The organism is Neoaquamicrobium microcysteis, from assembly GCF_008180155.1.
Taxonomy (GTDB): Bacteria; Pseudomonadota; Alphaproteobacteria; order Rhizobiales; family Rhizobiaceae; genus Aerobium; species Aerobium microcysteis.
The window spans coordinates 1-228673 of record NZ_VSZS01000068.1 but is presented as its reverse complement, the minus strand read 5'-3'; the positions used below and the strand labels follow the sequence as shown (position 1 = coordinate 228673).

Below are 228673 nucleotides of genomic sequence, written 5' to 3'. Positions count from 1 at the left end.
CACACCGTCACCGTGGCGGTGACGTAAGCCTCTCCGACCTGATCGGAACCCAGATCCTGAAGTGCGGCGTCCGCGTCGGCCGCCTTGTTGGCCGCGTCGGTGTCCATCAGCACCGACGCCTCGTTGGTCATCACCTCCTTGACGATGGCCGCGATCGACTTGCGCTTGGCGAACCATTGGCGACGGATGCGCGTGACCAGCCGGGTCGCGTCGGTCTTGTCGAGCATGATGGCGCGCGTCGACCAGCGATAGAGGAAGGCGAGCCTGTTAAGGTCGTCGAGGATTCCGGGGAATGTCGTCGTCGGGAAGCCGATCACGGTCAGCGTGCGCAGATGGAAGCCGCCCAGGCGCGGCTCCAGCCCGCCGGCGAGCGGCTGGTCGGCGAGCAGCGCGTCGAGGTGCATCGGCGTCTCGGGCACACGGACGCGATGGCGCTTCGTGGAAATGCAGGAATGCAGGTAGGTGAGCGTCTCGGCGTCATCGAGCCATTCGGCCTCGGGGACAAAGCCCTCGACCAGATTGAGCACGCGGTCGGTGCGGTCGACGAAGCCCTTGAGCAGTTCCCACGGATCGACACCGCTGCGCTCGCGGCCCTCGTAGAGCCAGGATTCCATGCGGGAGGCTTCCTCGGCCGGCGGCAGCCAGACGAAGGTGAGGAAATAGCTCGACTCGAACAGCACGCCGCTGTCCTCGAACTGCTCGCGGCGCTCGATGTCGACCAAGGCGGATGCGCTGTCGGGAAACCGGCTGTCGGGATAGTCGGTCGCCGGATTGCGCTGCGCCTCGACGAAGATCGCCCAGCCGGAGCCGAGCCGGCGCAGGGCGTTGTTCAAGCGCGCGGTCGTGCCGACCAGCTCGGCCGGCGTGGCGCTGTCGAGGTCGGGGCCGCGGAAGCGCGCGGTGCGTTGAAAGCTGCCGTCCTTGTTCAAGACGACGCCGGGCGCCACTAGGGCCGCCCAGGGCAGGAAGTCGGCGAGGCTGGCGGAACGCTTGCGGTATTCGGAGAGATTGAGCATGGCCGCCTCACACGCCGAGATGGGTCGGGTAGCGCAGGTGCCGGCGCACCACGTCGACGAACAGCGCATCGCGCTTCGCCGCCCAGACGGCTGCGAAGTGGCCGATCGCCCAGATGGCGAGGCCGGCGATCCAGAGCCGCAGGCCGAGACCGACCGCGCCGGCCAGCGTGCCGTTGAGAATTGCGACGGCGCGCGGCGCGCCGCCGAGCAATATCGGCTCGGTCAGCGCCCGGTGGACCGGCGCGAAGAAGCCGCGAACGTCCTCGTCCATCAGCGATCCCGGCATCACGCCAGCGCCCCGCCGCCGAAGGAGAAGAAGGACAGGAAGAAGGAGCTGGCCGCGAAGGCGATCGACAGGCCGAACACGATCTGGATCAGCTTGCGGAAGCCGCCGCCCGTATCGCCGAAGGCGAGCGTCAGGCCGGTGACGATGATGATGATGACGGCGACAATCTTGGCGACCGGCCCCTCGATGGATTCGAGGATCTGCTGAAGCGGCTCCTCCCACGGCATCGAGGAGCCGGCCGCCCAGGCGGGCGCGGTGTAGAGCAGCCCGGCGGCGGTGATGCCGGCCGTGCCGAGGCTGTCCAGGAACGTGCCGGAAAGCAGCCGGCTGCGCAGGCTGCGGATCGGATCGGGCTTCGTCGTCATGCGGAGTCTCCTTGTGTGGGGCTGGGGGTTTCGAGCGTTGCGTGGAGGGTGCGGTAGTCGCCGGTGGCGGGATCGAGCCCTTCGACAAGGGCGATCTCCGCGAGGCGGCGGGCCGAGCCGCGACCGGAGAGCACGGCGATCAGGTCGATCGTGTCGGCGATTAGCGCACGCGGGACCGTGACCACAGCCTCCTGTACGAGCTGCTCCAGTCGGCGCAGCGCCCCGATCGCGGTATTTGCGTGGATGGTGCCGATGCCGCCCGGATGGCCGGTGCCCCACGCTTTGAGCAGGTCGAGGGCCTCGCTGCCACGAACCTCTCCGATCGGGATGCGGTCTGGCCGCAGCCGCAGCGACGACTTCACGAGATCGGAGAGCGAGGCGATGCCTTCCCTGGTGCGCAGCGCCACGAGGTTGGGCGCGGCGCATTGCAGCTCGCGCGTGTCCTCGATCAGCACTACGCGGTCGTCGGTCTTGGCGACTTCGGCGAGCAGCGCGTTCGTGAGCGTGGTCTTCCCGGTCGAGGTGCCGCCGGCGACCAGCACGTTCTTGCGCCTCTCGACCGCGAGCCGCAGCACCTCGGCCTGGGTGGCGGTCATGATGCCGGCGGCCACGTAGTCAGAAAGGGTGAACACGGCGACGGCCGGCTTGCGGATGGCGAAGGCCGGCGCGGTGGCGACTGGAGGCAAAAGACCCTCAAAGCGCTCGCCGGTCTCGGGTAATTCGGCCGAGACGCGTGGGTTGCCGGGATGGACCTCGGCGCCGACATGGTGCGCGACCAGGCGCACGATCCGTTCGCCATCGGCCGGCAGCAGCATGTCGCCGGTGGCGACGAGGCCCTCGCGCAGCCGATCGACCCAGATGCGGCCGTCCGGGTTCAGCATCACCTCGACGATAGATGGGTCTTCGAGATAGCGGGCGATGGCCGGGCCGAGCGCGGTGCGCAGCATCCGCGCGCCTCGCGACAATCCCGCGCTCTGGCCTTCATTCTGATGACGATGCGCCGGCATTCCGCCCCCGTTTCCGGCCATCCGCACTCACGGTCGGATGGCGACGGGGACAATCAAGAAAGGCACAAACTATGGGTGGGCAACCAGATTATTTGCGATTTCGTAGCCGGTCGTAGGCGAGCGAAAAAATACTTGAAGCATGCGGCGGCCGATCTGGCGTCGATCACGTGGAAAAGCCCGCCCGGCCGAATCACGCTCAGGGCTTCAAGGCGTCGAGGAAGGTCTTCAGCACGGGATTGATGTTGTCCGGCTTCCAGCAGGCGATGTATCCGAGACGTGTTGCCCCGTTGCCGTCGTGCAGCGGGCGGAACACTACGCCGAGGCCCGAAAGCCCGACAGCGGATTCGCATTGCAGCGCGATGCCCTGGCCGTCCGCGACCTCGCTCAGCAGGCTTTCGCGGCTGAGGCGGCGAGTGATGATCTCGGGGTGGTCGGACGGTGCGGCGAGGTGGCGAAGCAGCACGGCACGGATGTCTGGGCCGGGATCGTGGTGGGTGATGATGAAGCGCTCGCGCTTCAGCTCCGGCCAATAGATGACCGGCTTCTCCGCGAGCGGATGGTTTTCCGGCAGGGCAACCACAAGTTGATCCGACCAGAGCGCCACAGTTTCCAGAGTGTCGCACTTGCCGGCATCGCCGAGGATGATCGCGGTATCGAGTGTGCCTGAAAGCACGCCGGCCGATAACTCGACAAACGGCGACTCGACCAACTCGACCTCGATCTTGGGATAACATCGGCGGAAGCCACGCAGAGCTGTACGGAAGCCTCCCGTAGAAAGGGACTTATAGAACCCGACGACGACTCGACCGAGCTTGCCAGCAGCACTCGCCCGCATATGTTCGCCCAGCCGCTCGGCTTCTTCAAGGATGCGTCGGGCCGCGACAACAAATTCCTCCCCTGTCGGCGTCAGTCGCGCCCCGGCTGTGGAACGGTCGAACAGCACGACGCCCAACTCGCTCTCCAGTTCCTTGATGCGCTTACTAACGATCGGCTGCTTGACGTTGAGCTCGTGCGCGGCGGCACTGAAGCTACCGTTGCGGGCGGTGGCGACAATATAGCGGAGGTGGCGCACTTCCACCGATTATCCTCCAACGTTTGATGCGCTGCGCTTTTCTTTCGAAAAGCGTGCTCAGGTCCGAAAGTCGATTTGCAGTGATAAAACCTCAAGCCCCTTGAGCATCAAGTTTCAAAGCTGTGTTGAACTAGAAAGAGCCCCGAGGAATTAGCCCCCTTAGACAGACGGGAAACGCAGGAGAATGCTCCCGGCATCACTCGGCAGTTCTGCGGCCCTGTTGACATCGCCTAACATCCTGTTCGGCGCGCGTCACAAGGGGATGAATGTCGTCTCCCGATACCTTGAAATGGTCGGTCTGGAGAGCTTCGAGAGACGCTATGAGCCCGACTTCGTCGCCGCCGCTCCCGGTGACACCGTCACCTTCGTTCCGACCGACAAATCCCACAATGCCGAGAGTATCGCGGGGATGTTGCCTGCCGACGCAAAGCCCTTCAAGAGCAAGCTCAACGAGTAGGTCACTATCAACCTCGAAGGGGAAGGCCTCTATGGGGTCAAATGTACGCCGCACTATGGCATGGGGATGGTGATGCTGATCTCAGTGGGCGCCCCAACCAACCTAGAGGAGGCCGGAGCGGTGAGGCATCCGCCCAGGGCCAAGCAACTTTTTGACGAGCTCCTAGCCGCCGTTCCGACCACCTAGCGCAGAAGAATATGTGGATGGGGCGAACCCCATTTGCGCTCGCCAACTAGGCGACTTCTGCTGCTCCTATAGAATACCCGATCTGTTGCGTTCGAATCTGGGAGGCCGACCGGGAGAATCAGGAGCACGAATCCGGCGGCCAGAGTGTGTGAAGGTGCTCCCAGAGTCCAGGTCTTGCGTACACTCAGATTTTCAGCGTCGGTTGACGCCGCCAGCCCCGTCCGACCCGCTTGCTGGCGGCAACAAGCGCATTGACATCCAGGTAGCCAGGATCGTTTACACTCATGATGGAGATGAGACCCGCTCTTTCTTATCGGATCGAGAGATGGCACAGGGAAAATTCCGCCTGCCGACCGGAGTGTTGATGGCATCTGCAATTCTTGCCGGGATGAGTGCCGGCGCAGTCGGCGTCTACGTGTTCGGTGGCCCTTTTGGTAGCGGGCGGCAATCAGCCACCGCCTCCGATCGGACCCAAAGCTGCCCTGCGCGTGACGACAAGATCGCGGCTGTCGACAAGGCTGCCCAAGGAGAGGTGGCGGCGATGCTTCCGGCCGATCCTCCGCTTTCGATGAGCAGCCTCGCGTTCAACGGGCCTGATGGCGCTGCCATGACTGTCGCGGAGCTGGCCGGCAAGACACTGCTCATCAATCTCTGGGCGACGTGGTGCGCGCCCTGCCGGGAAGAAATGCCCGCCTTAAACGAACTGCAGGCCACGATCGGCGGCCCGGACTTCGAAGTGGTGGCCGTCAACCTCGATACCGGCGGCGATGAGAGGCCGAAGGCCTTTCTGCAAGAGATCGGCATCGACGAGCTCACCTATTATCGAGACTCCACGCTCGCGCTCTTCAACAACTTGAAGCGCCGAGGGCTCGCCATCGGCCTGCCGGTTACGTTGTTGGTAGACGAGGAGGGATGCCTTCTCGCCCACATGAATGGCCCTGCCGAATGGGCCAGCGACGATGCCAAGCGGCTTATCGAAGCTGCGATGTGAACTGCTGTCAGGCTGTCCAACCTGGCCGGTTGCGCGAATATCGAGCTAGAGTTGCTGCGACACAGGCGCCGTCACTCCGCTGGGACATCCGATCGGGCGAGTGCGATCCGATTTCGACTCGGCGCGCCGACCCGAAACCGACGATCGAACAGCGATATCGCGCCACCAGCCATCATCGCCACGCCGCCGAGCCAGAGCAGCAGCACCAGCGGCTTCCACCATACGCGCACCACGACGCCGCCATCGGGGGTGGGGTCGCCGAGCGAGACGTAGAGCTGGCTGAATCCGCGGGTGGCGATGCCTGCTTCCGTGGTCGGCATCTGGCGCGCGGTGTAGAGACGCTTGGACGAGACTATCTCGCCGCGTTGCCGGCCATCGCTGTCGAGATAGACGAAGCGGCCCTGCTCCTCGGTGAAGTTCGGGCCGCGATGCGGCGCGATACCATCGAAACGCAACGTATATCCGGCGATCGGCATCGTGTCGCCGGGTTGCATCACGACGATTCGCTCAATCTCAAGCGAGGTGACGGCGGCGATGCCCAGCACCGTCACGCCCAACCCGAAATGTGCCGCAGCAGTGCCGTAAACCGAGCGCGGTAGGCCCTTGAATCGCTTCCACGCCACTGCCGCACCCACGCTGCCGATGCCTGCCTTCAGCGTCAGATCGGTCAGCGCGCCCAGCATCAGCCAGACGGCAAGGCCGACGCCGAATGCGGCGAGCGCCCCTTTGCCTTCCACGAAGAAGAAGACCACGAGCGCCGTCAGCAGCGCCGCGCCGAGGGCGAAGTAGAGGCGCTGGGCCACGGCGTAGAGGTCGCCGCGCTTCCAGGCCAGCAGCGGCCCGAACGGCACGGCCAGAAGCAGTGGGATCATGAGGGGGATGAAGGTGAGGTTGAAGAACGGCGCGCCGACCGAGATCTTGTCGCCGGTGACCGCCTCGATCAGTAGCGGATAGAGCGTGCCGATCAGCACCGTGGCCGCCGCCGTGGTCAGGAACAGGTTGTTGAGCACCAGTGCGCCCTCGCGCGAAACGGGGTGGAACAGCCCGCCCTGCGTCAGTGTCGAAGCGCGCGCGGCGAACAGCGCCAGCGAGCCGCCAATCAAGGCGATCAGGATCATCAGGATGAAGACGCCGCGCGCCGGATCTGTGGCGAAAGCATGGACGGAGGTCAGCACGCCGGAGCGCACGAGGAAGGTGCCGAGCAGAGACAGCGAGAAGGTGAGGATGGCGAGCAGCAGCGTCCAGATCTTCAGCGCCGAGCGCCGCTCCATCACGATCGCCGAGTGAAGAAGCGCAGTGCCGGACAGCCACGGCAGGAACGAGGCGTTTTCGACCGGGTCCCAGAACCACCAGCCGCCCCAGCCAAGCTCGTAGTAGGCCCAGTAGGAGCCCATCGCGATACCGCCCGTCAGGAACAACCAGGCCGCAAGGGTCCACGGCCGCACCCAGCGCGCCCAGGCGGCATCGATACGGCCCTCGATCAGCGCCGCGACCGCAAAGGAGAAGCAGACCGAGAAGCCGACATAGCCGAGATAGAGCAGTGGTGGATGGATCGCGAGCCCGATGTCCTGCAGGATCGGGTTGAGGTCGCGGCCCTCGATCGGTGCGGGGTTGATTCGAGCGAACGGGTTCGATGTGGCGAGAATGAACAGAAGGAAGGCGGCTCCGACCAGACCCTGCACAGCCAGTACATTCGTGCGCAGGCTGGCCGGTAGATTGTCGCTGAACCACGCCACAAGTGCGCCGAAGAATGCCAGGATCAGGACCCAGAGCAGCATCGAGCCCTCGTGGTTTCCCCAAACCCCGGTGACCTTGAAAAGCATCGGCTTCAGCGAATGCGAATTCTCCCAGACATTCTGAACGGAGAAGTCCGAGGTGACATAGGCTGCCGTGAGCGCGGCGAACGACAGCGCGACGAAACCGAAAACCGCAACCGAAGCCGGCCTGGCAACGGCCATGAGGCGATCGTCGCCCAGTTGCGTGCCGATCCACGGTATGAAGAATTGCACCGTGGCCAGAACACATGCCAGCACGAGCGCGAAATGTCCCAACTCAACAATCATGGCGATGTCCCGAGCAGCCTCCGAGGGGCAATACAGTTGGAGATCGCGCGCGCAAACCGTTTCGCCGCGACGGGGCGGTCCGTACGCATGAGCACCGGGTTCGCCAACGCCAACTCCCTTCTCCGATCAACAGCCAGGAATGGCGGAGCAAACCGATGTCGCCGACCCGACCAAGCCCTTTATGCAACCTCTAGCAGGATGAGGTGCAAGAGCCCGACCACGTCGCTGAGGTCCCGGCAACCGGCCTCGGCTCTAGGGTTCACCACCGCTCGCCCGCGTTGTCGCGCTTCCCCGCCGTCGGATAAACACGTACGGCACCGCGCCAAGTACGAACACGCCGGCGAACGTCAGATAGACGGCCCAATCATATTGAGTGGCCAGCAGGAGTGAGGTCACCACTCCCAGGACCGCCGTCGGCGGCACGTTCGCGATCGATGGCAGCCGGAAAGGCCGCTCGAGGTCGGGCTGTGTAAACCTCAGGACGATCACGGCCGTATTGATCGCGGCGAAGACAAGGGTCACTCCCAGCGAGGACAGGCTTGCGACAAACGCGATTTCCCCGACGGCTACGAAGGCGCATGCGATCACGAGATAGATCAGTGCGGCGATCCACGGGCTGCGACTGAAGCCCAGGGTTCTGGATAGGGGACTGGGAAGATCGCCGTCGCGGGCCATGCCGAAGAGGAGCCTGCTCCCCGACAGCGAGGAACTCACGACGGCGTTCGCGGTAGCGATGAGGGCGGCAGCGATGATGATCATGCCGAAAGAGCCGCCCAGTTGCGCGGCCGCATCGGCGAGCGGAGATTGGGAACCTGCAAGACTGTCGGCGCTCATCAGGCTCAGAACTCCGAAGATCACGGCCATGTAGACGACGGTGGTGATGCCCAGCGCGATCATGAAAGCGCGCCACAAATCGCGGTCGGGACGCTTGGCCTCTTCCGAGAGGGAAGCCATGTGCTCGTAGCCGGAGTAGATAAAGAACAGGATAGCCGCACCCTGAAGGATGCCGGCGGGATTGTCGGGCCAGACCGAGACGTCCTGCAAGCTCCTGCTGCCAGATGGTATGGCGAACAGTGCAAAGCCCACGAGACATGAAACCTGGAGAACGGTCAGGGCCGCGCTGACGAAAGCCGCCTTGCCGATCCCGGCAATATTGATCATCGTGGCGACGCCCATGAGCGCAATGGCAACGATGACGGGCGCAAACGGAAGGAGTGTCTGCGCGTAGTTGCCGAAGGTGAGCGCCACCGTTGCCAGGGTAGCCGCGCCATGAACGGCGATGAACAGCCCGATCATGAACGCCAGAGCCGGAAACGAAGGAAACGTCTTACGCAGGAAGTTATGTTCCGCACCAGCACCTGGAAGCGCCGAGGCGATTTCAGCATAGGACAGGCCGGAAAATGCCGATATCACGGCGGCAAGCACGAAGCTCAGCCAGATGGCATCGCCCGCTGCCCCGGCCGCCGGCGCGATGACGGAATAGATCCCGGCACCGATGATCGTGCCGACTCCATAGAGCGACAGCCGTACAACGCCGAGCGACTTGGCCAGCGCTGGATGCTCGTTTCCGCTGCTCGACATCTTTCCTCGCATCCTTGCCTCGATCGGATATCTCGAACGCCGTTCGTGCGCTTCCGACAAAACGGTCAGTGGATTTCTAGGACCTCGACCTGCTAGAGGTTCAACCGAAAACGACAACTGCCGAGGGATCGGGTCTCACCACGCGGCGAGAGACACGGCGTCAAGGCAAGATCTCTATGCTGGTTCCCGACCCTACCGGGCCCGAGTGCCCGATAGAACATTCCCCCTTGCTCCTCTAGCGACTAGAGCTGCTAGCCTTCTCGATATCGCAGCCGAGCCACAATGTCTGTACCCGGTAGTGTGCTGGTCACAGGTAGATCAACCAGAATGCCATCGCGATGGGGTTACCAGGCAGTCTCGGCAGTGCATTCATCGCGCAAGGGCTTCGGCGGTTTCAGTGAAGCTTTCGTCGCCTTGCCAAAAGGAGTCGAAAAATGGCGACCATCAACCTTTCGCAGTCCGACAAAAGCGGTAGCGGCTTCGGCTACAGGGAACTGCCTTTCCTCCTGCCTTACATTGTGTTTGTCCTTCACACGCTATAAGAGCTGCCCGGATTTGCGGCCTGGGTCACAAGGAACTTCGGGCCGGAGACCACCGAGGCTTTCGCAGCGAACCACATACCGCTTTTTCTCCTGGTGCTGGTCTGCGCGTGGAGGGCGGGGGCTGCCCAGTGGGTCGTGCTGACGATGGCCTTTCAGTGGCAGTTTTTCGTCAACGCCTTCTTTCACCTCGCCACCTGGGTAATGTTCGCGGAATACTCCCCCGGAGCCGTCACCGGCGCTGTCGTTGCGATTCCGGCGACGCTCTTTTTTTACATGGATCATCCGTGAAGAGCGAGCAAGCAAGGGAGAGGTCGCGCTGGCCCTCGTAGTCGGAACGATGATTGCCGCCTTGGCGATCGGCTCTTTGTTCGTATGATTTTTCGGTAGGAGCGCGGTATGCACTCCCGCTCCTTCCGACACTTTTTGCCGCTAGACGGGAGCACGTATGGAAGTCGTTGTGCGAGCTTGTTCCAGAATCAGAGCTCCATCGATCCTCGCTCGCTCGGCCAGGAAGGCCTGCAGCTCATCTCCTGCGAGCATTCGCTCCGCCGGCAGACGGACTCGCATCGGGTCCACCTTGGTGTCGTTGACGATGAGTTCGTAGTGAAGGTGGTTTCCGGTCGAAAGGCCCGTCGAGCCTACATAGCCGATTATCTGGCCTTGCCGGACGCGTGCGCCTGGTACCACTCCATCTGCGATCCTGTCCTGGTGATTGAAGGTCGTCTGATAGCCGTTCGCGTGACTGATGATGGTCTGACGGCCATAGCCGCCACTCCAGCCGGCCTGTTCGACGACGCCGTCCCCGGAAGCGATTATCGGCGTGCCTCGTGGGGCCGCCCAATCGACTCCAGTATGAGCGCGGGCGTAGCCGAGTATCGGGTGGCGTCGATTGCCGAAGCCAGACGTGAATCTCCCGTTAGGAATCGGATTGCGGAGGAGAAACTGCCGGGCACTACGCCCGCTCTCGTCGAAGTAGCCGATAGTGCCGTCCTGCATCTGAAAGCGATAGAATGCGCGCTCGGCACCACCCATGGTGGCCCGCACGAACAGGAGTTCCGACTCTTGCGTAGCGTTGTCCTCGCCATCAGGCTGTGAAAAGAAGACCTCGATGCTGTCCGCTTGATTGAGACGCGATTGAAGATCAGCATCGGCGGCGAGCAGCCGAACCAGCTTTCGGGTCATGGAACGCGTCAGCCCATGAGAAAAAGCGGCTCGGTAAATTCCGTCATAGAGGGTTGGTGGATCTTCGCGGCTGTACATAGCGGGCGGGTGAGTGGTGTCGAAAGCCGCCTGCAACGCGGGGCTAGGCTCCGGCTCGCTTCCTGGCACATACTGCCGCCTATCGTTGAGAGCGACTGTGGACACATGCCGATCTACATCGTAGACGCTCGCGCGCACGATGCGGCTTTCCCCAAGACGCGCCTCGATACCGAGTCGCAGAACGCTGCCAGCCTTCAGCACCGGCGTTCCTAGCATGGTGGAAAGGGCCGACGCCATCCCATCTGCATTAGCGCTTGTGTAGCCTGCCCGCTCCAGCGCTTCCTCAATTTCGCCTTCGGCATGAAAGGGGATGACGTCCTCAGCATAGTCGAGGATGGGATCGCCGCTCCTTGCCCGGATAGCAACCGAAGCATTCTCCGCCACGATCCGAATGCCGGTAGGCCCTTGCAGATCACTTATGGTCGGCGAACTGCCGAAACGCTCAGGGTCAACGAAATGGAGAGCCGCGACCCGCACGTCGCCATCGGTGAGGAGGGCACTGAGATTGCGCACCACGACCTCAACCTCTTCGGCTGACAAATCGCTACTTGCGTCGGAGACGTCGGTCTCGAGAGGAAAATCGATCGTTCGCAGACGGACTACGTTCTCGACGCTGGCGCCGTAGATGATGCCCGCGCTCGAAGTGGGTTGAGCGACTCCTTCCTCGGCAAAAATCTCCAAGCCGTCGAAGGCGGGATATGCGCGGCTCGTCGCATGGCCGGCCGCCAGCGACATCCGGGCCTGGACAAACGGCATCGTGCGCAACACATCGCGGTCGCCCGACCGGGTCATCGTTGCCAGTTCCATCCGTCTGCGGTCGGTCAGACTCGCCAGATTGCGCGGCGGAACGAGTCGACCCGCCTTGGTGGCCAACTGGCTGTCATTGGACCAATCGGCTGAAAGCAGGCTTAGAACCTCGGGCGGCGTGGCAAGAACTTCGCGACCGTCGAGGGCCGCAAACAGCGCCACGCCCATCAAGATACTTGAGGTGACGCCGGTCAGAAATGTTCCCGATAGCCATCGGATCGAGACTTCACGCCGGTCCGGTGGCTTAGTGCGGCCGCCGACAACCAACGGAGGTTCGTTCCCTAACGAAGCAAGGGGGTCATCGACAGACGGCATTTTTTGTGGCTGCTATCCCTCAGGCCTTCACAAGTGTCTCTCATAGCGCGAAGACCATCGTGGTCAACACGCGTATCGCTCCCGCTAGGAGGAACTCCTCCCCGCCGCAAAAATGTTGCTTGTCTTGGAACGCCCCCTATGGGGCTGCACCGACGGCCTCGTTCGCGGCTTTCTGTAGTCCGACTATGAAGAGAATTAGGCTCGAATATGACCCGACCGGTTCAGAGGTTCCAGCCCGCGCACTTTGCGGATCCATTCGCCATCGACGATCACCGTCTGGCCTGGCCAATGCCATGATTGTGGTAGGGCTCCTCATAGAGTCCGCCAAATTGGTGCCTGTTTTAGAGTCCCCGATAGGGGATCAGGAAACCCCCACGCTTTTAGGCGGTGGGGAGGCGGAAGCTCTTGGGCAACTTTTGTGCGCCACGAGCCCTCGAATTGCGGGACGCGACTTTGTGGTCGAGAGCGAAAACCAGTCTATGATGCGCATCGACAGCTTTCCTGCATCGCGCAGTGCCCTGTACCCGTCAGCGCAGTTCGGTTGACGGCCGTCGATCGTGATTTCGTCCTGCGGACACGAGCGAGGGCTTGAACCTCATGCTGCTAGAGGTGGGAACATCTGGCGGCTATCCAACTGACTGGCTGATTCGCAGGGAAACCTCGAGGCCGTACCGGCTGCGAGCGGCTTCACCCGGCAGCGAGAGATCGAAACAATGCCCCAATCGGCCGACAGGCTAACTTTCCTGCGCGCATGGGTCGCCAACCCGCTGCGCGTCGGTGCCGCCATCCCCTCGAGCGCGCACCTCGCTGCACTGATCACCAGGCATGTTCACCCGGGGATCGGGCCGGTAATCGAATTTGGCCCTGGCACCGGGGTTTTCACGGAGGCGCTGATCCGCCGGGGCGTAATGCAAAATGAACTCACCCTGGTCGAGCTGGGCGAGGAGTTTGCTGACATTCTCGCGCAGCGCTACCCCGGGGCGATGATCGTGCGCGCCGACGCTGCGCGTCTATCCATGAGCAATCTCCCCCAACCAAGGCTTCATGGAGCGGCCATCAGCGGACTGCCGCTGCTGGCAATGCCGGCTTCCAAAGTTCTGCGGATTCTTGCCGGCTCATTCAGGCTGCTGGAACCGAAAGCGGGCTTTTACCAATTCACATATGGATGGCGAAGCCCAATTCCCGAAAGCGTCCTTCGACGTCTTGACTTGAAGGTTGAGATGATCGGAACGGAATTCCGCAACTTTCCACCCGCGTCTGTCTATCGGATCAGTCGTTGAGGGTTGGCCAACCGGGCGCGAGCCATGCGACAATGGTGGGTCGAGCTCCGCATCTTAGTTCGCTGCGGTGAGCAAGATCGGAATTGAACCTCAAGCAGGTCGAGGTCCTATAGTCTGTCCCGTGGAACCTTAGATGAAGGCATTGCATGACGAACTCCATGCGACTCTGGGCTATCGACGCCGTCCGCGGCGCTGCTATCGCCGGTGTGGTATTTTTCCACTTCGTCTGGGATCTGGAGTTCACGGGCTTTATCGCCGGCGTCGCCAACCATCCGTTGTGGTTGGCCTTCGGACGTAGCCTTGCCGGCACTTTCATGATCCTTGTCGGTGTCGGTCTCGTATTGGCAGACAGGGCCGGCTTTCAGCCTTCCAGCTACTTCATACGCCTGGCAAAGATCGCCGCGTCGGCCGCTGCGATCACGGTTGTGACGTGGTATGTCCTTCCGGGGACCTTCATCTACTTTGGCATCCTGCACGCGATTGCCGCCGCCACATTGATCGGTACGCTGTTTCTGCGGGCACGCGCATGGACATGCCTCCTGGGTGGCATCGCCGTCTTCTCCATGCCGATGCTTTGGCGGTCAACGATCTTCGACACGCGCTGGCTGGCCTGGATCGGGTTCGCGGAGCAGGTGCCGCCAAGCAACGATTTCGTGCCGATCTTTCCGTGGGTCGGCCTGACGCTGATGGGCGTTGCCGTGGCAAAGTGGCTTCTGTCAGCTGACTTGAATACCAGCTTCGCGAACTTGCTCGCTGCCGGGAAGCCAGCACGTCTGCTCGTCTGGATGGGGCGGCACAGCCTCGCGATCTACCTCCTGCACCAGCCCATCCTCCTCGGGATCATCGTGCCGCTGTCCTGGCTTGCACAACGATGAAAGCTGCCCCCCCTTGCGCGAGCCTGGTTCAAGGATCGACGAGTTTGCCGTGAAGGTGACTGCTGTCCGCGAGGATCTCGATGACGCGACATTCGCTGATCCGGCCCGAAGCGCATTCGTGCATCATCTTCTTGAGCTCGACGCGCAGCAGTTTCAGGCTTGAGATGCGCCGCTCGACATCGTCGAGGCGCGCCTTTGCAATCGCGTCAGCGGCCTCGCATGATTGGTCGGGATCGTCCTGCAATTTCAGCAGCGTGCGGATCGCATCCACCTCGAAGCCAAGTTCACGCGCATGGCGGATGAAGGAGAGGCGGCTGACGTCGGACCGGTCGTAGAAGCGCCGATTGCCGTCGCTGCGCGCGATTCTCCCTAGCAAGCCGATATCCTCGTAGTAGCGGATTGTCGGCACCTTGACGCCGCTCTCTCTTGCTGCCTCGCCGATCGAGTAAGTCCTTGCGCCCATGGTCTTTGCGGTCCTCTTGTTTTTCGCCGATGTAGCACGGTTGAGATGATGCTCAAGGTGCCCGCCATCTCGCCTCCTGTGCTGGGGCCTCGATGTCATGGGGACAAATTTGTCGCATCTAGAAGTCTCGAAGGGTCTTGAAGCTCAAGCAGCGTGAGGTGTTACGGACTCCGGATTGTACGATCGGAGATCGACCGGATCAAAGGAGGGGAACAGAATGTCGGGGTCGCCATCCAGATACGTCCCAAAGTCAGGTATTGGCCGCTGGGTCGATGCGCGCATGCCGCTTCCGCGACTGATCCATGATTCCTTCGTATCCTATCCTGTTCCACGCAATCTGAACTACGCCTATACGTTCGGCGGCATTCTGACACTGATGCTGGTCCTCCAGATAGCGACCGGAATCGTGCTGGCGATGCACTACTCGGCGAGCACCGCAACGGCGTTCGATTCGGTCGAGAAGATCATGCGTGACGTCAATTCAGGTTGGCTCCTGCGATATCTGCATTCCAACGGAGCTTCATTCTTCTTCATCGCCGTCTATCTCCACATCTTTCGCGGACTGTACTACGGCTCTTACAAGGCTCCTCGCGAGCTGCTTTGGATCCTTGGGTGCATCATCTACCTCCTGATGATGGCTACTGGCTTCATGGGCTACGTCCTCCCATGGGGGCAGATGAGCTTCTGGGGCGCGACGGTGATCACCGGATTTTTTACGGCCATCCCCTTGGTCGGGGAGTGGCTCCAGCAGCTTCTGCTTGGCGGTTTTGCGGTCGACAGTCCGACGCTGAACAGGTTCTTTGCACTTCACTACCTGCTGCCCTTCATGATTGCGGGCGTGGTCGTCCTGCATGTCTGGGCGCTGCACGTCACCGGACAGACCAACCCCACAGGCATAGAGGTCAAGCACAAGACGGACACGTTGCCCTTCACGCCTTATGCGACCACGAAAGACGCGGTCGGCATGGTGATCTTCCTGATCGTGTTCGCATACTTCGTCTTCTATATTCCGAACTATCTGGGCCATGCGGACAATTACGTGCAGGCCGATCCGCTCAGGACGCCCGCGAAGATCGTTCCCGAATGGTATTTCCTGCCGTTCTACGCGATCCTGAGAGCGGTCACTTTCAACATCGGGCCTATCGACGCAAAGCTCGGCGGCGTGCTTGCGATGTTCGGCGCTATTGCGGTGCTGTTCTTCGTGCCTTGGCTCGACACGTCAAAGGTTCGCTCGGCGGTCTATCGCCCCTGGTACAAGTTGTTCTTCTGGCTTTTCGCAGCCAACGCCCTTTTCCTCGGGTGGCTGGGAGCGAAGCCTGCGGAAGGCATCTACATACCGTTGATGCAGGTCTCTTCGCTGTTCTATTTCGGCTTCTTTCTGATCGTTATGCCGCTGCTGGGACTTCTCGAGACGCCTCGTCGCGTTCCCAACTCGATCACCGAGGCGGTGCTTGGTAAGGAACCCGGCAATGCGATCAGCGAGCCGGAAAAGATCAAGCAGGTGCAGAGGGCCAGTTGAGTTTTCAGACATTTGCTGTTGGCGCTTCCAAAGAACTGTTCCGACGGTTCCTCACATAGTCTGCTGAGGGGCCGGCTCGACGTAACAACACCCAAGATGAGTTGTGTGCAGTTTTGTGCTATCGCGGTTGGCTTGTTTGAAATGTTTGTTGGCGGGAGGAGTTGCTATTGTTAAATAGTGTTCCTGCGATCGTCGCGGTTTTTGGGCGCGCTTGGGTGGGGTAGGTGGGCGAGAAACCTGTAAGCATAAGGCTTGCTCCAGATTTTTCCTTCGTGGAAATGCCGGGCGGCAAACGGATTTCATTCACGCGCTCCGAGAAGCGGGCGCTCGCGGTGTTGGTGCGGCATCCGAACAGAATCCTGACCCGCGATCAGATTCTGGATGCGGTCACAGGGTCAGGCTCCGACAATGGCGACCGGAACATCGATTTCCTGGTCAATCGGTTGCGCCGCAAGCTTTCGGACAACGCCCGCGAGCCGCGATTCATCGCGACGCGCTATGGGGAAGGCTATGTCTGGATCGGTGGCGCTCCGAGCGTCGATGCCAACTACGCGGCCGCCTATCTCATAGTAGGCCCGCTCAAGGGAATCGACAATCTCGACGACCGCCGCGCCCTTGCCGAGAGGTTCGCGTCACATCTGCACGGAGCGTTCCGATCCGAATTACCACCCGAACGGCGAGTTATGCTTGCGCCGGATTGCCCGCCTGCACCCGACTTCACCGATACTATGCCTACCCTTTCGGTTGAGTTGACATTCTTCGAGGAACGCGGTGCGGTGAATTGCGTCGCCACGACGCGGCAATTTCGCTCAGGCCGGATATTGGCGGTTCGCCGCGTCATGGTGCCAGATGACGATCCAGCGCATTCCATACGATCCGCCGCCGAGGTGACAAGGCTCCTTCTAGCGGAGACCTGGCGGTCATTGGCCACGTATGTCGGGGATGATCTCCCGCTGCCGGTGCTGATGCAATCGGCCTCAACCCATCTGGAACTCGGCCCCGGCGTGCCGACCGACAGCGACGGGCATCTTCAGAAACTGGTGTCGCTGCACGAGAGCCGGGTCGTGGCTGCATGGAAGGAGAACGAGGTTCGGCTCAGGCATCTGCGGAAGGACAGCCCAGACGATGCGTCCCTCAAGGTGATGTATGCCACGCACATACATTCGAAGTACATCCAGTTCGGCTACAATCTGTTTCAGAACGGCATCGACGACCGGCCCCAGGACGAGAACGACATCGAGGCGCTGGTTCTCGAGGCGCTGCCTCATATCCAGTCCCAGCCGGAATACGCCATTATGGCGGCCAAGCTGCTTCATTTCCTTCAGCGCGGCTATTTCGACCTCGCACGCGAGTTATCCGAGGAAGCCTACGCTTCCAGCGTATCGGCGGCCGGATCGCTGGCGATCGTCGGCCAGTTCCGGGCGTTCGCGGGCGAAACCGAGGCTGCGCTGCGCTGCATCGATCAGGCGCTGAATCTCGTGCCTCCGGGCTCGAAGACGCATTTCTACACCCTCACCCTCAAGCTTCAGGCGTTGCGCGCGGTGTCGGACTACGAGCGCCTCCACGAAGCCAAGCGGCAGCTCTACCGCATGTCCGCCGCCCTTATGTTTCTGTACGAGCCGCTGTTTTCGCATCCCGAGAAGCTTTCACTTCGGGCCAAAGCGGTGACGATGACGCTTTCGCGCGGAAAGGCGGCGGCGCTGCTGAAGTGGCAGAGCTACGTATCGGCCCGGCTGTTCAGCGATCCGGCGCACAGGGAAAATGACATTCGCACCCTGTTGACGCTTGTCGTTCGGCGCTTCGGAAAGGCGGCTGTTCCCGATGAGCTTGTCGTGACGCATCCGCGCCTGCCCGACCGCTTTGCTTGAGGCGGCAGAGCCGGCGTCCGCGCCCATCCTTATGTGGATCCACATCACGCTCCGAGTGAGAGCGGGAAAACAGAACACAAAAAGAAGGCGCACCGAGCTTCGCGGCACGCCTTTAAGTGGGCATGTTTTATCCCGCCGTCCGACGACTGCAGGATGTGACTTCGGTGACGCAGACTACCGAAGACCTTCGAGATTCGGATCGAGGCGTGCGGCCGAGCCCCTGCCCCTGCCCGCACGCGTCAGATCGATGCCAGCATCCAACAACTGACGGTCGCTCAAGGAAGCCAAATAGCGCCTGTGCCATGCACGCAGCGGAGCTTTCCACAATCTTACAAGCAGCCTGTAGAGCCAGATGTCCCTCCCGTGACTGACCGCCGCGACACGCGTGCCCGCATCCTGGGCAACAAATTCAAACTTCTGCTCCTCCAACATGACCCCACCCATCGTTACCCCAAGTTTCAAGCGGAGACTGTTAGAGGCCAATTGTTGCACGACTATTTGAAGTTCGCTCTCTCGTTAGCCGCACAATTCCTAGGTTCCGCTAGCCGAGGCCGAATACTGCTTCTGCGCCGAGAGAGCGAGAGGCAGGCGGCGCGAGGCAAAAATCCAACACCATGTCGCAAACCATGAGGAGCCCCTCGAAAAGACGTCTAGCGGAAATGGCCCAGAAGTTTTCCGACCTGCAAAATTCGCTTGCTCCTCTAGCGGCTAGAGGATGCAGTCTTAATCAAGTCAGGATCAGGTGAGCCGCCGATGTTCCGCGAAACCACATTCAGAAAGCAGCAGACCGGAGGCCCTTGCGCGCTTCCGACCGATGCCGCGTTGTCACACACTTTCAAGGCCCGCGGGGCGAACAAGCCCGATCAGGCTTTAGTCCTCCGAGCCTCAACATCCGCGTTGCGGGGTCGGCCATGACCAGCAATCCCACGACCGTCACAGCGGCATTCCTTTTCACCGTTGCGGTTCTCGTTCTTGGCTATTCCGCCTTCGGCTTCTGGACGATGCTGATCTTCACCTCCGGATTCCTCGGCGGGTTCGTGCTGTGGCTGATCTTTCCGACAACCCCGTCCTTCACCGCGATCAGGACCCCGTACTTTCTTGCACTAGCGCTCTTCGCCCTTCACCGCATCGAAGAATACTCGATGGGCTTCTTCGAGAGGCTGGCGGAGATTACCGGCATAGTGACGCCCGAAGCCGCTTCCTGGCAGGTGATCCTGCTGGTCCTGCTGTCCGTTGGAGCGTGGCTGCTGATGCCCGTCCTGGTCAGCCGCGGGTACAGTTTCGGCACCTATCTCGCCTGGACCTTATTCGCTGCCATGGGCATCACGGAGCTCGCGCACTTTATCGTCTTCCCATGGTTTACCCCAGAGCCTTTTGCCTATTTTCCCGGCATGGCGACCGTCGTGCTGCTCGCGCCTGTAGCGTGGTGGGGCATGTGGCGTCTTTCCAAAGGAGCTTGATGTGACCGGCAATCCAGAGATCTCGAAGACGGGCCATGAAGGGCACGCGCACGAGGAGGGCCACGATCACGCACAGGTCGTGACCGCTTCGAACGAGCGGCGCATCCGATTCGTACTAATCTTCACGGCAAGCTACGCCATCGTGCAGGCGATCGGCGGCTGGTACTCAGGCTCGCTCGCGCTAATCGCGGATGCGGGCCACATGGTCTCCGACGCGGCCGCGCTGCTGCTCGCCCTGATCGCCTATCGCATCGCTCGGCGCGCGGCGGACTCCCAACGCACCTACGGTTTCCACCGGGTAAGGGTACTGGCGGCGCTCGCCAACGGCGCGACGTTGCTCCTGCTCGTGGCCTGGATCGCGTGGGAGGCCGTGCAGCGCATCAACGCGCCGGTGGAGATTCTGGCGGGCCCGATGCTGATCGTCGCGGTGATCGGCCTGGGCGTGAACGTCGCCGGCGCCTGGATCCTCTGGTCGGGCAACAAGGGCGACAGCAATCTCAGGGGCGCCTTCCTGCACGTCATCGGCGACCTGCTCGGCTCCGTCGGCGCGATCGCTGCGGCGATCGGGATCATGCTGACCGGATGGACGATACTCGACCCCATCCTGTCCGTGCTGGTGGCGGGGCTCGTCGTCAGATCCGCATGGAGCCTGGTCTCGGATTCGATCCGCGTCCTGCTGCAAGCTGTTCCGCGTGGTGTGGACGCGATCGAAGCGGAGCGCGGGCTCGCCGGCGTACCGGGCATCGCCGAGGCCGGGCACTTTCATGCCTGGACGCTGACGGACGAGACGAGCGTCGCCACAGTCCATGTCAGCCCGGCGACCGGAACGGATCCGCTCAGCCTCCCGCCGCTCGTCTCGGCCTGGCTCAAGGAGCGCTATGCGATCGACCACGTCACCGTGCAGGTCGACCCACGGGGCGAACTCAAATCCAATCATGAGTGATCCGGCCCCACAGCCGGATGGCTCATCCGCTCTCGCGAGCGGATCGCACTTCGGCGGAGACAAGATCAATCAGCTGCTGCGGCCCGAAGGACTGAAGGCTCTTGCCGTTTACGAAGAATGTCGGCGTCTGTCTGACCCCCAAAGCGTCGACATCGCTGGTATCCTGCCGCAGCACAGCCGCGACCTCGGCCGTGGTTGCGTCTTCGCGCGCGCGCTCGAGGTCGAGGCCTGCTGCGGCGGCGGCCTGCCAGGCGCGGTCGAGGTTCGGGTTGCCATGAATTGCCCACTCCGGCTGCGCGTCAAGAAGTGCTTCGAGCACCGGGACGAAGAGGTCCTGCCGTCGTGCCGCCTCGATGATCCCGACCGCCTGATCCGACCCGTCGTGGAAGGCCGCGTACCGGAACACGACCCTGACGTCATCGGGATACTGCGCAAGGATGTTCTTCACGAGGGGATGGAAGGCCCGGCAGGCTTCACAGGAGGGATCGAAGAACTCCACGATCGTCACAGGAGCATCCGGTGGCCCCATAACGGGAGAATGCTCCCGCACGAGAGCTTCGGCGCCGGACGGATCGAGGCTGCGCGCGCGGTTGTAGTAGAGCGCTGACGCCCCGAAGATTGCTCCTGCGGCCAATCCAACGGATAGGATGGTCACCTGTCGACGGTTCATTTGAAAACTCCAGGTCGGCACAAGGCAAGACTGCCGCCGATCGCGATGAACGCGAGCAGCGACACGAGCGGCAGCGGCACGCCGCCGAAAATGGTCATGTCGGCTCCCGAGCAGGACGGGCCGTCGCGGGCGCACGGCGTTATGCCCTCATCAATGAGGCCGAAGTACACCAGCGAGTGAAATGCCGCGATTGCAGCGCCGATTGCCACCAGCGGCAAGGCGTAGATCCTGATACCGACATCCAGCCTGAACGCCGCGATGCCGAGCACAATGGCAAGCGGGAACATGAACACCCGCTGGAACCAGCAGAGGTTGCACGGGGTCTGCCCCACGATCTCACCGATGAACAAGGCTGCCAGCGTCGACCCGGCCGCGATCAGCCAGGCCACTAACAGCCACCAGGAATTCCAGTCTTCAGCCGATTTGTTGGACACCTTGTCGAGCATCGTCTAGTCCCGGTCAGGCGCTCGCGAGACGGCGCAGTTTTTCCAGCCTCGTCTCGCGGGGTTCGTGCATGTCGAGAACGCCACCGAAGCTGCCGTCGCCGCGCATGAGGAAGACGCCGGCCGTGTGATCCATCGTGTACTGGCCGGCTTCGAGAGGCACCTTTGCCGCGTAGGCCGAGAATGCGTTCAGTGCGGCCTCGGTCTCTTCGGCCGTCCCCCGCAGCGCGGTGATGCGGCTGTCAAAGGAGGTCATGTAGCCGGCGAGCATGTCTTGCGTGTCCCGCTCCGGATCGACGGTGACGAACAGGACTTCAAGCTTGTCTGCATCCGGGCCCAGTTCGCCCATCAGGTCGGTCAGCTCGAACAGCGTCGTCGGACAAATCTCGGGGCAATGGGTGAAGCCGAAGAACACGACGTAGGGACGCCCCGCCAGCGACTGATTGTCCACCCGCTCTCCCTCATGCGACACGAGCGAGAACGGGCCGCCCACACGCGCTGCCCCGGTCGAAGCTTCCACAGGCTGGCGCTGCGCGGTCATCTGCGTCGACACCACCAGGTACGTGCCCAGCACCGCGATTGCGACCCAAACGCCGATGCGGAACAGCCTGACAAAGCTCATGGCGCATGGCCTCCATGTTCATCCTCTTGTCCCGCATTTCCACCCGGGTTCCTTTGCACCACGAACTCGACGGCCACTTCACCGGCATTCGCGAACTCGAGCGTCACCTCGAAGCGCTCGCCTTCCGAGAACGCACGTTCAGGATTGATGAACATGAGATGGGTACCGCCCGGCTGGAGCTCGACCGTCGCTCCGGGAGCTATCTCCTGCCCAGCGGGAAGAGGCCGCATACGGGCCACCCCGTCCTCGATACGCATCTCGTGGATCTCGACGCGTTCGGCGATCGTGGCACTTCCGCCGACCAGCGTATCGGGCTGCGACCCTGTGTTGGTCAGCGTCAGATAGCCGCCTATGACCGGAGCGTTGGCCGGTGCGAGACGCGACCACGGATGGCCGACCGCAATGTCGCCGACCGAAAAGTCGTGCGCCGCTGCGGGCGAGGCAATCAGCAAGCTGGACATGAACAGCGTCGCCATGGCGACGGCTTTGTTAGCATTGAACAATTTTTCCACTCCATATCGCACTCGACATGAGGCGTTCTGCGCCATCTCCGCCTTGCAGGAACAGGATGCACATCGCCGCATGTATGTGTCAGGCATCGCGAATGCCGCGCCAGGCCAACAAGCGCATGGCGTTGGCGGTGACCAGAACGGTAGCGCCGGTGTCGGCCAGGATCGCGGGCCACAACCCGGTCACGCCAAGGACGGTCGTGACGAGGAACACCGCCTTGAGGCCAAGCGACATGACGATGTTCTGCCAGATGTTGCTCATGGTTGCGCGCGAGAGCGAGACCATGTTCGCCACATCCTTGACACGACCGTGCAAGACCGCTGCGTCCGCGGTCTCCAGCGCGACGTCGGTTCCGCTTCCCATGGCGATGCCGATGTCGGCGGCGGCAAGTGCGGGCGCATCGTTGATTCCGTCGCCGACCTTGGCGACGAACGAGCCTGTCGCCCGCATCTCGCCGACGATCTTCTGCTTGTCCTGAGGCAAGAGCTCGGCGCGCGCTTCCATCCCGAGCGAGGCGGCAATCGCCTTGGCCGTGCGCTGGTTGTCGCCCGTCAGCATCACAGAGTCGGCGCCCAACTCGCGCAGCGCGGCGATGCCGGCCTTCGCGTCATCGCGTGGCTCGTCGCGCATGGCTATCAAACCGGCGACCTGTCCGCCTGCCAACAGCACCGACACGGTCTTGCCCTCGTCGTTGAGCGACGCAATGCGTGTGGTAAGGGCCTCGTCGAGCATGACCTGCTGGCCCGCCGCACGTGGCGAGGCGAAGAACAGCTTCACACCATCGAGCGTCCCCACAACGCCCTTGCCGCCAACAGCGCCCGCCTCCGATGCCGCGACCACTGGCACATTCTCCGCTTCGGCTTTTGCGAGGATCGCGACCGCAAGCGGATGGCTTGAGCCCACCTCCAGCGACGCGGCGAGGCGAAGTGTCTCGCGCTCGTCGCGCCCTATGCCGACGATGTCCGTCACCTTCGGCTTGCCCTCGGTCAGCGTCCCGGTCTTGTCGAAAGCCACGCTGTCGACCTTACCGAGGTTCTCCAGCACGGCTCCACCTTTCATCAGCAGGCCGCGCCGGGCGCCGGCGGAAAGCCCAGCCGCGATTGCGGCCGGCGTCGAGATGACGAGCGCGCACGGGCAGCCGATCAGCAGAACCGCGAGACCGCGATAGATCCATGTGTTCCACTCGGCTCCGCCCAGCAACGGCGGCAGGATAGCCACGAGCGCTGCCACGACCATCACGCCTGGCGTATAGTATTTGGAAAAGCGGTCGATGAAGCGTTCGGTCGGAGCCTTCGATTCCTGCGCCTCCTCGACCAGCGCAATGATGCGAGCGATCGTGTTGTCTGCCGCGGCCGCCGTGACGCGCACGCGCAGCACCCCTTCCTGGTTCACCGTGCCGGCGAACACCTTGTCGCCTTCCTCCTTTCGCTTGGGGACCGACTCACCGGTCACCGGCGCTTCGTCTACCGCGCTTTCGCCGGAAAGCACGACGCCGTCGGCCGGCACCCGGTCGCCCGGACGGATCATCACGATCGAACCGACCGTGAGGCTGTCCGCCGGAACGGTCCGTGTGCCTCCCTCGCTTTCAAGCAGCGCGGTCTTAGGCATCAGGTTCGAGAGCGCACGGATCGACGCTCGCGCCCGTCCCGTTGCGATGCCTTCCAGCAGTTCGCCGACAAGGAACAGGAAGACGACGACTGCGGCTTCCTCCGCAGCATCGATGATGACGGCGCCCACCGCCGCCACGGTCATAAGCGTCTCGATCGAGAACGGGCTGCCGTTCATCGCCCCGAACAGCGCCCGGCGCGCGATCGGCACGAGCCCGACGGCCATGGCGATGATGAAGCCCCAGGGTTGCGTTTGCGGAAAGAGTTGCGACAGCCCGAAGGCGATGGCGAGCGCCGCGCCGCAGACGATGGTCAGCTTCGCCTTCGATGTGCTCCACCACGGACCGTCGATCGGCCCATGGTCATGCCCGTGCATGCCGTGAAGCGAGTCGCCGGTCGGCACATTCGAGGCCCTGGATGGAGGGACACCGTCATGCGCGTTACCGCCGCCATGCGCATGGTGATCGTTGTCGTGCGAATGCTCATGCCCCTCGTGACGGCATTCCGGACCGTGGACATGACCGGAGGCGGGCGCCTTCTCTCCGGTTCGCGTCAGGGGGGACGCCTTGTAGCCAAGGCTGCCGAGCTTGCGCGCGACACCGTCGAGGTCGGTTTCCGGCCCGTGTGTCACCGTCATCGTGCCGGCGACGACCGAAACTCCTACATCTGTCACGGCCGGAATGCGGCGAACGGCTGTCTCGATCTTGGCCGCGCAGCTCGCGCAATCCATCCCCTCCACTCGAAAGCGCGTCTGGCGTTGCGGGACCGTCATAATCTACACTCCTGTATGTCAGGAGCAATTCCATACGACCTAGAGCAGCTAGAGGATCAAGAGGAAATTTCAGATTTTTCAGTTCCCGCTCTGCCGTGTGCTTCCCGTCAGTACATCGCGCTTCGGCTGGAGCCGGCGCGATGTTTCGTTACCGTGTCTAGCAAGGCCAGCGCCAGCTCGGTCATGAGGTGCTCGTTCACCTCGCAGGAGTGGAGACCTTGAGTATGCACGGACCTCTGCCTTGTACGCTTTTTCCCTGCCCTTTTTGGGCCGCCGCGCAACAAGCGCCGAATTCATGCGGGACTTCCAACCTGTCGCTAGCCCCATGCGCCAGATTGCCCCATTGGCCGAAACCTGCACCGCAGAAATAATCTGCTCCTCGCGGCGCTTTCAGCAGGATCGACACCGGTGCCCTTCTCTTCAGCCAGCGGCCGCACGCCGAAGCTTTTCCTCGCCGTCTTGCTGCTGGCGCAGCTCGCCTTTGCCGCGGCACAGTTCGTATCCGTAGCGCTATCCCGAAATCTATGGGCTGCAGACCTGGCAAACTTCATCCGTCCCCACCTTCTCGTGGCGGGCGTCATTCTTTTCGTCATAGGCTTCGCGCTTCCTCGGCGCTCCACGAAGATCGCGGGAGCAATCGCGCTTCTGGCTGCCGGCGTTCCCTATCTTTTCCTCCCGCCGCCGGCGCCCGCGGCGGCGGGAACGACGTTCACCGTGGTCTCCGCCAATGTCCTGGTCGACAATCTGGATCCGCGTCCCTTTCTTGCGCTTCCCGAGGTCGGCGAGGCGGATATCCTGGTGCTGCAGGAGGTGAGGCCGTTCTGGCAGAACACGTTGATCGCCAGAGGGCGCTGGCCCTTCGAAAGCAGCCGCGACCTTGCCGGCAACACCGACATGAAGGTTCTCAGCCGGTTCCCGATCCTCGACGAACGGACGGTCTTTCCCGAGAGCGGCGACACATACGGCAGGTTCGCCGTGCGCTTCGAGCTGTCGGTCGAAGGGAGGACGGTTGTTCTCTATGCAGTCCATCCACAGACTCCGCGCAGCCCCCGCGCTTGGGAAGCGCGCGCCGCGTACCTTCGGGATCTGGAAGCAGCCGTGAAGTCGGAGCCGTCGGACGCTCTGGTCGTCGTCGCCGGCGATTGGAACACGCCACCCTGGTCTCCGTTCTTTCTCGACTTCCTGTCCTCGACGGGATACCGGACGACCGAATCCCGGTGGTGGCCGCTGCCGACACGCTTCAGCATACGTCTCTGGTCGCTCACGCAGATCGGCACGCCAATCGACCGCATCGTCTTGTCGCCAACATTGGGGCTGGAGGATCTGACCCTGGGGTCGAAATTTGGCTCCAATCATCTGCCAGTCGTGGCGCGCGTGGTTATCCCGGATTGACGACCACCTAAAAGCGAAAACGAAGGACAGCCGCGCCGGCTGTGTGGGAACATGAGATGCGACCGCGCCTGACAGTACATGCGTTCGGAGCTGCCTTGTGGCTGGCCGGTGCGGGTCATGCCCTGGCGAGCCCTCCGACCGGCGTGTTTCTCTGGTATCCGGAGCAAGGCACGCCTACATCGCAGGACTGCGACGACATCGTCGCGCGTGTCGGGCCCTCACTGGAAAAGGCCGAAGCTTGGCTCTGGGGCCGCGCACCCTTCGGGTCGGAGCTGGAGTTCTATCTCTTCCTTACAAAGGACCGGATGGAAACGACGTTCTCCGCGGAAGGGGACTACGATACCGGGACATTGCGCCTGGGCCCAACGATCGGCGACGAAACGACGTTCGAGCTGGTTCCGGAGGATCATCCGACGATCACGATATCCGGCTCGATCGTGGCGCCAAAGGATAGCTCGGCCGTCACCATCATCCTTCGCGACGTGCCCTCGACGAACGGCCCTGCCGACAGGGTAGCGCACTACTGCCGGTTCGATGACGAGACCGAGGTCTAAGCCGACTCTCAGTGCTCGTTCGAGCACAGTTCGTGGTTGGCCAGAGACTGAATGACGTAACAGTCCCTGATCTGATCGCCGTGGCATCGGGTCGCGATGCGTTCGAGTTCGCGCTCAAGGGGCCTGAGCTTTGCAATCTTGTCCCGGACAATCTGCAGCTGACGAACCGCGATGTTGTCGGCATCCGCGCATGGCCGTTCCGGATGCTCGCTCAGCTCGAGCAGTTCACGAATGGCCCCGATCGTGAAACCGAGGTCGCGAGCGTGCTTGATGAAGGACAACCGTTCCCGTTCGCCAGGCTCATAACGCCTTTGATTGCCGCCCGAGCGGCCCGGCGCCATCAACAGACCCATCTGCTCATAGTAGCGGATGGTCGGAACTTTCACCCCGGTGACGCGCGACAGCTCTCCGATCGTCAGCATGATTACCTCCAGCTCTTATAGATATTGAAGGATGAATCGGTGTCCCGCAACAGTGCCGAATTGCCGCATCCCGAAGGCGGGCGCGGTTCACAGCCTTGCCCGATTCATCACGGACGTTCACGGCCACTAATCGTGGAGGGGACATAAGCGATGTACACAGGGATTTCTCGCCGGCTGCCAATCGCTCTTGACGCTGACAGTCGAACATGCCGAGATCTTGATTGCTGATGGTGACGGCTCCCCGGCCAGAGGCTTCCTGACGATCTGGAACGGCACGGATACTCACGCCTATCTCGCTAAGGTGAGCAGCGAAGCCTTTGCAAACATCAGGTTGATGCGTACACCATTCAATTCCGACGATGACGCGGCTGGGCCGGTCGGCGGCCCGCTTCTGGTTCCCGCGCACGCCGAACTGCAGATGCGTATTGGCGGCATCCACCTCCTGCTTGCCGATCCCGCGTCTCCGATCGACCAATCGGAAAGCCAACGCCTGATGCTGATCTTCGACGATGGCCAGGAAGTGGAAGTGTCAGCCTATCTCGTGCCGAGCTCCGATCGGCTGACCAGCCACCGGCACGGCGAGGCCGATCGTAGCGCGAACTAACGTGCAGCAAGCCCGCCGATCCTGGTAAAGGAAGGATTGCGAAAACCGCTGCGATTTGCAGCGAGTTTGAATCGAATACAAGCCATTGATTTTCTTCGATTTTGAGGTTTCTACGCTAGGCTTCTTCCCATCACTTCGGGGAGAGTCAAACAATGAAAAAGCTTTGGATGAGCGCACTCGCGCTCCTGGTTTTCTGCACGTCCGCATGGGCGAGTGCGTCACAGTTCAACCCCACCCAACCATACAACGCACGGAACATGGCGACGTTCGGTACGACCTCGATGCCGGTCGGATACTACGAGTATTGCCGTCGATATCGAGACCGATGCGCTCGCGCTCCGGCCGGCACGATGATCGAGCTGACGCGTGCGGCCTGGAGCGACATCGTCAGGGTCAACACGAAGGTAAACACTATCAAGGCGCTCACCGACATGGAAATCTACGGCGTCGAGGAGTTCTGGGAATACCCTACGACGGCAGCCGACTGTGAGGACTACGCGCTGCTGAAGCGCAAGCGCCTCAATGAAATGGGCTATCCGCTCGGCGCGTTGCTGCTGACAACGGCTCGCGACGCCCAGGGCGGGGGACACGCCGTGCTCACCGTCGTGACGAGCCTTGGCGACTTCATCCTCGACAATCTCGAGCAGAAGGTGCTGCTTTGGAGCGAGGCGAGAATCTACTTCCTCAAGCGTCAATCCCAGCGGGATCTCAACCAGTGGGTCAGCCTCATGAACGAGGACGATCTCCTGATATCCTCCGGCAACAACCACGCGCCCTCCACGGCGGCGGCCAGGGTCAGGAGATAGAGCGCGGTCGTTCCATAGAGCATCTCCATCCTGTTGTGCCCGATCCCGATACACACAAGCCAGAAGATGGTGGCAAGGGTGATATAGGCTGTCGAACCAGCAGCCAGCAGAGAGACCAGGCGCAAAAACATTGGTGGACCGGCAATTGGACAAATGCCGGTCCACTCTTTCATTGTCGGCTTCCCGACGCCACTCAACCCTATGTGACTATTCCGCTATTCCGGTTGGGTCTCCACCTGGGCCGGGCGCATCTCGCCCAGGATATGGCCGAAGCTGGCGAAGAACACAGCGCCGACAAAGCCGACGAGCAGAAGGACGACCAACAGGTTCTTGCGCGCTCTCCTGCGTACAAAATCGCGAGATTCTTCCAGGGTCATCTGCTCCAGCGAATTCATCGCATCCTCAATCCAAAAAGCCCTGACAAGGCGGCGCAGCCTCAATTCCGTCCTTCTTATCGGCTCTCCCCCGAGGACGGATAGTCGAACGTGCTGCGGTTCTTTGCCGCTCGCAAACATGTTAGGGGCAACATCTTCTTAACTATGATAGCCCCAAACTTACGGCTCGATCCCGAGGTCGGATCGGCGCGAAGGATCATGAAAGCGCGAACATGTTGCAAGCGATAAGGATAGGCGTGGTCGTTTTGCTTGCCCTTTTGGCGAGCGGGTGCGTGTCGACAGTTCTCGACGTCGACAACAAGGCGTCGCAGCCCATCCCTGCCGCCCTCCTTGCCGAAATGTCGCGCAAATCCATGTCGCCCTCTGCCCCGATCCTCGTCAGGATCTTCAAGCAGGAAAGCGAGCTCGAAATCTGGAAGCGCGACCGCAGCGGCCAGTTCGCCCTGCTCAAGACCTATCCCATGTGCCGCTGGTCCGGAAAACTCGGACCCAAGACGCGAGAGGGCGACCGCCAGGCCCCCGAAGGGTTCTACCACGTCAACGCGGGCATGCTTAACCCGAACTCGCAGTATTACCTCTCCTTCAACCTTGGCTATCCCAACCGCCTCGAGGCGGCGCTCGGCTACACGGGCGAAGCGCTCATGGTGCATGGCGCCTGTTCGTCGTCGGGATGCTTCGCCCTGACGGATGAGGGCGTGGCCGAGATCTACGCCGTGGCCCGCGAGGCCCTCAGGGGCGGCCAGCCTGCTTTCCAGGTGCAGGCGTTTCCATTCCGAATGACCGCCCAGAACATGGCGAAGCATCGCGACGACCCGAACTTCTCTTTCTGGACCGACCTGAAGCGCGGCTACGATATCTTTGAAGTCACCCGGCGCCAGCCCAGGGTCTCCCACTGCGGCCGCCGCTACGTCTTCGACATGGAGTTCCAGGGTGGAGAGCCGCGCGATCCTCTTGCCGCCTGTCCGCCGGCGGTGAAAGGGGACGACCCCGTCGTCGCTCGCAGGACGGAAGCCGACCTCCTCGCGATGCAGAGCATGGTGGAGAACGGCACGGCGCTCAGCGCTCATGCTTATGTCGACGGCGGAATGCACCCAAGCTTCCGTAGTCTTCTGGAGCGTTCCGGCGAGCAAACACTGGCAAAAAGAACGTCGCTGAGCTCCGTCCCTATCAGCCGGCCTTCCGCGGCGCTTGCAGACCCGCATTCGCCCAGGGAATAGAACGACAGCACGATGATCCGATTCCTCGCATTCCTCCTGGCTTTCATGGTCGCCGTCCATATGGCGGCGCCCACGGCCGTGGCTGCGAAGATGTCGTTTCAGGAGTTCGCGACGGCCGAGATCATGGCTGGCAGCGGCGGTTCCGAACTGCCGAACGATAGCAACGATGATGCGTTGCCACTGTCGCCGCACGCCACGACGAAATGCCATGACCACTGCGCCGGATTGACGATCTGGCTTTCACCCCACGCTGCCAGCGCGGGCCTGCTGTCGATACACGGCCGGGAGCAGGACCTGACGTTCGCCTTCATTCCCATCATCGTCCCACCGCCCCAATAGCGTCGAGCAGGCGAAACGGCCGGTAGGAGATCGAGTTTCTTCGGGCGCAGCCCCGAGGAAAGGCGGCTCCGATCCAGACGGTCGCAATTCGTCCTCACCAATTGCTTTCCGCGGGGAGCAATGGACCACGACCGTATTGGGAGCAAAGCATTGACAACCACACCATCACGCACAGGCCTGTCCCGACGGCAAGTCCTGACCCTTGCCGCATCCTCGGCCGCATCCTTGACGCTGGCCGGCTGCACGACCACCGATATCCAGCCCGTCGCGGTGGTGCCGGAAACGCCGAGCATCGATCCCTCCTTCGTCTCCATGTACCGGGCGATGCCGGAAGAGGATTTCCCGATCCCCGCCGTCGACCTGAGAAGGGTCGACCGGCAGTTCTACCGTCAGTTCGTCGACGACCCGACGGGCGAACGTCCCGGAACCGTCGTCGTCGATACGCAGTCCTTTTTCCTCTATCTGGTTCTGCCCGACGGCAAGGCGATGAGATACGGCGTCGGCCTCGGGCGGGCGGGGTTCACCTGGTCCGGTGAAGGGGTCATCCAGTGGAAGCGGCCCTGGCCGGTCTGGACCCCGCCGGCGGAGATGATTGCGCGCCAGCCCGAGCTGGAAGAATTCAGCGCCGAGAACGGGGGCCAGCCGCCCGGGCTCGACAATCCTCTCGGTGCGCGGGCGCTCTACATCTTCCAGAACGGGCAGGACACCCTCTACCGCCTGCACGGCTCGCCCGAGTACTGGACCATAGGGCGCGCGGTGTCGAGCGGCTGCGTCCGTCTGATCAACCAGGACATCATCGACCTCTACGATCGTGTCTCGATCCCCTCGCCAATCATCGTGCGCAGCGGTCCGAGAGCGATCGCCTGACGCCAAATTAGCGCTTGCTCCTCCAGGGGCTAGAGCTTGCAAAGTAGAAGCTCACCAAAGGAAACGACCATGAAACGTCGAAACGTTCTATATGGCCTGTCCGCTCTCGGAGCGGCGGCCGCCTTTCCAGCTCTGACGCTTGCCCAACCGACTCCCGAAGACCTGCTCGCGCCGGGAGCGCTCGCGGAAAAAAGCTTCGGTCCGGAAGATGCTCCGGTCACCGTGATCGAGTACGCGTCGCTGACCTGCGGCCACTGCCGCAACTTCCATCTGAATGTCTGGCCCGCCTTCAAGGAGAAATACGTCGATACGGGCAAGGTCCGCTTCATCATGCGCGAGTTCCCGTTCGATCCGCGCTCTTCGGCCGGATTCATGCTGGCCAGGTGCGCCGGCGACGACAAATGGTACGCCACCATCGACCTGCTCTACCGGACCCAGGACAACTGGGCGCGGTCCTCCGACGGCTCAGGCTCGCTCAAGGCCGTCATGGGCATGACCGGGATGGACGAGGCCGCCTTCGAGGCATGCCTGCGGAACGAGGAACTGCAGCAGCAAGTGCAGGCTGTATTCGAAGCAGGTCGTGAGTTCGGCGTCGATTCGACGCCGACCTTCTTCGTCAATGGCGAGATGTACAAGGGCGTCCTCAGCATCGACCGCTTCAGCGAGATCGTCGATCCGCTGATCGCGGCGAGCGGCCAATAGGGGGAGGGCGCATGATGGGAATTCGCTCTCTCACTTTCCGGCTGAAGGTCCAAGGGTTCGTTGCGGTTGCGATGATGGCGGCGATGCTGCCGCCACTGGCTCACGCTCAGGATGACGAAGTCGTCGCGCGCGTCAACGGCCAGGAGATCACGGCCGCCGATCTCGCAATCGCCGAAGAAATGTATGGACCCCAGCTCGGCCAGATGCCGGAAGACGCCAGGCGTTCCGTTCTCGTGAACGCGCTCATCGAGCTGCGCATCGTGGCCGACGCCGCTCGCGAGGCAAACGTCACGGAACAGGACGCGTTCAAGCGTCAGCTGGCGTTCTTCGAGGCCCAGACGCTTCGATCCGTGTTCATAGAGCAGCGCGTGGCCGATGCGGTGACGGACGAGGCGATAAGGGCCGCCTATGATGGCCAGGTAGGCAGCTTTCCGACCGTGGCCGAACGGAAGTTGCGGCATATCCTCGTGGGCACCGAAGACGAGGCAACAGACATCATCAACGCGCTGGAAGCCGGGCAGTCCTTTGCCGATCTAGCGCAGGAACGCTCCATCGATGCGGTGTCGAAGGCAAAGGGAGGGGATCTCGGCTTCGTCGCGGAAGGGGAGATCATGCCGGAAGTCGAGGAGGCCGCGGCCGAGCTCGAACCGGGACAGTTCACCCGGTCGCCGGTCGCCACCGCCTTCGGCTTCCATGTCGTGATGCTGGAGGAAGCACGCAATCGGCCGCCGCCTGCATTCGAGACGGTCGAACCGCAGATCCGGCAGGCGCTCGCGTCCGCCGAAGAGCAACGGCTTCTCGCGGGGCTACGCGCCGCCGCCCAGGTCGAAAAGCTCGTTCCCGACGTCACGCCGCCACAGGCGGACGACGGGCACGATCACTGATCGCACACTTCAGCAGCTATTGAGGGGCTTACCATGATGGATCGCAGATCGTTCGCAACAGGGTTGATCGCAGCGCTGTCGGCAGTCCAACTGCCGACCGCGGCGCTGGCTCACAGAAGGGTCGAACTCGACCCGCGCTTTCTTCCCCAAACCGTCGTCTCGCCATACGCTCAGCCAGCCGGTACGATCGTGGTCGCCCCGCGGGACCGGTTCCTGTACCTGATCGAGGGCAGAGGTGCGGCACGACGCTACGGGATTGGCGTAGGCAAGGCGGGTCTCGCATTCTCCGGCTCCGCGATCATCGAACGCAAGGCGAAGTGGCCCGCCTGGCGGCCGACCGCCAACATGATCAGACGCGATCCCGCGAGATACGCGAGATACGCGAATGGCGTCCCCGGCGGGCCGGGCAATCCGCTGGGTTCCCGCGCGCTCTACCTCTACCGCGACGGTCGCGACACGTACTACCGCATCCATGGCACGACCGAGCCATGGACGATCGGTCAGGCCGTATCCAACGGCTGCATCCGCATGGTGAACGAGCATGTGGAAGAGCTCTACGAGCGTGTGCCGCTCGGCGCCCGGGTCGTGGTGGTTTGATGGAAAGATCGGTGCTGGTCATCGGAGCCGGGCAGGCGGGTCTCGCGGCCGCGTACCACCTGGCCCGGGCCGGCGCCGACTATTCCATCGCGGATGCGAACCGGCGCGTCGGTGACAGCTGGCGGGCGCGCTACGACGCGCTGACCCTGTTCACGCCGCGCCAGTTCAGTGCGCTGCCCGGACTGGAGCTTTCCGGAAATCGCGAGGGCTACTCCAACCGGGACGAATTCGCCGACTATCTGGAAGCCTATGCGTCGCGCCTGAAGCTGCCGGTCGAAACCGGAAGACGGGTTGTTCGCCTTTCCAGGCTCGACGATGGACGTTTCGAGGCGACATTTGAGGACGGCGGAAAGCGGCAAGCGAGCGAGATCATCGTGGCGGCTGGCGCCTTCCAGGTCCCCAGAATTCCAACTGTCGCCGGGAAGTTCGGCAGCGATGTGCTCCATTTGACGACCGACATCTTCCGCAACGCCAACCAGTTGCCGGACGGCCCTGTGCTGATCGTGGGGGATGGTGCGAGCGGCCGCGACATTGCTGTCGAGTGCAGAAGAACTCAACCGGTGATCCTGGCGACCGGAAAGCCTCGAAAGCTGCTGCCCGAACGCATTCTGGGAAAGTCGATCTGGTGGTGGCTTCATCTTACCGGCGCTTTGACGGCATCGCCGGACTCCTTGCTAGGCAGCAGGGTCAGGGCAACCGACGCCTTCCCCGACCGTGACCGCAGCCTCGAAAGCCTGAAAAGAAAGGACATACGGATCGCGCCGCGGCTCGTGAATGCAGACGAGACGACAGCGCGGTTTTCGGACGGAAGCTCGGCCGAGGTCCGAACCGTCGTCTGGACGGTCGGCTACCGCGACGACAGTTCCTGGCTCGACGTTCCTCTTGCCGTGAATGAAGACGGTTCCTTCCGCCACGAAGCCGGGGTTTCGCCGGTCAAGGGCCTTTATTTCGTCGGGCGACCCTGGCAGCGAAACAGGGCTTCGGCGCTGATCATGGGAGCAGGACCCGACGCCGAGCTTGTCGTCCAGAGGCTTCTGGCTGATCGGGGGGGATGAGCGCGGCCGACCGGTCGATCACTCACGCACCGATCGCACGGCCTCCGCCAGCGGCTCCTTGCCCACGGCGCCAACGACGATTCGTTCGCCCACGACGAACGATGGGGTTCCTGTCAGTCCAAGAAGCTGAGCCAGCGCCAGGTTCGAAGCGATGACCGTCTCGATCTCTGGAGACCCCATCTCTGCCTCGACACGCGCGCGATCAAGACCCATTTCCTCTACAAGCGACAAAGCTCGGCCTGCGTTGGCCTGACCCTGCATGGCCATCAGCCGGGCATGGAAATCGCGCGCGCTCGCGTCGTCGCCCAGGCGTTTCACGGCGAGGGCGACTTTCGCAGCCTCGATGGATCCCGGACCGAGGATGGGGAAATCCTTCAGGACGACACGCAATTGTGCATCCTCGGCCAGCAATGCCTTTATGTCTGGAAAAGCTCTTTTGCAGTAGCCGCAGTTGAAGTCGAAGAACTCGACCAGCGTCACATCGCCATCGGGATTGCCGAGGACGAGATCGGCGGCGCTCCGCAGCAGGACGTCCTGCTCGGCCCGGATCGTCTCCGCCCTGGCTTCTTCTTGCGCCTTCTGCGAGCGGTTCTCAAGTTCGAGCAACGCTTCCTTGATTATCTCGGGGTTCTCGAGAATGTACTCGCGGACGATTTTCTCGACCTCCGAGCGATCAATCGTCTCTGCGATCGCCGCCGGGGTCGCCATCAGGAGAATGGCGAAGGTTCGGACCAGCGCAACACGCAACAATTTGATTCTCATCGGTTCCTCACCGCGCTAGCTCCAGCCCCCGCCGAACGTGCGATAGAAGATGTGCTTGCCGATCTGCGTCATCCGTTCCATCGACTGAGCCCATTTAGGATGGACGTAGGTGGCGTTGTAATGTGTCGACGACGCGACTTCCGGCAGGAAAATCTTACCCGCGGTGACGGCAAGCGCAACATCCTTTGCGAGCCGATAGGCCCGGCGATCCGAAATCACGTCAGGGACTCCGTCGCAAGCGAACGAGAACTGGCATCTGTTGAGCATGTGCTGATTCTGATAAACCACATCGCAGACGGTGTCGGGATAAGCCGGGTTCCTAACCCGGTTCAAGATTACCTGGGCGACAGCCGCCTGCCCTCTCGATTTCTCGCCGCGCGCCTCGAAATAGATTCCGGTCGCGAGGCACTTCTGCTCGGCGGCGGAGAACACCATCTTTGGAAGTGGCACCCTCATCCACGGGTGGTCACCCTCCGCCATGGGCGGAACGAAGCGGCCGCCGGCGTCCTGACCGCCAAGCAGCGCATCGAAGGGTGCGGACGTTGCGTGGTATGGATCGCTCGGAGCGTAGGCGGTCGCCAGAACGTCGGCACGGTCGTTGCTGACGAGATCCGCCAGGATCGGAGGCACGCCCTCAAGCCGGTGAGTCTCCGCGCGGTGAAGGATCGTTATTGCGTTCCGGACACCCGGAGCTGCCTCCGGCAGGAAGCCGCGCAAGCCCTCCGGAGCGTCAAGGCGGCTCGAGAAGAGGATGGCAGCCAGCCTCGTTCCATCGAAAACGCCTTTCGAGGCGGTTACGGAAAGCGTTGCCGTTTTGCCTGAATCGGAGGTCTGGCTTTGCAGAAGATCTCGCTTTGAGGCGTTATCGGAGAAATCGCCGCTCCGGCTCGCGGACGGCCCGGTCGCAAACGTTTCCACCCCAGTAGCCGACCCAAGTCTGAGCGTCCGAAGATGGGAGCATGCATCCTCACCCCGAACACCATTGCGCTGTACGAGAACAGTGCCGGTCGCAAGCTCGGAACGCATGTCCTGGATGGCGGTCGGCGACGCGAACCCGAAGGTCAGCGAGCTTGCAAACAGGATTGCCAGAATCCGACCTCGGCGGGCCATGGAAGTGGATTCCGAGCCTTGGCTTTGCTTCGACGACAACGACCGATCTCCTGAGGTGGTCTCGGAAGCAAAATGAATTGTTAACCTTGATGATCGGTTAAGACGCTGCACACGGGGCGTCTGTTTGAGAGATAATCGGTCGGCTTGTCCGCTATAGACCGACATGAACGGCTGGGAGCGCGGCCGATTGTTCGATAATCATGAGGTAGGGGCTTCAGCCCTATTCTCACCGGTCAGAACTCGCGGGTGCAACTACGCGCTACAATTCCCATTGTGCGACTTTCGAAGGTTTCGGGTAGACCATCCTGCACCACTGCGTACGTAGATTTTCCGATGATCAGCCTTACGGGCGGCATGTGGTGTCAACAGGGTCTTTCCAGGCGACTTTTGTTGCCCGACAGGGTTGTCGCCTGACGAGACGTATCACCAGGCCGCAGATCTCGTGAATTCTCCGATGGTCCGTGCCTCTGACTGCGGTCAAAATGCGCAAGCGGCTACCATCCTATCACGGCCACGGACCAGAGCAGGTTGATGTTGAGCGCGATGATGGTGACGGCGATCAGCGCGCAGAGCGCGGTCAGCCAGAGCGGGGCGACCATGTCGCCCATCTTGGCCTTGCTCGCGGTGAACATGACCAGCGGCACGATGGCGAAAGGCAACTGGAAGCTCAGCACGACCTGGCTGAGGATGAGCAACTGGCCGGTGCCTGAACTCCCCCATATCAAAATCACGATGACCGCCGGGACGATCGCGATCGAGCGTGTGACGAGCCGGCGCAGCACTGGACTGATACGGAAATTGATGAAGCCTTCCATGACGATCTGGCCAGCCATTGTGGCGGTCACGGTGGCGTTTAGGCCGGAGCACAGCAGTGCGATGCCGAACATCGTCGGTGCGAGCGAACCGCCGAGCAGAGGCGCTAGCAGCGCATGGGCCTGATCGATCTCGACAATCTCGGTGTTGCCGCTCGCGTGAAAGGTTGCCGCAGCGAGGATCAGGATAGAAGCGTTGATGGTCAGGGCGAACATCAGCGCGATGGTCGAATCCCAGGTCGCCATACGCAACGCCTCGAACCTTCGTGCCGGCGTCGTCTCCCAGTTGCGCGTCTGCACGATGCCGGAGTGGAGGTAGAGATTGTGGGGCATCACGGTGGCGCCGATGATGCCCAGTGCGATGTAGAGCATCTCCGGATTGGTCACGATATCGGTCGAGGGCGCGAAGCCTGCGATCACACCTGCCCAGTCCGGATCGGCCATGGCGATCTGCACGAAGAAGCAGGCGGTTATGACCGCCAGAAGCGTGATGACAAATGCTTCAACCCAACGGAAGCCGCGGTTCTGCAGCCACAGGATCAGAAACACGTCGGCGGCGGTGATGAAGACGCCGATTTCGAGCGGGATACCGAACAGCAGGTTGAGACCGATTGCCACGCCGATGACCTCGGCAAGGTCGGTGGCGATGATCGCGGCCTCCGCGAAAATCCACAGCGGCCACGACACCCATGACGGATAGGCATCCCGGCAGGCCTGCGCTAGGTCGCGCCTGGACGCGATGGCGAGGCGCGCGCACAGCGATTGCAGCAGGATCGCCATTACGTTGGACAGTAGCGCCACGAACAGGAGCGTGTAGCCGAACTTGGCGCCGCCGGCGAGCGAAGTCGCCCAGTTGCCGGGGTCCATATAGCCGACTGCGACCAGATAGCCTGGGCCGACGAAGGCGAGAAACCTTCGGAACACCGTGCTGCCACGCGGCACGACGATCGAGCCAAAGACTTCGGAGAGTGACGGCGTCGGGCTGGTGCGACGCCAGCCATTGTGGCCGGCCACGGACAACGAGGGTTCCGAATCCAAGGATGGAGAAGACATATGGCTGTCTGTTGCGAATGATTTTCAATTGCAAGATAGATATATCGCTGACAGTCGTCAATGCGTTTGTCATGGCAGGTTGCAGTAAGGTCTCACTCGTCGGCAAGGTTGCTTTGATGATAGCGAAAAGAGCTGCCCCCGCTTCAGCATTGTGGCGTGTCGGGTACCGTAACCCTTGGTGCGACCAAGGCTCGATAAACGTGAGGGGACGAATGATTGACAACAGCTTTGCGCCCATGCGCTCAATGGCAGGGGTGAGCAGTTCTAGGTAGTCACTAGCCACGACTCAGCCGAATATCGCGCGCGGCATCCGGCATTTTCATTCTGCTGAAATCGCAACTGCGTTAAATCAATATGGGTGCGACTGAAGACGATCCGACACAGTGATTCAGCTGAAACTTTCACGCTGGGTGCATGCGGTTGGCCTGCTGCCGATTTTCCTACGCGTGGTTACGGCAAAACGCGCGCTACGGCGCCTACGACACGCTCACCCCGGCTCTGGAACCGCTTCACCGCTCCCCTACTTCCATGACGCTCGCTGCCGACGCCCGCAAGCGTGATGACTGGTTCGACAGCCGATACCGGCTCGCTCTAACGGAAGGCGAGCGCGCAGACCTCACGGCCTACCCGGAGGCCGCTGGCAATGCCGACGAGCCCTATCGGAAGTTCGAGGGACCGGGGTCGGTATTCCACTTCGCCTGGAAGGAACTGACGACGTTCGTCTGCACGTTGAAAAAGCTGTTCAATGGCCGACGCCGAGATCACCTCTGCCTAGCTGGCGGGCCAGGGGGGCGTTTTGGCGCCTGGCCACAGATCGCGCCCGACATCGTGCGCGACACGCTTTTCCGCTTCGAGATGAACCTGCGGGAATCCCCATCCTCGGCCTCGTCGGTGCCGGCGGGATCGGCTTCTACATCAAAACCTATGTCCGCACCTTCCAGTAAGAAAAGGTCGCCACGCTGACGATCGTCGTCGTCCTGTTCGTCGTCGTGATCGAACTGGCCAACAACGCGATCCGCACGCTGCTGCGATAGAGGCAAGATAGAAGACTTGCACGACGAACGCGGGCTCAATGCCCGCGCCCCGGCCTCGATCGAGCGGCGCGGCGCAATGTCACGCGGGACAAGCCTCGATCCGGCCTTGAACCTCATGTTGCCAGAGCATGTATGGGCACTGAGTTCGTCCACACCGAATCCGACGAAAGAAGAGGACATGAAATGACGATCGACGTCTCGGCAGTCGGTCTCGCAACGGCAGTCGTGGCCGGCGCGGTGTCGTTCGTCTCGCCCTGCGTCCTGCCTCTCGTGCCGGGGTATCTCTCGTTCGTGTCCAGCGGCGTGAATCCGCATTCGGCGCAGCTCGCCGACCGGTTGCGGATCGTCTGGTCAGCGATGTTCTTCATCGCCGGGTTCACGACGATCTTCGTCATTCTCGGGCTGGGCGCGCAGTTCCTCGGCGGCCTGCTGCTTCGCTACAGCTTCGAAGCCAACCTCGTGGGCGGCGGCCTGCTGGTCCTGTTCGGCCTGATGATGACCGGCCTCATCAGGCTTCCCTTCGTGATGCAGGATTACCGCGTAGAAGGACCGCAAGCCGTATCCGGCCCCGCCGGCGCCTACACTCTCGGCCTCGCCTTCGCCTTCGGCTGGACGCCGTGCATCGGCCCGGTTCTGGGCTCGATTCTGACGATGACCGCGGTGTCGTCCGGAAGCGGGGCGGTACTCCTCGCCGCCTACAGCCTCGGCCTCGGTATCCCGTTCCTGGTCGTCGCGCTCGCGTTCGGGAAGGTTGCCGGCTTCATGAAACGGGCGCGCTACGCCGGCCATGTCCTCAACATTACCGCCGGCGCGATCATGATCACGATGGGCGTGCTGATGATGACCGGCCGCATGACGCTGATCGCGTTCTGGCTTCTGGAGCGCTTTCCAGGACTTGCCTATATCGGCTGACTGATATGACGGACCGGGGGGCGATCGAACCGGAAGAAGGCGGCCTTGGCCGGATAACGTATCCGGACTCGGGATTGGCCGTGTCGCTCCCGGTATGCGCGTTGATGGGCGCGCTCACGGCCCTTGCTTTTGCTCCGTACTTCGTTCTGCCGCTCGTATTGGTCGGCTTTGCCGCCTTCGCCCTGTTCATCCGTCACGCCCGTGGCTCGTGTGCCGCCTTCCTGATCGGCTGGGGCTTCGGCATCGGCCAGTTCGCAGTCGGCCTGCGGTGGATATCCGAGAGCTTTTTCGTCGACGCGGATCGGTTCGGCGCACTCGCCTGGCCGGCAGTGCTGGGCCTTTCCGGCTTCCTTGCCCTGTTCCCGGCATTCGCAGCCGCGGCAACGCGCTATCTTGGCGGACGCGGACCGACCGTCTTTCTCATACTTCCCGGATTCTGGACCCTTGCCGAAATGGCGCGCGGCGTCCTCTTCACCGGCTTTCCCTGGAACCTGACAGGATATGTCTGGGGTTTCAGCGACGCGACGCTCCAGCCTATGTCGGCGATCGGCGTTCACGGAGTTGGTTTCGTCACCGCGACCCTATGCATGGTTCCTTTGGCGCTCGCGGAACGATACCGTCTCGGACCATGGGCTCTGGCGGTGACGATGCTCGTAGTGCCCATGCTCGGGGCAGGGTTCTTCTGGGCTTTCGGAGCGGTCCGGCTCGCAAACGCCGAAACCGCCGATGGCGCCGGTCCCCGAATCCGTGTCGTCCAGCCGAACATCCCGCAGGATCAAAAATGGGATCCAGACGCGGCAACGCGGAACCTTCAGAAGCTGCATGACCTCAGCACATCGGGCGCTGCCGGGCGGCCACGCGTCGTAGTATGGCCGGAAACGGCTTATCCGTATCTCTTTTCCGAGGTCGTCAGGTTGCCTGAAGCCCTACTTGGGAGCATTCCCGAAGGAGGATTGCTGCTGTTCGGCGCGGTACGAGCTGTCCCCGGGGACACCGCTGAGGTTGGGGGGCTGCTGAACAGCCTGCTCGCCGTCGATCATACAGGCAAGGTCGTTGCCGACTACGACAAGATCAGGCTGGTGCCGTTCGGCGAGTTCACGCCTTTCAAAAGCTTGCCCGGCATCAGCAAGCTCACGGCAGGCGATATCGACTACGTGCCGGGTTCGGTCAGCTCACCAATGACCCTTCCGGCAGTACCGCCCTTTCGAGTGCTGATCTGCTATGAGGCGATTTTCCCGTCGCCGAAGGTCGATGAGGAGCGATGGCTACTCAACGTCACGAACGACGCCTGGTTCGGCGTATCGGCGGGACCCTACCAGCATTTTCTTTCGGCAAGAGTCCGCTCGATTGAATCGGGCCTGCCCATGATCCGCGCCGCGAACAGCGGGATCAGCGCGGTCGTCGATGGCTATGGCCGGATTCAGCAGATGCTGCCGTTGGCGGTCGAGGGGGCTTTCGACGCCGCCCTGCCTGGACCCACCCCGCAGCGTACGCTCTACAGCAAACTTGGTGACATGCCGACTTTGATTGTCGTCGGTCTCGTGATCGGCATTGGGGCGTTTTGCCGGAGAAGGAGGCGTGACGCAGTGATTAAGAGCGAAACAAATCCCTAGTGCAGGGATCCTACAAGGGGAGCATCGCCTTCACGGATCGTGACCCACCGGCCTGTGTGCGTTGTCGCCTGCCGTTTGAGATAGAGATACTCGGTTTCATCCCAGTTCAGAACCGCATCGGTGAGATTGTCCAGGACCACGTCGCCGATGTCCGTTCGCACGGTCAGTACAGCATGGCCTTCGCCGTTCGGCCGCCGAAGTACAGTCAAAAGGAGATTCGAGGTCGAGACGCCTTCCTTGAGCAGGATGCGACGTTTCGCCAGCGCGTAATCCTCGCAATCTCCAGCATCTACAGGATAGGTCCAATACTCGTCGACCCCATATATCTCAAGGTCGCTTTTCGGCTTAATCGCCTGATTGACCTTGACTGTAAGACGCTCCAGCCGAGCAAGCAGTTCCTCCGACATCGGCAACGTGCCGAAGTCGCGTGTTCTGATGGAGCACTCCGCCGGCTTGCGCTTGCAGAACTCATAGTGCCCGATCGGTTGTGACGTGAAACCGCCGGTGATCATCGGCGATGGGTGCGCTTGGACCGTAGAAGTCGAGGCAAGCGTTGACAGCACGATAGCGAAGGTCGCCAGCGACCAACACAATGCCCCCATCGGAGCCCCCACTTAATCGGTTAAACTTTGTTACCAAAGGCCTAACGGCAATAGGCCGTAAGGTCCATTGCAGCACCGTAACATTCTCGTGAGTGCGCGCCTCCTCCCGAGAACTGTTTTTCCACAGACACCTTCAGCCGCCCCCTTGAAGCTCAGCTAACTAGAGGTGCGAGCGATATGTGGTCTACAAACCACGGGAGACTGCGATGATGCGAGGCACCAACACAACGCGCATTCTGGTTGGCTTTATCTGCATCCTTTCGGCATTCGCGATCGATCAACTTACGAAGGCCGTGATCGTGGAAATAGTAATGCAGCCGCCTCGTGTAATCTACGTCACGTCATTTCTGAACATCACGCTCAGTTACAATCAGGGCATCAGCTTCGGGTTGTTCTCGGATTTTTTGAGAGACCGATTGACCCTAGTGATCTGGATGACGGTGGCGCTGGTAATGGTGTTGCTGGTAATGGTGTTGCTGGTCTGGATGATCTTCTCCCATCGCGTCGTTACGACCGCGGCTCTGGGCCTGATGACCGGTGGCGCGCTTGGAAATGTGTTCGACCGCGCACAGCGGGGCAAAGTAACAGATTTCATTGATCTCCATGCCGGCTCATGGCACTGGCCGACGTTCAACATCGCAGACGTGGCAATTGTAGGTGGAGCCATCATCCTGATCCTCTGTTCTCATCGATCCACTTCGTCGTTGATCTAGCGATGTAAGGACCGGTCCGAACGCAACTTCGTAAGGCACCCACAGACGGCGGACGTGAAAGACGAATCGTATGAACGACCCTCAAAAGCAGAGAGGAATTCCGTATCGGTCAGCCATCATTTGGCACCTCCTGCCTCAGACTTGGCCCCCTAGCTAGGCGCCGTCCGAGCGCCTCGAGGAATTTGTCGTAGCGCTCGCCGCCCTTCGCGCGTGCGGCGACCTGTGCAGCGTCAGGCAACGGTGCAATCGAGGTCAACCAAGCGCGGATGAAGATGGCAAAAGCCTCATTCACGATGTTTAGATCACGTTCAAGTCGCTGGACGTTTCGGTCGATCCGGTCGAGACGCTTGACGATAGCGGCCTCCTGCCGCTCATCTGCGTCAGGTGACAGGAAGGAGGCAATTGCCGCCTCGGCTATCAGCGAGCGGGATTGCTGGCGCCGATCGGCGAAGTCGGCCAGCCGGCGCATGAGATCCGGATCGAGATAGACGGAAAGGCGCTTCTTCTTGTCGGGTCGCTCAATCATAGCTCAAAGCTCCATGCCGTCGCCGGGGTCCATCGAAACCTGCCGCGCCATCTGCCGCATGTTGCGGACGAGCGTCTGGTTGGCCGCTGCTTCGCCGTCTGGTTCTTCAGGATCGGGATCGAACTCGTTGACGGGCGGCTTCGGCGGTTCCGGCGCGATGTCCTTGTGCGGCTCAAGGCCCGGTTCTCGGCGCAGGCCGGCATTGGCGGGGTCGTCGTCCTGTTTGCCATTGGTGGGGGGCTTTGCCACGCGATTCGCAGCCGATGCAGCAGCGTGGGGAGCCAGACCATTTGCGGAAGTGACATTTGCTTGCTCCGGGATCGGCGCGACGATCGGCTTCAGCGTCGACCAGTCGTCCGGCCGCTGGACAAGACCTGCGCGGGGGTTCGCGGGAACGGGAAGGAGGCGCTCCGTTAGACGGGTATCCTCATAGTAGCGCGCCTTCTTCGCCTGGATCGGCGGGATGCCGGCAACCATGACGATCTCGTCGTCGGGCGGAAGCTGCATCACTTCGCCGGCGGTAAGCAGCGGCCGGGCGGTCTCGGAGCGCGAGATCATGAGATGGCCGAGCCACGGCGCGAGACGGTGGCCGGCATAGTTCTGCATGGCGCGCATCTCGGTGGCGGTGCCGAGGGCGTCGGAAACGCGCTTGGCGGTGCGCTCGTCGTTGGTCGCGAAGCTGACGCGGACATGGCAGTTGTCCAGGATGGAGTTGTTTGCTCCGTATGCCTTTTCGATCTGGTTGAGGCTCTGCGCAATCAGGAACGCCTTGATGCCGTAGCCGGCCATGAAGGCAAGCGCCGATTCAAAGAAGTCGAGCCTGCCTAGCGCGGGGAACTCGTCGAGCATGAGCAACAGGCGATGGCGGCGGCCGCTGGCGTGCAGTTCCTCGGTCAGCCGGCGCCCGATCTGGTTGAGCACGAGACGAACCAGCGGCTTGGTTCGAGATATGTCCGAAGGCGGCACGACGAGATAGAGCGTGGTCGGGCGTTCTCCGGACACGATGTCGGCGATGCGCCAATCACAGCGCGCGGTGACGGCGGCAACAACGGGATCGCGATAGAGACCTAGGAAACTCATCGCCGTGGAGAGAACGCCGGAGCGCTCGTTATCAGACTTATTGAGCAGCTCACGGGCGGCACTTGCGATGACGGGATGCGGACCCTTCTCGCCAAGATGCGGCGTGTTCATCATGGCAGCCAGCGTCGACTCGATCGGCCGAAGTGGATCGGAGAGGAAGGCGGCGACGCCGGCAAGGGTCTTGTCCTTCTCGGCATAGAGTACGTGGAGGATCGCACCGACGAGCAGCGAGTGGCTGGTTTTCTCCCAATGGTTCCTTTTCTCAAGGCTTCCCTCGGGATCGACCAGCACGTCGGCAACGTTCTGCACGTCGCGCACTTCCCATTCGCCGCGCCGCACCTCCAGCAGCGGATTGTAGGCGGCAGACTGCGCATTGGTCGGATCGAACAGGAGCACCCGGCCGAAGCAGGAGCGCAGGCCGGCAGTCAGATCCCAGTTCTCGCCCTTGATGTCGTGGACGATGGCGGAGCCCGGCCAAGTGAGCAGCGTCGGCACCACGAGGCCGACGCCCTTGCCGCTTCTCGTTGGGGCGAAACACAGGACATGCTCGGCACCGTCATGCCGGAGATAATCGCGGTCGAGCTTGCCGAGGACGACGCCATCTTCGCCGAGTAGGCCGGCGGCCGCGATCTCCTTGCGCTCGGCCCATCGCGCGGAGCCGAAGGTTCTGACGTCTTTCGCCTCGCGCGCGCGATAGATCGACATGAGGATGGCGGCCGCGATGGCGATCAGCCCGCCGGAAGCTGCGATGCCGGCGCCCCCGTAGAAGATGGTCGGCGCATAGGCGTCGTAGAAATACCACCACCAGAAGAAGGCCGGTGGCGGATAGACCGGCAGGCCGGCAATCTCGAACCAGGGCTGTCCGAGCTGAGCCTGAAAGCCGAGCCGCCACGCCGTCCATTGCGTCGCGGACCAGACCGCGACGAGCACGATCGAGAACACCACGACGATCTGGCCCCACATGACGCGGCTTGCAGACAAGGCAGCGAAACTCCCTCGCGTTTCGGTCCAAGAGCGCGAAGAAGAACACGCTGCACACGGGTTTCAATGGCGGGTTGAGGGCAGCTCGAAGCCGGTCGTAGAAGGTGCGGAAAATACTTGCGGGTTGCGGCTGACAAACGCGGCCGTTGCTCATAGCCCGAGCCCGCGCTTGCGTCCGAACGACCAATCCACGCCGCCATTGGAGCGGGCAACGCCGGAGATGTGCTGGCCGATGTGCTTCTCGACCGATGGGGTCCAGGGCACCAGCTTGAAGCCGAGTCCGTCGTCAATCATGGCGAAGCGGCCGGAGGCGAGCGCGAAACGCTGCCGGTAGGTGCCGGCGACGTATTCGCCTGCGGCCGCCTTCTGGAAGGACGTGCCTGTCTCGGCCGCGAGCTTCTGGCCGAGCGCGTCCAACTCGCGCTCGCGCAGCGTGGCGAGCAGGTTGCGGGCGAAGACGATACGCTGGCCCTCGCGCCGTGCGAGGCCCTCGGCTACGAGATGATCGGCGCGGGCCTCCATCGCCTGCTTCACCTCCAGGCCGAAGCCGCCGCCGGTGTCGAGGGGATCGCGGGCGATAAGCTGGCGGTCGATCCAGGTGGAGCCGGTCGCCGTGGTCTGGGCCTCGATCGAGAGGTCGGCGCGGACGGCGAGTGCGGTACGGGTCCAGCCACCGCTATCCTCATAGCGGCGCAGCTCGACGACGGAGCCCGGTGCGGAATCGCCGGCCGCGTCGAGATCGTCGAAGCGGATGTGATGGGTGTGGCCGTCGATACCGTCGATCACGGCATAGGCGGTGCCGCGCAGCTCGTCGTCCAGACCGCGCTCGACCAGCCGGCCGAGGACCGGCTCCGGACCGGCTTCGCCGGCTAATACGTAGCCAGTCAGGCCGCGATCTATGCCGCTTTCGGTGAGCGCACGGTGCATGCGCTTGATGATGTCGCCGCGCTCGCCCAGCTCGCGCAAGGTGGCTTCGGCGTCGTCGGCCATGATCCATTGGCCGGGACCGATGGTCTCGGCGAGGCCGAGACGTTCGAGGTGCCGAAGCCGGCCCACCTTCAGCGTCACATACTCGTCGGGCTGCCTGTCCGGCGACGGGGCAACGTCGATGATCCCATGCTTGTTGGTGTCGCGGGCAAGCTGGCTGTCGAGCTGGGTCCAGCGCTCGGCCTCGACCTGCCGCTCCAGCGCGCGGCGGATGTCGAGATCGGTGCGCGGGCCGAGCTCCTGGGTGATGAGATCCTGCGCGCGGTTGCGCATGCCCTCCTTTATATAATCGCGAGCGATCACGAGGTCATAGCCGTCATCGGCGCGGCCGCGCAGGATGACGTGGACATGGGGATGCCCGGTGTTCCAGTGATCGACGGCCACCCAGTCGAGCTTCGTGCCGAGGTCCTTTTCCATCTTCGCCATCAGATCGCGGGTGAAGGTTTTCAGGTCGGACATTTCCGTCGCGTCGTCCGGGGAGACGATGAAGCGGAAATGATGCCGGTCGTCCTCGCAGCGTTCGGCGAAGCCCTTCACGTCGGCGTCGTCGGTCTCCGGGCTGAACATGCGCGCCTTCTCGCCGTCGCGGGTCACGCCGTCGCGGCGCAGATAGTTGAGGTGGGCGGTGAGCGGCGCGGAGCGCGCGCTATGCCGGACCACGCGTGTCTTGATGATGGCGCCGCGCGAGCGGCTGGATATGAGGCGGTTGGCGCGCACGCTCGCAACACGGCCGCGGCCAAAGCGCGAGCCGTTGCCGGAGGTGATCCTGCCGGAGCGGGAGATACGGCCGCCTGCCTTCTGCGCGGCGGCGAGCGCCTGGGCGACGAAGGGCTTCGCTCGCTGCGCCCGGCTCGAACGGATGCGGCCCGGCCGGACGCGGAAGTCGTCGTCCCGGCTCATGGCCGCTTCCTGTGCGATGTGCGGTTTCCGCGGAAATCGCAGGAGAATATCTTGGCGCGCACCTCGCGCGCCTGATCCGCGATGTGCGCGGAAACCCGAAAAGCGCAAGCGAAACAACACCCCAACCGAGCGGCGATGTGCCGCTTTTTATCCCGCCCTCCTTCGGCCTGATGTGCCGCTGTCCCGCAGCGCACCGCAATCCCTGCGATTGCGCACCACGCGAAGCGAGGAAATGCGATCTTCAACGCCGATCTCCTTCCCTTGCCGGCCGTTCCACGAACAGACCGTCGGATGGTGGCACGAGCGCCGACAGATCGACGATCGGCGGGTCGTCGGAAGGTCGGCCGGAAAGAGGGAGGGAGTCGTCCGCATCGTCGTGATCGCGGTCAGTGGAGCGCGTGAAGAAGAGCGGAGCGCGACGCCATGACGGCGATGACGATGAACCAGCCGTGCGTGTGATCGGTGCGGTGCCGTCGATCATCGGCGCGATTTTCGCGACGTAATCGACAGTCTCGGCCGGCAGCGCGCGGCCGCTCGCGAGATGCTCGTCATAGCGGCCGGGGCCGGCATTGTAGGCGGCCAGCATGGCGTCGACCGAGCCATAGCGGTCGTGCATCGCGCGCAGATATGCGGTGCCGGCGAGGATGTTGTCGCGCGGCTGCCAGGGGTCCGCGCCGAGGCCATGCTTCGCGCGCAGCTCCTCCCATGTCGCAGGCATGACCTGCATGAGGCCGATGGCGCCCTTTGGCGAGAGCGCGGCGGGATCGCCAACGCTCTCGACGGCCAAGACCGCGCGTATCCATCGCTCGGGAATGGCGAAGCGGCGGGCGGCCGCGGCGACATGGGGCGCCCACGGATCGGATCGCGGAGCGGCCGAGACGGTGGCCGGGAGCGGTTCGCCGGGCGGCGGCTCGGCCGACGCAGGAGCCACCATGACGACGATCATGGCGCATGCGAACAGCATCGTCATGAGGGTCGGGACGGCAGCGCAGGCACCGCCGTCCCGATGCGCGACAAGCCTGCCATCGTGCTCGCTGCGGCCAAGGGCGAGGCTTCGCCGGCGGCCGACATTTTCCGGACGGGCATCGTCGGGCGATATGACCGAAACCCGGAAAACAGGCCGCCGCCCTTGACCTCCGCTGCGCGCGACGGCCGCCCGATGGACGATCGGGTCGAGGGGAGTGACCGGCATTCGACCGATCAAGGAGAGTGAGCTTGAAGGATGACGAGAACGATGGCAGCGCATGATCGGTCATGCCTCGCCGTCGTTCTTCTTCCGGCGCGTCCAGAGCAGGTTCCACGCGCCCTTCTTTGTGTCGGACTCGAACAGGCGCGCGCGGATCGGCTCGAAGAAGGACGGATCGTCTATAGTCAGGGACAGATAGCTTCCGGCCTTGTCGCCGGTGCGGTCCCAGGCCGCGCCGACTTCCTGCCCGTCGAGGAAGACGCGATGCTCGGGCGCGTTCTCGGCATCCGATTCCTCGGCCGGCAGGATGGCGACTTCTACATCGAGCTTGAGCGTGCGGACGCGGCCAAAGAAGCCATCATCGTTGCGGGTGAAGGTGCCGATCTGGGCCATGCGATGTTCCTTTCGCGAGGTTGGAGAACGAGCCGTCATGGCTCGTCGGGGACCGGCTCACGGAAGGATTCCGCGTCCGGATCGGGGTCGTCGGTTGTCCAGACGGGGACCGCCCGGCCGACTATGGTTGCGACGGGGAGCGGCCCGAAATAGCGGCTGTCGAAGCTGTCCGGGCTGTCCCAGTTCATGAAGAAGGCTTGGCCTTCGCCGAGCGTGCGGCAGCCCTGCCAGACAGGTAGCGGGCGGCCGTGCGTGTCGAGCGCGCGAGCGTCACCATAGGTCGCGCCGTAGGCGGTGATGGTGCTGTCGTGCCGGCAGACCTCGGTTCCGGCGAGTGCCAGCACGCGCTTGATGAGCGGCAGGCCGCGCGGCAGGTAGCCGCGTTCGGCGAGGAAGTCCGCCAGCTCGTCGGGCGGCATGACGACGGCGAGGTCCGTGACCTCGATGCGGTCGGCCGGGACGATGCGGTAGAGGCCGACCGGCACGCTGGCCGATGCGTTCCAGATGAAGCGCAGATCGGGCCGATGCCATGCCGGAGCCGCGACCAGCACCGCGCCTGCGATCATGGTGATGAGCGTCACGCGGCGCGCGATCATCGCGTCACCTCGCGGCGCCGGAGCCAGGCACGGTGCTGCTCGGCGGAATAGACGCGGAACGGCTCGTTGACGCTGATGCGGTTGTAGATGTGACGCCAGTGATCCGGCGCCACATCGGCGGGGTCGATGCCAAGCGCCTCGATCGCATCGACCACCTTCAGCACCGCCTCGACCTTCGGCCAGCCGGTGATGCGCAAGAGAATGTCGCCGCCCGGTCGCACGAACGGGAGCGTCTGGAAAGGCTCGCCACTTGCTACGGCGCGCACGATGTCGATGCGCGAGATGATCGTGCCATGCTCGTTGCCGGCCCAGCGGACGAAGGCGAAGATGCTGCCCGGCGCGAAGACAACGACACGGCGATGGCGGTCGAGGCGCTGGTCCTCGGCGGCGCGGCCGAAGCGTATCCAGTGTTCGACGTGGTTCTCGCGCCAGGTCAGCTCGACCACCGTGCGGTCGGCCGGCAGGCCGGCGTTGCGGATGCTTGTCGTCATGTTGGTGTCCCTTCCGTGAAGGGCAGCACGGATGCGATGCGCGCTCGCGCGCGCTCGGCCATCGCCGCGTCGATCTCGCAGCCGAGATAGCGGCGGCCGGTCAGCCGGCAGGCTTCGCCCGCAGCACCGGAGCCCGCGAACCAATCGCCGACCAGGCCGCCAGGCGGGCAGCTCGTACGGATCAGGATTTCGAGGAGGAAGACGGGCTTTTCAGTGGGGTGGATGGCGCGACCATGCGCGTTGCGCAGGAAGATCACGGAGCGCATCAGGCGCGGGCCGCCGTCCTCGCTGACATAGTGGCCGGCGTCGATCCGGCCGGTATGCGGCGGTCGCTTCTTGCGCCGCACGGTGCGGGCCGTGGCGTCCGGAGTCGTCTGCACCTCGTTGTAGACGGCGCTCCACGGCACGTCGGCACGGCGGAACTGGACGGCCAGCTCGTGGACCCTGCGAAAGCGATCCGCGTGGAAGGAAGAGCCGTTCTGCTTCTCCCAGACGATCTCTTGCGCATAGGTCAGGCCGGCATCCGAGAACGCTCCTCCGGTGGTCATGAACGAACGCAGCGAGCCGAACACCCAGAGCGAGCCGGACGGCTTCAGGGAGGCGCGGGCGAGCGGCAACCAGCCGTCGACCTGCCGGTCCCAGGCGAGCGACGTGTCGCCATAGGGCGGATCGGCGAGGATCAGATCGAACGGGCCGTGCGCCGGCATCAGGTCGCGGCAATCGCCGGTCAGGATCGTCATGGCGCGATCCTCCGCATGCCGATCAGGCTGCGGCGCCGTTGTCCCCGATTCCGTGAAATGGGAGGGCGCGTTAGCAAGAATCCGAAGGATTCTTTAGTTAGGGAAGTTAGAGGGGCCGGATTCCGCCTGTCGAATCCGACGCTTGCCGGCGGTTGGCGTTCCCGATGGTACGGGATTCGCGTTCCCGAAAAGACGGGAATCAGCGTTCCCGATAGTACGGTTCCGTCCACAGGCTTTCCACGGCTGCGGTGGAGCGATGTCCCGGCTCCGATCATGACGTCGCTCCCGCACGCTTGCGGCGGCGCGGCATGGGCTGCTCGTCGATGGGCTGGAAGGTCAGACGCTGGCGACCATCGGGATCGTCCACCAGCGCCAGGCGGTAGCCGGGAAGCGGCTGGCGCTGGACGATGGCGCGCAGCTCAAAGCGGAAGCGCCGGAGCGGCGACAGGCTGCCGGACTTCAGATGAAGATGCGGAACGTCGAAGCTCCAGCCACCGCTCTGCCGGCCGCCATGCTTGCGCACGAGCCGGTAGAGCCAGCGTTCGAGGCCGCCGGTCAGCCCGAAATAGTCGCGGTCTATGGTCAGCACGAGCGCGTCGTCGAGGACGCCGGCATAGAACCAATCCGGCAGGATCAGCTCGATGCCGAGCGATCGCCCCTGCGCGTCGAGCCGCTCCTTCCACTCGGCGATCCACGAGAAGCGATGCCGGCGACGCTCGGAGGGCTGGCGGATCGAGGTGAGGATGGTGGTCGATTGCAGCCTGTCCAGCGCCGCCTTCAGCCTGTCGTAGTTCAAGCCGGAATCGGTGCGGCCGATGAAGGTGAGAATCTCGTAGGAGGTGGACGCCATGAAGCGCGAGGTGGAGAGGCCACGGTCGCGCGCGTCGACGATCTGGCTCGCGGCCCAGATCAGCACGTCGGCATCCCAGATGGTCGCCATGCCGTGCTCGGACGTCGCCTCGACGCGGATCGACACGTCGCCCATGCGGAAGTCGATCGGCGTGACGCGGCGCGATTTGCCGAGCGAGAAGAACGGCCAGGACATCAGGTCTTGTGCGTCGCGCGCGGCGATCTCGCCGGAGCGTGCCCTGAAGAGTTCGAGCTGCTGGCCCTGATATGTGCGGCGCGCGGTCATGCGGTGGTCAGCGGGTCGCGTCGGCCGCGCCCGTGTCGCGCGGCGCGGGCAGGCTCGGCGTCGCCGGCTCGGAGGTGGATTGACGTGCGCTCGCCTCGATCCAGGCTTGCAGGTCGGCGACGGCGTAGACCACGCGGCCGCCGAGCTTGTGGTAGATCGGCCCGGTGCCGTCGCAGCGATGCTTTTCCAGCGTGCGGGGCGAGAGATCGAGGAGGCGGGCCGCCTCCGGCGTCCGCACGAAGCGCGGCCAATTGCTGTCGGTGATATTGTCCATGATCGGCCTCCGTCGCGGCCGCCGTGAGAACGGCGAGTCAGATGCGACGATGGCGAAAAATCAGCGGTTGGGCGGAGTGACAAAAATCGGGGTGTCTTAGGAGAAGTGTCCCCCCTTCGAGCGCGTGGGTCTGCTGGCGAGTCAGTCTCGATCGCTTTCGCGCCGACCACGCGATGCGTGGGGCACCAGCCAGCGCAGATAGCCGCTCTCGATCTGCCGGCGCGCGGCCGCGAGGATACGTGCGAGCCGCCGCCGCTCCGGAGCGTTCTGCCAGTCGAGGGCGCGCATTGTCTCGACGGTCCGGTTGATGAGAACGGCGGCGATGACGCGGCGCGAGGCGCCGGATTCCACGCCGTCCCAGGCACGCAGCATCAGAGCGGCGCGACGAATCTGGAATGCGGATAGGCGCTGCTGGCGTGGCGAGGGACCGGCCGGCTTCCTGTCCAGCCGGCGCTTCAGGCGGCCGGCATTTCGGTGACGCCACCAGAAATGCTCGTCGAGCGGAAGGAAGATACCGGCGTTGGCCGGTTCAGCACCATGCTGGAGCCAGAGCCGGTGATCCCCGGCCTGGTCTTCAGCAACGGCGTGCAGGCCGTCGCCGGCCAGTTCGCCCAGTAGCGGCAGCGCGCGAGGATCAGGAAGCGAAGAAGCTGCAAAGCCTTCGGGGACAGCCATGACAATGAGCACGGCAGGGAAGATTCGAGGCAGCCAGACGGGTCGAGCGGTCAACGCCGATGCAGAAGGGTCCGCCGGGAAAGGCGAGCCCCCAGCGACGGGACAGGAGCGCTATCGCGTCCTTCTTGTCCGCGCCGCCGGAGGCCACCCTTGCCAGCGTCTCGGCATAGTCCTGCCGGTATTCACGGTTGCGACGAAGAAACTCGAACGACACGCCGCCCCGGTCGAGACGGCCCAGATGTTCCTCGAACTGCGGTGATCGCCAGTCGTGCAGCGGCTCCATGACGAAATCCTCCCCGCCCGGTCTTTGCCATCGGGATGATTCGAGTATTGGCGGGGTCGACCTCGCGTGAAGATGGAAAATCGGAATGGAAATCTCGACCGTGGCGAGCAATCCGGGGTCGCGCTGTCGTCGGCGATGCGGTGATGCGCCGCCCATCATTGCATGCGCGGTTCCAGCAGGTGCTTGTAGCCCTTCTCGGTCATCCAGCGGGCGCGGGCGAGATGGGTGTCGTGCATCCGCTTCGCGCGTTCGGGATCGGCGTCGACGTCGAGGCCGAACACGATCTTCGCGACTTCCCGCCAGTCCTCGCCCTCGGCGGCAGCGTCGAGCAGGCGCAGATAGGTTGCGAGGTTGGCTTCGTCATAGGCATTCACCCTGTCGGTCAGCGGAGGGCTGTCCTTGAAGGGAGATTTGCTCATCGTAGTGTCCTTACTTCCTCGCGCATGTAGTTCACAAATACGTCATCGCTTTGAGGTGCAATAGAAGTTCCGCGACTGGCATCGAAGATTCTCGGAATGCTTCCATTCCGCGATTCGACAGAAAGTCGACGGGCTGCGACGCACTTGATCTCAGCGCATGTGGTCGACCATACCGAATCGGAACGATCATTCCTAGAACGATAATTCCGGTTCTGGTTCCGATGCGTCATGGACCTCAAAGAGGTCATGGCGATCAACATGCGTCGGCTGCGCCATGACAAGGATATGACGCAAGAAGAAGTGGCCGAGCGCTCCGGGCTGAGCGCTCGCTATATCGGCTCGATCGAACGCGGCAAGGTTTCGGCGAGCGTGAGCATTCTCGGAAAGGTGGCGGACGCGCTCGACGTCGACCCCTGCGAGCTGATCCGCGTGTCGAGACCCTGACGTTCGCCCTCAAGGGGCGAACGGGTCGATCTCGCGGATGATGGCTTCGTCGTCGCCGTCATATTCGGCGGCGGGCATGGCGCCGACCGTGCCGTCGCCGGCGCGAAAGATGACGATCGTGACCAGCAGGGTGGCGGCGAGGCTGAAGGCGAAGGCTTGTGCGTCTGGAAGGGACATTGCTGCGGCTCCTGATCTGGAGCGGGGGCCATCCCCGCTCGACAGGCGCCCGATGGGTTTCGGCCGCGGCCGCGATCACCGCCGGGGCGAAGCCTCCGGCGGCGGCATGCCGTGCATAGTCCGACCCCTTGGGGTTGATCGTGGAAGGCCGCGACTGGAACGAAGGTAAGCCTCAAAGAGCGGGGTGGCATTCCTCCCCACGGAGCTGCACGTCCTCGCCCGGATGCGCCGGTAGGTTCGGCCTCGCGTCAATGCCACGCTCGGGCGTGCGCGCGGGTGGCACGCCGTCGATGCCTGCCCGCCACCTGGCAGAGGATCGGCGGCGGATATGCTCGGCCCAGACAGGGCGAGACGTCGAGTGAGCGTTGCGGGAAGGCTCGAAGCCGGGTCGCGAAGTTTCTGGCCGCGAACATGAAGAAGGCCCGGCGGCTTTCGCCGCCGGGCTCTCGACACCTCCTTTCAGAACGGGATCTCGTCGTCGGGATCGTTGGCGCCGCGGCTGTCGTCCTCCCGCTTCGGCCAGCTCAGGAAGTCCACCGTCTCGGCGATGATCTCCGTGCTGTAGCGCTCGACGCCTTCCCGGTCGGTCCACTTCGTGTAGTGGATGCGGCCCCGGACCAGCACCTTCATGCCCTTCTGGCAATGCTGCTCGACCGTCTTGCCGAGGCCGTTGAAGCAGGTGATGCGGTGCCATTCGGTCTCCTGGACCCGGTAGCCGTCCTTGTCCCGCAGAACCTTGCCTTCCGCGTAGCGGGGGCGCGAGGTGGCTAGGGTGAAGTGGACGATGCGGGTGTTGTTGATGGTGGTGCGGCCCTCGGGGTCCTGACCGATGTTGCCGGCAAGAATGACGATGTTCTGCATGGTAGTTCTCCGTTGCTTCAATCGGAGGGACCGTCCCTCCGACGAGACCCGGCCACGGTCGCCGGGAGCCGACAGCAACCCTTAAGGCCCGGAGTGGGGCGGGCAGGCGCTTCGCGCCAACACGGTCCGGAGCCGCGGGGGTTGAGGGCGGAAACCGCTCGGCCGTAGGGGATCAGTCAGTCGGAGGGCATGTCCTTCCGCGAACGCATCACGGAGAAACCGCAGAACCTTCCTCCTTGCCGGCCCGGCCATCGGTCGTGGCCTCTTACCCGCGCCATCTCGGGAAACAGCGCGATCGCCGCGCCTGTCTCAAGCGCATGCCGATCTCGGATTGCTGATGAGGAACAGCGCCGGCACCGGCGTCCGGGCGAATGGCGCCGTTACCATCTCCGGGGCAACGGTGACGGCTCGTGCGCGCCTGAAGGGATGAAGCATGGCTCCGGCTCGCCGCGCTGCCACGCCACGGTGGGCCGACCGGGAAGGCGTCGAGAGCACCAAAGACGCGATCACGCTGATTGGGACGTCCCGCGCCGGCTAGATGCGGAGACGGCGATGCGAAGACGGAGCGGATACCGGCGGCCAGCCCGTCATGGGCGAGGTTCGGAGAGCTGGTGGAGATGCCGTCGAGGCCCTTTGTCATGGGAGCGGCCACTTGCATCGCCGATTGGCCATTTTTGATTTCATCGGAAAGTGCGATGATGGCGTGGCTGGAGGGAACGACCTTGGGTAAGGAAACAGAGGAGGCACCTGAAGCGATACGGCTGGCTGTCGCCGACCTTTGGCGTGCGGCATGCCGAACGGAGGAAGAAGCTTATAGCTCGGCAGCATTTCGGTTGCTTGAGAGCAATTGCGCTTTGATCTATCCCGACATGAGCGGTTCTCGGCTCTCGAAACGTCCTTCCGGTGATTCATCGCGAAAGGAACTGCGGACGGCACTCGAAAACTTCTTCCGCTGGAATGAGGCACCTTGGCATTCAGGCAGCCTGCAAACTGCCGATGACACAGCACGGAAGCTGCATCGCGCTTTCTTGGTCGAGGAAGTGACGCGATTCCATTACGCGCCCCTCGATCGCCTCGATCTGGACGATTCAAGTCAGCGGCCGCACCAAAGCGTCGAGAATGTGCGTTTCGGGACGAACGAGATCGCCCTTCTCAGACGCGGGGAACTCGGTCGGCGCGTGCGGCATGATGCGCTAAAACGCTTCGGCCGTTGGCAGCAATTTCCCGTCGAAAGATTGGATGGGTTCTATTGGCTTGTCACGAGCGAGTCCGAGCCGGCTGGTGCGCTATGGGAACGCACTTGGCTTGGCGTGCTTCACAAGCGATGGGATGAGATCGGCAAGGTTCCAGTGTTCGAGCCGACGTTTCCGTCGCCTGTGGAGGACGCGCTATTTGTGCTGCTTTTGTGTCTTAGCAAGGAGTCGATTGACGGCTCGTGGGAACCGTTTGACGTTCCCTGGGTCTATTCGTTCTCCGACGATCCGTTCGCTGACGCGCCGCGCGCGCCCGACGCGGCGGCTATGACCTGGACCCTCATCGGTCATCCGGACGAGGAGATCGAAGTTCCCGATCGGTCGGAGTCTTTCGAGCTTGGCCGACAACAACTCGACACACTCGAACAGCGATGGCGGTTGCTTCAAAAGGTGCTTGCAAAGCGAGGCACAGAGAGAGCGATCTTACATCCGCTGACTAAGCACTTCTTCGTCAAAGCTCTCTCGGAAGAAGGGATCGACGAGATCGTTGTGAACATAAGCTGTATCGAGGCGACCTTGATGCTCAGGGAACATCGCGGCCGCGAGAAGATGAAGCGCAGATACAGACGTCTCGTTGATGACGACAACGAAGCGGACTGGCTGGAGCGCGGTTACACGTTGAGAGACGAGTATCTGCACAGTCTCGGCCATCCGAATGGGACGATCTCGTGGGATGACCTCGGGCACATTCGGCTAAGCGTTGCCAAGGCGGTGGAGCGGTATCTTGATCTGATTGACGAGAAGGCTGAGTTGAATCGGGAAGAACTGCTCCGTTCTTTGGAAACGTGAGTGTCGGGCTCGCGTGACCCATCGGCGTCGACCATGTGAACCATTTCCCGGCAGCGATCTGATCAAGTCCGCCCGGAGGGGCGATAGAAGGCTTCAGCGCGGCGTGAAGGCGGCGGCGTGGGCGCTGATGTTCAACAGCGCGGCGATGCCGACGAACAGGCCGCCGGTGCCGCATAGAAGATTTAGCGCAACCGTCGACTCGATGACGTTCTGCGCGACGCCATGCACCACCGCATAGCCTGCCAGGGCGGCGGGCGCGGCGAATAGCACGAGGACGGGAAGACGCAGGAGGGGTGCCCGCACGAAGGCGAGGACGGCGGCGGCGACCAGAACGGAAAGGCCGGCAGCGCCGAGCGCGGCGACGATGGACATGGCAATCCCCGCATCGACCGCATGGACGTAGCGGAACGCGGCAAGCCCGACCATGAACGGGAGGGCGTAGACCGCGAAGTGCCATGCGATCATGGTGAGCGCGATCGACAGCGAGACGGCAAGCAGGATGAGGGTCATGGAAGCCTCCGGATGATCGGTCCAAGGATCACGACAGGCTGTCCGACGATACGCTCCGCCTGCGACTTTGCTTCTATGCCGGTGCTGCGAGGATGCACGGATTTGACTCCTTTTGCTGGCGATCGTCAAGCGGCGGCGCCTAAGCGCCACCCCGATCGCGGAAATCGTAGACGTTGATGCCGAGCTTCCTCGCCTTGTCGGCAAGGTTGCCCTGGATGCCGCCGCCGGGAAAGACGATGACGCCGATCGGAAGCGTTTCGAGCACGGTGTCGTTGCGCTTGAAGGGCGCCTGCTTCGCCGGATACTTGGCGAAGTCGGGCGGGAACGGAACGGTCGGCACCTTGCGGTTCGCCGCCCACTTGTCGGCGATCAGGTCGGTGCCGGTCCTGGCGCCGCCATGCAGGAGGACCATCTGCGGATACTTGGCGTGAACCTTGTCGAGCACGCCCCAGATGAGAGCGTGGTCGTTGAAGGTGTTGGCGCCGGAGACCGCGATCCTCGGGCCTGCCGGGATCAGCACCTCGGCGTCCGCCCTGCGGCGGGCGGAGATGAAGTCGCGGCTGTCGACCAGCGCCGAGGTCAGGTTGCGGTGGTTGACCATCGAGCCGGAACGCGGCCGCCAGCTTGAGCCGGTGTGGCGCTCGTAGTGTTCGGCGGCCTGGTCGCGCATCAGCTCGAAGGCGTCGCGCCGCTCGATCATGGTCTGGCCCTCGGCCGTAAGGCGCTCCAGCTCGACCGCCTTGATCTCGGTGCCGTCCTGTTCCCGCTGGAGGCGGCGCTGGGACTGCTCGTTGTCGTCCAGCGTGCGCTCGATCCGCTGGACGGCGCGGTGGAAGAGATTGACGGTCGACCAGAGCAGGTCGTCGAGATCGGGTTCGAGGCGGGTGTCGCCAAGCGTGGCGATGAGGGCGTCGAAGATGTCTGCGATGGCTCCGGCCACCGTGCTGCCCTCGGGCAGCGGCCTCGGACCGGGCTCGTCCTCGAAGGGGCGCCAGCCATAGAGCTGGAGTTCGGTGAGCAGGCGGTCGGTTGGGGATGAGGCGTGCTGCGGCTCGAAGCCGTCTTCGTGTTCGCTTCCCATCTGCGTGGTCTCCTTCGTCGGTCCGACCGCGACCCTCGCGGCCTTCATGGCGTCGGAAGCCCACGGGCGGCCCGGACTGGCAGCCCTCGCTCGCGAGGGCCTTGATGGCTAAGCCCGGCAATCTTGTTTCGCGATGCAAAGGCGGGGCTCGCCCCGCCGGCGGACGATAGCCGGAGCGCCGCCATTGCTTGTCCGGGCCGTTTGTGGGCTCGATCGCCCTCTGGGAAGGCCGGGTGGCGGTCTCTGCCGACGATCGCGGGAGCCGCGCGGAAGCGAACCGGGGACGGCGGCCGCGCCGCCTGCTCCATCCCCGATCCCGACTATGCCGCCAGGGCCATGAAGCGGCTGGCGTCCTCATGGACGAGCTGAGGCCGCATCTGCGCCCGAAGGGCCTCCGGGCCGTGGAGCCGCAGATCCTCGTTGAAGTCCTCGAGCCGTGGCGACAGCACGATCGCCTCGATCCCGGCGCTCGCCGCCCGCTCGACCAGACGGTCCCGCGCACCGTCGCCGGCCGGATCGCGGTCGCGCAGGATGTAGAGCCTGCGCAGCGTCGCCGGGAACAGGATCGCGGCGAGATGGGCGGCCGAGGTCGCCGCCAGCATCGGCATCATGGGCAGGACCATGCGGGGCGACAGCACCGTCTCGATGCCTTCGCCGGCCGCCAGCACATCGTCCGACGCGCCGAAGCGGATGCCGTGGCCGAGCAGGTCGCCCATCGCCCGCCTCGGCGTGTCGACGGCAGCCTTCCCCGATCCGTCCGGCGCGAGCCAGGTGCGATGCGCCCCGGTAAGCCGGCCGTCAAGGTCGGTGACGGCGGCGATCAACGCCGGCAAGGTCTTTCTCGGGCTGTGCTCGTCAGGCCGGTAATAGCAGCGCGGATGGAACCGTAGGCTGGAGATGCCGGAGAGGTCCGTGATGCCGCGCCGGCGCAAATAGGTTTGCGCGAGCGTGCCGCGGATCGGCTTCGATATGCCGAACAGGCGCCGTGCCGCTTCGGGCGAGCCGGATGCGCGCCGGCTCGCCTTCCCGGCCGCCGTTCCGGTGTCCGGTTCGGGATGAGGCAGGCTGAGGAAGCGTCGCGCCTCGTCGGCTATGTCCTTGAAGTCGACGAGGCCGAGGCTTTCGCGGACAATATCGAGCATGTCGCCATGCTCGCCGGTGGCGGCATCGGTCCAGTGGCCGGGCGGTCCCTTGGCCGAGCTGCGCAGCCGGACGAAGGTGGAGCGGCCGGGCAGGTTCCGGGCGTCCCCGACCAGCCAGTAATTGCCCTGGCGTCGTCCGTTGGACAGATAGTGGCGGCAAGCCGCCTCGGCATGGAGGCCGAGACGGCGGGCAAGCTCGGAAGCGTCGAGACGGGGCATTATGCGGCCTCCCGTTCGCTGAAGCGCTCGACCGACCATCGGTCGAGCAGCCTCGCCAGCACCGCGACCCCGCTCGCGTCGGTGGGAACGAACATGCGTAGTTTCCACGAGATGATCTCGTGGAACAAGCCGTAGGCCGAGAGACGCTCGCGCATCGTGTCGGTGAAGCCCGACAGCTCGATGCGGTGGGCGCCCATGACGCGGACGCGGCGAAGCTGGAGCCCATCGTCGAGGTCGATGATGGTCCTCCCCTCCATCAGCGCCGCGAACGCCTCGTCGGCAGAGAGCGAGACCGATCCGGTCGTCACCGCGTTCGCCGCCCATGCCGGCGAGACCCTGCGGCCGATGATGCGCTCGCCGTCATCGGTCTGAAGCCGGTAGACGCGCGAGGACTCGTTGGGCAGGCGTCGCCAGATCGGCAGCAGCAGGCCGGTGACGATGTGGATGGTGGAATCCGAGAACTCCGGCACCTCCGCCACCTCTGCCTGCCAGACCGATGCGAAGGCGTCTCGGTCCGCCTCGACCCAATGGCTTCCGACCATCGCACCGAACGGGATGGTGTGAGCCTCCATCGGCCGGATCAGCCGGACGCGATACTGGACATCGCCATCGTCGGTCATCACGGACGGCGCATGGACCCGCACCGCGGCGCGGCCGGAGCGTTCGTTGACCAGCAGCTTCGCGCGCGGGTCAAGGAGATGGTCGAGCGCGGCATCGAGCGTGACCGGCCGGTTGCGCTTGCGCTCGGAGATGGTGAGAAGCCGGGTCTCGGCGCCGGTGCCGGGATGCGTGTAGATCGTCTCCCTTCCGGTGACGACGAAGCTCTCGGCGCTCAGCGTCTCCAGGCCGGCATCGTAGCTGCCCGACGCGATGGCGCCTTCGATCCGCGCGTTCAGCAACCCCTCGAAGGCGGTGAAGATGATGCCTTGCATCTCGATGGTGAGCGCGAGCAGCCGGTTGAGGAAGGTGGTGATCGGCGGCAACTCGTCCTTGATGCCGGTCGAATCCATCAGCTTTAGGCCGGTCGACGCCTCGAACTTCCCCAGCGAGCAGCCCTCGACCTTGCCGCGCACGATCAGCATGTAGAGCTGGCGCAGCGCGTCGCGGGCATAATGCGATTCCAGATTGTCCTCCGGGCGGAACAGGCCCTGACCGCCGGTCTGCCGCTGGCCGCGCGTGATCGCGCCCAGCGTGTCGAGCCGGCGCGCGATCGTGCTGAGAAACCGCTTCTCGGCCTTGACGTTGGTGGCGATCGGCCGGAACAGGGGCGGCTGCGCCTGATTGGTCCGGTGCGTGCGGCCGAGCCCCTGGATGGCGGCGTCGGCCTTCCAGCCGGGTTCGAGGAGATAGTGGACGCGCAGCCGTGTGTTCCGCGCCGACAGTTCGGCGTGGTAGCTGCGGCCCGTTCCGCCCGCGTCCGAGAAGACCAGAACCCGCCTCTGGTCGTCCATGAAGGCGGCGGTCTCCGCGAGATTGGCCGAGCCGGCGCGGGTCTCGACGACGAGCCGATCGTGGCCGCCATTGCTCGTCCTGCGGACGATGCGGCGCGACCGGCCGGTGACTTCGGCCACGATGTCGGTGCCGAAGCGCTGGACGATCTGGTCGAGCGCGCCGGGAACGGGCGGCAGGCTCGCCAGCTTCGCGATCAGCGTATCCCGGCGGGCGACGGCCTCGCGGCTCTCGACCGGCTGGCCGTCGCGCGTGACGGGCCGCGACGACAGCCTGCCCTCCGAGTCGGTGAAGGGCTCGTAGAGCTGCACCGGGAAAGAATGGCGAAGGTAGTCCAGGACATACTCGCGAGGCGTTATGTCAACGCGGACGTCGTTCCATTCCTCCGTGGGAAGCTCCGCCAGCCTGCGCTCCATCAGCGCCTCGCCGGTCGAGACGATCTGCACCACGGAGGCATGGCCCGCCTCCAGATCGCGCTCGATCGAGCGGATCAGGGTGGGCGTCTTCATGCTGGTGAGCAGATGGCCGAAGAAGCGCTGCTTGGCCGACTCGAATGCGGAGCGCGCGGCGGACTTTGCCTGCTTGTTCAGCGTGCCGGAGCCGCCTTCGCCTCCGCCGATGATGTTGGCGGCCTGCATGGCGGCGTCGAGGTTGTTGTGGATGATGGCGAACGCCCCGGCATAGGCGTCGTAGATGCGGGTCTGCTCGGGCGTTAGCTCGTGCTCGACCAGCTCGTATTCCACGCCGTCGAAGGAGAGCGAGCGCGCGGTGTAGAGGCCGAGCGCGCGCAGGTCGCGGGCCAGCACCTCCATCGCCGCAACACCGCCGGCCTCAATCGCCTCGACGAACTCGGCCCGCGTCGAGAACGGGAAGTCCTCGCCGCCCCACAAGCCCAACCTCTGCGCATAGGCCAAATTGTGAACCGTGGTGGCGCCGGTCGCCGAGACATAGACGACGCGGGCGTCGGGAAGCGCATGCTGGAGACGAAGCCCGGCGCGGCCCTGCTGCGACGGAGCGGCATCGCCCCGCTCGCCCTTGCCGCCGACGGCGTTCTGAAGCGCGTGGCATTCGTCGAAGATGACGACGCCATCCCAGTCGGCGCCGAGCCAGTCCACGATCTGCTGGACGCGCGACGCCTTCTCGCCGCGCTCGTCGGTCCTGAGCGTGGCGTAGGTGGTGAACAGGATGCCTTCCGGCAGCGTGATCGGCTTGCCCTGCGGGAAGCGCGACTGCGGCGTAATCAGCAGGCGCTCCATGCCGAGCGCCGACCAATCCCGTTGCGCGTCTTCGAGCAGCTTGTCCGACTTCGAGATCCACAGCGCCTTGCGGCGGCCTCTCATCCAGTTGTCGAGGATGATGCTCGCGGATTCGCGGCCCTTGCCGACGCCGGTGCCGTCACCGATCATGAAGCCGCGCCGGAAGCGGACGGAACCACTCGCGTCGTCGGCAGCGGCCGTCACGACGTCGAAGGTCTCATCGACCGTCCACGCGCCGGCGAGATAATCGGAATGGGCCTCGCCGGCATAGATCAGGGTTTCGAGCTGGGCATCCGACAGGAGGTCGCGGATGTTGGCCGGCAGGCGCGGCCGGTAGCTCGGCTTCGGCGGCGCGACGGACGCCATCGCCGCCGACTGCACCAGCTTGGTCGGATGAGGCTGCGCGCCGGGGATGCGGATCGACTGGAGCGCGTATTCCTCATAGATGGAATCGGTGATGCCGGCGCTCCCGGCATCCTGGCGGTCGATGATCTCGTAGCTGAGGTCAACGCCTTCCGGCTCGGCTAGGGGCTTCCTCGGCGCGGCCTTTGCGGAGCGGGCGAGATAGCCGCGCACGGTGCGGGGCGCGGGCGTGGCGGCGACCGGAACCGCGACGGCGGGATCGACCGGCAGGCGGGCCGGCACATGCTCGGCAACCCAGCCCATCAGCGCATCCGCGTCGGGCGCGATGCCGAGCGACGCGGGAAAGACTGTGGGATCGTCGGCCGGCTGCTTGTCGATGACGGTCAGCCGCGTCGGGAACGTCGTGCCGTGCTTGGCATAGACGGCGCCGTCGATGGCGGCCGTGAATACGACACGGCCGCGTTCCTGCAGACGGGCGTAGGCGGAAGCCCATTCGGGTGCGTCGGGTGCGAAGTTGGCGCCGGTGATGGTGACAAGGCGGCCGCCGGGAGCGAGGCGCGCCAGCGCAGAGGCGACATGGCGGAATGCCGCGTCCGCCATGCGGGTCTCGACATGCGCCATGACCGAGAATGGCGGGTTCATCAGCACCACGGTCGGCGTCACGGCCAGGTCGAGGTGGTCGTCGATCTGGGCCGCATCGAAGCGCGTGACGGACAGGGCCGGAAAGAGGGAGGAGAGGAGCGAGGCGCGGGTCTCGGCCAGCTCGTTGAGGACGAGCGTGCCCCCGGCGATCTCGGCCAGGATGGCGAGCAGGCCGGTGCCGGCCGAGGGCTCCAGCACGCGGTCGGCCGGCGTGATCGCGGCGGCGGTGGCCGCGACCAGGCCGAGCGGGATCGGGGTCGAGAACTGCTGGAAGGATTGCACCTCCTCGGAGCGGCGCGTGTGGGTCAGCATCAGCGCCGCGATGCGTTCCAGCAGCGGCAGGCTCGCAGCGGGAGAGCCGCTCTTGCGGAGCAGCGCCTTGCCGAACTTGCGCAGGAACAGCACCGTGGCCGCCTCGCAGGCTTCGTAGGCGGTCTTCCAGTTCCATGCGCCCGCCGCGTCGGAGCCGCCGAAGGCGGTTTCCATCGCGTGGCGCAGCGCCGGAGCGTCGATGCGCTGGCCGCGTTCGAGATGGGGGAGAAGGAGCTGCGCGGCCGCGAGGATGGCGGCGGCGGTGCCGGGCTCGGAGGCGAGCGGGATCGGCGCGGCAGCGTTGGCGGCCACGGTAGCGGGCATCATGTTCATATGGGAGCCTCAAGGAGAGCGGGAACGGGACGAGCCGACCGGCGCTCTCTCTCGACCGCACCGGCTCGAACCCGTCCCGGCCTTCCTCTCGCTCTCGGACCACCGGGACCGGCAAGCGCCCGCGCGATCTGCCGGAAGCGGATCAGCCGAAGCGGCGGCCAGATGAGGTGAAGGTGTATTCGTTCGCGGCAATGGCCTCGTCGACCACCTCGTCCGACAACAGAAACTCGTATTCACGCTCAAGCTGGCGGTAGAACCAGCGTGCGAGATCGCGCAGCGCCTCCGTCACGGCGTCCTCGGCGTCGGCGGTCATGTCCTGATAGATAGGACTGTCGCGTTCCACCGATATGACCATGCAGTATTCGTGGCAGTAGCGGCCGCGATGGCTGACGCCGGCATGGAGCTGGTAGAAGTTGCGGCGCTGGATCGCCTGGAGCGCGTCGGCGATCCGGTGAAGCTCGCCATCCTTGGGAGCATGGTCGCGGATTTTTCGCGGTGCGCCCCTGGCGTGGCTGTAGCTTCCCTCGAAACAAGCACCGTCGCCCTGGCTCCAGAAGCCGGAGAAGTAGATGCACGGCTTCTGACGGGTGCCGCCGCCATAGAGCGGAACGGTGCGGGTCCGGAGCCGCACGCCGAGAATCTCGCAGACACGCTCGAAATCATCGAAGATGAACTCGTGCAAGTCATGGTCGAACGCGCCTTCGCGATACCATGCACGCGCCCTGTCCTTCGCGTCCGCGGACAGCTCACCGAGGCGGTAGACGGTGGTTTCGACGATCTCAGGCATGGCGGTCGCTCCCCTTGGGATCGCGGGCGGCGGCCATCATCGCTTCGGCCTTGGCGATTGCGGACACCGCACGTTGCCGCCAGAGCGCGAGTTCAGGCGCTGCCGGATCGGCGGCGGCGAACATCTTGAGAAGGCCGAGCAGCACCTCGAAATGCCGGGCCTTCCGGCGCATGGTGTCGCCATATTGCGAGGGAACCGGAAGGCTGCGGGCCGAGTGGGGAGCGCCGGTTCCTTCCCAGATGCCGCTGACGAAGGTTTCGCCGGGGGTGTCGTGAGAAATCTTGCGGATCGACCAATCGCCGTCGTCCACCGCCAGCCGGCATGCCTTGTCGACGGTATCGGCCTCGTAGCTGCGAAGACGGTAGACCGGCACGTCATGCGCGGTCTCGATGGTGAAGGTGGGCATGGAAGCCTCCTGAAACGAAAAATGCCCGGCAAGAGGCCGGGCGAGGTTGGGAGAAAGGGAGGGAACGACGTCAGTGGCGGGTTCGCATGAAGCCACGCTGGATCTCCGCGTGGCGGCGAAGCATCGCGCAGTAGAAGATCCTGCGGAGCAGCCGCCGGCACGGATCGGCGCGGACTTCCGGCGACAGAAATCTTACCGCCGCCCGGAGCACGGCCCGGTCCGTATCGAGCGGGGTGACGCCGAGATTGGGATAGAGCGTGTGCAGCATCACCGGCCTCCGTCGTCGGGCGCCAGGAAGCCGGACGGATCGTCCGGGTCCGGCGGAAGATAGGCGTCGTAGGGATCGCCATCGGCCAGATGGCCGAACGGCGTGAAGACGTAATCGCCGCCGTCGCGGCCGACCGCGCAGATGACGTAGCGCAGGTTGCCGGTCGCGGCGTCCTGGCACTCCATCAGGGCGAGGTTGCCATCGCCAGCCGCTCTCAGCAGCGTCTTGAAGTTGGTGCGTGCATGGTCGGGAATCGCCATGTCGATCTCCTGAAACGATAACGGCCCGGCGCATGGCCGGGCCGAGAGTGAAGGGATGGAAGGGAGCGGCCGGAGCCGCTCCGCGACTATTCGGCGGCGACCAGATGCTCGGGATCGCCCTCAACGCTGCCGACCGCCTCCTCCTCATCACCGGCGAGGAAGGCGGGAAGCGCCTCGCCATCGCCCTCCGTGCCCGCCTCAAGCTCCGGCTCGGCGTCGAGCGGCCGCAGCGGCTCGGGCAGCCAGCCGGTTTCAGCGAGCAGCCGTTCGGCTTCCTCGGCCATGTCGCCCTTCTTCAGATGGGCGATCAGGTCGGCCGCGCGATCGCCGGCGCCCTCGCGGACGGCTTCGAGGATGCGGGTCTTCGGAACGCGGCCGAGATAGTTTTCGACCGTGGGCCGGAAGCCCGCCTCGATCATGTCGAGGCCGGTGGTGCGGGCGAGCCGGTCGGCCTCGGCCATGCGAAGGTCGAGACCGTGCTGCGAGATGCCGCTGGCGCTGATCGGGTTCGGCCGCTCGTAGAGCGCGTTGACGCCGTAGCTCACGCAATGGGCGAGCAGCGCCAGGCGGCTGGCCTCGTCGAGCGCGGCGAGCCAGTCCCAGAGCGCGTCGTCGTCGGACGGAAGGTCCGCCTTCCAGCCGTCGTGCCGCTCCTTGACCGACTGCGCATAGGGGCTGTCCTTGAGGTCCGGACCCTGCTCGCGGAAATAGACCTCGCGGACGGAAGCCCCGACCGCGGCGCCGGTGGTGGAGCGCCCGAACGTGTCGCGCACCAGCTTGTGCAGCAGCGCCGTGAGCGCGACCTGCGGGTTGGCGCCCACGGCGTCGCGCAGGGCGAGCGTGCGATGCGCCGTCAGCTCGGCCACCAGCCTTTCCGACAGGGGACGGATGACGTCTTCCTCGTCCTCCTCCGGCTCGGCAGGCTCGCCGCCGATGGTGATGACGGTCCGCATGACTCGCGGCTCCTCCGTGCCGTCGCCGTCGGCGCCTACGGCCTCCGGCGCTTCGCCGTCGACGGCCGCGGCCGGCTCGTCCTCGGGCCGGACATAGCCGCGTTCGACGACAAGATCGCCATCGGAATCGACCGAGATGAAGGCGCCGGCGCCGGCGATCTCGGCCGGGTCATAGATGGCCGGGCGGTTCTCGAAGGCGTCAAGCGCCGCCTCGATCTCGCTGAGCCGCTGGTGGATCTCGTCGGGCAGCTCGTCGCAGCCGTCATGCTCGGCCATCAGGGCGTCGTACTCGTCGCGCAGCGCCTCGCGCTGCTTGCGCTCCTTCCGCGTGAGTTCGGGCAAGGTGCCGGCGAGCACGCGAAGGCCCCGCTCGTGGCCGAGCGGGAGGTCGAGGCTGACGGCGATCCACTTCCAGCCCTCGGAGGCCACCTCGTCGGCGACGGTCCTGAGCTTGTCCGCAACCAGCCTGTCGAGCAGAGGCACGTCGTCGAGCCAGCCGCCATCCTCCTCGTCGAACAGGTAGCGGGGCAGCACCGGGCCGCCGGCCGCGACATAGGCGTCGAGGCCGATGAACATGGCGCGCTTGTCGGACGCGGGAACGCTGGTCTCGGTGAGCATCTGGCGGACGTGCCAGGGTTCGCGGTAGTGCGACTGCCTCACGGCATCCCAGACCTGCTCCTGACGGGCATGATCGGGATTCGCGGTGAAGGTCTCCAGCAGCGCCAGCGTCATGCCGTTCTCGGCATAGACCTCCAGCAGCTTCGGCGAGACCTTGGCGAGCGCGAGGCGCTGCGCGACATAGCGCTCGGTGGTGAAGTAGGCGGTGGCGACCTCCGCCTCGGACATGCCGCCGTCGACCATGCGCTTGAAGGCGCGGAACTGATCGAGGGGATGCAGCGCCAGCCGCAGCACGTTCTCTGCGAGCGAGTCGTCCACGGCCGAGGTCTTGGCGTCGGCCTTCTTGACGATGCAGGGAACGAGCCCGTCCTCGGGGAAACGCCCCGCCTTCACGAGCCGGGCGATCGACCTGTAGCGGCGCCCGCCCGCCGGCGTCTCGAAATCGCCGGTCTCGTTGCCGTCCGCGTCGAGGATGGCACGGACATTGAGACCCTGCACGAGGTCCTCGCGGCGGTCGATGTCGAAGGTGAGTTCGTCCAGGCCGGCCTCGACGTCGACCTCGCGGACATTGCTGTCCGACAGCCTGATCCGGTTGAACGGAATATCGCGCGCCCGCGAGAACACGATCATTGGGACGGCGGCGGACTTCTTCCTGGCAGCTCTTGCCATCGTGGTTTCTCCACGACGGGCGCGGAGAGCCTCTCTCTCCGCTTCCAACCCGTCACGGAAACCCCGGCACCTCTCTTCCTCTCGGCTGCGCCGGCACACACCGGCGCAGCCATCGGCCGGAACGGTCACAAGGCGTACTGCCGGGGCCGTTCGTCGTTGATGCGGTATTTGCAGCGCAGCGCTAAAATCGCGCCGTTCTGCCGCTCGACCTTGCGGCGAAGCCGCTCAAGCTCGGCCTGCGCGGCTTTGGACGTACGATCGAGGATGCGCCGGTATTCGGCCTCGTCGGCTCCGGTCCAGCGGCTCATCCGGCGATGATACCAGCGCGACTTCGGGCGCCGCCTGATGGTCTCGGCTTCCGCGCCGTCGCAAAGCCGGCGCTCGACAAGGGCGAGGTTGTGCCGGGTCTCAGCCAGGCTCTCCTCCATCCGAGCGAGCGCGGTGCGCAATTGCGCGTAGGTCATCATGCCGCCCTCCTGTCGATCGAGGAGGCGGCATCGACGGCGGGCTGCTCGTCGGCCGGCAGGAAGGAGAGAAGCCAGTCGGCCGCCTTGCTGGCCTGCGACGCGGCGCGGAAGATGGCGCGGTTGTCCTCGCGCATCGTGTCGATCCACGCGCCGATATAGTCGGCATGGCGCACGGTGGGCCTGATGCCCAGCGCCGCGCAACAGAAGGCGCTCGAAAGCTCGGCGACGCATTCCTCGACGAAATACTTCTTCGAGCCGAAGGAGCCGCCGAGATCGCGAGCGAGGCGCGAGTGATGGCCGCTGGCGTGCGACAGCTCGTGCAGGGCCGTGCGGTGCCAGTTGATCGGCTCGAAGAAGGCGGCCGGGGGCGGCACGACCACATAGTCGGGGGCCGGCATATAGAATGCCTTGTCGCCGCCGATGCGGAAGTCGATGCTGGTGGCCTTGATGAGCGCCTCGACGGTGGGCTCGATCTGGCCGGGCGGCGGAGGCGGTGCGGCGACGGTGACGTCTTCGGGAAGGTTCTCGCATTGCACGGTGTTGAACACGGTGAAGCGCTTCAGGAAGGGAATCGCGTGGGCTTCCTCGCCGGTTTCCTGCGCGCGCTTCTTTTCCTCGTCGGGGATGAAGCGGTCGGCGTAGACGACCGTGGTGCCGTGCTCGCCCTTGCGAACATTGCCGCCGAGCGAGAGCGCCTGGCGGAAGGTGAGCCAGCCCTGGCCGGGGAAGCCGCGCTCGACCACGGCGCCCCAGAGAAGAAGGATGTTGATGCCGGAATATTGCCGGCCGGTGACGGCGTTCTTCGGCAGGCCGAGGAGCGCGTCGGCCTCGGGGGTGCCCCAAGGCTGCACCCAGGGCACGCGGCCCGCCTCCAGTTCGGCGATGATCTTGTCGGTGATGTCGTCGTAAAGGCTCGTCCGGTCCGAGCCGGCGCGAGCGCTGCGGTCATGTCTGGCCATCGGGATTACTCCGCGACGGGCCTCGGGAGCCTCTCTCCCGATCCCAGCCCGTCACGGCAAACCCGGCCTGCCTCTCACTCTAGGGGGGCGTTGCGGGGTCTCCCCGCAGAAGGGGGTGCGCCGGCAACGAAGTGCCGGCCAGGGGGAAGGCTTTCCCCCCGAGACCATCATCAAATTCGCCCCACCAGCTATCAAAAAGTGGGAATCACATGCTGCCGATGCCGACATTCCGCGTCTATCTGCAACAAAAACCCCAGACTAAAACCCAGACTAAAATGGATTTTTATGCTGGGGAGCTATCGCGCTGAAGGCAGAAAATGAAGTGATTTCAGTGGGTTAAATGGCGCGCCCGAAAGGATTCGAACCTCTGACCCCCAGATTCGTAGTCTGGTGCTCTATCCAGCTGAGCTACGGGCGCGCGCCGGGCCGGCGAACCGACCTGAACCCGGCGACTAGGCGTCGCCGCGTTTCGTGCGGCGTTACCTAGCCACTCATCGCACGAAATGCAAGCGGCCCATCGCAAAACTTTCATCGCCCGTCTCAGGCGGGCCTGCGCAGCGCGGTGCGGGCTGCGTCTAGGTCGACGGGCTGGTCGGGAATGGTGATGGCGAAGACCGTATGTCCGCCACGGCTTTCCACCAGTTCCAGCGTGCCGCCATGCGCACGCACGAGCTCATGGGCTATGGCGAGGCCCAGGCCGGTGCCGCCGCTGCGCGCCGAACCGCGAAACGCCGCAAACAGGTTCTCGCGCGCTTTCTGCGGCAGGCCGGGGCCGGTATCCTCGATCAGGATGCGGCAGATGCTTCCTGTTCGCGAGGCGCTGACGGAGAGCCGGCGCACGACGATGCCTTCGCGTTCGCCGGCCATGGCCTGGACGGCATTGCGCGCCAGATTGGAAAGCACCCTGAAAAGCTGTTCCTGGTCGGCATCGATCTCCAACTCGGGGTCGACCGCGTTGACGAACTCGATGCCTCCGTCCGGATCGAGCCCGAGCAGCAGATGCACCTCCTCTACCAGGAGATGCAGCCGAACGCGCCTGCGCATCGGCGGCGCCTCCTGCGTGCGGCCGTAGGAAAGCACGCCTTCCGAGTAGGAGACCGCACGGTCAAGCGCGCGCACAAGCCGCGGCACGAAACGCTGCGCCGTGGGGTCCTTCACCGTTGCCAGCCGGTCGGAGGTGAGCTGTGCTGCCGCCAGGATGTTGCGCATGTCGTGGTTGATCTTGGAGACGGCGAGACCCAGATCGGCCAGGTGCTTCCGCTCGCCCAGTGTGCGCTGAAGCTGGCTCTGCATGGAGGCGAGCTCGCGCTCGGCCACGCCGATTTCGTCGTCCCGCGCCTCGGGACGGATGATCCGCGCCGGGTCGTCGGGCGCCTCCGAAAAATCCAGCATGGAGCGGGTCATCGTGCGGATCGGCCGGATCATGATGCGGTTGATGGCGTAGAACACCAGCGTGGCAGTGATAAGCGATATCAGCAGCGACAGGATTGCCACGTTGCGGGCATAGACCAGCAGCGCTTTTCGCAGCTTTGTCTCAGCCATCACCAGTTCGAATTCCTTGTCGCTTTCCCCGACAGGTCCGAAGACGCGCAGCACCCGGTCCCCGCCCAGCACCATCGTATAGAGTGCTTCGCTCATTGCTGTGGGAAGCGAGGTGTCGGCAAGGTCTATGTGCAGGTCGACCTGCGGGGGCATCTCGGTGACGACGAGAAGCTGTGAAGCGCCGTCGGCACGCACCGCAACGGCCTTGGCGTCGAGCGAAAGGAGCACGTCGTCCTGGATCTGCCGCGACAGGCTGTCGGCGTCGCTTTCCATCAGCACGATGCCGACGGCCGCCGCCGTTGCCAGGCGCTCCTCCAGCCAGCGCAGCCGGAAGGTCGCGACCGACGGTACGAAGATCAGCACCTCGGCCAGCAGGACGAATAGTATGGTGAGCAGCAGCAGCTTGGTCGACAGTCCCCGTGACAGCGGAACCTGTTCGTTGCTCCGCTTGCGTCCGGTTTCCTCCACTTGGCCTCTCTGCGGCACACTTTCCTCCGGTTTGGTCATGCCGGCCTGGCGCGGGTCTTCAATCCGGCGGGCAGGGGACGGCAAATGCTCGCTCGCAAAATAGGAGATTGCGGCACACTTGCCAATTTCACCCCTTGGGGGCCTCGATTGACGGGTGCGTCTCTTTTACGCAGGCGCGGTCATTTCGGATCGCCTGCGCGGCTTCGGCCGCCGATTGACTCATAGCCGGCATGTCCCTATAAGCCCGCTCACGCTCGGGCCCTTGGTCCGGCGCAGCCTTTGGCTGTGCATGGAAGGGCCGGCGAATGCTCCTGCTCACGTTGAGACAGATTCAAGAAGGGCCGCACTCCGCGGTATTAAACAAATGAAGCGCACCTATCAGCCCTCCAAGCTTGTTCGCAAGCGCCGTCACGGATTTCGCGCACGCATGGCCACCAAGGGCGGCCGCGGCGTGATCGCTGCCCGCCGCAATCGCGGTCGCAAGCGGCTTTCCGCCTGACGTGGTCGAAGGCCGGTCAGTTGACTATCCGGCCAATGGGCAAACAGCCCGGGCGCTTGAAGAAGCGCTCGGAATTTCTGGCCGTCCGGCGTGGCGAAAAGCGCCGCGGGCGGCTTTTTCTGCTTGAGGTCCTCGACCGGGCGGACGATGCGGCGCCCCGCTTCGGACTTACCGTCACGAAGAAGGTCGGAAACGCCGTGGTGAGAAACCGCGTCCGCAGAAGGTTGAAGGAAGCCACCCGCGTTCACGCCGGTGGTGACATGGCAGCCGGCAGCGACTATGTGATCGTCGGTCGACGCGAGGTGCTTGGCGTCCCCTTCGACGAACTCAGGCAAGAGCTTTCCCGCCGGATACGCGGCGCGCGGTAAGGGAACCGTATGGAAAACAATCGTAACTTCTTCATCACGATCGCGCTTTCCGTGCTGATCCTGGTCCTCTGGCAGGTGTTCTACATGAACCCGCGCATCGAGGCGCAGCGCGAGACCGCCCGCATCGAGGCTGAGCAGGCCGAAGAAGCGCAGCGCCAGGTGACCCAGCAGCAGCCGGACCTGCCGGCCACGCCGGGCGATTCCGACCTGCCGGGGGGCGTGGCTCCCACGCCCGCGGTGCCTGACACGGGTGCTGGCGTGCCTGCCGGTTCCTCGCGCGCTGCCGCGCTCGCCTCCGGCGGACGCGTTGCGATCGACACCCCGCGCATTTCCGGTTCGATCAGCCTGACGGGCGGGCGCGTGGACGATCTCGTTCTTAAGGACTATCGCACGACGGTCGAGCGTAACTCCCCCAACATCGAATTGCTCAATCCCGCAGCGATGCCTGACGGCTACTATGCCGAGGTCGGCTTCATCGGCAACGCTCAAACGGGCGCCGTTCCGGGGCCAGACACCGTTTGGTCGGTGGAGGGCGAGCAGACGCTGACGCCGGCGACGCCGGTCACCCTCACCTTCACCAATGATCGTGGGCTGACCTTCACGCGCACCATCGCGGTCGACAACGACTACATGTTCACCATCTCCGACACTGTCGCGAACGAGAGCGGCGAGGCGGTGACCCTGTCCAACTACGGCCGCGTGGCGCGCATTGGCACGCCGCAGATCGAAGGCTTCTTCATCCTGCATGAAGGCCTCATCGGCGTGACCGGAACGGAGGGCCTGCAGGAGATCGATTATTCCGATCTGGCCGAGAAGCGGCAAATCCAGCCCGGCAAGTCCGAGGATGGCTGGCTCGGCATCACCGACAAGTACTGGGCGGTCGCCATGGTGCCTTCGGGGGCTCAGCCCTTCCAGCCCCGCTATGCCTTCTTCGACGATGGCCGCGTCCGCTACCAGGCGGATTACCTGACCGATCCGCTGGCCATTGAGCCCGGGCAGTCGCGCACGGTGGAGACGCTGCTTTTCGCCGGCGCCAAGGAAACCGCGAAGATCGACGCCTATGAGGCCGATCGAGGCATCCGCCAGTTCGACCTGCTGATCGACTGGGGTTGGTTCTATTTCATCACCAAGCCGATGTTCTACCTCATCGACTGGCTGTTCCGGATGCTGGGCAATTTCGGCCTCGCCATCCTGGCCACGACGGTCGTGGTGAAGGCCATCTTCTTCCCGCTCGCCAACAAGTCCTACAAGTCCATGGCGAACATGAAGAAGGTGCAGCCAAAGATGCTCGAAATCCGCGAGAAATACGCGGATGACCGCATGAAGCAGCAGCAGGCGATGATGGAGCTCTACAAGACGGAGAAGATCAATCCGCTTGCAGGCTGCTGGCCGATCCTCATCCAGATTCCGGTCTTCTTCGCGCTCTACAAGGTTCTGTATGTCACGATCGAGATGCGGCATGCGCCGTTCTTCGGCTGGATTCAGGATCTTTCCGCACCCGACCCGACGTCGCTGTTCAACCTGTTCGGCCTTTTGCCGTACAGCGTTCCGGCATTCCTGATGATCGGCGTGTGGCCCGTCATCATGGGCATCACCATGTTCCTGCAGATGCGCATGAATCCGACGCCGCCCGATCCGACGCAGGCGATGATCTTCAACTGGATGCCGGTGGTCTTCACCTTCATGCTGGCGACGTTCCCGGCGGGTCTCGTCATCTACTGGGCCTGGAACAACTTCCTGTCGATCATTCAGCAGGGCGTCATCATGAAACGCCAAGGCGCCAAGATCGAGTTGTGGGACAACCTGATCGGCCTGTTCAAGAAGAAACCCAGCCAGCCGGCGGAATAGGACGTTGAACGAAAGAAGGCCCCGGCAACGGGGCCTTTTCATTATCAATCCTCCGGTAGCAGATCGTGCTGTCTCCGCCCGGTGAGGACATCCGGGGTGCATTGACGGCGAGAAGGTGTACCGCAGCCGCTGGGTCGGCGAACGGCTCGACCTAATCGACAATCACGAATCGGTTATCTCCGAAACTTCCCTGACAGTGATGGCGTGGCTCCAATCGCTCGACAACCGAGCCAATGGAGGAGCAATCTTATGAAGGGAATCTCGATCAAGGCGCTTGCGCTTTCGACCGCACTCGTCCTTACCGGCATGGCTAGCGCCCAGGAAAATCCGATGGTGGGTGGCGCGCCCATGTTTGCCAACCGCAACATCGTGGAGAATGCGGTCAACTCCGCGGATCATACGACGCTGGTAGCGGCCGTTCAGGCGGCCGGCCTCGTCGAAACACTGCAGGGGGTGGGGCCATTCACCGTATTCGCGCCGGTCAACGCGGCGTTCGGACGGCTGCCGGCCGGTACCGTAGACACGCTACTGCAGCCGGCCAACCGTGGGCAACTGACAAGCGTGCTCACCTATCATGTGGTTCCAGGCCGTCTGTCGGGGTCGGACCTTCTGAGGCGCGCGCGCGCAGGTGGCTCGCAGGCTCGGCTTACCACCGTTCAAGGCGGAACGCTCACTGTGGTGCCATCGGGTCGCGGCGTCGCTGTCGTCGATGCGCAGGGCAACCGAAGCGTCGTCACCATCGCTACGGTCAATCAGTCGAACGGCGTTATCCATGTCGTCAACCGCGTGCTGATCCCCGGCTGACGCGATCTAGCCAGTCAGCACGTCCGTGCTCTACGAACGGCCCGCCTCGTGCGGGCCGTTCGCGTTTTGGCGAAGCGCGCTCCCTGCGCTACCCTGTTTTGTGCACGACAGGAGGCGTTCCATGGAAGACCAGGGCCCCAAACCCGAAATCAAGCACCCGATCCCGATGCATCCCCGTGTCGGCTTTCTCAAGCCTCTGATTGACCGGCCCAATATCGAGATCGGAGACTTCACCTACTACGACGACCCCGACGGGCCGGACACGTTCGCCGACAAATGCGTGCTGCATCACTACGACTTCATCGGCGACAGGCTTGTGATAGGCAGGTTCTCGGCCATAGCCGAAGGCGCGCGCTTCATCATGAACGGCGCCAATCATGCAATGTCTGGCTTCTCCACCTATCCGTTCAATATCTTCGGGCATGGCTGGGAAAAGGGCTTCGACGTCGGCACGTGGGAAAAGGAAGTTCGCGGCGACACGACTGTCGGCAACGATGTGTGGATCGGCATGGAGGCGGTGATCATGCCGGGCGTCACCATAGGCGACGGAGCGGTGGTGGCCGCGCGTTCGGTGGTTACGCGCGACGTGCCACCCTATGCGATCGTGGCCGGCAATGCGGCACGTGTGGTCAAGATGCGGTTCGAGAAAGCCACCGTCCGAAGGCTTCTTGCTGTGGCATGGTGGGATTGGCCGGTTGACAAGATCACGCGCAACCTTGATGCCATCCGCGGCGCCGACATCGATCGGCTGGAAAGATCGGTGTAGGAAAGCGGCGATGGATAGTGAGGCAGAAGGCATAGGGCGCGACGTGTTTACGCGGCCGTGGATATTCATCCGCGGCGTGCCCTCGATGAAGTTCCTGCCCCCGGAAGGGCCGGCCGAGATCGCATTCGCCGGCCGCTCCAACGTGGGCAAGTCATCGCTCATCAACGCACTGGTGAGCAAGAAGGGTCTCGCCCGCACGTCGAATACGCCGGGGCGCACGCAGGAGCTCAACTACTTCGTGCCCGACGGCTATTCGGGCGAGGCGGGCGACCTGCCACCCATGGCGCTGGTGGACATGCCCGGCTACGGTTATGCCAAGGCTCCCAAGGCGCAGGTCGATGCCTGGACCAAGCTGGTCTTCGACTATCTCAAGGGCCGCGTTACGCTCAAGCGCGTCTACGTGCTGATCGACGCACGCCACGGTATCAAGAAGAATGACGAAGAGGTGCTGAGCCTGCTCGACAAGGCGGCCGTATCCTACCAGATCGTTCTCACCAAGATCGACAAGATCAAGGCCGCAGGCGTACCGCGTCTCGTTGCCGAAACGGCCGAGAAGGTGAAGAAGCGTCCGGCAGCCTTTCCGGCCATCCTCGCCACCTCGTCGGAGAAGGGTGAGGGAATGGACGAACTGCGCGCGGCGATAGCGTTGGCCGTCAGCGGCGGGTGAAGCTTTCAGCTGGCAGCGCAAGAATTTGCGGCAAACCCGTGGCGTCGATTGCCGCTCCGTCAAATTTCGCCTAGCGTTGACCAAACGATAAAAAGAGACGGGATTGCAACGTCAACGCAAGCCAACCAGAGGTGGTCAAATGCCCGATTTTCCGAAGAACCTGAAATTTTTCACGCCCACGCGACGCAGCCTTCTCAAGACCGCCGGGGCAGGCGCTGTCCTTGCCGCCACGGCTGGCCTGCCGACAAGACTTTTCGCGCAGGAGCCGCTCAAGGTTGCGGCCGTCTATACCGTGCCTTTCGAGCAGCAGTGGGTCAGCCGCATCCATATCGCCGCCAACGCTGCCAAGGACCGCGGTGACATCGAATATACGGCGACCGAGAACGTCTCGAACACCGACTATGAGCGCGTGATGCGCGAATACTGCGAGGCGGGCAACAAGCTGATCCTGGGCGAAGTGTTCGGCGTCGAGCAGGCCGCACGTGACGTCGCGCGCGACTATCCCGAGGTCGCCTTCCTCATGGGGTCCAGCTTCAAGGAAGACGCGGCGGTGCCGAACTTCGCGCCCTTCGACAACTACATTCAGGATGCGTCGTATCTCACCGGCCTCATCGCGGGCGCAATGACCCAGTCGAAGAACATCGGAATGGTCGGCGGCTTTCCGATTCCCGAGGTCAACCGCCTCATGCACGCCTTCATGGCAGGCGTGCGCGAGACGGCCGGTGACGACGCCAAATTCCAGGTCGCCTTCATAGGCTCGTGGTTCGATCCGCCCAAGGCGAAGGAAACCGCCTTCGCCCAGATCGATGCCGGGGCCGACATCCTCTATGCGGAGCGCTTCGGCGTCTCCGATGCCGCACAGGAACGCGGCGTTCTGGCCATCGGCAACGTCATCGACACGCAGGCGGACTATCCGGAAACCGTCGTCGCGTCCGCGCTCTGGCACTTCGAGCCGACGCTCGACCGCGCCATCGAGCAGGTCAAGGCGGGTTCCTTCACCGCTGAGGATTACGGGGTCTACTCCTTCATGAAGGAAGGCGGCTGCTCGATAGCACCTCTCGGCACTTTCGAAGACAAGGTGCCGGACGAGATCAAGGCGCTGGTGGCTGAGCGCGAGGCGGCCATCAAAGACGGCTCGTTTACGGTCGAGATCAATGACGAGGAGCCGAAGTCGAGCTGATCTGCGGCTTTCCTTGCCTTGAGCGGAGGATGCCGAGCGAAGTGAGGCGGGTGGGGCAGATCAGCCGGGGGTGCCGCGGCGAACCCTCCCGCCCAATCGCTCTCGGCGATTGTCCAGCCTCCCGCGAGCGGAGGGACCGCGCCAACCATTACCGTTGTTCCATGACGTCAGATAGCACGCCCGTCCTTCGCATCGCCAACGTGACCAAGCGGTTCGGCCTGCTGGTCGCCAACGATTCGATTTCGCTGGAACTGGGTAAGGGCGAGGTCGTCGCCTTGTTGGGCGAGAACGGAGCAGGCAAGACGACGCTAATGAACATCCTCTTCGGTCACTATGTGGCCGACGAAGGCACTGTCGAGGCGTTTGGCCGGATGCTGCCGCCGGGCGATCCGCGCGCTGCGCTGGGCGCCGGCGTCGGCATGGTCCACCAGCATTTCACGCTGGCCGACAACATGACGGTGCTCGAAAACATTGCGCTGGGCACGCAAAACCCCTGGTCTTGGCGGCTGGACCGTTCCGGCGCACGGGCTCGCATCCGCCAGCTAGCGACCGACTTCGGCCTCGCCGTCGATCCTGACCGGCAGATCGCCGCTCTGTCGGTGGGCGAACGCCAGCGCGTCGAGATACTCAAGGCGCTCTATCGCGACGCGCGCGTGCTCATCCTCGATGAACCCACGGCCGTGCTCACGCCGCTTGAGACGGAAGGGCTGTTCCGCACTCTCAAGATGCTGGTGGCGCGCGGGCTCTCGATCATCTTCATCTCCCACAAGCTGAACGAGGTGATGGCTGTCAGCGACCGCGTGCTGGTGCTGCGTGGCGGCAGGCTGGCCGGCGAGCGCATAACGGCTGACACGACAAGGCAAGAACTTGCAGCGCTCATGGTCGGGCGGGAGGTGATGTCGCCGCCCGTTGCCCCGGTCGTACGTGGCGGCGAGCTGTTGTCCCTCGACGATGTCTCAACCGCTGCGCGCGCCGGCGGCAGCGCGCTCGATCATGTATCGCTACGGTTGCACGGCGGCGTCATCACCGGCCTTGCCGGCGTTTCCGGCAATGGACAGGCAGCTCTTGCAGCACTCTTGGCCGGCGCGCTCGCCCCTTCAGCGGGCACCATGCGCCTTGCCGGTGCTGCGGTTTCGGATTGGTCGCCGCGCAAGGCACTCGAAGGGGGCATCGCCCGCATTCCCGAGGACCGACACGCCGTCGGCTCCATAGGTGACATGAGCGTCGCCGAAAACGTGATCGCCGAGCGCTACCGCTCCGCCCAGTTCAGCCGGCACGGCTTCATGGACTGGAAAGCCGCGCGTGCCTTCGCGGAGGAACTGATCCGGGACTATGATGTGAAGTGCCCGTCGCCCGACGCGCGCATCAGGCTGCTCTCCGGCGGCAACATGCAGAAGCTCATCCTTGGCCGCGCGCTCTATCCCGACCCCGTCGTCATCCTCGCCAACCAGCCGACGCGGGGGCTTGATGTCGGCGCGGTCGCCTATGTCCACCGGCGGCTTCTGGAGGCGCGGGGGAGGGGCGCGGCTATCCTGCTTATCTCCGAAGATCTCGACGAAATCCTCGCGCTGTCCGACGAAGTGCGCGTCATGTTCAAGGGCAAAATATCCGAGCCCTCGCCGCGCGGCGAACGCTCGATACAGCAACTCGGCGAACTCATGGCCGGCCACGGCATGGGGGAGGCAGCCGATGCGGCTTGAGCCGAAGCCGGCGCCATCTCTGGCCACCATGCTTGCCTATCCCATCGGCGCGATGGCCGCGACGTTCGTCATTTCGTCGCTGCTGGTCCTTGCTGCAGGGGCTTCGCCCTTCTCCGTCTTCGGGCTGGTGGCGAAGGGAGCAGCCGGGTCGCAGTTCGCACTTCTTGAAACATTGACACGCGCGACACCGCTCATTTTCACCGGGCTGGCCGTTGCCGTGGCGTTCCGCGCCAAGCTCTGGAACATCGGCGCCGAGGCCCAACTCTACGCCGGTGCGATCATCACTGTCGTGCTCGGCACCGGCCTTTTGCCACTACCGGCCCCCATACTCATTCCGCTCATCATGGTCGTGGCCATGGCGGCCGGCGCGCTCGTTCTTCTCGGCCCGGCCATACTCAAGACACGCTTCGGCGTCGACGAGGTCGTCACGACGCTTCTGTTCAACTTCATCATGCTGCTCTTCGTGTCGATGCTGCTGGAAGGTGTTTTGAAAGACCCGATGGGCATGGGCTGGCCGCAATCGCAGCGCGTCATCGCCGAGGCCCAACTGCCGCGTCTGATTCCGCGCACGCGGCTGCATCTGGGGTTCCTCATAGCGCTGGTGGCGGCCGTGGCGGTCTGGGTCATCATGAAAAAGACGACGTTGGGCTACGAGATGCGTGCCGTGGGCCATAACCCGGAGGCCGCTCGTTTTGCCGGCATCCCTGTCAATCACGTGCTGATGAAGACAGCGCTGCTGTCCGGCGGCCTGGCGGCGCTCGCAGGCTTCTCCGAGGTCGCCGGGCTCAAGGGCAATCTCACCTTGGACCTCTCGCCGGGCTTCGGCTACACCGGCATCGTGGTCGCCATGCTGGCCATGCTCAACCCGCTGGGCGTGGTGCTGGCCGCCATCTTCGTCGCCGGCATCTTCGTCGGAGCCGACGCCATGAGCCGAACCGCCGGCGTTCCCTCCTACATCGCGCAGGTCATGGTTGCGACCTCGCTGCTGACGATGGTGGTCGCAATCATGCTCACGCGTTTCCGCGTGAGGTGGCGGTGATGCAATGATCGAAGCATTCGAAATCCTCTTTACCGCATCCTTCTGGGTTGCAGCGATCCGTATCGCCTCGCCGCTGATCTTCGCCACCATGGGCGAGCTCATCTGCGAGCGGGCTGGCGTTCTGAACCTCGGCATCGAGGGCATAATGGTTGCGGGCGCGTTCGCCGGTTGGCTTACCGTCTATCTCGGCGGCGATCTGTGGACCGGCGTGGCGATTGCAGCGATGGCCGGCGCGATGTTCGGCCTGCTTCATGCCACGCTCACGGTGCCGCTGGGCCTGTCGCAGCATGTGGTCGGCATCGGCATCACGTTGCTGGCCACCAGCCTGACCTATTTCACCTACCGCATCGTCCTGCCGGAAGTGACGTCGCCGCCCCGGATCGCGTCGTTCCAGCCGCTGCCGGTCCCCGTACTCTCCGAGATTCCTGTGCTCGGGCCCGCGCTCTTCAACCAGACGCCGCTGACCTATCTCGCCTTCGTCACCGTCGGCGTGGTTGCATGGGTGCTCTATCGGACACCTCTGGGGTTAGCCGTGCGTGCCGCTGGCGAGAACCCGTCCGCCGTCGAGGCGCAAGGCATCAGCGTAACCGCCATCCGCACGGGCGCGGTCATGGCCGGCAGCGCGCTCATGGCCGTAGGTGGCGCGTTCCTGACCATGTCGGCCTTCAACTCCTTCTTCTTCGAGATGATAAATGGCCGCGGATGGATCTGCATCGCGCTCGTGGTGTTCGGATCGTGGCGGCCGGGCAAGGCGCTGCTGGGCGCAATCCTGTTCGCTGCCTTCGACGCCTATCAGGTGCGCCTGCAGCAGATCACCGGTGGCGCGGTGCCCTACCAGCTTTTCCTGATGATGCCGTTCGTCCTGTCGATCCTGGCGCTGGTCGTCATGTCACGGCGCGCGGCCTATCCCAAGGCGTTGATGATTCCATACCAGAAAGGCGAGAGATGAGCTTCGACCTGATCGTGAAGGGCGGCATCCTGCCGGATGGAACGCGTGCTGACATCGGCATTCGGGGAGACAAAATTGCTGCCATCGAACCTACTATTGAGGCGGAAGCGGGTAGCGACGTCGATGCTGCCGACTGCCTCGTCTCGCAGCCTTTCGTCGATCCGCATTTCCATATGGACGCCACACTTTCCTACGGCATCCCGCGCATCAACGCCTCTGGCACGCTTCTGGAAGGCATCGCGCTGTGGGGTGAGTTGAAGCCGTTGCTCACCCAAGAGGCGGTCAAGCAGCGCGCGCTCGCTTACTGCGATTGGGCCGTGTCGATGGGCCTGCTGGCCATCCGCACCCATGTCGATACCTGCGACGACCGGCTGCTCGCCGTCGAGGCTTTATTGGAGGTCAAGAAGGAAGTCGCGCCCTACATCGATCTGCAATTGGTCGCCTTCCCGCAGGACGGCTATTTCCGCGATCCGACGGCCAGGGCGAACACGATCCGCGCGCTCGACCTGGGTGTCGACGTGGTCGGCGGCATTCCGCATTTCGAGCGCACGATGGAGGACGGCCGCCGCTCCGTCACCGAGCTTTGCGAGATCGCTGCGCAGCGCGGCTTGATGGTCGACATGCACTGCGACGAGACCGACGACCCGCTGTCGCGCCACATCGAGCAGCTTGCGTATGAGACGCAGCGCCTTGGGTTGCAGGGGAGGGTGGCCGGCTCGCACCTCACCTCCATGCACTCCATGGACAACTACTACGTCTCCAAGCTGCTGGCGCTGATCGCCGAGGCGCAGGTGTCGGCGATCCCCAATCCGCTCATCAACATCGTGCTTCAAGGCCGCCACGACACCTATCCCAAGCGCCGGGGCATGACGCGCGTGCCCGAGATGCTGAAGGCAGGTATTCGCGTCGGCTTCGGGCAGGATTGCGTGCTCGACCCCTGGTACTCGCTGGGCACGGCCGACATGCTCGACGTCGCGTTCATGGGGCTTCACGTGGCGCAGATGACCAGCCCTGACGACATGCGCCGCTGCTTCGACATGGTGACGAAGACCAGCGCGGCCATCATGGGGCTGGACCACTACGGACTGGAAGTCGGCAAGACAGCCAGCCTTGTCGTGCTCGATGCCGGCAACCCTATCGAGGCGATCCGCCTGCGCGCCGACCGCGTCGCCGTGGTCGCCAAGGGCAGGCTGGTCGCGGAGCGTCCGCGTCGCGCCACTGCCTTGGCGTTGCCCGGCAGGCCGGCGAACGTCCACCGGCGCCACGTCACTCCCCACTAGGCGCCTCGTTCCAAACCCACTTTCCATCCGGTTGACGCTACGGCATCATCGCAATGCCTGCGTGCGAGTCGCGGGTGCAGTGTGGGGAGGGACACATGGCCGCTATCGGAACCGTCGTCATCTACATCATCATGGCTTGCGCGGTTGCCGGCGCCATTGCCTCGATCCGCAACGCGGATGAAGGGCTGGGCAAGGAGTTTCGAGAAGGCATCTATGCGATAGGTCCTATCTTCATTCCCGTTGCAGGCATCATGGCCGCGATCCCCTATCTGTCGGAGTTCGTGCGCGTTCTGGTCGGGCCGCTCTTCTCCGTTATCGGGGCCGACCCCGCCATCGCGGCCACCACCATCATCGCCGTCGACATGGGCGGCTACCAACTGGCTGACGCGCTTGCCGAAACGCGCGACGGCTGGATCATGGCTGCGGTGGTCGGCTACATGGCGGGCGCCACCATCATCTTTTCCATCCCCGTCGGTCTCGCCATGCTCGAAAAGCGCGACCACAAATACATGGCGCTGGGCATCATGTCGGGCATCCTCAGCGTGCCTGTCGGCGTGTTTATCACGTGTGCGATCCTCGCGATGTCCGGGCTGGAGGTGCGCCCCACGGTCAACACCGCCGACACCGAGACGATGCACACCATCGGCCTCACCTTCGGCGCGATCCTCACCAACCTTCTGCCCCTGATAGTCTTTTGCGTCGCCATTGCGTTGGGCTTGAGGTTCGCGCCCGACGCGATGATTACGGGCTTTCTCTGGTTTGGCCGGATCATGTATGCCGGCATCACGCTCGTGCTGGTATTTTCCATCGTCGAATACTTCACCGGCTTTTTCAGCATGGTTTTCGGTGGTTGGGGCTTCGATCCGATTATCGCGGACGAGGCAGACCAGTTCCGCGCGCTCGAGATCGCCGGCTATATCGGCATCATGCTCGCCGGCGCGTTTCCGATGGTGTACCTGCTGACGAAGTATCTGGCCGGGCCGATGGAGGCGCTGGGCAAGCGCATCGGCGTCGAGGCAGCGGGTGCTGCCGGCCTCCTAGCCGCCTGCGCGAATATCATCGCGATGTTCCGGCTGGTGCGCGACATGCGCCCGCAAGACAAGGTGCTGGCCATTGCCTTTGCCGTATGCGCGGCCTTCATGTTCGGCGACCATCTGGCATTCTCGGCCAATTTCCAGCCTGCCACCATCCTGCCGCTGCTGCTGGGCAAGCTTGGCGGTGGCATTGCCGGCTTCGCCATCGCGCTGTGGCTGTCGGTGCCGAAGGCGGTCGAACTGGCCGCGAGCGAGCCGGGTTTCGACGGCGCACAGGTAGCGCCCGCCGAATAGCCATCCAACCTGGGCGCTGGTCTGGATGGAGTGAATGGAACGCAGCGATAAAACTGGACGCCAATGTTCAGGTTCAATAGTCTTGGCTACAGTTTCGCGAGGTTGTCATGAAACCGACCATCCCCCTGATCGTCGCGCTCGCCGCGCTGGCCGGCTGCACCACGACACTGGAGGAGCGTCGCGCAGCCGACGAAGCAGTATGCCGGGACTACGGATTTCGGCAGGGCAGCGAAGCGTTTGCCGAATGCCTGCAGCGCATTGAGCTCGATCGCCGGGCCGAGCGCCGTGCCAGCATGGCGTCGTTCGAACGCAGCAGCTGGCCCGTGGTCATTTACCAGCCTGTTCCCGTGCTCCCGCCGCGCGGCAATTGACGCCTCAGGCCTTCACGCGGCTTGCAGACGGATCATACAGCGGCTCGATATGGATGGTTGCGGGTACGTTTTCCATAGCGACCACCAGTTCGTAGCGGCCTGACGTCAGGAACTGGTCGCTAACGCCTTCTGCATTTCGGACGTAGCCGTAGCCGATGCTCTTGCTGACCGTGTAGCCATAGCCGCCGGAGGTGAGGTAGCCCACCGGCGCGCCGTCGCGCAGGATCGTCTCGCGACCCAGCAGCACGACGTTGGGGTCGTCCATGGTGAAGCAGACCAGCCGCTTCCTGAGCGGCTTGGCTAAGAAGGTTGCGGATGCGTCACGGCCGAGGAAGTCGATATTCTTCTTCAGCTTCACCGCCCAACCCAACCCAGCCTCGAAGGGCGAGTCGTTAGGCGTGATGTCGGAGCCCCAGGCGCGATAGCCTTTTTCCAGCCGCAGCGATTCCAGCGCGCGATAGCCGACCGGCCGTATGTCGAATGGCTTGCCCGCGTCCATCAGCGCATCGAACACTTCGCCCGTCGCGGCTATGGGCACGTGAAGCTCCCAGCCCAGTTCACCGACATAAGTGACGCGCAATGCTCGCACTACGTGGCCCGCGATCGAAATCTCGCGCACGTGACCAAACGGGAAACCGGCGTTGGAGACATCAGCGTCTGTCACTTTTTCGAGAACATCGCGCGCCTTTGGTCCCATCAGCGAGAGGGTGCCGAAGCGCTCCGTCACGTCCACCAGCGCCGCATCGAGCCCGTCGCCGATATGGTCCGAGATCCAGCCGAAGTCATGGGTCCGAAAGCCGGTGCCGGTCACGATATAGAACCGGTCGTCCGAAAGACGCGCCACGGTCAGGTCGGCCTCAATGCCGCCGCGCGTGTTGAGCAACTGCGTGTAGGTCAGCCGACCCGCCGGCTTCGACACGTCGTTGGCGCAGATGAAATCGAGCGCCTTCTGAGCGTCGCTTCCCGACAGCTCGTATTTCGCGAATGACGACTGGTCGAAGATACCGACCTTCTCACGCACATGGGCGTGCTCGCGCCCGACAGCATCGAACCAGTTCTGTCTTCCCATCGAATATTCGTCGCGCGCGCCGGGTTCCTCGGAAAACCAGTTCGGCCGCTCCCAGCCGAGCTTGGAGCCGAACACCGCGCCATGCGCCTTCAGCCTCTCAAAGAGCGGTGAGACGATGGCGGGCCTGCCGCTTTCATATTCCTCATGTGGAAAGCCGACCGTGTAATGCTTGCCGTAGGCTTCCAGCGTGCGCTCGCACACCCAGTCGCGGTTCCGGTGCAGGCCCGAGAAGCGGCGTATGTCGACCGTCCACAGGTCCAGCGGCGCTTCGCCGTCGATGACCCACCGCGCCAGCACCCAGCCAGCGCCGCCGCCCGACGCTATACCGAAGGCGTTGAAGCCCGCACCTACGAACATGTTTGCGCATTCGGGCGCCGCCCCGAGGATGAAGTTGCCGTCGGGCGTGAAGCTCTCCGGCCCATTTATCATCTGCTTGACGCCTGCCGTCTCCAACGCGGGAACACGCTCGATAGCCTGCATCATATGCTGTTCGAAGTGGTCGAAGTCGTCATCGAACAGCCTGAACTCCCAGTCGTTCGGGACATCACCGGTGGTCCATGGCTGCGGGTTGGGCTCGTAGCCGCCCATGACCAGACCGCCGACCTCTTCCTTGAAATAGGTGCGCCGATCGGGGTCACGGATGGTGGGTGCGTCGGCCGAAAGCCCCTCGATCTTCTCAGTGATGATGTACTGGTGCTTCACCGGCTGCAGCGGCACGTTGATGCCGGCCATCGCGCCGACCTGCCGCGCCCACTGTCCCGCGCAGTTGACGACCTTGTCGCAGGCGATGTCACCCTGCGTCGTCTTCACCTTGACGATGCGGGCACCGTCCATCTCGAAGCCCGTCACGCGTACATCCTCGACGATCTTCGCACCGTGCATCCGCGCGCCCTTGGCAAGCGACTGGGTGATGTCGGACGGGCTGGCCTGCCCATCGGTGGGAAGCCATGACGCGCCCACGAGATCGGACACCTCCATCAGCGGCCACATGCGCTTCACCTCCTCCGGAGAGACGAGGTGCATTTCCATGCCGAAGCTCTTGGCCGTTGTCGCCAACCGCCGGAATTCCGTCCACCGGTCTTGGTTGGTTGCCAGCCGCAGGCAGCCGGTCATCTTCCACCCGGTCGCGAGGCCGGTTTCCGCCTCCAGCTGTTTGTAGAGATCGACGGAGTATTTCAGCACTCGCGTGATAGACGCCGACGAGCGCAACTGGCCGACCAGTCCGGCGGCGTGCCACGTGGAGCCGGAGGTCAGCTTGCCCTGCTCCAGAAGCAGGACGTCGGCCTTGTCGCGGGCAAGATGATACGCCGTCGAGCAGCCGATGATGCCACCGCCGATGACGACGATCTGTGCATGGGAGGGAAGCGTCATGGTCATGCTTTTCCGTAGAGGCTGCGATAGCTGTCGAGGGTCGTTGCGAGACGCTCGAGGTTTTCCTCGCTATAGGCGACATAGTCGACACCGGGCGCATCCAGATGCAACTCCGACACCATGCTCCACATCGCCTCACGCAGGAGCGACGCGCACTGCATGGCGGCCAGCGACCGTTTCAGCTCCGGCGTTGGCGACGCGCCGAAATAGATCGCCAGAAGCCCTTCGGATTCGTCAGCCGAAAAACTGGCGTTGGAAGACAGGCCGGCAAGGTCGAACATGGCGGTGGAAAAACCTGCATACTCGAAATCGATCAGCCACAAGCGGTCGCCCGTATCGAGCAGGTTGGCGGGCAGCAGATCGTTGTGGCCGAAGATGATCGGCAACGGCACCTGCGCCGCCTCCATCTCGTGAGACAGTTCCAGATAGCGGGGCAGATCGGGGATCTTGCGGCTCTTTCCGTGCTCCAGCGTGCGTGCATAGTCGCGGATCACATGGAACACCCAGAATATGAAACCTGCGCCTGAAACGTGGGCGGCCATGGTGTCGTGAAACCGCTTTATCAGCTGCGCCACGCCTGCAAGATTGGCGCGTACATCCTCCTCGCCATAGGTTTTTGCTCCCAGATACTCGCTTACCATCACCCCGGGCTGTGTGTAGTGCAGGGCAGGCGCAAAGCCGGCCGCATGAGCTGCGCGGGTGGTCATGATCTCGCGTTCTCGCTGCACGTGATGGAACGGAAAATCCTCGCCGAACCGCACCACGTGCCTGCCTGCGGCGTCGGTGACGAGGAAATTCTGGTTGGAGAGGCCGCCGTGAAGCGGCTCGATTGCGATTTCGCCCTTCCAGCAGGGGAGGGCGCGGATGCGGTCGTTGGGCAGATTCATGGTCGCAGAGTGTTTCGGCCACCGCCTGCTTGTCAATTGCGCTAGGCGCTATGGCCAGTCGGCGAAGCTTGGCGTGGGCGCGTTGACACCCTGAAGCCGTGAGGCCGCCGCCTGCTTGCGGTAGCGACCCGGCGGCATGCCTGTCATGCGCCGGAAGAAGCTGGAGAAGTGCCCCGGATCGTTGAACCCAAGCGCGTGGCCCAGTTGCTGGATGGTCAGCGACGAACGCTCCAGCCGCAGCGCGGCCTCGTGCGCCAGCCTTTCGGAAATCAGCGCCTTAGGGGACTTCCCGATGCCGGTCGTGCAGATTGCGTGCAGCCGGTCGGTGGTGATGCCGAGAGCGTCGGCATACTGCGCGACGCTCCAGTGGCCGCGGAAATTCATCTCCACGAGCTGGCGAAAGCGCTGCAGCAGGCTGTTCTTCTCGCCGATGCCCGAAGGCGCCATTTCCTTGCCGCCCGACACCCGGATCATCGAAACCAGGATGATGCGTAGCAAGGCTGACAGGAGCAGTTGCGAACCCTCCATCGGCTGGCGCAGTTCGTTCAGCACGCCCAGGAAACATCGTTCCAGCAACCTCGCCTGTTCATCCTGTCCCGACAGGGAAAGCACGAAGCTGCGCTCGACAAGATAGTGGAGGCCGACGGATTCCGCCTGGTCGCCGATGGCGGAAACCACCATCGCATCGCTGGCCCAGCCGCGAAAGCCGGTGCCTCCGGCCTCGACCCTCAGTCGCCCCGGTTCGGTGTTGCCGAGCCAGAGAATAGCCGGCGCAGAAACGGCGAAACGCAGGTCGCCGATCTCCGCCTCGCCCGTGCCGTCGGTCAGAAGCACCACATGCCGCGCGACATTTTCGCTCTGTCGGTTGAACGACCATATCCGCGAATGGAGGCTGCTCTCGATAGGTTCGGCTTTCATCTCGTTCCTGACATTTGCCGGCTAACTGGCCCGGCACTCTAGCGCGTGATTTCAGATGGGCCATATTTATACAATAGATAGCCAGATTTTTCTATTCTACCGACCGGGCGCTTTGCTGTTTGCTTGATGGTGGCGGGATCGCGCTTTCGCCAGTCGATTGCGCAACCGGACGGGAGAGCTGGCTGCCAGGGAGGAGACAAGCTTGAACGAGGCCGTGCGCGCCGCGAGCGCATCGACGCAACCGGACGAACGCCCCGCGCCGGCCACAGTGGCCGATGCGCGCCATGCCGCCAATGTTGCGGCATCCGCGTTTCCCGTCTGGTCGCAGACGTCGCCGTCGCAACGCCGCGCGGTGCTCGATCGTGCGGCCGACCTTCTGCTTTCTCACACCGAGGATTTCGTCAGGCTCATCGCGGCCGAGACCGGCGGCACCCGTGCGTGGAGCGAACTTAACTGCCAGCTCGGCGCTTCCATCCTGCGCGAGGCGGCCGCCTCCACCACCAATATCGCTGGTGAGGTCGTGCCCGCCAATCGAACGGGCATGCTCGCAATGGCCGTGAGGCAACCCTGCGGCGTCGTACTGTCCATGGCGCCGTGGAATGCTCCTATTGTACTGGGTGTACGTGCGCTGGCCACCCCGCTTGCCTGTGGCAACACGGTCGTCTTCAAGGCATCCGAGTTATGCCCCCGCACCCATGAGCTGATCGTGAGCGTGCTGGCCGAAGCGGGTTTGCCGGCCGGCGTCGTGGGCATCGTCCACAATGCCGGTGACGAGGCGGAAGAGATCGCCGAGGCACTTATCGCCCACCCCGCTGTGCGCCGGGTCAACTTCACCGGCTCGACGCGCGCCGGCAGGGTCATCGCCTTGCTGTGTGCGCGCCATCTCAAGAAGTGCCTGCTGGAACTCGGCGGCAAGGCTCCGCTGATCGTGCTCGACGATGCCGATGTGGATGAGGCCGTGGCAGCGGCAGCCTACGGCGCGTTCTTTCATCAGGGACAGATCTGCATGTCGACCGAGCGTCTGATCGTGCATGAAGATCTGGTCGGAGCGTTCGTCGAGAAGCTGCGCGCGAAGGCCGAGCGCATGACGGTAGGCGATCCGGGAAAACCGGACAGCAAGATCGGCCCGATGATAAGCGAGCAAGCTGCCAACCGCGTGAAGGCGCTGGTGGACGATGCGCTTATGAAAGGCGCGAAGCTGATCGCCGGCGGCCGTCAGGATGGCGCCTATCTCGACGCGACGATCCTCGATGGAGTCACGCCCAACATGCGCATCTACTATGAGGAAACGTTCGGCCCTGTCGCCTCCGTCATCCGTTACTCGGATGTCGACGAGGCGGTCTCAATCGCCAACGATACGGAATACGGCTTGTCCGCCGCCGTATTCGGCCGCGACGTGGCCCGCGCGCTCAACGTCGCGCAGCGGCTGGAGACGGGCATCTGCCACATCAACGGCGCCACCATCAACGACGAGCCACAGATGCCGTTCGGCGGGGTCAAGGCTTCCGGCTACGGCCGCTTCGGCGGGCGTGCCGGCATAGACGAATTCACCGAGCTTCGGTGGATCACCATTCAGAGCGGGAAACAGGATTACCCGCTCTGACGCTTACGCGCGGGATGATCCCGCGTCTTTCGGCAACCAAGGGAGGAATGACATGCTCAGGAGAACGCTTCTTGCACTGGCCGCATCGGCCGCGACGCTGGCGATGCTGCCGGCAGCCGGCTTGGCGCAGGACGAGGTGCTGAAGATCGGCGCCAGCGCGCCCAAGACCGGGCCGCTCGGCGGCGGCGGCGCGACCAGCCATTGGCCCAACATCCAGCTATGGGTCAACGACGTTAACGAGCGCGGCGGCATCAAGGTCGGCGACAAGCAGCTCAAGGTCGAACTCATCGAATACGACGACAAGACCAGCGCCGAGGAAGCTATCAAGAACATCCAGCGTCTCGCGACAGTCGACAATGTCGACTTTATCGTGACGCCCTACTCGACCGGCCTCAACGTCGCGACCGCGCCGCTCATCGCACGCTACGGCTACCCGCACATCACCACCAGCGCCATCACGGACGGCGTCGAGGAGTTTGCAGAGCGCTGGCCTAACTCGTTCTGGATGCTCGGGACGTCGCGCGAACTCGCCGTTGGTGCTGCCGAAACCCTGACGCGCCTGCGCGATGCGGGCCATATCGGCAACAAGGTGGCGCTCGTTCATGTGGCCGATGCCTTCGGCCTCGAACTGGCCGGTGCAGGCAAGCCCGCACTTGAAGAAGCCGGCTTCGAGATCGTCTACGAGGCTTCCTACCCGTTCGGCACGCAGGATGTCGCCCCCATCATCAGCCAGGCCAAGGCCGCCGCTCCCGATGCATTCGTCGGCTTCTCGTACCCGGGCGACACCTTCGCGCTGACCGAGCAGGCGCAGATACAGGGGCTTGATGTCGGCGCGTTCTACGTCGGCGTCGGCGCATCCTTCCCGGCCTATGCCGGCCGCTTCGGCGCGGCTGCCAACGGCGTGCTGGGCGCCGGCGGCACCAACCCCGACGACGCAACGATCCAGGAGTATCGCGCGCGCCACAAGGAAGTCACGGGGGCCGAGCCGGACTACTGGGCGAGCGCGGTCACCTATTCTGGCCTCCAGGTGCTGGAGCAGGCGATTGAGCAGGCCGGTACCAAGGATCGCGCGGCCGTCATCGAGGCGATCAAGACCGGCACGTTCGACACGGTGATGGGTCCGATCAAGTTCGAAAACAACGTCAACCGCTCGCTCTGGACGGTCGGTCAGTGGAAGGACGGCGTCTTCCACGGCGTCGCCGCCAACGGCATCGACGGTGCCATCGAACCGGTTCGCAAGGAAGGCTGGGAATAGCCCCGGCATAAACCAACCGGCGCGGTTTCGTGCCGCGCCGGTTGGCTTCAATGGTAGATTGATCCATGGAAATTCTGGTTACGGGCATATTGCTGAGCGGCACCTACGCGCTGATCGCGCTGGGGCTGACCTTGCAATACGGCGTCGCGCGCATCATGAACCTTGCCAACGGTGAAACGCTGGTCGCGGGCTGCTTCGTGGCGTTCTGGCTTTACGCCTCATTCGCCATCAGCCCGATCTACGGACTGCTCATCATCGCGCCCGCGGCCTTCGCGCTCAACTGGGCGATCTATCGCTTCGCGCTGCGCCCGCTCGTCAACCGAGCCAAGAACCGCGGCATGCTGGAGGTGGACTCCATCCTCGCCACCTTTGGTTTGCTGTTCCTGCTTCAAGGGTTGATGCTGCTCAGCTTCGGCGGCGAGTATTTCTCCTACACCTTCCTCGCCGAGCGTTTCGTGCTGTTCGGCAGCGCCTACGGGCTCAACCGGGTGGTCGCGTTCGCCGCCGCCGTCGTCATCGCGCTGGCGCTTTACCTGTTCCTGTATCACACGAGGCACGGCACTGCGGTCCGCGCCGTGGCGGCAGATCCTACCTCGGCCAATCTTGTCGCCATCGACGTGGCGCGCACCGCAGCCTTCGCGTTTGCGCTAGGCGGTGCGCTGACGGCCTGTGGTGGCGCGCTGCTTTCGACCTTCTATACGTTCAACGCGTCCATGGGCGTCGTCTTCACGATGAAGGCACTCATCATCGTCATCATGGGCGGGGTGGGCGATATCCGCGGCGCTGTTCTGGCGGCGCTCATCCTCGGTGTGGCCGAGACGGCGGTTGCCAGCCTCATCGATCCAGGCCTCACGCTGGCCGCTACCTACACGCTCTTCATCCTCGTGCTGCTGTTCCGGCCGCAAGGCATCTTCGGGAGGCAGACCACATGAACCTCACGTCACACGAAATCCGCATCGGCCTCGCAGGTGCTGCTGTCGCGGCGCTTGCGGCGACGCTGCCGCTTTTTGATCAGGGCTACTACCTGTCGATATCGGTCAACATCATGCTCTACGCCGCCCTGTGCACGGCGTGGACGCTGTTCTCTGGCCCGACGCACTACATCTCGCTGGCAACCGCCGCCTTCTTCGGGTTGGGCACCTATTCTGTCGGCCTGTGGATCAACCATCTGCCCTATCCGGTTCTGGTCGGCATCGCCGCCCTCGTATCGGCCTCGCTCGCAGGCCTCGTCGGCGCAGCAACGCTGCGGCTGTCAGGCGTCTATTTTGTCATCTTCACACTGGGTCTGGCAGAACTGGTCCGCCAGCTCGTCACCTGGGCGCAGGCCAAGTTCACGACGCGAATGGGGCTTTACGTCTTCACCGACATGACAGAGGAACACATCTACTGGATGCTGCTGGCACTCACCGTGGCTGTCTTCATCACCGGCTGGGCGATTAACCGATCGCGGCTGGGCTTTGCCATGCAGGTCATCGGTAACGATGAGACGGTGGCGAAGCATGTCGGCATCGACACTGCCCGCGCGAAGATCGTGCTGTTCATGGTCTCGGGCGCGTTCATCGGCATCGCCGGCGCGATCAGCGCCCCGCGCTACGCCTATATCGAGCCGCCATCGGCTTTCAATCCTATGATTTCGTTCCTCGTCGTCATCATGGCGCTTCTGGGCGGCACGAAGCGGTTGTGGGGTCCGCTCGTAGGCGTGGTGCCGTTTACCATCGTCATGGACATCGTCTCGGCGCGGTTCCCCAACCACACCTCGATCGTCATCGGCCTCGCCTTCCTCGCTATCGTCTATTTCATTCCCAACGGGGTAACGGGATTGATCGAGCAGGCGCGGGCGAAATGGCAGGCACGCCAGACGGCTGTCGGCGAGGAGAAGGCGGCATGACCGCAGCGCCCATCCTCTCAGTCAACCGCGCGCAGAAGAAGTTCGGCGGCCTTATAGCCGTCAACGACGTATCCTTCGATGTGAAGCAAGGCGAGCTTCTGGGCCTCATCGGCCCCAACGGCTCCGGCAAGACCACGATGCTGAACCTCATCTCCGGCGCGCTCAAGCCAACGGCCGGCGAGATTGCGCTTGGCGGCAAGGCGATTTCGGGACTTGCCGCACATCACATCGCACGCAGGGGCGTGTCGCGCACTTTCCAGCTCGTTCGCGTGCTGCCTTCGCTAGATGCCGAGGGCAACGTCATGGCGGGCGCCGTCTTCGGCCATCGCCGGCTTTGGGGTGAAGAGGCGCGGGAACTGGCGCATCGCTTGCTGGAGCGCGTCGGGCTGGCCGGCAAGGCGCACGCGCCCGTAGCCGCGATGACCTATATCGACCAGAAGCGGCTGGAGCTGGCCCGCGCGCTGGCTTCCGATCCTCGGTTGCTTCTGCTCGACGAATGGCTGGCCGGTCTCAACCCATCCGAACTCAAGATCGGCATCTCGCTCATAGACGAGCTGCGTCACGAAGGCCGCACGATTATCATGGTCGAGCATGTGATGGACGCCATCCGCACGCTCTGCGACCGCTGCGTCGTCATGTCCAGCGGCGTGAAGATCGCCGAAGGTGGCGTGGCCGAGACATTGTCCGACTCCGAAGTCATACGCGCCTATCTGGGGGATGATGATGCTTGAGGTCAGCAACCTCTCCGTCAGCTACGGCCGCCATCGGGCGCTCGAGGGTGTCAGCGCTCGCGTCGACAAGGGCGAGATTTGCGTCGTGCTGGGCGCAAATGGTGCAGGCAAATCCACTCTTCTCAAGGCCATCGCCGGCATCGTGCGGGCCGAAACCGGCAGCACTGTCGTTATGAACGACAAGCCGATCACCGCGCTCAAGCCTCACCGCATAGTCGAAGAAGGCATTGCGCTGGTGCCCGAAGGGCGCGGCATCTTCGGCGACCTGACGGTGGCCGAGAACCTGCGCCTTGGCGCGTTCGCTGCGCGTGCAAGGGCCGGTGAGGCGGAGACGCTGAGGCGCATCTATGCGCTGTTCCCCCGCCTTGCCGAGCGCAAGGCGCAGATCGCGCGCACGATGTCGGGTGGCGAACAGCAGATGGTCGCCATAGGCCGGGCGCTGATGTCCAAACCCGACATCCTGATGCTCGACGAGCCATCGCTCGGCCTGTCGCCGCTGCTATCGCAGGAGCTTTTCCGCGCGCTTGCCGAAGTGGCCAAGACGGGTGTCGGCATTCTGCTGGTCGAGCAGAACGCAAAGCAGAGCCTCAAGATCGCCGAGCGGGGCTACCTGATCGAAAACGGCCACGTCACGGGAGAGAACACCGCCAAGGCACTGATGAACGATCCCGCCGTGGTCAGCGCCTATCTGGGCGGTGCGGCCAAGACGGCGTCGCCCGCCGCCGCGCCGCAGGTGTTGCTGCCTCCGTCAATGCGGCTGCCGGATAGCATCGAAGCGATGAGCCAGGCAATCGGCGATTTTGCCGGGAGAGCAGGGCGCATCCAGCAGGCTTTCGTGCGCGCGCTGCGACGCGATGGTGCCCTGCCATCGGCATTCGTCGGCCGCTACGATCCGAAGGCCGCTGCCGACCCATGGGCCGAAATCGCGGAGGCATCGCCTTCGCAGGCGCAAACGCGCGCGGCGACAGTTTCGCAGGATGCACGCAAACTCTCCGACGATGCCGTCGCACTGGCAGCGCGTGCGAGCGAGCGACTGGTTGCACATGTGGTCGCCTCCCGCCTCACTGCGCCGCGGCCCAGCGCTTTCGTGGCATCGCCGAAGCCTGAGCCGGCATCGCATCAGCCGCAATCGGCGCTAAACGGCTCGCACGGGCTGATCGGCCACAACAGTGCCGGACTTGCCATCGACGATGAGGCGCAGGCTCCAAATCGGGCGGCCGGATTGTCGATTGCCGAGCTGGTTGCTCGCGCGGCCTCGATCCACGCGGCTCACGTGACCGCCCAGCGGGGCAAGCGCCTGACCGCCTACACCATTCCCGCCCGGCCTTCTCCCAAGGCCGGAAAATCCGAAACCGCTGGCAAGAAGCGGAAGAAGCACAAGGAGGCTTGAATATGGCTCGCGTTTTCGAAGGCATGTATATCGGCGGCGGCTGGGCTGCCGCCAAGAAGACCTTCAAGGACCTCAACCCCGCCGACGGCTCCGTGTGGGCCGACGTGCCTGACAGCGGCCGCGCCGAGACGGCCGCCGCCATTGAGGCGGCGCATGCGGCGTTCCCCGAATGGTCGCAACTGCCGTTTTCCAAGCGCGCCCACTACCTGCATAAGGCTGCCGAGATCTGGGAACGGCGACGCATGGAAATCGTCGATGCCATCCAGGCCGAGGGCGGCGGCTGGTTCGGCAAGGGCATGTTCGAAACCGGCTACGTTCCTGAGGTTTTCCATGCTGCCGCGGCGTCCGTGTGGAACCCGATCGGCGAGGTCATGCCGTCCGAATACGGCAAGGTCTCGATGGCGACGCGCCGGCCGATGGGCGTTGTGTCGGTCATCTCGCCATGGAACTTCCCCTGCATCCTCACCGCGCGCGGCTTTCTCTTTCCGCTGGTCGCCGGCAACACCATCGTGCTCAAGCCGTCGGAGGAGACGCCCTATCTGGGAGGTCTGCTCTTCGCCGAGATTTTCGAGGAGGCAGGCCTGCCCAAAGGCGTCTTCAATGTCGTCACCTGCTCGCGCGAAAATGTGCAGGAAGTGGGCGACGAGCTGATCGAGCACCCCTACGTCAAGGGCATCTCGTTTACCGGGTCCACCGCGGTCGGCCGGCAGATCGCGGCCAAGGCGGGCGCGCATCTCAAGAAGTGTTGCGTGGAGCTCGGTGGCAAGGACTCCCTTATCGTCCTGGACGACGCCGAGATGGAGCGCGCCACCCAGGCCGCCAATTTCGGCTCCTTCATGCATCAGGGCCAGATCTGCATGTCCGTCGAGAAGGTGCTGGTCCACGAGAAGATTTTCGACGACTTCCTCAAGCGTTTCGTCGAGCGCGCCTCCAAGCTCAAGGTCGGTGACCCGACCAAGAGCAAGGAGCACATCATAGGCCCGCTTATCAACGACAAGCAGGTTGCCAAGGTGAAGGAGCAGCTCGAAGACGCCATCGCCAAGGGAGCGAAGGTCGTGCTCGGCGGCAAGATCGAGGGCCGTTTTGTCGAGCCGACGATCCTAACCGGCGTCACGCCCGACATGAAACTCTATCAGGACGAGACGTTCGGCCCCGTCGTTCCGGTCATTCCCTTCCGTACCGACGACGAGGCGGTACAGATCGCCAACGACACCGAGTACGGCCTGTCGGCCGGCGTGATGACGCGCGACGAGAACCGCGGCCTGGCCATCGTCAACCGTCTGGACACAGGCAATTGCCACATCAACTGTTCCTCGGTGAACGACGAGCCGCATGTACCGTTCGGCGGATTCAAGGCTTCCGGGGTCGGCAAGCATGGCGGGCGCTGGTCGCTTGAAACCTTCACCGAAACGCGCTGGATCACGCTCGATCGCGGCGGCCGGCCCTATCCTCCGGTTTTCTGAAAACACGAGACGCAAACCAGAAGGCCGAAAGTCATCCTTTCGGCCTTCTCTTTTGGCGGTGGATACCAGTTGTGATGATGTAAGAGTCACATCGTTTATGCTATTTTCTGCCCCGCCTTTATTGGGAGGGGTGTACGATGACCAACATATCCAACTATTACTTCAAGACGGCGATCGTTTTCCTTATCGTCGGCATCATGGTCGGCCTGCATATGTCGATCACCCACAGCTATGCACCGGCGGGCGCGCATGCCCACATCAACCTGCTCGGCTGGGTCACTATGTTCCTGTTCGGCGTCTATCTGGCGCTTCATCCGAGCAAGGGCGCAACGCGCCTGGCGAGGATACAATACTTCGTCTACACGATCGGCGTCGCCGTCATGACGCCGAGCCTTTACATGCTCCTGAGCGGGCGGACCGAACTGGAACCGCTGGTCGCCATATCGTCGCTGGTCACCTTTGCAGGCGTTCTGTTGTTTGCGGTGATCATCTTCCGCAGGGAGGCCTGAACGCCGGTTTCCCGCAGGCTGTCATCTGCCCGTCATCCCGGCGAGCTATGTCTGCCTGCGAGAAGAGATCGCCAGTCGATGACCGCGGATGAACCGGCATAGGCGAGAGCGTAGGGAAGGGTCGGGTCAATCCCGGCCTTTTTCGTTTGCGGTGACACGATTCCGTCAACCCGCCCTTGCCAGTGCGACGGCATCTGGCCCTGCCGGATAGCGCAGGCGGCTCGACGTGTCGTTGGCGGCCAGCCAGATCGTCTCGGCCACATCGTTTTCCCTCGTCGTCTGGGCCGGTCTGGCGAATTCGGCAAAGATCGGCCCTGCAAAATCTGCGTAGGGCTCGGGGATCAGATCTGCGACCGGAATATCTGTGTTCGCCGCAAATCGCGTTGTCGGCGCGTAACCCGGTTCCACCAGCTTCACCCGGATGCCGAACACATCCAGTTCATGAGCCAAAGAGCCGGTAAAACCTTCAATGGCCTGTTTGCTGGCGGTGTAGGCTGCAGCCAGCGGCATCGGCGCCAAGGTCACGCTGGAGGTCACGTTGACGACGGTGCCCGCACGCCGCGCCCGCATCTGCGGGATCACGGCCTGTACCATGGCCATCACACCGAAGGTGTTGGCCTCGAACACTTTGCGTATATGAGACATGGGCGTCGCCTCGAAGGCCCCGACCACGCCGATCCCTGCATTGTTGACGAGAACGTCGATAGGGCCGGCGACCTCGATCGCGGCGGCGATGCTGGGCTCGCTGGTTACGTCGAGCTGGAGAAGACGAATGCGCTCCGAGACGGGGAGCAACCCGTCGCGGGGATTGCGCATGGTCGCGATGACGCGCCAGCCCTGCGCATGGAAATGGCGTGCCGTTTCAAGTCCGTAGCCGGACGAGCAACCGGTGATCAGTACGGTTTTCATTCAGGTCTCCTATGTGTGTTTGGTGTTGACGAGACCTATGTAGCCAATGGATGATGGACCATCATCGATCAGAAGTCCTATATTCATTGGAGATAGTCCGGTTTTGATCGACCCATTGTCCCAGGTGATCCAGTTACTGCGACCGAGCGCGGTGTTTTCCAAAGGCATCTGCGGTGCCGGCCGCTGGGCGGTGCGCTATGGCGAATTTGGCCAAGCGGGTTTCTGCGCCGTCACGGAAGGGAGGTGTCACCTTGCCGTCGATGGTGAGGCGCCTGTTGTTCTTGAAGCCGGTGACTTCGTCCTGCTGCCAGCTACACCTGCCTTCACCATGTCCGGCTTCGAGCCCGCACCCCTCCGACATATAGATCCGCAGGCCTCCCTGTCGCCGGGCCGCGAAATCCGCTACGGCCGCCAAGATGGACCAGTGGACGTCCGTCAGTTCGGCGGCTGGTTCAAATTCGGGTCGCCCGACGCGGCGCTGCTTGTGTCGCGTCTTCCGCGCATGATCCACGTGCGCGGTGTCCCGCGGCTGGCGCAACTTGTGCGCCTGGTCGGCGAGGAAGCGGCGTGCGACAATATCGGCCGGGACTTCATACTCGAACGGCTGGTGGAAATTCTGCTCATTGAGGCGCTGCGCGCGGCACCCGGCCATGAGGCGGGTCCGGGCCTGCTGCGCGGTCTGGCCGACGCCCGTATCGCGAAAGCGCTGCGATGCATGCACGGCGACATGGAGCGTTCCTGGACCATCCCCGACCTCGCACGCGAAGCCGGTATGTCCCGGTCGGCCTTCTTCGACCGCTTCACCAGAATGACCGGCGTCAGGCCTATGGAGTATCTCCTGTCCTGGCGTATGGCGGTTGCCAAGAGCCTTCTGCGAGGTGGCGATATTGCCCTGGATGAAGTGGCTGGTCGTATCGGCTACGGGTCGGCGAGCACTTTCAGCACGGCCTTCAGCCGTCACGTCGGCATTGCGCCGGGCCGCTTCATGAGAATGGCGCTGGCCGAGGTCGATACGGCGCGCGCTCGACCGATGGCTGGATGATCGGACGCGCTCTAGCCTGCCTTGCGCTCCTCCGGCGCGGGTCGCCTGATCGTCCCTGCCGCTTCCAGCACGATCGGCTTCAGGTCCCCACCACCGGCATCGACGACTTCGAACAGATGGCGTCGCATCCGCGGTTCCCAGAACTTGTTGATGTGTTCGGCCACGCCCGCGACGCCCTCGTCGTGCGGTTTGGATTCGAAGAAGGTTCCGATCTGGTTCGCCATCCGCACCAGCTTGGCGTACGGGTCGAAGGGAGTTTCGTCATGCGACATCGCGTGCATCTCCGCTTTTCAGCCGCTCGGGATGGGTGAAGACGTCGAAGTCCTCGCCCCGCACCAGCGCGACAAGCGTCATGCCGGCGGCATCGGCCGTGCGGATCGCCAGCGCCGTCGGCGCGGAAACGGCAAGTATGAACGGCGCTCCGATGGCAGCCGTCTTCTGCACCATTTCCACCGACACGCGCGATGTGACCACCACTGCGCCCGACGCACCCGCGATGCCCGCCTTGCTCAGCGCGCCGGCCAACTTGTCGAGTGCGTTGTGGCGGCCCACATCCTCACGCGCCATCACGATGCCCTTGCCTGGCACGTAGAAGCCTGCGGCGTGCACCGCGCCAGTCTCTGCATGGAAAGGTTGCTGCTTCGAAAGCAACTGCACCGCCTCGGTAATCTGGGAAGCATCCAGAGCCAGGGTCGAGCCGCGTACCGTGTCCACGTCGCGCATCGCTTCGTCGATAGATTCGATCCCGCACAACCCACAGCCTACGGGCCCGGCCAGTCGCCTGCGCCGCGCCTCGAAGCGTGTATTGGCGGTGTCCTTAAGCCTGATCTGGATGTCCACGCCGGCGCCCACATCCTGCATCGTCACGCTTTCGATCTCGTCCGCTTTGGCGACGATCCCCTCGGTGATCGAAAAACCGACTGCGAAATCCTCGAAATCCGCCGGGCTTGCCATCATCACCGCATGCGTCGTGCCGGCATAAGACAGCGCGACCGGCGTCTCTTCCGGCACGTTGCGCGCCGCGGCTTTCATTCCCGACGCGCGCCGTGCGATGCGCGTCGTCGAGGTGACGGGCGGGCGGGCGGTCACTCCGCCGCCTCCATGTGTCCTTCGATCCGGCGGCTCTTGCGCGACAGGTCTTCATATTCTTCCTGCCACCGAGACGGCCCGTTCGAAGGGCCGACCTGCACCGCCGTCACCTTGTATTCGGGGCAGTTCGTCGCCCAGTCAGAATAGTCGGTGGTAATGACGTTGGCCTGCGTGTCTGGGTGATGGAACGTTGTGTAGACCACGCCCGGCGCGACCTTGTCGGTGATCGTCGCGCGCAGCGTCGTCTCGCCCGAGCGGCTGGTCAGGCGCACCCAGTCTCCGTCACGCACACCTCGCTGCTCGGCGTCGTGTGGGTGGATTTCAAGCACGTCCTCGTCGTGCCAGATGACGTTCGGCGTGCGTCGCGTCTGCGCTCCGACATTATACTGGCTGAGGATGCGGCCGGTGGTCAGCAGCAGCGGGAAGCGCGGCCCGGTCTTCTCGTCGGTCGCGACATATTCGGTGCGGATGAACTTGCCCTTGCCGCGCACGAACCCGTCCACATGCATGATCGGCGTGCCCGCAGGCGCCTTGTCATTGCAAGGCCACTGTACCGAGCCCATTCGCTCCAGATAGTCGTAGCAGACATTGGCGAAGGACGGCGTCGTCTGTGCGATCTCGTCCATGATCTGCGACGGGTGGTCGTAGGCCCAGTTGAGCCCCATCGCCTGCGCAAGCCTTTGCGTTACCTCCCAGTCGGCAAGCCCGTTCTTCGGGGCCATCACCTTGCGCACGCGGTTGATGCGCCGCTCGGCATTGGTGAACGTGCCGTCCTTCTCAAGGAACGTCGAACCCGGCAGGAAAACATGCGCATACCGCGCGGTCTCGTTGAGGAACAGGTCGTGCACGACGACGCATTCCATCGCGGCAAGGCCGGCGGAGACATGCTTGGTGTCGGGGTCGGACTGCAGGATGTCCTCACCCTGGATGTATATGCCCCTAAACGTGCCTTCCACTGCGGCGTCGAGCATGTTGGGAATGCGCAGGCCCGGCTCGGTGTCAATCTTGACGCCCCACAGCGCCTCGTAGATGTCACGCACCGCATCGCCCGATACGTGGCGGTAGCCCGGCAGTTCGTGCGGGAACGAGCCCATGTCGCACGAGCCCTGAACGTTGTTCTGGCCGCGCAACGGGTTTACGCCCACCCCCGGGCGGCCGATATTGCCGGTCAGCATGGCGAGGTTCGCGATGCCCATCACGGTCGTCGAGCCCTGGCTGTGCTCGGTTACGCCAAGACCGTAATAAATCGCGCCGTTGCCGCCAGTGGCGTAGAGCCGGGCCGCGCCACGGATCGTCTCGGCCTCCACGCCCGTGAAAGCTTCCACCGCCTCCGGGCTGTAGGCCTTGTCGGAAACGAACTCGGCATAATCCTCGAACTCGGACCAGTCGCACCGCTCGCGGATGAAAGCCTCGTCGAACAGCCCTTCGGTGACGATGACGTGCGCCATCGCCGTCACGATCGCGACGTTGGTTCCGGGCTTGAGCGGCAGATGATAGGACGCTTCGACATGCGGCGACTTCACGGTCTCCGTGCGGCGCGGGTCGATCACGATGAGCTTCGCCCCTTGGCGCAGGCGCTTCTTCATGCGCGAGGCGAATACAGGGTGCCCGGCGGCAGGGTTGGCACCGATCACCATGACGACGTCGGAATGCTCGACGGAATCGAAATCCTGCGTGCCAGCCGACGTTCCATAGGTCTGGCCGAGGCCGTAGCCGGTGGGCGAGTGACAGACGCGGGCGCAGGTATCGACATTGTTGTTGCCGAAACCCTGCCGGATCAGCTTCTGAACGAGGTAGGTTTCCTCGTTGGTACAGCGCGAGGAGGTGATGCCGCCGATCGCGCCCCTGCCATACTGGTACTGGATGCGGCGGAACTCTCCGGCGATGTGGGCGAAGGCTTCCTCCCAGGTCACCTCACGCCAAGGGTCCGTGATTTTCTCGCGCACCATCGGGTTCAGGATGCGTTCCTTGTGGGTCGCGTATCCATAGGCAAAGCGGCCCTTAACGCAGCTATGGCCGCGATTGGCCTTGCCGTCCTTGTAGGGCACCATGCGCACCAGTTCGTCGCCGCGCATCTCAGCCTTGAACGAGCAGCCAACACCGCAATAGGCACAGGTGGTGACGACCGAGCGTTCCGGCTGGCCGATCTCGATGACGGATTTTTCGGTGAGCGTCGCAGTAGGGCAGGCTTGCACGCAAGCGCCGCAGGACACGCATTCCGAAGAAAGGAAATCCTGATGCATGCCGGGCGACACGCGGCTGCCGAAGCCGCGGCCCTCAATCGTCAGCGCAAACGTGCCCTGCACTTCCTCGCAGGCACGCACGCAGCGCGAGCAGACGATGCATTTGGACGGATCGTAGGTGAAGTAAGGGTTGGACTCGTCCTTCGGCATCCAACGCATGTTTGCAGTGCCATCCGACAGTGCGCCCCAGCTTTTCGCAAACACATGGTTGTCGCCATCGTAGCCGTAGCGAACGTCGCGCAGGCCGACCGCGCCGGCCATGTCCTGCAATTCGCAATCTCCGTTTGCTGCGCAGGTCAGGCAGTCGAGCGGATGGTCGGAGATGTAGAGCTCCATCACGCCGCGGCGGATGTCCTTCAGGCGACCAGTCTGCGTGTGCACGACCATGCCTTCGGCAACGGGCGTGGTGCAGGAGGATGGCGTGCCGTTGCGGCCTTCGATCTCGACGAGGCAGAGCCGGCAGGATCCGAACGCGTCGACCATGTCGGTCGCGCAGAGCTTGGGGATGGCGATGCCCGCATCCATTGAGGCGCGCATGATCGATGTGCCTTCGGGCACCGTCACCTCGAAGCCGTCGACCGTCAGCGTGATCTGCTTTTCGGCCCGGGAGGCCGGTGTTCCGTAGTCGATTTCGTGAACGAGACCCATGGCGGTTCTCCTATTCTGCCGCTTCTGCGACGGCACGCGGCGCGAAGTCATCCGGGAAATGATTGATGGCGCTCATGACCGGGTAGGGCGTGAAGCCCCCCAACGCGCAGAGTGAACCGAATTTCATCGTGTTGCAGAGGTCTGTAACGAGCGCGAGGTTCTTCTCCGGTTCGACGCCTGCCGCCACCTTGTCGAGCGTCTCGACGCCTCGTGTGGAGCCGATACGGCAGGGCGTGCACTTGCCGCAACTCTCGATGGCGCAGAACTCCATCGCGAACCGCGCCTGCTTGAGCATGTCGGCGGTCTCGTCGAAGACGGTTATGCCGGCATGGCCGATCAGCCCGTCCTTGGCTGCGAAAGCTTCATAGTCGAACGGCGTGTCGAACAGCGCGCGCGGGAAATATGCGCCGAGCGGCCCGCCCACCTGAACCGCCTTGATCTCACGGCCGGTCGCCGTGCCGCCGCCGATCTCGTCCACGATCTCGCCCAGCGTCATGCCGAACGCGGCCTCGAAAAGCCCGCCATGCTTCACGTTGCCGGCGATCTGGATCGGGATGGTGCCGCGTGAGCGGCCCATGCCGAAATCGCGGTAGTACTCCGCACCCTTGTCCAGAATAACAGGCACCGAAGCCAGCGAGATAACGTTGTTGATGACCGTCGGCTTGCCAAACAGGCCCTGAATGGCCGGCAGCGGCGGCTTGGCGCGCACCACGCCGCGCTTTCCTTCCAGCGAATTGAGCAGTGAGGTTTCCTCGCCGCAGACATACGCGCCCGCGCCGGCACGAATTTCAATGTCGAAGGCGTTGGGCGAGCCCATCACCGCAGGGCCCAGCACGCCTGCGCGCCGGGCGACCTGCACCGCCTTTTCCATCATGCGGATCGCGTGTGGATATTCGGAGCGGATATAGACGAACCCCTTGGTCGCGCCCGTAGCCAGGCCGGCGATCGCCATGCCTTCGATCAAGACGAAGGGGTCGCCCTCCATGATCATGCGGTCGGCGAAGGTGGCAGAATCGCCCTCGTCGGCGTTGCAGACGATGTATTTGCGGTCGGCTACCGCGCCCAGCACCGTGTTCCACTTGATGCCGGTCGGGAAGCCAGCGCCACCACGCCCGCGAAGGCCGGAATCCGTCACGGTCTTTACGATGTCGGCGGGCGTCATCGCTGCGGCCTTTTCGAGCCCGGTGAGACCGCCATGGGCTCGATAGTCGTCGAGCGACAGGGGATCGGTTTTGCCACAGCGCGCGAATGTCAGGCGTGTCTGGCGTGCGAGAAACGGTATCCGCTCAGGATCGCCCAGCGAAAGCCGGTGGTTGCCGCCCGAAAGAAACTCCGCATCGAAAAGCGACAGCACATCCGCCGCCTTCACCGGGCCATACGCGACGCGACCGCTTTCAGTCGCAACCTCGACCATCGGCTCCAGCCAGTACATCCCGCGCGACCCGTTGCGCACGATTCTGGCCTCAACCCCGCGCGTCTCAAGCTCGGATGCGATTGAATTCGCCACCTTGTCGGCGCCAAGCGCCAGTGCACCTGAATCGGTCGGTACGTAGATGATGGCGGTCACGTCCGTACCTCCCGCACAATCTCTGCCACGGCATCGGCATCGACGCGTCCGATAACCTCGCCGTCGAGCATCGCAGCGGGCGCGCAGGCGCAGAGGCCAAGGCAGTATACCGGCTCCAGCGTCACCGATCCGTCGCCTGCCGTCTCATGAAAGCCGATGCCCAGCGCGGTCTTCACCTGTGCTGCAACGGCATCGGAACCCATCGACTGGCAGGCTTCCGCCTGGCAGAGTTTCAGCACGTGCCGGCCCGCGGGTTTGCTGCGATAGTCGTGATAGAAGGTGACGACGCCGTGCACCTCGGCATTCGACAGGTTGAGCGCACCGGCAATCACCGGCAGCGCCTCCTGCGGCACGTAGCCGAACTCTTCCTGAATGCCATGCAAAATGGGCAGCAACGGCCCTTCGAGAGCCTTGAACTCATCGATGATCGCGGCGACCTGCGCCTCGGTTTGGGTACCTTGCGGCTGCATCATCGTGCAGCGCCCTCCCTTTAACCAGTCGAAACTTGCTAAGTGTCTATGAAAACAGAGGAAACCGGCAGGATCAATAAAGCTGTTCCGTTGCTTGATAGAAGTTTTCTATCAATTGTGACCCGATCGGATGATGGATCAGCCGCGCCGCGCGAAATCGCCTGCCAGCGTCATCGCCTCTTCCAGAAGCGCCGCCACCAGCGGTGTGTGCGGCTCGCGCTTGGCAGCGACAAGCCCGACGATATGGCTGGCGTCCGGCTCGACGATCGGGATGGCCCGGATTGGCTCGGCAAAGCCGAACGTCTCGGCGAGATTGAGCGGCATTATCGACGACCACTTGCCTGTGCGGATGTGCGAGAACAGCACGATCATAGAGTTGCTTTCCAGCGTCGGTCGCGCGCTTGCGCCGGCTTCCGCCAGATGCTGGTCGATGATGCGCCGGTTCTGCATGTCTGGCGTCAGCAGGCACAGCGGCAGTGCGGCCACCTCCGCCCAAGATACCTTGTCGCGTTCCGACAGCGGGTTTCCCGCTGCCGTGATGAGTTGGTAGCGCTCGGCATAGAGCGGCACGGAGACGACGCGGCCGAGAGGCTCGTTGTCGAGATAGGTGATGCCGGCGTCGATGTCGTAGTTGCCGAGCAGCGACAGCACCTCGATGGATGTGCGCGACAGGATCGTGAAAGTTACGCCGGGGTGCCTGGCTCGAAACGGTGTGGTCAGCAGCGGCGTCATCGCCAGCGCTGTCGGGATGGCAGCGATCTTGAGCCGGCCGGCAAGGCCGTGCCGTGCAGCCCGCATCTCTTCCTTCATCGTGCGCGCGTCGCCGGTGATGCGGCGTGCCCAGCTCAGCACCTGCTCGCCCTCCGGCGTCAGGCCCTGAAAGCGCGAGCCGCGCTGCACCAACATCACGCCCAACTGGTCTTCCAGCTGCTTCACGGCGGCCGAAAGCGTGGGCTGTGTAATGCCCAGCTCCTCGGCCGCCTTTCCGAAATGCTGCGCCCGCGCCAGAGCGATGAAGAATTCGAGCTTGTCGATCATGCCCGAACGCTATCGCGGCCAGCGTCCGCGCGCTACGCCTATTGCTCGATCATGCCCGAGTTGACCATCCAGGGGACGCCGTAGCGGTCGACGAGCATTCCGAACTTCCTTGCCCAGAAGGTGCCTTCCATCGGCATCTGTATGTCGCCGCCTTCCGCCAGCGCGGCAAATATCCGCTCCGCCCGGGCATCGTCGTCGAGCTGGATCGATATCGTGAAGCCGGTCGGCTTCGAGTAGGGATGGTGCGAAGGCGCGTCGGCTCCCATCAGCTCCGCGCCTTCAGCCACCAGATAGGCGTTCATCACCTTGTCCTGCTCGTCGGCCGAAAACTCGCCCGCCATCGGCGTCTCGCCGTTGGTGACGATGCCTTTGATCTCACCATCGAGCACTTTTGCGTAGAAATCGAATGCCTCGCGGCAGTTTCCGTCGAAGGACAGATAGGGAATGAAGTGCATCGTCGTGTCTCCTTGTTCCGGCGTCGCGGCTCAGCCGCGGGCAGCCTTTTCCAGTTCTGCGACATCGAGCTTGACCATCTTCATCATGGCCGCGGTAACGCGCTTGGCTGCTTCGCGATCAGGCCCGGCCATGACGCGTTCGAGAATTTCCGGCACGATCTGCCATGAGAACCCGTATCTGTCCTTCACCCAGCCGCATTGCACCTCTCGGCCGCCATCTGCGGCCAGCTTGTTCCAGTACTCGTCCACCTCGGCCTGGTCGGCGCACAGGATATGGAAAGATACGGCGTCATTGGGCTTGGCTTCAGGGTGCGGCCCGCCGTTGAGGCAGAAGAAGTGGTGCCCCTCGATGACGAACTCCGCCGTCAGCACCTGGCCTTCGGTCGTGTAGGGTTCGCCGCCGCCCGGTGCGTGGACGACCTCGCCCATTTTGGCGTTGCGAAATACCGAGGCGTAGTAGCGCGCGGCCTCTTCCGCCTGGTTCTCGAACCAGAGCCATGTCGTGAGCTTCTGCATGAATTACTCCTTCCTTCGTCGCGCCCTTGGGGGCTGATGACGCAAGGACGTGGCAAGCACGCCCGTGCCGACAGGGCAGGAAAAATATTCGCCATTTCGGCGGCGACATTGCGACGAGGGTGACGCGCGCCCTTGGCCCGCGATCTGAACTGCATTATCTGGACTGCACATAAAAAAAGCGGAAGAAGCACCATGGCCGTCACCAAGGAAGCCGTCATAGAGAAGCTGAAGACGATCAAGGGCCCCGATTTCGAGGGCGATATCGTTTCGCTCGGCCTTGTGTCCGACATCTTCATCGCCAACGGAAAGGTTTTCTTCTCCGTTACGGTGCCGTCGGACCGTGCACAGGCGCTTGAGCCGCTACGCGCGGCTGCAGAGCGCGCCGTGAAGTCGATACCGGGCGTCGAGGGTGCTGTGGTCGCGCTCACCGCCGAGAAGAAGGGCGGCGGCATGGAGGCGGCTCCGCCGCGTCCCGCCCCGCCGCGCCCGACGCCTGCTCCGGCTCCCGCGCCTGCCAGTCGCCAGCAGGGCAAGGCAGGCGTTCCGGGCGTGCGCGCCATCATCGCGGTGGCGTCCGGCAAGGGCGGCGTTGGCAAGTCCACCACGGCGGCCAACCTCGCGCTCGGCCTTGCCGCCAACGGGCTCAAGGTCGGCGTGCTCGATGCAGACATCTATGGCCCTTCCATGCCACGTCTGCTGGGCATCTCCGGCCGGCCGGAAACGGTGGATGGCAAGGTGCTCAGGCCGATGCAGAACTATGGCCTCAAGGTCATGTCGATGGGCTTCCTCGTCGACGAGGAGACGCCGATGATCTGGCGCGGCCCGATGGTGATGTCCGCGCTGTCGCAGATGCTGCGCGAGGTCGAATGGGGCACGCTCGACGTGCTGGTGGTTGACATGCCGCCCGGCACCGGCGACGCGCAGCTTACCATGGCGCAGCAGGTGCCTCTGGCCGGCGCGGTTATCGTCTCGACGCCGCAGGACCTCGCCCTCATCGATGCACGCAAGGGCATCAACATGTTCAGGAAGGTCGACGTACCGCTGCTCGGCATCGTCGAAAACATGAGCTACTTCCTCGCTCCCGACACGGGCGCGCGCTACGACATCTTCGGCCATGGCGGTGCAAGGCGCGAGGCCGAACGCATCGGTGTGCCGTTCCTGGGCGAGGTGCCCTTGACTATGGATGTGCGCGAATCCTCCGATGCCGGCACGCCCGTCGTCGTTTCCGATCCGCAAGGCGCCCAGGCGCAGGTCTACCGCGCCATTGCCGAGAAGGTCTGGGAGCAGTTGAGGGTTCAGGCTACTGCGCAGCCGGCCGCGCCGGCGATCGTTTTCGAATAATCAGGCAGTTGTTGGTTCCGGGGAGGGAAGTTTGAACGACGTCGTCATTCACGAACGCCGTGACGGGTACAGCATCATTACGCTCAACCGGCCCGAGCGGCTCAATGCGTTCAACGAAGCGCAGCATCTCGCGTTGCGTGCCGCCATCGACTCCTGCGAGGCCGATCAGGATTGCGGCGCGATTGTGCTGACCGGGGCGGGGCGAGGCTTTTGTGCCGGTCAGGACCTTGCCGACCGCGACCCCACCATCCTCGGTGACAGCCCCGATCTGGGAATGACGCTCGAGACCTATTACAACCCGCTGGTGCGCAGGCTGCGCGGGCTGCAGATGCCGGTCATCTGCGCAGTCAACGGCGTGGCGGCGGGCGCGGGCGCCAACATCGCCTTCGCCTGCGATATCGTGCTCGCGGCAAAGTCCGCCAAGTTCATACAGGCGTTCTCGAAAATAGGTCTCATCCCCGATGCCGGCGGCACCTACTGGCTGACGAAGCATCTGGGCGAGGCGCGCGCCAAGGCGCTTGCCATGACAGCCCACCCGCTTCCGGCCGAAGACGCCGCCAGCTGGGGGCTTATCTGGAAGGCTGTGGACGACGACGCCCTGATGGCCGAGGCGACGGCGCTCGCCGAAAGCTTCGCCAACGGTCCGACGCGCGCCTTTGCGCTCACCAAGCAGGCGATCCACGCCGCTTCGGGCAACTCGCTGGAAGAACAGCTCGAAGTCGAGCGTGCGCTTCAGCGCGAGGCAGGCTGGTCGGACGACTACAAGGAAGGCGTCGCAGCCTTCCTGCAAAAGCGCCCGGCGAACTATCGTGGCCGCAAGAGCGGCTGACCTCTCGTCTATCTCGCCGCTCGTGCGCCCGGTGCCAGACCTCGCTCTACGCTTGGGCTGCGAGATAGCCGGGCAGGTCCGCGATTGAATCCAGCACCACGTCTGCCAGTTGCGAAAGTGAATCGCGCGTGCCAGTGCCCGACAGTACGCCCACCGCAAGCCCTACGCCGCCGGCCCTCGCCATTTCGAGGTCATGGCGATTATCACCGACCATGGCGAGCTGCGTCGGCTTGAGCCCGGTCAGGTCGCAGAAGGCGTAGACAGTGTCCGGTGCCGGCTTGGGGTTTGCCACGGCGTCGTACCCGTAGGCTGCGTCGAACATCTGCGCGACCCCCAGTGCCAGTAGCGTGCGTTCGGCCCCACCGGTGGAATCGTTAGTCGCTACGCCCAGCCTCAACCCGGTGGCGTGCAGCGATTTGAGAGCGTCGATGCAGCCGGCCAGCACCACGGGCTTCGCGGCTCCTTCCTCCGTCGTGAACCGGTCGAACTCGTCGATCAGCGCCTGCCGCGGGCCGTTTGCCAAGTGCGGATACCAGAGCGCCACGATGTCGGCGTTGGTTCCTGCCGCGAAGATCGAATCCGGCCGAAACCTGTGTGCCTCGAAATCGAAGCCCGCCACGTCAAGCAGGTCGTTGGCCTGCTCGCGGTCGCCATTGGCGGCCCGGAGCGCCAGAATGTCGCCGATTGCGAACCACGTTGCATGAAAATCGACAAGCGTGCCGTCCTTGTCGAACAAAATGCCCTTGATGTCGGCCAACCTGCTCGCTCCGCTACTTGAGGCCGCGCATGTGTCGCACGAGCCCGGCCGTCGACGCGTCCCGGCCTGCGGCATCCTGCTTGCCTTCAACGACAGGCAGAAGACCTGTGGCAAGCTCCTTGCCCAGTTCCACGCCCCACTGGTCGAATGCGTTGATGCCGAAGAGCTGTGCCTCGACGAACACGCGGTGCTCGTAAAGCGCGACCAGCCGGCCCAGTGTGAACGGGTCGAGCGTCCTGTAGAGCAGCGTTACTGACGGCCGGTTGCCGCTGAAGACCCGGTGCGGCGCGATCGCCTCCACGTCTTCTGCGGCCATGCCCTTGGCAAGCATCTGCGTCCGCGCCTCTTCCAGCGTTCGACCCTTCATCAGTGCTTCCGACTGCGCGAAGCAGTTGGCCACCAGAAGGTCGTGGTGGTGGCTCAGTTCCGGCTCGTGCCCCTGGGCCGCAACCAGAAACTCGACCGGGATCACGTCTGTGCCCTGGTGCAGCAACTGGAAGAACGCGTGCTGACCGTTGGTGCCCGGCTCGCCCCAGACCAGCGGGCCGGTGGGGGTGGCGACCGGCTCGCCGTCGATGGTCACGCCCTTGCCGTTCGATTCCATGTCGAGCTGCTGGAGATAGGCCGGCAGGCGCGAAAGCCTCTGATCGTAGGGGATGACCGCACGGGCCGGATAGCCGCAGGCGACCCGATGCCAGTATCCGACGAGGCCCAGCATGAGAGGCAGGTTCTGCAACATCGGAGCCGTTGCAAAATGCTCGTCCATCTCGTGGGCCCCGGCCAGGAAAGCGCGGAAATTCTCAGGCCCCACCGCGATCATCACCGGCAGGCCGATGGCTGACCAAAGCGAATAGCGCCCGCCGACCCAGTCCCAGAAGCCGAAGACGCGATCCTGTGGAATGCCGAAAGCCGCGACCTTGTCGAGCGCCGTCGATACGGCTGCAAAATGCGACGACACCGCATCGTCGCCCAGCGTCCCGGCGATCCAGCGTCGCGCGGTATCGGCATTGGTCATCGTCTCGATAGTCGTGAAGGTCTTGGATGCGATGATGAAAAGCGTCGTCGCGGGATCCAGCGCCTTCAGTGTATCGGCGATGTGCGCCCCGTCGACGTTGGAGACATAGTGCGCCCGCGGGCCGTCATGATACGGCGCGAGCGCCAGCGTCGCCATGGCGGGGCCGAGGTCGGAACCGCCGATGCCGATATTGACGATGTCGGTGATCTTCTGGCCCGTCGCTCCCTTGATCGCGCCGGAGCGCACACCGTCGGCAAAGGTCGCCATTGCGTCGAGCACGGCGTGCACCTCGCCCATCACGTCCCTGCCGTCGGCGATCACGGGCCGGTCGGCGGGGTTGCGCAGGGCGGTATGTAGCACCGCCCGGTTTTCGGTCGCGTTGATCTTCTCGCCCGACAGCATCGCCTCACGGCGTCGCTCCACGCCGGCGGTCCGTGCAAGCGCCTCCAGCAGCGAGACGGTCTCGGAGGTCAGCGCACATTTGGAGAAGTCGAAGAGCAGATCGTCCAGCCTCAGCGAGAAAGCCTTGAACCGGTCCGGCTCGGATGCGAACGCCTTTCGCATATCGAATGGCATCAGCGCTTCGCGGTGGGCCTTCAGCGCACTGAGCGCGGCGTCGAAACCGGGTCTTTCCATGTCTGTCTCCGCCGTCGCTGGCTTGCTTTGGCCGGTCTTGCCGGCGCGGGGGATTCATAAGACGCAGCGGCCCGCGGGTTCAAGCTGCAAATGGCCCAAGGGCCGATCCATCAGTGGCACAAATTGGTACGATCAATTAATTTCATTGGCGCAAGCCATTGGACCAGTCTTGAATGCGTTGCGCCAGAGACTGCCGAGTCTCGTGCATCCGGGAGCGACGCCATGCCTACGAGAACCGATCCGGCGATATGGTCCGGCCTGTTCAGGATTTCAGCGGAATCCGGCCAGACCCTTCAGGCCCAGATCAGGCAGGCGATCGTGGCGGCGATCCTCGATCGTCAGATCGCGGCTTCGATGCCGCTGCCTTCTTGCCGCATCCTCGCCGAGAAGCTGGGCGTCGCGCGCGGCACGGTCGTTCTGGCGTTCCAGCAGTTGGTCGACCAGGGCTTTCTGATAGCGCGCGAGCGGCGGGGTCATTTCGTCAATCCCGAGGTCCTCGCCACGCCCGGCCGCATGCGCGAGGCGGCGAACCGCGAGCCGCAGGACACAATAGACTGGAAGGCGCGTCGCCGCATCGCCGCCTCCGAGATGCCGGAGCCGACCAAGCAGGAAAACTGGATCAAGTCGTCCTACCCGTTCGTCTACGGCCAGTTCGACCCTGCGTTGTTTCCCACGGCCGAATGGCGTGAGTGCAACCGCATGGCGCTGGCCGTGCTGGAGATCCGAAACTGGGCGGCCGACATGGTCGACCGCGACGATCCGTTGTTGATCGAGCAGATACAGGCGCGCCTGCTGCCGCGTCGCGGCATCTTCGCCAACCCCGACGAGATCATCGTTACGCTCGGCGCGCAGAACGCGCTTTACATGCTGGCGACGCTGTTGATGGGCAAGGGTTCCAAAGTCGCCATGGAAGATCCGGGCTATCCCGACGCCCGCTCCATCTTCAGGCTCGCTGGCGCGGAGGTCGCTCCCGTCAGGGTCGATCGCGACGGCATTGATGTTGGCGCCATCCCGGGCGACACCAATTTCGTCTTTGTCACGCCCAATCACCATTGCCCCACCATGGTGTCGCTCAGCGAGGCGCGCCGCCGCCAGCTGCTGGCTGACGCCGAGGCGCATGACCGCATCATCATCGAGGACGGCTACGACAGCCAACTCGTCGATGACGCGCCCCAGCAGGCGCTGCGCGGCATGGATCGCTCGGGCCGCGTGGTCTATGTCGGCTCGCTATCCAAGACGCTCGCGCCGGGGCTGCGGCTTGGCTACATCGTCGCGTCGGCGGGGCTCATCGCCGAGCTGCGGGCCCTGCGACGCTTCATGCTGCGCCACCCGCCGGCCAACAACCAGCGCGCGGTCGCCCTGTTCCTGTCGCTAGGTCATCACGAGGCGTTGGTGCGCAAGCTTTCCGCCGCTTTCACAGAGCGCCGCAAGCGGCTTTCTCAGGCTATCGACGCTTTCCTGCCCGAATGGCGCTCGGCCGATACGCTCGGCGGCACGTCGGTCTGGCTGGAGGGGCCACCCGGTGCCGATGGCGCCGCATTGGCCCAGGTGGCCGCCGCGCGCGGCGTGCTGATCGAGCCCGGCGCACGCTTCTTCGACCGACCGGAAAAGAACGGCCGCTTCCTGCGGCTCGGCATCTCGTCCATCGCGCTTCAGCATATCGAGCCCGGAGTGCGCGAACTGGCAACGGCAGCCGGGCGGAGACCTGCGGCAGCGTAGTTCCTCCTTGGGAGACGAGCCGGCTCCCTTACGATTGTGTAAGCCGGGTTGTCTCTCTTGAGAGGAGGCGTAGAGCTGCGGCTATGGAGTTCTAACCGATCTCCGACCCTACCCCAAATATCAGCACTGGCTCATCTTCGTTGAAAGCGCTGGCCCAATCCAACTGCCCCACGACAGCGACATAGTCGGTGCTGTCAGATGGTGCAGGCGGCTCGCAGAAGCCGCGCCACTGGCAGAGTGTCGGTTGGGGAACTGTCATGCCGGTCACGGTCGATGAACCACAGGCGCCCGCTTCTTCGAGGCGGGCGGGCGGTCGCGATGCGCGGCGCGCCATGCGCGCGGCGCCGCTGGCGGAGGATATCAGGCCGGTGAGGCCCGGGCTTGAAGGTGGGCGATACCGACCCCTCGCCGAAAACGACATAGAGCGCATTCACGAAGCGGTACTGACGGTTCTGGAGACGGTTGGCTTCGCCAACGCCATCCCTTCCTGCGTCGAGGCTCTGAAACGCGCCGGTGCCCATTACGGGGAAGATGGCCGGATCCGCTTCCCCCGCGCCCTCGTGCTCGAAACGATCAGGAGCGCCGCACGGCATTTCACCCTCCATGGGCAGGATCCGAAGCACGACATGGTCGTGCAGGGCCGGCGCGTTCACTACGGCACGGCGGGTGCAGCGGTGCATGTGGTGGATGTCGAAAAGCGCGAATACCGCGAGTCGCTGCTTCAGGACATCTACGATGCCGCGCGCATAGTCGACCGGATGGACAACATCCACTTCTTCCAGCGGCCGATGGTGCCGCGCGACATGGTCGATCCGGCCGACCTCGACCTCAATACGCTCTACGCCTGCGTCACCGGCACGACGAAGCACGTCGGTACATCTTTCACGGTCCGCGAGAACGTCGCTCCTGCGCTGGACATGCTTTACGCGATCGCCGGCGGGGAGGAGAATTTCCGCGCCCGGCCATTCGTGTCCAACTCCAACTGCTTCGTTGTGCCGCCAATGAAGTTCGCGGAGGATGCCTGCGGCGTGCTCGAAGCCTGCGTGGAAGGTGGCATCCCCATCCTGCTTCTGTCGGCAGGCCAGGCGGGCGCAACCGCGCCGGCTGCGATCGCCGGTGCGGTGGTGCAGGCTGTGGCCGAGGTGCTGGCGGGACTGGTCTACGTCAACGCGCTCAAGCCCGGCCATCCCTGCATATTCGGCACATGGCCCTTCGTCTCCGACCTGCGCACCGGCGCGATGTCGGGCGGTTCGGGCGAGCAGGCGCTGCTCACGGCGGCTTGCGCGCAGATGGCGCAGTACTACGACCTGCCAGGCGGCTCGGCGGCCGGGATGGCAGATTCCAAGCTGCCCGACATACAGTCCGGCTACGAAAAGGGCATCACCGACGTGATGGCCGGGCTTTCAGGGCTGAACCTGATCTACGAATCCGCCGGCATGCACGCCTCGCTGCTGGGCTTCTGCCTCGAAAGCCTCATCATCGACAATGACATGATCGGCCAATGCTTGCGCTGCGTTCGCGGCATCGAGGTCTCGGACGCGGCTCTGTCGATCGAGGCGATCACCGATGTCTGCCTCAACGGACCGGGGCACTATCTCGGTCACGAGCAGACGCTGCGACTGATGCAGACGGAGTATTTCTATCCCGCTATTGCCGATCGCTTCAGCCCCAAGGAATGGAACGAGAAGGGCAGGCCGGACATCCTTCAGCGCGCCATCGCCGAAAAGCGCCGCATCCTGGAAAGCCATTTTCCCCGCCACGTCCCGCGTGACGTGGACGATGCGCTCCGCGCCCGCCATGCAAACATCCACCTCCCGAAAAAGGCGATGGGCTGGGGATAGCTGTTATCGCACCGCTTTTCGGCGCGTCACTCCCCGTCGGCGCTCAGCGCGAACCGCTCCACCACTTCCGGGTTGATGAGCCTGGCATGCAGCGCCAGCAGAACGACCTGCGCGTCGAGGCTTTCATCGGCATCCAGCGCGCGCTCGATCCGGGTTTCGACATCGGCAAGCCGTGCTTCCCCATTCACGTGCAGGAACGCGTCGCGCCCGGCCACGCAATAGGCGAACAGGCCCGCCAGAGGCAGGTAGGCATCCTCGGGCGGCTCACGATCCGGCCACGCGTCCTTCATCAGATTGACGATGGTCAACTTGACGCCCTCGGGCACCAGCGCGGGGTGTAGGTCGACCGCGCGCAACGCCTTGTCGAGATGGCGTAGGTCGCTGGAGCGGCCGAACATGCCGAAGAAGCCGAGTGATGAGTTGCGCCTTGTCATACCTGCCTTCCATTCTGCTGCGACCATGGTCGAGGCGCGCCCGGCACGCAACCTTGTTCGATGAGGGTTTTGCAATCCATGTGACGGGCCATCGCGACAGGAGTATCATGCACCGAGGCGGGGTTGGCGCCGAGCAGGGAGGCTCATCATGGCGCGCAAATATATAGACTGCCGTGAATTCCCCAGCGAAATGAAGTGCACCGTCGCGATTTCGGCTGACGATGAGGAAGAACTTGTGAACGCCGCCGTACAGCACGCAGTCGCCGTGCACGGCGAACACGATACGCCCGCCTTCCGTAAGGAGGTCAGGAGCGCCATCCATCAGGGAACGCCGCCGCTGACGGTGGCATAGAGCTTTGACCGGCATGGCCGCGCCGCAACCGCGCGGCCATGCACAATCTCGTGACGCGCGTCAGTGATTGTTGCGCGGCAGGCCTTTTTCCTGCGCGACGCGCTGATATTTCACCGCAGGTTTCAGCACCATGCCGGCCGATAGCTGGTCGACCATGCCGCGCTGGATTTCCTGCCATGGCGTCTGATGGTCCGGGAACGCATAGCCTCCCGCGCTCACCAGCGCCGCGCGCCGGGTAGAAAGCTCCTCGTCGGAGATCAATATGTCCGCCGTCCCCTTCTTGAGGTCGATGCGCACCCGGTCGCCGGTCTTCACCAGCGCCAGCCCGCCACCCACAGCCGCCTCAGGCGAGGCGTTGAGGATGGAGGGTGAGCCCGAAGTACCGGACTGCCGCCCGTCGCCGATGCAGGGCAGGGAGTGCACACCCTTCTTGATGAGGTAGGCCGGCGGCTGCATGTTCACCACCTCGGCCGCCCCCGGATAGCCGACCGGCCCCGTCCCGCGCATGAACAGGATGGTGTGTTCGTCGATACCCTCGGCCGGGTCGTCGATGCGGGCATGGTAGTCTTCCGGCCCGTCGAACACGGCAGCCTTACCCTCGAACGCTTCCGGGTCTGCGGGGTTCGACAAATAGCGCTCGCGGAACTCCGGCGAGATCACGCTGGTCTTCATGATCGCACTGTCGAACAGGTTGCCCTTGAGGTTGATGAAACCCGCCTGTTTCTTCAGCGGGTCCGCAACCGTCCGGATCACCTTCGTGTCGAGGTTTTCCACCTCACGGCAATTGTCGCCGATAGTTTTGCCGTTCACCGTCCTGGCTTCGGGATGCGGCAGCATGCCGGCCTTCATCAGTTCGGCCACCACCGCCGGTACGCCGCCGGCGTGGTGATAGTCTTCGCCCAGATATTCGCCCGCAGGCTGCAGGTTCACCAGCAGCGGCACGTCGTGCCCCACCTCCTGCCAGTCATCGTTGTCAAGTGGAACGCCCAGATGCCGCGCGATGGCATTGAGATGGATCGGCGCGTTGGTGGATCCGCCGATGGCCGAGTTGACGACGATCGCGTTCTCGAACGCCTCACGCGTCATGATGTCGGATGGCTTGAGGTCCTCCCATACCATCTCGACGATGCGCTTGCCGGTTTCGTAGGCGATTTGTCCGCGCTCGCGGTAGGGTGCCGGAATGGCAGCCGACCCAGGCAGTTGCATGCCCAACGCTTCCGCCAGGCTATTCATGGTGGTGGCGGTGCCCATCGTGTTGCAGTAGCCGACCGACGGGGCGGAGGAGGCGACCAGGTCGATGAAGCCGGCAGTGTCGATCTCGCCTGCCGCCAGCATCTCGCGCGCCTTCCACACGATGGTGCCGGATCCGGTGCGCTCGCCCCTGTGCCAGCCGTTCAGCATCGGCCCGACCGAGAGTGCGATGGCAGGAATGTTGACGGTTGCCGCCCCCATCAGCATCGCCGGCGTGGTCTTGTCGCATCCGATCGTCAGCACCACGCCGTCCAGCGGATAGCCGTAAAGCGTTTCCACGAGCCCGAGATAGGCGAGGTTGCGGTCGAGCGAGGCGGTGGGGCGCTTGCCGGTTTCCTGGATCGGGTGAACCGGAAACTCGAACACCACGCCGCCCGCCGCGCGGATGCCCTCGCGCACGCGCTTGGCAAGCTCGATGTGGTGGCGGTTGCAGGGCGACAGGTCCGAGCCGGTCTGCGCGATGCCGATCATCGGCTTGCCGGATTGAAGCTCCTCGCGCGTCAGGCCGTAGTTCAGGTACCGCTCGATATACAGGGCGGTCATCCCGGGGTCAGCCGGGTTGTCGAACCATTGCTGGGACCTCAATCTTGTGCTGGCGTTGCCTGCCATCGCGTTTCCCTCTTTCGCTGCGCGGGCCAGTTATTGCATGCTCGCGCATCATTGCGCTACCACGGTTGCCAGCAAGCGGGAGGAATTTGGTTATGGCGATGATAATCGAAGGCGAGGAACGCATCGAGGCTCCCATCGGCAGGGTTTGGGAAGCGCTGAACGACCCCGAAATCCTCAAGCAATGCATCCCCGGCTGCGAGAGCCTGGAGAAGAAATCCGACACCGAGCTCGAGGCTGTCGTCACGCTCAAGATCGGGCCGATCAAGGCCAAGTTCAACGGCCAAGTCGAGCTGAAGAACCTGAAGCCCCCTCACTCCTACACCATTCAGGGCGAAGGCAAGGGCGGCATCGCCGGCTTCGCCAAAGGCGGTGCCGACGTGACGCTGAAGGAAGACGGCCCGAACCTAACCGTCCTCACCTATGAGGCCAAAGCCGATGTCGGCGGCAAGATCGCCCAGCTCGGCAGCCGGCTGATCACGTCCACCTCCAAGAAACTGGCCGGACAGTTCTTCTCGTCCTTCAACGAGAAGGTAAGCAACGGCTGACGCAGCCTGGCTGCCGAAGCCCTTCCACAAAAAGTTCGGGGCGCCGGAAGCGCCCCGAGACCCTTGGAGTTTTCCGTCCCTACCTGAGTTCGCGTCGCAGGATCTTGCCGACGTTGGTCTTCGGCAGTTCTGTGCGGAACTCCACATGCTTGGGCCGCTTGTAGGCGGTCAGCTTGTCCTTGCAGAAGTCGATCAGGTCCTTCTCGGTCAGGTTCGCGTCCTTCTTGACCACGAAGATCTTCGGCACTTCGCCGGACTTCTCATCGGCAACGCCAACAGCCGCGACTTCCAGCACGCCGGGGTGCATGGCGATCACGTCCTCGATCTCGTTGGGATAGACGTTGAAGCCCGAGACGAGGATCATGTCCTTCTTGCGGTCCACGATCTTCACGTGGCCCCGCGCGTCCATGAAGCCCATGTCGCCCGATTTGAAGAACCCATCCTTGGTCATGACCTTTTCGGTCTCGTCGGGACGATTCCAGTAGCCGGCCATCACCTGCGGGCCCTTGATGAGGATTTCGCCGACCTCACCGGTGGGCAGATCCTTGCCGTCCTCGCCGCGAATGACGATCTCCGTAGACGGCATTGGCAGGCCGATCGTGCCGGAGAAATCATCGGCGTCGAACGGGTTGGCGGTCGCCACAGGAGATGTCTCCGACAGGCCGTAGCCTTCCGAGATCGTGATGCCTGTCAGCTTCTTCCAGCGATCGGCCACCGCCTTCTGCACCGCCATGCCGCCGCCGAACGTCAGAAGCAGAGGCTTGAAATCGAGCTTCTGGAAGTCCTCGTTGTTCAGCAGTGCGTTGAACAGCGTGTTGAGGCCGGGGAACACGTTCACCGGATACTTCTGCAGCTCTTTCACGAAGGCTGGAATGTCGCGCGGATTGGCGATCAAGATGTTCTGCGCGCCCTGTTGCATGCCCATCAGCGCGTTCACCGTCAGCGCATAGATGTGATAGAGCGGCAGCGCGCAGACATAGACGAGGCTGTCGGGCCGCTTGCGCTTTACATAGGCGCTCTCCACCCACAGCGCGTTCTGCGCCACGTTGGCCAGGACGTTGCGATGAAGCAGCGTCGCGCCCTTCGACACGCCGGTCGTGCCGCCTGTGTATTGCAGGAAGGCGATGTCGTCGAGGTCGACGTCCGGCTTGCGGAAGCTCTTCGAGCGGCCTTCCTTGACGGCGTCGTTGAACTTGACGTGGCCGGGCAGCGACCACGCAGGAACCATCTTCTTCACCCGGCGCACGACCAGGTTGACGAGGAAGCCCTTGAGGCCGAGCATGTCGCCCATGGATGCGACCACCACATGCTTCACCGGCGTCTTGTTCAGCACGGTTTGCAAGGTCGTGGCGAAGTTTTCCAGGATAACGATCGCTTCGGCGCCGGAATCCTTCAGCTGGTGCTCGAGCTCGCGCGGCGTGTAGAGCGGGTTCACGTTGACGACCGTATAGCCCGCCCGCAGCACCGCCATCAGCGTGACGGGGTATTGAAGCACGTTCGGCATCATGATCGCGACGCGCGCACCCTTCTTCAGCCCCTTGGACTGGAAATAGGCGGCGAGATGCTTCGATTGCTCCTCGAGTTCGGCGAAGGTGATCGACTTGCCCATTGAGGTGAAGGCGGGGCGCGTGGCAAAGGTCGCGCAGGCTTTCACCATCATGTCGCCGATCGATGCATCCTCGATCGGCCCGATCTCGTGCTTCACCACCTCAGGGTAGGTGGCAAGCCACGGCCTTGACGCGGCGGCCTTCGCCGTTGCCGCTTTCGCGGCTGCAGCCTTGGCCGTTGTGGGCTTCGGGGCGGCAGGCTTCGCTACGGCAGCTTTGGCAGGCGCGGCTTTGCTGCTGGCCGGCTTGGCGGCAGCCTTCGAAGCCGTCTTCGGCGCGGCCGCCTTGGCGGGAGCTGCCTCCTTCGCCGGCGCGGTCTTCTTGGGGGCAGGCTTGGAAGCTGCCTTAGGCGTGGTTGCAGCCTCGGCCTTCGCTGCCGGCTTGGAGGTCACCTTGGCAGCCGGCTTTGCCGCTGCCTTGGGCGCTGTCGATTTGGAGGTCGCGGCAGGCTTTGCCGCCGCCGTCTTTGCTGGTGTCTTGGCTACAGCCGGCTTTGCTGCAGCTTTGGCCTTGGCCGTGGCAGGTGCCTTGGCGGCAGGTTTCGTGGCTGCGGCCTTCGTCGGCTTTTCAGCCGCCTTTGGTGCGGCCTTGGTAGCCGGTTCTTTCTTTGCAGCGCTGGTTGGGTTGGTCTTCTTTGCGGAAGCTGGTTTCGCCGGTGTTTTGGCCACGTCTGGTTCTCCTCCTCGATATCCGGGGACTGCCCGCGCCTATGGACGCGCGTTCCTACAATCAAACTGCCTGGCCGGCGCTTGGATGCATCCCCGCTTGGTATTTCTATCTAGTGCGACAAACGCGTTGCGCGCAAGGTTTGCGCGCAAGGTGCGTTCTATTGCCCATAGCCTCCGTGGCCCTTCAGAAATTCGATCTCGGAGGTCGTGCTGTCACGGCCCAGCACCCTGTTGCGGTGAGGAAAGCGTCCATATTGCGCGACGATGTCGCGATGCTCGATAGCGTATTTCAACCCTTCCTCGGCGCCGAGCGCGCGGAAGAGGTCGACACAGCGTTCCTGGTCCGCCGTAACCTCAGAATGCATGAACGGCATATAGAAGAACGACTTTGATTCCGGTTCGACCTCATGGTCGAAACCGTTTTCCAATGCGCGCCGGGCGATGCCCAGTGCAAGGTCATCGGTGCCGAAGGCGGCCGGCGTCCTGCGGAAGATGTTGCGCGGAAACTGGTCGAACACGATGATCGCGGCCAGTGCCGTCCGGGCATCCGCCACGCTATCCAGGCGGAAGTCGGCCTTGAGCCTGTCGTAAAGCGCGCCGAAGCGGCTGCGTATCTTCTCGTCGGTTTCCGCCGCTCCGCCAAACCGTTCCTCATGGGTCAGTTCCTTGAACCAGAAGTCCAGAACTTCTTCGACCCAGTTTTCATTCGTCATGGCGATCCCTCCTTCACTCGTGAATCGGGCGCGGATCAACACCGCGCCCGATCCGAATTTCGCTGCGGTCTATATGGGTCTAGATTCGCCTTTCCTCAACCGCGTGACAAGCCGTCTGGCTGATGCCGTTCTCCAGCAGGGCCGGTATCTCCGCTTTGCATCGGTCGAAGATGAACGGGCAACGCGGATGGAAAGCGCAACCGGACGGCGGATCGATCGGGTTCGGTATTTCCCCCTCCACCCTTTTGCGCTTGCGCCCGGTCATCTCAAGATCGGGCACCGCATCCAGCAGCATGCGCGTGTATGGATGCTTGGGCTGGAGGAACAGCGTCTTCGATTCCGCCACCTCGGCGAGACGCCCGAGATACAGCACGCCGATCCTGTTAGCCATGTGGCGCACCACCGACAGGTCGTGGCTGATGAACAGGTAGGTCAGGCCGAACTCGTTCTGCAGATCCTTCATCAGGTTCAGGATCTGCGCCTGCACGGACACGTCCAGCGCCGATGTCGGCTCGTCGCAGACGATGAACTCCGGCTTGGATGCGAGCGCACGCGCAATGGCGATGCGCTGCCGCTGGCCGCCGGAAAACTGGTGCGGGAACTTGATCCCGTCCTCCGCCGACATGCCGACAAGTTCCAGAAGTTCGCCCACACGCCTGCGCCGGTCGAGCGAGGAAAGCCCGCGCTCGAACACCTTGAGCGGTTCTGCGATGATGTCCGAGACCCGCCAGCGCGCATTAAGGCTGGCGAACGGGTCCTGGAAAATCATCTGGAACTTGCGACGCAGCCGTCTCGCTTCCGCCCCTTGCAGGCCCGCCGAGAGCGACTTGCCCTCGAACAGGATTTCGCCTTCGCTCGGGTCCAGCAGCCCGACGATCAGCCGCGCGATGGTGGATTTGCCCGAGCCCGATTCACCCACCAGTGCCAGCGTCTCGCCCTTGTTGATCGAGAACGACACGTTGTCGACGGCCTTGAGATAGACCTTGTCGGTGCGCTCGATCACGCGGTTCAGCCACGGCTTCGATACGTCGAAGCGGCGCGACAGGTTCCTTACTTCGAGAAGGGGCGCGCTCATGCGGCCTGCTCCTTGCGGTCGTCATAAAGCCAGCAGGCCACCTTGCGGTCGCCGACGTCGAGCGGGTCGGGCCGCTCGACGCGGCAGCGATCGAATACCTGCGGGCAGCGCGGGTTGAAGGCGCAGCCCTTGGGAATCGCCGACAGCCGCGGCATCGAGCCCGGTATCTGCACGAGCCGTTCGAGGTCGCTGGTCAGCGACGGGATCGATCCCATCAGCCCGCTCGTGTAGGGATGCTTGGCATCCTTGATGACGTCACGCACCGGGCCGATCTCCGCGATGCGCCCGGCATACATCACCGCAACGCGATCCGCCGTCTCGGCAATCACGCCCATGTCGTGGGTGATGAGCATGATGGCCGCGCCGCGCTCTGCACAGAGCTTCTTCATCACCTCGATGATCTGCGCCTGCACCGACACGTCCAGCGCCGTTGTCGGCTCGTCGGCGATCACCAGGTCGGGTTCCGCGCACAGAGCCAGCGCGATAACGACACGCTGGCGCATGCCGCCCGAGAACTGGTGCGGATAGTCGTCGATGCGCCGGGCGGCGGCGGGGATGCCCACCTCGTCCAGCAGCGAAATCGCCCGCTTGCGCGCATCGGCTTCCGAAAGCGGGAGATGCGTGCGGATGGTCTCGATCAGCTGCTGCGACACCCGGTAGAGCGGGTTGAGCGAGGTCAGCGGGTCCTGGAAGATCACGCCGATCTTCTTGCCGCGGATCTTGCGCGTCTCCTTTTCCGACAAATTGTCGATGCGCTTGCCGTTCAGCTTGATCTCGCCACCTGCGATGCGGCCGGGCGGTTCGATCAGGCCGATGACCGCGGCGCTGGTCATCGACTTGCCTGCGCCCGATTCGCCCACCACGCCCAGCACTTCGCCGGGCGCGATGTCGAAAGAGATGTTGTCGATCGCCGTCAGCGTGCCGCGGCGCGTGGGGAACTCGACGGTCAGGTTCCTGACCGAAAGAACGGGTTCGGTCATGGTCCTACCTCAGCCGCGGGTTGAGCGCGTCGCGCAGCCAGTCGCCCAGCAGGTTGACCGCGAGTGCGAGCATGACGAGCGTGATGGCGGGGAAGAGCAGGATCCACCATTCGCCCGAGAACAGGAACTGCTGGCCGATGCGGATCAGCGTTCCCAGCGACGGCTGGGTCGGCGGCACGCCCACACCCAGGAACGACAACGTCGCTTCCTCGATGATGGCCAGCGCCAACCCGATCGTACCGATGACCAGCACCGGACCGGTGACGTTCGGCAGCACATGGCGGATGAGGATCGCCAGCGGGTGCACGCCCATGATGCGGGCGGCCGACACGTAGTCCTTCTGCCGCTCCACCATCGTTGCACCGCGCACCGTACGCGCGAACTGCGCCCAGTTCGACAGGCCGATGGCGACGATCAGCACGTAGATCGCCATGCTCTCCTGTCGGCTGGGCGGAATGATGCCGCGCGCCACGCCGAAGATCAGCAGCGCGATCAGGATCGCCGGGAACGAAAGCTGGATGTCGGCGATGCGCATGATGACGCTGTCGGTCGTACCGCCAAGATAGCCGGCGGCCAGCCCGAGCGACACGCCCAGCGTCATCGCGAACAGCGTGGCCGAAAGCCCCACGAAGATCGAGACGCGGCTGCCGTAAAGGATGGTAGACAGCACGTCGCGGCCCTGATGGTCGCTGCCCAGCACGAAAAAGTTGCCCATCATCGATTCCGTCATCGGCGGCGTGAAGCCGTCCATGAGGTTTAGGCTTGCCGGGTTGAACGGGTTGTAGGGCGCGATCCACGGCGCAAACAGCGCCGCCAGCAGCATCGTGACAGTGACGATCGCCGCCACGATCGTGACTGGCGACCGCCGGAACGAGTAGAAAACGTCGGAGTCCCAGATGCGATAGAGCCTGGACGGCGGCTTGGGTGCCACGGGCGCTGCCGTGGGTGCGGTGAGATTGTCTTGTGCGGACATGGCTATTTCCCCGCGCCGATGGAGTGCACCCGCAGGCGCGGATCGACGGCGTAGTAGAGGATATCGACGATCAGGTTGATGACGACGAAGACGAAGGCGATGAACATCAGGTAGGCCGCCATCACCGGCACGTCGACAACCTGCACGGAGTTGATGAACAGCGAACCGACGCCCGGCCACTGGAAGACCGTTTCGGTGACGATCGCGAATGCGATGACCGAGCCGAGCTGCAGGCCCGTGATAGTGATGACGGGCACCAGCGTGTTCTTCAGCGCGTGGCCGAAATTGATCGCACGTTGCGACAGGCCCCTGGCCTTGGCGAAGCGGATGTAGTCTGCGCGCAGCACTTCCAGCATCTCGGCGCGCACGAGGCGCATAATGAGCGTGAGCTGGAACAGCGACAGCGTGATCGCAGGAAGGATCAGCGAGCGCCTGCCCGATTCAGTCAGCAGGCCCGTTCGCCACCATCCCAGGTCGACGACCTCTCCACGTCCGAACGAGGGTAGCCATTGCAGCTCCACCGCGAAGATGTAGATCAGGCCGATGCCGATCAGGAAGGTCGGCAGCGAAACGCCGACCAGCGACAGTGTCATGATCGCCGCGGTTGCGAAACTCTTCGGCTTCAGCGCAGTGAAGACGCCCAGCGTGATGCCGAACACCAGCGCGATCAGCGCCGACGTGAAGGCCAGCTCGATGGTCGCCGGCAGGCGCGTCATGATGAGTTCGCTCACCGGCTGCTGCAGCCGGTAGGAAATGCCGAACTCGCCCTGCACCGCATTGGCGATGAAGCGGGCGAATTGGATGTAGAACGGATCGTTCAGGCCGAGCCGCTGGCGCAGTTCCTCGATGTCGGAAAGGCGCGATTCCTGCCCCAGCATGGAAGCGATCGGATCGCCGACATAGCGGAACAGCATGAAGGATATGAGGGCAACGACCAGCATGACGACGATGGACTGGGCGAGCCGCCGTAGAATGAAGGCTAGCATGGCTAAGGTCCCCGGATGGGCACGATCCCTGGGTGGCGCGCGATGGGCTGCGCCGGATGCGACGTAGGCCAACAGGCCGCGCGGCAGTGCCACGCAGCCTGGAACCGTCTGCCGCATGCGGACGGGATGCTATCGAAAATGGCCCGCCGCGCAAAGCGCAGCGGGCCAGATGGTGCGTGTCAGATTATTCGCCGACTTTGAGTTCGTTCAGCAGCGGCTGGTTTTCCGGATGAACGGGCAGGTCGAGACCTTCCTTCATCGCGTAGGCCAGAACCTGGTTGTGGATCGGCAGCAGGACGCGGTCTGCCTTCACCACTTCCCAAATCTCCGCGACAGTCGCATTGCGCTTGTCCAGGTCGGTCTCGGTGCCCAGCGACTGGATCTTCGTGTCGAGGTCCGGGTTGGAATACAGGCCCACATTGTAGGCGCCGTAGTTGCCGTCCTTGGTGTGGACCAGATCGTTGAAGATGTAGGCCGAATCGAAGGTCGGAACGCCCCAGCCCAGCAGGTAGAAGTCCGTGTCGTTTGCCAGGATGATCGGCGAGTGCTGCGCCACCGGGCGCGAAGCCAGCGTCACGCGGATGCCGATCTGGCCGAGCATACCGACGACGGCCTGGCTGATCGCCTCGTCGTTGACGTAGCGGTCGTTCGGGGTGTCGAGCGTCACGGTGAAGCCATCTGCGTAACCGGCTTCGGCCAGCAGCGCCTTGGCCTTCTCCACGTCCGGCGCCGGGTAGGCGTCGAGTTCCGGCGTCCAGCCATTGACGAAGGGCGGGGTCGCGACGCCGGCCGGCACCGACTGGCCGCGCATCACGACACGCTGGATCGCCTCACGGTCGATCGCCAGCTCCATCGCCTCGCGCACCTTCGGGTCGTTGAAGGGGTTCTTGTCGGTGATGTTGGACGACTTCAGCGGCTCGTCGCCGAACTTGTAGCCGAAGTAGATGATGCGGTTTTCCGGTCCGGTGTTGACCTTCACACCATCGGTTGCGCTCAGGCGCTCGATGTCCTGCACCGGCACGTCCTGGACGAGATCGACTTCGCCCGAGAGCAGCGCTGCAACGCGGGTCGCGTTCTCGCGGATCGGCAGGTAGATGATTTCGGTCACGTCCGGCGCCTCGGCCCAGTGGCCGTCGAACGCGGTCAGCACCGAGCGCACGTCGGGCTCGCGCGAGGTCAGCACGTAGGGACCGGTGCCGTTGGTGTTGCGCACGGCGTAGTTGTCCTCGCCGGCAGCAAAGTCCTGCACCTCGACTACGTCGTTCTCTTCCGACCAGCCCTTGTCCATGATGAAGGTGTTGGTCACGTTGTTCGGATAAAGCGGCGACGGGCCCTTCATCTTCACTTCGACGGTCAGGTCGTCCACAGCCGACACCGACTCCACGTCGGCATGCAGCTGGCGCATGTTGGACTTTTCGGTGCGCGCGCGGTCGAGCGAGAACACGACGTCCTCGGCGGTGAAGTCTTCGCCGCCGTGGAACTTCACGCCCTCACGCAGCTTGAACACCCACACGGTCGGATCGTCTTCCTTCACGAACCACTCGGTCGCCAGGCGCGGAACGAGGTTGCCCTCGACGTCGCGGTTCAGCAGCGTCTCGTAGATGTGGTGGTTGAAGTTGTGGGTCACGCCCTGGTTCTGCGAGTGCGGATCGAGCGTCAGCGCGTCGGACGCGCGAGCCCAGCGAACAGTCTCGGCCGACGCCGGCATCACAGCGGCGCCCAGCGCGAGCATGCTCGCGGTGATAAGTAGTTTTCGCATGGTAGCTCCCAAAAGCTTTGTTTGTTTGTTTTTCACTGTTCCCCGTGAGGGCCTTCGCCCGCCCACGATTGGGGGCGTACCATAAGGGAGGGGATCGTGTTTGAAAAGCGCCCATTTTCGGCCGCAACCATGGCGATGCTGACCCAGGGTAAGTAATTGATTTTGGTTATTTAAAATGCGCTCTAAAAGGGCGGGGACGGCATAGAAGAGGTGCCATCTATAACGCCGTTTTCGCGCTTCTTGCGCTCGATGTTTCAATCCTGAAATAAAGGGTTGCGGTCGGCAGGATACGCGCAACGTTGTTGCGCCGCGTTTGTTTTGCCGGCAGCGGGACAAGCCGCCGCTATGTCTTGACCAGCCTCGCCACTGCCCGCGCGATCGATGGCCCCATCACCAGCACGAACACGAACCGCAGCGCCTGCATCGTCATCACGAACGACACATCCACGCTGTGCGTGGCGGCAGCAATGATCGCCACGGTGTCCATTCCGCCGGGGCTGGTAGCCAGATAGGCGGTCAGCGGGTCGATGCCCATCTCATGGGCCAGCACGAAGGCGATGGCGCCGCAAAACACCATCAGTGCCAGTATAGACAGCACCACCTGCGGCAGCGCGCGGGCCGCGTGGCGCAGTGTCTCGCTGCGGAACTGCAGCCCTATGGCCCAGCCCACCACGGCAAAGCTGAGCATCATCAGCCAATGCGGTATCTGGAGTTCGAGGCCAAACGCCAGATGCGCTATCGAGCCGAGCACCAGCGGCCCCAGAAAATGAGGCGAGGGCAGTCGTACGATCCAGCCAATGACGGTGCCCGCAACGGCCACGCCGAGCGTCAGGCCGAAGCCGTGCGGGTCAAGGGGCGGAAACCAGACTGGGTCGGGCAGGGCCACGTCGCCCGTATCCACCCACAGCCGCGCCACCAGCGCCGCTCCCACGCTCACCATGATGACACGCAGATACTGCATAAAGGCGACGAGCCGCTGGTCGGCCCCGAAGGCCCCTGCCATCAGCACCATCGCGGTTGCCGCACCGGGTGCCGAACCCCAAACGCCGACCGTCCCCGGCAGCACCTTCCACCGGCTTATCATCCAGCCCAGCGCGCTGCTGGCCGCGACGGTCGCAAGGATCGAAAGCACGAACAGGTGCCATTCGGCCATGAAGACGGGAAGGATCGCCGGCGTCAGCGATGCTGCGATCAGGCACCCCACCATCGACTGCGCGGCTCCGAACGCAAGAGGCGAAACGGATATCTTCCCGCCGCGCACGCCCACGACGATACCGGCGACCATGGTGCCGATCAGCATGGCCGCCGGCAGATCGGCCCATTCCAGCAGGCCGAAAAGCATGGCCGAAAGAACTATCAGCACGCCCCAGGCGGCGAGGGCCCTCATGGGATGATGCTGGCAGCGGTCATTCTAGCCTTCCGCAGGATGCTATCGGAGATCGCAACATTTTCATGCGCGCTTGTGGAGATGCCGTCTACAACCGGCAGGCGATCTAACTCCCTTCACCGTCGAACCACAAGTCGGCCGGCTGGCACGAGTGTCATTCGAACAGCGCGTATTCGTAGGCGAAACGCCTTCCACCATGCGGGCGAAAAGGCCAGTCGGATTGCAACATTGAACCATCGATGACCGTCCCCGGCGAAGCATGCGCGAGCCGCGACCGACGGCGTTGGAGTGCGTCTTAATCTGCCGACGCATAGAGCAGCGCTATATCGCGCTGATAAAGTTCGCAGCCAGGTCCTTCCGATCTGACTACCGCGCGCCGCGGCTCGAGCACGATGACGCAGCCGTTCTCGAACCCGTACTGCCGGTCGCCGTTGGCAAGTGTCTGCTGGTTCGGCACTTCGTCCTGCGGGCGGTCGCCGGCTTGTTGGGGCGGGGTGCTCTGCGCGCAGGCCGATAGCGTCAGGATGACTAGGCCGAGAAGTGCTTTCATGAAACCCGTTCCGTTTGCAGTTGCGCCGCAACGTTAAACGTGCGCCCGCCGAAGGGGTTGCCAGAAAGCGAATGGTGGAAAAAGGAATGGTGCCGCTTAGGTGACTCGAACACCTGACCCCATCATTACGAATGATGTGCTCTACCAACTGAGCTAAAGCGGCTACCGGCGGTGCGTTGCGCACCCCTGAAAAGTGCGCGCGTGATAGCGCTATTGTTCGCCAAAGACAAGCGTCCGATTGCCGATTTCGCAAGGCGCCCGGAAATCTTCTGATGCGCCGGGCCGCCCGTCGGTAACACTCTCGGGAGGTGGCGCGGTCGGGCTGCCTCCCCCATGGACTCCTGATGACGCTGCGTTACAGTCTGCCTCGTGCCGGCCCCGCGAGGGGGTGGCGGGACAGTGATCTGGAGGAGATTCATGTCGGAAGTGGCGATGGTCGTGAATGGCCGGAAAGTATCGGGCGCGGTGGAGGACCGCACCCTGCTCGTGCACTACCTGCGCGAGCATTTGGGGCTGACGGGAACCCATGTCGGCTGTGACACCTCGCAGTGCGGAGCCTGTGTCGTCCATATGGACGGCAAGGCGATCAAGTCGTGTTCAATTCTGGCCGCGCAGGCTTCGGGTGCCGACATCGTCACCATCGAGGGCCTGGCTGACGGCGCCGATCTGCATCCCGTGCAGGCCGCCTTCAAGGAGCATCACGGCCTCCAGTGCGGGTTCTGCACGCCGGGAATGATCATGGCTGCGACCGACATGATCCGTCGCCATCCCGAAGGGCTGGACGAAGCGACCGTGCGCGCCGAACTGGAAGGCAACATCTGCCGCTGCACCGGCTACCATAACATCGTCAAGGCCATCCTTGCCGCGTCGAAGACCATGGCCAAGGCCGGAAAGGGCAAGACGAAGAAGGCTGCCTGAGCGGGTGGAGGATGAATGGCCGATCCGGGGGGTGCCTTACGCAACCTCGGCCGTCATGCGCCAGTCACTGTTCACCATTCACGTTTCACCCTGACGTTCTGGAGGAGAACTTCCATGGGAGTTGAAGGCATCGGCGCACGGGTTGCGCGCAAGGAAGACAAGAGATTCATCACCGGTTCCGGCCGCTATGTCGACGACATGGTCGTGCCGGGCATGAAGCATGCGGCCTTTGTGCGTTCGCCCCACGCGCACGCAGACGTGAAGAAGATCGACACGAAGGCGGCAGAGGCGATGCCCGGGGTCATCGCTGTTCTCACCGGCAAGCAGCTCAAGGCCGACGGCATCGGCAACCTCATCTGCGGCTGGATGGTCCATTCCAAGGACGGCACTCCGATGAAGATGGGCGCATGGTCGCCGCTGGCGGTCGATCGCGTCCGCTATGTCGGCGATGCCGTCGCGATCGTCGTGGCCGAAACCAGGGGGCAGGCGCGCGATGCAGCCGAAGCCGTCGAGGTCACCTACAAGGAGAGGAAGGCCGTCACCTCGGCCGTCGATGCCCTGAAGAAGGGCGCGCCGCAGCTTCATCCCGAAGCCGACGGCAACCTGATCTACGACTGGGAGCTGGGCGACAGGGCTGCCACCGAAGCGGCCATCGCAAATGCCGCGCATGTGACGAAGATGCACATCGTCAACAACCGGCTGGTCCCCAACGCCATGGAGCCGCGCGCGGCACTCGGCCACTACGACAAGGCAGAGGACCACTACACCTGCTGGACGACGAGCCAGAACCCCCACGTCGCGCGCCTCGTCATGAGCGCGTTCTATAACGTCGCGCCGGAAAACAAGCTCCGCGTGATCGCGCCGGACGTTGGTGGCGGCTTCGGCTCGAAGATTTTCATCTACCCCGAAGAGATCGTCTGCCTGTGGGCTTCGAAGAAGGCGGGCGTGCCGGTCAAGTGGGTGGCAGACCGCACCGAGAGCTTCCTCACGGATGCCCACGGCCGCGACCACGTAACCGAGGTTGAGCTTGCCTTTGATGACAAACATCGGATGATAGGGTTGAAAGTAGACACAATCGCCAATTTCGGCGCTTACATGTCGCTTTTCTCCTCTTCCGTGCCCACTTATCTCTACGCAACGCTGCTTTCGGGCCAATATGCAATCTCGGCTATTCATGCCAATGTGCGAGCCGTGTATACCAATACAGCACCAGTTGACGCGTATCGCGGAGCTGGGCGTCCCGAAGCGACCTATCTGCTTGAACGCGTTGTGGAAACGGCTGCACGGGAGCTTGGTGTCTCGCCGGCCGAGCTGCGCCGCAAGAACTTCATCCGCGAGTTCCCGTATCAGACGCCGGTCATCATGGCCTACGACGCCGGCGACTATGAGGCTTCGCTGGAAGCGGCAATGAAAGCAGCGGATTACGCTGGCTTCGAGAAACGCCGCGAAAAAGCGAAGAAGGCCGGCAAGCTGCGCGGTATTGGCATGAGCTGCTACATCGAGGCCTGCGGCATCGCGCCTTCGGCAGCGGTTGGTTCTCTCGGCGCCGGTGTCGGCCTGTGGGAATCGGCCGAGGTTCGGGTCAATGCGGTCGGCACGATCGAGGTGCTGACCGGCTCTCACAGCCACGGACAGGGCCACGAAACCACGTTCTCGCAGCTCGTATCCGATCGCTTCGGCGTGCCCATCGATAGCGTCTCGATCGTCCATGGCGACACCGACAAGGTACAGATGGGCATGGGTACTTACGGTTCGCGCTCGGGCGCGGTCGGCATGTCTGCCATCGTCAAGGCGCTCGACAAGGTCGAGGCCAAAGCCAAGAAGATCGCGGCCCATTTGATGGAAGCCGACGAAGGCGACATCGTCATCGAAAACGGCGAATGCAAGGTGGCGGGCACCGACAAATCGGTGCCGTGGTTCCAGCTGGCACTTGCCGCCTACACCGCCCACAACCTGCCGGGCGGCATGGAGCCGGGCCTGAAGGAAGGCGCGTTCTACGATCCGACCAACTTCACCTTCCCCGCCGGCTGCTACATTTGCGAGGTCGAGGTCGATCCCGATACGGGTGTGACCGAAATCGTCCAGTTCGTGGCGGCCGACGATTTCGGCAACATCATCAATCCGATGATCGTCGAGGGACAGGTGCATGGCGGCATCGCGCAGGGCATCGGCCAGGCGCTTCTGGAAGGCACCAGCTACGATCCGGCTTCCGGCCAGCTGCTTACGGCAAGCTACATGGACTACACCATGCCGCGCGCCGATGACCTGCCATCATTCAGCGTCTCGCACCAGAACACGCCTTGCCCGGGCAATCCGCTCGGCATCAAGGGATGCGGCGAGGCGGGCGCGATCGGCTCGCCACCGGCCGTCATCAACGCCATCACGAATGCCATCGGCAACAACGACCTGACGATGCCCGCCACGCCGCAGACGGTGTGGAAGGCTCTTCACGCCGCGACGAAGCACTGAGGAGGCACAGCATGTATTCGACCAGTTACCACCGCGCTTCCTCCGTCGCTGACGCTGTGAAGCTGCTCAAGAAGGCAGAAGACGGAAAGTTCGTCTCCGGCGGCATGACGCTGATCCCGGCGATGAAGACGCGGCTTGCCGCACCCTCCGACCTCGTCGATCTTCGCCATATAGCTGAGCTCAAGGGCATCAGGATATCGGGGAAGAACGTTACCATCGGGGCGGGAACGACTCACGCCGAAGTGGCTGCGAACGACAAGCTCGCGTCGGTATGCCACGCCATAGTCCATATGGCCTCGCATATCGGCGACCCGCATGTGCGCCACCTCGGTACGCTCGGCGGCTCCATCGCCAACAACGACCCGGCCGCCGATTATCCGGCGGCCACGGTGGCTCTGGGAGCGACCATCGTTACTAACAAGCGCGAAATTGCCGCCGAGAAATTCTTCACCGGCCTGTTCGAAACGGCGCTCAAGGACGACGAGATCGTTACGGGTGTCACCTTCACGGCGCCTGCCAAATGCGGTTACGAGAAGTTCCGCAACCCCGCCTCGCGCTACGCCATGGCGGGCGTGTTCGTGGCCAAGGGCAAGGACGGCGTGAAGGTCGCGGTGACGGGTGCGGGGGAGGACGGCGTGTTCCGCTCCAGGGAGATCGAGGCTGCGCTGACAAAGAAGTTCGAACCGTCGGCACTTGAGGGCATGACCGTGCCGTCCAAGAACCTGATGAGCGACCTTCATGCGTCGGCCGACTATCGCGCCAATCTGGTCGTCGTCATGGCCAAGCGCGCTGTGGCCGCTGCAAACGCGTAAGGCGGTTGCTCCTGCTTAGGGGGAAAGGGGGCTTTGCGGCCCCCTTCTTCTTGGCAATCGCTGCCAACTGCCTATGATCCAGCCGAGCAACGAGCTTTCGCGGTCTGGCGATGCAAATAGTCTGGTTTCTGGTTGCCGCCGGCGCGCTGTCACTGGTGACATCCTTCATCGCCGTACTCTCCTACGGGCATTTCGCGCGCCAGGATCGCGGCAGGGACGAAAGCGCACTACCGATCGAGCCGGCCGCCACCACTCTCGACAAGGGAATCGCACCGCGACTGGAGCAGCATCCAGGTAAGAGCGGCTTGACCCTCCTTTCAGGCAATCTCGACGCGTTCGCTATCCGGGCGCTGACGGCGCGGACGGCCGGACGCAGCCTGGACCTGATGTATTACTACTGGCTGGACGACCTGACCGGCCGGCTGCTGGCCCATGAGATCGTGCAGGCGGCCGATCGCGGCGTGCGCGTGCGCCTGCTGCTGGACGACATCAACGCGCGTGGCCGCGACAAGAGCTACCTCGCGCTCGACGCGCATCCGAACATTTCTGTGAGGCTTTTCAACCCCAGCCGCGCGCGCGATGGCGGCCTGCGACGCGGGATCGAGATGCTGCTTCGCGCCTACAGCGTGACCCGCCGCATGCACAACAAGGCCTGGATCGCCGATGGAAGGCTCGCGATCGTCGGCGGGCGCAACATCGGCGATCCCTATTTCGACGCGGCTGAGACCTCGAACTTCCGAGACATCGACATGATCATGATGGGCCCCGCCGTCCAGCAGACCGAGAAGGTGTTCGACGACTTCTGGAACAGCGAGGTGTCGATGCCGATCCGTGTGGTGGCAGGTGGGCGGCGCGGCGCGCTCGACCGGCTCAGGTCGGATCTCGCGCAACTCGCCGAAAGCGATCGCGCGCAGCCCTACGTGGAGCGCGCACTGGAACGCGTCTCGGTCGTGTCCATGCTGGACGATGCTTCCGCTACAAGGTGGACCAGGGATGCCAACGTGGTGTCGGATCCGCCAGAAAAGGCGCTGGCTCGCGGCGACGGCAACTGGATCATGTCGAAGCTGATGCCGGTCATCGCATCTGCCGAGAAGAGCGTGGAGATCACCTCGCCCTATTTTGTGCCGGGTGTCGAGGGAACGAACAGGCTGCGCCGGATGGTGGAGGGTGGCATCGATGTCTCCGTACTGACAAACTCGCTTGCGGCAACGGATGTCGCCGCCGTTCACGGCGGCTACGCGCCTTACCGCAAGGATTTGATTGCGGCAGGCGTGAGGCTCTATGAATTGCAGCCCCACGCCCACCGCACGAAGATGTCACTCTTCGGTTCCAAGTCCGCCAGCCTGCATACTAAGGCGTTCACCGTGGACGAGGGGGCGGGCTTCGTCGGCTCCTTCAATTTCGACCCACGCTCGGTTTCCCTCAATACGGAGATGGGGGTGCTGTTCAGGGAGGCGACCATTGTCGGCCAGATGCGGGAACTGTTTCGCGAGGAGACCGGCCCGCAGATGAGCTACGCCGTACGTCTCGACGCCGACGGCAAGCTGCTCTGGGAAAGCGAGGAGGATGGCGGCCTCAGGATGTTGCGCCGCGAGCCCGAGGCAGGGCTCACGCGGCGCGCGGTTGCCGCCATCGTTTCATGGCTGCCGATAGAATCACAGCTTTAGAGCGGCGTGAGGTCTAACCCTCCAACGCGTCCACCAGCCGGGCAGCGCCGTCGCGGAACGGATCGACCGTCGGCAGGCCCATGCGTTGCTCGACGGCTGCCAGATAGGTCTTGGCCTCATCCACCGACATACCCGACGTGTTGATGGATATTCCCGTCACCTTCACGTCGGGGTTGACCACGCGCGCCATGTCGAGTGCCGTGTCGCGCAGCGTCTCGAGCGAAGGAAGCTGGTAGTGCGGCAGTCCGCGCATGTGGGTGCGGGTAGGCTCATGGCACAGCACGAGCGCGTCGGCCTGCCCTCCATGTATGAGCGCCAGCGTCACGCCCGAATAGGACGGGTGGAACAGGCTGCCCTGACCTTCGACCAGATCCCAATGGTCGGCGTCGTTGTCCGGCGTGAGCCATTCGACACTGCCGGCCATGAAGTCGGCGATGACGGCATCGAGCGGCACGCCCGATCCGGTAATGAGAATGCCCGTCTGGCCGGTGGCACGGAAAGTGGCCTTCATGCCGCGTTCGCGCATTTCCTTTTCCATCGCGAGGGCGGTGTACATCTTGCCCACCGAGCAGTCGGTGCCGACCGCCAGACAGCGCTTTCCCGTGCGCCTTTTGCCGTCTGCGATAGGATAGGAAACGGTCGGCACGCGCACGTCGTAGAGCGTCACGCCGGCCTTGGCGGCCGCGTCCACCAACTCCTTGCGCTCGCGCAGCAGGTTGTGAAGGCCGGATGCTATGTCCATGCCGGCCTCGATTGCTTCGAACAACGTCGCGATCCATGCGTCGGAAATCACGCCGCCGCGGTTGGCGGCGCCCACCACCAGCGTCTGCGCCCCCGCGGCCTTCGCCTCGGCGATCGTCATGTTCGGCAGGCCGAGCTCGGCCTTGCAGCCCGGCAGCTTCAACTGACCCAGCGAGAACTCGGGCCGCCAGTCCTTGATGCCCTGCGCAACCTTTGCGGCCAGCTGGTCCGGCGCGTCGCCGAGGAAAAGGAGGTAGGGGGTCTTGAGCATCGAACGGCCTTTCGAGAGAACGTGTCCGCCGGCACATCTATCAGCCCGGAAGCCCCGCGTCATGCGCTGGCCACTGGTCCAGCCCTTTGCTGATTGGCCGGCTGGCGAAGGTATTTCTTGACCAAAGGGTAAACCCAAGGGAACATTCATCAAGCGATCATGGAAGCGGGGCAAGCATGTTGCCGATCCCGGACGATTCGATCCAACGATCGTGGGGAACAGAACAATCAGCGCAAAAAGAAGGAGGCGCAACATGTCGAAAGAGGACACACCGGGCGCGAACGCACAAAACACCACGGCCCTTAGCCGCCGCCGCTTTCTGCAGGTGGCAGGCGCAAGCCTGGTCGTCGCCAGCGGTGGCGGCATCGCGCATTTCTCGATGTCCACGGCGCACGCCCAGGGCGCGTTCAAGCTGAACGTCCTGCACATCAACGACATGCATTCGCGCGTCGAATCGATCAGCCGTTTCAACTCGACCTGCTCGGCCGAGGATCAGGGCGAGGGCAAGTGCTTCGGCGGCTTCGGCCGGCTGGCGACCAAGATTTGGGAGCGCCGCAAGGCACTGGAAGACGCCGGTGAGAACGTGGTGACGCTCGATGCGGGCGACCAGTTCCAGGGCTCGCTGTTCTATACGACCTACAAGGGCAAGGTCGAAGGCGAGTTCATGAACAAGATCGGCTTCGATCTCATGGCCGTGGGCAACCACGAGTTCGACAATGGCCCGGACGTCCTGGCAGACTTTGCCGACCTCATCGAGTTCCCGCTGATCTCCGGCAACATCACCATCGCTGATACCGAGAAGCTGCACGGCAAGGTCGACGAATGGGCGATCCTCGACGTCGGCGGCGAGAAGATCGGCGTGCTTTCGGTGCTGACCCCCGATACCGTCAACATCGCCTCGCCCGGACCCGGCGTCACATTCCAGGACGATATCGAATATCTCAAGGAAGCCGTCACCCGCATTCGCGCAGAGGGCGTCACCAAGGTGCTGCTGCTGTCGCATGTCGGCTTCAACCGAGACCAGGAGATTGCCGCGCAAGTGGAAGGCATCTCCGCCATCATCGGCGGCCACTCCCACACACTGCTTTCCAACACGGAGGAAGGCGCGCCTTCCTATGCGATGCTGGTTGAGAACCCGGCAGGCAAGGCCGTGCCGATCGTGCAGGCCGGCGCTTACTCCAAGCATCTGGGCGATATCGCGCTGACCTTCGACGAGGAAGGCTATGTGGCCGAGGCCACCGGCGACACGCTGCTGCTTGACGCATCGGTGGAGCCTGACGCCGAGATCGAGGCGCGCATCGCCGAACTGGCCGGGCCTATCGAGACGATGAAGGCTACGGAAGTAGGAGAGGTTGCGGCTCCGATCGACGGAAGCCGCGAGACCTGCCGCGCCAAGGAATGCGAGATGGGCGTGCTCGTCACCGACGCGATCCTTGCCCGCACGGCCGATCTGGGCGTGACCATCGCGATCCAGAACGGTGGTGGCCTTCGCGCTTCCATCGACCAGGGCATGGCGACGGTGGGCGATGTGCTGTCGGTGCTGCCGTTCCAGAACACGCTTGCAACCATGAAGCTCAAGGGAGCCGACATAGTCGGCTCGCTCGAAGCTGCCGTGAACGACATCGAGAACGGCGCCGGCAAGTTCCCGCAGGTGGGTGGCCTGAAATTCACGCTCGACCTGAACGTCGACCCGGACGGCGGCCGCGTGAAGGATGTAATGGTCCAGGAAAACGGCGAGTGGGTGCCGATCGACCCCGAGAAGGAGTACACCGTCGGCACCAACGACTTCATGCGCAAGGGCGGTGACGGCTATGCGCTGTTCGCTTCCAACGCAGTCGATCCGTACGATTACGGGCCGGGCATGGAGGAGGTGGTGGCTGAATATCTCGCCAACAATGCACCCTACCAGCCCAAGCTCGAAGGCCGCATCACGGTCATCGAGAAGAACTGAGGCTGCATGATATCCGCCGGCCGCCGCTCGACAGCGGCCGGCGGAGCCTATGCGACATTGGGCTTCCAAACAAATGTCGCGCGGACCAGACCGTGGTCCGTCGTATGGCGTTCGACCTGGTCGATGTGGTCGTTAAGGAACTGCATATCCCGGAAGGACCAGTGCCGCTTGTCGGAGTAGTCGTAGAACTGCTCAGAGACCAGCACGTGGTCTATGACCTCGCGCACGTTTTTGAACTCGTGCGTGTAGTAGACGTCGGCAAGGCTGCGAAGCTGCTGCAAGGTCACGCCGCTGTAAAGGCCGTGGTCGCTGCGCCGGCCAGCGGTGCTGGACTGAATGACACGGAATGACGGCTGCCCCGACAGCACCGATACGGTGTTGGAGAACTGCCCGTCATTGATGTCTCCCAGCACCACCACGGGCTCGTCGTTACCGGTCATGGCCTTGTTGAGAATGATGCGAAGTGCGGCGGCTTCCGCCGTGCGGCGGATGGTCGAGAGCGCGCCGCCCAGCGCTTCACGGTGCGGCCGGATGGCGGCGTCGCGATATTCCTCGTTGTCGAGCGGCGTGCTCAGCTTCGATTTCAGATGCGTGCAGAAAACGTGGATCGGCGGCACGGACGGGTTGCGGGCCCGCGAATGGCCGACCGTCACCTGCAAGGGCGAACGCGAGAACTCCGAGATGGCGACCTCGATGCCCTCGTCCTCGTGGCTTGGCACGAATTCGGGGTCCTGATCGGCATCGACCTCGCGGTCCGCTGCCGGCGGGTTGGCGCGGATCGCCGCCATGGTGCGCTTGCGCTTCTTCAGTTTCATTTCCGGCGGAAACGCCTTGTGGCGCTGAACGGAAAGTATGCGCCATGGCTGCCGCACAGCTGCGGCAACAGCGATGCCGTCCCAGCCGCCGTCCTTGATGAAGGCGAGCTCGTACTGCCCGCTCAACCGCGGATCGGCGAACACATCACCCAGGCTTTCAGGCGACCAGGCCTCCTGAAAGGCGATGACGTCGCTGTCGAGCCGGAGAATGGTGCGAACGATAAAGTCGATCTTCAGATCGTACTCTTCCTGCGTGTAGAGACGGCTTTGCGCATACATCGGCCAGTCGGGACGTTGCAAATTGTAAAGATTGAACGTCCCGAAGGTTATGTCGCGCATATTGGCCATATGCTTCTCCCGAAGCAGAGAGAAGCATAGTATAATTCATTTCAAGCCGAGAAAAAAGACGGCCGGCGCTCGCTCGGATGCTTTGCCGGCGTCAGGCCGCGAGCTTGCGCCTGGCCGCTTCGTATTCGCCCGCGAGGCGGTCCACGAGGGCTGCCGCGCCCACCACGGCGTCCACCGCTCCGATGCCTTGCCCGCAACCCCAGATGTCTTTCCACGCCTTTGTCTTGTCGCTGCCGAAATCCATCTTGGTCGGGTCAGAAACAGCCAGGTCGTCCGGGTTCATGCCGGCGGCCGCAATCGAACCCTTGAGATAGTTGCCATGTATCCCCGTAAAGAGGTTGGAATAGACGATGTCGGCCGCCTTCGACTGGACGATCATCTGCTTGTAGTCGTCGGCCGCCCGCGCCTCGGTCGTGGCGATGAAGGGCGAGCCTATGTAAGCCATGTCGGCGCCCATCGCCTGTGCGGCGAGGATCGCGCCGCCATTGGCGATCGCGCCCGACAAAAGCAGCGGGCCGTCGAACCACTGGCGGATTTCCTGCACCAGTGCGAACGGCGAAAGCGTGCCGGCATGGCCGCCAGCCCCTGCGGCAACCGCAATGAGGCCGTCGGCCCCCTTCTCGATCGCCTTGCGGGCGTGTCGGTCGTGGATGATGTCGTGCAGCACGATGCCCCCATAGGAGTGCACCGCGTCGTTGACCTCCGGCACAGCGCCCAAGGATGTGATGACGATCGGCACCTTGTATTTGACGCACATGGCCAGGTCGTGTTCCAGCCGGCCGTTCGACTTGTGCACGATCTGGTTGACCGCGAAAGGCGCAGCCTTCTGTCCAAGATTGGCGGCATCGTGGGCGGCCAGTTCCTCGTTCATCTGCGCCAGCCATTCGTCGAGCTGCGCTTCCGGACGCGCATTGAGGGCCGGGAACGAACCGACGACCCCCGCCTTGCACTGCGCCAGCACGAGAGGCGGATGCGAGATGATGAACATCGGTGAGGCGACCACCGGAATGCGCAGGTTGGACTTCAGGATCTCGGGCAGCGCCATGTCGTGTCATTCCTCCCAGCGATTGACGTTTGCGTAAACGTCACTTTGTAGCAGATCGGTATGGCCGGGCAACCGTGTCGGGCGTCGCCACGCGCGATGGATTGTTTCGCGCAAACGCGTCACCATCATTGATTGAACGCTTTGGTAACGCTAACCATGCTTAGGTGCAGGATTATTTGAGACAGAGCCTCAATTTGGACTCGATCGAGAAAGCCATAAGAAGCGCCTTCGAGAAGGGCGACCCGAGCGACCGGGCATTCCGCGAGAAGGTCTATCGCTCGGCCTTCGGTGCGCTGGACCGGGCGTTGCAGGCCAATCCGAACGTGACTGAGGACATCGTTGCGCGCCGCCGTCAGGCGCTGTCGCAGACGGTCTCGGCAATCGAATCGGAATTCATCCCCGCCGTTCCGGCAGTGGATATGCCAGCTGCCGCACGTGCGTCACAGCCCACACCCGCACCAGTCACCCAGGAACAGAGGAGCGAGCCCGGATTCGCACCGACACTGGCAGGCGAGGACCGCAACTACGCGTCAGCGGCCGATGACGACTACGACGACGGCATCGACCCTCCCTCCTATGAAGGATATGGGCGGCCACAGCGCCGGAGCCGCTCCTGGCTGGCAATCGTCGTCACCCTGGCCATCCTCGCGGTGGTTGGTGCCGGGGCATGGTGGATGTTCGCGCCATCAGGGCCGGAATCGTTCCCGAGGCCGCCGCAGGATGCCGAGGACTTCACGCCGGAACAGCCGGCACCCGGCCAGCCGCCGCGCATCGTGGGAGGAGGCGACAACCTCGACGACTGGATCGCGGTCTTCGACCCCGCCGATCCGACGACCGTGACTGCACCGGGTGATTCGCGCGCCGAGATCACCGAGGATGACGGCGAGCGCTTCATCCGCATCCGATCAGGTGCGTCGGGTTCGCCGATCCTGTTCGATGTCGGGCAGGGGGTGTTGGAAGAGGTCGCGGGCAAGCGCACCGTCTTCAACATCGTTGCGCGCGCGCAGGAAGGCGAGGAAACGCAAATCTCGGTCGATTGCAGCCTTGGCGAACTGGGTGACTGCGGGCGTAAGCGCTATGCCGTCGGCAGCACGCGCGAAGAGTTTCTTTTCGAGATGGAGCTACCCGCCACCAACCCCGGTGCGGGCGGAACGATCGCGATCAACCCCGATATCGAAGGCGGCGGCAAGTCGCTCGACGTCTACGCCATCCGCGTAACGCCGGCCGAGTAGAGCGCTCAGTCGAGCATCGCTGCCAGCGTGTCCAGCCGGTCGGCTTCTGCAGGCGGTTTGTCCCAGCGCAGTCGTGAAATGCGCGGAAACCGCATGGCGACGCCAGACTTGTGGCGGGTGGAACGGTTCAACCCTTCGAAAGCCACCTCCAGAACGAGGCCGTGGTTTGGTTCTGCGCGCACCGAGCGCACCGGGCCGAAGCGGTCTATGGTGTTGTCGCGCACGAACTTGTCGATCTGGCGAAGCTCCTCGTCGGTAAAGCCGAAATAGGCCTTGCCGACCGGCACCAGTTCGTCCTCCCGCCATACGCCGAACGTGTAGTCGGAATAGAAGCTAGAGCGCTTGCCATGGCCGCGCTGCGCATACATCAGCACAGCATCGATGGTGTGGGGATCGCGCTTCCACTTGAACCATGGTCCCTTGGGGCGGCCAGGCACGTAGGGAGAATCCAGCCGCTTGAGCATGATGCCTTCGATCACCGGATGCGGCGGTTCGGTGCGCAGCCGGTCGAGATGCTGCAAGTCGTCGAAGGGCACCAGTGGCGAGAGATCGAAACGATGTGGGTCAAGCCGCGCGACGAAGGCTTCAAGACGCGTGCGGCGCTCGCTCAAAGGAAACGTGCGCATATCTTCCGAGCCGTCGGAAAGAATGTCGTAGCAGCGCATGAAAGCCGGGAAGTCACGAATGGTTTTCGCAGCCACCGTCTTGCGGTTCAGGCGCTGCTGAAGATCGGAAAACGAGCCTGTCCGCTCCGGCGGTCGCCCCACCAGCAATTCGCCGTCCAGTGCGCCGTGAAAATCCATCGCCTCGACCAGGTCGGGAAACGCGCCCGAAATGTCGTCGCCGGTGCGCGAATAAAGCTTGCGAAGGTCACCCTCGCACACCGCCTGCACACGGATGCCGTCCCATTTCCATTCGGCGGTATAGTCCTGCGGGTCGAGACGCGCGAGGTCGCCGTCCTGCACCGGGTTGGACAGCATGACGGGGCGAAAGAGAGCAAGGCGGCCCGGCTCCGGCTTGGCAGCGTTGCCGTCGAGCCAGGCGAAAAGCTCCTCATAAGGTGGTTCAAGCCCGTGCCAGACTTCCTCGATATCGTGGACATCGACACCGCCGAAATCGGCAAGCGCCTGTTTCGCCAGCCGGGCCGAGACGCCGACGCGCAAGCCGCCTGTCACCAGCTTGATGATTGCGAAGCGGGAAGCGGGCTCCAGCCTGTCGAGCAGACCTGCGAGAACCGCAGGCGCATCAGAGCGGCTGGCAGCGTGCAGCCTGTCGACGGCGTAGGACAGGCTGATATCATCGTCATTGGCTTCGCCGCCCTCCGGCCAGACAAGCGAGATCGTCTCGGCGAGGTCGCCGACATAGTCGTAGGAATAGGCGAACAGAACCTCGTCCATGCGCTCTGCTATGAGCGCGCGCAGCAGCGCGGGCTTGACCGAGGCGAATGACAGGTTGCCGGTGATCGCCGCCAGCGCCAACCCGCGATCGGGGTCCGGCGTCTCGCGGAAATGGTCGATCATCAGCTTCAGCTTGGCGTTTCGAGACGGCGTCAGCAGAAGGCGATCGAGCAGTTCGGCAAAGCGCTTCATTCGGCTTCGTCCTCATAGCCGACGAGGTGCAGCGGGCGCGCCTTGATGCCCTGCATCTCGCACCAGCGCACCAGCGCCTCCTCGCGGCCGTGCGTGACCCAGACTTCGGATGCACCGGTCGCAGCGATGGTCTCGATCAATTCGTCCCAGTCGGAATGGTCGGAAACGATCAGCGGAAGCTCGACGCCGCGCTGCTTCACCCGCTGGCGGATGCGCATCCAGCCCGACGCGAAGGCGGTGACGGGGTCGGGGAACCGGCGCGCCCAGCGATCGGCGAAAGCCGATGGTGTGCCGACGACGATTGCCCCGGCGAAGTCGCCCTTCGTGCCGGTATCGACCGTTGCAGGCTCCAGCCGCCCAAGGTCTATTCCCTGCGCCTGGTAATATTCGCACAGCTTCGCCAGCGCACCGTGAATGTAGAGTGGTTCGCTGTAGCCCGCATCGCGGATCAGCCGGATAACGCGCTGCGCCTTGCCGAGCGCGTAGGCGCCGACCAGATGCGCCCTTTCAGGAAACTGGTCGGCCGACTTCAGAAGCCGGGCGATTTCGTCGGCCGCGTCGGGGTGTCGGAACACGGGCAGGCCGAAGGTGGCTTCGGTGATAAAGACGTCGCAGGGGACAAGCTCGAAATCGGCGCAGGTCGGGTCAGCCGCACGCTTGTAGTCCCCAGACGCAACTATCCGTGTACCCCCATGCTCGACCGCGATCTGTGCCGAACCCAGCACATGGCCGGCCGGATGGAACGAAACCCTGACGCCGTTGACGGTGATCTCCTTACCGTAACCTGCCTCCTGCGTCGCGCCCGCAAAATGCTCGCCGTAGCGCAAAGCCATGATGTCGAGCGTCTGCCGCGTCGCGAGCACATGGCCGTGGCCGGCGCGGGCGTGGTCGGAATGGCCATGCGTGATGAGGGCACGGTCCACCGGCCGCACGGGGTCGATGAAGAAATCGCCCGGCGGGCAGTAAAGCCCTTCGGGGCGTGGATGGAGAATGTCGCGCGGCTGCATGGCACTTCATAGATAGGCAAGGCGTGGCGTGGCGGAAAGTCGTTCTCGTGGCGGCTCCTGTCAGCAGGGTGGCCGGAACATTGGTCTCGCTGCTTCCCGCTTGGCGCGTTCCCTTCGCCGCGCTACCTCTTGGCGGTGACCAGACTTCTCGACCAGCAGGCGCTTGCCGGCGCGACGAAACTTCCCGAAGCCTTTGCGCGCTGGTTTGGCGAGCGTGGGTGGGCGCCGCGCGCTCACCAGCTTGATCTGCTGGCGCGTGCGCAGGGTGGCGCTTCCGTATTGCTGATCGCGCCGACGGGTGCGGGCAAGACGCTGGCCGGTTTCTTGCCTTCGCTGACGGATCTCGCTGAGCGGCCGAAGCGAAAGCCGGGCGAGCTTCATCGTGGGGTCCACACGCTTTACATCTCGCCGTTGAAGGCGCTGGCGGTCGACATCCATCGCAACCTCGGTCGCCCGGTCGAGGAAATGAAGCTGGACATCGCGATCGAGACCCGGACGGGCGATACGCCTGCGCACAAGCGGCAGCGCCAGAAGACCGCGCCGCCCGACATCCTGCTGACCACGCCGGAGCAGTTGGCGTTGCTCATCGCGTCTGGAGACGCCGACCGTCTGTTTGCGGGGTTGAAGTATGTGGTGCTGGATGAGCTGCATTCGCTGGTGACATCCAAGCGCGGGCATCTGCTTTCGCTGGGGCTGGCTCGGCTGCGCCGTTTCGTGCCCGGCCTGAAGACCATCGGCCTGTCAGCGACCGTTGCCGAACCGGACGAATTGCGCCGCTGGCTGGTGCCGCAGAACCCGCCAGGGCTGATGGCGGAGCTGATAACCGTTCAGGGCGGCGCGAAGCCGGTCATCACCATACTGGATTCGCAGGAACGCGTGCCGTGGGCGGGCCATTCCGCGCGCTATGCCATCGGCGAGATCTACGAGGCGATAAAGGATCACCGCACCACACTGCTTTTCGTGAATACGCGCAGCCAGGCGGAATTCCTGTTTCAGGAACTTTGGCGGGTCAACGAGGATACGCTGCCGATAGCGCTTCACCACGGCTCGCTCGATGTGACGCAGCGGCGACGCGTGGAAAATGCGATGGAGGCCAACGCACTGCGCGCGGTCGTCGCCACTTCCACGCTCGACCTCGGCATAGATTGGGGCGATGTCGACCTTGTCATCCATGTCGGCGCACCGAAGGGCGCCAGCCGTCTGGCGCAGCGCATCGGGCGCTCCAACCACCGGATGGACGAACCCAGCCGGGCAATACTCGTGCCGGCCAACCGGTTCGAGGTTCTGGAATGTCGTGCGGCGATCGAGGCGAACTATCTGGGCGCGCAGGATACGCCCCCGCTGCTGGAAGGCGCGCTGGACGTTCTGGCCCAGCACGTGATGGGCATGGCCTGCGCGGCGCCGTTCGACGAGGCCGTGCTGCTTCAGGAAGTGCGTACCGCCGCGCCCTATGCACATCTGGACGAAGACACCTTCGCACGCGTCGTAGATTTCGTCGCCACCGGTGGCTACGCCTTGAAAAGCTACGAACGCTACGCGCGCATCCGCAAGACAAAGGAAGGACTGTGGCGCGTCTCGCACCCGCGCTACGCGCAACAGTACCGTCTGAACGTTGGCACCATCGTGGAATCGCCGACGCTCAATGTTCGCATGACACGCCAGCGGAGCAGGGGCGGCAATGCCGCTGGCGGGCCGGCGCTTGGCAAGATCGAGGAGTATTTTCTCGAAACGCTGACGCCGGGCGACACATTTCTTTTCGCTGGCAAGATCCTGCGCTTTGAAGGCATCCGCGAGAACGAGTGCTACGTTTCCAACGCGCCCGGACAGGACGCGAAGGTTCCGGTCTACGCGGGAGGTAAGTTCCCGCTTTCCACCTATCTCGCGGCGGAGGTGCGCGCCATGCTGGCCGACCCGGAGCGGTGGAATCGCCTGCCGGAGCAGGTGGCCGAGTGGCTTTCGATCCAGAAGGACAAGTCGATGCTGCCGCGGGCCGGCGACCTGTTGGTGGAGACGTTTCCACGTGGAAATCGCCACTACATGGTCGCCTATGCTTTCGAGGGGCGGCTGGCGCACCAGACGCTGGGCATGCTCCTGACACGGCGGCTGGAGCGCGCAGGCGCTCATCCGTTGGGCTTCGTGGCCACCGACTACGCATTGGCCATATGGGCTCACGATGACATGGGCACGATGTTCAAAGGCGGCCGGCTGCCGCTCTCCGACCTGTTCGACGAGGACATGCTGGGCGACGATCTCGATGCCTGGCTGGCTGAAAGCTGGCTGCTGAAACGGACTTTTCGCGCCTGCGCGACGATCTCGGGCCTTATTGAAAAGCGCCACCCTGGACAGGAGAAGACGGGCCGGCAGATGACCGTTTCGGCCGACCTGATCTATGATGTGCTGCGCACGCATGATCCCGACCATATCCTTCTGCGCGCTACGCGCGCCGATGCCGCCGCCGGCCTGCTCGATGTCAGCAGGCTTGCCGACATGCTCTCGCGGATCAGGGGGCGAATCGTGCATAAGCAGCTTGAGCGCATCTCGCCGCTGGCCGTACCGGTGATGCTGGAGATCGGCAAGGAACGCGTCAAAGGCGAGGCCGACGAGATGCTCCTGTCGGAAGCAGAGGACGACCTCGTGCACGAGGCCATGGGTTACTGATGAACGTTGCGGCGGACATGCGCAGCTTTACCACGCGCGCCGGCGAGATCGCCATCGCGGACGAGGTCGCGCTATGCGACCCACGCGGCGCGCTGTTCTTCCCCGATAGCCGGGTGCTCGTAGTCTCCGATCTCCATCTGGAAAAGGGGTCGGCCTATGCCAGGCGCGGCCAGTTGCTGCCGCCTTACGATACCGGGGCGACACTTGATCTGCTGGCGGCTGTGATCGCGGAGCATCGCCCAGCGACGATCATCAGCCTCGGTGACAGCTTCCATGACGGATGGGGGGCCGAACGCATGCCTCAGTCCTATCGCGAGAGACTGCTGGCCCTCATGACCGGCCGCGAATGGATATGGGTAGCCGGCAACCACGACCCGGATGCGCCAGTCGGCCTGCCGGGCATGGTGGCCGGGGAGATCGCGCTTGGAAGGTTGCGATTCCGCCATGAACCGCTAACCGGTGCCGAACCGGGCGAGATAGCAGGCCATCTGCATCCCGGGGCTGTGATCGTCCAGCGCGGGCGAGCGGTTCGCAGGCGCTGCTTTGCTACCGACGGCGAGCGGCTCGTCATGCCGGCATTCGGGGCCTACACAGGCACGCTCAACGTTCTCGACCGGGCCTATCGCGGACTGTTCCGGTGGGAGACGTTCTTCGCTCACATGCTCGGCGCCGACCGGGTCTACGCCATGGCCCATCGTCGCCTGCGCGGCGGATGATATCCGGTCAGTCCCTTCGGAAGACCAGGCGGCCGATCCAGCCAGTCACGAATGCCAGCGCTACCGCGCCGAGGCCATAAAGAAAACTGTGTTCCTGCGCCGCACGAAAGATGCGCTGCTCGAAGCCTGACTTGAGAATGGCGAGCTGAGCCGAGCTTTCCTTGATGAATACGCCGTTCTTGAACAGGAAAGCGCGGGCGCGGTGGGTGCCGACGGGCACGTTCGGCGCGAGATGCAGCGTCGCTCGAAACAGGCTCTGCGACAGGAAGTGCACCCCGCCGATGCGCTCGCTGAAAAGGTCGCTCGCCTTCTTGCGGTCGCGCAGGGCTACGGCAAACTCCCTGATGGTGGCCGGGTCGTCATCGCGAACGGCCGGAACAACAGTGATGTTGTTGGCCCCCAACGCCATCTGCCGGTAATTGTCGGGGTGAGTTATGTCCTGCAGCGCGCGTGTCGTCGCTACCGAATAGGAAACCGGGACGTTCACGAACGTCACCGATTGGGTGTTGATCCACATGCCCAGAAAGCGGGTCTTCTTGCGCACGACGACAGGGCGCGGCGGACCCTCCAGAACCACGATCACGTCGTAGCGCCCATGCCGTGCAATGAGGGGGTCGGAGTTGTCGAGCGCGCCGAAGATGGTGAGGTCGGCCCCCGAAAAATCCGCTGTGATGGAAACGCGATCGGTGGATAGTCCGATCTGGATGCTTTCGGGGTTGGCGGTTTCCGGCACCTGCGCGCGCACCGGGCTCAACGCGATCAGCAGGGACAACAGGATGCCTGTCAGCGTCGTCAGGCGGAGGCTGTGCATCGTCATACCCCCGACAGAGATGAGAGGGAGTAGAGCGAGGCGGGGCGCACGAAGAGGTCGAACGCCAGCCTTAGCGCAACCGCAAGAACAAGCAACGCCAGAAGCGCGCGCAACTGCTCGCCACGCAGCTTCGCGCCGGCGCGTGCGCCGTACTGCGCGCCCGCAACGCCGCCCACCATCAGCAGGAAAGCCAGCACGACATCGACCGTCTGGTTCGTCGTGGAATGCACGACGGTCGTATACGCGGCTGTAAAAACGATCTGGTAAAGCGAGGTGCCGATGACGACATTGGTCGGCACCTTGAGCAGGTATATCAGTGCCGGCACCATGATGAAGCCGCCACCCACGCCCATGATGGAGGCGAGGAAGCCGATAATCACGCCAAGCCCGATCACCGGGATAACGCTCACGAACAGCTTGGATGCGCGGAAGCGCATCTTCAGCGGCAGGCGGTGGATCCAGTTATGCTGGCCGGGCTTGCGCAGCGAGGCGACATTGCCGCCGGCGGCGCGCCTGAGTGCACGAACGCTTTCCACCAGCATCATGCCGCCGACCGTGCCCAGCAGCGCGACATAGAGCAGCGAGACGAACAGGTCGAGTTGGCCGACGCTGCGCAGGAGCGAGAACACCCACACGCCCACGGTCGAGCCGACCACACCTCCCGCCAGCAATACCGTGCCAAGCTTGAAGTCGATCGTGCCTTTCTTGAAGTGCGCCAGAGCCCCCGAGATCGACGATGCGACGACCTGGTTGGCCCCGGTGGCGACCGCGATTGCAGGTGGAATGTTGTAGAAGATCAGCAGTGGCGTGATGAGAAATCCGCCTCCCACGCCGAACATGCCTGACAGGAAGCCGACCGCCGCCCCCATGGCCAGAAGAACGACCATGTTGACCGACATTTCCGCGATCGGGAGATAGATGCCCACCGCCAAGCTCGACTGTTCGTGCCCTGATGCCGACACCGCTTCTGCGTGCGAAGCGGGCCGGAGAGGTCAACCGTTCTTGCGCCGACAGGAACGTGAAGTCAAACCGTGCGAACCGGATCGACCCGGAAAAATGCAGGCTTTTGCAGGTATTTGCGCTGATGCGTCGCGGGGGTGTCGCAATCAGCGCCTTTCAAGCAGGGCGTGCACCAGCGGCTCGTCCACTTCGCCGGTCGCGGCCATGCCGTTATCCTTCTGGAAGGAGGCGATGGCGGTTTTGGTCTTCGCACCCATCACGCCGTCGGCCGGCCCTGCCGAGTAGCCGTTCTTATTGAGAATCTGCTGGATGTTGCGCACCGCCTGCTTCATGTCGACGCTGGCGGTTACGTCCTCTCCCTCGCTCCAGCTATCGGGCACTTCGACCGTGTTGGCTTCGGGGTCCACTGGCTTGGCGCGCCAAAGTTCGACAGCCGCCCGCGCATTCTCAAGCTGTTCCGGGCGCAGCGCAGTGGCCACCTCGTCGCGCTTTTCCGCGGCATCCTTGTCGCCGGCCTTCGCCAGCAGCGCGAACCACTGGTAGGCCTCCTCAAGGTTCTGCTCCATGCCGACGCCCTTTGCAGCCAGGATGCCCAGATTGAACTGGCTGTCCTTGACGCCGCGCTCTGCGGCCTCGCCGAACCAGCGCGCGGCCGATTCATTGTCGGTCGTCCCGTCAGCGCCCATGGCGAAAAGGACGGCAAGGTTGTGCATGGCGCTGGCGTTGCCCTGCGCTGCCGCGAGTTGATACCAGGTCTTTGCGGCTGCGACGTCGCGCTGGACGCCGATGCCTTTTTCGTAAAGGTTCCCGATGCGGTATTGGGCGGGCGCCAGCCCTTCGTCGGCCGCCTGCTCGTACCACTGGGCCGCGGCAGCCATGTCCTCCAGCACGCCGCGGCCGCTGGCATAGCGATTACCGATCTCGAACAGCGCCTTGGGATCGCCTGCGGCAGCCGCTTCGCGCAGGGCCACGGGCCCGGCTTCGACGGGAATGGCTGCGATCTGCTCTTCGGTTGGCTCGGGTAGGGTTTGCGATTCGGCGGCCTCTTCCGTCTCCTGCGTCGGGGCTGCTGCGGCCGACGCCTGCGGAGCTGAAGCGGTTGTTTCCACGTCGAGCCAGTTGGTGGAGACGTCCTCGGCCCGTTCTGGAGCTGCCGCGATGGCGGCGCGCGCGGTCGAGGGCGCAGGGGCCTCGCCGGCTACGCGGACAGGTTGTGCAGGCAGTGGCTTGGCGTCGTCGATCGTCACGGCTTCGGCAACGAACGCAGCGGGTGCGGGCGCAGGAACCTTCGCGACTTCACTGACGCTGCCGCTGATGAAAGACTTGCCGATCTGCAGGCCGGCAAGAGCCATGAGAATCGCCGCAACACCCATCAGCACCGGCTTGCGACGCGACTTGAGCAATCCGCCGAGGCTGAAACCACCAGATTTCGTCTTGGTTGCGGGGCTGCGCTTCATGATTTCGGCTTCGGCCGCTGCGGCTTGTGCTGCACGCCGTGCCGCCGCGATGAAGTCCGCCTTGGCCGTTTCCACGCTTGCCTTGCCACGTGCGGGTTCGCCGCGTTCATCGCGTACACGCTTCATGATCGCATTGAGGTCCGGCGCACCGGTGCCGGGCTCCAGAGGCTGGTTCGCCATCACCGGGTCAAGCGGCGCATCCAGTTCTACGGATGGCGTTTCCGCTTCCATCGATGGCTCGACCGGCATATCGCCTGCGAGGTTTTCGGGCGACTGACTTCCCTTCTTGCCCTTGCGGCCGGACAGGGCGCGCGTCAGGCCGCTGAGCATGGAGCGTCGACCGCCCGCGGCGGAAGCATTCGCGCCTGCCGCATCGCTGCGCACCGCGTCAGCCGCGGCTTCCGCAGCGGCCGCGGCCGCGGTACGATATCCCTTCTTCGGCGTCAGCTCCTCGTCGGCTGCCGGGATTACATTGTCGTCGATTCCGGCGAACGGCATCGCTTCGGCCGAAGGCTGGAGCGAGGGCGTCTGCATTGCGCCCAAAAGGGTTTCGCGCACCTGCATCGCCGCCTGCTTCTGCGGACCGGTGTCGCCGTTCTCGATCGCGCCGAGGCGACCGACGATCTTCAGCAGTGTGTCGTGGATCGCCTCGAAGGTCTTGGCATTGCGGTCGTCCGACTTGCGGGTCAGCGCTTCCAGAGACTTGAGGTCGTCGGCGAGGCCGGCGACAAGCGCGCCGTCCGGGCCCGAGCCAGACCCGGCGAAGCGGCGCACGGCCTCCTCCGCCGCCTGACGCGCGGCTTCGAGAACGTCCTGCTTTCCCGCGGCAACCGCTTCCTCGATCTTGTCGAGGCGCGGGCGAATGTCTTCGATTGCCGCGACGGGCTCCGCCGGCCTGGACAGGTGGGCGGCGAGGTCGGCGATCTGGGTCTCCAGGCTGCGGATCAGCTTCTTGTCCACTTCGGGCTGAAGCACCGACGCCTCGATCTTGCTCGACATGGTTTCGATGCGGGCTTCGAGCGCGCGGATAGCAGCCTCGTCGGCCGGCGCTGCGGGCTGGCGGTCGAGCCGCGTCGCAAGATCGGCAAAGCGGGCTTCCATGGCCTCCATCAGGCGCGCGTCCTGCACCGACGGTGCGCCGCTGCCGCTCTCGATGCTGATGGCGACGCTATCGAGACGCCGCTCGAGATCGCGGAAGAGGTTCTGACCTTTCACCAGCGCATCGTCGTGACGCTGTTCGAGCATTGCCGAAAGAGAGGCGAAACGGTTCTCGAGATTATGAAATACCTCGTCGAGGTCCGGGCGTCCGGGTGCCTGATCCAGCTTGTAGGAGATCGAGTCGATGCGGTCGGAGAGCTTCTCGATCACATGCTCGGGCAGCTCGACGCGGTGCGAGATGTCTTCCACGCGGTGCGACAGGGCCGAGAGCTGATCCACCAACGCGGCTGCAGGATTTGTCTGGGCCGCCTCTTCCATCTGGCGGGTGAGACCGGAAATGCGCGCCTCGATGCGCTGGAACGGCTCGGGATCGAATGCCACCGGATGTGCGACGGATGTCGATGCCGCCACGGCGCGCGAAATCTCGTCCAGCCGTTCCTCGATGGCGTCGAGCGCGTCGGGGGCGATCCGGTCCTGATGATGGGCGAACTGGTCCACCGTGGCGGCCAGCAACTTCATCTTTTCTTCCAGCGAGCGCAGTGCCACCGAGGTGGGCAGCGCATTGACGGCGTCGCCGATCTGCTCCAGCCGGGCGCTCAGCGCCTGAAGGGCAGGGTCGCGCTGGACGTTCGATACCTGGTTGGCGATGTCGGTCCAGCGCTGGTCGAACTCATCCCAGCGCCGGTCTAACGACTGCACCGTATCCTCGCGCGCAAGCTTGCCGAGCGCGTTCTTGACCTGCTCCATCTCAAGGCGCAGCAGGTTGACCTGCCGGTCGTCGCTCTGCGAGGCGAGCTTGTGGATCATCGCCGAAAGCCGTTCGAACTCGACACCCAGTTGTGCGACCTGCCCGGCCGGGCCCGAAGTCTGCATCGCGGTTTCAATCTCGCTCTTGAGTGCTGCAAACTCGCGCCGCAGGCCCGCTCCCATCTGGTCGCGCAGGTCGCGCCGCAGCGCACTCAACTCCTGGGCGACGCCGTCGCTGTCGAAACCGCCGGCGCGGGGCGAGCGATCGTCGCGCGCGTGGGCCCAATTGTCGCGGCTGCCGAAATAGGACGAATCGCCGGCAAGCCGCTGTTCGCGACGCGAAGTCAGCCGCTCCTCATGCGGGTTCCGGATGCGGCTTTCCAGTTCGTCGAGCGTGCTGGAGATTTCTTCGAGGGACGTGCTGGCCCTGCGCCTGCGGCCGGCGTTGATGGAATCGAGATAGGACCGTCTGTTGTTCATCGAACCGCCCGTTGCCGCGTTGATGGCCGGAATGGTCCGGCTCATTCCTCACCTTTTTCCGTGGAGGCCGCCGTGCGACTGCCGCAACAAGCGACAGGGACGATCCCCTCGGGCGGAAGAACCGTGAGCAACGAAAGACACAATAACCACGGGACACCGACACGCGCACAATCGTCCAATCGTGGTAAACAACCCGTTAACCAAAATTACCGTTTCGCTTATGGGCGGCATTTCCCCTGCGTCAGGATTTCGCACTTGCAGCAAAACTGATCTGAGCCTATATGCGCCGCTGACTGACGGGCCGGGTTGGCGCGTCTTCTACATATGGTCCACTTGATCGGATGCCTGTCGCCCCATGGGTATCCTGTCGGCGCTCCTGCCGAAGGCCGAGCGCAACGAACGGGGAAATGCGAAATGATGAACATGATGCCGGCCAGCGAGAGCATGGCCAATGCGTCCGAACTGTCTGACGGCTACATCCGCATCGGCGATATGGCCAAGCAGTTCGACGTCACCCTGCGTACGCTTCGCTTCTACGAGGATAAGGGCCTCCTGAACCCGAAGCGGGAAGGCAATACCCGCCTCTACACCCAGCGCGACGTGACCCGTCTGAAGCTTATCATGCTTGGCCGCAAGGTTGGCTTCTCGCTGCGCGAGGTCAAGCAGATCATGGATATGTACGATCCCGACAGCGGAAGCGTGAAGCAACTGCGTACCCTTATCGACAAGTCCGAGCGTCAGCTTGGTCGCCTCGAGAAGCAGCGGCTGGCCATCGAGGAAGCGATCGACGATCTCAAGAACGCCATGTCCACCTGGCGTTCCGCCCTGGCTCTGCGTCAGGCTTCCTGATCGCGGGTAGGCGACGACAGCTCAGTACTGCAAGGAGTCGCCTCGGCGGCTCCTTTTTCTTTGGCGCGGTCGTTTCCGTGGTCATCTCGCGAAGCAGCATGTTCCCCGCTATTGTGGTGCGGTTTAAGGGGAAGAGATCGCGATTTTTCCAGGGTCGCGAACAATTGACGTTTACGCAAACGTCAATTTTTGATACTACTCCTTCATCTGGCTTCGCCGCGTTGCGATTCCGTGCGACGAAGATCTGCCCGAATTCTGGAGGACTTTCATGCCGATCTACAAGGCACCTGTCGCGGATACGCTCTTCGTTCTCAACGACGTGCTCGGCTACGAGCGCTATTCCAATCTGCCGGGCTTTTCGGATGCCGGGCCGGACGTGCTCGAAGCGATCCTCGAAGAAGCAGCCAAGCTGGCTGAAAATGTCATGCATCCGCTCAACCGCGTGGGCGACGAGGAAGGCTGCGTGCGCAGCGCCGACGGTTCGGTCAAAACGCCAAAGGGTTTCAAGCAGGCCTACGACCAGTATCGTGAGGGCGGCTGGATGGGCCTTTCCATCCCTGAGGAGTTCGGTGGGCAGGGGCTTCCCTATACGGTCCACTCGGCGGTCGGTGAGTATCTGTCGTCCGCCAACATGGCGCTTATGATGTATCCGGGCCTGACGCAGGGCGCGATTGCCGCGATCCTCGCGCATGGTTCCGACGAGCAGAAGCAGACCTACGTCCCGAAGATGACCGAGGGTGTGTGGACCGGCACGATGAACCTGACGGAGCCGCATTGCGGCACCGACCTGGGCATGCTGCGCACCAAGGCCGTCCCGAACGGCAATGGCGGCTACAAGATTTCCGGCCAGAAGATTTTCATCTCGGCCGGAGAGCACGACATGAGCGAGAACATCATCCATCTGGTGCTGGCCCGCATCGAGGGCGCACCGGAGGGCGTGAAGGGCATTTCGCTGTTCATCGTGCCGAAGTTCAAGCTTGATGCCGACGGCAATCCCGGCGAGCGCAACGCGGTCGTGTGCGGCTCCATCGAGGAGAAGATGGGCATCCACGGCAACTCCACCTGCGTCATGAACTACGACGAGGCGGAGGGCTACCTCATCGGGCAGGAACACGGCGGCCTCAAGGCCATGTTCGTGATGATGAACGAGGCGCGGCTCGGCGTGGGCCTTCAGGGCCTTTCGATGGGTGAGATCGCCTACCAGAACGCTGTCTCCTATGCGAAGGAGCGCATTCAGGGGCGGTCGCTTTCTGGGCCGAAAGCGCCCGACAAGAAGGCCGATCCGATCATCGTGCACCCGGATATCCGCCGAAAGTTGATGGTCATGCGTGCCTTCAACGAGGCTGGCCGCGCACTCGTCCTTTGGACCGCGCTCAAATCCGACGTGGCGCATCGCTCGGGCGATGAAGCCGACCGGCAGGCTGCCGACGACCATCTCGGCCTGATGACCCCAATCATCAAGGGCGTGCTGACCGACAAGGGCTTCGAGCACGCCGTGATGGCTCAGCAGGTGTTCGGCGGTCACGGCTATATCGAAGAGCACGGCATGAGCCAGTTCGTGCGCGACGCGCGCATCGCCCAGATTTACGAAGGCGCCAACGGCATTCAGGCGCTCGATCTGGTCGGCCGCAAGCTGGCGCTGAATGGCGGCCGCGCGGTTCAGGCATTCTTCAAGGAAGTCGGCGACTTCTGCGAGGAAAACCGCGCCGACGAGACGATGGCTCCTTTCACCAAGTCGCTGAAGAAGGGTCTCAACGACCTGCAGGCGGCGACCATCTGGCTGATGCAGAACGCGATGCAGAAGCCTGACAATGCCGGTGCTGCCTCGACCGACTATCTGCATCTCTTCGGCCTCGTTGCGCTCGGCTACATGTGGGCACGGATGGCCAAGACCGCACAGGAGCGCATCGTCGAAGGTACGTCCAGGCCGCTGCACGAGAACAAGCTGGTTACGGCGCGCTATTATTTCGAGCGCGTCATGCCTGAAACCGCCGCGCATCTCGCACGCATCTCTGCCGGCGCGGATTCGATGATGGCCCTTGCGGAGGATGCCTTCTAGGGCCTATCTCAAACGCATCTGTTCAAGATTGAACGTCCTTGGCGTGGAAGGAAAGTCCTTGTCGAAGCAGCCGGCCGAAATTCTCGATCTTCCAAAGCCCGCCTGGGCCGATGAGGAAGTCGGCATGCTTTACGACATGGCGACGCGCTTTCTCGAGACCGAGATAGCGCCGCGCTATGAAGAGTTCGAGAAGAACGAGAAGTTCGACCGGGAAAGCTGGCGCAAAGCGGGCGAAAACGGCCTGCTCTGCGCCTCCATGCCTGAGGAGTACGGCGGCTCCGGCGGCACGTTTGCGCATGAAAGCGCGATCATAGAAGCCATCAGCCATGTCGGTGTCGATGGTTTCGGCATCGCCCTGCACAACGCCATCGTTGCGCCCTACATCCTTCACTATGGCTCCGAAGAGCAAAAGAAGAAGTGGCTGCCCAGGCTGGCCACCGGCGAGATGATCGGCGCGATCGCGATGACGGAGCCGGGTGCGGGTTCCGACCTTCAGGGTGTTAAGACGCGCGCTGAGAAGGACGGCAACCACTACCGTATCAACGGCTCCAAGACGTTCATCACCAACGGTCAGCTTGCCGACCTCGTCATCGTCGTCGCCAAGACCGATCCCGAGAAGGGCGCCAAAGGCACCTCGCTGATCGTGCTGGAAACCGAAGATGCCGACGGGTTCGAGCGCGGTCGAAACCTCGACAAGGTCGGGCTGAAGTCGAACGACACGTCGGAACTCTTCTTCAACGACGTGCGCGTGCCGACCGCCAATCTGCTCGGACACGAGGAGGGTCAGGGCTTCATCCAGCTCATGCAGCAGCTTCCGCAGGAAAGGCTGCTGATCGGCACCCAGGCAATCGCGATGATCGAGCGGGCGCTGGCCGTGACGAGCGAATACGTCAAGGAACGCAAGGCCTTCGGCAAGGCGATCCTCGATTTCCAGAACACTCAGTTCAAGCTGGCGGAGCTTAAGACCGAGGCTACGATCGGCCGCGTCTTCTACAACGATTGCGTGGCGCGGCATCTGCAGGGCGGGCTCGATCCGGTGACCGCGTCGATGGCGAAATACTGGCTCACCGATCTGCAGTGCAAGGTGGTGGACGAATGCGTCCAGCTGCATGGCGGCTACGGCTACATGAACGAGTATCCCATCGCGCGGATGTATCGTGACGCGCGTGTCCAGCGCATCTACGGCGGCACCAACGAAATCATGAAACTTCTTATCGCGCGCTCGCTTTAGGGGCGAAGCGGTCGACAACCCAGGGAGAAACAAATGGCAGACGCTTTTGTCTACGATGCGGTGCGTACACCGCGCGGCCGCGGCAAGAAGGACGGTTCGCTCCACGAAGTCCCGGCTGTGAGGCTCGGCGCGAAGGTGCTGGAAGCTGTGCGGGACCGCAACGGCCTCGACACGTCAACGGTCGACGACATCATCTTCGGCTGCGTCGATCCGGTAGGCGAGGCCGGTTCGGTGATCCCGCGCTCGTCCGCATTCGAGGCGCGCTACGACAACAAGGCTCCGGGCGTCCAGCTCTCGCGCTTTTGCGCCTCGGGCCTCGACGCAATCAACCTCGGTGCAGCCAAGATCGCAGGCGGCTCGGATGACATCGTAATCGCCGGCGGCGTCGAGTCGATGTCGCGCGTCGGCATGGGCATGTCGGGCGGCGCTTGGTTCATGGACCCGTCGGTCGGCCTGCCGGGCTATTTCGTGCCGCAGGGCGTTTCCGCAGACCTGATCGCGACGAAATACGGCTTCAGCAGGGACGACGTCGATGCCTACGCCGTCGAGAGCCAGAAGCGCGCGGCAAATTCGTGGGAAAAGGGCTACTTCAAGAACTCGGTCATCCCGATCAAGGATCAGAACGGTCTGACGATCCTCGACCATGACGAGCACATGCGCCCTTCCACCGACATGCAGTCGCTGGCCTCGCTCAACCCGTCCTTCGTGATGCCGGGTGAGATGGGCGGCTTCAACGCCGTGGCCATCCAGCGCCACCCGGAGGTGGAAGCCATCAACCACGTCCACCATGCCGGCAATTCGTCCGGCATCGTCGATGGCGCAGCGGCCGTGCTGCTGGGCTCGAAGAAGGCCGGCAAGACGCTCGGCCTCAAGCCTCGCGCCCGCATCCGCGCCTTCACCAACATCGGCTCCGAGCCGGCGATCATGCTGACCGGGCCGGTCGACGTGACCGAGAAGCTCCTTGCTAAGGCCAAGATGCGGCTGTCGGACATCGACCTGTTCGAGCTGAACGAGGCGTTTGCCTCGGTCGTGCTGCGCTACATGCAGGCATTCGACATTCCCCACGACAAGATCAACGTCAACGGCGGCGCCATCGCCATGGGCCACCCGCTCGGTGCAACCGGCGCGATGATCTTCGGCACGGTTCTGGATGAGCTGGAACGCCGCAACCTGAACACCGCGCTCGTCACCCTGTGCATCGGCGCGGGCATGGGCACCGCGACGATCATCGAACGCGTCTGATCGGGCCGGAGGAGAGACAAAATGGCTGACTACAAGAACTTTACGGTCGAAACCGATTCCGACGGCATCGCGCTCGTCACATGGGATATGCCCGACAGGTCGATGAACGTCTTCACCGAAGAGGTGATGGACGAACTCGACAAGATCATCGATCACGTCGCCTCGACGGAAAGCATCAAGGGCGCGGTCATCACGTCGGGAAAGGAGACTTTCTCCGGCGGTGCGGACCTCACCATGCTTCAGAAAATGCTCGGTATCTTCGAGGCGGAGAAGGCAAAGGACGAGCAGAAGGCGATCCAGCTCCTGTTCGACAATGCCGGTCGCATGACGTGGCTGTTCCGCAAGCTCGAGACCTGCGGCAAGCCGTGGGTATCGGCCATCAACGGCACCTGCATGGGCGGCGCGTTCGAAATGTCGCTGGCCTGCCACGGCCGCGTCGCGGCTGACAGCGACAAGGTCAAGATGGCGCTGCCGGAAGTCAAGGTCGGCATCTTCCCGGGCGCAGGCGGCACGCAGCGCGTCCCGCGTCTGGCCGATCCGCAGTCCGCGCTCCAGATGCTGACGTCGGGCCAGAACCTGACGCCGAAGAAGGCGAAGGGCATGAATCTGATCCACGAGATCGCGGCCCCCGACCAGTTGATCGACGCCGCCAAGGCGATGATCAAGAACGGTCTGAAGCCGGTTCAGCCGTGGGACGAGAAAGGCTTCAAGCTGCCCGGCGGTCCGGTCTATTCGGCGGCGGGGGCCAACCTGTGGCCGCCGGCCATCGCCATCCTGCGCCGTGAGACCTACGGCAATTATCCCGGTGCCGCTGCGATCCTGAAATGCGCTTATGAGGGCCTGCTTGTTCCGTTCGATACGGCTCTGAAGATCGAGCAGCGCTATTTCGCGCAAATCCTGCGGACCACCGAAGCGCGCATGATGATCCGCTCGCTCTTCGTATCTCTTCAGGAACTCAACAAGGGCGCTCGCCGCCCCGAAGGCGTGCCGGAAACGAAGTTCGCAAAGGTCGGTGTTCTGGGTGCTGGCTTCATGGGCGCGGGCATTGCCTATGTCACCGCCAAGGCCGGCATTCCCGTTGTGCTGCTCGATCGCGACGTGGCGTCCGCCGAAAAGGGCAAGGCCCATTCGGCCGGCCTTATGGATGGTGCGATCAAGAAGGGCCGCGCCACAGAAGCAGAGAAGGAGCAGCTTCTCTCGCTCATCACGCCAACTGCTGACTATGCGGATCTGGACGGCTGCGATCTCGTGGTCGAAGCGGTATTCGAGGATTCCGAGGTCAAGAAGGGTGCGACCCAGCAGACCGAGGCTGTCATCGCAAAGGACGCGATTTTCGCTTCCAACACCTCGACCATCCCGATCACCGGCCTTGCCAAGAACTCGAAGCGTCCGGCCAACTTCATCGGCATCCACTTCTTCTCACCGGTGGACAAGATGATGCTGGTGGAGATCATTCTGGGCAAGAAGACCGAGGACAAGGCGCTGGCCGTCGCCATCGACTATGTCCGCGCGATCAAGAAGACGCCGATCGTCGTCAACGACACGCGCGGCTTCTACGTCAACCGCTGCGTGCTGCGCTACATGGCGGAAGCGTTCCAGATGCTGATCGAGGGCGTCCCGCCGGCGATGATCGAGAACGCGGCCAAGATGGCGGGCATGCCGGTTGGTCCCCTGGCGCTCACCGACGAGACGGCGATCGATCTCGCGCAGAAGATCATGAAGCAGACCATTCGCGATCTTGGCGAGAAGGCGGTCGATCCCGAGCAGTTCAAACTCATCAACACGATGGTCGACACCCACGGCCGCCATGGCCGCAAGAACGGCAAGGGCTTCTACGACTACCCCGAAAAGCCGGCCAAGAAGCATCTGTGGCCTGGTCTGAAGGACCTCTATCCCCAGCAGGACGCCGACAGCATCGATGTCGAGGAACTCAAGCAGCGCTTCCTCGTCACCATCGCGCTTGAGGCCGCCCGCGTCATGGAAGAGGGCATCGTCACCGATCCTCGGGAAGCCGATGTCGGCTCGATCCTCGCCTTCGGCTTTGCCCCCTATACCGGCGGCGCGCTGAGCTACATCGACGGTATGGGACTGGAGAAGTTCCTGAAGCTGTCGAAGCAGCTTCAGAAGAAGTACGGCGCGCAGTTCAAGGCGCCGAAGCTGTTGGCGGACATGGAAGGGAAGGGCGAAACCTTCTACGACCGCTTCAATCCCTATCCGAAGACGAAGAAGGCGGCATAGCGCAACTTTCTCTTGCCTTTTGGGGCATCAAGCGGGTCGGGCGGGGTTGCCTGATGTAGTTGCGACCTTGCGTTCATGGAAAGCCGGGCGGGCGGTGGCACCCACTGCTTCGCTCGGCACCTTACCCTCAGCGGAGAGGGCACAGGAGCAGTTCATGTATGTCTGGGCTCGCCTCGCGCGGATGATGCTCACCGCCCGCTCCCGCGGGCGCTATCGCATGGGCGACGAGAGCAGGCTGACGTTCCGCTGTCTGCCGACGGACATCGATTCCAACGGGCACCTCAACAATGCGCGTTACATGATGCTTGCCGATGTCGGCCGCATCGACATTTTCGCCCGCGCCGGCCTCATAGGGCTGGCGCGGAAGCACGGCTGGGCCCCGATGATGGGCGGGTTGCAGGCAGTCTATGTCCGCGAGATCAAGCTGTGGAAGCGTTTCGACGTCGTGTCCACCGTCGAGACCTGGGAGGATACGCAGGTGATCGGCCGGCACCGTTTCGTGCTGGAGGACGGGCGCACCGCAGCGCTGGTGATGACGACAGCCGGCGTCTATGACTTCCGCAACAGAGCCTTCGTGCCTATCGACGCTATCGTCGCCGAGCTTGGCGTGGAGTTGAAGCCTCGCGCGCCCAGCGAGGAAGAGCGCATCTTCATGGCGTCGCATGCGGGCTTGCGCAAGCTGGCGAAAGGTACGGTCTGAGGGCTTGCCTTCGGGTTGTCGCCGGGTAGGGTCTGACGCCTGAACCGGAGCATCCCATGACAGCCATCGACTACTACTTCATCTGCTCGTCGCCCTTCGCCTATCTCGGTCACAAGGCATTTCATGAACTTGCAGCTACCCATGGCGCGACGATCCGCTACAAGCCGATCAGCATCGCGGGCGTCTGGGAAAAGTCAGGTTCGGTGCCGCTCGGCCAGCGCACGCCGGTGCGCCAGCGATACCGCCGAATCGAGTTGCAGCGCATCGCTGATATTCGCGGCCTGCCGATCAATCTCGAACCGAAATTCTTTCCGGTCGATCCAACCCTCGCCGACCGTTGCGTGATCGTACTGGCCGGCGGCGGCAAGAATCCCGCAGGTTTCATCTGGCGCGTCAAGCAGGGCGTATGGGCAAACGAGGAAAACATCGCCGATCGCGACCAGCTTGCCGCGTATCTGGGGGCGGAAGGCCATGATGCCGAAGCAGTACTTTCGGCGGCACAGGCTGAGCCGGCGGGCGAGACGCTGTCGCGCAACACGCGCGAGGCAACCGAAGTCGATGCCATCGGCGCGCCCGTCTATGTGCTAAACGGGGAGCCGTTCTGGGGCCAGGACCGGCTGGACTATCTCGCCCACGCGCTCGAAACGAAGCGCGGTCCGTTCAAGCCGTGAAAATCGGAACGCAACCTATGGACAGGCCGCGTGGCAACGACTAACTAGTCAGGAAAGGTATTTTTTCCTGTCTTGAAGGAGGGCGCCATGCTCTCGCACGAACGGGTCTGGGCGGCTATCGACGAACTGGCGGCGAGACATTCGCTGTCGGCGTCGGGGCTGGCAAAGCGGGCAGGACTGGACTCCACCGCCTTCAACAAATCGAAGCGGCTTTCGGCCGACGGGCGTCCGCGCTGGCCTTCCACGGAATCGCTCTCGAAGATCATGGAAGCGACCGGGGCGTCGGTGATCGAGTTCTTCGCGATCGTCGAACAGAGGTCTTCGCAGCGCGTATCGGTGCCACTTCTGGGCTTCGCACAAGCCGGCGCGGGCGGCTTCTTCGACGATGCCGGTTTTCCCGTTGGGCAGGGGTGGGAGCAGGTCGAACTTCCGGCAGGGGCGGGCGATGGAGCCTACGCCTTGCAGGTGCAGGGCGATTCCATGCTGCCGCTCTACCGCGATGGCGACGTGCTGATCGTGGAGCCGGGGGCACGGGTACGCAAGGGCGACCGGGTCGTCGTCAAGACGAGCGGCGGCGAGGTGATGGCCAAGGTGCTGGCCGGCCGCACCGCCGGTGCCGTCGAGCTTGTTTCGCTCAACCCCGTACATCCCGACCGTGTCGTGCCGGCCGGCGAGGTCGAATGGATGGCCCGGATCGTCTGGGCGAGCCAGTAGGATGCGCCCGCTCGGCGTCCTGCTGGCGATCGGTGGGCTGGCGGTGGCCGCGGCCGCCGTCTCCACGGCCGGATACAAGCTTACCGCCCCGGTGGGGATTTCGCCGCAAGACACGCCGTCCGACCAGCCGTCTTCAGCGGCAACCGGGCCCGAGCCGCGACCGCCGGCGGTTCTCGCCCCGGTTCCGTCTCGCATACGTCCCGTAGCGCCCGAAACCTTTGCCGTGCCTTCCGTGGAGCCTGAGCAACTGGAGCGGGTGGACCCGCGCGAGGTGCTGAGCCCGATGGGCAGGGCGCATGTGCCGTCGGAGGGGCCGCCGAAGGAAACAATCCTGCATCGGCCGGTGGTGATCAGCGCGGGCGTCTTCGAGGCGCAGGGCTACACCGTCAGGCTCGCGGGTATAGTTCCTACTGATCCCGATGAACGTTGCGGCGAAGGCGATTCCGCCTGGAATTGCGGTGTGTATGCACGAACCGCATTTCGCAACTGGCTGCGCGGAAGGGCGCTTTCCTGCGTGGTGCCGCCGGTCCCTTCGGATGATCCGATCATTGCCGATTGCAGGTTGGGCAAACCAACCTCGTCTGAGTGGCTGGTAACGCAGGGCTGGGTGATGGCTGAACCGGGCGGACCCTACGAGACGCTGGAGGCCCAAGCGCGCGAGGCAAGGCGCGGGCTGTTCGGACCGCCACCGGCGTCCGCCTCGCCCTCGCCCCTTTCGATTACCCTTCCCGAAACATCAGGCGGCTAGCTGGCCTGCCAGCGCCTTGCCGATAAGCGCCCGGGTGTTGTCGGTGCCATATAGCGCGGCAAACGACCCGAAACGCGGCCCCCGTTCCTGACCGATCAGCACCTGATAGATCATCTGGAAGAAGGCGACCGAGACGCCCGGGCCACCTTCCGGGCTCTTCTTGGTGTGATCCTGATACCGTTCGATGCCGCGCGCCACGTCCAGCGCTGCGTTCTGGATGGCTTCGCCGTCGGCGTCCGCGGGCAGCGTGCCGAGTTTGTCGGCCAGCGCCTGGAGAGCGTCTGCTTCCACCTCGTCCGGGGCACGGAAGACTTTGGAAGGCTTCACGAAATCGTCGAAGTAGCGGATCGCGTATCCTGCAAGCCGATCGAGCTCGGGATGCGTCTGTGGCGTAACGCCCGGCGCGTGGCGGGAGATGAAACCCCACAGCACGGACTTGTCGTGGGCGTTCGACGCGCTGACGAGATTGAGCAGAAGCGCAAACGAAACAGGCAACTCGATGACGGGCGGGTTGCCGTCGTGAATGTGCCAGACGGGATTGCCGAGCCGCTCCTTCCATTCCTGCCGCTGGTAGGCCGCCAGGAACTGATAATACTCATCCACCGCTCGGGGAATGACGTCGAAATAGAGCTTTTTGGCCGTGCGCGGCTTCTGGAACATGTAGAGCGTGAGGCTTTCCGTCGGCGCGTATGTCAGCCATTCGTCGATGGTGAGGCCGTTGCCCTTCGACTTCGAAATCTTCTCTCCCTTCTCGTCGAGGAAGAGCTCGTAGACGAAGTGCTCCGGAGCGCGGCCGCCCAGCGCCACACAGATGCGGTCGTAGACGCCCATGTTGGGACCATGGTCCTTGCCGAACATCTCGAAGTCGACGCCGAGCGCCGCCCAGCGGGCGCCGAAATCGGGCTTCCACTGCAGCTTCACCCTGCCTCCGGTTACAGGCAGCGTTGTTTCCTCACCATCCTCGTCGTCGAAGGTGATGGTGCCGGCCTCGGCGTCCACCTTCTTCATCGGCACGTAAAGCACGCGCCCGGTCTTCGGCGAGATCGGCAGGAACGGCGAATAGGTCGCGCGTCGTTCCTCGCCAAGCGTCGGCAGCATAATTTCCATGATCGCGTCGTAACGCTCGGCCACACGCTTCAGGATCGCGTCGAAACGGCCGGACCGGTAATATTCGGTTGCGCTGGCAAACTCGTAGTCGAAGCCGAAAGTGTCGAGGAAGCGACGCAGCATCGCGTTGTTGTGATGCCCGAAGCTGTCAAAGTCGCCGCCGAACGGGTTCGGCACCACGGTGAGTGGCCGGTGCAGGTGCGGCTCGAGAAAGGTGCGGTCCGGGACGTTTTCAGGAATTTTGCGCATCCCGTCCATGTCGTCGGAGAAGCAAAGCAGGCGCGTCGCCACCTTGTCCTCGGTGAGGATGCGGAAGGCATGGCGCACCATGGTCGTGCGGGCGACCTCGCCGAACGTGCCGATATGCGGCAGGCCGGACGGGCCGTACCCCGTCTCGAACAGGATTTCCGCCGGCCAGTCGCGTCCTTCATAGCGCTTGATGATCTTGCGCGCCTCTTCGAATGGCCACGCTTTGCTCTCGCGCGCCGCCGCAAGGATTTCGGGCGTAAGCGTCAGCGAGTTCGATCGCGAAGAGGTCATTTCGGGCGTCCTGTGAAGATTTGCGGGCCTTTTGCCGGCGCGCCACGTCTATGCGCGCTTGTACGGTGCGTCAATCGCGATAAGCCTTTTTGATTGAACGCCGCCATGGAGCTTCCTACCTTCGCTCGACAAAACCTTGACGGAGAAGAACTGATGTCGAAGCCGACCCCGCAGGAAGCGCTGGTCTATCTGATGGTTATCATGTCGGCTTCCGACCGAGACATGGGCGACGAGGAACTGGCGCGCATCGGCGCCATCGTTAGGACGTTGCCGGTCTTCGATGGCTTCGACCAGTCGCGCACACTCGCGGTCGCGCAGGAGTGCCAGCAACTGTTGCAGAAGGAAGCCGGGTTGGGTGGGGCTCTCACCCTTATCAAGGCTGCACTTTCGGACGAGCTGCGCGAGACCGCCTATGCGCTGGCGGTGGATATCGCTGCGGCTGACCTGTCGGTGCGCGACGAGGAGACGCGTGTGCTTGACCTCGTCAGGGACCGGTTCGACATCGACCCGCTTGCGGTCGCGGCGATCGAGCGTGCCGCCGCCATTCGCCATCGCACCGCGTGATCAGTAGAAGCTGACCGGAAAATACTTGAGGTAGAGCTCGGCGAACGTGCCCTTTACCGCGATCTCGCGCAGTGCATAGTCGAACGCCTGCGCGAGCACCGCGTCGTCCTTGTTGGCGGCAATGGCGAGGCCTGCGCCCAGAAATTCCGGCGCGATGTAAGGCCCGCCGGCAAAGCGACAGCAATTCTGCGACGCCGATCCTGCAATCCAGAACGAGAGGCGCATCCCGTCGCCAAATATCCCGTCCACCCTGCCTTCGCGAAGTGCGTCGTGGAGCCATTCGAGGCGGGTGAAGGTGACCGGCCGGGCATCGGGAAAATAGCTGCGCAGCATCGCCTCGTGTCCCGACCCCGCCAGAACACCGATGCGCCTGTCGGCTACCGCCTTGTGTAGCGGTTCGTAGAGGGTGGTGGTCCTGCGCACGGCAAAGCGGGCAGGAAAGCGCAGATACGGCCGCGAGAAGACGTAGCGCTCGCGCGTATCGGCCGTCACAGAGGTGCCGGCGATCAGCGCCTCACCCTGGTCGTTCGCCATCGCCTCATCCAATTCGTCCCACGGCAGCGCCTGGATCTGGCATCGCGCGACAATGTCGAGTTCCCGGCAGATCGCGCGAGCAAGTTCGACATGAAAGCCGCTGAGTCTTCCATCGCCGTCGAGAAAGCTGAACGGGGGAAAATCGATCGTGGTCAGAAAGCGCAGCCGCTCCAGTCCCGAAAGGTCGGGCTTGGGAAGGCGCTCCCGTTCGTCCCAATAGTTCGGGATGACGGGTTCGGCCGCGCGCCCTGACGCTGTCGCAAGGCAGGCTGCAATCGCAACAATGGAAAACAGGGCTTTGAAGGTTTTGAGCATGGACGATGCCGGTGCATGCGAAAAATGACGGCTTGTTGTTCCGCGCCATGCTCCCGCTGTCAACCGATGCGGATGTGGCGGACGAGTCCACGCATTCGTATCAGAATTGAGATCAATATTAGAGGTTTCCGATGTTGCATGAAGTTTAACGGCATCAAGAAATGGAGAGCGTGAAGGTTTTTCCATTGAAATGATCGTTTTTCTCAATACCATGCGTAGGTGGGTGGGGAAATAATATGCGTTCGATGTCGTTCGGGCGGGGCGTCCGGTTGCCGGTAATCTCCGAGATTCCGGTGTTTCATTCGCAGATACTGGTTCGTACGGCTCGCCGCATATGTGCTGCGTGTACATGTGCGAACATATGGCGCAGCTGCTTTCGCGTAGTCGTCGCATGGTGATGCTGCAGCCGTTCAGCGCGCCGGCACCGTCTGGCCGGGCCGGGCCTCATTTCCGGCCCAGAGCCGATCTTCCGCCGCTTTCTGAAAAGAGCGACCTGGCTGCTGTGCCGGCCGGAAGGCGGCCGCAGGTTTTCGGCAACGCAGCGCCGCATCAGGGGCGTCATGCAGCGATCCTCGAAGAGTGGATGCCGCTGGTCGAGCGGCTGTCGCTGCCGACCGACGAAGTGAGCCGCGCCGCGCATCGCGCGGTGGCCAACGGCACGGCCTTTGTGGAGGAACTGCTGGCGTCTGGCAGGGTCGATGAGGGCCGTCTGTTCGAGGCTGTAGCGCACGAACTCGGTCTTCCGTTTTTGTCCCATATTGATCCCGAGCGACTTCAGGTTGCCGAACGCCACAGGCTGGCCGCCCTTGCCAGTCGGGACGCATTGCCCATCGCGCTGCTTGAGCGTCCCGACGGCACGATCGTGCATGTGCTGGCGCATTTGGATGTGGGCATTGCTTCGATGCGCGAGCGGCTGGCTCGCATGCCGGAGCTTGCCGGCAGGCTGTGCATCGCGCCTCCAGGCATGCTCAGAGCAGCCATCATCAAGCTCACCAGGCGCAGGCTGCTGTTCGACGCCCAGTACGACCTGTTCCTCCGCCAGCCAGACTTTTCGGCCAACATCGTTGCAAATGCCTGGCAGGGCGCCTGTATCGGCGCGTTCCTCGTCGCGTTTCCGTTGTGCCTCATTCTGGCAGGCGCGCAGACGATCTTTGCGCTTCACCTCGTGGCGACCATTGCGTTCTTTGCCTGCATAGCTCTGCGGCTTTTGGCTCTGAGCAGCGCCGGCCCGTTAAGGTTACGCCCGCTACCAGCGGTCAATCCCAAGGACCTGCCCGTCTATTCGGTGCTGGTCGCGCTCTACAGGGAACGCGAGGTCATTCCGCAACTGCTCGTCGCGCTGGGCAAGTTGCAATGGCCCCACGCGAAGCTCGAGATCAAGCTGGTTTGCGAGGAAGACGACCACGAAACGCTTGCCGCGCTGCGCGCTCACCATCTGCGCCCTTTTGTGGAGATCGTCGAGGTGCCGGCTGGGGGCCCGCGCACCAAACCGAAGGCGCTGGCCTACGCGCTACCGTTGTGCTCGGGCGAACTCGTCACGCTTTACGATGCCGAAGACCGGCCGCATCCGATGCAATTGATGGAGGCTTGGTATCGGTTCAGCCGGGAAGGTGAGGATCTGGCCTGTCTGCAGGCGCCGCTGGTCGTCACCAACGGGTCGGCAAGCCCGTTCTCGCGCCTGTTCGCGTTCGAATATGCCGGCCTCTTCAGGGGCCTGTTGCCGTGGCTTGCAGGCAACAATCTTCTTCTGCCCCTGGGCGGCACGTCAAATCACTTCCGGCGGTCGGCGCTTGCCGATGCGGGAGGATGGGACGCCTACAACGTCACCGAGGATGCCGATCTCGGCTTGCGGTTCAAGCGGCTGGGTTATCGCACGGGCGTTCTGACCCATCCAACCTTCGAGGACGGGCCTGAGGACCTGCAAACATGGCTGCCGCAGCGGGTACGCTGGTTCAAGGGCTGGGTGCAGACTTGGTTGGTCCACATGCGCTCGCCGCGCGCGCTCTGGCGCGATCTGGGGCCGGCATCCTTCCTCGTCATGCAGGTGCTGTTTCTGGGTATGCTCGTGTCCGCGCTGATCCATCCCCTGTTCCTCGTCACCATAGCCTATGTGATGGCGAAGCTGGTTTGGACCGGGTCGGCGCAGACGCTGGAAATGCTGATGCTGATGCTCGGTTTCGCCAACATCCTTTTCGGCTACGGCGCGTTCATCGCGATCGGCGCCATGACGCTGTCTATGAAGGAGAAGGGCAGGCTGCTGGGCACGGGGCTGCTGACGCCGCTGCACTGGGTGCTGCTGTCGGTGGCGGCCTGGCTGGCACTGTGGGAGATTTACCGCAGGCCTCACCACTGGAACAAGACGCACCACCGGCGCTCGCGCTCCATGCGTGAGCCGGCAGCAGACGGGGTCAGTCAAGCGCCTGCGAAGGCATTCCGATGATGTGCGGGTCTTCCTCTCCGACCACGCGGGCGTCGCGGCCTTCGTAAGGCATCGACACCAGCAGCCGCCGGATGACGGCCAGGCGGGCGCGTCGCTTGTCGTTGGCGCGAACGATGGTCCACGGCGCATGTTCGGTATGGGTGCGCTCGAACATCAGGTCGCGCGCCTTTGTATAGTCGTCCCACTTCTCGATGCCCGCGACATCGATCGGCGAGAACTTCCACATCTTGAGCGGGCTGTGGCGGCGGTCGTGGAAACGGCGCAGCTGCGTTTCGCGACCGATGGACAGCCAGAACTTGAAGAACCGGATGCCGTCGGCGACGATGCCTTTCTCGAAATGCGGCGTCTCATCGAGAAAAAGCTCGTGCTGCTGCGGCGTGCAGAAGCCCATCACCGGCTCGACGCCCGCACGGTTGTACCAGGAGCGGTCGAACGTCACGAATTCGCCGGCCGTCGGGAAGTGCGCGACGTGCCGCTGGAAATACCACTGGCCGCGCTCGGTCTCGGTCGGTTTGGTGAGGGCGACGTTACGCGCGGTGCGCGGGTTCATGTACTGCCGCGTGACGAAGATGGTGCCGCCCTTGCCGGCCGCGTCGCGCCCTTCGAACAGCACCATGACACGCTCGCCGCTTTTCTGCAGCCAGGTCTGCAGCTTGACGAGCTCGATCTGCAGCAACTCCAGCGTCGCCTCGTACTCCTTCTTCTTCATCCGGTCTTCATACGGATAGCCACCGGCTGCGAGTTCCATATCGGTGATCCACGAGGGTAGCGCAGGATCATCGATGTCGAAGGCGCGCTTCTTGCCGTCGATGACGAGCTTGACCGGCTTGATGGGAACCTCGAACTTTGCGGCGCTCTTGCCCATTGAGATATTCCTGTGATGTGAGGAAACCATGCTATTGGGTGGTCTCGCGCCGGTCCATAGCAAGAGACGCGAGTAAATTGGCGGCAGGAAAGGCGCACGATGGACGTGGAAGCACGCGGCGGCAACCTTGATGCGGTGGACACGCTGTCGGCGCGCGATCTTGCCGCGGCGCTGCCTGACCCCGTCGTCATCATCGACGGTCGGGGCGCGGTGCTGCATGCAAACCAGCCGGCCGGCATAGCGTTCGGGCAGATACCGCGCGGCACCCTGCTGCATCACAAGTTCCGCACGCCGGAAATGCAGCAACTGATGGGCGGGTTGCTGCGCGAGCGCAAGGCGGCCACCATCGACTATGCCGAGCGCGTGCCGATCGAGCGCGCGTTCCGGGTCTGCGCCATGCCGGTCGGAAGCGGCGGCCTGTTCGCCATTCATTTCAAGGACCAGAGCGAGACCCGCCGGATCGACCGGATGCGCGCCGATTTCATCGCCAACGCAAGCCACGAGCTGCGCACGCCGCTCGCCTCCATCGCCGGGTTCATCGAGACGCTGCGCGGCCCGGCCCGCAACGACGAGAAGGCGCGCGACAACTTTCTCCAGATCATGCAGGCCCAGACCGAACGCATGGCGCGCCTGATCGACGACCTGCTCTCGCTGTCGCGCATCGAGATGAAGCCGTACATGCGCTCGCAGGGCGAGATCGACATCGGCGAGGTAGTGGCGGGTGTTGTGGAGTCGCTCGGCCATCTGGCGCGCGAGAGCGGTGTCGAGATCGTCTTCGACCGCCCCGCCAGCCCGATGCTCGCGCCGGGCAGCCGCGACGAACTCATCCAGGTTTTCGAGAACCTTCTGGAGAATGCCTGCAAATACGGACAGGCCGGCGGCAGGATCGATATCACCATGGCGCATAGCCGGGCAGGGCCGTCGCCGGAAGTTGCGGTCACGGTTCGCGATCATGGGCAGGGCATCGCGGAGGAGCACATTCCCCGCATCACGGAACGGTTCTACCGCGTAGAGACCGGCCGCGCACCGAAGGGTACCGGCCTGGGGCTCGCGATCGTCAAGCACATCCTGACGCGCCATGAGGGCCGGCTGACGGTGAAGTCGAAGCCTGGTGAAGGCGCCGCGTTCACCGTGCATCTGCCGGCCGGATAGCGCCGCTTCGCGTCGCGCGCTTTCTTTTTCCTGTCATGAGAATACGTTAGGATTCGCATTCAGGAATCGCTTCAGGCAGATCGCCGATCATGAATTCGCAGCACATCGTTCGCGCCTACGATGACGAGCTTGCCACCTTGGGCAACCGCATTGCCGCTATGGGAGGCCATGCCGAGCGCATGGTCGATGAGGCGGTGGGGGCACTCATCAATGCCGACGTCGCTCTCGCCCGCAAGGTGATCGCAGACGACATCGTTCTCGACGAGGGGCAGCGCTGGATCGACGACCGTGCCATCCTCCTGATCGCCAAGCGCCAGCCCATGGCGGACGACCTGCGCGAGATCATCGGCACGATCCGCATCGCAGCCGATCTGGAGCGTGTGGGCGATCTTGGCAAAAGCATCGCAAAGCGGGTGGTGGCCGTTTCCGATACGCGCCAGCCGGTGCAACTCTTCCGTGGGCTGGAGGCACTCGCCACGCTGGCCCTGACCCAGCTCAAACAGGTGCTGGACGTCTACGCCTCACGCTCAATCGGCGCCATCGCGTTCATGCGCGACCGCGACGAGGAGATCGACGCGATGTACACCTCGCTCTTTCGCGAGCTGCTGACCTACATGATGGAAGATCCGCGCAACATCTCGCCGTGCACCCACCTGCTGTTCTGCGCCAAGAACATCGAACGCATCGGCGACCACGCGACAAACATCGCCGAGACGGTGTATTACGTGGTCACCGGCGAGCAGCTTCCGCTGGAGCGCCCCAAGGAAGACAAAAGCCACCGGGTGGTGCTGGGATCTTCGTCGGCGAGCTGACGGGGTACGGCAGAAGATTGATCGAACTCCGTCCGCTGCGGCAAAAACGATCAACGCGCGCGTTTGCGCTCCGACACCGGCTGGTAGGCTACCTTGGAGTGATAGCCGCAATAGGGGCCGCTCTCACCGGCCTCGTTGCCGCAGAAGTTGAATTCTTCCGACAGCGGATCGCCGTTCGGCCACTTGCAGGTGCGCTCGGTCAGTTCGATCAGCGCCAGCTTGCGTGAGATTGGGATGACGACGTTGGCCGTGGGGCGCAGCATCTGGCGCGCCACCGGCTCGACATCGAACTGGGCGGCGAGCGCGGTCGCACCGATCGTGGCCGTTATCGTGCGCGTGGGGCGGGTGGTCGTCTTGGTGCCGTTGCTGACGGGAGTCTTCTTGGCGCGCGGCTGGGCCGAGGAGGTGCGCCCGCGTGCCGAAAGCTTGAGGCGGTGCACCTTGCCGATGACGGCGTTGCGGCTGACGCCGCCGAGCTGGGTTGCAATCTGGCTGGCGCTGAGGCCTTCCGACCAAAGTTTCTTGAGCAACTCAACGCGTTCGTCGGTCCAGTTCATAAGGACAGGCTCCTAATTGGTGCCGACGGAATCCGAATCCTTCTTCGCCCGGTCACAGCCGGTGCGACACCACATCTACAGGGGTGATTAGATCCGCCGCACGAAATCTAGTTATTTCTTGTCTTCAAACTACATTATCGGCTGACTCCGTGACAAGAGTCAGTCATCGCCGCCGAATCTGTTTTTTCGGTTTTCCCCAACTTGCCGGAGGTGGCGCGCCCCGGTCGTGGTGGCGCAGGCTTCCCGGCCTGTTGGCGCAAGACGTTTCATTTGACACAAATGGCCGAAAGGCCGATATAAGCTGGCTCCTGCCGCCCTTTGGGCGGCTTTTTTGATACATCGCGCAGATCGCAGATGCTGCCGCGCGATGCAGTCGGAGAGGCATATAATGAGCGGTTCGGCGCTTTACGAGACCTTCGCCCGCGCGCCCCTGGCATTCGACCGGGGCGAGGGAAGCTGGCTGGTGACGGAAAGCGGCGAGCGATATCTCGATTTTGCCGGCGGCATCGCCGTCAACTCGCTTGGCCATAGTCATCCCCACCTCGTTGCCGCGCTGACGGAACAGGCGCAGAAGCTCTGGCACGTCTCAAACCTGTATGAGATCCCCGGCCAGCGGCGCCTCGGCGAGCGACTGGTAGACACCACTTTCGCCGACAAGGTGTTCTTCACCAATTCGGGCGCGGAGGCGCTGGAATGCGCCATCAAGACCGCGCGGCGCTATCAATATGTAAACGGCGCCCCCGAACGCTACCGTATCATCACATTCGAAGGCGCGTTTCACGGCCGCACGCTGGCCACCATCGCAGCCGGTGGCCAGCCGAAATATCTGGAAGGCTTCGGGCCCAAGGTCGAGGGCTTCGACCAGGTGGCGTTCGGCGATCTCGAAGCGGCCGAAAAGCTGATCGGGCCGGAGACGGCGGCAATTCTCGTCGAGCCGGTGCAGGGCGAGGGCGGCATCAGGCTGCTGCCGGCACCGATGATGCAGAAGCTGCGCGCGCTGTGCGACGAGCACGGCCTGCTGCTGATCCTCGACGAGGTGCAGAGCGGCATCGGCCGCACGGGGAAACTCTTTGCCTACGAATGGTCGGGCATCGAGCCCGACATCATGGCGATCGCCAAGGGTATCGGCGGCGGGTTCCCCGTCGGCGCGTGCCTCGCGACCGACAAGGCAGCCATGGGCATGACGCCGGGCGTGCACGGCACCACCTTCGGTGGCAACCCGCTTGCAATGGCAGTTGGCAATGCGGTGCTGGACGTTGTGTTGGAGCAAGGGTTTCTCCAGTCGGTGCAGGACAAGGCGCTTGCCGCCAAGCAGGCGCTGGCGTCGGTCGTGGATGAATTTCCGACGGTGTTCGAAGAGGTGCGCGGCACCGGTCTGATGCTCGGCCTGAAGTGCAGGATGGCCAATACTGCCGTCAACGCCGCGTTGCGCGGCGAGCATTTCCTTGCGGTGCCGGCCGGCGACAACGTCGTGCGGCTGTTGCCCCCTCTGACTGTTACGAGCGAGGAAATCCGCGAAGGCGTCGAGCGCATCCGCAACGCGGCGCAAAAGCTGAGCGATGCAGGCGGCAAGGGAAACGCGTCATGAGCGGACCGTTTCGGCACTTTACCGACCTATCCGCGATATCGCCGGCCGAACTGAGAACGATCCTCGACGATGCGCGGGCGCGCAAGCACCGGTTGAAGTCGGGCAACGTGGAAAAGCCGCTCGCCGGCAAGGTTCTGGCGATGATCTTCGAGAAGCCGTCCACGCGGACGCGTGTGTCATTCGATGTCGGCATGCGCCAGCTTGGCGGCGAAACGATCATGCTCACAGGCGCTGAGATGCAGCTCGGGCGCTCGGAGACCATTGCCGACACGGCCAAGGTGCTGTCGCGCTACGTCGATGCCATCATGATCCGCACCACGTCCCACGACCGCATGCTGGAATTGGCCGAGCATGCCACGGTCCCGGTGATCAACGGGCTGACGGACGACACCCATCCCTGCCAGATCATGGCCGACGTGATGACCTATGAAGAGCACCGCGGGCCGGTGAAGGACAAGCTCTTTGCGTGGACCGGTGATGGCAACAATGTGCTGCACTCGCTGATGGAAGCGTCGGCCCGGTTCGATTTCCGGCTCAATGTGGCTGTCCCGGAGGGTAGCGAGCCGGCGCAGAAGTTTTCCGACTGGTCGAAGTCCAATGGCGGTCGCGTGGCCGTCATGCGCTCGCCGGAGGATGCGGTGAAGGATGCCGACTGCATCGTCACAGACACGTGGGTTTCGATGGGACAGGAGCACCGCGCGCGCGGCCACAACGTCTTCACCCCCTATCAGGTGAACGAGGCGCTGATGAAGCGCGCGAAGCCGGACGCCCTGTTCATGCACTGCCTGCCGGCACACCGCGGCGAGGAAGTGACGGATGAAGTCATCGACGGCCCCAACTCGGTGGTGTTCGACGAAGCCGAGAACCGCCTGCACGCCCAGAAGGCCGTGCTCGCCTGGTGCTTCGGCGCTTGATCGGCGGTTTGGGCGAACCTATCTAGGGGCTCATCCTTCAAACCGGGTGTTTGATCCCGCGCATCGTTCTGCGATGCTGAACCGCGCCTGCGGCAGCGGCGCTATGACAGGAATTGTTCTGGTGACTGAGACCGACATCAAGCTTGGCGAATTCGGCTTCGCCGGTGACGACCATGTGGTTCCCTTCGAGGTGGCCATGCTGGACGCGCGCGGACGCGTGGTTCAACTGGGCGCGGTGCTGGATGCGATACTCTCGCGCCACGACTATCCCGAACCGGTGGCCCGCCTGCTGGCGGAAGCCGTGACGCTGACGGTGCTTCTGGGCACCTCGCTCAAGTTCGATGGAAAGTTCATCCTGCAGACGCGCTCCGACGGGCCGGTCGATATGCTGGTCGCCGATTTCTCGACACCGCAGTCTCTGCGCGCCTATGCCCGCTTCGACGAAGAAAGGCTGCAGGCCGCGATGGCCGCAGGCAAGGCGTCGCCGGCCGACCTGATGGGAGCCGGCGTGCTGGCGCTCACCATCGACCAGGGCCAGTACATGCAGCGCTATCAGGGCATCGTTCCACTGGATTCCACCTCGCTGGAGGAAGCGGCGCGCACCTATTTCCGCCAGTCGGAGCAAATCCCCACGGAGGTTCGGCTTTCGGTTGCGCGGCAACTGGTTCGCGGCGATAGCGGGAAGGAGGAGCACTGGCGCGCGGGCGGCCTGCTGGCGCAGTTCCTGCCGGAATCATCCGAGCGGCTGCGCCTGCCCGACCTTCCGGGCGGCGATGGAGACAACGGCGACGCGCCGGACCCGACAGACGACGCCTGGAATGAGGTGGTGGCGCTACTCGGGACCGTGGAGAGCGACGAACTTCTCGATCCCACCGTCGGCTCGGAAAGGTTGCTCTACAGGCTGTTCCACGAGCACGGCGTGCGCGTATTCGAAGGGACCGAGGTTCTGGACGACTGCTCCTGCTCGCGCGAGCGGATACGCTCGGTGCTCGACAGCTTCACTGCCGAGGAAATCGCCGAAAGCACGCAGGACGGCTCGATCCAGGTTGCCTGCGAATTCTGCTCGACGCAGTACGAGTTCGACCCGGCGGAGTTTGCTCCTGCACAATAATGGGTCGCGCCCTTGATCGGGCGCGTCCCGCATTGCACAATCGCTGCGGGCGGGCAGAAAGGAAGACGGGACCCTGAACAGTGGACCGGCACGATTGGCAAGAAGGCTGCCGACGGCCGAAATATGGTTAAGGGCGCTCTAAATCCTTTGTGAACCTCATCTGTTTCATGCTTGCCGGTGTTCCGTGGGCGGCATGGGACACGCCCGGAAAGATTATGACGACCAAACTGATACTGATTGTTTTTGCCGCCGCCGCGTTCGGCTGGGGGTTTTCCGCGCTCGTCGAGCACGCAGACCAGACGGTCCGCCCCGACAACCCGCGCGTAGCCTGCAACGAATGGTCCAGCGAAGGCTGCATGCCGTCCATGGAACGATAATCCGCTTTTCGGATCAGGCTTAATGAATACTCAACGCCTGGTGTGCAGGATTCCGCGCCATAGGGCAGGGTTCGTGGGCCAGATGCATGCCGGACACCATCGCGACACGCGCGGAGATGCGCGAAGAAACGGCCGAGGCGGTCTGCGAGATCGCCATCTGCCTGGCGCAGGCTATCCACGAACTGGACCCGACGGCGCACCGCCGCATGAATTTCACGGCCGGCAAGGCGTATAATCGACTTCTGGGCGAAAATCGCGAACTGGCGGCAGACATACTTTATCGTTTCGGCCGGGCGCTGATGGACCAGAACCTGTTTCCCGAACGGGACGACCCGGCCAGCGACGACTGACGCCCCGAACGGGCTCAGTTCACCGAGTGATTTTCACCGGGCAGATCAAGGGAAAAGGCGGGAATGGCGACGTCGAAGAACTCGCCTTCGCCGCTCCTTACCGTGTAGGCTCCGACCATGAAGCCTGACGGCGTGCGCAGAGGGCAGCCGGACGTGTACTGGAAACTGTCGCCCGGATTGAGCTCGGGCTGTTCGCCCACGACGCCGGGCCCCCGCACTTCCTCAACCCGCCCCATGCCGTCGGTGATGCGCCAATAGCGCGCGAGCAACTGGATGAAGGCATCCGAATTGTTCGCGATCGTGACCTTGTATCCCCAGACGTAGCGCGCTTCGTCGGGATCGGATCGATCCGGCATATAAAAAGGCTCGACCTCCACCTCGATGTTGCGCGTCGTGCTGCGATACATGTTCCTGCTGCGTCTCTGCGAGCCTTATGGCGACCCAACCCTACGCTGGGAACTTGTTGCTGGTCCGCGATTGGTCAAGGCCGCGTGGCGCAAATGTGACCGCGGCCCGGCCTGTCCCGGAGCCGCGCTCGTTTGTCAGGCCGGCTGATGCGGCGTCAGGCGGCAGTTGCCAGCGCGCGGTCGATGTCCTCGATCAGGTCGTCCGCATCCTCCAGGCCGACCGACAGCCGTACCGTGCTTCCAAGGATGCCCAGGTCATTGCGGGCCTCCTCTGCAAGGTTCTTGTGCGTCGTCGTGGCGGGGTGCGTGATGAGGCTCTTGGCGTCACCGAGATTGTTGGAGATACGGATGATGTCCAGCGCGTTGAGGAAGGAGAATGCCTGCTTCTTGCCGCCTTTCACGTCGAAGCAGATGAGCGTCGATCCACCCTTCATCTGCCGCGCGATGATGTCGGCCTGCGGATGGTCGTTGCGGCCGGGATAGATCACGCGCTCGATTGCCGGATGGCAGGCGAGATGTCCGGCGATGCGCCCCGCGCTCTCGGTCTGCTGCTTGACGCGCAGCGGTAGCGTTTCGAGCCCCTTAAGCAGGGTCCATGCGTTGAACGGCGACAGCGACGGGCCGGTGTGGCGGAAATAGTCGTGCAGATTGTCGTCGATCCACTGCTTGTCGGAAAGGATGACGCCGCCGAGGCAGCGGCCCTGTCCGTCGATATGCTTGGTCGCCGAATAGACGACCACGTGAGCGCCCAACTCGAGCGGCTTCTGCTGCAGCGGCGTCGCAAACACGTTGTCGACGACGAGCCGTGCGCCGGCCCTGTTGGCGATGCTCGCCACCGCCGCGATGTCGATCACCTCCAGCGTCGGGTTGGTCGGGCTTTCCAGGAAGAACAGCTTCGTGTTCGGGCGAACAGCGTTCTCCCATTCTTCCAGGTTCGTTCCATCAACCAGCGTCGTCTCGATGCCGTACTGCGGCATCAGCTTCTCGACGACCCACCGGCAGGAGCCGAACAGCGCGCGCGCCGCGACCACGTGGTCCCCCGCCTTGACGCTACAGAGAAGGGCGGCTGAGACCGCAGCCATGCCGGACGCCGTCGCGCGAGCGTCTTCGGCGCCTTCCAGCTCGCACATGCGCTTTTCGAACATGTCGACGGTGGGGTTGGCATAGCGCGAATAGATGAAGCCGGGTTCTTCGCCCTTGAAGCGAGCTTCCGCCGCCTCTGCGGTGTCGTACACGAAGCCCTGCGTCAGATAGAGCGCTTCGGACGTTTCACCGAACGGCGACCTTGTTGTGCCGCCGTGAACCAGGGAGGTGGCCGGCTTCCAGTTGCGCTTGGTCTCGCTCGTCATGTCATGCCCCAAAAACACAAAAACCGGCCGCGAAGTCGCATGCCGGTTTCCTCTCGGTCCCTTTTAGCGACTTGTTTAACGTGGCTGCAAGCCGACCGGCAAATCACCACGGGATAAACGCCCTTTACGCCCATGGCCTCCTTGCGTCAATCGCCGGTCTCATTAAACCTCGCCCGTTGAACAAGGGGGACGCGGCATCGTGCGCACCACAGGAATTCTGCCGGATCGGGACATCGCAGCGTTGTTCGATGCACGCGCACTGGTTTCGGCCGGGCCGCTCGACACCGACCAGATCCAGCCGGCCAGCCTGGACCTGCGGCTCGGCGCTACCGCCTACCGCGTGCGTGCGAGCTTCCTGCCCGGCCCGGCCAGCAAGGTGGAAGACAAGCTCGAGCGGCTGAAGCTGCACGAAATCGACCTGACGGCGGGCGCGGTGCTGGAGACGGGTTGCGTCTACATTGTCCCTATCCAGGAACGGCTTGCCCTGCCGGCAGACGTTTCGGCTTCAGCCAACCCCAAGAGCTCGACCGGCCGGCTCGACATCTTCACGCGCGTCATGGCCGACCACGGCCAGGAGTTCGACAAGATACCGGCGGGATACGCGGGACCGCTGTTCATCGAAGTCAGCCCGCGCACGTTTCCGATCGTGGTGCGGGCAGGTTCCCGGCTATCGCAGATACGCTTCCGCAAGGGGCAGGCACTGCTTTCCGAAACCGAGCTGCTGGGGCTGCACGCGCGCGAAACGATCGTGGCCTCCGAGCAGCCCAACATCTCCGGCGGGGGTATTGCGCTGTCGATCGATCTCAAGGGCGACATGGCGGGCGAGGGTGGCGGGCTCATCGGTTATCGCGGCAAGCACCATACGGCTGTCATCGACGTGGACAAGCGCGACGCGCAGGATCTGCATGATTTCTGGGAGCCGCTATACGCGCGCGGGCGCTCGGAACTGATCCTCGACCCGGACGAGTTCTACATCCTCGTCAGCCGGGAGGCCGTTCACGTGCCACCGGACTATGCTGCCGAGATGACGCCCTTCGACCCGCTGGTTGGCGAGTTCCGGGTTCACTATGCGGGCTTCTTCGACCCGGGCTTCGGGCATTCCGATGCGGGCGGCACGGGCAGCCGCGCCGTGCTGGAGGTGCGCAGCCACGAGGTGCCCTTCATCCTCGAGCACGGCCAGATCGTCGGCCGGCTGGTCTACGAGCACATGTTGGCGCGGCCCGGCAGGCTATACGGCGTAGACCTGAAATCGAACTATCAGGCGCAGGGCCTGAAGCTCTCAAAGCACTTCCGCGCCGGCTGAAACTAGGCCTTCCCGTCCGCCCTCATCGCGCGCACCTCGTCGCGTAACGACCTGATTTCCGACAGGATCAGTTCCTGCTCGTGCTGCATCGCCGAGCGCTCCTCGGAAGCCGTGCTCTCGTGCTCCTCCTGCATCGCCGACACGATGATACCGATGAAGAGGTTGAGCACGGCAAACGACGTCAGCACGATGAAGGGTATGAAGAAGAGCCACGAATAGGGATGCACCTCCATCACCGGCCGCACGATGCCCATCGACCAGCTTTCCAGCGTCATGATCTGGAAGAGTGAGTAGGCGGACTCACCCAGCGTGCCGAACCATTCGGGGAAGGTCGCGGCGAACAGCTTGGTCGCCATCACAGAGAAGACGTAGAAGACCAGCCCCAGCAGGAGCACGATCGAGCCCATGCCGGGCAGGGCGGCAATGAGGCCACCTACCACCCGACGCAGCGACGGCACGACGCTGACGAGCCGCAGCACGCGCAGGATGCGCAGCGCGCGGAGAACGGAGAGATTGCCCGTTGCGGGCATCAGCGCGATCGCGACGACGAGGAAATCGAAGACCCGCCATGGATCGCGGAAGAATTCGGTGCGATAGACGACGAAGCGCGCGAGAAGCTCTGCGACGAAGACGGCGAGGACTGCAGTGTCGAGGGCTGTCAGCACCCCGCCGAACCGGGCCATGACCGAGGGAGAGGTTTCCAGTCCCAGCGTGATGGCGTTGATGATGATGAGAACGGTAATCGCGGCTTCGAAGCGGCGCGATTCAATGAGCGTCCTGAGGGCGTCCAAGGCGGGTCTCCGGCGAAAGCGGTGAAGGGCGGCGGATGCCGCCCGCGCGCCTTCCATAAGGCCGAGCCGCGGACGCTTCAACCGTCCGTTTGTCCGCCTGCGAACATGACCCTTGACATGCGCCCGTCGCGCCGCGATCTAATGGCGCCTTCGCGGGTGTAGCTCAATGGTAGAGCAGCAGCTTCCCAAGCTGAATACGAGGGTTCGATTCCCTTCACCCGCTCCAGGTCTTCCACCCGCCAGATCCGGATACGCTACAGGTAGCCTCTCAACGTGGCGATGCTCTCTGGCGAAAGCTTGAGCGTGTATCGATAGCGCGAAGCGTCATACAGTCCGGCCGCCTCGAAAGTCAGCAGGATGCAGTCGTTGCTCCTGTCGACGTTCGAGCGCGTAAGTTGCGCTTCGCTTATCAGCTTTCTCCGGCCGGCGCGCTTTGCGGGTTCCACGTACACTTGCATCCGATCACTCCCTGAGCCTGAAGTCAGGGTCACAGAATGTCTCATCCATCCGGTCCGCTCATCACCCGCTTGGGGGATAGCGATGCGGTGTTGATGTCACGAAAAAAAGATGGCCGGTGGATGCCGGCCATTCATGAAGTAGGGGAACTATCGGGCAGGTGTGGGCTGCCGTCTCTCCAACCCTTCGGAGAAGAATTGGTTCCCGCCGCCGGCGACCGGCGGCGGGTTTTCTACAGCTAGGCAGTCGCCATGCTGCGGCTTTCGCTTCTCAAGCCCTTGAGCAGGGCATAGATCATCAGGAGCAGCAGGAACGCGAACGGGAACCCGGTCGCAATCGCGCTGGCTTGAAGCGCGGCAAGGCCGCCGCCCAGCAGCAGCACGATGGCGATCAGCCCCTCGAAGGTGCACCAGAAGACGCGCTGCGCCACCGGGGCATCCACCTTGCCGCCTGCCGTGATCGTGTCGATGACGAGAGACCCCGAATCCGATGACGTGACGAAGAACAGGATCACGACGACGATGCCGAGAGGCGCGGTGATCGCGGCAAGTGGAAGCTGGTCGAGCATCCGGAACAGCGACAGCTCGGGAACATAGGCCACGACCGTCTCCTGGACGCCGGTGTAACCATCGACGAGGAACTGGCTGAGGGCGGTGCCGCCGAACGTCGTCATCCAGATGATGGAGGCGAGCGTCGGAATGATGAGCACGCAGGTGATGAATTCACGCACCGTGCGGCCGCGCGAAACGCGGGCGATGAACATGCCGACGAAAGGCGACCACGAAATCCACCAGGCCCAGTAGAAGGTAGTCCAGCCATGGACGAAATCACTGTCCTCGCGACCGATCCAGTTCGAAAGTGCCGGCAGGTTCCTCACATAGTCGACGGTGTTGGTGAAGAAGCCGGTGGCGATCGCAAGCGTCGGCCCCAGTACTATTACCGTGAGCAGCAGCAGGAACGCGAGCGCCATGTTGATCTCGGAAAGCCGCTTGACGCCAGCATCGAGCCCCGCCAGCACCGAACCGAGCGCGATGGCAGTGATGCCGACGATCAACAATATCTTCATATTGTCGGTGTTGGGCACGCCGTAGAGCTCGTTGAGGCCGGCCAGGGCCTGCGATGCGCCGAAGCCCAGTGAGGTCGCCAGTCCGAACAGCGTCGCAAAGACGGCGAGGATGTCGATGACATGACCGACCCAGCCGCGCACATGCTCTCCGAAAATCGGATAGAACGCCGAGCGCATGGAGAGTGGGAGGCCGAAATTGTAGGACGCGATGGCAAGCGAAAGCGCTACGACAGCGTAGATCGCCCATGGGTGCAGGCCCCAGTGGAAGATCGTGGCGGCCATGCCCATCCTGCGCGCCTCTTCCACGGCCTCCGGCACCAGCGCACCATCCACCACCGGCGGTGCAAGGCCCAGCGGCGGGTAGTTGAAATGGTTCATAGGCTCCAGGACGCCGAAGAACATCAGGCCGATGCCCATGCCGGCAGCAAACAGCATCGCGAACCATCCCCAGTAGGAATATTCTGGCTTGGCATCGGCGCCGCCGATCCTCACCTTCCCCAGCGGTGTGACGATCAGTGCGAGGCAGAAGAGCACGAAGATGTTGGCCGAGATCATGAAGACCCAGTCGAACGTGGTCGTCAGCCAGACGCGCAGGCCGCCGAGCAGATCGCCTGCCACGTCACGGAAGATGAGCGTCACGATGACGAACGCGACGGTAAGGACGCTCGATATCGCAAATACGGGATTGTGAATGTCCAGGCCCAGAAACTGGATGTTGTCTTGTCCGGGCTCGAGCCCGTGATCTTCGGGCACGATTGCATTTGTGTCGCTCATTGCAGCATCCCTCCATTGCAATGAATTCAGCCACCCGCGCGAACGGCAGGCGGCTATCTTTCTCCGTAGGGGAGTTACGACTCCGCGGGTGGGAGCATGGAATCGGCAGCGGTGGGTGAGGTGCCGATTCGCGACGAATGCTAGGTGAGATACGACGAAAGTCCAAATTTCACCAAATTCCCGTCACTATCCGCAACGAAAAGCCCCGCCGCTGGCACGGCGAGGCTTGTGTATGGGATCGACGTTGCGAAAGGCGAACTGGCGTCAGTACCAGCGGCTCGAACGATCGTTGCTGGAAGAAATCGCCTGTCCGACGACAAGCCCGATGAGAAAGCCGAGAAGACCGGCCGACGACAGCACGGTAGCCGCGGTGCCGGGATTTTCCTTGATGGCTTCCGACACGGCATAGGCCTGCCGGCGTACCTGCTTCGCAGCGCCCCGGGCCTGCCGCGACGCACTCTCATAGGCTTCTTCAGCTTCGTCGCGCGCCTGCTTGTAGATTTCTTCGGTGCGGGCTGAAACGGTCTTGCTCAGCTTGCTGACCTCCTTGCGAAGGTCGCCGATCTGCTTTTCCAGTTCCTTGCGCACGGTTTCGGTGTCGGAATTTTCTGCCATGATCTTCTCCTTGCAAGGCCGTGTCGACATGGCGCCCTGCCATATCGTTCAGGTTCAATTCTGCTCGACCGACACTCCGGTCTCATCGATGCGCAGTTCGACGCCGCTGGGCTTCGTCTCCTCGCGCATCACGTAAATGCCCAGCCCGATGACGGCCACCACGAGGGCGCCGATGATGAGATAGAGATGGTTCTGCTTCATGTGCGCTCCGTCAGAGAAAGAACAACCAGATAAGGATGACGACGACGAGCGGCACGCCCATCAGCCACAAGATGACTGCGCGAAGCATATGAATCTCCTGCTGTTGCCTCAGTAGCCCAACTCGCCCGCTGCAAAACGGCTTGGGGCCGCATTGGTTGCATCGCAGCGCCGGCAAGCTGGCGGCACGCGACCTCTTGAAGCCGCCGCACTTGCCGCGTATCTGCGCTTGGTCTGCTTCAGGAGAAGAACCTTATGTCCGCGATCAACCGCTTCCTCGGCGACACGCCGCTGCGTGTCGCTCTCAAGCTGATCGTCGTATCGTTTCTGGTCGGGATCGTGATGGCAACCTTCGGCTGGTCGCCATGGGACGTGTTCTACCGCATCCAGGACTTCTTCGCAGGGCTTTGGAACCTGGGCTTCGATGCGATCTATCGCTTCTGGGTTTACTTCCTTCTGGGCGCAGCGGTCGTGATACCCGCCTTCATCATCCTGCGCATCCTCAGCTATCGCCGCTGAGACTGGCTGAAACGATATTTTCCCGCTGGCAATGTCGGGCCGGATGAGAATGATGCAGGTCTGATCCACGGGGTAGCACGGAGCGGATGGCCGATGACGGCGATACGGGAGACGAGTGCGGGTGCACGCCCCTTCGAGGTGAGCAATCGGCTCGTGCTGTCCATAGCGCTGCCGATGATGCTCGCCTATCTCACGACGCCGCTTCTGGGCATTGTCGATACGGCGGTGATAGGCAGGCTTGGCGACGCTGCGCTGCTGGGCGGGCTGGCTGCTGGCGCTATCATCTTCGACCTCGTCTTCGCCACGTTCAATTTCCTGCGGACAGGAACCACGGGGTTGGTCGCGCAGGCTTACGGTCGTGGCGACGCGCCTGAGGAACAGGCGGTATTCTGGCGGGCGCTGATCGTGGCTGTCGGTGCGGGGGTATTGTTGGTAGCCGCCGCGCCGCTTGTCGTTCTTGGGGGCGCCCGTTTCATGGCGGCCGAACCAGCAGTCACGGAAGCGATGGCGACCTACGTCTCCATCCGGCTCGTATCCGCGCCCTTCGCGCTGACCAACTATGCCATCCTCGGTTATGTCCTTGGTCGCGGAGAGGCCGGGCTCGGGCTCGGGCTGCAACTGGCCCTGAACGTCGTCAACATGGCTCTGTCAGTTGCGCTTGGCCTGTGGATGGGCTGGGGCGTGGCCGGTGTGGCGTGGGCTACCGTTGCCGCAGAAGCATTCGCGGCCCTGGTGGGCATGAGCATCCTCGTGCTGCGGTTTCGCAGGCTTCCGCCTTTGGCGCAGGGCACGCTGCGCAACGTCGCGGCGCTTCGCACGATGTTCGCGCTCAACCGAGACATCATGATCCGCTCTTTCGTGCTGCTGGGTGCCTTTGCGCTGTTTGCCCGGCAGGGCGCGCAACTCGGTACGCTGACGCTTGCCGCCAATGCCGTGTTGATGAACTTCTTCCTGCTCTCCGGCTATTTTCTCGACGGCTTCGCAACTGCGGCGGAGCAGCTCGCAGGCCGCGCAGTCGGCGCGCGCCACCGCCCAGCCTTCATGGCTGCCGTGCGTCTCACCGCGATCTGGGGCTTCGCCGTCTCGGCGGGCGTGGCGCTGCTGTTTCTGGTTTTCGGCAACGGCCTCGTTGCCCTGATGACGACATCCGCCGATGTGCGCGCCATGGCGGCAGACTATCTGCCATGGGCCGCGCTGACGGCGGTTTCCGGCGTGCTGGCCTTTCAGATGGACGGCGTCTTCATGGGATCGACGTGGTCGCGCGATCTGCGAAACATGATGCTCGCCTCGTTTGCACTTTTCATCGCGGCGCTGGTGGTTCTCGTGCCGCTGCTCGGCAATCCGGGGCTTTGGGCGTCGCTGCACGTCTTCCTGATCGCGCGGGGTTTGAGCCTATTTGCGATCATGCCCGTGCGTGCACGAGCGACCTTCGAAAACTAGTCGATCGAGGCAGCTTCCCATCTGGCAAGCGAGCTATCGCGCAGGTCGCCAATGGTGGAAACGCCCTCCCGTCGGGCTATGTCCGCAAGTCCGCGCACGATCCGTCCCGGAAGGGTCGGGCCGCCATAGATCATGCCGGTATAGAGCTGGACGAGGTCCGCTCCGGCGCGAATTTTCTCCATGGCCGTCTCGGCGGAATCGACGCCGCCAACGCCGATGAGGGCCACATCCGGGCCGAGCCGGCGACGCATTCGTGCAAGGACGGCTGTCGAGCGGGCAAAGAGCGGGCGGCCCGAAAGGCCTCCGGTCTCGGAAGCGTGGATGCTCCTGAGCCCCGAGCGCGACAGTGTTGTATTGGAGACGATCACGCCTTCGATCTTCCGCGCCAGCACCTCCTCGGCGATGCTGTCCAATTCGGCTTCGGACAGGTCGGGCGCAATCTTGAGGAACAGCGGTGCGGGGCTTCCGGTTTTTGCCGCTTCGGCGTCGCGCGCATCGATCACCGTCGCCAGCAGTTCGGCAAGGCTGTCGCGCGACTGCAGGTCGCGCAGTCCGGGCGTGTTGGGCGAAGAGATATTGATGGCAAGATAGGAGGCGACCGCCGCGAAGCGCTCGACGCCCAGCCGGTAGTCCGCGATGCGATCCGCACTGTCCTTGTTGGCGCCGATGTTGACGCCGGCTATGCCCTGGCGGCCGATACGCGCCTTCAGGCGCAGCAGCGCGCGCTCGTGGCCGTCATTGTTGAAACCCATGCGATTGATGACGGCGTCATCTTCCGTCAGCCGGAATATGCGCGGCTTCGGGTTGCCAGCCTGCGGCTTCGGCGTCAGGGTGCCGACCTCGCTAAAGCCGAAGCCGAGGCCCAGCAGCGCGTCGGGCACTTCGGCGTTCTTGTCGTATCCTGCCGCCATGCCGAGCGGATTTGGAAAGTCGAGCCCGGCTATCCGCACCGCCAGCCGTGTGTCGATGGGCGGGCGAGGGCAAAGCGCTGCGGCGCCGCCGGACTTGAGTGCTGCGATGGAAAGACCATGCGCCGTCTCGGGATCGAAAGCGAAGAGAAGCCTGCGTCCAAGGCGGTCGAGGCCCGGGATCATTCGTCAACATCCGGGAAGATGTGCACTCCATCCGAGCCCAGCGGCAATGGCTTCACCCAAAGGACTGCAGAAAGATCGAGTGGTGCGTAGAGATGCGGAAACAGGGCGCCCCCGCGAGACACCTCGTACCGCAATGCGGGGCCTAGCCGCGCCTCGTCGATGGCAGCCAGCAGCAGCCCGGTCTGCCCGGCAAAATGCTTGGCCGCGGTTTCGCGGGCCTGCGCCGCGGTTGAAAAGTGGATATATCCGTCGGTAAGGTCTATCGGCGCACCGCGGAACACGCCTCGCGCCTCGGCTTCACGCCACAGGCTTTCCGGAACGATCTTGTAGATGAGCGTGGTCATAGCCAGCGCTATAAGCGCAATGCCGGGTGATGAAAACGGTGCTGCGCCAACTATTCCGGCAATTTTTCCGAAAGGGCTGGCCATTCGTCGAGGAACATGGCTCGCGCTCTCAAGCCGCCGGGGCCGGTCTGGCGCTGCTCGTCCTGATTGAGCCGCGCGAAGACCAGCGTACGGTCGCCGCGCGTCGCCCAGCCGACGAACCAGCCCCAGCCGCGCGCACGGTTGAACGAACCGTCGGCATTGCGCGGATAGGCCGAGCCGGTCTTGCCCGCAACGGTCCAGTCGCCGGCCCGTGCGCTTTCCACGATCCGCAGCGTCTGTTCGACGGCGCGGCGCTCGACCGGCAGGTTGCCCGTAAGGAGGTTGCGGAGGAAACCGACCTGCTCGACCGGTGAAATCCTGAGCGAGGAACTTATCCACGCACGCTCGAGCGCGTTGTTCTTCCCGGGGTCTCCGGCGAAGTCGGCGTTGCCATAGCCGAACCGTGCGGCATAGGACGTCAGGCGCTCGACGCCGAGGTCACGCGCAATCTCTTGCGAGTACCAGACCACCGAGTGTTTCATCCAAGCCTGTGGGTCGGTAGGCTGTTCCCAGTTCGCGCCCCAGTTCGGGTAGCCGGCCTTGAAAGGCAGCACCGGTGTCTGGGGGTCTCTCAGAAACCTCGCGTCATACCCCATCACCGCGAGCGGAATCTTGAAGGTGGACGCAGGCGTTACCCGGCTTTGGCAATCGCCTTCCTCAAGCAGGATCGTTCCCGTTCTGGCATCTGCGACGATCGTGCAGACCGTGCGCGCCGATGCCGCGTGCGGAAAGACGAACGCAAACAGGATGAGTGCCGGCAGCAGGGCGAGCTTCATGCATGATCCCTCGACGAATCTGGTGATTGCCTTGCTAGCAGGCATTTGCGGATTGTGCATGACCACTCTGGGTTGATCGTATGGTCCTGTGGTTGCACACCAGAGGGGCGCCGACGCAATTCCGGCGCAATGGCGCGCTTCAACACAAGCTTGCAGTCGATGGAGGCAGAGATGCGATACTCAGGTCCGATCCTGGCCGCCGCAACGCTCATGATGGCTGTGTCGCCATCGCTGGCGCAGGACGTCGAGCGCTATCAGATCGAACGTACAGACGAAGGTTATGTGCGCCTCGACACCACAAACGGGCGCATGACGCTCTGCCAGGAGCGCGGTGGGCAGCTTGTCTGCAAGATGGCCGTGGAAGAGCGTACGGCTTACGAGGACCAGTTGGACGAGTTGCAGGCGCGGGTCGATGCGCTGGAGGATCGGCTGGCTGCGCTCGAAAGCGGCCAGCCCGCGGCCCAGTTGCCGAGCGAGGAGGAATTCGAGCAGACGCTGGGCTATATGGAGCGCTTCTTCAGGCGCTTCCTCGGCATCGTGCAGGATCTGGATCGTGAGTACGGGCGGGGCGAACGGCCCTCCGAGCCCCCGGCCGATCGTACCTGATCGTATCGACTAGCGAACACCGCGCTCGAAGCCATGCAGTTCCATGCCGGCTGCGAGCATCAGGACCGAAACGGCGAATAGGCCGCACGCCACCAACAGCGTGCCGGCCGCGAACCTTCCGTAGACCTCGCGCAGCACGCTGGTGAACCGGCGCGTAGCCTCGGCATCGCGCGGACGCGTCCGCTCGTCCAGGTAAAGCCAGACTTCCGTGTGCTTCGGCTGCTGCCAACCCACATAGTGAGCCTTGAGCAACAGGATGATGGCCATCACCAGCGAAAGCACGGCCCCGGTTCGGAATGCGGCGGGCGGACTGAAGGCGAAGGAGACCATCACGCAGACGATGGCAAGCGTGCCGAAACTCACCGCCCGCGCCACACACATGACTGCGACCTGACGGATCGGTTCCATAACCCGGTCTCCAGATTAGACTAAAGTCGAGTATGCGGGTGCTGCCCTAGCGGCAGCAAGTAACATTGCGGAGAGAATGAGCAATCGCTGAAATGGTTGCGTCGGGCGCGCCAGTCTGCTGAAAGCGGTCACACGCTTGCAATGCGGGGGTACCGGCGCATAATCGCGTCGCGACGCCGCCAGCCGGGGGTTACACTCGGCGGGGCGAATCGGGGGAGGTGCGTTTGCCGTCAGGCTTCACGTTTGTAATTGCCGACGATCATCCGCTTTTCAGGGGTGCTCTCAAGCAGGCTCTGGCGGGGGTGGGCGAAGGCAGCCGCATTCTCGAAGCCGGCGACTTCGACAGCGTCAAGACGCTCATCATCGACAATCAGGATACCGACCTCGTTCTCCTCGATCTGACCATGCCGGGCGCAAGCGGGCTTTCGGGCCTCGTCGCGCTGCGAGGGCTGGATTCGAGCGTGCCCATCGTTGTCGTGTCGGCGCACGACGACCCCGTGACGATCCGCCGTGCTCTCGAGCTCGGCGCATCGGGCTTCATCTCGAAATCGGCGAGTATGGAAGATATCCGCACCGCCGTGCAGGCCGTGCTCGAGGGCGGCGTCGCAGCACCCGAAGGCATCGATCTCGGCGAGGAGGGCGACCCGGAGATATCCGATCTGATCGGCAGGTTGCAGACCCTCACCCCACAGCAGACGCGCGTGCTTGGCATGCTGGCCGAAGGGCTGTTGAACAAGCAGATCGCCTATGAGCTCAAGGTCTCGGAAGCGACGATCAAGGCGCATGTCTCGGCGGTTCTGCAGAAGCTTGGCGTGGACAGCCGCACCCAGGCGGTGATCCGCCTGTCGCGCATCGCAACCGACCCGTTGCAGGGCGTGGAGTAATCGCGGCCTATTCCGCCGCCGACAATATCTTCCGGTAGCGCGTCAGCACCGTCCTCAGATTGGCCGGCTTGACGGGCTTGTTGATGACGGCGACATCCATCGCCGCGGCGGCTTCGCGCACCTCGTTGGAGCGATCGGCGGTAACCAGGATCGCCGGTGTTTCCGGGCCGTGCACCGCGCGCAGCCGCGCGATGACGTTGAGGCCGTTTTCGCCGCCGTCGAGGTGATAGTCCGCCAGGATGACGTCCGGACGCCGCGCCGTGTCCCTGGGAGGCAGGTCGTCGGAACCGGATGCGGTTTCCACGTGACAGCCCCACCCTTCCAGCAGCAGGCGCATGCCCTCCAGGATCGGGCCGTCATTGTCGATGCAAAGAACGCTGACGCCGTCGAGCATGACGTTCGGGCGAACGGGTGTGCGCACTTCACTGACCAGTTCGAGCTGGGGCGCCTCGACACGCGGCAGGATGACCGAAAAACGCGTGCCTTGCCCCTTGCGTGACTCCAGCTGGATTTCCAGCCTCAGCACGCGGGCGATGCGATCGACGATCGACAGCCCCAGCCCCAGCCCCTGTGCCACCTTGGCGCCTTCCTCCAGCCGGGTGAACTCCCGGAACACTGTATTCAGCTTGTCCCCGTCGATACCGATGCCGGTATCCCACACCTGAAGCTCGAGCAGTTCGCCACGTCTGCGAACGCCGACCAGCACCCGGCCGGAGCGCGTATACTTGATCGCGTTCGAGACGAGGTTCTGCACCAGCCGTCGGAACAGGTTGCGATCGGTGTTCACCGCCAGCCGGGAGGGAACGATACTCAGCCGCAAGCCTCTTGCGGCGGCAAGCGGCTGGAAATCGGTCTCGATCTGGCGCAGCAGCCCGTCCAGCTTGAATACCGTTTCCACGGGCTTCATCGCGCCGGTGTCGAGGCGCGATATGTCGAGCACCGCCCCCAATATGGTCTCGACCGATTCCAGCGAGGATTCTATGTTGCCAACCGCATCGCCAACTTTGCCTTTCTCGACTGTCTCCAGAAGGGCGGAGCAGTAGAGGCGCGCGGCGTTGAGTGGCTGCAGGATGTCGTGGCCCGCGGCGGCCAGAAAGCGCGTCTTGCCCAGATTGGCTTCCTCGGCCAGCATCTGCGCCATCGCCAGCTCTTCGTTCACGCGGGTAAGCTCGGCGGTGCGGCTCACCACGCGCTGCTCCAGCGTCTCGTTGACCCGCTTGAGCGCGAGGTCCGCCTGCACGCGTGCCGTGATGTCGGTATAGGTCGCGACGATGCCGCCATCGGGCATCGGGTTGGTGCGCAACTCGATGATGCGGCCCGAGCGCTTGAGTTCGATCGACCACACTTCGCCGAACCACGTCATCCGGTTGAGCGTCTCGTATTCCGAACCGCGCGGAATGTCGCCCCGGTCCGCCAGATAGTGCAGCACATGGTGCAGCGATACGCCCACCTGACCCATCTCGTCGGGCAGGTCGAACAGCGCGCGGAACTGGCGGTTCCAGCAGGTCAGGCCGAAATCGCGGTCGAACACCGTGACGCCTTCCTCCATCTGGTCCAGCGCGGTCTGCAGGAGGTCGCGGTTCTGCTGCAGCGCTTCGGTCGCGTCGTCCAGCAGTCGCAGTGCGCCGCGCGAGTTGCTGTCGTTTCGCTGGAAAAGCAGCGACAAAATGAGCCGCGCAGATGAAGATCCGACCGCGCTGGTGAGCAACTGCTCCGAAAAGCGGATGACCGACATGGAGGCAAGCTCGTTGCCGTTGATGGCGCGACCTTCCTTCGCCTCGAAACTCTGGAACGAACGTTCGGTGCGCTCGACCCCGAGATAGCGCGAGATCGTGTCCTTGAGGTCGTTGACCGTCACCGCCGTGCGGAAACGCCTCAGGCTCGGCATCGGGTTGGCATCGCGTGGCACGAAAAGCGCTGCTTGAATGCGCTCCAGCGGCATGGACGCGCGCGACAGCGACCCGAGGATAAAGAATAGCGTGTTGATCGAAAGGCTCCAGATCACGCCGTGGTTCAGCGGCTCGCCCACCGTGCCGAACAGCGCCTGCGGGCGCAGGGCCTCTAGCCCGAACAGGCCGGTGCGCAGGATCTCCGTATCGCTGGGCGCGAGTGAGGGAAACAGCAGCGTGTAGGCCCACACGGTGATGCCGGCGATCATGCCCATCACCGCGCCGCGGCCGTTCGCGCCACGCCAGATGAGCCCGCCTATGAAGGCTGGTGCAAACTGCGCGATCGCGGCAAACGATATCAGCCCGATGGATGCCAGCCTCGTGTTGCTCGTTGTCTCGCGGTAGTACAGGAACGCCGCGAATAGGATGACGAAGATGGCCGCGCGGCGGATGTTGAGGATAACCTTCGACCAGTCTTCGCGGTCGGCAGCATGCGACTTGAGCAACCGGCGCATCACCAGCGGGATGACGAGGTCGTTCGAGATCATGATCGACAACGCTACGCTCGCCACGATGACCATCGCGGTCGCAGCCGACAGGCCCCCGATGAAGGCGAACAGCGCCAGCGCGTTCTGGCCGTAGTGAAGCGGAAGCGAGACGACGTAGAGGTCCGAGTTCGATTCCGGCCCCAGCACTGCGAGGCCAGCGAAGGCGATGGGAATGACGTAGAGGTTGATGGCGATCAGGTAGAGCGGGAACATCCAGCTCGCCTTGCGCAACTCCTCCTCCGAGCGGTTTTCCACCACCGTCACGTAGAACTGGCGCGGCAGCATGATGATGGCGAAGCCGCTCAGCACGGTCATCACGATCCACGTGGCAAGCGAGGTGCTGTAGTCCAGCGACTTCTGCACCTGCTCGTTGGCCGAGACGGTGGCGATCATCTCCGCAGGGCTGCCCAGCAGGAAGAACGACACCGCGACGCCGACCGCTATGAAGGCGGCAAGCTTGACGATGGATTCCACGGCGACCGCGAGGATCATCCCGTCCTGATGCTCGGTCGCGTCGGCATGGCGCGTGCCGAAAAGGATGGCGAACAGCGCAAGCAGCAGGGCGACGGCCAGCGAGATGTCGCCGATAACGAAGTCGAACGCCGGCGGCGCACCATTGTAGTGCTCGACCATGAGGCTCATCGAGCCGGAGATCGCCTTGAGCTGAAGCGCGATGTACGGAACGGTACCGAACATCGCGATCATGGTAGCGATGGCTGCTACGGCAAAGCTCTTGCCATAGCGCGCGCCGAGGAAGTCTGCGATCGACGTGATCTTCTCGGTCTTGGCAACCCTGATGACGCGGGCCAGAAACGGATAGCAGAAGAAGAAGACGAGGATCGGCCCGATATAGATGGTCAGGAACTCGAAGCTGCGCTCACTGGCCAACCCGACCGAGCCGAAGAACGTCCACGACGTGCAGTAGATGGCTAGGCTGAACGCATAGATGTACGGCCGTGCGCGGCCCGGCCCATGTGTCACGGCGCGGCGATCGCCGATGCTTGCGATCGCAAACAGCAGCGTCACATAGGCGATTGCCACGATGACGATGACCCAGCCCTGCACCTGTTAAGTCCTCCCTGACGAACGGTGCGCCTTGGCCAGCGAGGCAATCACAGCTTGGCTTGCCTGTCCATTGATCTTGAGACGCAGTGGGATGATCCGCCCGGTTGTACCCGCCCATTCTTTCCCGCTTATCGCGCGCGCCGATTTTGCTATTGTTGCACAGTCCGGTCCTGGCCGGGGGGTCGATTCGAGCGCTGTTCCGTTCTCCGAGGAGGGAAGGATGATTAAGGAATTTCAGGAATTTATCGCCAAGGGCAATGTCATGGACCTTGCGGTCGGTGTCATTATCGGCGGCGCATTCGGCCTCATCGTGTCGTCGCTGGTCGACGACATCATCATGCCGATCGTCGGCGCCATCTTCGGCGGCTTCGACTTCTCCAACTATTTCCTCCCGCTGTCGTCGGAAGTCACGGCATCCACTCTGGATGCGGCTCGTCAGCAGGGCGCGGTATTCGCCTATGGCAGCTTTATCACCGTAATCATCAACTTCGTCATCCTCGCCTGGATCATCTTCCTGATGGTCAAAGGGGTGAACACGATGCGCCGCAGGCTGGAGCGCGAGAAGGAAGCTGCACCGGCCGCGCCTCCGCCCGCCGACGTCCAATTGCTGACGGAAATTCGCGACCTGCTTGCGAAGCGATAGAAGTCTCGCTACTCACCTGCCGGCCCCGGTCGCGTGCGATCGGGGTCTTTCCTTTTGCGAGATGACGATGACACTGTTCGACCACCTTCGCCCTGAAGCCCGCAATGCGCCGGAAAGCGGCATCGTCGCCGTGATGAGCCACGGGCGCGACAAGGACGGGATGATTCCGTTGTGGGCTGGAGAGGGCGATCTCGCGACCCCGGCATTCATTTCGGATGCAGCCAACGCAGCGCTCGCGGGTGGCGAGACGTTCTACACCTGGCAGCGCGGCATTCCCGAGCTGCGCGCTGCGCTTGCCCGCTACTACGGTCGCCACTTCGGCCAAAGCTTCGCGCCGGAAGAATTCATCGCCACCAATGGCGGCATGCACGCGATCCAACTCGCCATCGACGCGGTGGCCGGCCATGGAGACGAGGTCGTCTACCTGTCTCCCGCATGGCCGAACTTCGCCGCCGCGGCTGGCATCGCCGGCGCCAGACCGGTTCCCGTCACGCTGGACCGCTCCGGCAATGGCTGGACTTGCGATGTCGAGAAGATCGAGGCCGCGCTGACGCCGGCGACGAAGGCCATCTTCGTCAACACGCCGTCCAATCCGACGGGATGGACTGCCGATCGAGAAACCCTTGCGGCGATCCTCGACCTCGCGCGTTCGCGCGGCCTGTGGATCGTGGCCGACGAGATTTACTCGCTCTTCTATTATGGCGGAAAGCGCGCGCCTTCCTTCCTCGACGTGGCCGACGCTGAAGACCGCATCCTTTTCGTCAACAGCTTCTCGAAGAACTGGGCGATGACGGGGTGGCGCGTTGGCTGGCTCAAGGTTCACCCCGAGCTTCAGCAGGTGTTCGAAAACCTGATGCAGTATTCGATCTCCGGCGTGCCGGCGTTCCTTCAAAGGGGTGCGGTAGCCGCATTGGATGGAGGTGACGCCTTCGTCGCGGAGCAGGTGGAACGGGCCCGCGCAGCGCGTGACATCGTGTGCGATCGTTTGCTGGCCACCGGTCGCGTAGACCTTTCCCCGCCTGCAGGCGCATTCTATGCCTTCTTCCGCATCGACGGGGTGACCGACGTTCGCAAGGCAGCCTTCGACATCATCGACCACGCCAATGTCGGGCTCGCTCCGGGCACCGCGTTCGGTGCAGGGGGAGAGGGCTATTTCCGGCTGTGCTTCCACCGCCGCCTCGACGAGATCGAGCAGGCGTCGGACAGGCTGGCGCGCTGGATAGAGAAGGCCTGAATCAGCCGCCCGACTTCGCCACCACCAGCGGCACGACACGGTCGGAGCGCACAGGTTCGCTGGGCTTCGTTTCGTCGCGGAACGGAATGCCCAGCGCGGTCCAGGTTTCGACCAGCGCATCCCTCAGCCTGTCTATCAGGCCGTCGTCGTGGAACGGCGTGGGTGTGATGCGCAACCGCTCCGTGCCGCGCGGCACCGTCGGGTAGTTGATCGGCTGTATGTAGATGCCGTGCTTGCCGAGCAGCCGGTCGCTTGCCATCTTGCAAAGCTCCGGCTCGCCGACCAGCACCGGCACGATATGCGTCTCGGAGTTCATAACCGGAAGGGCTGCTGCCGACAGCACGTCCTTGGCGCGCTGCGCTTGCCTCTGCTGGGCGTCGCGCTCGACCTGAGACTGCTTCAGATGGCGGATCGATGCGGTCGCCGCCGCGGCGATTGAAGGCGGCAGCGCGGTCGTGAATATGAAGCCCGGCGCATAGGAGCGCACCGCGTCGATCAACGAGCGAGTGCCGGAGATGTAGCCACCCAGCGTTCCGAACGCCTTGGCGAGCGTGCCCTCGATCACGTCTATGCGGTGGGCGAGCCCCTCGCGCTCGGTGATACCACCGCCACGCGCCCCGTACATGCCGACAGCATGGACCTCGTCGATATAGGTCATCGCATTGTACTTGTCGGCGAGGTCGGCGATCGCGGCGATGGGCGCTATGTCGCCGTCCATCGAATAGACGCTCTCGAACACGATCAGCTTGGCGCGCTCGCGGCCAGCCTGCTGAAGCAGGGTTTCCAGATGTGCGAGATCGTTATGCCGGAAGATTTTCTTCTCCGCACCCGAACGCCGCACGCCTTCGATCATCGAGGCGTGGTTGAGTTCGTCAGACAGGATCAGGCAGTTGGGCAGCAGCCTTCCGATGGTCGAGATCGCCGCCTCGTTCGAGACGAAGCCCGAGGTGAAGACGAGTGCAGCTTCCTTGCCGTGCAGGTCGGCCAGTTCCAGCTCGAGTTCTACCAGCGGATGGTTTGTGCCGGAGATGTTGCGCGTGCCGCCGGCACCGGAGCCCATCTTGCCGGCCGCGTTCTGCGACGCGGCGATGACGTCTGGATGCTGGCCCATGCCCAGATAGTCGTTCGAGCACCATACGGTGATTTCGCGCGCATCCGGCCCCGACCGCCAGATCGCCTTGGGAAACTCTCCCACGATCCGCTCCAGGTCCGCAAAAATCCGGTAGCGCCGCTCGGCGTGGAGCTGGTCGATCGCTTCCTCGAAAAACCGCTGATAGTTCATTCTGCTTTCCTGATTTTGCGGCCGGAAATTAGTCGCTGCGGCCTTGTGCGTCCACGGGGCGGGGTCGGGCAAATTGCCACGCCGGATCGGGCTTTTGTTAGCCGCGTTCGCCCCGTCGCTCGTTGATCTCGCGCAAGGGGAAGTTTTTTCGGAACCATCATGGAAAAGGGGCGTTCGGTCCATGGCGGGGTCGCGACGGGGCCGTTTTCGGCATGCCCGGTGTACCCGCATTGGTGAAACGACAACGGAGGTTGTACCGGGCTCGTGTGTGGCATTTGTGGAGAAATTCGTTTCGACGGCGCTCAGCCGTCGGTCCTCGCTCAAACAAGGATGATGGATGCGCTTGCGCCGCGCGGACCCGACGGATCGGGGCTCGTCGTGCATAACAATGCCGCGCTCGCTCACCGCAGGCTCAAGATCATCGATCTGTCCGACAAGGCGCGTCAGCCCATGGTGGATGCGCAACTGGGCCTGACGATCGCATTCAACGGCTGCATCTACAACTATCCCGAACTGCGCGGCGAGCTCGAGGGCAAGGGCTACACTTTCTTCAGCCACGGCGATACCGAAGTCATCCTCAAGGCCTACCACGCCTGGGGCAGGGAGTGCGTGAACCGCTTCCACGGCATGTTTGCCTTCGTCATCCACGAGCGCGACACCGGCCGGGTTGTGATGGCGCGCGACCGCTTTGGCATCAAGCCGCTCTATCTGGCCGAGACGCCGCATTCGGTGCGCTTCGCATCGTCCCTGCCGGCGCTTCTCAAGGCCGGCGACATCGACACGTCGATCGACCGGCACGCCCTGCACCATTACCTTTCGTTCCATGCCGTGGTGCCGCCGCCGCGCACGATCATCAACGGCGTGCGCAAGCTGCCGCCGGCAACCATCCGCGTCATCGAGCCCGATGGCCGCAAGGCCGACACGGTCTACTGGGCTCCACCCTACGAGCGTGACGCGTCGATGTCGGGCCTTTCCTCGCAGGACTGGCGCGACATGGTGCTCGAAGCGCTGCGGACGGCCGTCAAGCGGCGCATGGTGGCCGATGTGCCGGTGGGCGTCCTGCTGTCCGGCGGCGTCGATTCCAGCATGATCGTTGGTCTCCTGGCAGAGCAGGGTCAGCATGGTCTGATGACCTTCTCTGTGGGCTTCGAGGAAGCCAATGGCGAAAAGGGCGACGAGTTCGTCTATTCGGACCTGATCGCCAGGCATTTCGACACCGACCACCACAAGATTTTCGTGCCGTCAGACCGTCTGATGGAAGCGCTGCCAGGCGTCTTCGCGGCGATGTCCGAGCCGATGGTGTCGTATGACAATGTCGGGTTCTACCTGCTCTCGCAGGAGGTCTCCAGGCACATCAAGGTCGTGCAGTCGGGGCAGGGTGCCGACGAGGTCTTCGGTGGCTACCACTGGTATCCGCCGCTCGCCGCGTCCAACGATGTCGTGAGCGATTACGCGCGCGTGTTCTTCGACCGCTCGCACGACAAGATGAAGTCGCACGTCAACGCGGACTGGATGCCGGAAGAAGACGCCAGCCTCGCGCTCGTTGCCGAACATCTTAGGCGCACCGGCGCGGATACGCCAGTCGACGCCGCGCTGCGCCTCGACAGCCAGGTGATGCTGGTGGACGATCCCGTCAAGCGCGTCGACAACATGACCATGGCTTGGGGCCTCGAGGCGCGCGTGCCGTTCCTCGACCACGAGCTGGTTGAACTCGCGGCGAAGATCCCGCCGGAGGAGAAGCTGCGCGAAAACGGCAAGGGTGTGCTCAAGGACGCCGCCCGGCTGGTCGTGCCCAGCGAGGTGATCGACCGCAAGAAGGGCTATTTCCCCGTCCCGCAGCTCAAATATGTCGATGGGCCTTATCTGGAGATGGTGCGCGACGCGCTCACCTCGCGTGCCGCCAAAGACCGCGCGATCTTCCGCGACGAATACCTCGACACGCTGTTCACAAATCCGTCCGACCACATCACGCCGTTGCAAGGCTCGGAACTGTGGCAGGCCGGTCTTCTCGAACTCTGGTTGCAGACCCATGGGATCTGACGGCATGGCGAAGGAAAGCGGCGCCCCGCGCGCCCGTGCCGACAAAGCGCTGGCGCATCGTCTCCGGCGTCTTCGAGCAGAATCGATGAAGCCTCCGATGGGGCTTTCCGAAGCCGAAACCGACGCCAGAAAGCAGTCCGTTTCGGTCGATTGTGGGTGGGGACGCCTGATCTTTGCGCAGACCTTCGACAAGCCTTCCGAACTGGTCGACGCGCTTCGCGAAGAAGGGCCGGAGCGACGCGACATCGCCTTTTACGTGCGCGATCCGCATGTCCTGCTGGCTGCCGCTCCGCAGGAGATTTTTCTTGATCCGTCGCACACCTTCAGGCTGGAGCTTTCGACCTATCGTTCGAGCAGGCGCCAGCCGCGTGGCTATTTCGTCCGCCGGCTGTCCTCCGAGGCGGATGCCAGGGCTGTCAACCGCATCTACACGTCGCGCGGCATGGTGCCGGTCCGGCCGGATTTCTTCTGGTCGAACCGCGACAACCGCGCAATCACATACTTCGTCGCCGAAGACGAGGCATCCGGCGAAATCATCGGAACGGTGACGGGAATAGACCACGGTCGCGCTTTTGCCGATCCGGAAAAGGGTTCGTCTTTGTGGTGTCTGGCCGTCGATCCGCAGGCGCGTCACCCGGGCATCGGCGAAATGTTGGTGCGGCGGCTTGCCGAGCATTTCTCGGCGCGTGGCGCGGCCTTCATGGACCTCTCCGTGCTGCACGACAATGGGCAGGCCATCGCGCTCTACGAAAAGCTCGGCTTCCGTCGCGTGCCGGTCTTCGCCGTCAAGCGCAAGAACCCTATCAACGAGAAGCTGTATGCCCGGCCGTTGGAGGCATACGACGCGCTGAACCCTTACGCCCGGCTGATCGTGGACGAGGCCCATCGGCGCGGCGTCCATGTCGAGATCACCGACGCGGAAGGCGGGTTCTTCCGGCTTTCCCATGGCGGCCGCTCGGTCCATTGCCGCGAAAGCCTTTCCGAGCTGACCTCCGGCGTGGCCATGTCGATCTGCGACGACAAGGCGGTCACGCGGCGCGTGGTGGAAAACGCGGGCCTCGTTGTGCCTGAGCAGATGGTCGCAGGCGACGATGCAAAGGCCCTCAAGGCCTTTCTGAAAAAGCATGGCCGCGTCGTGGTCAAACCCGCGCGTGGAGAACAGGGGCGGGGTGTCGCGGTGGGTCTGGAGACCATCGAGGACACCGAAACGGCCATAGCGGTGGCGAAGGAAGTTTGCGACCGAGTCTTGGTGGAGGCGTGTTTCGAGGGCGAGGACTTGCGCCTCGTCGTCATCGACTTCAAGCTCGTGGCTGCGGCCATTCGCAGGCCCCCTCATATCGTCGGTGATGGACGGCGCAAGATCCGCAGCCTTATCGAAAGCCAGTCGCGTCGCCGCGCATCCGCGACAGGCGGCGAAAGCCGGATACCGATCGACGGCGAAACCGAGCGCTGTCTGGCGGCCGCCGGCTACACGCTGGACAGCGTGCCGGATAAGGGCGAGGATATCGTCGTGCGCAAGACTGCGAATCTGCATACCGGCGGCTCGATCCACGACGTGACCGGCATCGTCCATCCCCGCCTCGTGGAGGCAGCGGTCACCGCTGCGCGCGCCATCGACATCCCCGTTGTCGGCATCGACTTCATGGTTCGCTCGCCGAGCGAGCCGGACTACGTGTTCATCGAAGCCAACGAGCGTCCGGGGCTCGCCAACCACGAACCGCAGCCTACGGCCGAGCGTTTCCTCGACCTTCTGTTCCCGCTTTCCGGGCATCGGGCGGCTGCCCACGCACTCGGCAAGTTATAAGCATGAAGATAGACGAAGCTTACCTGCTGGCGCAGCTCAAGGCGCTGCTGGCGATCGACAGTCCCACCGGCTACACCGACCAGGTCGTGCACTACTGCTCCGCCGAACTGGAGCGTCTGGGGCTGACACCTGAACTGACGCGTCGCGGGGCGATCCGCGCCGTGCGGCAGGGCAGCCGCCGCAAGGGCGCGCGTGCCATCGTGGCGCATCTCGACACGCTGGGCGCGCAGGTCAAACTCGTCAAGGAAAACGGGCGGCTGGAACTCGTGCCCATCGGCCACTGGTCGGCGCGTTTTGCAGAAGGCGGGCGGGTCACGCTCTACAGCGAGATTGGCAGCTTCCGTGGCACGGTCCTGCCGCTCAAGGCGTCCGGGCACACGTTCAACGATGAGGTCGACACTTTGCCGGTCGGCTGGCCCCATGTCGAATTGCGCATCGACGCCATCACGCAGTCCAAGGCAGAGACGCGCGCGCTGGGCATCGATGTCGGCGACTTCGTGGCCTTCGACCCAAACCCGGAATTTCTCGACAACGGCTTCATCAATTCCCGCCATCTCGATGACAAGGCCGGCGTGGCCATCGCGCTCGCGGCCATCGAGGCGCTGGAGCGCGAAGGCGTGAAGATGCCCGTCGACGTGCACTTCCTCTTCACCATTGCGGAGGAGGTGGGCGTGGGTGCGGCCGCCATCGTCACGCCGGAGATCGCCTCGATGGTGACTATCGACAATGGCTCCACCGCGCCGGGGCAGAACTCGGCTGAGTTCGGCGTCACCATCGCCATGGCGGACCAGGCAGGCCCGTTCGACTACCACCTGACCAAGAAGCTGGTCGATCTGTGCCGGGAAGAAGAAATCCCGTTCCAGAAGGACGTGTTCCGCTACTACCGGTCGGATTCGGCGTCTGCCATCGAGGCTGGCCACGACGTGCGCACGGCGCTCATCGCCTTCGGCATCGACGCATCGCATGGCTACGAGCGTATCCATGCCCATGCACTGACATCGGTGGCCACCCTCGCCGCCTCTTATGCGGCAAGTCCGCTGGAGATCGCGCGCGACGTCAAGGAAGTGTCCGGCCCAGAGGGCTTCCCTCACCAGCCGACGGAAGAAGCGGATCAGCCGGAGTTCGACCCCGACAAGATTGCCGGGGTGGAGTAGGGCGCGTTCAGCGCCGCACGACGATGCGGGTGTTCTTCAGGCCTTCCCGTCGCGTCAACTCGAACAGCACCCTCGCGTTCTCCGGATGCAGCCTCACGCAGCCGGATGATGCCGGGCGGCCCAGCCGTCCGACCTGGTCCGTACCGTGTACCGCATAGTGCCCGTTGTAGAAGATCGCATAGGGCATCGGCGCGTTGTTGTAGCGGCTCGACCTGTGGTTCTTGGAAAGCCATTTCGCAGACCAGCTTCCCGCAGGCGTCACCTTTCCTGAGCGCGCGGTGGACACCTTCCAGCGATACTTGACCTTTCCTCGATGCGTCACCGTCATCGTCTGGGAGGAAATGTCGACATTTGCAACCAGCGTCGCAGCCGACGCGGTGGTGGATGCGCCTACCGCAAGCATCAGCGCTACAATAATGCTTGTCACCAACTTCATTGTATACCCCAACTCATGTCTCGCCCGAAGGCAAAGTAGATGAGCGTAAATGTAACGGGAATTCATTTTCCTGTTATGAAGCAACAGGATTAACGACTGCTTTTCTCCGCTTGCGCCTGCAGTTTCGATACGTGGCGCTAGGCCAAAAATCAGACGCTCGGATATAAGTCGGAACGCCGGGGGATCAGTCCTGGAGGCTCTCTTTCCTAACGTGGAAGGGTCATAGCTCGGCCGCGTGATTTTCGGGAGGAATACCGCGCGGGCCCGACAGGGAGGACTGAAAGCATGAAACTGAAACTTGTCAGTACCGTCGCTGCGCTTGCAATACTCGCACCTGCGGCCGCCATGGCCGAGACAATCAAGATCGGTCTGCTGGCCCCGCAGGAAGGTGTGTTCACCGAGCCGGGCAACGACGGCATCCGTGGTTTCCAACTCGCGCTCAACAAGTACAATGGCGAGATCAACGGCAACAAGATCGAATGGGTTCTGGGGCCTACGGATGCGACGCCCGACCGCGCCGTTCGCGAGGCGCGCCGCCTGATCGAGCAGGAAGGCGTCGACTTCATTCTCGGCCCGCTGTCGGGTTCGGAAGGTCTGGCCCTGCGCGACTACGCCAAGACCATTCCCGACAAGACGATCATCAACACGGCGTCCGGCGCGCTTGAGACGACCTATGTCGATCCCGCCCCGAACTTCTTCCGCTTCCACCCCGACGGCGCACAATGGGGCTACGGTCTCGGCAGCTACGTCGTCAACGAGAAGGGATGGAAACGCGTAGCCACCGTGGCGGCCGACTATTCCTTCGGATACACCAACTTCATGGGCTTCGCGGTCGACTTCTGCAAGGCCGGCGGCGAGATCGTGGAGCGCTTCTGGCTGCCCCTGGGCAGCGGCGACTTTGCCTCGATCATCGCGGCACTGCCCGACGACGTGGACGCGATCTATCTGGGCGTCGGCGGCACCGATGCGGTCAACTTCCTCAACCAGTATGAGCAGGCCGGCGGTGACACCAACATCATCGGCGGCACCATCATGGTGGATCAGACGGTGCTGACCGCGCGCGGCCGCGCCAAGGAAGCTCTGGTGGGTACGCCCAGTTCCGGCCCGCAGGCCGACGACTGGGACAACCCTGAATGGCAGGCCTATGTGAAGGACTATCAGGAAACCTTCCCGGATGGCTTCCCGTCACCATCGCTGTTCGCTACCAACTACTACGGCGCGACGCTTGCGACGCTGATGGCGCTGGAACAGATCGGCGGCGAACTCGACGAAGATCAGGCGAACTTCCACGCGGCCCTCTCGTCGCTGGAGTTCGATGCGCCGAACGGGCACATCAAGCTTGATGAGAACCGTCAGGCCATCGGGTCCATCTTCATCACCGAGGTGGTGGAAGGTGCGGACGGCTCTCTGCACAATACCTTCAAGGCCAAGGTCGACAACGTGGACCAGAAGCTGGGCATGTCGAAGGAAGAATTCGACGCCATCGGCCTGCCTTCCCGCGACACGCCGGACTGTGCGGCGCTGAACCCGTAAAGCGCAGCGCCTGCGGACGGTTGTTCCCCCGTCCGCAGGCCGGCTTCGCGAACCGGTCCAGCAAGTCGGGCGGCGGCTTCATCGCTGCCGCCCGCTGCGGGGGTGTTGCGCCATGTCGCTCATCAGCTACGTGACGAAGATACATTTCGCCGAGAACGTCCTCGAGGACGCGCTGGAAGGCGAACTTGAACTTCTGGGAATAACCAGGCCGCTTGTCGTCTCGGACAATGGCGAGCGCAGGCGCGGGGTTCTTGAACGCCTTGTGCACGGCATGCCGCGCTGGGTGGATGCCACGCTCTATGAGACGTCTGCCTGCCGCGCCACGGAGGAGGCCTGTTCGGAGGCTGCCGCCCTCTACGCCGAAGCCGGCGCCGATGGCCTCATCGGGTTTGGCGGCGCGGCGGCGATCAACCTTGCAAAGGCGATAGGTCTGCGGGTCAGTCACGGCGGTCCGCTCCGCCACTATGCCGGGATGGAGGGCGGTCGGCCGCGCATCCGCGACGTGAACCCGCCTGTCATCGCGATCCCCACCATTGCGGGCTCGTGTTCGGAAACCGTCGGCGTGGCGGTCGTGTCTCTGGCCGACGGCCCCAACGTCTCACTCGTGAGCCCCTATCTGACCCCGCGCGTCGTGATCTGCGACCCGACGCTGACGCTCGATCTTCCCGCCACCCAGACGGCGGGCGCCGGTATGGATGCGCTGACGCACTGTATGGAGACCTACATAGCGACGGCCTACAACCCGCCCGCCGACGGCATCGCGCGCGACGGCCTGCGTCGCGCCATCGGCCATCTGGAGCGCGCCGTCGCGGACGGTAACGACCTGGCCGCGCGCCGCGAGATGATGGCAGCGGCGCTCAACGGTGCGCTCGCGAGCCAGAAGGGGCTGGGCGGCGTCCATGCGATGAGCCATGCGCTTGGCGGCGTCGTGGCTGGCGGCCTCGATCATGGGGCGGTGAACGCGGTCCTGCTGCCGTACGTGCTGGCGTTCAACGCGCCGGCGGTGGCCAGTCGCTATGAGGAGATCAAGCGCGAGTTCAGCCTGCCGGCCGGCGTTGACCTTGCCGACGCGATAAGCCGGCTGCGCGAGCGGATCGCGCTTCCCGCAAGCCTTCGCGAGATGGGCGTGGCGCGCGGCGATCTCGAGCAGGCGGCCACGCTGGCGGCTTCCGACTACGCAAATCGCACCAATCCCCGCCACGCCGATGCCGACGACTATTTCACGCTGCTGGAGGCCGCACTGTGACACTCGAATCTTCCCCAGCGTCATGGGGGCTGGACTCGGCGGCGGGCTCGGCTAGACTGAAAGAAAAAATCCGCGCCCCGAAAAAAAATAGCGGAAAGGGAGGAACATGAGCACCGCGTTGGCAGTGCATCACGGCCCGTTCGGGCGCGTGGCGCTGTACAATCTGGATCGTTCGCTGGCCCTGCATGCGCACAGGGAGGGCCACCTGATAATTCATATACAGGGTCCGCCCGCCTCGATCAGGATCGATGAGGACATATTCCCGCTGTCGGGCGGCCAGGCCGTTGCGATCAGTCCCTGGCAGCCGCACAACTACATGTCGCTGGATTCCGAAGAGCCGTCGTTGTTTCTGACGCTCTACATAAAGCCCTTCTGGTTTCTGGAAGCCAGCCGGCAGGCAAACGCATCGCTCCGCTTCGGCCGCAGCCAGATCGATGTGACCGAGCAGATTTTCCGGCTCTCGTTTCAGGTCGCTTCGGCCATGCTGGAGGATGCCGACGACAGCTTCATCGCCGGCTACCTCTACGAACTGACGCAGGCCTGCTTCGACCAGTCATGGCAGTGGGTTGCCGAGGGCGCGACGTTCACGCGGTGCGCGCCTCCGGTGCGCGATTTCCGGGTGCGCAACTCGGTCAAGCTCATGCAGCACCGCGTCAGCGAGCGCATCGTTCTGGACAAGATCGCGCGCGAGTCCGGCCTGTCCCGGCCGCACTTCTACAAGCTCTTCCGCCAGCAGGTGGGCATCACGCCCAACATCTACCTCAACACGCTGCGCATGGAGAGCGCGATTGACCGGCTGACGACGACCTCGGATGCCGTCACAGACATCGGGCTCGACCTGGGCTTCTCCTCGCAGGCGAGCTTTACCCGGTTCTTCATCGCCAATGCCGGGATCGCGCCGAGCGACTACCGCCGCGTGGTCCATTTCGCCGGCCTGGCCTGACCGGGGCGGGCCGCCGCGGCAGTTTTTCGCGATGATTGGCGACAGCAAGAGACTGTCGGGTACGCGCGATGGCGCATCTTGCGATTAGCTTGGTGACCAACTGATGCGATGCAGCTCTAGGGAGGAGGGTATCGGCATGATTGGCGTGCGCCGTGGTAACCCGTCTGCGCTCCTCGCAAGGAGGTGCGGGTGAGCCGCTTCATACAGCGCAATCCGGTATGGTCGGTAATCATTGCGGTGGCAGTCGCCGCGCTGGTCTGGCTGGTCGTCGCTCCATGGCCCGAAGGTCTCGAGGCGGCCATCGGGCGCAAGCGCATCTTCTTGAATGCGCTGTTCAACGGCATCACGCTCGGCGCTCTCTACTTCCTCGTCGCCAGCGGCTTCACGCTCATCTTCGGCTTGATGAAGAACGTCAATCTGGCCCACGGGTCCCTGTATCTGCTCGGTGGATACATCGGCTACGAGTTCGCCGAGGCGACAGGCTCGTGGCTCGGCGCGTTCGTGGTGGTCTTCATCATCGTTGCCCTCATAGGCATCGTGCTGCAATACGTCGTGTTTCGGCGTATGGAGGGCGAGGATCTGCGCCAGACGCTTGTGACGATCGGCATCTCGATCGTTCTCGCCGATCTCATGCTGTGGCGCTGGGGGAGTCACTCCTACCAGATCCTGACGCCCGATTTTCTTAGCGGGCCTGTCACGCTTCCTCTCATCACCGCCATCAGGGGCGAGGGCGAACTCGTCTATCTCACGTTCCCCGCAGTGCGCATCGCCATACTCGTCGCCTCCATTGCGCTGGGTGTCCTGATGTGGCTGGCGCTCAACCGCACCCGTGTCGGCATGCTCATCCGTGCCGGCGTGGACGACCGCGAGATGCTGGCCGCCTCTGGCGTGCGCATCCAGTATGTCTTCATCCTCGTCTTTGCCTTCGGCGCAGGGCTGGCCGGCATCGCGGGTATCGTCGGCGGCACCTTCCAGTCGGTCTCGGCGGGCGAGGACATGCGATTCCTGCTTGCATCGCTGGTGGTGGTCATCGTCGGCGGAATGGGATCGATCTTCGGCGCTGCGCTGGGTGCGGTGCTGATCGGGCTCGCCGAGCAGCTCGGCTCCGTCTACGCGCCGACATATTCGGTCGTGCTGACCTTCCTCATCATGGCCCTTGTGCTGGCATTTCGCCCGCAAGGCCTTCTGGGGCGCTGACGGATGGCGACAGTGGACCAGACAGGCATTCCCAACCGGCTGACCCGGCCGAGGCAGGCGGCGAGCGACGTGCCCGAATGGATTTCAGGCATCCCGGTTTCCTGGTGGGTGGTCGGCGTGGCCCTGCTGTTCATGCCTGTCGTCGCCGGCAACTTCGTTCTGTTCCAGATATTCGGCTGGGCGTTCATCCTTGGCATGATCGCGCTCAGCCTGATGTTTCTGGGGGGCTACGGCGGCATGGTCAGCCTGGCGCAGATGTCGATCGCCGGTCTTGCAGGCTACATGGTAGCGATCCTCGGTCCGAGCGGTGTCCAGACCATCAGCCTTTTCTGGCCGTGGTGGCTCTACATCCCCGTTGCCATCCTCATCGCCGCCCTTTTCGCCACGCTTATAGGCGCGTTGGCCGTGCGGACCGAAGGCATCTACACGATCATGATCACGCTCGCGATAGCGGCGGCCTTCTTCTACTTCACGCGCCAGAACTATACGATTTTCAACGGTTACACCGGCTTCGCCAACGTCGTGCCGCCTGAGTTGTTCGGCATCAACTGGCGCAGGCCCATCCCGTTCTACTATCTGACGCTGGCTTGCGCGGCGATCTCGTTTGCGGTCGTCGTATACGTATCGCGTTCACCCTTCGGACTTGCGCTTCAGGGTGTCCGCGACAATCCGCGCCGCATGGCCGCGCTCGGCTTCAACGTCTTTGCGCATCGCGTGTTCGCCTACACCTTCGCCAGCATCATCGCGGCGGTGGCCGGCATCCTCATGGTTTGGCAGAACGCGCAGATCGCACCGGGTACGGCGGGTCTGCCGGCCGTCATCGATATTCTGGTCATCGCCATCGTCGGCGGTCTCAAGCGGCCCATCGGTCCCTTCATCGGCGCGTTCATCTACGTGATCCTGCGCACCTATGCCCCCGACATCCTGTTGGCGCTGAACCTGCCCGGCGACCGCTTCAAGCTATTGATCGGGCTGGGCTTCCTCGCCGTCGTCTACTGGTCGCCTGATGGTGTTCTGGGCTTGTGGGAAAAATGGCGTTCCCATCGTCAGACACGTGGTGATCCGCTTACCGGGCAGGGGGGCAAATCATGAGCCTCACGGCCGAACGCAATGTGGGCGAGATGCTGACCGCCGCCGGCACGGGTAACGCGCTGGAGTTGCGCGGCGTGACACGGATGTTCGGCGCGCTTGCCGCCCTTACCGACGTGACGCTTACTGTGAAACCCGGAGAGCGGCGCGGCGTTCTCGGTTCCAACGGTGCTGGCAAGACCACGCTGTTCAACTGCGTGACTGGCGATTTTCTGCCGACCTCCGGCACCATCCGCCTCTTCGGCGAGGACGTGACAAGCTTCCCTCCGCATGAGCGTATCCGCCGGGGGTTGCGCCGCACCTACCAGATATCGCTGCTGTTCGGCGGGCTGAGCGTCATCGACAATGTCTACCTCGCCTGCCGGGGCGTTTCGCGCGGGCGGTTCTCGATGCGGCGGCCGCGCCGCTCCGACGCGCTGATGCAATCGGCTACCGAACTGATCGATGCGGTTCATCTCGGCGACGTTGCCGAGACGCTGGTCGCCGAACTGTCCTACGGGCAGCAGCGCCAGTTGGAGATCGCATTGGCGCTGGCGGGCGCGCCCCGTTTCATCCTGTTCGACGAGCCGGCTGCCGGCCTGTCGCCGACCGAGCGCTCCGATCTCGTGGCGATCCTGACGAGCCTGCCCCGGCATATCGGCTACATCATCATCGAGCACGACATGGACGTGGCGCTGCGCGTCGCCGAGACGGTCTCGATGATGCACAACGGCCGCATCTTCAAGGAGGGCCTGCCCAGCGAGATCGAGAACGACCCCGAGGTTCAGGAGCTTTATCTCGGAGGCGGTCATGGTTGAGCGACAGGGGGCTGAACGCAGGCGCATTGGCGCTGCCGCGCTCGAGATACGCGGCCTCAACGTCTACTACGGCGCTTCCCATGCCCTTCAGGGTGTCGACCTTACGCTCGACAGCGGCGTTCTCTCGGTGGTTGGCCGCAATGGCATGGGCAAGACCACCCTGTGCAAGGCGATCATGGGGCTGGTGCCGGTGTCCGGCGGGTCGATCACCTTCAACGGCGAGCAACTCGTCGGCCGCTCGCCTTCGGCGATCGCGCAGATGGGCATAGGCTACGTGCCCCAGGGCCGTCGCCTTTGGCGCTCCCTGACCGTGGACGAACATCTGCGCATGGTCGCGTCAGGCAGGAGCGGTGCGTGGACCATCGACCGCATCTATTCGACATTTCCGCGTCTGGCCGAACGCAAGAGCAATGGCGGCGGGCAGCTTTCCGGGGGCGAACAGCAGATGCTGGCGATATCGCGCGCGCTGCTGACCAATCCGCGCCTGCTGGTCATGGACGAGCCGACCGAGGGCCTCGCGCCCGTTATCGTCAACCATGTCGAGGACATCCTGCTTCGCATCGGCGAGGAAGAGGGCATCGACGTTCTCGTCATCGAACAGAACATCGGTGTGGCGACCGCCGTGGCAGCCAGCGTCGGCATCATGGTCAACGGTCGCATCAACCGCGTCATCGATTCCGGCCAGCTTGCGGCGGACCGCGATTTGCAGCAGCGCCTTCTCGGCGTGGGCCGGCATTCGGAAGACGACGCCGGAAGGCAGGCCGCATCGCCTCTTGAAGAAGCAGACCGGCAAGCCGCTCCCGGACGGGAGCCGGCTTCACACAAAGTCTACATGTCGAACCCCGTGCCGCCGACGCGCTGGTCCAAGCCGACGCCAAGGCGACAGATCATCCAAGCTGCGCGCACCATCACTGGCCTGCAGGCTTCCGTGCCCGCGCAGACCGAACTGCGGCCACTGGCCTCTCCCGGCGAACAGGTCGTGCTGGTCGCCGGCACTCTGGACACCAAGGGTGAGGAACTGCGCTTCATCCGCGACACGATCCGCGCTGCGGGCCTGCCGGTGCGCATCGTCGATCTGTCGACGACCGGAAGGCACTCGGGTGCCGAGATACCCGCGCACCAGATTGCTGCCTATCATCCGCGCGGGGCGAGCGGCGTTTTCTCGAGCGATCGTGGCGAGGCGGTCGCCGGCATGACGCTGGCATTCGAGCGCTGGATCGAGCGGCAGACCGGCATCGCAGGCATTATCGGCGCCGGCGGTTCCGGTGGTACCGCGATGGTAGCCCCGGCCATGCGCGCCCTGCCGATCGGCGTGCCGAAGCTCATCGTTTCCACCATCGCGTCGGGCGATGTCTCCAGCTATGTCGGCCCCTCCGACATCGTCATGATGCATTCGGTCGCGGACGTACAGGGCCTGAACTCCATCACCCGGTCCGTGCTTGCCAACGGCGCGAATGCGATTGCCGGGATGGTGCGGGCCCGGCGTGAAAGCGCGCGGCAACCCTCGGACGATCGCCCCACCGTGGCCCTCACCATGTTCGGTGTGACCACCCAATGCGTTCGCCAGATCACCGCAGAGCTCGACGCGGACCACGACTGCCTCGTTTTCCATGCCACCGGCATCGGCGGCCAGTCGATGGAGAAGCTTGTGGAGTCGCGCATGGTGCAGGGCGTCATCGACGTTACCACCACCGAGGTTTGCGACATGCTGGTGGGCGGGGTGTTTCCCGCGACCGAAGACCGCTTCGGAGCGATGATCCGCACGCGCATGCCCTATGTCGGCTCGGTCGGCGCGCTGGACATGGTCAATTTCCGCGCATTCGAGACGGTGCCGGAGAAATTTCGACACCGCAATCTTTACCGCCATAATCCGCAGATCACGCTGATGCGCACAACGGCTGACGAGAACACGGCCATGGGCCGCTGGATCGGCGAGCGCCTGAACGCAATGGAGGCGCCGGTCCGCTTCTTCCTGCCGGAGAAGGGTGTCTCCGCGCTCGACGCTCCGGGCCAGCCCTTCCATGATCCGGCTGCCGACGACGCACTGTTCCGCGCGCTGGAAGCCACCGTGCGTCAGACTTCGACGCGGCAGCTCATCCGCCTGCCTCACCATATCAACGATCCCGAATTTTCCGCCGAAGTCGTCAAGGCATACCGCGCTCTGCACGGTGGCGGCAGACCGCAGCGGCGGGCAAGGACAAGGTAGAAGCATGGCGATCGAAAGGGCGAAAATCCTCGAAAAGTTCCGCGGGATGATGAAGCGCGGCGAGCCCATCATCGGCGGCGGCGCAGGCACCGGCCTGTCGGCGAAATGCGAGGAAGAGGGCGGCATCGACCTCATCGTCATCTACAATTCCGGCCGCTACCGCATGGCGGGCCGCGGTTCGCTTGCGGGGCTGCTGGCCTACGGCGATGCAAACGCCATCGTGGTCGACATGGCACGCGAGGTTCTGCCTGTGGTGAAGCACACGCCTGTGCTCGCGGGCGTGAACGCAACGGATCCGTTCCGCCTGATGGACGTCTTTCTGGACGAGCTGAAGCGTATGGGTTTCTCAGGGGTCCAGAACTTCCCCACGGTCGGCATCATCGATGGCACATTTCGCGCCAACCTCGAGGAAACCGGCATGTCATACGGGCTGGAGGTCGACATGATCGCCAAGGCCCATGCCAGGGATATGCTGACCACGCCCTACGTCTTCAACGAGGACGAGGCGGCGGCCATGGCCAAGGCCGGCGCGGACATCATCGTCTGCCATATGGGCCTCACGACGGGCGGCTCCATCGGCGCCGAAACCGCGCTCAAGCTGGCGGACTGCCCGGCGCTGATCGACGCCTGGGCCGAGGCGGCGCTGAAGGTCAACCCCGATGCGATCATCCTCTCGCACGGCGGCCCCGTCGCCATGCCGGAGGATGCCGACTTCATCATGAAGAACACGAGAAATTGCCACGGCTTCTACGGCGCGTCCTCGATGGAGCGACTGCCGACGGAGACGGCGCTTACCGAACAGACCCGCCAGTTCAAGCGGATCAAGGGAAAATGACATGCCGATAGACATCGCATCGGCGCCTTCGCGGGAGGGACGAAAATGACCGGACAGTTCATCGGCCAGCTCATCCTATGGCTCATCGTAGCCGTCATCGTCATCGCCATCATCTACTGGGTGATGAACTGGCTTTACCGCCGCTCGACCAAGGAGATCGCCTTCGTGCGAACCGGTCTTCTCGGCGAGAAGGTGGTGATCGACGGCGGCGCGTTCGTCTGGCCCATCGTGCACGACGTCACGCCGGTCAGCATGAACACGCTGGTTCTCGAGGTCGTGCGCAACAAGGAGCAGGCGCTCATCACGCGCGACCGCATGCGCGTCGACGTGGAGGCCGAGTTCTACGTTCGCGTCAGGCCGACGCGCGAGGCCGTGTCCGTTGCCGCCTCGACGCTGGGCCGACGCACTCTCGACGCCAAGAACCTGCACGAGTTGCTTGTCGGCAAGTTCGAGAGCGCCATGCGCGCGGTGGCCGCCGAGATGTCTATGGGCGAGATGCACGAGCAGCGCGGCGTCTACGTCTCTCGCGTCCGCGAGGCGGCGCAAGAAGACCTTTCGCGCAACGGCCTCGAGCTTGAATCGGTCGCCATCGTCGATATCGACCAGACTTCGCTTGAATATTTCAACCCTTCCAACCGCTTCGACGCGGAAGGTCTGACCGCCCTCATCAAGGACATCGAGGAGCGCCGCACGCTGCGCAACGACATCGAGCAGGACGCCATGATCCAAATCCGCGCCCGCAACCTCGAAGCCGAGAAGCAGTCGCTGGAGATCGAACGCGCGAGCGAGGAAGCCCGGCTCGAGCAGCAGCGCGATGTCGAGTTCCGCCGCGCCCACCAGCGCGCCCAGCTTGCCCGCGAACGAGCCGAGCGTGACACTGAGGCCGAAAGCGCGCAGATCACCGCTCGCGAGGCCATCGAGCGTGCCCGCATCGCCAACGAGCAGTCGATCGCGGAAACGCGCATCGCATCGGAGCGTGAGATCAGGCATCGCGAGATCGAGCGGCAGCGCGCCATCGACTCCGCCGAGATCGCCACCCGCGAGGAGATCGAGAAGGCCCGCATCGCGCAGGAGCGAGCCATCACCGAAGCCCGCATTGCCAACGAGCAGGAGACGCAGACGCGCGAGATCGAGCGCCAGCGCAAGGTGGAATCCGCGGAGATCGAGGCGAAGGAAGCGACCCAGAAGGCGCGGATCGAGCAGGAGCGGTCCATCGCCGAAAGCAGGATTGCCAACGAAGAGGAAATCCGCCGCCGCGAGATCGAGCGCAGCCGGGCCATCGAGGAAGCCGAAATCGCATCGCGCGAGGCAACCGAGAAGCTGCGCATTCTCGAAGCCGCCAACACGAATGAAGAGCGCATCCAGACCGACCGCAAGATCCGCGAACTGGAGATAGGAAAGCAGAAGGCGCTGGACGAAGCGGAGATCGCTGCCGGCCAGGCGACGGAAGCCGCTCGCATCGCCCGCGAAAAGAAGATCGCTGCCGAGCGCATCGCCTACGAGCAGGAAACCCGCGAACGCGAGATCGCGCGCAATCGTGCCGTCGACCAGGCCGACATCACCTCGCGCGAGCAGATCGAAAGCGCCCGCATCGAGGTCGAGGCCCGGATCGAGCAGGAGCGTATCTCGACCGAGCAGGCGACCCGCCAGCGCGACATCGAGCGCAGGAAGATGCTTGAGGAAGCGCAGGTCGCCGCCGACGAGGCGGTCGAAGCCGCCCGCATCGCACAGAAGAAGATGATCGACTTCGAGCGCATCGCCGCCGAGCAGGAGACGCGCCGGCGCGAGATCGACCGCGAGCGTGTGGTCGAGGAAGCGAGCGAACAGCGCGCCATCGAGCTTGCAGCCAAGCGAAGCGAGCGCGCCGAGGCCGACGCCAAGGTGCGGCAGGCCGAGATCGCCGCGCGCCGCGACGTGGAAAAATCCGATCTTGCCCGCGAGCAGGTCATGGACGCCGCAAGGCTGGAGCGCCAGCGCGCGCTGGAACAGCTCGAGATTGCCCGGGTGCAGACGCTGCGCGAAGCCGAGATCGCCTCGAAGGAGGAGATCGAGCGCGCCCGCATCGCATCCGAGCGCGGCCTGGACGAGGCCCGTATCGGCCACGAGACCGAGCGCCGCCGTCTCGAGGTCGAGCGGGAGCGCAATGTCGAGACCGCCCAGATGGAGAAGGCGATCGCGCTCTACCGCAAGTCGCTGGAAGAGTCCGCTGCAAGAGCCGAAGCCGACATTGCCCGTGCCCGCGCCGCCGAAGCCGAAGAGCAGGTGAAGACCGCTCGCGAGACGGAAGAGGCCAACCGCCGCAAGAGCATCGACGTGCTGATCGCGGAGAAGCGCGCGCAGGAAGAGAAGATCGCGGCCGAGGCCGAGAAGGTGCGCCGCGCCGTGGAGGCCGAAGCGCAAAAGCTGCTCAACGAGGCCGAAAACGTCCTCAGCGATCCGGCGCGGCACTCGCTGTTCCGCCGCAAGCTGCTGGAGCATGTCGAAGGCATCGTGTCGGCGTCGGTCAAGCCGCTGGAGAAGATACAGGATATCCGCATCATGCAGCTCGACGGTATCGGTGGCGGCAATGGCGGAGAGCGCGCCAACATGACCGACGAGGTCATCAACTCCGCGCTGCGCTATCGCGTTCAGGCGCCGTTGGTCGACAGCCTTCTCGCAGATATCGGCATCGAGGGTGGCAACCTGACGAAGCAGGGCGGGCTCATCCGCGAGGCGTCCGACATGCAGCGCATCGCCAACGAGGCTGCGAAACAGCAGTCACGCTCGGGCGGCGATGGTGATGGCGGCGGCTCCGGTTCCGGCGGAAGCGGTAAGCCGTCATCCGGTTCCTCGCGGGCGAAGAAGTAAGGGGGCCATCCATGCCGAGAGTATTCGTCTCTTCCGTCATCGACGCCCCGCCCGCCAAGGTGTGGGAACGTGTCCGCGACTTCAACGCGCTGCCGCGCTGGCACCCGCGCATCCGCGAAAGCCGAATTGAAAACGGCGAGCCATCCGACAAGGTCGGCTGCGTCCGCGACTTCACGCTGCAGAATGGCGACCGGCTGCGCGAAAAGCTGCTCGGCCTGTCCGACTACGACATGTTCTGCACCTACGCGATCCTCGAAGGGCCCATGCCGCTGACCGACTATGTGGCGACGCTGCGGCTCACCCCGATCACGGATGGCGACCGCACTTTTGCGGAATGGTCTGCCGAATTCGAATGCGCCGACGAGGTCGCCGACGACCTCGTCAACGGCATCGGCACCAATGTCTTCCAGGGCGGCTTCGATGCACTCAAGCGGCATTTCGGCGGGTAGGCGCAGACGATGGTGAAAATCGTCAAATCCACCATCATGGAAGCGCCGGTTGAGGCGGTGTGGGATGTGCTGCGCGACTTCAACGGTCACGACCAGTGGCATCCGGCGGTCGCGGACAGCCATATCGAACGAGGGCTGCCGTCCGACAAGGTCGGCTGCGTGCGCAGGTTCCATCTGGCCGACGGGTCGGAGCTGCGCGAACTGCTGCTGACGATGTCGGACATCGACATGGCCTTTTCCTACTGCCTGCTCGACACGCCTATCCCGCTTCTCAACTACGTCGCGCATGTGCGGCTCGTGCCGGTCACGGACGGCGACATGACCTTCTGGCATTGGGAGTCGCGTTTCGACACGCCGCCGGGACGGGAGGCCGAGCTGAAAAAGCAGGTCGGTGAGGAAATCTACGAAGGCGGCTTTCGCGCCGTTCGCGCTTTCATGGGGCTCGAACCCGCATCGCAGGGAGGGGCATGATGCCCGTTAGAGTGGAGACATATGATCGGACGGAGGACGCGGCGCGCGCTTTGTCCTCAAGCCGGTCGGCGCGATTCCTCGGCGGCGGCACGCTGGTGATGCGCGCGGTGAATGCCGGCGATCAGTCGTTCGACACGATCGTCAGGCTGCGCGATCCCTCGTTCAGCACCATCCGGTCGGAGGGTGACGGCTATACCGTCGGCGCAGGCGTCACGATGGCGGCTGTGGCGCAAAGCCGGGATCTGGCCTTCCTGGCGCCTGTCGCACGTGTTGTTGGCGGTCCCGCTATCCGCAACATGGCGACGGTCGGAGGCAATCTGTTTGCGACCGGCAACTACGGCGATTTCACCGTTGCTCTGCTCGCACTGGGCGCAACCGTCAATCTTGCCGGCTCTTCAGGACGCGGCATTCCCATCGACGATTTCCTGCGCGACCGTGAGCGGCATGCAACGTCGCTTGTGCTGTCGGTAACGGTGCCGCGTCCCCGCGAGGCCGGCGCGTTTCGCTTCCTGAAGGTTAGCCGTGTCAAGCCGAAGGGCGTGTCGGTCATGTCCATCGCGACATACCTGCCGCAGTCCGGCGGGCGCGTGCAGGGCGCCCGTGTGGCCTATGGCTCCATGGCGCCGCATCCGGTCCGTGCCACGGGCGTCGAGCGTGCGCTTGACGGGCAAGCTCTCGATGCAGCGGCCATCGACCGGGCTGCAGCCGCCGCGACGCAGGGCCTCAATCCACCCACGGATGCCATTGCGTCGGGCTGGTACCGCACCGAGGTGGCAGGCGTGCATCTCAAGCGGCTGCTGGCCGGCGAGCGGAGGTGAATATGGCGAAGAAACCGATCCAGTTTCACCTTAACGGCTCCGAAAAGGCGATTTTCGTCGAGGAAGGCCAGAACCTGCTCGACGTCATCCGGCGCGGGGTCGGGGATCTGACGCCGAAATATGGTTGTGGGCAGGGCACGTGCGGAACCTGCACGGTGCTGATCGACGGTAAGCCGCATCTGTCATGCCTTACACTGGCGGAGACCATCGAGGGACGACAGGTATCCACCACGGGCGGCCTCCAGCGCGGCGCCGAGCTGCACCCGTTGCAGAAGGCGTTCATGGAAGGTTTCGCCGCCCAGTGCGGCTACTGCACGCCGGGCATGCTCATGGCGGCCAAGGCGCTGCTCGACAAGAACCCCAACCCGTCGCGTGACGAGGTTGTGGAAGCCATCTCCGGAAACATCTGCCGTTGCACCGGCTACGAGCCGATCATCAATGCAATTCTCGAGGCCGCAAAGGCCGGCGGCGCCCGCCGCTATGGGTGAGGTAGAGTCATGACGATCGAATTCCGCAAGGAATATTTCGCCGACGAGCGCGACGACAATCTCAACGAGATCGGCAAGCCTACCCAGCGGCAGGATGCACTCGGCCACGTCACGGGCCGCTCGCCCTTCTTCGACGATCACCTGTTCGACGGGCTGCTGCACATACGCTGCGTGCGAAGCCCGCACCATCACGCACGCATCCGCCGCATCGATACGAGCGAGGCGGAGCGTATGCCGGGGGTCGTTCGCATCATCACCGGGCGGGACGTGCCGCAAAATCTGAACACGCTCCTGTCGCTGCTGGATTTCGGCATCGATGACGAGCCGCTGCTGTCGGAAAAGAAGGTGTCGTACAAGGGCGAACCCGTCGCGGCCGTGGTGGCGGAGAGCGAACGCGCGGCGCGCGACGCCGTGGCGAAGGTCCGGGTCGACTGGGAAGAGCTACCGGCTGTCTTCGACGTTGAAGAGGCAGTGAAGCCCGGCGCGCCCGTCGTAAACGACATCTATCCGGGCAATCTCTTCATCTATCACGGCAAGTACGACCATCAGAAGCTGCGCTTCGGCGATGTAGAGGCAGGGTTTCGACAGGCGGATCAGGTCATCGAAGGGCGCTATCAGATGTCGCCCATCGAGCAGGCGCCCACCGAGACCTGCGGCGCGATAGCGGCTCCCGAAACCAACGACCGCTACGTGGTGTACACCTCCACGCAGGCGCTGTTCTTCTCGCTCGACACCACCTCGAAGCTGCTGAAAACGCCGTCCAACCGGCTGCACTTCATCGGCGGCACCGTTGGTGGCGGCTTCGGGGGCAAGGTGGATTCTCTGCACGAGCCGCTTGCGGTTCTGGGCACGATGCTGACGGGACGCCCATGCAAATACATCTTCGACCGCGAGGAAGAGATGCAGGTCGGCGCACCACGCGGCGCCGAACGCTGGTACATCCGGGACGGAGTGATGAACGACGGGCGCATCGTGGCGCGCAAGTTCATCGGCTACTTCGACAGCGGCGCATACACCCGCCTTTCAAGCTACGCCATCATTAAGGGCGTCGGCCACCTGCCGGGGCCATACACAATCCCCAACGTCTACGCCGACGTCTACTGCGTCTTCACCAACCGCACCCCTGCAACCGCCATGCGCGGCTTCGGCATCACGGGCGTCGATTTCGCCATCGAGGCGCATATGGACAAGGTGGCCCATGCGGTGAACATGGACCCGATCGAGCTGCGCATCCTCAATGCGTACCGGGACGGCGACATGAAGGCGCATCGTCGTCTGGCCAAGAACACGGCGCTCATCGAGTGCTGTCAGGTCGCGGCCGAAAAGGCCCAATGGCCGATCAGCCAGAAAGCGCGGCAGGCGTCTTCGCTGCGCGAGGGGGGTGGCGAACGGGCCAAAATCCCGAACTTTACCGCGATCGACCAGAACGGTCTGGTCACCGGGTTTACGGCCGGCAACTACGCCCGCAAGGCAAAGCGCTCGGAACCGGCCGCGCCGCAATCGCTGCCGACACAGACGCCCCGGCATGACAGCGTGCCGGTGGCTCCACGCTACGAACAGCCGGTGCGGCCGCAACACCAGCCTGCGGCGTCCGCGCCGCCACCGCCTGCCCCGCCGGCGCAGACGGCCAGCGATGCGCGGCGCACGCGGTTTTCCTCGATTTCCGGCTTGCGGAGGCGCTGACATGACCATTCACCGCGGGCGGGGCTTTGCGTCTATCAACTATCCCATCGGCATGAACCTTGGTGGCGACCCCTCGCAGGCGCTGGTGCATTCCAATCCCGGCGGCAAGTTCATGGTCGCATTGTCGTCGATCGATCTCGGGCAGGGCATGAAATCGGTCACGCGCCAGATCGCGGCTGAGACGCTGGGGGTGCCGGTCGAGGATGTCTACGTGGACACCGCCGATTCCGACACCGGCCCGCACTGCATGGGCTCCTTCGCCTCGCGCGGCACGCACCGTGTGGGCAACGCCGTCATCCAGGCCGCGCAGGAGGCCCGTGCGGTGATGCTGGAGGCGGCTGCCGAGGAACTGGAAGTCGACCCTGCCGACCTTGTGACCGACGGCAAGGGCAACATCCACGTGAAGGGCGCGCCTTCCAAGTCGATCACGACGGCCGAGGCGTGTGGCGCCGCGCAGTTCAAGCAGGGGCGCACGGTTTCCGGCCGCGGCATCTTCCTGATCCCGCTGTCGGAGGTCGATCCCGAGACCGGCGAGATGACGCCGGTTTCCTGCTTCGCCCACGCCGCCCTGATCGTCGATATCGATGTAGACGATGAAACGGGCGAGATCGATGTGGTGGAGATGAACAGCGCCTACGAGCTTGGTCGCGCGCTCAACCCGCGCCTCGTCGAACAGCAGCTGGTAGGCGGCGCGTGGATGGGATTGAGCCACGCTGCCTGGGAAACGACCGAGCCCTATTACCCTGAACGCAGCCACGGCCCGCTCGATTTTAATACCTATCTAATGCCAGGGCCCGGCGACATTGCTTCCCATCATATTTCCATCCTCGAGCGCCCCGCGCCAGATGGCCCGTATGGCGGCAAGGGACCGGGCGAAATGTGCGCAAATCCGGTGCTTCCAGCCATGGTCAATGCCGTCTTCAACGCGGTAGGCGTGCGCATCGACGAGCTGCCGATCACCCCGGAAAAGATCCTGCGAGGCATCCGCGCCAATGGCGGCGCGCAGCCGCAGGGGCGGCGGGGCTAGCTATGCCCATCAGGCACTCCATAGTCGGCATCGACAGCCCGGATCGGCTGGCTGCTGCGCTGCAGGATGCGCAGTATATCGCTGATGAGGGGCTTTCGACCGCCGCCTATCTGGCGCTGGCGCTGGGCAAGCCGTTGCTGCTAGAGGGTGCGCCAGGTGTGGGCAAGACGGAGGGCGCCAAGGCCATCGCCTCCATCCTCGGCCGGCAACTCGTGCGACTGCAATGCTATGAAGGCATCGACGCCGCGCACGCGCTCTACGAGTGGAATTATCCGCGCCAGATGCTGTCGATCCGGCAGGCGCACGATGAGTACGTCAACATCTATTCCGACGAATTTCTCATCGCACGGCCGATGCTCGACGCATTGCGTCACCCGCGCGATACGGTGCTGCTGATCGATGAAATCGACAGGGCCGACCATGAGTTCGAGGCGTTCCTGCTCGAATTCCTGTCGGATTTCTCCATCTCCATTCCAGAGCGCGGCACCGTGCGCGCAACAGAACATCCGGTTGTAGTGCTCACCTCCAACCGGACACGTGAACTTCACGAAGCGCTGCGGCGGCGTTGCGTCTATCACTGGATCGACTATCCGCACCCCGCATTGGAAGCGCAGATCGTGATGATGCGCGCCTCGACCGTGGCGCAGGATACTGCCAACCGGGTGGTGGCAGCGGTCGGCGCGCTGAGGGCAGAACCACTCGCCAAGCCGCCCGGCGTTGCCGAAACGGTCGAGTGGGCCGAGGCAGCCACGCTTCTCAACCACCAGGGCGCGCCGTGGCCCGCCGCGTTCCGCCGCGCCATAGGCGTTGCGCTGAAGGACCATGACGACCTGTTGTTCATGCAGCCTCGCCTCGACCAGATTCTTGACGAGGCTGCGGCATGAGCGAGCTTTTCCCGCGCCCACTCAAGCCCTTCCTGGATTTCGCAACGCTCCTGCGAAACAACGACTTTTCGCTGGCGCCTGAGCAGACGCGAAGCTTCATCGCGGCCGTCGGCCTCCTGGGGCCGCGCTCCATGGAAGATATTTTTCGCGCTGCCCATGCGACGCTCGCGCCGCCACCGGAGCGACGCCCGGAGTTCGAGGCGCTGTTTCGTCTTGCGTTTCTTGGTCAGACGATTGCCGCTCCCGTTCCGGGCGAACCCGACGACGAGGAAGAGCTTCAGGCGTTCGACGATCGTGACGGTGACAGCGAACCGCCGGACCTGGAAGATGCTGAAGAATCCGGCGGGCAGCCCACAGGCGCCGAGCGGCTGTTTGCGCGGGGCTTTGCTTCACTCTCCGAGAACGAGGCGTTGCGCCGCTTCCGCCGAGAAGCGCCGAATGCACTGCCCAGGCGCCGGTCGCGAAGGCTGATGGCGAGCAAGGGCAGGGGACAGCTGGACATGCGGCGTGTGCTGCGCGAGGCGGTTCGCCGCGATGGCGAGGTGGTGTCCCTTCCTGTGCTGGAAAGACGGAAACGTCGTCGTCGCATCCTGCTGCTGATCGACGTGTCCGGTTCGATGAAGGACCATACCGACGCTTCGTTGCGCTTTGCCCACGCGCTGGCGCAGTCGACCGACCGTCTCGAAGCCTTCACGCTCGGCACAAGGCTGACCCGCGTCACGCGCGCGTTGCGCAGGCGCAATCGCGACCGCGCGCTTGCGACGGCCTCGGCCCTTGTGGCGGACTGGGATGGAGGAACGCGGCTTGGCGACGCGTTGCAGGTGTTCCTGTCCATCCCGCGCTTCGCCGGTTTTGCACGGGGCGCGATGGTGGTCATCCTGTCCGACGGACTGGAGCGAGGTGACCACCGCGCGATGACCGACGCCGTACAGAAGTTGTCACGTCTGTCCTGGGGCATTCTCTGGCTGAGCCCGTTGGCTGGCGGAAACGACTACATCGCCGAGACAGCGGCATTGCGGTCCGTGCTGCCCTTCATCGACCGGCTGGGAGACGGGTCGAGTGCGCAGCGCGTATGCGCGGAGGTGCTGGGGTTCGAAAGGGAAATGGCTGCATGAAGATCATCGACGCTCATCATCACATCTGGCGACAGTCGGATTTGCCGTGGCTGCTCGGGCCCTCCCAACCACGCATCTTCGGTGAATACGATGCGATCAAGCGCGATTATCCCATCGAGGAGTTTCTGGATGACATAGCTGGAACCGGCGTTGAGAAGTCCGTCTATGTGCAGGCCAACTGGGCACCGAACTGGGCCGCCGACGAGGTCGCCTGGGTGCAGGAAACCGCCGATCGTACTGGATGGCCGCATGCCATCGTCGGCTATTGCGACATGACGGTGCCTGATGCGCGCCCGGCCCTCGACAAGCTGGCAAAGCATCCGCTGATGCGCGGCATACGTCAGCAGTTTCACTGGCACGAGAACGCGCAATACCGCTTCGCAAAGACGCCGGACCTGTGTCGCGACGCCAACGTCCAGCGCAACATCGGCTATCTCGCTGACTACGATTGGAGCTTCGATCTTCAGGTCTTTGCGGACCAGATGGAGGGCGCGGCCGAGCTGGCGGAAGCATGTCCGAAGGTCACCTTCGTCCTGCAGCACGCGGGAATGCTGGAAGACCTCTCGGACGACGGCCGCGCCACATGGAAGGCGCAGATGCGCAAGCTGGCGAAGCAGGAAAATGTCGTGTCGAAACTGTCTGCCTTCGGCACCTTCATCCATCGCAATGATGACGCGCATATCGAGCGCATCCTGCACGACACGATCGCGATCTTCGGCGCGAAGCGTTGCCTGTATGGCTCGAACTTTCCAATCGAAAAGCTCTGGACCAGCTACGCCAAGCTCGTCGGCTCCTTCCTCAAGGCCGCCAGCGACCTGAGCGCAGGACGTCAGAAGGCGATCTTCTACGACACGGCAAAGCGGGTCTACCGGCTCTGAACGACAATGAAGGGAGGGCGCAATGGCGCTGGAGATCAAGGTTCTCGACTACGGCGACATCGAGCTCGAATCGAGCTTTCTCGTGCTGGGACGCAATTGCGGCATCAGGGCGCGCGTCTACACCTACGGCTTCCTCATACTCGGCGGGCAGTATCCCGTGCTGGTGGATACCGGCTTTCGCGACAACGCGATCATGGAAATTCTGGGCATGCGGGGGCTGCAGTTCCATGAACAGATGATCGAGAACCAGCTTGCCCGTAACGGGGTGAAGCCCGGCGACGTCCGCTACATCTGCCACACACATCTTCATATCGACCATGCCGGCAAGGACGACCACTTCCCGATGAACACCACGGTGGTGGTCAACCGGCGCGAGATGGAATGTTCCGTTTCCGGCCTCATGCACCCGCAATATCCCAAGCCGGACATCATGCATCTCGTTGAGCGGCTGCACACACCCGGCGCGCTCCGCTTCGAGGACCTCGAACTGTCGGGCCCCGTAGAACTCATCCCGGGCGTTGTGCTGGAAGCAGCCAATGCACATACCGAGGGTTCGATGAACGTCCATGTCGAGACGGCTGAAGGCCGTGCGACCATCTGCGGCGACGTGATCTATGACATCCAGAACCAGATCGTCGATCCTTATCACCAGATCAATGCGAACGAGCCGCAGGTGACGGGAAATCATGCCGGCTCCAAGCGCGGCGAAAAGGCGGCGATCAAGAAGCTGCTGAATGGTTCGAAATTCCTGCTGCCAGTGCACGACAAGCCCGCGAAGGTCGAGAACGGCCAGATCGTCGGCCGTCTCGACATGGCTGTGCCTGGGCCTGTCAGCCAGACGGTGCATCGCCGCCACTGGTTCCCGGTCTGACGGCAGGGGGGAGGGAGGAAAGGATGGCGCACGAAGCCGTAAGGCCGCAGTTCCGCAACCTTGTCGATGAGCATGCGCCGGTGCGCCAAATCGGCTCGGGATTTATCTTCACTGAGGGGCCTATCTGGCATCCGCATGAACATTATCTGCTGTTTTCCGACATGCCCGGAGACGTGCGCCGCCGATGGGACGGCAATGGAGTGCGGGAGGTTCTGAGCCCCGCCAACAAGGGCAACGGCATGACCTATGATGCCGACCTGAATCTGCTTGTCTGCGAGCACGCGACTTCCACCGTTTCCCGCTTTCGTCCCGACGGTGCGCGCCAGGTGCTGGCCAGCCATTTCGAGGGCAGAGAACTCAACAGCCCAAACGATCTATGCGTGCGATCCGACGGCTCCATCTACTTCTCCGACCCCTGGTACGGCCGCATGCCTCATTACGGCATCGAACGTCCGCGCCAGTTGGGCTGGCAGGGCGTCTTCCGCATCGCGCCGGGAAGGGAGGGTGACGATCCCCAGTTGCTCGTCGAGCGCTACATGTTCACCCAGCCCAACGGCCTCTGCTTCTCGCCGGACGAGAAGCGCCTTTACGTGAACGACACCGAACAATGCAACATCCGGGTCTTCGATGTGAGGCCCGATGGGACGTTGGGCAGCGGACGCATGTTCGCCTCGGGCATCAGGGACACGCTCAGGCCCGGCGTGCCGGATGGCATGAAGTGCGACGCGGAAGGCAATGTCTGGGTGACGGCGCCCGGCGGCATCTGGGTTTACGACCCGGATGGCCAGCTTCTCGGCAAGATCTCGATACCGGAGCTGCCCGCCAATTTGCACTGGGGCGGGAAGGACTGGCGTACACTGTTCGTCTGCGCATCGACATCCGTCTACGCGGTGGACGTGAAGATCGGCCCGCGGAGCGAACCTTTCATGAAGGCCGGCCCGGTGAAGAAGGAGGGACGCCAAGCGATGTCAAACAACCATGCCGGGCTTGATCCCCAGCGCTGCGCGCTCATCATCCAGGACATGCAGAACGATGTTGTCATGGAAGGAGGCGCTTTTTCAGAATCCGGTTCGCCCCAGCATTGCCGCGACCAGAACGCGATCGAGAACGCCCGGCGTCTGGCCGAGCGTTGTAGGGCGCTGGGCGTCCCCGTCATCCATGTGTGGTTCGAGGTCGACAATGCCGGCCGCAGCATGACGCTCAACGCCCCGCTGTTCGAAAACACGGTTCAGGCAAACGCGCTCGTCAAGGGAAGCTGGGGCGCACAGGCCGTGCCGGGGCTGGAGGCGCAGCCGGGCGATCACATCGTTTCAAAGAACCGCATGAGCGCGTGGGAGGGCACCAATCTCGAAACGATCCTGAAGGCGGAAGGCCGCGACACGATCATCGAGACGGGAGCGTGGACCAACATGTCGATCGAGCACACGGCGCGAACCGGCGCCGACAAGGGCTACATCATGATCGTGCCCGAAGACGCGTGCTCGACGATGAATGCCGACTGGCACCGCGCCTCGATCGACTACGCGATGCAGAACGTGGCCGCGGTGACGACGACCGACGATGTCCTGCGCGCTCTGGAAGCGGGAGCGTAGGCGAAGCTCATGCATGGCTGCCGACTTGCAAGCAACGTCGAGATATTCCGTCAGCTCGATATAGCTTTAAGGTGTAATGGTGCTGCGAGAGAGGATTGAAATCGAGCCAGAGTTAATAAGATCAATTACTTACAAGGCATTTTGTAACATTGTGACGGTCTAGAAAATGACCCGCTCCAAAGCTCGGGCTGCTGGTAGGCTGGCGATGATCGGACAGCCGAAGGGGCCATGCGCGAAATTATTTGGAGCACGTTAAACTCGTGCCGACTCATGGGGTGAAGGTATGGCACGAAAAGACAAAGCGGAAGCAATTTTCCCGATGCTGGAAAAGCATTGGGAATCCATCCGAAGCAAATTGACCGGTCCGTTCACTACCCAAACTTTTCGCACGCTGGTGGAAGAGGAAGCACCGGACGTTTGGGCAGAAATGGTCCGCCGCTGGGGGCCAGGCGGCAGGGGGAGCGGCCATTTCTACTCACCTGCAAATGTCCTCTACAACTACCTCAACGACAAAGCCCGAAAACAGACTGCCGTGATCCGTCTCGGATTTGTCCCAGCCGCCAAGGGATGGGGAACGCGGATCGTTATGCAATGGGAACTTGTTGGCGGAACGACCTTGCCGCCCACTCAAGAGGACATTGAGTTCGTTGAAGCGAAGCAAAAATATCGAACGCATTTAGTTCGCGAGCGTGCGCCGGGTATCAGAAACAAATTGTTGAAACAGCGCGCCGCAACTGGTCTGTCGTGCGATCTTTGCAAAAGAACGGGGAGCGAATTCGAGGAATCTATTCGCAACGCGATATTCGAGGCGCACCACAATACCGCGCCCGTATCAGCTGGTGAACGCACCACAAAGATTAGCGATATGGCATTGCTGTGCGCGTGCTGCCATCGGGCAGTTCACCGCCTAGTGACGGTGCGCAAACATTGGTTCACTGTCGAGGAAGCCCGCTCGCCGCTTGGTTTTGAGAAGGCAAGTGAAAAGCCCGCCGCTTGAGCGACGGGCTGCTGGTAGGCTGGCGATGATCGGCGATTAAGCCGTCCCCTCCAAATGGCGAAGCGGCCTGCCGATGTCCTTCAAAAGGTGCTCGTCCAGATACCGTGCATGTTCCGGGCACAGAACGCAATCGCGAGCTATGCGGCGGGGATCGATGTTCAGAAAGTTTGTTCGCGTCTTGCCGGTGTAGAGAACCATCTTGCTCCACCCTTCGTTGTCAGCGTTGCTCGTGGTGCAGTGACAACCCTCCCATGCGCACATGCTCGGCATGTTGATGAAGTCATCAATGCGCACAATCTCGGCTCGACCAAGCTTGATGTTCTTCCGGCGCTCGTGACGGTTCGCCATTAGACAGACTCCCTCAGGCAATCGGCCGGATCGCCGAAATCAGAACGCCCTTCAGGGTGATACTTTGCGACCCAAAGCTCGGACAATTCAAGCATGTCCGTCGCCTCCCGGGTGTAGTCGCGGCAGTCGGCTGGATTGGCGTGGAACCGTTCAAAGGCGTGTTCGAGAACGTTCAAGAACTGAAGGCGCGCCGCCCCTTCTTCAAAGGTTTCCGCCATTGCAGGGGCGAGGTTGCCAGTGTTAAAATCGGCCATTCGATGTCTCCTGTGATGACCATTGCGAGAGTTTCGATATGCGGGGCAGCCGAGTGAAGTTTGGTCGCTGAACTCGGCTGTTCCGTTTGGGCTTATACGCCCGTCACCTTCCGCCGGGGTAAGGTTAGATGTCCTTGATCTTGTATTCGTAGACGCTTGTCCGGGTCATCTTTTCGAGCCGGTCGAGCATCTTCCGAAGGCGCACAACATCGGCAAACGCCTTCTTCCTCAGGTCCGGATCTGAAAGATCTGATTGCTCAGTCTCGGCGATCCGGGCGTTGATTTGCTCCTTTTTGTAGGTGTTGATCGCTAGAGCGAAACTAGCCGCCGCTGCTAAGAGGTCATCAACCATACATTCCGCTCGGCCGATCGATCCCCGAAAGCCAGCGTAATGTCCTTCCTCTGGTTCATTCTCCCAAAGCAACTCCACGTGTCCATCAACAGAACGAGGCCCGGAATCGTCTTCGAATTGGGGAACATTGATCTGCGATGCGTCCAGGTGAAAGCTGCCGCTGCTCCAGTCTCCATATGCGTCAGTCCGATTTAACCATTTGAAGAATGGCTCTTTCAGGAATGGATATGTGCTGTCATCTCGCTTGCGCAGGCGCTCTTGTTCCCGCTGAAGCTGCAGCCTTTTTCGTTCTAATGCGCTTTTTGCCATATGCCCTCCATATGTGAAGGTGAATACAGAATTCACATGCGCATTGCAAGAGAAAAATGCGCACGCGGTCTGAACTCGTTCGCCTTCGCATTACATCCGAGACGAGCTGCAGTTGGCGGTGGCTAATCCGATCGCGGTCCGCCCGCGAACTATCGCCTACAGCGACCAAAGCGACGAGGATTTGCCGGCCAACTAGTAGCCGACATCGCGTGCTCTCGCTGGTGTAGAGGCTGGAGTTCACGCCATTCAAAAACCCGTCAGTCCCCATCACTGCTTCGCTATATCGAAAGCACAGACAACAGTGCAAAACGATCGATCGGAGCGACAGTGACGAAGATAATCCCCGGTAAACCCTATGCAGACACTCGCCTGGCGAACTTCCTGGAGAAGCGTGGCCTGCCTCCTGAAAAGTGGTCCTCCCTGAAGTAGGCTATTTGGCCGATAGAGAGGACGTTGGAATGCCCCAGAAGAAGCACAAGCCCGAAGAGATCGTCGCGAAGCT

The 228673-nt window shown here is 63.5% G+C and carries 212 protein-coding genes, 3 tRNA genes, 1 pseudogene and 1 riboswitch (1 of these 217 cut by a window edge); of the genes and pseudogenes, 113 read left to right on the top strand and 103 right to left on the bottom strand.

Annotated features, from left to right (window positions below; translation table 11 throughout):
- The 5 genes from trbE to FY036_RS21965 form a co-directional block, all read right to left on the bottom strand.
- A protein-coding gene (gene trbE, locus FY036_RS21985) for a conjugal transfer protein TrbE (RefSeq protein ID WP_126006826.1) crosses the window boundary here: on the bottom strand, positions 1-1016 show its beginning. The gene continues 1513 nt to the left of window position 1, outside the view; the window shows 1016 of its 2529 coding nt (coding positions 1-1016); its start codon is at positions 1014-1016; its stop codon lies off the left edge, out of view.
- 7 nt (positions 1017-1023) lie between these two features.
- A complete protein-coding gene (locus FY036_RS21980; protein ID WP_126006824.1) occupies positions 1024-1287 on the bottom strand; it encodes a VirB3 family type IV secretion system protein in 264 nt (87 codons plus the stop codon).
- A gap of 14 nt (positions 1288-1301) precedes the next feature.
- Positions 1302-1667, bottom strand: coding sequence for a TrbC/VirB2 family protein (locus FY036_RS21975; protein ID WP_126006822.1), 366 nt, complete (start codon positions 1665-1667; stop codon positions 1302-1304).
- Positions 1664-2674: a P-type conjugative transfer ATPase TrbB gene (gene trbB / locus FY036_RS21970; RefSeq protein WP_126006820.1), complete on the bottom strand. Its 1011-nt coding sequence runs from the start codon at positions 2672-2674 to the stop codon at positions 1664-1666. The genes FY036_RS21975 and trbB overlap by 4 nt, the downstream gene beginning before the upstream one ends.
- Before the next feature lie 196 nt (positions 2675-2870).
- The gene (locus FY036_RS21965) at positions 2871-3752 is read right to left on the bottom strand and encodes a LysR family transcriptional regulator (RefSeq protein ID WP_126006818.1); all 882 of its coding nucleotides are present in this window, start codon (positions 3750-3752) and stop codon (positions 2871-2873) included.
- Between the two features lie 178 nt (positions 3753-3930).
- Between FY036_RS21965 and FY036_RS24255 the strand changes: the two genes are divergently transcribed.
- From FY036_RS24255 to tlpA, 3 genes are all read left to right on the top strand, one after another.
- Complete coding sequence (locus FY036_RS24255) at positions 3931-4203, top strand: cupredoxin domain-containing protein (RefSeq protein ID WP_308206221.1); 273 nt, start codon at positions 3931-3933, stop codon at positions 4201-4203.
- Between the two features lie 6 nt (positions 4204-4209).
- Entirely contained in the window at positions 4210-4389 is a 180-nt protein-coding gene (locus FY036_RS24250; RefSeq protein ID WP_308206225.1) for a plastocyanin/azurin family copper-binding protein, read from the top strand.
- Positions 4390-4714: 325 nt separating this feature from the next.
- A complete protein-coding gene (gene tlpA / locus FY036_RS21955; protein ID WP_126006816.1) occupies positions 4715-5380 on the top strand; it encodes a thiol:disulfide interchange protein TlpA in 666 nt (221 codons plus the stop codon).
- 71 nt (positions 5381-5451) lie between these two features.
- On the opposite strand, the gene FY036_RS21950 is transcribed toward tlpA, so the two are convergent.
- The gene (locus FY036_RS21950) at positions 5452-7443 is read right to left on the bottom strand and encodes a heme lyase CcmF/NrfE family subunit (RefSeq protein ID WP_235897759.1); all 1992 of its coding nucleotides are present in this window, start codon (positions 7441-7443) and stop codon (positions 5452-5454) included.
- A 252-nt stretch (positions 7444-7695) separates the two neighbouring features.
- Positions 7696-9141: an APC family permease gene (locus FY036_RS21945; RefSeq protein WP_235897758.1), complete on the bottom strand. Its 1446-nt coding sequence runs from the start codon at positions 9139-9141 to the stop codon at positions 7696-7698.
- A 428-nt stretch (positions 9142-9569) separates the two neighbouring features.
- Here FY036_RS21945 and FY036_RS21940 point away from each other — a divergent pair, with 428 nt between their 5' ends.
- Complete coding sequence (locus FY036_RS21940) at positions 9570-9854, top strand: HXXEE domain-containing protein (RefSeq protein WP_126006811.1); 285 nt, start codon at positions 9570-9572, stop codon at positions 9852-9854.
- A gap of 141 nt (positions 9855-9995) precedes the next feature.
- On the opposite strand, the gene FY036_RS21935 is transcribed toward FY036_RS21940, so the two are convergent.
- Positions 9996-11900 carry a M23 family metallopeptidase gene (locus FY036_RS21935; RefSeq protein ID WP_328593113.1) on the bottom strand — a complete coding sequence of 635 codons (1905 nt, stop codon included), beginning with the start codon at positions 11898-11900 and terminating at the stop codon, positions 9996-9998.
- A 761-nt stretch (positions 11901-12661) separates the two neighbouring features.
- On the opposite strand from FY036_RS21935, the gene FY036_RS21930 reads away from it, so the two are divergent.
- On the top strand, positions 12662-13228 hold the full coding sequence (locus tag FY036_RS21930; protein ID WP_126006806.1) for a class I SAM-dependent methyltransferase: 567 nt from the start codon (positions 12662-12664) through the stop codon (positions 13226-13228).
- Positions 13229-13374: 146 nt separating this feature from the next.
- Positions 13375-14103, top strand: a complete 729-nt coding sequence (locus tag FY036_RS21925; protein ID WP_126006804.1) for a heparan-alpha-glucosaminide N-acetyltransferase — start codon at positions 13375-13377, stop codon at positions 14101-14103.
- 28 nt (positions 14104-14131) lie between these two features.
- Here the strand turns inward: FY036_RS21925 and FY036_RS21920 are convergent, their stop codons facing one another.
- On the bottom strand, positions 14132-14566 hold the full coding sequence (locus FY036_RS21920) for a MerR family transcriptional regulator (protein ID WP_126006803.1): 435 nt from the start codon (positions 14564-14566) through the stop codon (positions 14132-14134).
- A 217-nt stretch (positions 14567-14783) separates the two neighbouring features.
- Between FY036_RS21920 and FY036_RS21915 the strand changes: the two genes are divergently transcribed.
- The 4 genes from FY036_RS21915 (at position 14784) to FY036_RS21900 (ending at position 20356) form a co-directional block, all read left to right on the top strand.
- Positions 14784-16085 (top strand): cytochrome b, encoded by a 1302-nt coding sequence (locus tag FY036_RS21915; protein WP_126006801.1) that lies wholly within the window; start codon positions 14784-14786, stop codon positions 16083-16085.
- A 224-nt stretch (positions 16086-16309) separates the two neighbouring features.
- A complete protein-coding gene (locus FY036_RS21910; RefSeq protein ID WP_126006798.1) occupies positions 16310-17953 on the top strand; it encodes a winged helix-turn-helix domain-containing protein in 1644 nt (547 codons plus the stop codon).
- A 911-nt stretch (positions 17954-18864) separates the two neighbouring features.
- The gene (locus tag FY036_RS21905; RefSeq protein WP_126006796.1) at positions 18865-19413 is read left to right on the top strand and encodes a hypothetical protein; all 549 of its coding nucleotides are present in this window, start codon (positions 18865-18867) and stop codon (positions 19411-19413) included.
- A gap of 1 nt (position 19414) precedes the next feature.
- Positions 19415-20356: a cation diffusion facilitator family transporter gene (locus tag FY036_RS21900; protein ID WP_235897757.1), complete on the top strand. Its 942-nt coding sequence runs from the start codon at positions 19415-19417 to the stop codon at positions 20354-20356.
- A 22-nt stretch (positions 20357-20378) separates the two neighbouring features.
- Here the strand turns inward: FY036_RS21900 and FY036_RS21895 are convergent, their stop codons facing one another.
- From FY036_RS21895 to FY036_RS21875, 5 genes are all read right to left on the bottom strand, one after another.
- Complete coding sequence (locus FY036_RS21895; protein WP_268932216.1) at positions 20379-20885, bottom strand: DsbA family protein; 507 nt, start codon at positions 20883-20885, stop codon at positions 20379-20381.
- A 137-nt stretch (positions 20886-21022) separates the two neighbouring features.
- Entirely contained in the window at positions 21023-21472 is a 450-nt protein-coding gene (locus FY036_RS21890) for a disulfide bond formation protein B (RefSeq protein ID WP_126006792.1), read from the bottom strand.
- Between the two features lie 13 nt (positions 21473-21485).
- Positions 21486-22091, bottom strand: a complete 606-nt coding sequence (locus tag FY036_RS21885) for an SCO family protein (protein ID WP_126006790.1) — start codon at positions 22089-22091, stop codon at positions 21486-21488.
- Entirely contained in the window at positions 22088-22639 is a 552-nt protein-coding gene (locus FY036_RS21880; RefSeq protein ID WP_235897755.1) for a copper chaperone PCu(A)C, read from the bottom strand. The genes FY036_RS21885 and FY036_RS21880 overlap by 4 nt, the downstream gene beginning before the upstream one ends.
- A 43-nt stretch (positions 22640-22682) precedes the next feature.
- Positions 22683-24980 carry a heavy metal translocating P-type ATPase gene (locus tag FY036_RS21875; RefSeq protein ID WP_126006787.1) on the bottom strand — a complete coding sequence of 766 codons (2298 nt, stop codon included), beginning with the start codon at positions 24978-24980 and terminating at the stop codon, positions 22683-22685.
- Positions 24981-25388: 408 nt separating this feature from the next.
- Here FY036_RS21875 and FY036_RS21870 point away from each other — a divergent pair, with 408 nt between their 5' ends.
- Complete coding sequence (locus FY036_RS21870; RefSeq protein WP_161601182.1) at positions 25389-26372, top strand: endonuclease/exonuclease/phosphatase family protein; 984 nt, start codon at positions 25389-25391, stop codon at positions 26370-26372.
- 56 nt (positions 26373-26428) lie between these two features.
- Positions 26429-26926 carry a hypothetical protein gene (locus tag FY036_RS21865; RefSeq protein ID WP_126006784.1) on the top strand — a complete coding sequence of 166 codons (498 nt, stop codon included), beginning with the start codon at positions 26429-26431 and terminating at the stop codon, positions 26924-26926.
- An 8-nt stretch (positions 26927-26934) separates the two neighbouring features.
- Here the strand turns inward: FY036_RS21865 and FY036_RS21860 are convergent, their stop codons facing one another.
- Positions 26935-27348: a MerR family transcriptional regulator gene (locus FY036_RS21860; protein WP_126006782.1), complete on the bottom strand. Its 414-nt coding sequence runs from the start codon at positions 27346-27348 to the stop codon at positions 26935-26937.
- 187 nt (positions 27349-27535) lie between these two features.
- Between FY036_RS21860 and FY036_RS21855 the strand changes: the two genes are divergently transcribed.
- Both FY036_RS21855 and FY036_RS21850 read left to right on the top strand, forming a co-directional pair.
- Positions 27536-27952 (top strand): copper chaperone PCu(A)C, encoded by a 417-nt coding sequence (locus FY036_RS21855; protein ID WP_126006780.1) that lies wholly within the window; start codon positions 27536-27538, stop codon positions 27950-27952.
- A 152-nt stretch (positions 27953-28104) separates the two neighbouring features.
- Complete coding sequence (locus tag FY036_RS21850) at positions 28105-28758, top strand: transglutaminase-like cysteine peptidase (RefSeq protein ID WP_126006778.1); 654 nt, start codon at positions 28105-28107, stop codon at positions 28756-28758.
- A gap of 215 nt (positions 28759-28973) precedes the next feature.
- Here the strand turns inward: FY036_RS21850 and FY036_RS21845 are convergent, their stop codons facing one another.
- Positions 28974-29198 (bottom strand): hypothetical protein, encoded by a 225-nt coding sequence (locus FY036_RS21845; RefSeq protein ID WP_126006776.1) that lies wholly within the window; start codon positions 29196-29198, stop codon positions 28974-28976.
- 167 nt (positions 29199-29365) lie between these two features.
- Between FY036_RS21845 and FY036_RS21840 the strand changes: the two genes are divergently transcribed.
- From FY036_RS21840 to FY036_RS21810, 7 genes are all read left to right on the top strand, one after another.
- Entirely contained in the window at positions 29366-30370 is a 1005-nt protein-coding gene (locus FY036_RS21840; protein ID WP_201744836.1) for a L,D-transpeptidase family protein, read from the top strand.
- Positions 30371-30382: 12 nt separating this feature from the next.
- Positions 30383-30709 (top strand): hypothetical protein, encoded by a 327-nt coding sequence (locus tag FY036_RS21835; RefSeq protein ID WP_126006774.1) that lies wholly within the window; start codon positions 30383-30385, stop codon positions 30707-30709.
- Positions 30710-30859: 150 nt separating this feature from the next.
- Positions 30860-31576 (top strand): L,D-transpeptidase, encoded by a 717-nt coding sequence (locus tag FY036_RS21830; RefSeq protein WP_372493038.1) that lies wholly within the window; start codon positions 30860-30862, stop codon positions 31574-31576.
- A 69-nt stretch (positions 31577-31645) separates the two neighbouring features.
- Positions 31646-32278 (top strand): DsbA family protein, encoded by a 633-nt coding sequence (locus FY036_RS21825; RefSeq protein ID WP_126006772.1) that lies wholly within the window; start codon positions 31646-31648, stop codon positions 32276-32278.
- Positions 32279-32289: 11 nt separating this feature from the next.
- Positions 32290-33162 (top strand): peptidylprolyl isomerase, encoded by an 873-nt coding sequence (locus tag FY036_RS21820; protein ID WP_126006770.1) that lies wholly within the window; start codon positions 32290-32292, stop codon positions 33160-33162.
- A 33-nt stretch (positions 33163-33195) separates the two neighbouring features.
- Positions 33196-33759 carry a L,D-transpeptidase gene (locus tag FY036_RS21815; protein ID WP_126006768.1) on the top strand — a complete coding sequence of 188 codons (564 nt, stop codon included), beginning with the start codon at positions 33196-33198 and terminating at the stop codon, positions 33757-33759.
- Positions 33651-34814, top strand: coding sequence for a flavin-containing monooxygenase (locus FY036_RS21810; protein WP_235897754.1), 1164 nt, complete (start codon positions 33651-33653; stop codon positions 34812-34814). The genes FY036_RS21815 and FY036_RS21810 overlap by 109 nt, the downstream gene beginning before the upstream one ends.
- 18 nt (positions 34815-34832) lie before the next feature.
- On the opposite strand, the gene FY036_RS21805 is transcribed toward FY036_RS21810, so the two are convergent.
- The 3 genes from FY036_RS21805 to FY036_RS21795 form a co-directional block, all read right to left on the bottom strand.
- Positions 34833-35522, bottom strand: a complete 690-nt coding sequence (locus FY036_RS21805; protein WP_235897753.1) for a DsbA family protein — start codon at positions 35520-35522, stop codon at positions 34833-34835.
- A gap of 69 nt (positions 35523-35591) precedes the next feature.
- Positions 35592-36725, bottom strand: a complete 1134-nt coding sequence (locus tag FY036_RS21800; protein WP_235897752.1) for a cell wall hydrolase — start codon at positions 36723-36725, stop codon at positions 35592-35594.
- A gap of 455 nt (positions 36726-37180) precedes the next feature.
- Complete coding sequence (locus FY036_RS21795) at positions 37181-38551, bottom strand: Nramp family divalent metal transporter (RefSeq protein WP_126006760.1); 1371 nt, start codon at positions 38549-38551, stop codon at positions 37181-37183.
- 528 nt (positions 38552-39079) lie between these two features.
- On the opposite strand from FY036_RS21795, the gene FY036_RS23980 reads away from it, so the two are divergent.
- The 3 genes from FY036_RS23980 (at position 39080) to lnt (ending at position 42110) form a co-directional block, all read left to right on the top strand.
- Positions 39080-39514 carry a hypothetical protein gene (locus FY036_RS23980; protein ID WP_201744835.1) on the top strand — a complete coding sequence of 145 codons (435 nt, stop codon included), beginning with the start codon at positions 39080-39082 and terminating at the stop codon, positions 39512-39514.
- A gap of 254 nt (positions 39515-39768) precedes the next feature.
- Positions 39769-40497, top strand: a complete 729-nt coding sequence (locus tag FY036_RS21785; RefSeq protein ID WP_126006758.1) for a cytochrome c biogenesis CcdA family protein — start codon at positions 39769-39771, stop codon at positions 40495-40497.
- 5 nt (positions 40498-40502) lie between these two features.
- Positions 40503-42110, top strand: coding sequence for an apolipoprotein N-acyltransferase (gene lnt, locus FY036_RS21780; RefSeq protein WP_126006756.1), 1608 nt, complete (start codon positions 40503-40505; stop codon positions 42108-42110).
- Here lnt and FY036_RS21775 read toward each other — a convergent pair.
- Positions 42107-42712 (bottom strand): transglutaminase-like cysteine peptidase, encoded by a 606-nt coding sequence (locus tag FY036_RS21775; protein WP_235897751.1) that lies wholly within the window; start codon positions 42710-42712, stop codon positions 42107-42109. The two genes, lnt and FY036_RS21775, sit on opposite strands and share 4 nt — an antisense overlap.
- 206 nt (positions 42713-42918) lie before the next feature.
- Between FY036_RS21775 and lspA the strand changes: the two genes are divergently transcribed.
- Positions 42919-43425 carry a signal peptidase II gene (gene lspA, locus FY036_RS21770; protein WP_148916853.1) on the top strand — a complete coding sequence of 169 codons (507 nt, stop codon included), beginning with the start codon at positions 42919-42921 and terminating at the stop codon, positions 43423-43425.
- A 109-nt stretch (positions 43426-43534) separates the two neighbouring features.
- Here the strand turns inward: lspA and FY036_RS21765 are convergent, their stop codons facing one another.
- The 13 genes from FY036_RS21765 to FY036_RS21705 all read right to left on the bottom strand — a co-directional run bounded on the left by FY036_RS21765 (position 43535) and on the right by FY036_RS21705 (position 54091).
- The gene (locus FY036_RS21765; RefSeq protein ID WP_126006750.1) at positions 43535-43951 is read right to left on the bottom strand and encodes a ribbon-helix-helix protein, CopG family; all 417 of its coding nucleotides are present in this window, start codon (positions 43949-43951) and stop codon (positions 43535-43537) included.
- Between the two features lie 3 nt (positions 43952-43954).
- On the bottom strand, positions 43955-46012 hold the full coding sequence (locus FY036_RS21760) for a conjugal transfer protein TraG (protein ID WP_126006748.1): 2058 nt from the start codon (positions 46010-46012) through the stop codon (positions 43955-43957).
- A 150-nt stretch (positions 46013-46162) separates the two neighbouring features.
- Positions 46163-47899, bottom strand: coding sequence for a relaxase/mobilization nuclease domain-containing protein (locus FY036_RS21755; protein WP_126006746.1), 1737 nt, complete (start codon positions 47897-47899; stop codon positions 46163-46165).
- A gap of 241 nt (positions 47900-48140) precedes the next feature.
- Entirely contained in the window at positions 48141-49091 is a 951-nt protein-coding gene (locus FY036_RS21750) for a lytic transglycosylase domain-containing protein (protein ID WP_235897749.1), read from the bottom strand.
- Between the two features lie 60 nt (positions 49092-49151).
- Positions 49152-49478, bottom strand: coding sequence for a DUF736 domain-containing protein (locus FY036_RS21745; RefSeq protein WP_126006742.1), 327 nt, complete (start codon positions 49476-49478; stop codon positions 49152-49154).
- A 35-nt stretch (positions 49479-49513) separates the two neighbouring features.
- On the bottom strand, positions 49514-50074 hold the full coding sequence (locus FY036_RS21740) for a S26 family signal peptidase (RefSeq protein ID WP_126006740.1): 561 nt from the start codon (positions 50072-50074) through the stop codon (positions 49514-49516).
- A complete protein-coding gene (locus tag FY036_RS21735) occupies positions 50071-50565 on the bottom strand; it encodes a DUF2840 domain-containing protein (protein ID WP_126006738.1) in 495 nt (164 codons plus the stop codon). Before FY036_RS21735 ends, FY036_RS21740 begins: the two co-directional genes overlap by 4 nt.
- The gene (locus FY036_RS21730; protein ID WP_126006736.1) at positions 50562-51305 is read right to left on the bottom strand and encodes a DNA-methyltransferase; all 744 of its coding nucleotides are present in this window, start codon (positions 51303-51305) and stop codon (positions 50562-50564) included. Before FY036_RS21730 ends, FY036_RS21735 begins: the two co-directional genes overlap by 4 nt.
- A 271-nt stretch (positions 51306-51576) precedes the next feature.
- Positions 51577-52440: a replication initiator protein A gene (locus tag FY036_RS21725; protein WP_126006734.1), complete on the bottom strand. Its 864-nt coding sequence runs from the start codon at positions 52438-52440 to the stop codon at positions 51577-51579.
- A 7-nt stretch (positions 52441-52447) separates the two neighbouring features.
- Positions 52448-52714 (bottom strand): helix-turn-helix transcriptional regulator, encoded by a 267-nt coding sequence (locus tag FY036_RS21720; protein WP_126006732.1) that lies wholly within the window; start codon positions 52712-52714, stop codon positions 52448-52450.
- A 141-nt stretch (positions 52715-52855) separates the two neighbouring features.
- The gene (locus FY036_RS21715) at positions 52856-53389 is read right to left on the bottom strand and encodes a DUF2285 domain-containing protein (RefSeq protein WP_126006730.1); all 534 of its coding nucleotides are present in this window, start codon (positions 53387-53389) and stop codon (positions 52856-52858) included.
- Complete coding sequence (locus FY036_RS23975; RefSeq protein ID WP_201744834.1) at positions 53349-53672, bottom strand: transcriptional regulator domain-containing protein; 324 nt, start codon at positions 53670-53672, stop codon at positions 53349-53351. Before FY036_RS23975 ends, FY036_RS21715 begins: the two co-directional genes overlap by 41 nt.
- A gap of 155 nt (positions 53673-53827) precedes the next feature.
- Complete coding sequence (locus FY036_RS21705) at positions 53828-54091, bottom strand: DNA -binding domain-containing protein (RefSeq protein ID WP_126006728.1); 264 nt, start codon at positions 54089-54091, stop codon at positions 53828-53830.
- 228 nt (positions 54092-54319) lie between these two features.
- On the opposite strand from FY036_RS21705, the gene FY036_RS21700 reads away from it, so the two are divergent.
- Positions 54320-54535, top strand: a complete 216-nt coding sequence (locus FY036_RS21700) for a helix-turn-helix domain-containing protein (RefSeq protein ID WP_126006726.1) — start codon at positions 54320-54322, stop codon at positions 54533-54535.
- A gap of 9 nt (positions 54536-54544) precedes the next feature.
- Here the strand turns inward: FY036_RS21700 and FY036_RS23970 are convergent, their stop codons facing one another.
- Both FY036_RS23970 and FY036_RS21695 read right to left on the bottom strand, forming a co-directional pair.
- On the bottom strand, positions 54545-54712 hold the full coding sequence (locus FY036_RS23970; RefSeq protein ID WP_201744833.1) for a hypothetical protein: 168 nt from the start codon (positions 54710-54712) through the stop codon (positions 54545-54547).
- Between the two features lie 459 nt (positions 54713-55171).
- A complete protein-coding gene (locus FY036_RS21695) occupies positions 55172-55573 on the bottom strand; it encodes a single-stranded DNA-binding protein (protein WP_126006724.1) in 402 nt (133 codons plus the stop codon).
- 611 nt (positions 55574-56184) lie between these two features.
- On the opposite strand from FY036_RS21695, the gene FY036_RS21690 reads away from it, so the two are divergent.
- A complete protein-coding gene (locus FY036_RS21690) occupies positions 56185-57615 on the top strand; it encodes a hypothetical protein (RefSeq protein ID WP_148916852.1) in 1431 nt (476 codons plus the stop codon).
- A gap of 93 nt (positions 57616-57708) precedes the next feature.
- Here the strand turns inward: FY036_RS21690 and FY036_RS21685 are convergent, their stop codons facing one another.
- The 13 genes from FY036_RS21685 to FY036_RS21625 form a co-directional block, all read right to left on the bottom strand.
- Positions 57709-58125, bottom strand: coding sequence for a hypothetical protein (locus tag FY036_RS21685; protein WP_126006720.1), 417 nt, complete (start codon positions 58123-58125; stop codon positions 57709-57711).
- A 139-nt stretch (positions 58126-58264) separates the two neighbouring features.
- The gene (locus tag FY036_RS21680; protein ID WP_201744832.1) at positions 58265-59206 is read right to left on the bottom strand and encodes a DUF2493 domain-containing protein; all 942 of its coding nucleotides are present in this window, start codon (positions 59204-59206) and stop codon (positions 58265-58267) included.
- 320 nt (positions 59207-59526) lie between these two features.
- A complete protein-coding gene (locus FY036_RS21675; RefSeq protein ID WP_126006716.1) occupies positions 59527-60567 on the bottom strand; it encodes a DUF7146 domain-containing protein in 1041 nt (346 codons plus the stop codon).
- Positions 60567-64916, bottom strand: coding sequence for a strawberry notch-like NTP hydrolase domain-containing protein (locus FY036_RS21670; RefSeq protein WP_425364943.1), 4350 nt, complete (start codon positions 64914-64916; stop codon positions 60567-60569). Before FY036_RS21670 ends, FY036_RS21675 begins: the two co-directional genes overlap by 1 nt.
- Before the next feature lie 148 nt (positions 64917-65064).
- Complete coding sequence (locus FY036_RS21665) at positions 65065-65709, bottom strand: antitoxin of toxin-antitoxin stability system (RefSeq protein WP_126006712.1); 645 nt, start codon at positions 65707-65709, stop codon at positions 65065-65067.
- Positions 65702-66115 carry a hypothetical protein gene (locus FY036_RS21660; RefSeq protein ID WP_126006710.1) on the bottom strand — a complete coding sequence of 138 codons (414 nt, stop codon included), beginning with the start codon at positions 66113-66115 and terminating at the stop codon, positions 65702-65704. Before FY036_RS21660 ends, FY036_RS21665 begins: the two co-directional genes overlap by 8 nt.
- 70 nt (positions 66116-66185) lie before the next feature.
- Positions 66186-66383: a hypothetical protein gene (locus FY036_RS21655; protein WP_126006708.1), complete on the bottom strand. Its 198-nt coding sequence runs from the start codon at positions 66381-66383 to the stop codon at positions 66186-66188.
- The gene (locus FY036_RS21650) at positions 66383-66643 is read right to left on the bottom strand and encodes a DUF6117 family protein (protein ID WP_126006706.1); all 261 of its coding nucleotides are present in this window, start codon (positions 66641-66643) and stop codon (positions 66383-66385) included. The genes FY036_RS21655 and FY036_RS21650 overlap by 1 nt, the downstream gene beginning before the upstream one ends.
- 86 nt (positions 66644-66729) lie before the next feature.
- Positions 66730-68883, bottom strand: coding sequence for a ParB/RepB/Spo0J family partition protein (locus FY036_RS21645; protein WP_126006704.1), 2154 nt, complete (start codon positions 68881-68883; stop codon positions 66730-66732).
- Between the two features lie 125 nt (positions 68884-69008).
- Positions 69009-69350 carry a hypothetical protein gene (locus tag FY036_RS21640; RefSeq protein WP_126006702.1) on the bottom strand — a complete coding sequence of 114 codons (342 nt, stop codon included), beginning with the start codon at positions 69348-69350 and terminating at the stop codon, positions 69009-69011.
- Positions 69347-70309 (bottom strand): ArdC family protein, encoded by a 963-nt coding sequence (locus tag FY036_RS21635; RefSeq protein ID WP_126006700.1) that lies wholly within the window; start codon positions 70307-70309, stop codon positions 69347-69349. The genes FY036_RS21640 and FY036_RS21635 overlap by 4 nt, the downstream gene beginning before the upstream one ends.
- A gap of 341 nt (positions 70310-70650) precedes the next feature.
- Positions 70651-70727: transfer RNA gene (locus tag FY036_RS21630), tRNA-Arg, on the bottom strand.
- A gap of 122 nt (positions 70728-70849) precedes the next feature.
- A complete protein-coding gene (locus FY036_RS21625; RefSeq protein WP_148916851.1) occupies positions 70850-72358 on the bottom strand; it encodes a sensor histidine kinase in 1509 nt (502 codons plus the stop codon).
- Between the two features lie 325 nt (positions 72359-72683).
- Here FY036_RS21625 and rpmH point away from each other — a divergent pair, with 325 nt between their 5' ends.
- The 13 genes from rpmH (at position 72684) to FY036_RS21560 (ending at position 85118) form a co-directional block, all read left to right on the top strand.
- Positions 72684-72818: a 50S ribosomal protein L34 gene (gene rpmH / locus FY036_RS21620; protein WP_011579721.1), complete on the top strand. Its 135-nt coding sequence runs from the start codon at positions 72684-72686 to the stop codon at positions 72816-72818.
- A gap of 35 nt (positions 72819-72853) precedes the next feature.
- A complete protein-coding gene (gene rnpA / locus FY036_RS21615) occupies positions 72854-73186 on the top strand; it encodes a ribonuclease P protein component (protein ID WP_148916850.1) in 333 nt (110 codons plus the stop codon).
- A gap of 9 nt (positions 73187-73195) precedes the next feature.
- Complete coding sequence (yidC, locus tag FY036_RS21610) at positions 73196-75034, top strand: membrane protein insertase YidC (protein ID WP_148916849.1); 1839 nt, start codon at positions 73196-73198, stop codon at positions 75032-75034.
- Between the two features lie 249 nt (positions 75035-75283).
- On the top strand, positions 75284-75838 hold the full coding sequence (locus tag FY036_RS21605; RefSeq protein ID WP_148916848.1) for a fasciclin domain-containing protein: 555 nt from the start codon (positions 75284-75286) through the stop codon (positions 75836-75838).
- Between the two features lie 121 nt (positions 75839-75959).
- Entirely contained in the window at positions 75960-76604 is a 645-nt protein-coding gene (locus tag FY036_RS21600) for a CatB-related O-acetyltransferase (RefSeq protein WP_148916847.1), read from the top strand.
- A gap of 10 nt (positions 76605-76614) precedes the next feature.
- Complete coding sequence (yihA, locus tag FY036_RS21595; RefSeq protein WP_148916846.1) at positions 76615-77271, top strand: ribosome biogenesis GTP-binding protein YihA/YsxC; 657 nt, start codon at positions 76615-76617, stop codon at positions 77269-77271.
- 139 nt (positions 77272-77410) lie between these two features.
- On the top strand, positions 77411-78451 hold the full coding sequence (locus tag FY036_RS21590) for a BMP family protein (protein ID WP_148916845.1): 1041 nt from the start codon (positions 77411-77413) through the stop codon (positions 78449-78451).
- Between the two features lie 161 nt (positions 78452-78612).
- The gene (locus FY036_RS21585) at positions 78613-80151 is read left to right on the top strand and encodes an ABC transporter ATP-binding protein (protein WP_148916844.1); all 1539 of its coding nucleotides are present in this window, start codon (positions 78613-78615) and stop codon (positions 80149-80151) included.
- Entirely contained in the window at positions 80141-81190 is a 1050-nt protein-coding gene (locus tag FY036_RS21580; protein WP_148916843.1) for an ABC transporter permease, read from the top strand. The genes FY036_RS21585 and FY036_RS21580 overlap by 11 nt, the downstream gene beginning before the upstream one ends.
- A 4-nt stretch (positions 81191-81194) precedes the next feature.
- A complete protein-coding gene (locus FY036_RS21575; RefSeq protein WP_201744831.1) occupies positions 81195-82139 on the top strand; it encodes an ABC transporter permease in 945 nt (314 codons plus the stop codon).
- Complete coding sequence (locus FY036_RS21570) at positions 82136-83419, top strand: amidohydrolase family protein (protein ID WP_148916842.1); 1284 nt, start codon at positions 82136-82138, stop codon at positions 83417-83419. The genes FY036_RS21575 and FY036_RS21570 overlap by 4 nt, the downstream gene beginning before the upstream one ends.
- Positions 83420-83514: 95 nt before the next feature.
- Positions 83515-84747: an ethanolamine utilization protein EutH gene (gene eutH / locus FY036_RS21565; RefSeq protein WP_148916841.1), complete on the top strand. Its 1233-nt coding sequence runs from the start codon at positions 83515-83517 to the stop codon at positions 84745-84747.
- Between the two features lie 107 nt (positions 84748-84854).
- Positions 84855-85118, top strand: a complete 264-nt coding sequence (locus FY036_RS21560; protein WP_148916840.1) for a hypothetical protein — start codon at positions 84855-84857, stop codon at positions 85116-85118.
- Between the two features lie 4 nt (positions 85119-85122).
- Here FY036_RS21560 and FY036_RS21555 read toward each other — a convergent pair whose 3' ends face one another.
- The 3 genes from FY036_RS21555 to FY036_RS21545 are packed head-to-tail and all read right to left on the bottom strand — an operon-like array spanning position 85123 to position 89363.
- Complete coding sequence (locus tag FY036_RS21555; RefSeq protein WP_148916839.1) at positions 85123-87558, bottom strand: GcvT family protein; 2436 nt, start codon at positions 87556-87558, stop codon at positions 85123-85125.
- A 2-nt stretch (positions 87559-87560) separates the two neighbouring features.
- On the bottom strand, positions 87561-88445 hold the full coding sequence (locus tag FY036_RS21550) for a choline/ethanolamine kinase family protein (RefSeq protein ID WP_148916838.1): 885 nt from the start codon (positions 88443-88445) through the stop codon (positions 87561-87563).
- Between the two features lie 48 nt (positions 88446-88493).
- Positions 88494-89363 (bottom strand): helix-turn-helix domain-containing protein, encoded by an 870-nt coding sequence (locus FY036_RS21545; RefSeq protein ID WP_148916837.1) that lies wholly within the window; start codon positions 89361-89363, stop codon positions 88494-88496.
- Positions 89364-89565: 202 nt separating this feature from the next.
- On the opposite strand from FY036_RS21545, the gene FY036_RS21540 reads away from it, so the two are divergent.
- The 8 genes and pseudogenes from FY036_RS21540 (at position 89566) to opgC (ending at position 98202) form a co-directional block, all read left to right on the top strand.
- The gene (locus FY036_RS21540; RefSeq protein ID WP_407941198.1) at positions 89566-90966 is read left to right on the top strand and encodes an aldehyde dehydrogenase; all 1401 of its coding nucleotides are present in this window, start codon (positions 89566-89568) and stop codon (positions 90964-90966) included.
- A gap of 52 nt (positions 90967-91018) precedes the next feature.
- Positions 91019-92221, top strand: a complete 1203-nt coding sequence (locus FY036_RS21535; RefSeq protein ID WP_148916835.1) for an amino acid ABC transporter substrate-binding protein — start codon at positions 91019-91021, stop codon at positions 92219-92221.
- A 65-nt stretch (positions 92222-92286) separates the two neighbouring features.
- Positions 92287-93153, top strand: coding sequence for a branched-chain amino acid ABC transporter permease (locus FY036_RS21530; RefSeq protein ID WP_148916834.1), 867 nt, complete (start codon positions 92287-92289; stop codon positions 93151-93153).
- The gene (locus FY036_RS21525) at positions 93150-94109 is read left to right on the top strand and encodes a branched-chain amino acid ABC transporter permease (RefSeq protein ID WP_148916833.1); all 960 of its coding nucleotides are present in this window, start codon (positions 93150-93152) and stop codon (positions 94107-94109) included. Before FY036_RS21530 ends, FY036_RS21525 begins: the two co-directional genes overlap by 4 nt.
- A complete protein-coding gene (locus FY036_RS21520) occupies positions 94106-94840 on the top strand; it encodes an ABC transporter ATP-binding protein (RefSeq protein ID WP_148916832.1) in 735 nt (244 codons plus the stop codon). The genes FY036_RS21525 and FY036_RS21520 overlap by 4 nt, the downstream gene beginning before the upstream one ends.
- Positions 94833-95537: pseudogene (locus FY036_RS24170) on the top strand (ABC transporter ATP-binding protein); the annotation flags it as partial. The gene FY036_RS21520 and the pseudogene FY036_RS24170, both read left to right, overlap by 8 nt.
- Before the next feature lie 695 nt (positions 95538-96232).
- Entirely contained in the window at positions 96233-97693 is a 1461-nt protein-coding gene (locus FY036_RS21510) for an aldehyde dehydrogenase family protein (protein ID WP_148916830.1), read from the top strand.
- A 137-nt stretch (positions 97694-97830) separates the two neighbouring features.
- Positions 97831-98202 (top strand): OpgC domain-containing protein, encoded by a 372-nt coding sequence (opgC, locus tag FY036_RS21505; RefSeq protein WP_148916829.1) that lies wholly within the window; start codon positions 97831-97833, stop codon positions 98200-98202.
- A 165-nt stretch (positions 98203-98367) separates the two neighbouring features.
- On the opposite strand, the gene FY036_RS21500 is transcribed toward opgC, so the two are convergent.
- Entirely contained in the window at positions 98368-99111 is a 744-nt protein-coding gene (locus tag FY036_RS21500; RefSeq protein WP_148916828.1) for an SDR family oxidoreductase, read from the bottom strand.
- A 103-nt stretch (positions 99112-99214) separates the two neighbouring features.
- On the opposite strand from FY036_RS21500, the gene FY036_RS21495 reads away from it, so the two are divergent.
- Positions 99215-100153, top strand: coding sequence for an AraC family transcriptional regulator (locus FY036_RS21495; RefSeq protein ID WP_148917144.1), 939 nt, complete (start codon positions 99215-99217; stop codon positions 100151-100153).
- Between the two features lie 11 nt (positions 100154-100164).
- On the opposite strand, the gene FY036_RS21490 is transcribed toward FY036_RS21495, so the two are convergent.
- The 8 genes from FY036_RS21490 to FY036_RS21455 all read right to left on the bottom strand — a co-directional run bounded on the left by FY036_RS21490 (position 100165) and on the right by FY036_RS21455 (position 108179).
- Positions 100165-100425 carry a formate dehydrogenase subunit delta gene (locus FY036_RS21490; RefSeq protein WP_148916827.1) on the bottom strand — a complete coding sequence of 87 codons (261 nt, stop codon included), beginning with the start codon at positions 100423-100425 and terminating at the stop codon, positions 100165-100167.
- A complete protein-coding gene (gene fdhD / locus FY036_RS21485) occupies positions 100415-101185 on the bottom strand; it encodes a formate dehydrogenase accessory sulfurtransferase FdhD (RefSeq protein WP_235897784.1) in 771 nt (256 codons plus the stop codon). Before fdhD ends, FY036_RS21490 begins: the two co-directional genes overlap by 11 nt.
- A gap of 53 nt (positions 101186-101238) precedes the next feature.
- On the bottom strand, positions 101239-104133 hold the full coding sequence (fdhF, locus tag FY036_RS21480; protein WP_148916825.1) for a formate dehydrogenase subunit alpha: 2895 nt from the start codon (positions 104131-104133) through the stop codon (positions 101239-101241).
- Between the two features lie 10 nt (positions 104134-104143).
- A complete protein-coding gene (locus FY036_RS21475) occupies positions 104144-105700 on the bottom strand; it encodes a formate dehydrogenase beta subunit (RefSeq protein WP_148916824.1) in 1557 nt (518 codons plus the stop codon).
- Complete coding sequence (locus tag FY036_RS21470) at positions 105697-106170, bottom strand: formate dehydrogenase subunit gamma (RefSeq protein ID WP_148917143.1); 474 nt, start codon at positions 106168-106170, stop codon at positions 105697-105699. The genes FY036_RS21475 and FY036_RS21470 overlap by 4 nt, the downstream gene beginning before the upstream one ends.
- Before the next feature lie 138 nt (positions 106171-106308).
- Positions 106309-107208: a LysR family transcriptional regulator gene (locus FY036_RS21465; RefSeq protein WP_148916823.1), complete on the bottom strand. Its 900-nt coding sequence runs from the start codon at positions 107206-107208 to the stop codon at positions 106309-106311.
- A 38-nt stretch (positions 107209-107246) separates the two neighbouring features.
- Entirely contained in the window at positions 107247-107663 is a 417-nt protein-coding gene (locus FY036_RS21460) for a VOC family protein (RefSeq protein ID WP_148916822.1), read from the bottom strand.
- Positions 107664-107693: 30 nt separating this feature from the next.
- Positions 107694-108179: a VOC family protein gene (locus tag FY036_RS21455; RefSeq protein WP_148916821.1), complete on the bottom strand. Its 486-nt coding sequence runs from the start codon at positions 108177-108179 to the stop codon at positions 107694-107696.
- Between the two features lie 192 nt (positions 108180-108371).
- Between FY036_RS21455 and apbC the strand changes: the two genes are divergently transcribed.
- Both apbC and paaG read left to right on the top strand, forming a co-directional pair.
- Positions 108372-109520: an iron-sulfur cluster carrier protein ApbC gene (gene apbC / locus FY036_RS21450; protein ID WP_148916820.1), complete on the top strand. Its 1149-nt coding sequence runs from the start codon at positions 108372-108374 to the stop codon at positions 109518-109520.
- 31 nt (positions 109521-109551) lie between these two features.
- Positions 109552-110349, top strand: coding sequence for a 2-(1,2-epoxy-1,2-dihydrophenyl)acetyl-CoA isomerase PaaG (gene paaG / locus FY036_RS21445; RefSeq protein ID WP_148916819.1), 798 nt, complete (start codon positions 109552-109554; stop codon positions 110347-110349).
- A 46-nt stretch (positions 110350-110395) separates the two neighbouring features.
- Here the strand turns inward: paaG and FY036_RS21440 are convergent, their stop codons facing one another.
- Entirely contained in the window at positions 110396-111106 is a 711-nt protein-coding gene (locus FY036_RS21440; protein ID WP_148916818.1) for an HAD family hydrolase, read from the bottom strand.
- Between the two features lie 13 nt (positions 111107-111119).
- Entirely contained in the window at positions 111120-112757 is a 1638-nt protein-coding gene (gene pgi / locus FY036_RS21435) for a glucose-6-phosphate isomerase (protein WP_148916817.1), read from the bottom strand.
- Positions 112758-112979: 222 nt separating this feature from the next.
- On the opposite strand from pgi, the gene pdxR reads away from it, so the two are divergent.
- On the top strand, positions 112980-114476 hold the full coding sequence (pdxR, locus tag FY036_RS21430; RefSeq protein ID WP_148916816.1) for a MocR-like pyridoxine biosynthesis transcription factor PdxR: 1497 nt from the start codon (positions 112980-112982) through the stop codon (positions 114474-114476).
- Positions 114477-114733: 257 nt separating this feature from the next.
- On the top strand, positions 114734-116317 hold the full coding sequence (locus FY036_RS21425) for a trimethylamine methyltransferase family protein (protein ID WP_148916815.1): 1584 nt from the start codon (positions 114734-114736) through the stop codon (positions 116315-116317).
- A gap of 26 nt (positions 116318-116343) precedes the next feature.
- Here the strand turns inward: FY036_RS21425 and FY036_RS21420 are convergent, their stop codons facing one another.
- Positions 116344-116751: a hypothetical protein gene (locus FY036_RS21420; protein WP_148916814.1), complete on the bottom strand. Its 408-nt coding sequence runs from the start codon at positions 116749-116751 to the stop codon at positions 116344-116346.
- Between the two features lie 148 nt (positions 116752-116899).
- Here FY036_RS21420 and FY036_RS21415 point away from each other — a divergent pair, with 148 nt between their 5' ends.
- Positions 116900-117103 (top strand): DUF1059 domain-containing protein, encoded by a 204-nt coding sequence (locus tag FY036_RS21415; RefSeq protein WP_148916813.1) that lies wholly within the window; start codon positions 116900-116902, stop codon positions 117101-117103.
- Between the two features lie 60 nt (positions 117104-117163).
- Here FY036_RS21415 and FY036_RS21410 read toward each other — a convergent pair whose 3' ends face one another.
- Positions 117164-118963, bottom strand: coding sequence for an IlvD/Edd family dehydratase (locus FY036_RS21410; RefSeq protein WP_148916812.1), 1800 nt, complete (start codon positions 118961-118963; stop codon positions 117164-117166).
- Positions 118964-119055: 92 nt separating this feature from the next.
- Here FY036_RS21410 and FY036_RS21405 point away from each other — a divergent pair, with 92 nt between their 5' ends.
- Positions 119056-119508, top strand: a complete 453-nt coding sequence (locus FY036_RS21405) for a CoxG family protein (RefSeq protein ID WP_148916811.1) — start codon at positions 119056-119058, stop codon at positions 119506-119508.
- 79 nt (positions 119509-119587) lie between these two features.
- On the opposite strand, the gene FY036_RS21400 is transcribed toward FY036_RS21405, so the two are convergent.
- From FY036_RS21400 to FY036_RS21355, 10 genes are all read right to left on the bottom strand, one after another.
- Positions 119588-121783 carry a long-chain-fatty-acid--CoA ligase gene (locus FY036_RS21400; RefSeq protein WP_148916810.1) on the bottom strand — a complete coding sequence of 732 codons (2196 nt, stop codon included), beginning with the start codon at positions 121781-121783 and terminating at the stop codon, positions 119588-119590.
- A 158-nt stretch (positions 121784-121941) separates the two neighbouring features.
- On the bottom strand, positions 121942-122496 hold the full coding sequence (locus FY036_RS21395; RefSeq protein ID WP_148916809.1) for a DUF924 family protein: 555 nt from the start codon (positions 122494-122496) through the stop codon (positions 121942-121944).
- A gap of 79 nt (positions 122497-122575) precedes the next feature.
- Positions 122576-123571, bottom strand: coding sequence for an ABC transporter ATP-binding protein (locus FY036_RS21390; protein WP_148916808.1), 996 nt, complete (start codon positions 123569-123571; stop codon positions 122576-122578).
- Complete coding sequence (locus FY036_RS21385) at positions 123568-124551, bottom strand: ABC transporter ATP-binding protein (protein ID WP_148916807.1); 984 nt, start codon at positions 124549-124551, stop codon at positions 123568-123570. The genes FY036_RS21390 and FY036_RS21385 overlap by 4 nt, the downstream gene beginning before the upstream one ends.
- A 4-nt stretch (positions 124552-124555) precedes the next feature.
- Positions 124556-125524, bottom strand: coding sequence for an ABC transporter permease (locus FY036_RS21380; protein WP_148916806.1), 969 nt, complete (start codon positions 125522-125524; stop codon positions 124556-124558).
- 2 nt (positions 125525-125526) lie between these two features.
- Complete coding sequence (locus tag FY036_RS21375; protein WP_148916805.1) at positions 125527-126510, bottom strand: ABC transporter permease; 984 nt, start codon at positions 126508-126510, stop codon at positions 125527-125529.
- 184 nt (positions 126511-126694) lie between these two features.
- On the bottom strand, positions 126695-128269 hold the full coding sequence (locus FY036_RS21370; RefSeq protein WP_148916804.1) for an ABC transporter substrate-binding protein: 1575 nt from the start codon (positions 128267-128269) through the stop codon (positions 126695-126697).
- A 343-nt stretch (positions 128270-128612) separates the two neighbouring features.
- A complete protein-coding gene (locus FY036_RS21365) occupies positions 128613-129656 on the bottom strand; it encodes an AbrB family transcriptional regulator (RefSeq protein ID WP_148916803.1) in 1044 nt (347 codons plus the stop codon).
- Positions 129657-129951: 295 nt separating this feature from the next.
- Positions 129952-130206 carry a hypothetical protein gene (locus FY036_RS21360; RefSeq protein ID WP_201744830.1) on the bottom strand — a complete coding sequence of 85 codons (255 nt, stop codon included), beginning with the start codon at positions 130204-130206 and terminating at the stop codon, positions 129952-129954.
- An 87-nt stretch (positions 130207-130293) separates the two neighbouring features.
- Positions 130294-130369 (bottom strand) — tRNA-Thr (locus FY036_RS21355).
- Positions 130370-130623: 254 nt separating this feature from the next.
- Between FY036_RS21355 and FY036_RS21350 the strand changes: the two genes are divergently transcribed.
- The 4 genes from FY036_RS21350 to FY036_RS21335 all read left to right on the top strand — a co-directional run bounded on the left by FY036_RS21350 (position 130624) and on the right by FY036_RS21335 (position 136072).
- Positions 130624-131124: a (2Fe-2S)-binding protein gene (locus FY036_RS21350; RefSeq protein ID WP_148916802.1), complete on the top strand. Its 501-nt coding sequence runs from the start codon at positions 130624-130626 to the stop codon at positions 131122-131124.
- Positions 131125-131238: 114 nt separating this feature from the next.
- Entirely contained in the window at positions 131239-133593 is a 2355-nt protein-coding gene (locus tag FY036_RS21345) for a xanthine dehydrogenase family protein molybdopterin-binding subunit (RefSeq protein WP_148916801.1), read from the top strand.
- 11 nt (positions 133594-133604) lie between these two features.
- The gene (locus tag FY036_RS21340) at positions 133605-134405 is read left to right on the top strand and encodes an FAD binding domain-containing protein (protein ID WP_148916800.1); all 801 of its coding nucleotides are present in this window, start codon (positions 133605-133607) and stop codon (positions 134403-134405) included.
- Positions 134406-134515: 110 nt separating this feature from the next.
- Entirely contained in the window at positions 134516-136072 is a 1557-nt protein-coding gene (locus FY036_RS21335; RefSeq protein ID WP_148916799.1) for a phospholipase D family protein, read from the top strand.
- Positions 136073-136085: 13 nt separating this feature from the next.
- Here FY036_RS21335 and dgcN read toward each other — a convergent pair whose 3' ends face one another.
- Positions 136086-137084, bottom strand: a complete 999-nt coding sequence (dgcN, locus tag FY036_RS21330; RefSeq protein ID WP_148916798.1) for an N-acetyltransferase DgcN — start codon at positions 137082-137084, stop codon at positions 136086-136088.
- A gap of 253 nt (positions 137085-137337) precedes the next feature.
- Here dgcN and FY036_RS21325 point away from each other — a divergent pair, with 253 nt between their 5' ends.
- Entirely contained in the window at positions 137338-139035 is a 1698-nt protein-coding gene (locus FY036_RS21325) for a bifunctional metallophosphatase/5'-nucleotidase (RefSeq protein ID WP_148916797.1), read from the top strand.
- 47 nt (positions 139036-139082) lie between these two features.
- On the opposite strand, the gene FY036_RS21320 is transcribed toward FY036_RS21325, so the two are convergent.
- Positions 139083-140198, bottom strand: coding sequence for an endonuclease/exonuclease/phosphatase family protein (locus FY036_RS21320; protein WP_148916796.1), 1116 nt, complete (start codon positions 140196-140198; stop codon positions 139083-139085).
- A 91-nt stretch (positions 140199-140289) separates the two neighbouring features.
- Positions 140290-141243 carry an NAD(P)H-dependent flavin oxidoreductase gene (locus tag FY036_RS21315; RefSeq protein WP_148916795.1) on the bottom strand — a complete coding sequence of 318 codons (954 nt, stop codon included), beginning with the start codon at positions 141241-141243 and terminating at the stop codon, positions 140290-140292.
- Positions 141244-141437: 194 nt separating this feature from the next.
- Between FY036_RS21315 and FY036_RS21310 the strand changes: the two genes are divergently transcribed.
- Positions 141438-142475, top strand: coding sequence for a flagellar basal body-associated FliL family protein (locus FY036_RS21310; RefSeq protein WP_148916794.1), 1038 nt, complete (start codon positions 141438-141440; stop codon positions 142473-142475).
- Between the two features lie 5 nt (positions 142476-142480).
- Here the strand turns inward: FY036_RS21310 and FY036_RS21305 are convergent, their stop codons facing one another.
- Both FY036_RS21305 and FY036_RS21300 read right to left on the bottom strand, forming a co-directional pair.
- Positions 142481-144064 (bottom strand): cisplatin damage response ATP-dependent DNA ligase, encoded by a 1584-nt coding sequence (locus tag FY036_RS21305; protein ID WP_148916793.1) that lies wholly within the window; start codon positions 144062-144064, stop codon positions 142481-142483.
- On the bottom strand, positions 144061-145071 hold the full coding sequence (locus tag FY036_RS21300; protein ID WP_148916792.1) for a ligase-associated DNA damage response exonuclease: 1011 nt from the start codon (positions 145069-145071) through the stop codon (positions 144061-144063). Before FY036_RS21300 ends, FY036_RS21305 begins: the two co-directional genes overlap by 4 nt.
- Positions 145072-145206: 135 nt before the next feature.
- On the opposite strand from FY036_RS21300, the gene FY036_RS21295 reads away from it, so the two are divergent.
- Together FY036_RS21295 and pdeM are read left to right on the top strand one after the other, a co-directional pair.
- On the top strand, positions 145207-147729 hold the full coding sequence (locus FY036_RS21295) for a ligase-associated DNA damage response DEXH box helicase (RefSeq protein WP_201744829.1): 2523 nt from the start codon (positions 145207-145209) through the stop codon (positions 147727-147729).
- The gene (pdeM, locus tag FY036_RS21290; protein WP_148916790.1) at positions 147729-148445 is read left to right on the top strand and encodes a ligase-associated DNA damage response endonuclease PdeM; all 717 of its coding nucleotides are present in this window, start codon (positions 147729-147731) and stop codon (positions 148443-148445) included. Before FY036_RS21295 ends, pdeM begins: the two co-directional genes overlap by 1 nt.
- Before the next feature lie 7 nt (positions 148446-148452).
- Here pdeM and FY036_RS21285 read toward each other — a convergent pair whose 3' ends face one another.
- From FY036_RS21285 to FY036_RS21275, 3 genes are all read right to left on the bottom strand, one after another.
- Entirely contained in the window at positions 148453-149256 is an 804-nt protein-coding gene (locus tag FY036_RS21285) for a TIGR02186 family protein (RefSeq protein ID WP_148916789.1), read from the bottom strand.
- A 2-nt stretch (positions 149257-149258) separates the two neighbouring features.
- Positions 149259-150182 carry a sulfite exporter TauE/SafE family protein gene (locus FY036_RS21280; protein WP_148916788.1) on the bottom strand — a complete coding sequence of 308 codons (924 nt, stop codon included), beginning with the start codon at positions 150180-150182 and terminating at the stop codon, positions 149259-149261.
- A 180-nt stretch (positions 150183-150362) separates the two neighbouring features.
- The gene (locus FY036_RS21275; protein WP_235897746.1) at positions 150363-154103 is read right to left on the bottom strand and encodes a peptidoglycan-binding protein; all 3741 of its coding nucleotides are present in this window, start codon (positions 154101-154103) and stop codon (positions 150363-150365) included.
- A 372-nt stretch (positions 154104-154475) separates the two neighbouring features.
- Here FY036_RS21275 and FY036_RS21270 point away from each other — a divergent pair, with 372 nt between their 5' ends.
- The 9 genes from FY036_RS21270 (at position 154476) to FY036_RS21230 (ending at position 164510) form a co-directional block, all read left to right on the top strand.
- The gene (locus tag FY036_RS21270) at positions 154476-154907 is read left to right on the top strand and encodes a MerR family transcriptional regulator (protein ID WP_148917140.1); all 432 of its coding nucleotides are present in this window, start codon (positions 154476-154478) and stop codon (positions 154905-154907) included.
- A 268-nt stretch (positions 154908-155175) separates the two neighbouring features.
- Complete coding sequence (locus FY036_RS21265; protein ID WP_148916787.1) at positions 155176-156966, top strand: acyl-CoA dehydrogenase C-terminal domain-containing protein; 1791 nt, start codon at positions 155176-155178, stop codon at positions 156964-156966.
- Positions 156967-157024: 58 nt separating this feature from the next.
- The gene (locus FY036_RS21260) at positions 157025-158197 is read left to right on the top strand and encodes an acyl-CoA dehydrogenase family protein (protein WP_148916786.1); all 1173 of its coding nucleotides are present in this window, start codon (positions 157025-157027) and stop codon (positions 158195-158197) included.
- 33 nt (positions 158198-158230) lie between these two features.
- Entirely contained in the window at positions 158231-159439 is a 1209-nt protein-coding gene (locus FY036_RS21255; RefSeq protein ID WP_148916785.1) for an acetyl-CoA C-acetyltransferase, read from the top strand.
- A 21-nt stretch (positions 159440-159460) separates the two neighbouring features.
- A complete protein-coding gene (locus FY036_RS21250; RefSeq protein ID WP_148916784.1) occupies positions 159461-161677 on the top strand; it encodes a 3-hydroxyacyl-CoA dehydrogenase NAD-binding domain-containing protein in 2217 nt (738 codons plus the stop codon).
- Between the two features lie 154 nt (positions 161678-161831).
- Positions 161832-162377, top strand: a complete 546-nt coding sequence (locus tag FY036_RS21245) for a thioesterase family protein (protein ID WP_148916783.1) — start codon at positions 161832-161834, stop codon at positions 162375-162377.
- Between the two features lie 56 nt (positions 162378-162433).
- Positions 162434-163048, top strand: a complete 615-nt coding sequence (locus tag FY036_RS21240; protein ID WP_148916782.1) for a 2-hydroxychromene-2-carboxylate isomerase — start codon at positions 162434-162436, stop codon at positions 163046-163048.
- 87 nt (positions 163049-163135) lie between these two features.
- Positions 163136-163762, top strand: coding sequence for a S24 family peptidase (locus tag FY036_RS21235; RefSeq protein WP_148916781.1), 627 nt, complete (start codon positions 163136-163138; stop codon positions 163760-163762).
- A gap of 1 nt (position 163763) precedes the next feature.
- Complete coding sequence (locus tag FY036_RS21230; RefSeq protein WP_148916780.1) at positions 163764-164510, top strand: thermonuclease family protein; 747 nt, start codon at positions 163764-163766, stop codon at positions 164508-164510.
- Here the strand turns inward: FY036_RS21230 and FY036_RS21225 are convergent.
- Positions 164499-166157, bottom strand: coding sequence for a lysine--tRNA ligase (locus FY036_RS21225; RefSeq protein WP_148916779.1), 1659 nt, complete (start codon positions 166155-166157; stop codon positions 164499-164501). The genes FY036_RS21230 and FY036_RS21225 overlap by 12 nt on opposite strands.
- A gap of 153 nt (positions 166158-166310) precedes the next feature.
- Between FY036_RS21225 and FY036_RS21220 the strand changes: the two genes are divergently transcribed.
- Positions 166311-166721: a tellurite resistance TerB family protein gene (locus FY036_RS21220; RefSeq protein ID WP_148916778.1), complete on the top strand. Its 411-nt coding sequence runs from the start codon at positions 166311-166313 to the stop codon at positions 166719-166721.
- Here the strand turns inward: FY036_RS21220 and FY036_RS21215 are convergent, their stop codons facing one another.
- Positions 166722-167570: a transporter substrate-binding domain-containing protein gene (locus FY036_RS21215; protein WP_148916777.1), complete on the bottom strand. Its 849-nt coding sequence runs from the start codon at positions 167568-167570 to the stop codon at positions 166722-166724.
- A gap of 361 nt (positions 167571-167931) precedes the next feature.
- Here FY036_RS21215 and FY036_RS21210 point away from each other — a divergent pair, with 361 nt between their 5' ends.
- Positions 167932-170010: a glycosyltransferase family 2 protein gene (locus FY036_RS21210; RefSeq protein WP_161601180.1), complete on the top strand. Its 2079-nt coding sequence runs from the start codon at positions 167932-167934 to the stop codon at positions 170008-170010.
- Here the strand turns inward: FY036_RS21210 and ppk2 are convergent.
- Positions 169979-170875, bottom strand: a complete 897-nt coding sequence (gene ppk2, locus FY036_RS21205; protein WP_148916775.1) for a polyphosphate kinase 2 — start codon at positions 170873-170875, stop codon at positions 169979-169981. The genes FY036_RS21210 and ppk2 overlap by 32 nt on opposite strands.
- Positions 170876-170974: 99 nt before the next feature.
- On the opposite strand from ppk2, the gene FY036_RS21200 reads away from it, so the two are divergent.
- Positions 170975-172027 (top strand): ATP-binding protein, encoded by a 1053-nt coding sequence (locus FY036_RS21200; protein ID WP_148916774.1) that lies wholly within the window; start codon positions 170975-170977, stop codon positions 172025-172027.
- Positions 172028-172116: 89 nt separating this feature from the next.
- The gene (gene phoU / locus FY036_RS21195; protein ID WP_148916773.1) at positions 172117-172839 is read left to right on the top strand and encodes a phosphate signaling complex protein PhoU; all 723 of its coding nucleotides are present in this window, start codon (positions 172117-172119) and stop codon (positions 172837-172839) included.
- 50 nt (positions 172840-172889) lie between these two features.
- Here phoU and FY036_RS21190 read toward each other — a convergent pair whose 3' ends face one another.
- A complete protein-coding gene (locus FY036_RS21190; protein ID WP_148916772.1) occupies positions 172890-173396 on the bottom strand; it encodes a GcrA family cell cycle regulator in 507 nt (168 codons plus the stop codon).
- Positions 173397-173784: 388 nt separating this feature from the next.
- Here FY036_RS21190 and FY036_RS21185 point away from each other — a divergent pair, with 388 nt between their 5' ends.
- The 5 genes from FY036_RS21185 (at position 173785) to FY036_RS21170 (ending at position 177736) form a co-directional block, all read left to right on the top strand.
- Positions 173785-174984, top strand: a complete 1200-nt coding sequence (locus FY036_RS21185; RefSeq protein WP_148916771.1) for an aspartate aminotransferase family protein — start codon at positions 173785-173787, stop codon at positions 174982-174984.
- Positions 174981-175898 (top strand): ornithine carbamoyltransferase, encoded by a 918-nt coding sequence (argF, locus tag FY036_RS21180; protein ID WP_148916770.1) that lies wholly within the window; start codon positions 174981-174983, stop codon positions 175896-175898. Before FY036_RS21185 ends, argF begins: the two co-directional genes overlap by 4 nt.
- A 103-nt stretch (positions 175899-176001) precedes the next feature.
- Positions 176002-177009, top strand: a complete 1008-nt coding sequence (locus tag FY036_RS21175) for an Hsp33 family molecular chaperone (RefSeq protein WP_235897745.1) — start codon at positions 176002-176004, stop codon at positions 177007-177009.
- 215 nt (positions 177010-177224) lie between these two features.
- Positions 177225-177386, top strand: a complete 162-nt coding sequence (locus FY036_RS23830) for a hypothetical protein (RefSeq protein ID WP_161601179.1) — start codon at positions 177225-177227, stop codon at positions 177384-177386.
- Between the two features lie 86 nt (positions 177387-177472).
- Entirely contained in the window at positions 177473-177736 is a 264-nt protein-coding gene (locus FY036_RS21170) for a hypothetical protein (RefSeq protein ID WP_148916768.1), read from the top strand.
- A 14-nt stretch (positions 177737-177750) separates the two neighbouring features.
- Here FY036_RS21170 and apaG read toward each other — a convergent pair whose 3' ends face one another.
- Positions 177751-178143 (bottom strand): Co2+/Mg2+ efflux protein ApaG, encoded by a 393-nt coding sequence (apaG, locus tag FY036_RS21165; protein WP_148916767.1) that lies wholly within the window; start codon positions 178141-178143, stop codon positions 177751-177753.
- Positions 178144-178298: 155 nt separating this feature from the next.
- Positions 178299-179492 carry an O-succinylhomoserine sulfhydrylase gene (locus FY036_RS21160; protein ID WP_148916766.1) on the bottom strand — a complete coding sequence of 398 codons (1194 nt, stop codon included), beginning with the start codon at positions 179490-179492 and terminating at the stop codon, positions 178299-178301.
- Between the two features lie 42 nt (positions 179493-179534).
- Positions 179535-179612: riboswitch (SAM riboswitch) on the bottom strand.
- A 76-nt stretch (positions 179613-179688) separates the two neighbouring features.
- Between FY036_RS21160 and FY036_RS21155 the strand changes: the two genes are divergently transcribed.
- Entirely contained in the window at positions 179689-180795 is a 1107-nt protein-coding gene (locus FY036_RS21155) for a 2'-deoxycytidine 5'-triphosphate deaminase (protein ID WP_148916765.1), read from the top strand.
- Between the two features lie 2 nt (positions 180796-180797).
- Here the strand turns inward: FY036_RS21155 and FY036_RS21150 are convergent, their stop codons facing one another.
- Entirely contained in the window at positions 180798-181586 is a 789-nt protein-coding gene (locus tag FY036_RS21150) for an ion transporter (protein WP_148916764.1), read from the bottom strand.
- A gap of 152 nt (positions 181587-181738) precedes the next feature.
- Between FY036_RS21150 and FY036_RS21145 the strand changes: the two genes are divergently transcribed.
- A tRNA-Gly gene (locus FY036_RS21145) sits at positions 181739-181812 on the top strand.
- Between the two features lie 28 nt (positions 181813-181840).
- Here FY036_RS21145 and FY036_RS21140 read toward each other — a convergent pair.
- The 4 genes from FY036_RS21140 to FY036_RS23965 form a co-directional block, all read right to left on the bottom strand.
- Positions 181841-182044 carry a hypothetical protein gene (locus FY036_RS21140; RefSeq protein ID WP_148916763.1) on the bottom strand — a complete coding sequence of 68 codons (204 nt, stop codon included), beginning with the start codon at positions 182042-182044 and terminating at the stop codon, positions 181841-181843.
- A gap of 236 nt (positions 182045-182280) precedes the next feature.
- Positions 182281-183882 carry a BCCT family transporter gene (locus FY036_RS21135; protein WP_148916762.1) on the bottom strand — a complete coding sequence of 534 codons (1602 nt, stop codon included), beginning with the start codon at positions 183880-183882 and terminating at the stop codon, positions 182281-182283.
- Positions 183883-184146: 264 nt separating this feature from the next.
- Entirely contained in the window at positions 184147-184497 is a 351-nt protein-coding gene (locus FY036_RS21130; RefSeq protein WP_148916761.1) for a DUF883 family protein, read from the bottom strand.
- 54 nt (positions 184498-184551) lie between these two features.
- Entirely contained in the window at positions 184552-184698 is a 147-nt protein-coding gene (locus FY036_RS23965; protein ID WP_201744827.1) for a hypothetical protein, read from the bottom strand.
- A gap of 252 nt (positions 184699-184950) precedes the next feature.
- Here FY036_RS23965 and FY036_RS21125 point away from each other — a divergent pair, with 252 nt between their 5' ends.
- Positions 184951-185214, top strand: a complete 264-nt coding sequence (locus FY036_RS21125) for a DUF6460 domain-containing protein (RefSeq protein WP_148916760.1) — start codon at positions 184951-184953, stop codon at positions 185212-185214.
- A gap of 93 nt (positions 185215-185307) precedes the next feature.
- Positions 185308-186654, top strand: a complete 1347-nt coding sequence (locus tag FY036_RS21120) for an MATE family efflux transporter (protein WP_148916759.1) — start codon at positions 185308-185310, stop codon at positions 186652-186654.
- Here FY036_RS21120 and FY036_RS21115 read toward each other — a convergent pair.
- From FY036_RS21115 to blaOXA, 3 genes are read right to left on the bottom strand one after another with little or no spacing between them, the layout of a single operon-like run.
- Entirely contained in the window at positions 186651-187745 is a 1095-nt protein-coding gene (locus tag FY036_RS21115; protein WP_148917139.1) for a quinone-dependent dihydroorotate dehydrogenase, read from the bottom strand. The genes FY036_RS21120 and FY036_RS21115 overlap by 4 nt on opposite strands.
- Positions 187745-188092 (bottom strand): DUF952 domain-containing protein, encoded by a 348-nt coding sequence (locus FY036_RS21110; RefSeq protein WP_148916758.1) that lies wholly within the window; start codon positions 188090-188092, stop codon positions 187745-187747. The genes FY036_RS21115 and FY036_RS21110 overlap by 1 nt, the downstream gene beginning before the upstream one ends.
- Before the next feature lie 50 nt (positions 188093-188142).
- Positions 188143-188949, bottom strand: coding sequence for a class D beta-lactamase (blaOXA, locus tag FY036_RS21105; RefSeq protein ID WP_148916757.1), 807 nt, complete (start codon positions 188947-188949; stop codon positions 188143-188145).
- Positions 188950-189120: 171 nt separating this feature from the next.
- Here blaOXA and FY036_RS21100 point away from each other — a divergent pair, with 171 nt between their 5' ends.
- Positions 189121-189555 carry a hypothetical protein gene (locus FY036_RS21100; protein WP_148916756.1) on the top strand — a complete coding sequence of 145 codons (435 nt, stop codon included), beginning with the start codon at positions 189121-189123 and terminating at the stop codon, positions 189553-189555.
- Between the two features lie 9 nt (positions 189556-189564).
- On the opposite strand, the gene FY036_RS21095 is transcribed toward FY036_RS21100, so the two are convergent.
- Complete coding sequence (locus FY036_RS21095) at positions 189565-189963, bottom strand: hypothetical protein (RefSeq protein ID WP_148916755.1); 399 nt, start codon at positions 189961-189963, stop codon at positions 189565-189567.
- A gap of 224 nt (positions 189964-190187) precedes the next feature.
- On the opposite strand from FY036_RS21095, the gene FY036_RS21090 reads away from it, so the two are divergent.
- On the top strand, positions 190188-190847 hold the full coding sequence (locus FY036_RS21090; RefSeq protein ID WP_148916754.1) for a response regulator: 660 nt from the start codon (positions 190188-190190) through the stop codon (positions 190845-190847).
- 7 nt (positions 190848-190854) lie between these two features.
- Here FY036_RS21090 and FY036_RS21085 read toward each other — a convergent pair whose 3' ends face one another.
- Positions 190855-194349: a PAS domain-containing hybrid sensor histidine kinase/response regulator gene (locus FY036_RS21085; RefSeq protein WP_148916753.1), complete on the bottom strand. Its 3495-nt coding sequence runs from the start codon at positions 194347-194349 to the stop codon at positions 190855-190857.
- 220 nt (positions 194350-194569) lie between these two features.
- Between FY036_RS21085 and mscL the strand changes: the two genes are divergently transcribed.
- Together mscL and FY036_RS21075 are read left to right on the top strand one after the other, a co-directional pair.
- Complete coding sequence (gene mscL, locus FY036_RS21080) at positions 194570-194992, top strand: large conductance mechanosensitive channel protein MscL (protein ID WP_148917138.1); 423 nt, start codon at positions 194570-194572, stop codon at positions 194990-194992.
- Between the two features lie 67 nt (positions 194993-195059).
- Positions 195060-196226, top strand: a complete 1167-nt coding sequence (locus FY036_RS21075; RefSeq protein WP_148916752.1) for a pyridoxal phosphate-dependent aminotransferase — start codon at positions 195060-195062, stop codon at positions 196224-196226.
- A 1-nt stretch (position 196227) separates the two neighbouring features.
- Here FY036_RS21075 and hemA read toward each other — a convergent pair whose 3' ends face one another.
- Positions 196228-197508: a 5-aminolevulinate synthase gene (gene hemA / locus FY036_RS21070; protein WP_148916751.1), complete on the bottom strand. Its 1281-nt coding sequence runs from the start codon at positions 197506-197508 to the stop codon at positions 196228-196230.
- A gap of 264 nt (positions 197509-197772) precedes the next feature.
- Between hemA and FY036_RS21065 the strand changes: the two genes are divergently transcribed.
- From FY036_RS21065 to FY036_RS21055, 3 genes are read left to right on the top strand one after another with little or no spacing between them, the layout of a single operon-like run.
- Positions 197773-199548 (top strand): N-acetylglutaminylglutamine amidotransferase, encoded by a 1776-nt coding sequence (locus FY036_RS21065; protein WP_148916750.1) that lies wholly within the window; start codon positions 197773-197775, stop codon positions 199546-199548.
- A gap of 4 nt (positions 199549-199552) precedes the next feature.
- A complete protein-coding gene (ngg, locus tag FY036_RS21060) occupies positions 199553-201352 on the top strand; it encodes an N-acetylglutaminylglutamine synthetase (RefSeq protein ID WP_148916749.1) in 1800 nt (599 codons plus the stop codon).
- A gap of 2 nt (positions 201353-201354) precedes the next feature.
- Complete coding sequence (locus FY036_RS21055) at positions 201355-202506, top strand: osmoprotectant NAGGN system M42 family peptidase (protein ID WP_148916748.1); 1152 nt, start codon at positions 201355-201357, stop codon at positions 202504-202506.
- 7 nt (positions 202507-202513) lie between these two features.
- Here FY036_RS21055 and FY036_RS21050 read toward each other — a convergent pair whose 3' ends face one another.
- Positions 202514-202942: a L,D-transpeptidase gene (locus tag FY036_RS21050; protein ID WP_235897744.1), complete on the bottom strand. Its 429-nt coding sequence runs from the start codon at positions 202940-202942 to the stop codon at positions 202514-202516.
- Positions 202943-203227: 285 nt separating this feature from the next.
- Between FY036_RS21050 and FY036_RS21045 the strand changes: the two genes are divergently transcribed.
- The 21 genes from FY036_RS21045 (at position 203228) to FY036_RS20945 (ending at position 226908) form a co-directional block, all read left to right on the top strand.
- Positions 203228-204475 (top strand): ABC transporter substrate-binding protein, encoded by a 1248-nt coding sequence (locus FY036_RS21045; RefSeq protein WP_148916747.1) that lies wholly within the window; start codon positions 203228-203230, stop codon positions 204473-204475.
- 112 nt (positions 204476-204587) lie between these two features.
- Positions 204588-205721 carry an iron-containing alcohol dehydrogenase gene (locus FY036_RS21040; RefSeq protein WP_148916746.1) on the top strand — a complete coding sequence of 378 codons (1134 nt, stop codon included), beginning with the start codon at positions 204588-204590 and terminating at the stop codon, positions 205719-205721.
- A gap of 106 nt (positions 205722-205827) precedes the next feature.
- Positions 205828-206664, top strand: a complete 837-nt coding sequence (locus tag FY036_RS21035; protein ID WP_148916745.1) for an AraC family transcriptional regulator — start codon at positions 205828-205830, stop codon at positions 206662-206664.
- A 189-nt stretch (positions 206665-206853) separates the two neighbouring features.
- On the top strand, positions 206854-207861 hold the full coding sequence (locus tag FY036_RS21030) for a branched-chain amino acid ABC transporter permease (protein WP_148916744.1): 1008 nt from the start codon (positions 206854-206856) through the stop codon (positions 207859-207861).
- A 3-nt stretch (positions 207862-207864) separates the two neighbouring features.
- A complete protein-coding gene (locus tag FY036_RS21025) occupies positions 207865-208953 on the top strand; it encodes a branched-chain amino acid ABC transporter permease (protein ID WP_148916743.1) in 1089 nt (362 codons plus the stop codon).
- Entirely contained in the window at positions 208950-209747 is a 798-nt protein-coding gene (locus tag FY036_RS21020; protein WP_148916742.1) for an ABC transporter ATP-binding protein, read from the top strand. Before FY036_RS21025 ends, FY036_RS21020 begins: the two co-directional genes overlap by 4 nt.
- The gene (locus FY036_RS21015) at positions 209740-211953 is read left to right on the top strand and encodes an ABC transporter permease (RefSeq protein ID WP_148916741.1); all 2214 of its coding nucleotides are present in this window, start codon (positions 209740-209742) and stop codon (positions 211951-211953) included. The genes FY036_RS21020 and FY036_RS21015 overlap by 8 nt, the downstream gene beginning before the upstream one ends.
- A 4-nt stretch (positions 211954-211957) precedes the next feature.
- Positions 211958-212788: a phosphoenolpyruvate hydrolase family protein gene (locus FY036_RS21010; protein ID WP_148916740.1), complete on the top strand. Its 831-nt coding sequence runs from the start codon at positions 211958-211960 to the stop codon at positions 212786-212788.
- A 45-nt stretch (positions 212789-212833) separates the two neighbouring features.
- Positions 212834-215635: a flotillin family protein gene (locus tag FY036_RS21005; RefSeq protein WP_148916739.1), complete on the top strand. Its 2802-nt coding sequence runs from the start codon at positions 212834-212836 to the stop codon at positions 215633-215635.
- An 11-nt stretch (positions 215636-215646) separates the two neighbouring features.
- The gene (locus FY036_RS21000) at positions 215647-216084 is read left to right on the top strand and encodes an SRPBCC family protein (protein ID WP_148916738.1); all 438 of its coding nucleotides are present in this window, start codon (positions 215647-215649) and stop codon (positions 216082-216084) included.
- Positions 216085-216093: 9 nt separating this feature from the next.
- Positions 216094-216555: an SRPBCC family protein gene (locus FY036_RS20995; RefSeq protein ID WP_148916737.1), complete on the top strand. Its 462-nt coding sequence runs from the start codon at positions 216094-216096 to the stop codon at positions 216553-216555.
- A complete protein-coding gene (locus FY036_RS20990; RefSeq protein WP_148917136.1) occupies positions 216555-217373 on the top strand; it encodes an FAD binding domain-containing protein in 819 nt (272 codons plus the stop codon). Before FY036_RS20995 ends, FY036_RS20990 begins: the two co-directional genes overlap by 1 nt.
- Before the next feature lie 2 nt (positions 217374-217375).
- Positions 217376-217861, top strand: a complete 486-nt coding sequence (locus FY036_RS20985) for a (2Fe-2S)-binding protein (protein WP_148916736.1) — start codon at positions 217376-217378, stop codon at positions 217859-217861.
- 9 nt (positions 217862-217870) lie between these two features.
- Positions 217871-219544: a xanthine dehydrogenase family protein molybdopterin-binding subunit gene (locus FY036_RS20980; protein WP_148916735.1), complete on the top strand. Its 1674-nt coding sequence runs from the start codon at positions 217871-217873 to the stop codon at positions 219542-219544.
- A 1-nt stretch (position 219545) separates the two neighbouring features.
- Complete coding sequence (locus FY036_RS20975) at positions 219546-220571, top strand: xanthine dehydrogenase family protein molybdopterin-binding subunit (protein WP_148916734.1); 1026 nt, start codon at positions 219546-219548, stop codon at positions 220569-220571.
- A gap of 2 nt (positions 220572-220573) precedes the next feature.
- Entirely contained in the window at positions 220574-221455 is an 882-nt protein-coding gene (locus tag FY036_RS20970) for an AAA family ATPase (protein WP_148916733.1), read from the top strand.
- Positions 221452-222570, top strand: a complete 1119-nt coding sequence (locus FY036_RS20965; RefSeq protein WP_148916732.1) for a VWA domain-containing protein — start codon at positions 221452-221454, stop codon at positions 222568-222570. Before FY036_RS20970 ends, FY036_RS20965 begins: the two co-directional genes overlap by 4 nt.
- Entirely contained in the window at positions 222567-223448 is an 882-nt protein-coding gene (locus FY036_RS20960; protein WP_148916731.1) for an amidohydrolase family protein, read from the top strand. Before FY036_RS20965 ends, FY036_RS20960 begins: the two co-directional genes overlap by 4 nt.
- 22 nt (positions 223449-223470) lie before the next feature.
- Positions 223471-224319 (top strand): MBL fold metallo-hydrolase, encoded by an 849-nt coding sequence (locus tag FY036_RS20955; protein WP_148916730.1) that lies wholly within the window; start codon positions 223471-223473, stop codon positions 224317-224319.
- Positions 224320-224342: 23 nt separating this feature from the next.
- Positions 224343-225911, top strand: a complete 1569-nt coding sequence (locus FY036_RS20950; RefSeq protein WP_148916729.1) for an isochorismatase family protein — start codon at positions 224343-224345, stop codon at positions 225909-225911.
- Between the two features lie 283 nt (positions 225912-226194).
- Entirely contained in the window at positions 226195-226908 is a 714-nt protein-coding gene (locus FY036_RS20945; protein WP_148916728.1) for a hypothetical protein, read from the top strand.
- Between the two features lie 36 nt (positions 226909-226944).
- Here FY036_RS20945 and FY036_RS20940 read toward each other — a convergent pair whose 3' ends face one another.
- The 3 genes from FY036_RS20940 to FY036_RS20930 form a co-directional block, all read right to left on the bottom strand.
- Positions 226945-227256, bottom strand: coding sequence for a hypothetical protein (locus FY036_RS20940; RefSeq protein ID WP_148916727.1), 312 nt, complete (start codon positions 227254-227256; stop codon positions 226945-226947).
- Entirely contained in the window at positions 227256-227510 is a 255-nt protein-coding gene (locus FY036_RS20935; RefSeq protein WP_148916726.1) for a hypothetical protein, read from the bottom strand. Before FY036_RS20935 ends, FY036_RS20940 begins: the two co-directional genes overlap by 1 nt.
- Before the next feature lie 124 nt (positions 227511-227634).
- Positions 227635-228171 carry a hypothetical protein gene (locus tag FY036_RS20930; RefSeq protein WP_148916725.1) on the bottom strand — a complete coding sequence of 179 codons (537 nt, stop codon included), beginning with the start codon at positions 228169-228171 and terminating at the stop codon, positions 227635-227637.
- Between the last annotated feature and the right edge of the window lie 502 nt (positions 228172-228673).

Excerpts from the sequence above, each read along its gene's own strand:
- FY036_RS21980 (WP_126006824.1), bottom strand. The coding sequence starts at position 1,287 with ATGGACGAGGACGTTCGCGGCTTCTTCGCGCCGGTCCACCGGGCGCTG.
- FY036_RS21975 (WP_126006822.1), bottom strand. The coding sequence starts at position 1,667 with ATGACGACGAAGCCCGATCCGATCCGCAGCCTGCGCAGCCGGCTGCTT.
- trbB (WP_126006820.1), bottom strand. The coding sequence starts at position 2,674 with ATGCCGGCGCATCGTCATCAGAATGAAGGCCAGAGCGCGGGATTGTCG.
- FY036_RS24255 (WP_308206221.1), top strand. The coding sequence starts at position 3,931 with ATGCTCCCGGCATCACTCGGCAGTTCTGCGGCCCTGTTGACATCGCCT.
- tlpA (WP_126006816.1), top strand. The coding sequence starts at position 4,715 with ATGGCACAGGGAAAATTCCGCCTGCCGACCGGAGTGTTGATGGCATCT.
- FY036_RS21950 (WP_235897759.1), bottom strand. The coding sequence starts at position 7,443 with ATGATTGTTGAGTTGGGACATTTCGCGCTCGTGCTGGCATGTGTTCTG.
- FY036_RS21930 (WP_126006806.1), top strand. The coding sequence starts at position 12,662 with ATGCCCCAATCGGCCGACAGGCTAACTTTCCTGCGCGCATGGGTCGCC.
- FY036_RS21925 (WP_126006804.1), top strand. The coding sequence starts at position 13,375 with ATGACGAACTCCATGCGACTCTGGGCTATCGACGCCGTCCGCGGCGCT.
- FY036_RS21920 (WP_126006803.1), bottom strand. The coding sequence starts at position 14,566 with ATGGGCGCAAGGACTTACTCGATCGGCGAGGCAGCAAGAGAGAGCGGC.
- FY036_RS21915 (WP_126006801.1), top strand. The coding sequence starts at position 14,784 with ATGTCGGGGTCGCCATCCAGATACGTCCCAAAGTCAGGTATTGGCCGC.
- FY036_RS21905 (WP_126006796.1), top strand. The coding sequence starts at position 18,865 with ATGACCAGCAATCCCACGACCGTCACAGCGGCATTCCTTTTCACCGTT.
- FY036_RS21895 (WP_268932216.1), bottom strand. The coding sequence starts at position 20,885 with ATGGGGCCACCGGATGCTCCTGTGACGATCGTGGAGTTCTTCGATCCC.
- FY036_RS21890 (WP_126006792.1), bottom strand. The coding sequence starts at position 21,472 with ATGCTCGACAAGGTGTCCAACAAATCGGCTGAAGACTGGAATTCCTGG.
- FY036_RS21885 (WP_126006790.1), bottom strand. The coding sequence starts at position 22,091 with ATGAGCTTTGTCAGGCTGTTCCGCATCGGCGTTTGGGTCGCAATCGCG.
- FY036_RS21880 (WP_235897755.1), bottom strand. The coding sequence starts at position 22,639 with ATGGCGCAGAACGCCTCATGTCGAGTGCGATATGGAGTGGAAAAATTG.
- FY036_RS21875 (WP_126006787.1), bottom strand. The coding sequence starts at position 24,980 with ATGACGGTCCCGCAACGCCAGACGCGCTTTCGAGTGGAGGGGATGGAT.
- FY036_RS21865 (WP_126006784.1), top strand. The coding sequence starts at position 26,429 with ATGCGACCGCGCCTGACAGTACATGCGTTCGGAGCTGCCTTGTGGCTG.
- FY036_RS21860 (WP_126006782.1), bottom strand. The coding sequence starts at position 27,348 with ATGCTGACGATCGGAGAGCTGTCGCGCGTCACCGGGGTGAAAGTTCCG.
- FY036_RS21850 (WP_126006778.1), top strand. The coding sequence starts at position 28,105 with ATGAAAAAGCTTTGGATGAGCGCACTCGCGCTCCTGGTTTTCTGCACG.
- FY036_RS21840 (WP_201744836.1), top strand. The coding sequence starts at position 29,366 with ATGTTGCAAGCGATAAGGATAGGCGTGGTCGTTTTGCTTGCCCTTTTG.
- FY036_RS21835 (WP_126006774.1), top strand. The coding sequence starts at position 30,383 with ATGATCCGATTCCTCGCATTCCTCCTGGCTTTCATGGTCGCCGTCCAT.
- FY036_RS21825 (WP_126006772.1), top strand. The coding sequence starts at position 31,646 with ATGAAACGTCGAAACGTTCTATATGGCCTGTCCGCTCTCGGAGCGGCG.
- FY036_RS21820 (WP_126006770.1), top strand. The coding sequence starts at position 32,290 with ATGATGGGAATTCGCTCTCTCACTTTCCGGCTGAAGGTCCAAGGGTTC.
- FY036_RS21815 (WP_126006768.1), top strand. The coding sequence starts at position 33,196 with ATGATGGATCGCAGATCGTTCGCAACAGGGTTGATCGCAGCGCTGTCG.
- FY036_RS21810 (WP_235897754.1), top strand. The coding sequence starts at position 33,651 with ATGGACGATCGGTCAGGCCGTATCCAACGGCTGCATCCGCATGGTGAA.
- FY036_RS21805 (WP_235897753.1), bottom strand. The coding sequence starts at position 35,522 with ATGGCGACCCCGGCGGCGATCGCAGAGACGATTGATCGCTCGGAGGTC.
- FY036_RS21795 (WP_126006760.1), bottom strand. The coding sequence starts at position 38,551 with ATGTCTTCTCCATCCTTGGATTCGGAACCCTCGTTGTCCGTGGCCGGC.
- FY036_RS23980 (WP_201744835.1), top strand. The coding sequence starts at position 39,080 with ATGACGCTCGCTGCCGACGCCCGCAAGCGTGATGACTGGTTCGACAGC.
- FY036_RS21785 (WP_126006758.1), top strand. The coding sequence starts at position 39,769 with ATGACGATCGACGTCTCGGCAGTCGGTCTCGCAACGGCAGTCGTGGCC.
- lnt (WP_126006756.1), top strand. The coding sequence starts at position 40,503 with ATGACGGACCGGGGGGCGATCGAACCGGAAGAAGGCGGCCTTGGCCGG.
- FY036_RS21775 (WP_235897751.1), bottom strand. The coding sequence starts at position 42,712 with ATGGGGGCATTGTGTTGGTCGCTGGCGACCTTCGCTATCGTGCTGTCA.
- lspA (WP_148916853.1), top strand. The coding sequence starts at position 42,919 with ATGATGCGAGGCACCAACACAACGCGCATTCTGGTTGGCTTTATCTGC.
- FY036_RS21765 (WP_126006750.1), bottom strand. The coding sequence starts at position 43,951 with ATGATTGAGCGACCCGACAAGAAGAAGCGCCTTTCCGTCTATCTCGAT.
- FY036_RS21755 (WP_126006746.1), bottom strand. The coding sequence starts at position 47,899 with ATGAGCCGGGACGACGACTTCCGCGTCCGGCCGGGCCGCATCCGTTCG.
- FY036_RS21750 (WP_235897749.1), bottom strand. The coding sequence starts at position 49,091 with ATGCCGGTCACTCCCCTCGACCCGATCGTCCATCGGGCGGCCGTCGCG.
- FY036_RS21745 (WP_126006742.1), bottom strand. The coding sequence starts at position 49,478 with ATGGCCCAGATCGGCACCTTCACCCGCAACGATGATGGCTTCTTTGGC.
- FY036_RS21740 (WP_126006740.1), bottom strand. The coding sequence starts at position 50,074 with ATGATCGCGCGCCGCGTGACGCTCATCACCATGATCGCAGGCGCGGTG.
- FY036_RS21735 (WP_126006738.1), bottom strand. The coding sequence starts at position 50,565 with ATGACGACAAGCATCCGCAACGCCGGCCTGCCGGCCGACCGCACGGTG.
- FY036_RS21730 (WP_126006736.1), bottom strand. The coding sequence starts at position 51,305 with ATGACGATCCTGACCGGCGATTGCCGCGACCTGATGCCGGCGCACGGC.
- FY036_RS21725 (WP_126006734.1), bottom strand. The coding sequence starts at position 52,440 with ATGACCGCGCGCCGCACATATCAGGGCCAGCAGCTCGAACTCTTCAGG.
- FY036_RS21720 (WP_126006732.1), bottom strand. The coding sequence starts at position 52,714 with ATGGACAATATCACCGACAGCAATTGGCCGCGCTTCGTGCGGACGCCG.
- FY036_RS21715 (WP_126006730.1), bottom strand. The coding sequence starts at position 53,389 with ATGGCTGTCCCCGAAGGCTTTGCAGCTTCTTCGCTTCCTGATCCTCGC.
- FY036_RS23975 (WP_201744834.1), bottom strand. The coding sequence starts at position 53,672 with ATGGAGCCGCTGCACGACTGGCGATCACCGCAGTTCGAGGAACATCTG.
- FY036_RS21705 (WP_126006728.1), bottom strand. The coding sequence starts at position 54,091 with ATGAGCAAATCTCCCTTCAAGGACAGCCCTCCGCTGACCGACAGGGTG.
- FY036_RS21700 (WP_126006726.1), top strand. The coding sequence starts at position 54,320 with ATGGACCTCAAAGAGGTCATGGCGATCAACATGCGTCGGCTGCGCCAT.
- FY036_RS23970 (WP_201744833.1), bottom strand. The coding sequence starts at position 54,712 with ATGTCCCTTCCAGACGCACAAGCCTTCGCCTTCAGCCTCGCCGCCACC.
- FY036_RS21695 (WP_126006724.1), bottom strand. The coding sequence starts at position 55,573 with ATGCAGAACATCGTCATTCTTGCCGGCAACATCGGTCAGGACCCCGAG.
- FY036_RS21685 (WP_126006720.1), bottom strand. The coding sequence starts at position 58,125 with ATGACCCTCATCCTGCTTGCCGTCTCGCTGTCGATCGCGCTCACCATG.
- FY036_RS21680 (WP_201744832.1), bottom strand. The coding sequence starts at position 59,206 with ATGGGAAGCGAACACGAAGACGGCTTCGAGCCGCAGCACGCCTCATCC.
- FY036_RS21675 (WP_126006716.1), bottom strand. The coding sequence starts at position 60,567 with ATGCCCCGTCTCGACGCTTCCGAGCTTGCCCGCCGTCTCGGCCTCCAT.
- FY036_RS21670 (WP_425364943.1), bottom strand. The coding sequence starts at position 64,916 with ATGATGCCCGCTACCGTGGCCGCCAACGCTGCCGCGCCGATCCCGCTC.
- FY036_RS21665 (WP_126006712.1), bottom strand. The coding sequence starts at position 65,709 with ATGCCTGAGATCGTCGAAACCACCGTCTACCGCCTCGGTGAGCTGTCC.
- FY036_RS21660 (WP_126006710.1), bottom strand. The coding sequence starts at position 66,115 with ATGCCCACCTTCACCATCGAGACCGCGCATGACGTGCCGGTCTACCGT.
- FY036_RS21655 (WP_126006708.1), bottom strand. The coding sequence starts at position 66,383 with ATGCTGCACACGCTCTATCCCAATCTCGGCGTCACCCCGCTCGATACG.
- FY036_RS21650 (WP_126006706.1), bottom strand. The coding sequence starts at position 66,643 with ATGGCGATTCCCGACCATGCACGCACCAACTTCAAGACGCTGCTGAGA.
- FY036_RS21645 (WP_126006704.1), bottom strand. The coding sequence starts at position 68,883 with ATGGCAAGAGCTGCCAGGAAGAAGTCCGCCGCCGTCCCAATGATCGTG.
- FY036_RS21640 (WP_126006702.1), bottom strand. The coding sequence starts at position 69,350 with ATGATGACCTACGCGCAATTGCGCACCGCGCTCGCTCGGATGGAGGAG.
- FY036_RS21635 (WP_126006700.1), bottom strand. The coding sequence starts at position 70,309 with ATGGCCAGACATGACCGCAGCGCTCGCGCCGGCTCGGACCGGACGAGC.
- FY036_RS21625 (WP_148916851.1), bottom strand. The coding sequence starts at position 72,358 with ATGACCAAACCGGAGGAAAGTGTGCCGCAGAGAGGCCAAGTGGAGGAA.
- rpmH (WP_011579721.1), top strand. The coding sequence starts at position 72,684 with ATGAAGCGCACCTATCAGCCCTCCAAGCTTGTTCGCAAGCGCCGTCAC.
- rnpA (WP_148916850.1), top strand. The coding sequence starts at position 72,854 with ATGGGCAAACAGCCCGGGCGCTTGAAGAAGCGCTCGGAATTTCTGGCC.
- yidC (WP_148916849.1), top strand. The coding sequence starts at position 73,196 with ATGGAAAACAATCGTAACTTCTTCATCACGATCGCGCTTTCCGTGCTG.
- FY036_RS21605 (WP_148916848.1), top strand. The coding sequence starts at position 75,284 with ATGAAGGGAATCTCGATCAAGGCGCTTGCGCTTTCGACCGCACTCGTC.
- FY036_RS21600 (WP_148916847.1), top strand. The coding sequence starts at position 75,960 with ATGGAAGACCAGGGCCCCAAACCCGAAATCAAGCACCCGATCCCGATG.
- yihA (WP_148916846.1), top strand. The coding sequence starts at position 76,615 with ATGGATAGTGAGGCAGAAGGCATAGGGCGCGACGTGTTTACGCGGCCG.
- FY036_RS21590 (WP_148916845.1), top strand. The coding sequence starts at position 77,411 with ATGCCCGATTTTCCGAAGAACCTGAAATTTTTCACGCCCACGCGACGC.
- FY036_RS21585 (WP_148916844.1), top strand. The coding sequence starts at position 78,613 with ATGACGTCAGATAGCACGCCCGTCCTTCGCATCGCCAACGTGACCAAG.
- FY036_RS21580 (WP_148916843.1), top strand. The coding sequence starts at position 80,141 with ATGCGGCTTGAGCCGAAGCCGGCGCCATCTCTGGCCACCATGCTTGCC.
- FY036_RS21575 (WP_201744831.1), top strand. The coding sequence starts at position 81,195 with ATGATCGAAGCATTCGAAATCCTCTTTACCGCATCCTTCTGGGTTGCA.
- FY036_RS21570 (WP_148916842.1), top strand. The coding sequence starts at position 82,136 with ATGAGCTTCGACCTGATCGTGAAGGGCGGCATCCTGCCGGATGGAACG.
- eutH (WP_148916841.1), top strand. The coding sequence starts at position 83,515 with ATGGCCGCTATCGGAACCGTCGTCATCTACATCATCATGGCTTGCGCG.
- FY036_RS21560 (WP_148916840.1), top strand. The coding sequence starts at position 84,855 with ATGAAACCGACCATCCCCCTGATCGTCGCGCTCGCCGCGCTGGCCGGC.
- FY036_RS21555 (WP_148916839.1), bottom strand. The coding sequence starts at position 87,558 with ATGACGCTTCCCTCCCATGCACAGATCGTCGTCATCGGCGGTGGCATC.
- FY036_RS21550 (WP_148916838.1), bottom strand. The coding sequence starts at position 88,445 with ATGAATCTGCCCAACGACCGCATCCGCGCCCTCCCCTGCTGGAAGGGC.
- FY036_RS21545 (WP_148916837.1), bottom strand. The coding sequence starts at position 89,363 with ATGAAAGCCGAACCTATCGAGAGCAGCCTCCATTCGCGGATATGGTCG.
- FY036_RS21535 (WP_148916835.1), top strand. The coding sequence starts at position 91,019 with ATGCTCAGGAGAACGCTTCTTGCACTGGCCGCATCGGCCGCGACGCTG.
- FY036_RS21530 (WP_148916834.1), top strand. The coding sequence starts at position 92,287 with ATGGAAATTCTGGTTACGGGCATATTGCTGAGCGGCACCTACGCGCTG.
- FY036_RS21525 (WP_148916833.1), top strand. The coding sequence starts at position 93,150 with ATGAACCTCACGTCACACGAAATCCGCATCGGCCTCGCAGGTGCTGCT.
- FY036_RS21520 (WP_148916832.1), top strand. The coding sequence starts at position 94,106 with ATGACCGCAGCGCCCATCCTCTCAGTCAACCGCGCGCAGAAGAAGTTC.
- FY036_RS21510 (WP_148916830.1), top strand. The coding sequence starts at position 96,233 with ATGGCTCGCGTTTTCGAAGGCATGTATATCGGCGGCGGCTGGGCTGCC.
- opgC (WP_148916829.1), top strand. The coding sequence starts at position 97,831 with ATGACCAACATATCCAACTATTACTTCAAGACGGCGATCGTTTTCCTT.
- FY036_RS21500 (WP_148916828.1), bottom strand. The coding sequence starts at position 99,111 with ATGAAAACCGTACTGATCACCGGTTGCTCGTCCGGCTACGGACTTGAA.
- FY036_RS21490 (WP_148916827.1), bottom strand. The coding sequence starts at position 100,425 with ATGTCGCATGACGAAACTCCCTTCGACCCGTACGCCAAGCTGGTGCGG.
- fdhD (WP_235897784.1), bottom strand. The coding sequence starts at position 101,185 with ATGAAAGCCGCGGCGCGCAACGTGCCGGAAGAGACGCCGGTCGCGCTG.
- fdhF (WP_148916825.1), bottom strand. The coding sequence starts at position 104,133 with ATGGGTCTCGTTCACGAAATCGACTACGGAACACCGGCCTCCCGGGCC.
- FY036_RS21470 (WP_148917143.1), bottom strand. The coding sequence starts at position 106,170 with ATGCAGCCGCAAGGTACCCAAACCGAGGCGCAGGTCGCCGCGATCATC.
- FY036_RS21465 (WP_148916823.1), bottom strand. The coding sequence starts at position 107,208 with ATGATCGACAAGCTCGAATTCTTCATCGCTCTGGCGCGGGCGCAGCAT.
- FY036_RS21460 (WP_148916822.1), bottom strand. The coding sequence starts at position 107,663 with ATGCACTTCATTCCCTATCTGTCCTTCGACGGAAACTGCCGCGAGGCA.
- FY036_RS21455 (WP_148916821.1), bottom strand. The coding sequence starts at position 108,179 with ATGCAGAAGCTCACGACATGGCTCTGGTTCGAGAACCAGGCGGAAGAG.
- apbC (WP_148916820.1), top strand. The coding sequence starts at position 108,372 with ATGGCCGTCACCAAGGAAGCCGTCATAGAGAAGCTGAAGACGATCAAG.
- pgi (WP_148916817.1), bottom strand. The coding sequence starts at position 112,757 with ATGGAAAGACCCGGTTTCGACGCCGCGCTCAGTGCGCTGAAGGCCCAC.
- pdxR (WP_148916816.1), top strand. The coding sequence starts at position 112,980 with ATGCCTACGAGAACCGATCCGGCGATATGGTCCGGCCTGTTCAGGATT.
- FY036_RS21425 (WP_148916815.1), top strand. The coding sequence starts at position 114,734 with ATGCCGGTCACGGTCGATGAACCACAGGCGCCCGCTTCTTCGAGGCGG.
- FY036_RS21420 (WP_148916814.1), bottom strand. The coding sequence starts at position 116,751 with ATGACAAGGCGCAACTCATCACTCGGCTTCTTCGGCATGTTCGGCCGC.
- FY036_RS21415 (WP_148916813.1), top strand. The coding sequence starts at position 116,900 with ATGGCGCGCAAATATATAGACTGCCGTGAATTCCCCAGCGAAATGAAG.
- FY036_RS21410 (WP_148916812.1), bottom strand. The coding sequence starts at position 118,963 with ATGGCAGGCAACGCCAGCACAAGATTGAGGTCCCAGCAATGGTTCGAC.
- FY036_RS21405 (WP_148916811.1), top strand. The coding sequence starts at position 119,056 with ATGGCGATGATAATCGAAGGCGAGGAACGCATCGAGGCTCCCATCGGC.
- FY036_RS21395 (WP_148916809.1), bottom strand. The coding sequence starts at position 122,496 with ATGACGAATGAAAACTGGGTCGAAGAAGTTCTGGACTTCTGGTTCAAG.
- FY036_RS21390 (WP_148916808.1), bottom strand. The coding sequence starts at position 123,571 with ATGAGCGCGCCCCTTCTCGAAGTAAGGAACCTGTCGCGCCGCTTCGAC.
- FY036_RS21385 (WP_148916807.1), bottom strand. The coding sequence starts at position 124,551 with ATGACCGAACCCGTTCTTTCGGTCAGGAACCTGACCGTCGAGTTCCCC.
- FY036_RS21380 (WP_148916806.1), bottom strand. The coding sequence starts at position 125,524 with ATGTCCGCACAAGACAATCTCACCGCACCCACGGCAGCGCCCGTGGCA.
- FY036_RS21375 (WP_148916805.1), bottom strand. The coding sequence starts at position 126,510 with ATGCTAGCCTTCATTCTACGGCGGCTCGCCCAGTCCATCGTCGTCATG.
- FY036_RS21370 (WP_148916804.1), bottom strand. The coding sequence starts at position 128,269 with ATGCGAAAACTACTTATCACCGCGAGCATGCTCGCGCTGGGCGCCGCT.
- FY036_RS21365 (WP_148916803.1), bottom strand. The coding sequence starts at position 129,656 with ATGAGGGCCCTCGCCGCCTGGGGCGTGCTGATAGTTCTTTCGGCCATG.
- FY036_RS21360 (WP_201744830.1), bottom strand. The coding sequence starts at position 130,206 with ATGAAAGCACTTCTCGGCCTAGTCATCCTGACGCTATCGGCCTGCGCG.
- FY036_RS21350 (WP_148916802.1), top strand. The coding sequence starts at position 130,624 with ATGTCGGAAGTGGCGATGGTCGTGAATGGCCGGAAAGTATCGGGCGCG.
- FY036_RS21345 (WP_148916801.1), top strand. The coding sequence starts at position 131,239 with ATGGGAGTTGAAGGCATCGGCGCACGGGTTGCGCGCAAGGAAGACAAG.
- FY036_RS21340 (WP_148916800.1), top strand. The coding sequence starts at position 133,605 with ATGTATTCGACCAGTTACCACCGCGCTTCCTCCGTCGCTGACGCTGTG.
- FY036_RS21335 (WP_148916799.1), top strand. The coding sequence starts at position 134,516 with ATGCAAATAGTCTGGTTTCTGGTTGCCGCCGGCGCGCTGTCACTGGTG.
- dgcN (WP_148916798.1), bottom strand. The coding sequence starts at position 137,084 with ATGCTCAAGACCCCCTACCTCCTTTTCCTCGGCGACGCGCCGGACCAG.
- FY036_RS21325 (WP_148916797.1), top strand. The coding sequence starts at position 137,338 with ATGTCGAAAGAGGACACACCGGGCGCGAACGCACAAAACACCACGGCC.
- FY036_RS21320 (WP_148916796.1), bottom strand. The coding sequence starts at position 140,198 with ATGGCCAATATGCGCGACATAACCTTCGGGACGTTCAATCTTTACAAT.
- FY036_RS21315 (WP_148916795.1), bottom strand. The coding sequence starts at position 141,243 with ATGGCGCTGCCCGAGATCCTGAAGTCCAACCTGCGCATTCCGGTGGTC.
- FY036_RS21305 (WP_148916793.1), bottom strand. The coding sequence starts at position 144,064 with ATGAAGCGCTTTGCCGAACTGCTCGATCGCCTTCTGCTGACGCCGTCT.
- FY036_RS21300 (WP_148916792.1), bottom strand. The coding sequence starts at position 145,071 with ATGCAGCCGCGCGACATTCTCCATCCACGCCCCGAAGGGCTTTACTGC.
- pdeM (WP_148916790.1), top strand. The coding sequence starts at position 147,729 with ATGAACGTTGCGGCGGACATGCGCAGCTTTACCACGCGCGCCGGCGAG.
- FY036_RS21285 (WP_148916789.1), bottom strand. The coding sequence starts at position 149,256 with ATGCACAGCCTCCGCCTGACGACGCTGACAGGCATCCTGTTGTCCCTG.
- FY036_RS21275 (WP_235897746.1), bottom strand. The coding sequence starts at position 154,103 with ATGAGCCGGACCATTCCGGCCATCAACGCGGCAACGGGCGGTTCGATG.
- FY036_RS21270 (WP_148917140.1), top strand. The coding sequence starts at position 154,476 with ATGAACATGATGCCGGCCAGCGAGAGCATGGCCAATGCGTCCGAACTG.
- FY036_RS21265 (WP_148916787.1), top strand. The coding sequence starts at position 155,176 with ATGCCGATCTACAAGGCACCTGTCGCGGATACGCTCTTCGTTCTCAAC.
- FY036_RS21255 (WP_148916785.1), top strand. The coding sequence starts at position 158,231 with ATGGCAGACGCTTTTGTCTACGATGCGGTGCGTACACCGCGCGGCCGC.
- FY036_RS21250 (WP_148916784.1), top strand. The coding sequence starts at position 159,461 with ATGGCTGACTACAAGAACTTTACGGTCGAAACCGATTCCGACGGCATC.
- FY036_RS21245 (WP_148916783.1), top strand. The coding sequence starts at position 161,832 with ATGTATGTCTGGGCTCGCCTCGCGCGGATGATGCTCACCGCCCGCTCC.
- FY036_RS21240 (WP_148916782.1), top strand. The coding sequence starts at position 162,434 with ATGACAGCCATCGACTACTACTTCATCTGCTCGTCGCCCTTCGCCTAT.
- FY036_RS21235 (WP_148916781.1), top strand. The coding sequence starts at position 163,136 with ATGCTCTCGCACGAACGGGTCTGGGCGGCTATCGACGAACTGGCGGCG.
- FY036_RS21230 (WP_148916780.1), top strand. The coding sequence starts at position 163,764 with ATGCGCCCGCTCGGCGTCCTGCTGGCGATCGGTGGGCTGGCGGTGGCC.
- FY036_RS21225 (WP_148916779.1), bottom strand. The coding sequence starts at position 166,157 with ATGACCTCTTCGCGATCGAACTCGCTGACGCTTACGCCCGAAATCCTT.
- FY036_RS21220 (WP_148916778.1), top strand. The coding sequence starts at position 166,311 with ATGTCGAAGCCGACCCCGCAGGAAGCGCTGGTCTATCTGATGGTTATC.
- FY036_RS21215 (WP_148916777.1), bottom strand. The coding sequence starts at position 167,570 with ATGCTCAAAACCTTCAAAGCCCTGTTTTCCATTGTTGCGATTGCAGCC.
- FY036_RS21210 (WP_161601180.1), top strand. The coding sequence starts at position 167,932 with ATGGCGCAGCTGCTTTCGCGTAGTCGTCGCATGGTGATGCTGCAGCCG.
- ppk2 (WP_148916775.1), bottom strand. The coding sequence starts at position 170,875 with ATGGGCAAGAGCGCCGCAAAGTTCGAGGTTCCCATCAAGCCGGTCAAG.
- FY036_RS21200 (WP_148916774.1), top strand. The coding sequence starts at position 170,975 with ATGGACGTGGAAGCACGCGGCGGCAACCTTGATGCGGTGGACACGCTG.
- phoU (WP_148916773.1), top strand. The coding sequence starts at position 172,117 with ATGAATTCGCAGCACATCGTTCGCGCCTACGATGACGAGCTTGCCACC.
- FY036_RS21190 (WP_148916772.1), bottom strand. The coding sequence starts at position 173,396 with ATGAACTGGACCGACGAACGCGTTGAGTTGCTCAAGAAACTTTGGTCG.
- FY036_RS21185 (WP_148916771.1), top strand. The coding sequence starts at position 173,785 with ATGAGCGGTTCGGCGCTTTACGAGACCTTCGCCCGCGCGCCCCTGGCA.
- argF (WP_148916770.1), top strand. The coding sequence starts at position 174,981 with ATGAGCGGACCGTTTCGGCACTTTACCGACCTATCCGCGATATCGCCG.
- FY036_RS21175 (WP_235897745.1), top strand. The coding sequence starts at position 176,002 with ATGACAGGAATTGTTCTGGTGACTGAGACCGACATCAAGCTTGGCGAA.
- FY036_RS23830 (WP_161601179.1), top strand. The coding sequence starts at position 177,225 with ATGACGACCAAACTGATACTGATTGTTTTTGCCGCCGCCGCGTTCGGC.
- FY036_RS21170 (WP_148916768.1), top strand. The coding sequence starts at position 177,473 with ATGCCGGACACCATCGCGACACGCGCGGAGATGCGCGAAGAAACGGCC.
- apaG (WP_148916767.1), bottom strand. The coding sequence starts at position 178,143 with ATGTATCGCAGCACGACGCGCAACATCGAGGTGGAGGTCGAGCCTTTT.
- FY036_RS21160 (WP_148916766.1), bottom strand. The coding sequence starts at position 179,492 with ATGACGAGCGAGACCAAGCGCAACTGGAAGCCGGCCACCTCCCTGGTT.
- FY036_RS21140 (WP_148916763.1), bottom strand. The coding sequence starts at position 182,044 with ATGCAAGTGTACGTGGAACCCGCAAAGCGCGCCGGCCGGAGAAAGCTG.
- FY036_RS21135 (WP_148916762.1), bottom strand. The coding sequence starts at position 183,882 with ATGAGCGACACAAATGCAATCGTGCCCGAAGATCACGGGCTCGAGCCC.
- FY036_RS21130 (WP_148916761.1), bottom strand. The coding sequence starts at position 184,497 with ATGGCAGAAAATTCCGACACCGAAACCGTGCGCAAGGAACTGGAAAAG.
- FY036_RS23965 (WP_201744827.1), bottom strand. The coding sequence starts at position 184,698 with ATGAAGCAGAACCATCTCTATCTCATCATCGGCGCCCTCGTGGTGGCC.
- FY036_RS21125 (WP_148916760.1), top strand. The coding sequence starts at position 184,951 with ATGTCCGCGATCAACCGCTTCCTCGGCGACACGCCGCTGCGTGTCGCT.
- FY036_RS21120 (WP_148916759.1), top strand. The coding sequence starts at position 185,308 with ATGACGGCGATACGGGAGACGAGTGCGGGTGCACGCCCCTTCGAGGTG.
- FY036_RS21110 (WP_148916758.1), bottom strand. The coding sequence starts at position 188,092 with ATGACCACGCTCATCTACAAGATCGTTCCGGAAAGCCTGTGGCGTGAA.
- blaOXA (WP_148916757.1), bottom strand. The coding sequence starts at position 188,949 with ATGAAGCTCGCCCTGCTGCCGGCACTCATCCTGTTTGCGTTCGTCTTT.
- FY036_RS21100 (WP_148916756.1), top strand. The coding sequence starts at position 189,121 with ATGCGATACTCAGGTCCGATCCTGGCCGCCGCAACGCTCATGATGGCT.
- FY036_RS21095 (WP_148916755.1), bottom strand. The coding sequence starts at position 189,963 with ATGGAACCGATCCGTCAGGTCGCAGTCATGTGTGTGGCGCGGGCGGTG.
- mscL (WP_148917138.1), top strand. The coding sequence starts at position 194,570 with ATGATTAAGGAATTTCAGGAATTTATCGCCAAGGGCAATGTCATGGAC.
- FY036_RS21075 (WP_148916752.1), top strand. The coding sequence starts at position 195,060 with ATGACACTGTTCGACCACCTTCGCCCTGAAGCCCGCAATGCGCCGGAA.
- hemA (WP_148916751.1), bottom strand. The coding sequence starts at position 197,508 with ATGAACTATCAGCGGTTTTTCGAGGAAGCGATCGACCAGCTCCACGCC.
- ngg (WP_148916749.1), top strand. The coding sequence starts at position 199,553 with ATGGCGAAGGAAAGCGGCGCCCCGCGCGCCCGTGCCGACAAAGCGCTG.
- FY036_RS21055 (WP_148916748.1), top strand. The coding sequence starts at position 201,355 with ATGAAGATAGACGAAGCTTACCTGCTGGCGCAGCTCAAGGCGCTGCTG.
- FY036_RS21050 (WP_235897744.1), bottom strand. The coding sequence starts at position 202,942 with ATGAAGTTGGTGACAAGCATTATTGTAGCGCTGATGCTTGCGGTAGGC.
- FY036_RS21045 (WP_148916747.1), top strand. The coding sequence starts at position 203,228 with ATGAAACTGAAACTTGTCAGTACCGTCGCTGCGCTTGCAATACTCGCA.
- FY036_RS21040 (WP_148916746.1), top strand. The coding sequence starts at position 204,588 with ATGTCGCTCATCAGCTACGTGACGAAGATACATTTCGCCGAGAACGTC.
- FY036_RS21035 (WP_148916745.1), top strand. The coding sequence starts at position 205,828 with ATGAGCACCGCGTTGGCAGTGCATCACGGCCCGTTCGGGCGCGTGGCG.
- FY036_RS21025 (WP_148916743.1), top strand. The coding sequence starts at position 207,865 with ATGGCGACAGTGGACCAGACAGGCATTCCCAACCGGCTGACCCGGCCG.
- FY036_RS21020 (WP_148916742.1), top strand. The coding sequence starts at position 208,950 with ATGAGCCTCACGGCCGAACGCAATGTGGGCGAGATGCTGACCGCCGCC.
- FY036_RS21015 (WP_148916741.1), top strand. The coding sequence starts at position 209,740 with ATGGTTGAGCGACAGGGGGCTGAACGCAGGCGCATTGGCGCTGCCGCG.
- FY036_RS21010 (WP_148916740.1), top strand. The coding sequence starts at position 211,958 with ATGGCGATCGAAAGGGCGAAAATCCTCGAAAAGTTCCGCGGGATGATG.
- FY036_RS21005 (WP_148916739.1), top strand. The coding sequence starts at position 212,834 with ATGACCGGACAGTTCATCGGCCAGCTCATCCTATGGCTCATCGTAGCC.
- FY036_RS21000 (WP_148916738.1), top strand. The coding sequence starts at position 215,647 with ATGCCGAGAGTATTCGTCTCTTCCGTCATCGACGCCCCGCCCGCCAAG.
- FY036_RS20995 (WP_148916737.1), top strand. The coding sequence starts at position 216,094 with ATGGTGAAAATCGTCAAATCCACCATCATGGAAGCGCCGGTTGAGGCG.
- FY036_RS20990 (WP_148917136.1), top strand. The coding sequence starts at position 216,555 with ATGCCCGTTAGAGTGGAGACATATGATCGGACGGAGGACGCGGCGCGC.
- FY036_RS20985 (WP_148916736.1), top strand. The coding sequence starts at position 217,376 with ATGGCGAAGAAACCGATCCAGTTTCACCTTAACGGCTCCGAAAAGGCG.
- FY036_RS20980 (WP_148916735.1), top strand. The coding sequence starts at position 217,871 with ATGACGATCGAATTCCGCAAGGAATATTTCGCCGACGAGCGCGACGAC.
- FY036_RS20975 (WP_148916734.1), top strand. The coding sequence starts at position 219,546 with ATGACCATTCACCGCGGGCGGGGCTTTGCGTCTATCAACTATCCCATC.
- FY036_RS20970 (WP_148916733.1), top strand. The coding sequence starts at position 220,574 with ATGCCCATCAGGCACTCCATAGTCGGCATCGACAGCCCGGATCGGCTG.
- FY036_RS20965 (WP_148916732.1), top strand. The coding sequence starts at position 221,452 with ATGAGCGAGCTTTTCCCGCGCCCACTCAAGCCCTTCCTGGATTTCGCA.
- FY036_RS20960 (WP_148916731.1), top strand. The coding sequence starts at position 222,567 with ATGAAGATCATCGACGCTCATCATCACATCTGGCGACAGTCGGATTTG.
- FY036_RS20955 (WP_148916730.1), top strand. The coding sequence starts at position 223,471 with ATGGCGCTGGAGATCAAGGTTCTCGACTACGGCGACATCGAGCTCGAA.
- FY036_RS20950 (WP_148916729.1), top strand. The coding sequence starts at position 224,343 with ATGGCGCACGAAGCCGTAAGGCCGCAGTTCCGCAACCTTGTCGATGAG.
- FY036_RS20945 (WP_148916728.1), top strand. The coding sequence starts at position 226,195 with ATGGCACGAAAAGACAAAGCGGAAGCAATTTTCCCGATGCTGGAAAAG.
- FY036_RS20940 (WP_148916727.1), bottom strand. The coding sequence starts at position 227,256 with ATGGCGAACCGTCACGAGCGCCGGAAGAACATCAAGCTTGGTCGAGCC.
- FY036_RS20935 (WP_148916726.1), bottom strand. The coding sequence starts at position 227,510 with ATGGCCGATTTTAACACTGGCAACCTCGCCCCTGCAATGGCGGAAACC.
- FY036_RS20930 (WP_148916725.1), bottom strand. The coding sequence starts at position 228,171 with ATGGCAAAAAGCGCATTAGAACGAAAAAGGCTGCAGCTTCAGCGGGAA.